Raw genomic sequence first — 214178 nt, forward strand, 5'->3', positions numbered from 1 at the left:
AAGCTGCTCGAGTGCACGGCCTGAAACATACGCACCGAACCAAATTCGAAAGGCCATTTACCACCAATATTCATGGGATGTACTTTCTCTACGCCTTTTGCCTTAAACCATTCCGTAATTTCAAAGCTCGAAATAATGGTAGCTCCTGTGCGCTTGGCAATAGCTTCTGCGTCTGCCATGTGGTCCCAATGCCCGTGAGAAATAAGAATATAGTCTGCCTCTATTGTGTTTATATCAATATTTTTAGCCAATTCGTTTGGCGTAATGAAGGGGTCAAACAAAATTTGGTAACCGCCAATATTTACACCAAAACAAGAATGTCCGTAATATGTAATATCCATAAAATATTAGGTATGTTTTTCTGGGGCATAAAGGTACATCTTTCGCACCACAATAGGCAAATATCGTGAAAAAAAGTTACCCAAACACTTTATACTCGAAGTATTTTAATGTTTGACCACCGTTTTTTTTACTAATCTCAATTACAGCGTTTAATGGTTATCTGATTTATTCCTATAAATTTGCGCATACCAAACAATCAATTTTTTAATCCCTTACAAAACCAATTTAATAAAAAAATGGCTGCACAATACGACGTTATTTTGATAGGAAGCGGGCCTGGTGGCTATGTTGCCGCTATTCGCGCCTCTCAACTGGGCATGAAAGTTGCCATCGTAGAACGTGAAAATCTTGGCGGTATCTGCCTTAACTGGGGCTGTATCCCGACCAAAGCTCTTCTAAAAAGCGCACAAGTTTTTGAATATATCAAACACGCCAAAGACTACGGCATCAATGTGGGCAGCGCAGAAGCGGACTTCGGCGCGGTTATCAAACGCAGCCGCGATGTGGCCAACGGCATGAGCAAAGGTGTTAGTTTTTTGATGAAAAAAAATAAAATTGACATCATCGACGGCTTCGGCAAAGTGAAAGCAGGCAAAAAAGTAGAGGTAGAAAAAGACGGTAAAAAAACCGAATATTCGGCCAAACACATCATTATTGCCACGGGCGGACGCGCACGCCAATTGCCTAATGTGCCTATCGACGGACAAAAAGTAATTGATTATCGCAAAGCCATGACACTCGAAAAACAACCAAAATCTTTGTTGGTGATTGGTTCGGGTGCTATCGGCGTGGAGTTTGCCTACGTGTACGCCGCAATGGGTACGAAAGTTACCATCGTGGAATTTATGCCAAATATCGTTCCCGTAGAAGACGAAGATATTTCTAAAGAATTGGCCAAACACTACAAAAAATTGGGCGTGGATATTCACACCAATTCGAGCGTAGAAAAAGTGGACACGTCGGGCAGCGTAGCCAAAGCCACCGTAAAAACACCAACAGGCGAAATCACCATCGAAGCGGAAGTAGTGCTTTCGGCGGCTGGCGTGGTAGCCAACATCGAAAATATCGGCTTGGAAGAGTTAGGTATTAAGGTAGAAAAAGGCAAAATCGTAACAGACGATTATTACCGCACCAACGTAGATGGCGTTTACGCTATCGGCGACGTAACAAAAGGTCAGGCATTGGCGCACGTGGCTTCTGCCGAAGGCATTTTGTGTGTGGAACATATCGCTGGCCTACACGTAGAGCCAATCAACTACAACAATATCCCAGGTTGTACGTACTGCTCGCCAGAAATCGCTTCGGTGGGCTATACCGAAAAAGCAGCCAAAGAAGCAGGCTATGAAGTGAAAGTGGGTAAATTCCCGTTCTCGGCTTCAGGCAAAGCCAAAGCGGCTGGTCATTCGGACGGTTTCGTAAAAGTGATTTTTGATGCTAAATATGGCGAATGGCTTGGCGCACACCTTATCGGTGCCAACGTTACGGAAATGATTGCCGAAGTGGTAGTGGCGCGCAAACTCGAAACTACTGGCCACGAAATTATTAAATCTGTACACCCGCACCCAACCATGTCGGAAGCGATTATGGAAGCTGCTGCCGCTGCTTACGGTGAAGTAATACATTTATAATTTTCTGTATTTCAATAAAATACCAAACGCACCGACAAGCCGCCGCAAGCTGTTTTGTCGGTGCGTTGCTTTTTCACTTATCTTTGCGCCGATAACCCCACAACCCGAAACCTTATGCGTTGGGTGCGTGTTGTTTCTTTGAGTAAAAAAACGCACTTCAAAACTAATTTGTAGCATTTATCCCGAAAAGGCAATTTTGCCGCCCTTACGATTATGGCTATTTCCACCACAACACATACTGCCGCATTTGATGTAGCAAAAGTTCGCGAAGACTTCCCGATTTTGCATCAAAGCCTCAACGGCAAACCGCTTGTTTATTTCGACAATGCGGCCACCACTCAAAAGCCGCGCACGGTCATCGACGCGATTTCGCATTATTATCAAAACTATAATGCCAATATCCACAGAGGTATCCACACGTTGGCCGAAAAAGCAACCGCCGAATACGAGCGTACACGCCAAACGGTTCGCGCTTTTATTGGTGCGGCGCACGCGGAAGAAATTATTTTTACGCGCGGCACGACCGAAGGCATTAATTTGGTAGCTGCCACTTATGGCCGCCAAAACCTCAAGGCAGGCGATGAGGTAATCGTTTCGCACATGGAGCATCACTCCAACATTGTGCCTTGGCAAATGCTTTGCGAGGAAAAAGGCGCGACGTTGCGCGTAATTCCAATTACGGATAGCGGCGAATTGGTGTTGGAAGAATATGCTAAATTACTTTCCGAAAAAACCAAAATTGTGTCGGTGGTTTTTGCTTCTAATTCATTAGGGACAATCAACCCGATAGCCGACATTATCCGTCAGGCGCACGCGGTCGGGGCTAAAGTTATGATAGATGGCGCACAAGCTACTTCGCACTTAGACGTTGATGTACAGGCCATTGACTGTGATTTTTATGCGTTTTCGTCTCATAAACTCTACGGCCCAACAGGGATTGGGGTTTTGTATGGCAAAAAAGAATTGTTGGAAGCCATGCCACCGTATCAGGGCGGCGGCGAAATGATTAGCGATGTGAGTTTTGCACGCACTACTTACAACGATTTGCCTTACAAATTTGAAGCAGGCACGCCTAACATTGCCGATACTATCGCTTTGCGTGCGGCCATCGAATACATTAACCAATGGGGAAAACCTGTTATTGCGCAATACGAAGACAGTTTGTTGCAACACGCAACAACACGCCTACAAAACATTGATGGCGTGCGACTTATCGGGACGGCCAAGCACAAAGTAAGTGTTAATTCGTTTGTGGTGGACGGTATTCACCCTTTCGATTTGGGTGTAATGCTCGACGCGAAAGGCATTGCGGTTCGCACTGGCCAACACTGCACACAGCCACTCATGGAACGCCTGTGCATCGAAGGAACTTCTCGCGCCTCGTTTGCGCTGTATAACACCATCGAAGAAATTGATTATTTTGCCGATTGTTTGGAAGCCATCGTGCGCAAATACCGTTAGTTTTTTACTTTTTTACGAAATAAACAACAATGCAACACCGTTCTACGCCCAAAGTTTCGATATTGGTAGCCGCCCGTAACGAAGCACATTGCATAGAACGGTGTTTGTTGTATCTCTCGCGCCTCGATTACCCAACCGACGCGCTGCAAATCCTTATCGGCAACGACGATTCCACAGACCAAACGGCGGAAATTATTGCCCGATTTATTCAAGACAAACCTCATTTTCAGTTAATTAATATTACCCAAAATATAGGCTTGGCCAAAGGTAAAGGCAACGTGTTGGCACAATTGGCACAGCAGGCTACAGGCGAATATTTTTTGTTTACGGATGCCGATATTGCCGTACAGCCGCATTGGGTGCAAGCCATGCTTGCGGGCTTTGACACAGAAAAAGTAGGTGTAATCAATGGGCTTTCGACCATCAGCGGCACGCCACTGTTGGCGCGTATGCAGGCCATTGACTGGCTGGCTAACTTGCTGATTATTTGGCTTTTGTCTTTAATAAAAATCCCGATTACGTCGATGGGCAACAACATGGCCACTACCGCCAAAGCCTATCGCGCTACGGGTGGTTACGAAAACCTGAAATTCTCCCTCACAGAAGATTATCGTTTGTTCAAAGCCATTTTGGAACAAGGTTTTGAATTTCGGCAACTCATGTCGCCTAAATGTGTGGCTGTTTCCTTGCCCATTACGACCGTAAAAGGCTGGCTCGTGCAGCGCAACCGCTGGATAACGGGAGCTTGCGAAGGCGGTTGGTATTATCAACTGTTGGTGTGTGGGTTGGCGGCACTTTACGTGGCGGTTTTTGCGTTATTTTGGTACGCACCTGTGCCGATGTTTCTTTTTTGGGTAACTAAATATTTTATCCAAAATCTTGTCATTATTGGGCTGCTGGGGCGTTTGCGGCAAAAACATTTGTGGCGTTGGGTTTGGTTTTACGAAATCTACGCTTTTGTTTTTACAGGAATGCTTTTTGCCTATCATTTTGGCAACCGCAAGGGCGTAGAATGGAAATCTCGCCAATATTAACCTGCATAAATAACTGATTTTAAGGCTTATATCATACGAATTGTCCCGATGCCAGAGGCCGAATTTGAGCCGCCTTCATGGAGAAAAATAACTAATTTTATGCGCTTTATTTCATAGAAAATATTGCTTAATTGATTTATATTCCGAACTTGCCCCAATAATTGGTATTATACTTTTTGTACTATTTTTTTAATAAACCAATGAAAATCAGACCTTTTATTTTGTATTTTGCGGTGGTTGTGGGCTTGCTGGCGGCTTGTTCGCGCAACACCATTGAGATTTCTAAGCGCAATTTTGAGCAAGAAATCGAACAGCAACAAAATTTGGTTTTTACGTTTAACCAAGACGTAGCCAAAGACTCATTGTTTAACCTCTGGGACACGACGCAATACGTGCATTTTGAGCCTGCCGTGCGTGGGCGTTTTCGCTGGACAGCCGCCAACGAACTAACTTTTTCTCCCGAAATTGGCTTTGCCGCTGGCACGGACTACAAGGCCACACTTACGCCGCTCATTAGCCAACTGACCACGTCCGAAGATGGCAAGTTGAGTGTAAGCAGTGAAACAATGGCATTTCATACGCCATATTTGAACCTGACGGGAACAGATATTTTTTGGAATAAAGCCGACGATGGCAAAATCGAACTGCGCTTTAACCTGCATTTCAACTACAAAGTAAATCCTGTGGAGGTGATGCGCCTTTTGAGCATCGAAATAGACGGTAAAAAGCTGGCCGCCACGCCCAAAAGTAGCGTAATTAGCGAAACGGTGGAGGTAGTCGTAAATCCCGCCAACGCGCAGGACATCGACGAAAAAGCCATCAAAATTAGCGTAGAAAAAGGCCTGAAATGTATAGAAAGTGGCCACGTGAGCAACGAACCCATCACGCTGGAAACGACAGTGCCGTCGCGTGCCGACTTGAGCATTATGCAAGTAGAAGCTCAATACGAAGGTGAGCAAGGTTATTTGCATATCGTTGCCAATCAGGGACTTGACGTGCGAAACGCTGCCCAATATATTCAATTTGAGCCAGCCGTAAAATTCACAGTTGAGGCGTTGGAATATGGTTTTAATATCAAAGGCAATTTTAATTCGGCTATCAATTACGAACTTACCATTTCGGAAGGTTTGCGCGGAATTTTTGGCGGCACTTTGCGCAAAGAATTGCAACAAATGGTTGTGTTTGGTCAGCCCGAACCCGCCATTAATTTCACGGAAGCCAAAGCCATTTATTTGAGTTCGAAGGGCGAGAAAAATGTAGCTGTGAGCATTGTTAATGTTCCAAAAGTCAATATTCTTTTATACAAAATTTACGAAAATAACATTTTGCAGCACCTGCGCAACACGGGGCTTTTGTATGGCGGAACAGAATATTTTGATGGCTACGGTAGCTTTGAAGATTACGGCGATTTGGTGATGAGTCGCGAAGTGGCTACCAAATCCCTGAAAAAAGATGCAAACGGTCGTTATTTGGTGAACTTGGATTTTGCCGACAACAACAATTTCAAAGGAATTTATGTGCTAAAAGTGCAAGACACCGAAAACCAATACAATGGCGCACAACGCACGATGGCCGTTTCGGACGTGGGTTTGATTGCCCGCGAAACGGATAATCGCATTGTGGTTTTTGCAAATTCCTTGCTGACGGCCAAACCATTGAAAGAAGCTGAAATTACGCTTGTCAGCACCAACAACCAACAAGTTTATAAGGTCAAAACCGACGAAAATGGTATGGCAGTGTTTGATAACATTCGCCGCAAGGCCGCAGGTTTCCGCACGCAAATGCTTACGGCGCGTTACGAAAACGAGTTCACGTACATGCACTTGCAACAAACGGCTACCGACAAATCGCGCTACGAAGTGGACGGAATGTACGAGAATGCTTCTGGTTATCAAGCTTATATCTACGGCGACCGCGACATTTATCGCCCATCGGAAACCATGCACTTCAACGTGATTTTGAGAAATGAAAAATGGCTTGCGCCCGAAAAATTGCCTGTGAAGTTTAAAGTAACCTTGCCCAATGGCCGCGAAATGCTCACGCAACGCGCCCAACTCAACGCGCAAGGCGCATTTACGGCAGACGTGAAATTGCCAGATGCCGCCGTAACGGGTACTTATAACGTGGAAGTGCTGACAGGCAACGACGTAATTCTTAACTCACAGGCTATCAGCGTGGAAGAGTTTATGCCCGACCGCATTCGCGTAAACGTGGTGGCCGACAAAGAAACGGTACGCCCCGCCGAAACTTTCAGTATTAAGGCCACAGCCGCCAATCTGTTCGGGACGAATGCCGCAGGCCGCAACTACCAAACGGAACTGACTTTTAGCCGCGAAAATTTTGCCCCAAAAGGCTACGAAGATTATAAATTTAACATCGAAGGGCTGGACAACATGACTTTTGCGTCGCAATACCACGAAGGTAAAACCGACGACAATGGCGAGTTTGAACAGTCGTTCAGTGTACCAGCCGAATTTGAGGCCAGTGGCTTGCTCAAAGGTCGCATTTACACGACGGTTTTTGATGAAAATGGCCGCCCTGTAAATCGCATTACGCAAGTGTCCGTGCCGACGCAAAACGTTTTTGCTGGTATCAAATATTTTGATAGCTACGTGGACGTAAACAAATCGTTGCTGGTGCCTATCGTTGCCCTGAACGAAAAAGGCAAAGGCGTAAGCACAACGCTCAACGTGGCCGTAATCAAATACGAATGGTATTCGGTGGCGCAAGAAAGTTATTCGGGTTCAGGCTTCCGCTACGTTTCGCAACGCAAAGAAAAAGTAATGTTATCGCGTAGCATGGCCGTAAATGGTGGCGGTAGCACGTCGTTTGCTTACGTTCCTGCCAGTTCGGGCGAATACGAAATTCGGGTGTACGCAGGCGACTGGAACAGATACGTGGCGCAGTCGTTTTATGCTTACGGCTTTGGCTACACCAGCAACACTTCTTTTGAGGTAAATAAAGAAGGTAACATTGATATTGCTTTTGATAAAGAAAGTTACAAAATCGGTGAAAAAGCAGACATTTTGTTCAAAACGCCATTTGCGGGCAAAATGTTAGTAACCGTAGAGCGCAACCAAATGTATGAGCATTTTTGGTTGGAAACCGACAAAAAATCGGCTAAACTCTCGCTTCCTATCGAAGAAAAACATTTGCCAAATATCTATGTTACAGCGACTTTGTTCCGACCTGTGGACGATGGCTCTATGCCTATCACGGTAGGGCATGGCTTTAAGTCGGTGCGCGTAACCGACCCCGAAACGGAGTTGCCTGTGAGCATTGAGGCGGTGGCGCAAGCCAAATCGAACAGCCGCCAGAAAATTACGGTCAAAACCGAAAGCGGCGGCGAACCTGTGGAAGTAACTATCGCTGTGGTGGACGAAGGTATTTTGCAATTGAAAAATTATAAATCGCCGAATCCGCACGATTTCTTTTTCCGTAAACGCGCCTTGCAAGTAAACAGTTACGATATGTACGCGGTGGTTTTCCCTGAGCTAAAAGCGCACAAAAACAGCAAAGTGGGCGGCGACGGTTACGACCTTTCGCGCCGCGTAAACCCACTGACCAACAAGCGTGTAAAACTCATGGCTTACTGGAGTGGCCAACTCAAAACCAATTCGGACGGCGAAGCCTCATACACGATAGACATACCGCATTTTTCGGGTGAGTTGCGTGTGATGGCCGTGGCGTACAGAGGTAGAGCTTTTGGCGCAGCCGAAAAACCGATGAAAGTGGCCGACGATTTGGTATTGTCTTCGTCGTTGCCGCGTTTCTTGAGTCCAGCCGACGAAGCGGTAGTTCCCGTAACATTGAGCAACACCACCAAACGCAGCCTCAATGTGGCCGTGTCTTTGGCGGCCAGTGGCGCGGTGCAAGCCGACGGCGAAACCGCTCAAACCGTTGGTATTGAACCAAATAGCGAAAAGCAAGTTTTCTTTAAAGTAAAAGCAGCCAACCAAGTAGGCCAAGCCAACGTACAAGTAACGGCACGCGCCGCAGGTCAGACTTTTACCGAAAAAACAGATATTACGGTAAGGCCTTCGGCTTCGCTGAACAAAAAGAATTTTTCGGGTGTGTTGGCCGCAGGCAGCAATGCTAATTTAGATTTTGGAACAGATTATTTGCCTAATTCGGGCGCGGGTTCGTTGCTGGTGAGTGCTTCGCCTTTGGTGCAATTCTCCGAAAACCTCAACAGTTTGTTGCAATATCCGTATGGCTGTGCCGAACAAACCGTTTCGGCGGCGTTTCCGCAGATTTATTTCCAAGAAATAGCCAAGACTTTGTATAAGAAAAATCCGAAACAATACGCGGCCATGCCGAGCAGCAACCCGAACTACAACGTACAAGAAGCCATCAATAAACTGCAAAATATGCAGCTTTACGACGGCGGCATTAGTTACTGGTCGGGTGGTGAGCAGTCGCAATGGTGGGCTTCGGCGTATGCGGCGCATTTCTTGATAGAAGCCCGAAACGCTGGTTTTGAGGTGAATACAAGCACTTTAGACAAACTTTTGAGCTATTTGGGACAAAAAGCCAAAGCCAAAGAATTGGAGAAATACAGCTATTATACGGAAAGCAACCAACGCATTATCAAAAATATTGCGCCAAAAGAAATTGCGTACTCGCTGTACGTGTTGGCGTTGGCAGGCCGCCCCGACGTGCCGACCATGAACTATTACAAAGCCAACAAAGCACTTTTGGCCATCGACAGCAAATATTTGTTGGGCGCGGCTTACTTGCTGGCTTCCGACCAAATCTCTTACAAAACGGCCTTGCCTTCGGCTTTCGTGGGTGAACGTTCGGTGGCTGCCAACGGCGGAAGTTTCTACTCGTTTGTACGCGATGAAGCGATTTCGTTGAGCTGTTTGGTAGATGTGGACGCAAATAATCCGCAAATCCCGATGATGGCCAGACATTTGGCCGTCGAACTCAAACGCGACCCGTATTTGTCCACACAAGAAAATGCTTTCGCGTTGTTGGCCTTGGGCAAATTGGCCAAAAAAGCCGCCAACAGCAAAGCAACCGCCAGCGTAAACGCCAACGGAAAAACCTTAGGTAATTTTGCGGGTTCGGATTTGTGGTTGGATAAAGGTGTTTTGGGTAAAATGCTTAATATCAGCACATCAGGCAAAGGGCAAGTGTATTATTTTGGAGAAATGTCGGGTATTCCTGCATCGGGACAAGTGAAAGAAGAAGACAGTTATTTGCGCGTGCGCCGCAGTTTTTACGACCGCAACGGCAATGTGCTTTCGGGCAATACTTTCCGCCAAAACGATTTGATTGTGGTAAAAATCACGGTGAGTACTACGGATAGAAGTCGTGTAGAAAACATTGTATTGACGGATATGTTACCAGCAGGTTTTGAGGTAGAAAACTCGCGTTTGAGCACTTCTACGGAATTGGCTTGGGTAACAAATGCTTCTATTCCTGACCATCTGGACATCAGAGACGACCGCGTAAATATTTTCACGGATGCCTACGGCTCAGAACGCACTTATTACTATGTGGTGCGTGCCGTTTCGCGTGGCAAATTTGCGCTGGGTGCGGTGAGTGCCGATGCCATGTATGACGGCGAATATCATTCGTACAATGGTGCGGGTACTATCGAGATTGTAGAACGCGAGGCGATGCCTTAACCAAAATATTTCGTTTGATAAATAACAAAAAGCGTAGGTCGTTCGGAGGCCTACGCTTTTTTGTTTGTATTAGAAAAATTGCCTAAAACTTATTGGGCTTTACTTTTGGAGGCCAACCATTTTCGGACAGGAATATCATACAATTTTAGACAAGCGTAAGCAATTGTAATGGATGCCAATAGCACTAATATTCCCACTGGCCAAGCATCTTGAATCGACAATTTGTTGTCCACCACCCACGCCGAGAAAATATAAATAAGTGGATAGTGGGTAATGTAAATAGGGTAAGAAATATCGCCTAAAAATTGAGAAATAGACCGTTGCCAACCACTTTCTATTGTGCCATTCGCTCCAATGTAAATGATGAGTGGAAAAATAAAAATAATGACAAAAGCCTCGTACAGACCATTTTGCCAAACATTTTCTACTTGCCCGATTCTTGGCAGCGCAAGCACCAATAAAAGTAACACACCACTCCATACAAACGCGTTACGGATTTGGTGAGGTTTGAAATATCTTGAAAGAAGCAAGCCCGCAAAAAAAGGAAACAACAAACGCGTAAGTCCTACATGTATTTGCGTTGGATCTAAAGCCCAGCCGCCGATTACATCGCCATTGGGACTGGTGACTGTCAGGTGAACAAGTGCGCAAGCGGCCAAAAAAGTTAAGACTATTAGCCATTTGGTAGCGGTTTTGCGAAGAACGAAAGCATACAAAATATTGGCTACGTATTCATAAAACAGCGACCACGCAGGGCCGTTGAGCGGGTGCATTTCTGTCCAGCCGCGTATGTCCAGCGACAAGGGCACGGGAATAAGCGTAAAGCCAATGAGCATGATAAGTAATAATTTCCAAACAGGAACGCTGCTTATCAACGGAAAAAGAACTGGCGAGGCACTAAAATAAAAGCCGATTGCGCCGATAATCATTCCGACTACAATCATGGGATGTAGGCGGATGAGGCGTCTTTTGAAAAATTCGCGGAGTGTCATTTTCTGCCAACGGTCGTCGTAAGCATGGCCAATCACGAAGCCCGACAACAGAAAGAAAAAGTCAACGGCAAGATACCCGTGATTGATGATTTGTAAGGCGTGGTTGCCACCCGAAAAAATCTCGAAAATGTGAAATATCACGACCGTGATGGCTGCGATACCTCTCAAACCGTCGAGGATTTCGTAATGATTCTTAGAATCAGAAAAAATGTTTGAAGAATTCATCTTAATACTTTAGGGGTTAATTAAATTAATAGGTAAAGTATTTGAGGTGAATTTTTATAGGATTGCAATACTGCAACAAAAGTAAAGCCATTGTCTGAATATACAAATTTGGGCTTATGCAAAATCTAAATGTTGGCGGCTTTATAGCCAAAGAAATACGGTGCTAATCCTTTCGAATAAAATTATTTTTGAGAAGAATCATTGTAAAATCTTAGGTAACCTGCTACATTGCGGCTGTTTAAATTAAGTCTAAATAAGCCATGAGTCAGCCATCATCACCCAAAAGTATCGCCGATTTGAAAGTAGGCCAAAAAGGTCGTATCAATGCGTTTACAGATGCCGAAATGTCGCTAAAACTACTCGAAATGGGCTGTTTGCCTGGTAGTGAAGTGTCGGTGGTCGGGCTTGCGCCTTTAGGCTCTCCTATGTGTATAAATGTATCGGGTTATAATCTTGCGCTACGTCGCGAGGAAGCCGCTACTATCTTGATTCAGTGAGTTTTACGAAATGGCCAATACTTCTAATAAATTAACCATTGCGTTGGTGGGAAACCCTAACGCAGGGAAATCGTCTTTATTCAATTTACTGACGGGCTTGCATCAAAAAATTGGGAATTTTCCAGGGGTAACTGTGGAGAAAAAAGTAGGCGTGGCGCGTCTGTCCGACACGCAAACGGCTACGATTATCGACTTGCCTGGCACGTACAGCCTTTACCCAAAATCGCCTGACGAACAGGTGGTTTATGATGCACTGAGCAACACCAAAGACGAACTTTATCCTGATGTGGTCGTGGTGGTGGCCGATGCCTCCAATCTTAAACGTAACCTATTGCTTTTCACCCAAATACACGACTTGGGTTTGCCTGTGGTGTTGGCTTTGAACATGATAGACGTTGCCGAGAAAAAAGGTATTCGCATTAATCTCATAGAGCTTGGCAAACAGTTGGGCGTGCCTGTTACGTCCCTGAATGCTCGTAGTGGCGCAGGCGTAACAGAGCTTAAAAATATTCTGCAAAAAGAAATTTCTTGTCCCCAAAAATCATTTTACGAAGTACACGACCAAGCACCAGAAGTAGTGGAGGCTTTGCGCCAAAAATTTAGCTTGGCCAATGATTATCAGGCGTTTCAGTTGGCGCATCAGTACAAAACTTCGATGGCCATTTCTGACCGCGAACGCCAATTTGTAGAAGAAATCACGGTGCAACATGGCTTTCAAAACCTCTCTTTTCAGGCTGCCGAAACCATTGCCCGCTACGAAGTAATTAACCGCTTGGTTACGCCTTGTGTAACGAAAGTAACGCCGCCGCGCCCTGAATGGAGCAATCGCTTAGACGCGATTCTGACGCATCGGGTAGGGGGCTATGCGATTTTCTTGGCGATTTTGTTTGTGATATTTCAGGCCATTTTTGCTTGGGCAAGTTACCCCATGGATTTGATAGATGGTGGTATTGCCTCGCTAAACGAATGGCTACAAGCCAATTTGCCCGAAGGCGTGCTTACGCGTTTGCTTACGGAAGGGCTTATTGCGGGGCTTGGCGGTGTGATTATTTTTATTCCACAAATTGCTATGCTTTTTGCTTTTATCGCGATTTTGGAAGAATCGGGCTATATGGCGCGTGTCATGTACATCATGGATAGGCTCATGCGTCCGTTTGGCTTGAATGGTCGTAGTGTTGTGCCGTTGATTTCGGGGGTGGCTTGCGCCGTACCTGCGATTATGGCCACGCGCAGCATCGACAACTACCGCGACCGCCTCATTACGATTATGGTTACGCCGCTGATGAGCTGTTCGGCACGTATCCCGATTTTTACGGTGCTGATTGCCTTAGTTGTTCCCGAAAAATATTATTTGGGCGTGCTTAATCTGCAAGGTATCGCGCTAATGGGCTTGTATTTGTTGGGTTTTGTATCGGCGATTGTGTCGGCATGGATTCTGAAAAATATTATCAAAAGCAAACAACGTAGTTTCTTTATCATGGAACTGCCTTCTTATAAAATTCCGCGTTGGCAAAACGTAGGTTTTACGATTTTGGAAAAAGTAAAAGCCTTTGTGTTTGAAGCTGGTAAAGTAATTGTAGCGATTTCGATTGTGCTTTGGGTGTTGGCTTCGTATGGGCCAAGCGACCAAATGCAAAAAGCTGAAGTACAAGCCATTGCGCAAGCTCAACAGCAACAACTTAGCCCTGAACAACAAGATAATTTTGTGGCTTCGGCCAAACTGGAAAGTTCGTATATTGGGCATTTTGGCCGCTTCATTGAGCCTGCTATTCGTCCGTTGGGCTACGACTGGAAAATCGGTATTGCCCTGATTACCTCGTTTGCAGCGCGTGAAGTTTTCATCGGGACGATGGCCACTATTTACAGTATCGGCAGCGACGCAGACAACGAAGACACCATCAAACACCGAATGCAAGCCGAATTAAATCCTGCCACAGGCCAACCCATGTACACGCCTGCGCTGGCTTTTTCGCTGCTGATATTTTATGTATTTGCCATGCAATGTATGAGTACGATTGCCATCGTGTATCGCGAAACAAGGGGCTGGAAATGGCCTGCGATTCAGTTTGTTTATATGACGAGCTTGGCGTATTTGGGTAGTTTCTTGGTCTATAACCTTTTAAAATAAATAACCTGTTAAATTATATTTTACTAAAATCCCTCACGCAACAGATTGTGTGGGGGATTTTTTTGAAGTTGCGCGGCCTTTTTGCGGTAAAGATTTCACGCCTACGGCGTTCGTATTTCTCTAAAATATTGATTGCTACAAAGGTGCCAAGCCTAAAGGCTTTTGGGGCTTAGAGCAAATTCGTTAGGATTAAAATCTTGGTAGCCAAATATTGTGGCGTATGATTCTAACGCCGTCGGCGTGGCATCTTTTGGGTTTATTGTAGAAAATAAAAGCCGCATAACATTACGCTAGGCGGCTTTTGATTTCTTAATCATGCAAATATTTGAGAAGTGCTTGATAGGCTGGACTCAGTTCTTTTTTGCGACGTGCCATGACGCGCTGTTCTGTTTCGAGGAATTTATCAAAACGATATTTTTCCCAACTCGTGTCCGAACCGCCCCACGAAAACGATGCGATATGTTTGGCAGGAAATCCACCACCAAAAATATTAGCTCCGACACCTACCACCGTGCCCGTGTTGAACATGGTATTGATGCCGCATTTGGAATGGTCGCCCATCATTAGGCCACAGAATTGTAAGCCCGTATCTTCCTCGTTGCCAGTGCCGTAGTCGTAGAGTTTTACGTTGGCGTAATTATTTTTAAGGTTGGAGTTATTGGTGTCTGCGCCCAAGTTGCACCATTCGCCCAACACGCTATTTCCCAAAAATCCGTCGTGCCCTTTGTTGCTAAAGCCAAACAAAACGGAATTGCTTATTTCGCCACCAACTTTACAAAATGGCCCGATGGTATTGTCGCCGCGCATTTTGCCGCCCATGTTGATTACCGCGCCTTCGCACAAAGCCAGTGGCCCTTTGATGAGCGAACCTTCTTGTACTTGTGCGTTGCGGCCAATATACACGGGGCCTTCTTCGGCGTTGATGATGGCCGCTTTGATGTTTGCGCCTTCTTCCACAAATATATTTTCAGCACCATATATAATAGTGTGTTTGTCGGCGATGGGTTGCGAGGTGCGGTCTTTGGTGAGGCGTGCAAAATCTTGGCGAATTTGTGCCCCGTTTTGGGCGAAAATATCCCATTTGTGCGCGATTAGCGTAACGGCTGCGGCGTATTCGGTTGTTTTTGGACTAAAACTGCCTGTTTGCCATTGGCTTACTTGCGTGGCCGAAAGGCGAGCCGCCAACAAAACGCCGTTTTGGGTGAAGCCTTCGCCTGTGGCTAAAGCTGCGCACGCGGTGGCCAGTTCGTCGGTGGGACAAAGTGCGCCATTGACGAGCAAATTATCTTCGGCCACGTGTAGCGGGAAGAGCGTTTGCAAAGAAGCGTCTGTGAGGAATGAGCCTTTGTTTTGGCTATAAAATTCCCATTTTTCGGCAATCGTAACAATCCCGACACGAATGGCGGCCACAGGGCGCGTAAAAGTGAAAGGTTTGAGTGAGTTGCGAAATGCGGGCGTATCAAAGAAAATATAATTCATGGATTGGTGAAATTTGACAATAGATAAGAACCTGTGCAAAGTAAAGCAAAAGCCCTCTTTAAAGTAAATGGTTACCGCAAAAAGCCCGATAACAATGCAGTTATTTTTGGTTAAAAGAAAAGAAATGCTAAAAGGTAAATTTTTTCAGAAAAATATAAAATAGTCTATTGTAATTTTGATTAAATTAAACTTAAAATCGAAAACAGTAAATTGTAGAAGATTTATGAGAGAAAAAAAACATTTTCGGTTCAATTAGGGTGTGAGGAAAAGTTGTATTGTTATTTATTTTGATTCTAAAAATGAGGCTAAAATTTTGGGCTTTTTGGTTTTTTAGTACCTTTAAGGCTCAATAGGCAACCGACCTGCATGGGTTGGTTGCTTTTGGTTTTGCAAAATCCTTATCCTAATTTATATATGATGGTTACCGTAAAAGATAAATCATTTAAACTTTTTATTGACGAACAGGAAATTGCAAGCCGTGTGGCTGAGTTAGGTGCAAGAATTAGCCAAGATTACGAAGGAAAACGTCCTTTGTTTATTCCTGTGCTCAATGGCTCTTTTATGTTTGCGGCAGATTTGCTGAAAAATATTTCGGTGGACTGCGAAGTTACTTTCGTGAAAGTAGCCTCCTATGAAGCCATGGAAACCAAAGGCCAAGTAGAGGAAATTTTGGGTTTAGAAAAGGATTTGAAAGATCGCCACATCGTAGTGGTGGAAGATATTGTCGATACGGGCATCACAATGACAGAGATACTGAGAAATATCAGGGTTTTTCATCCTGCCTCTGTTGAAATTGCCACAATGTTTCTGAAGCCCGATGCGTTGCGCCGTGAGTTGAGTCTCAAATATGTTGGGAAAGAAATCGCGAACAAATTTGTGGTAGGTTATGGCCTTGATTACGATGGTTATGGCCGCAATTTGCGCAGTGTTTATCAGCTTCACGAATCCGAAAATAGCTAAGATTTACCATTTATTTATCCCCTAAAAACTATGTTAAATATAGTATTGTTTGGTCCTCCTGGCGCAGGAAAAGGCACTCAAAGCCAGAAACTTATAGAAAAATACGAACTTACACACCTTTCTACTGGCGACTTGCTTCGTTCGGAAATTGCGGCAGGCTCAGAGTTGGGTTTGAAAGCAAAATCTTTGATGGATGCGGGTTTGCTCGTGCCTGATGAGGTTGTAATCGGCATGATTGACAAGAAAACGTCTGAAAATCCTGATGCCAAAGGTTTTATTTTTGATGGTTTTCCGCGTACCGTACCGCAAGCGCAAGCCCTCGACGTACTTTTGAACGGCAAAGGCACGCCCGTAAATTGTATGGTGGCTTTGGAAGTAGAAGAAAATGAGTTAGTTACTCGTCTTTTGCTTCGCGGTAAAACGTCTGGCCGCCCCGACGACCAAGACGAGGCTCTTATCGCCAAACGCGTACAAGAATACAATACTAAAACTGCTCCCGTAGCGGACTATTACAAATCTCAAAGCAAGTTCTCATCTGTGTATGGCATCGGCGAGATCGAAGAGATTTTTAGCAAAATTTGCCAAGCTATTGAAAAACATTCTGCTTAGATTCAGGAATATTTAAAAGATATTTTATAGAAAAGTAGCCATTGTTATTTTGTTTTCTGAAAGCAATAATAATGGCTGCTTTTGTATTTTATAGATATAAATGCAATTTGGATACAAGCGTATCGTTAAAGTCAAGATTTTATTTTCATTAACCCTAAACAATATTAAGTATTTTACCGCTAAGCCAATATTTGACTAGTGAGACTCATTTTGAGCTAATAAAATATTGAAAATTGTGTAATATACCGTATAATTGTGCTTGGATTATTTCTATTTTCCAAAAATCACTTTTATTACAATCAGAGATATTTTACACCTAACATACCATTCTACTTTTCTAACGTTTAACTAACCTTCTCATACTTTTATTCAAAACAAATTTCATGAAAAAACTTTCACTAACTAAATTTTTCATGCTCCTGTTCGTGTGCTTACTGGCTTATAGTCAGGCAATGGCATCGCACATCGTGGGCGGTGAAATAACCTATAAGTATTTGGGACAACTTGGCTCGTCGGCCACTCCATTTCGGTATAAAATAGACCTGACGGTTTATGTGGATCGAAATAGTCAGTTCCCTAATGGTAATCCAGAAACAGGCAATATTTTCGTTGGGGTTTATGCGGCGAACAGTTGTAACTTGTACAAAACCCTGACCATGACCCCCAACCCTGTGGACGTACTTCCCGAAATGCCTCCCAACTGTAATGCAGATGCTTGTTTGGGTAGCGTGGCAATTTCGGTGAATAAGATGACGGCGACTGTGGACTTGGCCTTCAATATGGCAGGGTACTATATATATTGGCAACGTTGCTGCCGCAATAGTTCAATAGACAACTTACAGAACGCTGGCAATGAGGGTTCTACATTTTTGGCTTATATTCCGTCTGCCATTTTCCCCAACAGCTCCCCCGAATTTGTAGAATCGGGTATTCCTTTTATTCTTACAGGCGATACCACTACTTTTTCTAATAATGCCATTGACCCAGATGGCGACCGCCTTATTTACTCGTTTGTCAACCCATACAATGGTGCTCTTTCTGGACAACCGTCGCCATTTGGGCAAGGCGCACCCCCTGCTTGTCCTTCATATAATAGTATTAACTTTAATGCTGGATATACACTTACGCGACCATTTGGCCCGAACAGCTATGCTTTTATAGACCCTGCCACTGGTTTTACAAAATATTATGTTCCCAATGCTGGACGGTATGTAGTAACGTTGGAAATCAAAGAATACCGAACGCTTTCGGACGGTACGGATACGCTACTCACCCGAACGCGAAGGGAGTTGCAGTTTATTGCCAAAACGGCGGGTGTGGCAGGTTGCCCCGTAAATGCCGCTCCCGTATTCAGATCCATAACCAATACTACGCCTACTTATACTTATAATATTTATGAGGGTCAGGCGGTTAACTTTGTAATCAGGGCTACGGATACAGCCACAGATAGTTTATACTTGTCGGCCAAATCCAGTATTTTAAATGGAACAAATGGTTATACTGGGCCGTTGGCTACCTTTACGAATGTAAAAGGAATAGGAGATGTTTCTTCTACTTTTTCTTGGCAACCCAATTGCGGCCAGACGGGAAGCTTTGCGATTAATGCTACCGTTTCGGACCGAAATTGCCCCCCCAAAACCAGTAGTGCGATTTATACCATTAACGTGCTTCCTTTTGATGCACCACCCCGAATTTTTGGTCCTGACACGGTTTGTTCAACTTCCTCGATAGGTACTTATTATGTTCAAACCACTTCGCCAGATAACCAGTTTACGTGGAAAATAACAGGCGGAACATTATTAAGCAATATTCACAATGATACCATCAAAGTACAATGGAATGGCTCTAATACTAATGGTTTTCTTACTTTAGTTCAAAAGTCATCAAGTGGGTGTCAAGACTCGGTCAGTACGAAAGTATATGCCAGAGCGTTTCAAACCCTAGTGGCCAAAATCCCGTCAGTAAACGCCAAAAGTATTTCGATTTGTGCAGGTCAATCCGTAGGTTTATCGGCAACGGGCAGCACAACGGGCTACAGATGGTCGCCAAGTACAGGTTTGAGTTCCACAACATCGGCCACTCCGACAGCCAGCCCAACCGTTACCACACGTTACATTGTTACAGTCGGAACGGGTAGTACGATTAATTGTTGGAAGACAGATACAGTAACGGTTAATATTGTTCCGAAAGTAGCCGATGCAGGTCCTGCCACAGCATCTATTTGTAGCGGAGATTCGTTGTCGGTGGGCGTAACAGCTGTAAGTGGCTACACCTACGCGTGGTTGCCGATTACAGGCGTAAATAATACGACTAAGTCCAATCCTAAAATTAAGATTGTAAACACAGGTACAAGCAGCCAAGTAATTAAATATTATGTTACGGCTACACATACGGCCACAGGTTGTACGAGCCGCGACTCTATTTCGGTTACCGTTGCGCCTGCGCCTGTTGCGGTGGCTGGTACGGATAAATCTTTTTGTGTAACGGGTTCTGTACAAATTGGAGCGGCTTCGCAAACTGGTTTTACTTATTTGTGGTCGCCAAGCACTGGTTTGAGCAGCACAACGGTTTCTAACCCAACTGCTACATTGACCAATACAGGTACTTCTCCGATTACTCAACAATATATCTTGAAAGTAACGACGGGCAGCACGGGTACTTGCGCTGGATTTGATACAGTATTGGTAACCGTCAATCCTCGCCCTGTCGCGTTGGTTGGTTCTAATCAATCGGTTTGTTTGGGTGCTACTGCCGTTTTGGGCGGAATAGCCAATCCAAGTTATACTTACGCGTGGTCTCCGAAAGCGGGCTTGGATGATAGTACTAAAGCCAATCCAGTATTTACAGGCACGGCAGTTGGTGTGAAAACTTATACTTTAACGGTAACAGACAATACAACGCAATGTGTAAGCAATACGGCCACTGTAACTATAACGGTAAATGCTGCCACTAATGCCGTGGCGGGAGTTGATAAAACGATTTGTTCGGGTATTACTACACAAATTGGAGCAGTTTCTCAAACAGGCTTTAGTTACGCATGGTCGCCAAGTATAGGTTTGAGCAGTGCAACGGTTTCTAACCCAGTCGTAACTTTAAGCAATACAGGCACTTCTTCGATTACGCAACAGTATATTTTACAAACCACCAATACCGCTACGGGTTGCGTGGGAAGAGATACGGTAGTTGTAACCGTAAATCCGTTGCCAGTGGCCGTGGCTGGAGCAGACAAGACAATTTGTTCTAATGGTTCTGTACAAATAGGAGCAGCGTCCCAGACGGGCTTTAGTTACGCATGGACACCAAGTACAGGTTTGAGCAGCGCGACGGTTTCTAACCCAACCGTAACATTAACCAATACAAGCACTTCTGCCATTACCCAACAATATATTTTGCAAGTAACCAACACGACTACTAATTGTATAAGCAAAGATACTGTTTTGGTAAAAGTAAATCCGTTGCCAGTGGCGGCGGCAGGCACAGACAAAGCCGTTTGCGTTGGTTCTACGGTGGTTTTGGGCGGCGCAGCCAATCCGAATTTCACTTACGCGTGGTCTCCAAAAGCAGGCTTGGACGATAGCACCAAAGCCAATCCTGTATTTACAGGCTCGGCGGTAGGCGTGAAAACTTATACATTGATTGTAAAAGATAACACTACACAATGTGTAAGCAATGCAGCGGATACGGTTTTAGTAACTGTAAATCTATTGCCTACGGCTATTGCGGGAGCAGATAAAACGATTTGTTCGGGAGGAACTACCCAAATAGGTGCAAACTCACAAGGTGCGGGCTTTGGGTACGCTTGGACGCCAAGCACAGGCTTGAGCGGTTCGGCACTTTCCAACCCGATGGTAACACTGACTAATACAGGTACTTCAGCTATTACACAGCAATATATTTTGCAAATTACCAACATGGCCACCAACTGCGTAAGCAGAGATACGGTAGTTGTAACGGTAAATCCTCGCCCTGTTGCCTTAGTGGGTAATCCTCAAAATGTGTGTATCAATAGCACTGCGGTTTTGGGCGGCACACCTGATGCCAGTCTTACTTACGCGTGGTCTCCGAAAGCAGGCTTAGACGATAGCACCAAAGCCAATCCAGTATTTACGCCAAGTGTGGTAGGTGCGGTAACTTACACGCTGGTAGTTACTAACAATACGACGAATTGCGTGAGTGTCCCTGTTTCGATTACGCATCAAGTAAAACCATTGCCTGTGGCGGTGGCTGGTGCGGACAAAGTGGTTTGTTCGGTACAAAACACGTCTTTGGGTGCTGCGCCTGTGGCTGGCCTTACTTACGCGTGGTCTCCAAAAGTTGGTTTGAATGATAGCACATTGGCCAACCCAATTTTTAACATGGCTTACGCGGGTACGGATAGCCTTATCAAAACGTATGTACTCACTGTAACAGATGGTTTTAGCTGCCAAAAAACAGATACGGTAAATGTGGTTGTAAAACCATTGCCAATAGTTGTGGTTGGAACAAATGACGCATTTTGTGGTAGTGATACATTCGAATTAGGTGCGCCGCCAGTACAGGGTTTTAGTTACGCATGGTCTCCAAGTACTGGTTTGAGCAATGCCAATATTGCCAATCCAACACTTACGTTGAGCAACAACACCCAAACTGACCAAGTACACGATTATGTGCTGACAGTAACGAATATTAAAACGGGTTGCTCGAATAAAGACACCATTTCGGTTCGAGTGAATCCGTTGCCAATCGTGAATTTGGGTACAAATGACTCACTTTGTTCTGGTCAAACCATTACGCTTGGTGCGGCTGCGGAGGCTGGTTTTATTTACGCATGGTCTCCAAAAGTTGGTTTGAATGATAGCACTCTGGCCAACCCGACGCTTACTTTAACCAACCCGACGCAAGCCGTACAAACACATGATTACGTGCTGACGGTAATTAATAACGTAACGGGTTGCGAAAGCAAAGACACTTTGACTGTTCGCGTGAATCCGTTGCCAATCGTAAATGTAGGCGTAAACGACTCGCTTTGTTCGGGTGGAAATATTGTATTGGGTGCGGCTGCCGTAACAGGTTATAGCTACGCGTGGTCTCCTGCTACTGGTTTGAGTAATGCAACGGCTGCCAATCCGACGCTTACTTTAACCAACGCAACACAAACCGTAGAAACGCACGATTACATTTTGACGGTAACCAATAACGTAACGGGTTGCGAAAGCAAAGATACTTTGACCGTTCGTGTGAATCCGTTACCAATCGTGAATTTGGGCGTAAACGACTCACTTTGTTCTGAACAAACTATTACGCTTGGCGCGGCTGCCGTGACAGGTTATAGCTACGCGTGGTCTCCTGCTACTGGTTTGAGCAATGCAACGGCTGCTAACCCGACACTTACTTTAACCAACCCAGCCCAAACGGCGCAAACACATGACTACGTTTTGACGGTTACCAATAATGTAACAGGTTGCGAAAGCAAAGATACTTTGACTGTCCGCGTGAATCCGTTGCCTTTGGTGAATTTGGGTGCGAATGATTCGCTTTGTTCTGGTCAAACCATTACGCTTGGTGCGGCGGCTGTGGCTGGTTTCAGTTACGCATGGTCTCCAAAAGTTGGTTTGAGTGATAGCACTTTGGCCAATCCGACACTTACTTTAACCAACCCAACGCAAGCCATACAAACACACGATTATGTGCTGACGGTAACTAACAATGTTACGGGTTGTGTGGATAACGATACTTTGACTATTCGCGTGAATCCGTTACCAATTGCCAATGCAGGAACAGACAAAGCCATTTGTTCAGACGACAATACAACCGTTGGCGTGGCGGCTCTTGCCAATGTTACTTACACTTGGACTACGAACGGACAAGGTACGCTTTCGGCTGCTAACGTGGCCATGCCAACTTATACCGCCGCCAACCTGACCCAACAAGTTCGTGTAGATACATTGTATTTGTTGGTGCAGGCACAGCCTACGGGTTGCGTTTCGACGGACACGGTATTGGTAACGGTAAATCCTCGCCCATTGCCACAAACTATTTTGTATGCAACTACTTGGGTTTGTCCGAACTCCGATGCGGTTTATAAAATCGTTCCAACTGACCCAACCGACACATATCTCTGGACTGTGGTAGGTGGTTCAATCAATGGCGCAAACACAGGCACAGCCATACAAGTAACTTGGGGCGGTGCAAATCCGGCCGCTAAAGTGTATGTACGCGCGACCAACCAATACGGTTGTGCGGGTGGTCTGGACTCTATTACGATTTCCATTAACCCACAACTTCACCCTGTAACGCCAGCAGGTGCGGACACACTTTGTTCGTTTGATGCTGCCAACCAAACTTACCAAACAGGTGCGTTTGCCAATGCCGCTTCGCTTTATACGTTTGGCGTGCAACACCCCGACGGTTCGCAAGTGTCTTTCCCATCGCAGTTGGGCAACAACCAAATTACTGTAAACTGGCAAGGTTTGGGTATCGGTAAAGTTTGGGTTCGTGAAAATATCACTACCTCAACGACGGTTTGCGAAGGCGTTTCGGATACATTGTATGTATTGTTACAACCAAGCCCAGACAGTACTTTGCTTGTAAATGGTAGCTCGTTCTTGTGCGAACAAACTTTGTCGAGTGCTTATAATTTGGCTGGTGCAAATAATGGATCTTCTTTTGTTTGGACAATCACGCCATCTGCTGGCGCAACTTTTGACGGCAGCACCAACAACGATTCTGTACGTGTAAATTGGCTTGCAGCAGGTACTTATGTGCTTTCGGTGCAAGAAATTTCGGCGGCTGGTTGCGTAGGCAAACTCATTGATACGACCATTACCGTAAATCCTTTGCCAAACACACAATTGCTCACTTACGACACACTTATTTGCCCAACTACATTGGGCGGCAGAGTGTACGCCGTATCAGGTTTGGCAGGTTCTAAATATCAATGGACAATCACAGGCGGAAGTTTTGCTGGTACGGACACGACGAGCAGCACGGCTGTAATCAACTGGTCTGAGTCCGCAAGTAATTACGCGCTGTCGGTAGTCGAAATTTCGGCGGCGGGCTGTACGCTTACCGCGCCTCTGAATGTGCCATTGTATGCCGACAAATCAAGCGTTATACTTACACAGGTGAGCGGCTCAGAAACCGACGCTACGGCAATTGAACTTTTGTTTGCGGTGAATAATCCACAGACTTATCCACAAGACGGCAAAATTACCGTACAACGCCGCAAAAAATCAGGCAACGGCAGTTGGACTAATTTGGCAGAACTTCCGTACACGGCTACTTCTTACACCGATTTCCCAGCCGAACCAGACACGACGATTTACGAATATCGTGTGGTAGGCGAAAATCGTTGCGGTGCCGAGCTTGCAAGTGCTGTGCAAAATAACATTGTGTTGAAGGCGTGGGCTTTGGAAACAGAACGCCTCAGCCAATTAGCTTGGAATCAGTATGTTGGTTGGCCAAATGGCGTGTTGCGTTATGAGATTTATCGTAAAGCAGGCGAAACGGCAACTACCTTCGATTTGTACGACCAAAAAGACGACGGAGGCCTCGCTTGGGAACGCAAAAACGCATCGGATGCCTTTACGCAATGTTATAGAATCAAAGCCATTTCGCCAGACGGCGCGTTTAGTTGGTCGAACAGCGTTTGTATTTCGTTTGAAAACAAACTCGTGATTGCCAACGTCATTACGCCAAACAACGACGGCAAAAATGATAAATGGGTGATTGGTAACATTGATTTGTACCCAGACAGCGACGTGAAAATCTTTAACCGTTGGGGCAAAGAAGTCTATAAAACGAAAGGCTATGATAACTCATGGGATGGCGAAGATTTGCCAGTAGGCGTTTATTTCTACGAGGTGAGCAGCGACCAAAAAGGAGTCAAAGCACGCGGTTGGTTAGAAATTTTGCGTTAGTCTGCCAAAGGCTATTGTTTTAAAGAAAGGCTGCCTCTTCGGAGGTGGCCTTTTTGCTTTCCGAAAAATGTTTTTGCAACTAACTATCCTCCAAACACTTACTATTCTTTTTTCTTTTGTGAGGATAAATAATTTTTTGTGGATTTTAATTTGATAATCAAGAATAAACCACTATTTTTGCGCTCCTTTAAAAAGAGCATAAAACTAATTTTAAACATAGCGTCATGAAAAAAGATATTCACCCTGTGTACAGAGACGTGGTTTTCCAAGACCAGTCAAGCGAATTCAAATTTCTTACTCGCTCTACGATGACTTCAAGCGAAACTATCGTATGGGAAGATGGAAATACATATCCTGTAATCAAAGTAGAGGTTTCTTCTGCTTCACACCCTTTCTACACAGGCAAAAAAGCATTTATTGCTACTGCTGGTCGTATCGACAAATTCAACAAACGTTACAAAAAATAATCTTTTTGAAGCGTTTTACAGCATAAAAAAAGCGAACCGTTCTACTGAAATGGCTCGCTTTTTTTATTGTCTTTATGTAGCAATTATCGTAAAGATTTCACACCTACGGTGTTTGTGCCGACTCCGAATATTTGGTTATTGCTACAAAGATTTTAATCCTAACGGATTTGTTTTAAAGTAAAATCAGGCCTTTAGGCATCTTTGTAGCAAATATAATTCAGATTACCACGCCGTCCAGCCGCCGTCCACGCTCAACACTGAGCCTGTCATGTAGCTGGAAGCATCAGAAGCCAAAAACACAAACGGTCCGTTGAGTTCTTCGCGGTTGCACATACGGCCAAGCGGCGACATACGCGCAAAGTTTTTCAAAAATTTCTCTTCGTGGTCGTTGAAAATTCCGTGCGGCACGATGGCGTTGCAACGGATATTATCTTTGGCATAAAACGTAGCCAAATAGCGCGTATAATTCGGAATAAACGATTTGGAAGCGATGTAATCAATCGGTTTGTATTTGATTTCCGCACCGTCGCCGAAGTCGTAAAGTTGCTGATTAGGAGCAACCATCGAATACGTCGAAGCCACGTTAATAATGTTGCCAGAGCCTTGTTTGAGCATTTGGCGGCAGGCGTGCTGCGTCATAAGTACTGTCCCCGTTAGGTTTACTTCTACGGACTTGCGCAAAAGTTCCATTGGGTAATTTTCAAAGCGGCTGGCGTTTACTGCACTTGTACCTTGCTTGTCGAATTTGGCATCAATGGCCGCGTTGTTTACCAACACGTCCAAACGTCCGAATTTGGCTACAATGGCTTCCATGCAAGCGGCTGCACTTTCTTCGCTGGTGATGTCCAATACCTGTACCAAGAAACTGTCAGCCGAGTATTTTGCACCAAATTCTTGGGCAATGGTTTCGGCGGCGTTGGCGTTGATGTCGGCCAATACTACTTTGGCTTCACCGTCCAAAAAAGCCGTGCTAATTTCTTTGCCAATCAGCCCGAAAGCACCTGTTACTAAAATTACTTTATCCTTTACAGAAATCAATTCTTTCATAAAAAATAACAAATTATAAATTTTGTGGGCAAATATCTATCAAAAAAACAGAGAAAACCAGTGCAGATTGGTATTTTTGAATTTAATACTTAGACAATATTAAGGCTTTGCTCTTTTATTTTTTCAAGCTCTTCTTTCATCTGCACCACGAGGCGTTGAATTTGCGCATCGTTCACTTTAGAGCCAATCGTATTGATTTCGCGGCCAATTTCTTGGGCAATAAAACCTAATTTTTTGCCGCTGCCTTCTATGTTTAGTGCCTCCAACGCATAGGCCAAGTGGCTGCGCAAACGCACTTTTTCTTCTGCAATATCCAATTTTTCGATATAATAAATTAGTTCTTGCTCAAAGCGGTTGTTGTCGATGGTCACGGTGGCGGCAAGCTCTTGTATGCGGTCGTGAAGGCGTTGGCGTGTGGCTGCAATACGTTGAGGGTCAAATGTTTCTACCTCCGAAAGCAAATCGCCGATCCGTTGCAAATACTCGGTCAGTTTGCCGCGAAGCGTTGCGCCTTCATCGGCGCGGAACTGGTCGCAGGCTTGTGAGGCTTGTTGCAAAGCAGCCTGAATGGTTGCCCAGTCGTTGGCGTTACGCGTTACCAAATCGCCTTCGTGTAGTTGGGTGGAGGCTTCAGGCATTTGCATAGCCATGCGGAAAAGCTCTATATCGTAGTTATTTTTTTCGGAAAAAAGATGTTGCGTCGCATTGTTCAAGTCTGCAAAATAGGCTTGCACGATGGGCAGATTGACAGCTACGCGCGGCGTTACAGCACCTTTTTGAGTTACGTCAATCGAAACATTTATTTTCCCGCGTTCCAGCACATTGCCTACCATGTTTCGGATTTCGATTTCTTTTTCCGAAAAGGCGCGAGGCATGCGCACGAAGATTTCTAAGTTCTTAGAATTGAGGGATTTAACTTCTGCCGTAACACTTACTGTATCCGTTTCGAGTGTTGCCACTCCATAGCCTGTCATTGATTTTATCATAATCCAAAAAAATTACCTTTGTTTTCTCGATGCTCCGACCGAAGCTCTAAAAACAAAGGTAATGTAAATCTTTTAGTAAAAAAGCTAAAAATGCTTATTGCGGCGTGGCCACCATAAACAAATTGGCGCGGCGCAAAGCTTCTTTATTTTTGAGTAAAGTGCTGAGTGTTACCGTACCAATCACATAATTTACGTCGCGTCCGTAATAGCGTTCTTTCACGTCCTCGAATTGCAATAATTCAAGGTCGGCCTCGTCCGTATAGCGCACATATACTTCGATAGAAGCATTAGTCGAATACGTGAGGTTGCTTTCTTGGCCGATTTTGCGGTATTCGTATTGGTAGCCGTAGCTGTTGGCCGAAATGTCCGAAAGCACCGCCGCACCCGTTGGATTGCCGCCTGCGCCTTTGCCCTGAAAGAATTGTTTGTCGGCAAAAGCCGCTTCCACTTGCACGGCGTTGTACTCGTTGTCCACCGTGAAAAATGGCGAACTACGGCGCACAAATTGTGGCATTACGTAAAGTGTAAGTTCTTGATTGTTAAGTTTGTACGTTCGGCAAATCAATTTGATACGCAAATCTTTTTCGCGTGCAAACTGCACATCAAAATCCGAAAGCGTTTGGATTCCGTAGTTAAAAGCCGTTTCGGGGTCGATGAAAACGCCGTAGGCGTGCGCCGTCAGGATACAAAGTTTGTACAATGGGTCGAAGCCGCCCACGTCCAAAGTCGGGTCAGTTTCTGCAAAACCTAATTCTTGGGCTTTGCTCAAAGCATCGCTGTACGATTGGTTTTCGTTAAATATTTTTGATAAAATATAGTTAGACGAACCGTTGAAAATCCCGCTCACCGAGTGCAACAATTCGTTATCATAGTATTCTTCTAAGTTGCGGATAATCGGGATACTACCACAAACCGAACCTTCGTAGAGTAGAGCAGTGCCGTATTCGCGTTGTAGCGCAACAAGTTCTTGTAGGTGCGTTGCGAGCATTTTTTTATTGGCCGTAACTACGTTTTTACCACTTTTGAGGGCTTTGGTCGTCAGTTCGTAGGCGGCTTGCGCGTCGTCTATGAGTTCTACAATTAGGTTCACGTCGGGGTGCGTGAGTATTTCCTCGTGGTCAAACGTGAAATAAGAGTCGGGCAAACTGCGCGTTTTGTTTTTGCTTTTGATGGCAATTTTAACAATGTCGGCTTTCATGCCGCGTGTTTCGTTGAGTACGTGGTGCAGACCTTGTCCGACACAACCATAACCGAAAAGGCCAATTTTGATTTGATTTCGCATTCTATATAAATAACCTAAAAATGAAAGTGTCTTGTCTTCACATAAATTGAAGCAGACAACAATTATTGTATTTTCAAATAAACTTCTGTTTTTGTTGCTATTTTATTAAAAAAAATAATGCAGAACTAATTATTTTGAATAAAACAATTTGCTAAGCTGATATTTTGCCAAATATAGCTTGCGTGTTCTGTGAGGTGTTAAAAAAATGCTTAAAACAGAGAAATGACCTTTTTTCGGTCAAAGAAAATATAATAGGTTATTATGAAATTAGGAGCTTAATGTGCTTCTTCGCTGTCGTTGCGGAGATAACGCAAAATTGTTCCGAAAATAAAGACAGCGACCCACGTTGGGTACAAAGCCCAAAACTTTTCTACATGTTTGTCTAGCACTTGCAATCCCAATTGCGCCACCGAACTCACCACAATACCCGTAACACTAAGAGCTTGCAGCAGATTTAATTCTATGTTTTTCATGGGCAAAATTGACGGACGTTTTTGTGCTTATAAATCTAAAATCTAAGACAAAGATAATGATTATAATTTTCAAACACTAATTTCTCTTACAGCACAATACTATATAATTTTGGAGCAATGTCTTGTATTTCAGATTGTTAAATATAAACTAAGCATGGTTTTATACTAAATTCATGTTTTTATTCTGTTTTTTTGAATAAAAATAACACTCAAAGTGCGGATTTCTTACACTAATATTTGTCAAGTGCTTGTTAAATCTTAATCGCTTTTTAATATCTTTGGTAGCCTTTACAACTAAAGGCCAAGTATCAGACACTAATTATCTATTTGTAAGCCATGATAAAACTATTTCTCTTTCTATTTCTGTCGGTTTTATCGCCCACACAAGACAATCATTGTAAAGGAGAAACCAAAGACGGCAAACGCGAAGGCGTTTGGAAATGCTATTATGATGATGGAAAATTGCAAGCCGAAGGGCCTTACGCCGCAGACCAGAAGCAAGGAGAATGGAAACTCTATCATAGCAATGGCAAATTAGCGGCGGTTGGGGCTTATGATAAAGGCCACGAAAAAGGTAAATGGGTTTTCTACGACGATAATGGTGCAGTCTTGATGGAAAACGTTTATTAACGAACCACAGAAAGTAAAGGCTCTATCTTTGACTTTTATAAAAATATAACACATTGGTAATTTGTGCATTAAGGTTTGTTGCTACAACAAACCTTTTTACTTTTTGGTGGGTGATGCAAAGCAAAACACAAAAATATTGTAGCTTTCGGGCGCAATTTGCCCTTTTACATTACTTGTCGCCATTTGCCCGACCAACATGAAATTGAACATAGACGAAATACAAGCTCCTATCGCCGACGAAATTAAAGCCTTTGAGAAAAAATTTAGGGCTTCCATGAAAAGCAATGTCAAACTTTTGGACACCATCATGGGCTATATCGTAAAGCGAAAAGGCAAGCAATTGCGACCTATGTTTGTGTTTTTGTCGGCGCACATTAGCGGCCAAATCACCGAAAGTACTTATCGCGGCGCGGCACTCATCGAGTTGCTGCACACGGCCACACTTGTACACGACGACGTGGTGGACGACTCCAATTACCGACGCGGATTTTTTTCGGTCAATGCCCTTTGGAAAAATAAAATTGCCGTATTGGTGGGTGATTATTTGCTTTCGCGCGGACTGCTTCTTTCGGTAGAAAACGGTGATTTTGAATTACTTAAACTCGTATCCAATGCCGTGCGCGAAATGAGCGAAGGCGAGTTGTTGCAAATAGAAAAGGCGCGTCGTCTGGATATTACCGAAGCCGTTTACTTTGATATTATCCGACAAAAAACCGCTTCCCTGATAGCCTCTTGTTGTGCTACGGGTGCAGCTTCGGCAGGAGTTGGGGCGGATATTGTGGAAAAAATGCGATTCTTTGGCGAAAAAGTGGGCATGGCTTTCCAAATCAAAGACGATTTGTTCGACTACGGAACAGACGAAATCGGCAAGCCGTTGGGCATCGACATTAAAGAAAAGAAAATGACCTTGCCACTGATTTACGCCCTTAGCCAGTCGTCGTGGCTGGAAAAACGCAATGTTATTAACATCATCAAAAACGATAGCGACAAACCGCGCAAAGTGGCCGAAGTCATTGAATTTGTAAAGAAAAAGGGCGGCTTAGAATATGCCACCCAAGTAATGAATCGTTTTGAGCAAGAAGCCAACGACATTTTGACTTCGTTCCCAGACTCCATTTACAAACAATCTATGCAGCAGTTAGTCCGCTTTACGATAGAACGCACTAAGTAGCACGTTTTTAGCGTGCTGGCAATTCTGAAAGTATCGCGTCTGCCATTTTTTGCATATTGTCGCCCACGATTTGCAGAATAGAATTGGAGTTGGAGTTATAATAAATCTTCACGCGATTGCCTGCAATCTGTTTGCCGTTGCTATTGAAAATCGAGAAATGCACGATAAAATTACGCTCGTAATCTTGTCGGGCGCGGTCAAGACAATGCTCGTAGTCGGTTTTTACTTCAAACTGATTGATAAACACGTAATAACGCGTCCCGTATTTGTTGTTGAAGAAGTTAAAAAACTCAGGGTCTTTGATTTTTACCCCAAAATATTTGCTCTCGTCTTTAGCAATGCTCGCATTGGTGTTGGTTTGGGCATTGCTCAAAAACTTTTCTTTTTGTTTCTGAACCCAAGTTTTTTCGGGCGCATTGATTTCCATGCCGTTGCGGGTACTGGTGCGTTTGGCCGCAGATTCTGGATTATAAAGTAAGTCTTGGTAACTGTACGAAAGCGAGTTGTAAATACGGTTCAAATCCAACAAAGTATCTTTGGTCGTGCCGCCGAGTAAGTGAATGGTTTCGTAGCCTTTGGGGTCGAGCAAAGCGTCCAAGCGGCGGCGGAAATACTGGCGTACTTTCGGGCGTGGTATTTTGGAACGCGCCGCGATTTCTTCGTCCGCATCCGAAAAGTACAAATATGGGTCGAAAGGAATAATAAGTACACGCTTCGTTCCGTCGTTCGGATAACTTGGGTCTGGCGTTTTGTCGTATTGCCCCGTGAAAGCAAAATCTAAATCTTCGGCAGCTTCTTTTTTTACCTGCGTTTCTTGTGGTGTTGGCTTTGGACTTGGTTCTACAAATGGCTCGTTATCAAGTGTTATTTCTGTTTTTACAGGTTCTTTTTTGGCGGGTTCGGGTGTTGGTGTGCTTACAGGTGCAGGCGTTGGCGTGGTAGCTTGTGTCGTTTCTTTTTTCTGTACAATAAGCTGTTGGCCTACTTTCAAATCCCAGTTGTTCCAACGCTTGATGTCGTCGGGAGCAATGCCGTATTTCTTGGATAAACTATAAATCGTCTCGCCTGCTTGCACCGTGTGTACCAGATTGCCGTTGGCATCGGTTTGGGGCGTGCTGCTGCTTGGCGCAACGGCTGGAGTTGTCGCGGCGGGTTGTGTTATGGGCTTTTCTGTGGCCGCTACTGCTTTTTCTGCTGGGGCAGGAGTTGGCGTAGGTGCTGGCGCGGGTTTGGGCTTTTCGGGTGCAGGTGCTGGCGTAGTGGCCGCAGGTTTAGAGGCTGCATATTTGTTGCGATACGCTGCCAATTTTTCGGGATAATACGGAATATTGATGATTTGCCCCGTTTTCAAACCGTTTTCCAACTCTGGATTTACTTCCAAAAGCTCTGTTACGGCTACCTGAAATTTGGTAGAAATGCGGTAAATCGTTTCACCAGGCGAAACCATATAACGCACGTGTAGTTTCTCGTTGATTTTCGTAACGCCAACCGAATCTTTGATACCAATTACACGGGCTTGCGTTGCGCTAACAATACACATCCACAGCAAAAAAATAGCTGCCAAACGAAATTTTACCATAGCTCTAAAAATTGTTGAAAATGATAGTAACACCTGTTTAGGAACGTAAAGTAGCAAATTTTTAGTATTGCTGCCAACAAAATGTACGTTATAGTTTCATTTTGTCATAATCCAGCCTATTTTATTTTATATTTTTCAAAATGAAATAGCTATACTTTTTGAAAGGGATTGTACAACAACCGAATATTAAAATACGGGAAAAAGCTGCGCGTAACAATGGCCAACGTTTCGGGACTGGAAGCACTGCCAATGTAGCTGCGCGTGGTGGCTTCGTAGCGGTTGCGGCTAACGGATTTTTGTAACCAAATATCGGCTTCTATTTCCCAACGGCGGCCACGCTGCCAAGCACAGAGTAGGCGCGGCCCATGCTGTACGATAATATTGCGCAAGCCAATCAATACACTGCCCGAACCCGCTTGGCTCAGGCCTGCCGTCGTGCTGCGCACTTGCCTGAAAAGTCGGTAACCGATTTGGATACGGCCTTCTTGCTTTCTTTTGATGTTCAGGAATTTACGCTGAAATCTGGCCGAAACGTCATAAGTAACCACCGTGTCCAGTGGGCTTTCTGCAAATTTTTTCCAATCCAAAACGCTCAGGCGGTTTTCGCGGCGTAATATGTCAGTCAGCACGCTGTATTTTGGATTAAAATCGTAAGTGAGTTGGTGGCTGGTCAGGAAAATACGGTTAGAGCGGTTTTTGCTTTGTTCTGACTCAAAATCGCGCACGTTATACGTTACCCAAATGCTGTATTGGCCATTCCACGAAAATTTATTTTTTCGCCACTGAAACGAAGGCTCAAGGCGCAAGGTTCGTTCCTTGTAGTTTTCGATGCTTTGGGTGGCATCAATAAAAATCATGTGCCTGTACGCACCCGAAAGTTTGAGTGTGCTCCTAAACGCACGCGTCCAACGCGTGTTGTAAGCCAATTCGGCGTTGTACATTTCTTCGTCGCGGTCTTGGTTGTTTTGGTCGCTGGGCGTGTCCACACGCAGGAGTTGCGCAATGCTGCTAAAACCAAAAGTATGCTTCGCCGAAGGTGTGTACCGAATGTTATGATACCAAGTCGTTGTCGTTTCGCTAATGTCTTTGGTGGCATCAGCTTGGCGCATATAGTCGCGTCGGCGTTGGCGTATGTCCAGACGCGAGGAAATATCCAGCTTGGCACTACTCCAATTCAGTTCTTGGGTAGTAATAAGCATGGTTTGTTCGTAGTTGTTGTTGTTGCGACTGCCCGAAGCGGTATCTCCGCCAAAACTTCTGTAATAAAAACCCCGATTAGGCATTTCGATGCTGTTGTCGGATTTGAAAACCAATTTGGGCGAAAAAATATAATGCAGGCGCATTTGTCCCATAATCGTATCGCTTTGGATGCTTTGGATAAATGGTTGCAAATAATCTTCCACCTTGCCTTTTTTGTAGCCAGCCAGCAGTTCCACCCCCGCAAATTCACTAAACTGTTTGCTCAAACCTCCCGTCGCGCTTAGGTGTTGATTTTGGCGCGGCCTGATGTCGGCTTGCCGCCAAAGTGCCGACACAAACATTTGAGCGGAAGAATCTTTGCTTATTTCTTCATAACTTATTTGTGCCCTGTATATTAGCCCGTTATCTGTAAGGCTAAAGCGTTTGTCCGAACTCATGCCCACGCCAATCAGTGGCTGTATTTTTTGATTTTCGGATAAATAAAAAATGCGGTGGAGCGTGGCTTCTACCTGCGCAATGCGCGTCTGGTTGGCCGCAAAATCCTCGAATTGGAGACGTTCGCGTATGTGCCACAGGTTGCCGAGTGGCTGCCATGCGTGCGAGGCGTGCAAGCTAAAATCGCGGGTTACGAATCGGTGCGACGGCAAAGCCTGATTGTAAAGCCAATCGTTTTGTAAAATATAATTGATGTGCTGCTGATGAGGTAGCAGTTTGAGCCGCCCCAAAATATTTGTATGCCAGTCAAAAGTATTGATACCCAGACGATTGGTGTTGCTATTGATGGTCAATGTAGAATCTGCGGGCATTTGCGCGTGCAATGCCGTAGGCAAACATATCAACAAGCCAATCAATACAATAAAGATACGCAATGCTTCTCTGTGGTTAATTTGTTGGGGCAATATACCATTTTTATAAAAAAAGATGCTACTACTCCGCTTCGCAGCCAAGAGTAATAGCATCTTTAGAACGTCTAAAAAATGAAATTATTTTTTAGTGAAAAGCATTAAGTTTGAGGCATTTACGCGCCAATCGTACCCAATTCCGAAAGGCAATTTGCGCACATGAGGCGTTTGTCCCGTAGAATCGGCAGCAGGGTGATAAGCCTTGTATAAGTCGGGTTGGTAATGGCGTGCAAACATATCAATCGGTTTGTCGTAAGTGCCATAAAACATTCCATCCCATTCGCTGGCAGGGAAATGGCGCAACGGCATACCCGAATCGTCTTGCAACACAAATTGGCTGTGGTTAAGGATAACATTGGCCACCGTACTGAAATAACCTTTATGCAACAAATAAGACGCTGATTTCAGGTAAGTGGTAACCGTTCCCAAACGGTCGAGGTAAGCCAAAAAGGTTTTGTTTTGCTTTAATTTAAAATCAACCAAGTTTACCGAATAATAGTAAAGCACTTGCTTCTTTTGTGTATTCGGATTTTGGTAAATAATTTCTGTTCCTCTCACGCCACCATTGGCCGAGTCGCTGGCCTCTTGTAGCTCGCCTTCTGGCGAAATATGCACATAACGCGTCTGTACAACGGTTTGGTTGCGGCGCGCCATAAACAAGGTAATGAGCGGCAAAGTCCCGTTCAACTCTTGCGTTTTGAGGTCTTTGGCCATGCTGATTGTTTGGAAAAAACTAAAACTTAGCACCGAATACAGCGACTTTTCTACACGCGGATAGAGCTTGTTGGCACTGTCAGGCGACATGGCAGCTAACGCAGGTAACGCGCCCAGTGGCTCAAGCCCAATCATGACGATTGTATCCACTTCAGGAAAAAATGTATTGACATTCAGGAAGTCTGGGCCACTGAACGGATAAAAAACCTTGTGCGTTTGGCTGCGCACATTCGCCAATTCGATATCTGCCCATTTGGTCATTTTCGTGGTTTGGCGACGGTTGTATTTTGCCCAATTCGAGTCGGCTTGCGTGCGGTATTTGTTCCAAGCTGCTGTCTGGAAACTGGCCAATGCGCTACTTTCCGAGATAGGTAATCCCGCCAAAATACTGGCTGTCCAATGCGCCGTAGAATCTATGTTTTCGGCGGCGGGTGTAGGTTCTGTTACAGTATCATTGATAACCGCGTGTGTGTTTGTATCGGCGGATTGCGTGGGTTTATTTGTATTTTCTTGACTTGGCTTTGAGTTACAGGCCGCCACCATGAGGCCAAGCAAGCAAGCAAACCACCAACGGTTTTTGTTTAGTATCAATTTTTTAAACATAAAAATGCTTATATAAGTAAAGGGTATTTCGGTGAAAATTAGTTATAAATCTGTGTAATTTTTTGGGTGTAAATGCTTTATCTTGAAATTTCAAATTCCACACGGCGATTGGTACGGCGGTCGGCTTCATTTTTTTCTTCTGGTACAATCGGCCTGGTACTTCCGTAACCCGTTGCCTTGACGCGTGCGGGGTCTATGTGCCCGTCGGCAATCAGGTAGTTTTTGATGGCTTCAGCTCTGGACTGTGAAAGCGAAAGGTTAAAATCTCTGTCGCCTGTCGCGTCGGTGTGGCCTGCAATCCGAACTTTGAAACGTGGGTTGTCTATCAAGAAGTTATACACGTTGTCCAAGTCGGCGTGCATGGTTGGCAAAATTTCCCAACTTCCTTCCTTAAACTCTAAGGTCGTAAATCGGATTTTACGGCTGCGAATGGATTCGGTGGTTGCGTTAAAGGTTGTATCGTTTCTCAGAAAGAAATGTTGCTGAATCCTGAAAAACTCATCGCCCTGAATAACAAGCAAATAATTATTATTTTTTATCAAATCAAAATCAAAAGTACCATCAGGTCGTAGTTTTTTGGGAGAAATCTCAATGCCGTGGTCAAGGTCAATAATGGAAACCACGCCTTTGAACGGCGTACCTGCCGAGTCGGTAAGCGAACCCCTAAAGTGCGTAATGGCATTTGGCTTCGCGTCCATTGGCAACGGAAACGAATATACATCTAAGTTTTCAACTTCTTGCTTTTTGGGGCGCGAAGAGGCCGAATCAGAATTGATTTGAATTACTTTGGTGCTGGAGGCAGGATTGCCCAACGAGTCCAGAAAATCCGCTAAACTTCCTGCGGCGGTTTTGCGGCGTACATCTTTTTCTGAACGGGCGTAGTACAAATCTTTGGATTGCGCATCAATCGTAAAATAATATTCATTGCCTACACCATTCACCAAAGGACCAATGTTTTTTGGTTCGAGCCACACACCACCTCTAAAGTAGGATTTGTAAATATCAAAACCGCCAAAATTGAGCAATTGGCCTTGTGAGCTAAAATACAATACTTTGTATTGGTTGTGGTAAAACGGACTCACTTCGTTGAGGCGCGTGTTAATCACAGGGCCTGCGTTTTGGGCTGGAGACCATTCGCCGTTACGTTGTTTGGTCGAAAAATAAATGTCGGATAGCCCGAAGCCGCCCAAGCGGTCAGAAGCAAAAAACAGCGTATCACCCGAAGCCGACAAGCACGGTTGCGAATCCCACGCCATGCCGTTGATGTTTGCGCCCAAATTGCGGACGTTGTTCCAAGTCTGTGCGCTGTCGCTCCAAGTTGCTTCATAAATATCGCAGTTGCCGAAGCCTTGCGGCGCGTAACAACGGCTGAAATAGAGCTTTTTCTTGTCGCGGCTCAAAAAGGCCGAACCTTCGTTGTAAATGGTATTCACTTCTTTGAGCGGCTCGGAATAATCCCAATAGCCATCAAGTTTGCGAGAAATAAACAAATCTTCGTTTACGGCGCGGTCGAACTGTGTTTTGGCCACATTGCGCTTAGACGTAAAAATAATCGTGTCGCCATAGTTGCTCAAAGTAGGACCATAATCCTCGCGGTCGGAGTTAATTTCTGCGCCCATATTTGTAAAAACGCCTGGCGGTGGTCGCAAGGTGTCAATACTTTTTCGGGCTTCTACCATGTCGTAATAAAAGGCCACAGGCACGTAATAATCGCGGTCGTTTTCAGTCAGGGCGTTATAGTATTGATAAATTTTATCGACGTTGCCGCGATGGTGGCGCAAAATCAAACGAATCAAACTTTTTGATTTATCTATCTGATTATCTTGCTCATAGAGTTGGGCAAGTCGCCAAAGCATTTGGGTGTCTCTATAAAAATTCTGAATCCCGAAATTGCTCACGTATTCTTCCATCACGCCGAGCAGTTTCTTAAAGTCGGTTTTCTTCTCGTATTTGGCAATACTATTGAGGCCGCTTTCGCTGCGATAGTATCCTATCTTATTGATATTCTTGAAATTAAATGAATAATTAACATACGAAGTGTAGTTGTAATAGCCTGCGCTAATGGTGTCTAATTTCTGATGAAACATCACATATTGCGCCTGTGCATTGGGTGCGAGTAGCACCATTAAGTACAGTAACCAGCTATATAAAAAGTGTTTTGATGTCATGTACAAGTACAGATAAGGTTATCTTATGAGTATAATTTTAATAAGGTAGTCAGGTAAGAAATTTGTCTCAAATGTATAAAAATAGTTTGGCAAAATGATAAGGAATTGCTTTAAGCGTAGATTAAAAATGTACTAACGGCTTGTATCAGCTTCTAACGCATTTGTAGTAGGTATTGATTTGAGTGTTTGCAGATAAAAATAACACACGGCAAATGCCTGCTAGCGGAAAAATGCAAATATATGCGTCTTACTGTATCTCTCCATGTCAGGGCTTGCACACCGAATAGATTGGGGCAAGTTTGGCGCGTTTGGAAAAAAACTAATACATTTGCCTCTATCAAAGAAGTTTAACGATTAAAAATTAATCAACAACAAAAAAACCTCATTTGTATGGCTCACAACTTATTGCAAGGCAAACGCGGCATCATTTTCGGTGCGCTCGACGAAAACTCTATCGCATGGAAAGTCGCTTTGCGTGCTAAAGAAGAAGGTGCTTCTATCGTCTTGACTAATGCTCCCATCGCGTTGCGCATGGGTAAAATAAAAGAATTGGCAGACCTTTGTAATGCAGAAATTATCCCTGCTGATGCCACTTCTATCGAAGATTTGACTAACCTTATCAACAAATCCGTAGAGGTTTTGGGTGGTAAATTGGACTTTATGCTTCATTCTATCGGCATGAGCCCAAACATTCGTAATGAAAAATCCTACGGCGATTTGAACTACGATTGGTTCTTGAAAACGTTGGATATTTCGGCTCTTTCATTCCACAAAATGATGCAAGTAGCTGAAAAACAAGATGCAATGAATGAGTACGGCTCTATCGTTGGGCTTAGCTACATTGCTGCGCAACGCGTGTTCCCTCACTATACGGACATGGCGCAAGCTAAAGCAACGCTCGAATCTATCGCACGCAGCTACGGCCACCGTTTCGGCAAATTGAAAAAAGTACGTGTAAACACAATTTCTCAATCGCCAACTATGACCACTGCAGGTCAAGGCATAGACGGTTTTGACGCTTTCTATAACTTCGCTGACCAATTGTCGCCATTGGGCAACGCATCGGCAGACGAATGCGCCGACTACACGATTACGCTTTTCTCTGACCTTACTCGTAAAGTAACGATGCAAAACCTTTTCCACGACGGCGGGTTCTCGTACATGGGTATTTCGGAAGAGTTGATGGAAATGATGGCTAACAAAAAATAATAGCCGCTAATATTTTTGTAAAAAGCCCTGTTTCCGCTTGCTGGAAATGGGGCTTTATTTTCTTTAATCCAAAACAGCTAATAGCATGAGCAACAGTAATATTTCGGCTAAAAAAATCAAATTCGTACAGTCGCTTCACCAAAAAAAATACAGACAAGAACATCAGGCTTTTTTGGTGGAAGGTACAAAAAACGTGTTGGAATTGCTCAACGCCGATTTTGAGATAATGGATTTGTTTTTGACGGAAAGTTTTGCCGAAAAAAATGAACAAGCCTTATGGAAATGCAAAGCTGAATGGCGTTTTTGTAACGAAGATATTATTACGCGTTTGGGTACGCTCCAAACCAACGACTCGGCACTGGCCGTCGTGCAGGCAAAGCCCAATACATTGCTTTTGCCCGATGCCCACGAATGGGTTTTGGCTTTAGACCAAGTGCGCGACCCTGGCAATTTGGGGACGATTTTGCGCATTGCCGACTGGTACGGAATCCGTAAAGTGATTTGCTCGGAGCAAACCGCTGAAATTTACAACCCCAAAGTAATCGCGGCTACGATGGGTTCTTTTACGCGCGTGCAAACCTATTATTGCGATTTGGCGGCTTATTTGAAAGAATATCGCTCTGAAAATCAGAAAGTTTTGGGTGCTTTTTTGGGTGGCGAAGATGTGCATACCGTGGCGTTTAGCGCGGCGGGTGGCTTTTTGGTGATGGGCAACGAATCGCACGGCATTAGCCCAGAAGTAGGCGCACAAGTGCAACAAGCCATTTCCATTCCGCAATATGGCGGAGCAGAGTCGCTTAATGTGGCCATCGCAACGGCGGTTATTTGCGATAACATTCGGCGTACGGTAGGGGCGTAAAAAAGCCCGCAGAATTTAATAAATTGTGCAGGCTTTTACCTTTTTAAGATTTTTATAATGTTAGCTTCTTACTTTGTCTGCTTTTATTACAGGTGTAGTGTTCTTTGAGTAAGTTGGGCAAGTACGCATTGTCCCACAAGAAGCCATAGCAAATAGTAATACGAAAGCTGCTAATATTGTTTTCATAAGCACATAGAATATAAAATAATTGATAATTTTTGCAAAGTTACTTAAAATAACTTCGCTTATCAAAATTTTTCTCCTTATAAATATCAGGTAGGTTATTATTTTTCTCTCGTAAATAATTCAAAACACTTTCTTTTATTACTTGTTTTTTATGGCAAATAAGGCTGTTTTCTTAGACCGTGATGGTATTCTAAATGTCGAGATTGGAGACTATGTATATCGTAATGAGGATTTTGTGGTAGTGCCGCGTGCACCAGAGGCTCTGCGTCGCCTCAAAGACGCGGGTTATATATTGGTGGTGGTTACCAATCAAGGGGGTATCGCCAAAGGCTTATATACGGCACAGGAAGTATGGCAATTTCATCAGGTTTTACAAGATGTTTCGGGCAATGCGCTTGATGCTTTGTATTATTCGCCATACCACGACACGACCTCTAAGTCGCTGATGCGCAAGCCTGATTCGTTGATGTTTGAGCGAGCCATCGCCCGTTTTGACATAGACCCCGCCCAATCGTGGATCGTGGGCGATGCCGAACGCGATTTGTTGGCAGGCCACAAAGTAGGCGTAAAAGGGATTTTAGTTCCTTCGCACAAAGAACAAAACTCGACGTATGCCCAGTGCATCGCCGCCGATTTGTACGAGGCTACCGACTTTATTTTGAGTCAAGAAAAAAAGTAATAATTTGTTGTTTATGAGTGAGTTGTTTCGCCAGCATATCGAAAAGATTGTGCCGCTCACCGACCAAGAATTTGCGTTGGTGAGTTCATTTTTTGTAAAGAAAAAACTAAAAAAGCATCAGTTTTTGGTGCAGGCTGGCGAGCTTGCTCCCTACGATTTTTGGGTGGAAAAAGGCTTGTTGCGGGCGTATCTGCTCGAAGAAAACGGCAAAGAACAAATCTTGCAATTTGCCATGGAAGATTGGTGGATTACGGATTATCAGGCTCATTTTTCGGCACAACCCGCCACGCTCAACGTGGACTGCTTGGAAGACTGCCAAGTGTTGTGCATTTCGCAGGAAGACAAAGACCGACTTTGTGCACAATTGCAAAAATTCGAACATTTTTTTCGGAAGAAATCAAACGCGGGTTATGTGGCTTTGCAGAAACGAATTTTGTCGCTTCTGACCGACCAAGCCCATGAGCGTTATCAGCAGTTTTTGTCTTTGTATCCATCTATTATTCAGCGAGTTCCCAAAAAATATATAGCCTCGTATTTGGGTGTTTCGCGCGAGACGCTGAGCCGCTTGTCGGGCTAAAAGTGTGCGCTACATCACTTCAAAAAAGTGCGTTATGTCCTGTGTGTTTGCCGAAGTTTGCCGCAATTTTGCATTGTTTTAAATCAATCTGTCAGACGATGAAAAATAATGTATCTATGCTAATGAACAGCCTTTTAGTCGTAGCCTTCTTGGTTTCGGCTTCGGTGTTGGGCATGGCGCAAACTTCAAAAGCTAAAAAAATGACAAAGTCATCAAAAAAAATCTTGTTTGTGGTCACCAGCCACGACAAAAAAGGCAGTACAGGCCAGCCAACAGGCTATTATTTGGGCGAAGTGTCACACCCTTGGGAAGTGCTGCATGAGGCGGGTTACGAAATTGATTTTGTAAGTCCGAAAGGCGGCAAAGCTCCCGTAGATGGTTTTGATTTGAAAGATGCCACCAACCAAAAATTCTGGGAAAATGCGAAATATCATGCCAAAGTAGAAAATACGCTTACACCTGCGCAAGTGAAACCGTCGGAATATGCGGCCATCTTTTTTGCTGGTGGGCATGGGGCTGTTTGGGATTTTCCACAAAATGAAGAACTTGCCAAGATTGCCGCACAAATTTATGAAAATCAAGGGGTTGTAAGTGCTGTGTGTCATGGCCCTGCCGCTTTGGTGGGCATTAAATTGAGCAATGGAAAATATTTGGTAGAAGGTAAAAAGATAAACGCTTTTACCAACGAAGAAGAAACGGCTGTTGGGCTTGCCGACGTTGTGCCGTTTTTGTTGGAGTCCAAACTCATCGAACGCGGTGCGAAATTCGAGAAGTCAGGACTTTGGCAACCGCACGTAGTGGCCGATCAACGCGTTATTACTGGCCAAAATCCCGCATCGGCTAAAGGTGTAGGCGAGGCACTGCTCAAAGAATTGAGTAAATAATATTTTGTTTGCGCATGATTGTGTGGCCTTCAATAAGTTCTTAGGGATTTGTTGAAGGCCTTTTCTATTGAATAAAAAAACATTTTTTAAAATTATGCACAAAATTTCTAATTGTGGATAAGTGGATAAATATTGGGGAATTGTTGGGTAGGTTTTATATCTTTGCCGCAGTGGCTGCACGTGTTTCTTTCTCCGAAAAAAGCAGCCTTTCTATACCAAAAAATAAGATAGAATAGTGCAATTTATCAAAGACTTTTTTTTGAATTTCCGCAACAAATCGCTGGCCAAACGCGCAAAAGCGATAGCCAGACGCACTGCTGATTTTCGGCAGGCCAAACGCATCGGAATTTTGTTTAACCTGCCACAAAATGCAGCACATCAGGCACTTAATAGTTTTGTGGCGGAGCTTGCCGCCGAAGGTAAGCAAATCCAAACGCTTTGTTATTTTGAGGCGCAGCACCAAAATCCTTATCAATTTAAGTTCGATTTTTTTACGCAAAAAGACATTGCTCTTACGGGCGAAGTAAAGGCCAAAGAAGTAGAACAATTTATTGCACAGCCTTTCGATTTTTTGTTTTGCATTCAGCAACAGCCGCGCCCCGAACTGGATTATGTTTTGTTGCAAAGCAAGGCCCTGTGTCGGGTGGGCGTTTTTGACGAAAATAGAACCAATTGTTTTGAGTTGATGGTAAAAGCATCGGCGCAAGACTCTTTACAAAATATTATTAATACAATGTTAAGTTACACCAAAGCACTTACGAACAATGGCAAATAACTTATTTCAGGGCACAGGCGTAGCCCTTATTACGCCTTTTAATCCTGATGGCTCGGTGAGCTACGAGCAACTGGCTCAAGTGCTTGATTTTACAGGCAAACACGTGGACTATTGGGTTGTGTTGGGGACAACTGGCGAGACGGCTACCCTGACAACCGCCGAGAAAAAGCAGGTTTTGAAATTTGCGAAAGAAAATAATACATACAAAAGACCCATTGTATTCGGTATTGGTGGTAACAATACGCACGAGGTTTTAGAAACCATTGCCGATACTGATTTTGAAGGTGTTAGCGCAATACTTTCGGTAAGTCCTTATTACAACAAACCTTCGCAAGAAGGCATTTACCAACATTATATTGCCATTGCGGAGGCAAGTCCCGTGCCCGTAATTTTGTACAATGTGCCTGGCCGCACCATGTCCAACATGACGGCAGCCACTACCTTGCGTTTGGCGCAACATCCCAATATTATAGGTATTAAGGAGGCTTCAGGCAATTTGGAACAGTGCATGAATATTGCCCGCAACAAACCCGCTGACTTCTTCCTTACTTCGGGCGACGATATGTTGGCCGTTCCGATGATGACGTTTGGGGGCTGTGGTGTAATTTCGGTGTTGGCCAATGCTTATCCGCGTCATTTCTGCCAAATGGTCAATGCTGGTTTGGCTGGCGACTATACGAAAGCAGGCCAAATGTTGTTGGATTATTTGGACGTGAATCCGCTTATGTACGAAGAAAGTAATCCAGTAGGCGTGAAAGCAGCCGCAGCTTTGCAAGGTGTTGGTTCTGAAATGGTTCGTATGCCGCTTTTGCCTGCCACAGAGTCGTTAAAGGCACGTATTAAAGCTGGTGCAACACCATTATTATAAAGTGTGATTTTACTTTTATAACAAAACGCTGAGGCTGTCGTTATGAAGTTTTTATCAATCTAAAATGGGCTTATGCGTTATTTTTACTTAATCATTGTACTGTTCGTAACTGCTGGGCAAGCACCAGCACAAACTACGATTCGTCTGGAAGAAAAAACCAAAGAGCGCAAATCTACTGGTGTCAATTATCAATCTGGACTTATTTCGATGGTTTCGCTGGGCGCGTATTTGCCTACTGGCGATCTGAAAATGCGATTTGGTCAGCACGGAGAAGCGGGGTTGGGTGTTTTTTACAAAACGGCTTCAGGCTGGCTTATGGGGCTGGACGGTTCGTATATGTTTGGGCGTAAGGTGAAAGAAGATGCCTTGTACAGATTACGTACCGTTGATGGTTTTGTGATTAGCGACAATGGTTCTCCTGTATCGATTATTACGCAAGAACGTGGTGTAAAAGCACCTTTTGTGAAAATTGGCAAGGTATTTCATAAGACCTATTCGAGTAAAGCCAATAAAAATTCGGGTTACGTGGCGCAAGTTGGTGGTGGATATTTTCAGCATAAAATTTTTTATAAAAAGTATGCAGGTGGAAATATTGGGCAGCTAACGGGCGAATACCTGAAAGGCTATGACCGACTGAGTAATGGTTATGCTTTTACGTTTTCGTTTGGCTACCTGAACTTGACGGCTCGCAAGGGTTTGAATGCTTACATCGGTTTGGAATACACGCAGGGTGTTACGCAATCGCGCCGCTTGGATTTTGACACGGGCCTACGCAACACGACTCGCCGTAAAGATGGTATGTTTGGTGTCAGAATAGCGTGGGTACTGCCGTTTTTGGAGCGTAATGAAACAGAAGAGTTTTATTATTAAGTGCAAGACATAAGTAAATATAATTTACAATATGGCAATCGTTGGCAAATAGTATGCAAAGCGGTTGCCATATTATTTTGTAGCGAAAAGGTGTATTGCCGTGTTCTTTTCTGCCAAAATTCGGGCAAAATCAAAGGATCATTAGTGCAAAGGTTTTCGATTTTAATTCTTTTTGAAAAAAATTAAAAAAAAGGCCTTAAATTTTAAATATGCCGTTTTTGTTATAAACAAATTATGTCATAGCTTTGCGCACCAAATTTATAACGAAAAAAAAGTATTCAATAACAATATAATTATGGCAAACATTGGCAAAATTACACAGGTGATTGGCCCGGTGGTGGACGTAAGTTTCGCTGGCGAGGGTTCAAAACTTCCTAAAATCCTTGACGCTCTCGTGATTACTAAAGAGAATGGTCAAAAAATCGTACTTGAATGTCAGCAACACTTAGGCGAAGACCGTGTTCGTACTATCGCAATGGACAGCTCTGAAGGCTTAATGCGCGGCATGGAAGTAGTGGATTTGGGAGCACCTATTCAGATGCCAATCGGCGAAGATATCAAAGGCCGTTTGTTCAACGTAGTTGGCGAAGCTATTGACGGTATCGCCCAACCAAAAGGAGATAAGAGTTTACCAATTCACCGTTCAGCACCTCGTTTTGAAGACCTTTCTTCTTCTGAAGAGGTACTTTTTACAGGTATCAAAGTAATCGACTTGCTTGAGCCTTATGTAAAAGGTGGTAAAATTGGTTTGTTCGGTGGTGCTGGTGTAGGCAAAACCGTTCTTATCCAAGAGCTTATCAACAATATTGCAAAGGCTTATGAAGGTTTGTCTGTGTTTGCGGGTGTAGGCGAGCGTACTCGCGAAGGTAATGACCTTTTGCGCGAGATGATTGAAGCTGGTATCGTTAGATACGGAGAGGAATTCAAACACTCAATGGAAGAAGGTGGTTGGGATTTGAGCAAAGTAGATATGAATGCTTTGCAACAGTCGCAAGCTACATTTATCTTCGGTCAGATGAACGAACCTCCAGGAGCACGTGCTCGTGTAGCTTTGTCTGGTCTTACAGTAGCCGAATACTTCCGCGATGGTGACGGACAAGGTCAAGGTCGCGACATTCTTTTCTTTATTGATAATATTTTCCGTTTCACACAAGCAGGTTCTGAAGTATCAGCCCTTTTGGGTCGTATGCCTTCAGCGGTAGGTTACCAACCAACACTTGCTACGGAAATGGGTGCGATGCAAGAGCGTATCGCTTCTACAAAACGTGGTTCTATCACTTCAGTACAGGCCGTTTACGTTCCTGCCGATGACTTGACTGACCCTGCTCCAGCGACAACATTCGCTCACTTGGACGCAACCACAGTACTTTCTCGTAAAATCGCTGAGTTGGGTATTTACCCTGCGGTAGATCCATTGGATTCTACTTCACGTATCCTTAACCCTGGCGTTTTGGGTGCGGAACACTACAACTGTGCGCAACGTGTGAAAGAACTTTTGCAACGTTACAAAGAATTACAAGACATTATCGCCATCTTGGGTATGGACGAATTGTCTGAAGATGATAAATTGACTGTACACCGCGCACGTCGTGTTCAACGTTTCTTGTCTCAACCATTCCACGTGGCCGAGCAATTTACAGGTTTGAAAGGCGCGTTGGTTGATATTAAAGATACTATCAAAGGCTTTAATATGATTATGGATGGCAAATATGACCACTTGCCAGAAGCTGCCTTCAACTTGGTTGGTGGCATCGAAGAAGCCATCGCAAAAGGTGAAAGATTGATGGCTGAAGCTAAATAATTAGCCTCTCCAGCATCACACATATATATTGTGTAAATAGCCGATAATAAATTTAGATGATTTATTATCGGCTATATTCTCACATTGAAAACTTATAATATTATGTTTTTAGAAATAGTTACCCCAGACCGTAAGGTATTTGAAGGCGAGGTTATTTCTGCTCAATTTCCGGGTGGAGACGGCCTTTTTGAGGTATTAGAAAACCATGCTCCTATGATTAGTGCTTTAGGAAAAGGTAAAATTACTATCAAAGGTGGCCAATCAGACAAGACATTTACCGTAGAAGGTGGTGTAGTGGAGGTTTTGAAGAATAAAGTAACGGTGTTAGCCGAAGCTGCGTTATAAATATTTATTACATAATAGTTGTACTAAATATTTATTTGTCGTACATTTATCGGAAATTTTTAGGAATTTAATTTAATACAACAGGTTTATGAAGAAAAGAATTCACATTTTGCAAGGCGCGTCGTACTTGTTAGCAGGTATGATGTTGTTCTCTGCTTGTTCTAAACAAAAGCCCACAAGTGTGAATCCGGGTTCTAAAAGTACCGCCACTGGCTTAGAATACGGCCAAAGCGAAGGCGATGAAGGCTTCGTGGTGAACGAGTACAAAGGCCAACCGCCAGCTCCCGGTATGATTTATATTGAGGGTGGTCGCACTGTGTTAGGTTCTTCTGAAGAGGACGTAATGTACGCACGCGACAACGTCGAAAGAACTGTTACTATTCAATCGTTCTTCATGGACGAAACAGAAATCGCCAATATCCACTGGTTGGAATATATGCACTATCTGAAAACGGACTCTGCACAAGACCCAGGTATTTGGGAACGTGCTCGCCCTGACACTACTGTTTGGGTAAAAGAGCTTTCGTTTAACGATCCTTACCGTGATCACTATTTGCGTTACCCAGGTTTCCGTTACTACCCAGTAGTAGGTGTTTCTTGGAATCAGGCGAATGATTATTGCCGTTGGCGTACAAGCGTTGTAAACCAAAAATTGGCTGAAGACGCAGGTTTCTCAACAGGTGGTGGTGGTGCTCCAGCAGCAGCAGGTGGCGCAGCCCCAGCAGGTGGCGAACGTATTCCTTTGGAATCTGGTGTAGTTGTTCCTGATTATCGTCTTCCTTCTGAAGCTGAGTGGGAATATGCAGCGCAAGCCCTTATCGGTACGCAGTATAACGACGAAAATCAAACTCACAAACGTCTTTATCCTTGGGACGGACACGCAGTTCGTAACCCTTATGGAAAAGCAATGGGTACAATGCTTGCTAACTTCAAACGCGGACGTGGTGACTATGCTGGTATCGCTGGCAAACTAAATGACGGCGCGATGATTACGGCACAAGTTTATGAATACCCTCCGAATGATTTCGGTTTGTATAACATGGCTGGTAACGTAAATGAATGGGTACTTGACGTTTATCGCCCATTGTCTTTCCAAGACTTTGAAGATTTGAACCCAATGCGTCGTAACGAATACCGCGATGAAGTAAAACCTTATGACCCTAAAAACTCGCTTATTGGCCAGTTCACAATGTCTAAAGGTGCTACTAACGCAGACCCAAGAAGTATGTCTCTTGGTGCTGAAAATGTTCACCCGCGTGTTTACAAAGGTGGTTCTTGGGCTGATACTCCTTACTGGTGTTCTCCTGGTAACCGTCGCTTCTGGGCACAAGATTCGTCAAGCTCAACAATCGGTTTCCGTTGCGCGATGATCCAAGCTGGACGTAACTACTAAGATTTTGATTTTACAAAATACTTATATACAAAAAGCCCAACCTTATGGTTGGGCTTTTTCGTTTTCTATAAACTTTCTAAACTCTAACATTAAAAACTGATACTGTTCTTCCAAGTGCTGTTGCAGTAAACTAGCAGAAGGGGTTTCTTTAGCTTTTAGGTGCTTGTCGATGAGTTTGCATAACTCATGCAAACGACTAGCTCCCATTGTCCCACACAGACCTTTGATCGTGTGAATTTCACGTTGCCATTGCTCAGAATCGTGTGTTTGCTCTGCCAGTAAAGAATTACTAATCAGTGTGGTAAGATCTGTTTCTAACGATTCATATAGCATTTCTAATGTCATGATTTTTTGAGGGCTTTTGAGCGCAAATGCTAAAGCATTTGGATTGAAAATAGGAGCAGTTTTCCAACTCTTGGCCTCATCTATTACGGGCTTGTTAGTCGTATTTTCAGGCTTGAAGTTTTCGTTTTTGAACCATTTGTCTATAAGTCCCAAGAAGTTATGAGACTGTACTGGTTTGGCCAAATAATCATCCAAGCCTTGTGCTATATAACGTTCCTTATCGCCATCTAAGGCATTGGCACTTACTGCAATAATTGGAGGCAGGTTTTGATACCGTTTTTTTAGAATTTGTGTTGCCGTAATCCCGTCCATGATGGGCATTTGTATGTCCATCAAAATGATGTCGAACAGATTTTCTTCAAAAATATCTAAGGCTTCTTGTCCATTGTTGGCAATGCGCACGATACAGCCTTCTGCTTCTAACCAAAGCGAGGCTACTTTTTGATTAACAGAGTTATCTTCCACTAATAATACTCTGATTCCTTCGGCTAATTGTGGCATTTTATTGTTTTGTGCTTCACTATTATGTGAAATGATGGCCGCTTGGGGAACCAATTCTACTTTAAAGAAAAATTTAAAACAGCTTCCTTTTCCAAGCTCGCTTTCTACTGTAATCTGGCCTTCCATCAACTCCACTAATTCGCGTACAATGGCTAGTCCAAGTCCTGTTCCTTCGTGTTTGCGCGAAAGGGAGTCATCCAATTGTGTGAAATTTTGAAAAAGAGATTCAATATTATCTGCTTTAATGCCAATACCCGTATCTCGGACTTCAGCTTTGAGCCAAAGGCGATCATCCTTGCTAAAATAGTTTTCTAACGAAATGGATACGCTGCCTTTTTCGGTGAATTTGATGGCATTAGAAAGTAAATTCGCAAAAATTTGCATGACACGTTTGGCATCAGCCATTACATGGGAGGGAAGATTTTCCCCCAATTTGAACTGAAGTTTCAGGCCTTTGCGGTCAGCCAAATGCCCAAACATTCCTTTTAGTTGTGCGAAAATGCGGTCTGTGGCTGCGATTTCTGGGTAAAGAATTGTTTTGCCTGCTTCCAGCTTGGACAAATCCAAAATGTCATTGAGCAATGTAAGCAAGTAATCCGCTGATTGTTTGATAATGGTAAGCTGCTCGCGTTGCTCACATTCTAAATTTCCTTTTAGCAAAAAATCAGTAAGACCAATAATGCCATTCATGGGCGTTCGGATTTCGTGGCTCATATTGGCTAAAAACTGTTGTTTGAGTGCGGCGGTGTGTTCGGCTATTTCTTTATCTCTGATAAATTGTTGGATTTTCATTTGTTCGCGCAAATCGTTATAGGTGCGCATAAAACCAACTTTTTCATTTTTTTGATTATAAATAATGCTGACTTTCAGTAAGATAGGGATAGAATCTCCTTGCCTGTTAAAAATCTGGGTTTGAGTTGCCCAGTTTTCGTTGCAATTAATATGTTCGCTAATATTATCTTCTACTGTATTATCAATAAACATAAAGCGGTGCTGCTCAAGTACTTGTGTGTCATTTTCTCGGAATCCAAACAACTTAGATAGTGCCGCATTTCCATAAGTAATTTTGCCTGTCATATTACCGATACAAACAGCATCTAAGGTAGTATCTAGTGCTTTGTTGTGAAGTAAAAGTTCATCCTGAATTTTCTTCTGTTCCGTAATATCGCGTGCAATACCATCTACGCCGACTAATTTACCCAAAGAGTTATGTCTAAATGAAATATGGTCTGATAACCAACGTGTCTCGCCATTGGGTCTAATAATTCGATAGTCTATTTGTGTATTTTCAGATTTATAAAAAATAATTCTAATCTTGTCGTGATCGTCTGGATGGACAATATTTTTCCAATAATTTAAATCTTTTTCTAAGGGCTCAGTGGATTGCCCATAAATTTTGGCGGCTACGGCATTTATGTAGGGCATCGTATTGTTTTCCAAATCCGCAGACCAAACGATGTCTTGCGTACTACTCAAAATCATATCTAACTGGGCATTTTTTTGTTTGAGTAGCTGCTCCATCGAGTGTTTGTAAATCGCCAGATCAATGGTAGAAAACAGCGAATGTCGGTCTATTGGCTTGGGCAAATAGCCATACGCCCCGCTTTGACTGGCTCTTTCGATGGTCTCTGCGTCCGAACTGGAAGTAAGGTAGATGATGGGTATATCTTTTATTTCCTGAATTTTTTTGGCTGTTTCCACGCCGTCCAAATCCCCGCTGATTTGAATATCCATGAGTATCAAATCTACCTCGTTGCTAGTAAGGTAAGAGAATACTTGCACCGCGTCGCTGGCTGTGGCCACAATGGAGTAGCCGTGTTGCTCAAGTACTTTGGTTAAAAATTTTAATACAAGGATGTCGTCTTCTACTAATAATATCTTTTTTTCCATCGTTTAAGGTCGCTAATGTCTGTGAGTGTTTGGAGTAAAGTAATAGAATTTGTTAGAAGAATTAAAAGAGATGTAAGGAATCTTTAAATATCTGACAATCAAAAAAATAAAGCGAACGATTGCGATTTACGCACTTGTAAACAGCAATATTTTTAGAGAACCAAAATAATTTGATAATTTCGCCCTCATTAACAATAACGTCAAAAAATTTCCTTCCCAAAACAGCTACCAAAATGACAATTCCACAAGAATTACAGTACACCGCCGACCATGAGTGGATTCGCGTAGAAGGTGATGTTGCTTACGTTGGTGTTACCGATTTCGCTCAAAAAGAATTGGGTGATATTGTGTACGTGGACATTACCACAGAAGGCCAAGAAGTGGCTCAAAATCACATTTTCGGAACAGTTGAAGCCGTAAAAACAGTTTCTGATTTGTTTTTGCCTGTGTCAGGAACAATTTTGGAAGTGAATCCAGAGCTTACAGCTACGCCCGAATTGGTGAACTCTGACCCTTACGGCAAAGGCTGGATGGTAAAAATCAATCTTTCGGACGCTTCGCAACTCGATACGTTGATGTCGGCGGAAGAATACGCTAAAACCATTGGCGCGTAAGTGCTGAGTTATATTTTCCAAGCTCTTTTTCGGGGGCTTGGAAAATATATTTTACGTTGATTATCAGTATCTAATTATCCCAAAACTCATACGTTTTTGAGTATATTTCTCAAAGAAAATCCTAAAATCATTCCTGATTATGAAGGCATATATTGAAGCTAACAAAGAACGTTTCTTGAGCGAATTGTTCGACTTGTTGCGTATTCCGTCGGTGAGTGCTGACAGCAAATTTAAAGGCGACGTGTTGCGTACTGCCGAATTTATTAAAGAAAAACTCGTAGCCGCAGGTGCAGACAAAGTGGAAGTTTGCGAAACGGCTGGTTACCCAATTGTTTATGGCGAAAAAATCATAGACCCAACTTTGCCAACGGTGTTGGTGTATGGCCACTATGACGTGCAGCCCGCCGACCCTTACGAACTTTGGGATTCTCCGCCATTCGAACCTGTGATTAAGAAAACAGAAATTCACCCCGACGGAGCAATTTTTGCACGTGGTTCTTGCGACGACAAAGGCCAAATGTACATGCACGTGAAAGCCTTCGAAACCATGATGGCCACAAATTCGCTGTCTTGCAACGTAAAATTTATGATTGAAGGTGAAGAGGAAGTCGGTTCGGCTAACTTGGGTACTTTCGTGAAAGAAAATAAAGAGCGTCTCAAATCGGATGTAATTTTGATTTCGGATACGTCTATTATAGCCAACGATGTGCCTTCGATTGACGTAGGTTTGCGTGGTTTGAGCTACTTGGAAGTGGAAGTAGTGGGGCCAAATCGCGACTTACACTCAGGCGTTTATGGCGGTGCTGTGGCAAATCCAATCAATGTATTGGCGCAAATGATTGCCAGCCTTCACGACGAAAACGGCCATATCACTATCCCGAATTTCTATGATGATGTGGTAGTTCTTTCCGAACAAGAACGTAATGACCTTAACGCTGCGCCTTTCGATTTGGAAGCGTACAAAAAAGATTTGAATATCAACGACGTAAGAGGCGAGGCTGGTTACAGCACTTTGGAGCGTACAGGTTCACGCCCAACGCTTGATTGCAACGGTATTTGGGGCGGTTATATCGGCGAAGGCAGCAAAACGGTATTGCCGTCTAAGGCCAACGCCAAAATCTCGATGCGCCTTGTACCGAATCAACAAACCGACAAAATTACGGCACTTTTCACCAAACATTTTGAAAGCATCGCGCCAAAATCGGTGAAAGTGAAAGTTACGCCACATCATGGCGGCGAGCCGTATTTGATGCCTCCGACTTCGTCGGCGTATTTGGCGGCCAGCGCAGCAATGGAAGAAAGTTTTGGTAAAAAACCAATTCCGACACGCGGCGGCGGAAGTATTCCGATTGTGGCTCTTTTTGAGCGCGAATTAGGCGTAAAAAGTATCTTGATGGGCTTTGGTTTGGATTCGGACGCGTTGCACTCGCCAAACGAACATTATGGCCTTTTCAACTATTACAAAGGCATCGAAACGATTCCGTTGTTCTTCAAGCATTTTGCAGCAAGCAAATAATTTTCTTTTGATATAAAAAACAAAAAGCAAGTTCCTCGTAATGAAGAACTTGCTTTTTGTTTGAGCGAAATATTATTGAAGAAATTACTCTCCTTTCAACTTTTTGATTTCGGCTTCTAATGCCTTGATTTTTTCTTCTTGCGCTTGCTTTTCTGCCCAAAGCTCATCTATTGGCGATATTACGCCATTCCATAACACTGTATCATCGCGTAAAATACTTGGTGCCCAGTCCAATTTAAGCGTATGAGGTTGCTGATTTTGCAAGTTATGGCCATAGGCAATAAGATGAAGTCCTTGTGGTTTGGCTGCTAAATAGTCATTGTCAAGCTCTTTGTGTGCTTCTGCATCTATACCCAATGCCGCCCAAATGTTGTCATAAGGCTTTTCTGTAAAAGTCTTTATGTCTATCCCTAATAAAGTTTTGGCAGGAGCTGAAATAAAGGATACTGTTGTTTGGCGTGTTTCGGGCGTATATTTAAGTGAAATAAGGACGACAGGAATACGAGAAGTAAGGCTGTTGAATTGCTGTTCTTTTTCGTTGTATAGCTTAGACAAACGGCTCATATCCAATTGCGCGGCGCGCATAGCCTCTATATTTTCCTGCATTTCTTCGTTTTTGCGCTTAGATTCTTCTTCTGCGCGTTGGCTATCTTCAAACAAACGACGTAATTCTGATTCTTTACGCGCCATTTCCTCTTGTGTGGCTTCCAATTCTTCCACATTTTGACGCATTTCTTCTTCTTGCGCTCGCATGTGTTCGGTCATTTCCTGCGACTCCTCCAATAGGCGTTTGGTGTGTTGGTTAATTTTCACAGAAGCTAACGTAGAGGCGATATTTTCAGCCAATTTCTCCAAAAAGGCAATTTCAAAAGGTTTTAGCACTTGGAAAGAGGCTAACTCAATTACTCCCAATACTTTATCTTCTAATTTGAGTGGCACAAACAGCAAGCAACGCGGATTGCCACCGCCCAAACCTGAGGTAATGCGCACAAATTCTTCAGGAATTTCTGTAATGAAAATACTTTGTTTTTCTAAATAACATTGTCCCGTTAGGCCTTCTCCAAACTCAATGCGTTGTTCGTTGTGCTTCTGGCGACCAAACGCGTAAGAAGCCATGAGTTGCAAGTGTTTGTCTTGTTCGTTGTCATCATTGACCAAGAAAATACCACCTTGATTAGCTTTCACGTAGTGAATAATGTTAGAAATAATATTGAAAGAAAACTCATTGAGATTTTCGGTATTGTGTCTGAAAATATCCACGAATTTGGCAAGCCCTTCAGTCGTCCAATTGCGTTGACGTTCGTTTTCGGCTACGGTTTTCATTTGCTCGCGCATGGCCACCAACGCACCTGATAAGCTATTTTCGCGCAGGTTATTTTCTTTTTCTTCGGACAGTCGAGTGTCCAAATTGCCGTCCCCGATTTTCTTTACAAACTCTGCTGCATTGCGCAAATTTGCTGCTAAATTGTTGATAGCCAACGATACTTTACCTATTTCATTTTGAGCAGAGTACTCAATTGTGCTATTCAAATTGCCTTTGGAAATTTGATCGGCAGCTTCTTCGATGAGTGTGAGCGGCTGCAAAAGTTGTTTTTGTAAGAACCGATAAGCAAAGATGACAGAGCCAGCACTTAAACTAACCACTAATATCAAAATATATTCAAACTCTGTTTCGGACTCTTCAAATTCTCGGAAAAAGAAATTGGCTACATTGTTGGTTCTTTTAAAAAGTTCTGGGCTTTGCGATACAATGGTTTTCATGGCATTGCGTACCGCTGGATTCGGAATTGAGGCCACTTCTGTTTTGGTAACAGTGGTATATTGTGGCATGGCCGCCGAATCCGTTTGGACAGAATCGGACACAGGAATTTCTACTTCAGTTTCTACCTCGTAGCTGCTATCAATTTGCAGCGGCTCGCGCAACAAAACTTCTAATTCGGCTTTGTAGGGTTTCCATTGAGATTCAAGCTCTTGCAATAATTTTTTGTCTTGATTTTCGGAAGGGTGGAGGCGTATGCCGTTGGTGATTCTTAGGTCGCGACCGCCGTGTGAAGTAATGTTCAAACGTTTTTGATATTCGTTAATGGCGGTTCGCAAATTCTCTTTGGCATCGGGTTTCTGTTGCGTGATTTGTTCGGCATCAAGCAACATTTTTTGAACTAAAGAACGATTAAAGCTAATTACGTCAAGTTGTAACTCTCTCTCCGCAAGTACATTAAAATAATGTCTGGTAATAAAAAAATATACCAAACAACCCAAAAGCAAACCACTGAACAGCAGTAAAATATTTTGCCGAATAGAAAAATTAGAGAAACGTTTTTTCATAAACTCTTTCCAATATTGGTATTATATCGGTTTTTTGAAAAAATTAGGGTAGCACTACGGCCAAATTACCTTGCAATATATACGTTTACACTGGTTTCTGAAATTTTTTTTACCTCTTTTCTCTGTTAGTATTGCGGGGCTTTGTTCAAAAAAATAATGAGAATTATTTGTATTTCTTCCCAAAAAAAGCTATATTATCTCAAATTGATTTTTACTTGATTCTACATTCGTCGCACAAAAATACTTTTAAATATTCAGTATCAGTATTTTACAAAATATATAAGTTTTAGGTCTTGCGTCCCAGCCGCAGCATTTTTCAACCCTATTTCAATTAAATGTCCGATGTCTTTCTGTGGCATTTACTTACAATTTTTAAGTTATAATGAAAAATAAAACAAACAATGCACTCCCCGATACCACAGTGGTATTGGGACTGCTCGAAGCAAACCAAGGAGTTACGTTTACTTTCAAGCAATTAGCTAACAAACTCGAAGCCCACTCAAAGCCCGCAAAAATTGCTTTAGGCAATGTTTTAGAAGAATTGGTGCGCAATGGCCGCATTATTCTTACTTCTCACGAACAGTTTATGGCCACGCCTCAATACGAATACGTGGAAGGTGTCGTGGATTTTGTTAATCCGCGTTTTGCTTTCATCATCTGCGAAGGCCGCGAAGAAGATATAAAAATTGATGCAGAACACCTGCACGCAGCCCTTGACGGCGACAAAGTGCGTGTGCGCCTCTACAAAGCGGGTCGCCGCTCGCGCCAAGAAGGGGAAGTGGACGAAATTCTGGAACGTCGCCGACATGAGTTTGTCGGAAGGCTCGAAATCAATCGCCGATTGGCTTTTGTCGTGCCCGATACGCGCAAAATGCACGTGGATATTTTCATTCCGTCTGAAGGCATTGGCCAAGCCCAGCACGGCGATAAGGTCATCGTCAAAGTCATGGATTTTGGCAACGACATCCGCAACCCCGAAGGCGTTGTAACCGAAATTTTGGGCAAAGCAGGCGAAAATAATGCTGAAATGCACTCGATTTTGGCCGAATTTGGGTTGCCTGCTCGTTTTGAAGAAAACGTTGATGCCGAAGCCAACGCCATTAGCACCGAACTTCCTGCCGAAGAAATTGCACGTCGCCGCGATTTCCGTAAAGTAACCACATTTACCATAGACCCCATTGATGCCAAAGATTTTGACGATGCCATTTCATTGCGCACGCTCGAAAACGGCAACTGGGAAGTAGGCGTACACATCGCCGACGTGAGCCATTATGTACGCCCCAACACGGTGTTGGAGGCTGAAGCCTACCGCCGCGCCACGTCCGTGTATTTGGTGGATAGGGTAGTGCCAATGTTGCCCGAAAAACTTTCGAACGAACTTTGTTCGCTGCGCCCACACGAAGACAAATTTACGTTTTCGGCGGTGTTTGAGCTGGACAAAAATGCTCGCGTGAAAGACCAATGGTTTGGCCGCACAGTTATTCACTCCGACCGCCGTTTTACTTACGAGGAAGCACAAGAAATTTTGGAAACTGGCGAAGGTGATTTTGCAAAAGAAGTATTGTTGCTCAATGAATTAGCCCACAAACTTCGCGAAGAGCGTTTCCGTAAAGGTTCGATTGGTTTTGAAACGCCAGAAGTTCGCTTCAAGCTCGACGAGACGGGCAAGCCTTTGGCCGTAATCCCGAAAGTACGCAAAGACGCGCATAAACTCGTAGAAGATTTTATGTTGTTGGCCAATAAAAAAGTAGCGGAATTTGTCTTTAATCAGAAAAAAGACCGCCCTAAAAATACGATGGTGTATCGTGTTCACGACGCGCCAGACCCGCAGAAAATGCAGACGTTCTCGAATTTTGTCAAAAAATTTGGGTACAAATTAAGTGTAGAAGAGGGTCATATTTCCGACTCACTCAACAGCCTTATCGCCGACGTGGAAGGCAAGCCCGAACAAGATGCTTTGCAGAGTTTGGCCGTGCGCACGATGGCCAAAGCGCGTTATACGATTGAAAATATTGGTCACTTTGGTTTGGCCTTTAAGCATTACACGCACTTCACTTCACCGATTCGCCGCTACCCAGACGTAATGGTACACAGGCTTTTACAGCATTATTTGGACGGTGGCCAGCCTGCCGATGCTGTTTTGTTGGAAATGCAATGCCGCCACAGTTCGGACATGGAACGCCGCGCCTCCGAAGCCGAACGCGCCTCCATCAAATACAAACAAGTCGAGTTTATGCGTATGCAGGAAGAAGGCCGAATTTTTGACGGTGTCATTTCTGGTATTTCGGAATGGGGGGTTTATGTGGAAATTACCGAAACCAAATGCGAAGGCATGGTACGTTTTGGCGACCTTTCCGACGACCATTACGAGTACGACAAAGAAAATTATCGCGCTATCGGGTTGCATAAAAAACGTATTTTGGCTTTTGGCGACAAAGTGCAAGTGCGCGTAAAAAATACGGACTTGGACAAGCGCACCATTGATTTGGAGTTTGCGGGAACAAGCCAAATGCCTGCCCGCGCGAAGACTTCGGGTGGTGGCAACGACCGAGGCGGTCGCAAACATCGCCGCTAATCCAAATAGTTTTTCGGGCGGGATTTTTTACTAAAAAAATCCCGCCCGAAGTGCCTTAAATATCTGTGTTGAGGTAAAAAAACATATTTCGTTCGCCTTGTCGGTTTAGGCTGTATTCAAACCGAAAAACCAAATCATAAAACGTAACAACCACCAAACCCGCGCCAACTCCCGCCAATAGCGTGTTGCTGAGGCGTGCGTTAATGGCTTCGTGTTGCGGTTGATAGACATAGCCCAAATCGCCATGCCCTTGCAAATAAAGTTGGAGTGGCACACTGCGGAACTGATTCGGGATGCGTTTCCAGCCGCCATAATGCCAGTTTTTATCCAAAAATTTGTACCGAAACGAGTTTTTGACCAGCACAGGTGCACGGCCTTCCACTACATATTTTTCGTAGCCACGCACTACGCGCATATCATAACCCAGTGTTTTGTAATTGTAGTAGGGTAGTGTGGGCGTAAAAAGCCATTCGGCTTCGGTGCGTATGCCCCAAAACCATTTGGGCGAAAGCGTTTTGAAATAACTAAACGTAAGGCGAGTAGCACCAGACTGTACATTGGCTTTGGGGGAAAGTCCCCATTTTTCTATTTCCCAAATAAAATAAAACCCTTTTCGGGCAAAAGGCTTGCGGTCGCGGCGGTCGTAACTGTAACGGTACGCCACATATCCGAAATGCTGCACCTTTGAGCCATTGCCGAAATACGACGGATTAAGCCAACGCGCCACCGTATCCACTACGGTATTTCTTGCCCAACCAATTTCTGCATGATGCGAACCAAAAATATGTTGGCGCACATCGTAGGCAAGTCGCGTAATAAAGCGCGTGCGGGCTACTTTCGTATCGTTTTTGAAGAATAAAAGTTTATTGTTTTCGGTGATGTATGCAATGTTGTTGTTGGTGATGTAGGAAATGCCCAACATCAGCCCCGAATTGAGCTTTCGGTTAATATATGGAATAGTATAGGCTGCTTCTAACTTGTGCGTAAAGCCCCATTGAAAGGTTGCTTTGAAGGTTTCTTTGCGGCCTCTGCAATTGTTTTGGGTGAAACGTATGCCATAGTTGATGCGGCGCAAGTCCGCACCGCGATTGTACCACCATTCGTTAAAACTACGGTCGGCAAGTTCTATAATCGGGAAAGGAAAGGTGTACCAACGTTCTGAAACCGTGATGATGATGTTGCGGCGGTGCGTTGTGCTGTCTGCTGTGGGAACGGAACGTACACGTGCGTCCAAAAAAAGTTGTGTATTGTAAATTTGGTTGGCGTTTTGGCGAAAAAGTAAGGCCGTATCTACGCGTACAGTATCGCCAGCAAACAAACCTGTGAGTTCACGAAGGATAATGTACGGCTTTGTGCGGCGATTGCCTTCGATGCGGATGCTGTCCACCGTCCAAGTGGTAGGCGTTTGGGCAAATACCTCCCCGCACGGCATCGCCAATGCCATACAGATAAGCCATTGCGCTATTTGCCTGATAATATTTATTGATTGCCGCCGCCTCATTCTACAAGAAAGTTACACAAAAACATTGGTTTTGCATGGAAAAGGACAAAATTATGTGCTTAGCTCTGTGCAAAGTATTAAAAACCCCACCCAACCCTCCCCATTGGGGAGGGCTTTTTGATGGTGCGCTTGAAAATTAGTTAAAGAATATACAAGCCCGTGTATATGTGCTGAGAAGAAAGGCAAAAGGTAAGTTTAGGAAGGCAAAAGGTAAGTTTAGGAAGGCAAAAAGTAAGTTTAGGAAGTCAAAAGGTAAGTTCAGGAAGTCAAAAGGTAAGTTCAGGAAGTCAAAAGGTAAGTTCAGGAAGTCAAAAGGTAAGTTCAGGAAGTCAAAAGGTAAGTTCAGGAAGGCAAAAGGTAAATTCAGGAAGGCAAAAGGTACGCACAATCGTGTGTATTTATAAAAAAAGAAGAATATACAATTCTTTTGGAAGGTTTAATATAAAAACTATCGGGTAGATGTATGAGTATTTTAATTAAAATAGAAAAAAATTAAGCCCGAATATATTTAATAACTTAAAGATTGTTTTGAAACCCAATAAAACCAGAGAATCAATTAGGTTAAGTAATTCATAAAGCCTAAAGAATGTCTTATTTAACCCTTATTTGTTTTATAAACCTATAAAGTTTGTTTTGTTTGGCAGGCTCTACCATAAAAGATAAAGAGAGTTGTACTTCATTTCTTATTTGAAGAAGCGTTCGGCGAAATTCATTAGAAATAATTCGGACTCAGCACGTGTAATGGCCGTGTAGAGCCAACGCAAAAACTCAACGTTTATCATGTCGTCGTTGAGGTAGCCTTGCTCCACAAACACGGCTTTCCATTGGCCGCCCTGTGATTTGTGGCAAGTAAGCGCGTAGGCAAATTTTACTTGCAAGGCATTGAGATAGGGGTCGATGCGGATTTGTTCGTTACGGCTTCGCTTGTTTTCAACGTCGGAGTAGTCGGCGCAAACAGACTCGTACAAGAGACGATTGTCGGCTTGCGAAAGATTAGGTTGCTCGGAATGTAGCGTATCAAGCAATACTTTCGCCTCAAAAGGCTCTTGGTCTGGATAATCGAGCAAACGCAGGCGCAAAGTAGCGAATCGGAAGCCGTGCATTTCCTCTATTTGGCGGACACGCAACACTTCCGCAAAATCGCCATTGGCCAAAAAGCCCGCGGGGGCGGTCTCGTCGAGCCAAGTGTAATTGTTGCGCACAATCATAATCAAATCTCCTGCGTCAAGTTCGGATTCTCGTCCTAAAATGCTGGTTCTGATAAACTTGTTGTATTGTACGGCTTGTTTGTTGCTGCGGCAAATAATCGCAACGTTTTCGTGGCCGTATTTACTATAAGCGTATTCGAGTCCGTCGGGCAATCGGTCGCCGCTCATCTTGAAAATGTCTCGGTAACCTTTGGTTTGAAATTCAATATTAAAGTCTCGGCGGTTGATATGTTGGCGCAACATGGTAGCATTGCGCAAAATACCCGATTCTTGTTGCTGTCGCACCACTTCGGTAAGCTCGTGTTCGAGGAGGTTGAGGCCGAAGGTGTCGCGCAGATAATTGGCATCAAGCGCAGGGCTGATGTTTTGGTTTACGGGGGGCAACTGCGCCGAATCACCGACAATCAAGAGTTTGTTACTGCTATCTTCAAAGACAAAAGCGACCAAATCCCGTAACAAACCATTGCCCATATTGTCGGGTTCGTTTTGTACCATAGATGCTTCGTCCACGATGAACAGCGTATTTTTGTAATAGTTTTTTTGGCGTTTGAAAGACAACAAACCCGTATAGCTGTCGGCGGTTTGTTGATAAATGGTTTTGTGAATGGTGAAGGCGTTGCGCTGCGAATAACTGCTCATGACCTTTGCGGCGCGGCCTGTGGGTGCCATCATGTGCGCGCGATAGTTGAAACGCGAGGCGATTTTGACCAAACGACTCAATACGGTGGTTTTGCCCGTGCCTGCGTAGCCTCGCAACAAAAAGGCCTGATACTCATTTTCTTTGTCCAACAAAAAAATATCCAGATACTGAAAAAGTCGGAATTGTCCTTCGGTGGGTTCGAACGGGAATTTTTGGAGTAGCAGTTGCGATGGACTTTGCATTTTGAATCTTTAAGAATTTGTTTTTGAGTTGGTTGGGAAATGGCGATTGTTTTATAAATCAGGGTTGTTTTTTATTTTCAGTACAAATTCGATGGGTGTATCGAAGTCTTCGGCAATTTCTTCAATTGTCAATTTGCCTCGCAAAAGTGCCTTTTGAATCCCTTTGATTTTAGCTACTTCTTCACCTAACTCTTTGCCAATCTCAATGCCTTCTTCGCGGCCAAGTTCCTTGCCAATTTCAATGCCCTCTTCACGTCCTTCTTCACGTCCTTCTTCTTTGGCGGTGTCCAGTGAGTTTTTGACATCACGATAATATTTCAAACTGTCCTCGTAGGCCGTGCGCTCTGTTGCGTCCAGTTTCGCCAATTCTGCCGTCTCGAACGCCTGTGTAAAGACACGTTCTTGCAATCGCACGGGACGATTTTGTAACTTATGCAAATTCTTTAACAAGTATAACCACTTGTCTTCCAGTGTTTCCAGTTCGCTTTCAGACTTTTGGAAATTGGGCATTTGCAAATACAAAAACGTGAGTTTTTCATAAAAAACACGGTTTTGCGCCTTGTCCTTTAGTTGAACTTCTACTTTCAAATCATTTTTGTAATGGTCATCAAAGCAAAAATCCAGAATTGCGACGGTATAAACCGCCTTTAGTTCGTAGTTCCAATCGCCTTTTTCGGCCTGTTCTTGTATCGGGAACGTAGCGTAAAAAATGGAACGGTCTTTAAAGAAACTTTGTCGGGCTTTTTGCAACTCCACGATGAATTTTTCGCCTTGCTCATTTTCACAGTATAAGTCAAAAATGACTTTTCTGTCCAAATCCGACGCGCCCAAATGTTCTGTTTTCTTGTAGGTAAGTTCTGTGATGCCAAGTTTTAACACTTCATTCAAAAAGCTCACTAACAGGTCTTTGTTTGGTTCTGAACCAAACAGTTTCTTGAAACCAAAGTCCGTGAAAGGGTTGATGTATTTTTCTTGCGTAGTCATGGGCGAGGCGAAAAATCTAACGGCAATTTATCTTTAGAATTTGTTCGGTGAAGGTACAATATTCTGATAAATAAAAAGATAACAGTCTTTTGGATTGATTGCCCAAAAGACTGAAAATCTGTGATTTTATTCAATAAAATAAATGTTGGCTTGGGCGTAACATTAGTCCTTACGTTCCAATGCCACCACATTTTCTACGTGGTAGGTGTGCGGGAACATATCCACAGGCTGCACGGCTGTAACGCGGTATTTTTCGTCGAGCAAGGCAAGGTCGCGGGCTTGCGTGGCAGGGTTGCAACTCACATACACGATGCGTTGCGGCGCAAGGCGCAACAACATGGCCACTACGTCGGCGTGCATTCCTGCGCGTGGCGGGTCTGTAATGATTACGTCGGGGCGTGCGTGCGCGTTTACAAAATCATCGTTGAGTACGTCTTTCATGTCGCCTGCATAAAACAGCGTGTTGTCGATGCCGTTAATCTGCGAATTGATTTTTGCATCTTCGATGGCCATTTCCACGTATTCCACCCCGATTACTTGTTTGGCTTGGCGTGCCACAAAATTAGCAATTGTGCCAGTTCCTGTATAAAGGTCATACACCACTTCATTGCCAGTGAGTTGTGCCATGTCGCGGGTTACTTTGTACAAGTTGTAGGCTTGTAGGCTGTTGGTTTGGTAGAAAGATTTGGGGCCTACGCGGAAACGCAAACCTTCCATTTCTTCTTCAATGTAAGGTTGTCCGTGCCAACAATTTACCTCTAAATCATGGAAAGTTTCGTTGCCTTTCGGATTGATAACGTATTGCAGGGATGTGATTTGCGGGAAATTTTCTTGCAGATGCGTCATCAGTCCCGCGATGGCTTGGCGGTCGTTGTAATAGAATTGCACAATCACCATGATTTGGCCAGTGCTTTGCGCCGTCCGAATCACGAGCAAACGCAACAAACCTCTTTTATCCAATAAATTGAAAAATGGCAAATCGTGCGCTTCGGCGTAGGCTTTGATGGCCAAACGAATCGCATTGGAAGGGTCGGGCTGCAACCAACAATGATTAATGTCCAGAATCTTATCGAATCGGCGCGGAATGTGAAAACCTAAGGCGTTGCGGTCGGTGTGGTTTTCGTCCGACTTCACCTCTTCCCACGAGAGCCAACGTTTATCCGAAAAAGTAAATTCTAATTTGTTGCGGTAATAGGTCGTTTCGGGTGCTGGCAAAATGGCTTGTATTTCGGGCAACTCCACTTTTCCGATGCGCTCCAGATTATCTTTTACTTGTTTTTGCTTGAAAAACAATTGTTTATCGTAAGACAAATGTTGCCATTTGCAGCCGCCGCACGTACCAAAATGTTCGCAAAATGGCTGTTGGCGTAGGGGAGAGGGTTTCACGACGCTTACGACTTGCGCTTCTGCAAAGCTGCTTTTCTGTTTGGTAATGCGCAGGTTCACCACGTCTTCGGGCACGGCATCGCCTTCAATGAAAATTACTTTTTCTTCGTGGCGGGCAAGGCATTTGCCTTCGGCCACCATTTCCAGCACCGTGATATTATCTAAAAGAACTTGTTTTTGTTTTTTTCTCATGAGGTAACTAACGCCTTATATTATAGTGTGTAAAAAAATCCTTCGTTTGGCGGAAGGATTTCGGGGCTTTACTTTCAATAAAAAATGTGGGGCGATAAGCCGGGTTCTGTCAGTTTGCACGAGGCAAACGTCTTATCATTTATCTAGGCAGAGGCTCACGCCAATGCTCCATCAACCTACCCACTGGCATCGAGCGGGCAGCCCTTTCCCTCCGCAAGCGGAGTTGCGCCAGCCTATTTGGTTTTTCAACCCGTAAGGTTTGCCATGCCTTTGCTGTCGCCAGCAAAGCGGTAGGCTCTTACTCTACCATTTCACCCTTACCTGCCCGAAAGCAGGCGGTATCTTCTCTGTTGCACTTTCTGTAACACAAGGCTTTAGACCTTATGCTCCTTCCCGTTAGGAAGTACGGTTGCCCTATGTTGCCCAGACTTTCCTCTTCAACTCTTAGGCGAGTTGCAGCGATAAGATGCCCCACATCGGCGGCAAAACTACACGAAAAAACCGACAAAGCCGCATTGCAAAGTGTATGTAAACTATAAAACGCATTTCGTAACACAACCTTAATTTTTTGAGACGGGCTTTTAACCGATAAATAACCTTGCCTTCAAAATGCCGTCAGATTGCTGTTCTACTTTTGTGCCGTTGTGTTATAGACACAGGTTCATGTTGTTAATGGGCTTATAATCAAAGAAAGAATTAAATTTCTAAACATCTTATACTCATGAAAAAATTTACGCTTACCGTTTTGGCTGCTGCATTGTCGTTGGGTGCGGCGCAAGCTCAATTCTTTACCCCAACTACTTACAAAGGTGCTTTTGGTACTACGGATTGGACTTCAGGCTGGGCAAATTTTGACCCAAAAACAACTGAGTATCCTGGTGATGCTGGCACAACATTCAACAATGTAACAATTGCTGCGGGTAACATCACAAGCAATACTACTTGGACAAAAAACAATGCAAGTGGTGTTCGTAACGTATATCGTATTTCTGGTTATACTTACGTGGATAGCTCATTTACTTTGACTATCGAGCCAGGTACAATTATTCGTGGTTCGGGTACTGGTACTTTGGTTATCAAACGCGGTGCGAAAATTAACGCGAACGGTACTGCTGCTGACCCAATTATTTTTACATCAGGTGCGCCAGTAGGCGTGAACCGTAAGCCAGGTAACTGGGGTGGTTTGGTGCTTTGCGGTGCAGCTACACACAACATTGCTACTGGCACTAATGCTGCTGTAGAAGGTGGTATTGCTGCTAAGCATGGCGGTAATGATGATAACGACAATTCGGGTGTGCTTCGTTACGTACGTATTGAGTTCCCTGGCCAACCTTTAACGGCTGCTGCTAATAGTGAAATCAACGGTTTGTCTATGTACTCGGTGGGTCGTGGCACGCAAATCGACCACATTCAAGTTTCTTTCTCTGGTGATGATTCTTACGAATGGTTTGGCGGTACAGTTGATGCAAAATATTTGATTGCTTCACGTGGCCAAGATGATGATTTTGATACAGATAACGGTTTCAGAGGTCGCGTACAATTTGCAGTAGCTCAACGCGATACGCTTGTACATGACCAAAGTGGTTCTAACGGTTTTGAATCAGACAACGACGTAAACGGCACAATGCGCACTCCGCAAACTCGCCCGTTCTTCTCAAACGTAACGTTGATTGGCCCAATGTCATCAACAAGCCAAGTGGTTTCTTCAGAATTTAAACGCGTAGCGCATATCCGTCGTAACTCTGCTTGTTCTATTTATAACAGTGCATTTGCTGGTTTCCCAGTTGGTTTGTTGGCCGATGGCAAACGTACTGGTGCTAATATCGTATCTGATACGCTTCAAATCCAAAATACTGTTTTTGCAGGTATTCCAGCATCTTCGGATATTACAGTTACGGCAATGGATACAACTGTAGATGGTACTACTTTGAATTTGGCTTATGTGGCTAGCTGGTTGCTTGCAGCTAACCATGCAAATGATACATTGGCTACGGCTGCTCAATTGCAACTTACTGCTCCATTCAACCTTACTGCTCCGAATTTCTTGCCTTTGACTGGCTCTCCATTGTTGAGCGGTGCAAGTTTCTCGAACGTACGTTTGGGTGGTTTCACTAGCGTAAAATCAGAACTTAACAAAAATATCAAATTAGGCTCATATCCAAACCCTACGGCTGCTGACGCATTTGTAAACGTGATTTTGGAAAAAGCCAGCGAAGTGAGTGTAAGCGTTCAGGACGTAACTGGTAAAACAGTTCTTACACTTCCTGCCAACCGTTATGAAGTAGGTTCTAATGACATCATGTTGCCTACAAGCCAATTGAACAACGGTATTTATAGCATTTTAATTACTACCAACGAAGGTCGTAACGCTACTCGATTGGTAGTGAACAGATAATTTGGTTATAGGTTTCTTCTTTGTAGTAAAAACCGTCTGAGCTTTGCTTGGGCGGTTTTTCTTCTTTTTAGACAATAATAAAGGTTTTGCGTCTTTGTTTTATACATTTTTGGCGTTACAGCTCCTTTTTGTTTTCTTTGCAGACTTTTTTCATACAACTATATCGTTTCTTTCGGGGCATCTAATGTATTTGATTAATAAAATATTGATATACTTGCGTTTTGGTTTTCGCTTTGATACCATCAAATACGTGCTTGGTTTGTGTTTGCTTACGTGGCAGGCGCAGGCGCAGTTGCCCAATGCCATGTTCAATGATTCTTTGCAAGTAAAACCTGCTGATGCACACAAGTTGTATTTTGGTTTTCGCAACCTGAATTATTTCAAAAACAATGAATATTTTGGTAAAATAGCGGACGGCTATACGCTTTTTGGCTATCAGCTCAACCCCAAACTGATTTATTTCCCGTCCGAAAATTTGCGGGTAGAAGCGGGGGCTTTTATTTGGAAAGATTTTGGCAATGCCAAATACACGAAGATTTTGCCAACGTTTTCGCTCAAATACCAACGCGATTCGCTCTCGTTTGTGTTCGGGAATTTGGAAGGTAGCTTGCAACATGGTCTGATTGAGCCGCTTTATGACTTTGAAAAAATAATGCTTGACCGTCTGGAAAACGGCGTGCAGTTTGCTTATAAACATCGCCGCGCGAAAGTAGAAACTTGGGTGGACTGGCAACGAATGTTGTACCCTGCGGGCAAGTATCAGGAAGAAATTTCGGGCGGTTTGGCTTCAGAAATTTATTTGTTGCGCAACAATGCGTGGCATATTGGCTTACCTTTACAGGCTACCGTTTTTCATAGAGGCGGCCAAATAGATTCGGTGGACAAGCCACTTACTTCCATTCTGAACGGTTCGGTTGGTTTGGCCGTTACGCGCCGTTTGCAACCTTCGGGTTTTTGGCGTGCCGTATCGGCGAATGTTTCGCATGTTTATTACGATAATTTTTCATTTGAAAAGCAATTGCCATATTCTAATGGCAAAGGTTTGTATGCTAATTTGTCGGTGGATACCAAACCTTTTACGCTGATGCTAAGTTACTGGAAAGGTGATAGTTATTTATCCACACGTGGCGGGGCTTTGTATCAGTCGGTGCAGCAGGCTTGGCGTGGCGATACCTTTTATCAATTGTCGGGGCAGAGCTTGCCGCTCATCGCCAATTTGGCCACCGAAAAAACAAGAGAGTTGTTAATAATAAGACTTTTGCATGAGTCCAAACTAATGAAGTGTGTTTATTTCTCGGCAAGATTTGAGCCTTTTTACGATTTGGCTAATAAAAAATTTGAATTTTCACACGGCCTTTATGTAACTTACAGGCAGAATTTTTTCTTAAAAACGATTACTGGTGAATAAAAAAATTTTACTCGCAATCTTATTGATTTTGGGGCTGTTGGCGGTATGGCAGCGCGAATTGATAGGCTATGGACTTTCGCAGGCCAAAGGGCAGTTTCTTATTGTGCAAGGCGCAAAGCCGATAGAGGACTATTTATCTAACCCTCAATTACCTGATACGCTGCGCGTTGGCTTGGAAATTGTGCAAGCTACACGCCGTTTTGCGTTCGATTCGTTGGGCGTTCCTGCTTCCGATAATTATACTACGTTTTATGATCAACACGGCAAAAACTTACTGTGGGTGGTTACTGCGTGCAAGCCTTACGAACTAAAGCCGAAGCAATGGGTCTTTCCATTTGTGGGCACTGTGCCGTACAAAGGTTTTTTTAACCACGATGCGGCATTGGCCGAAGAAGCCAAGCTCAAAGAAGAAGGTTATGAAGTGTTGGTGGAAGAAGTAAATGGCTGGTCGTCGTTGGGCTGGTTCAAAGACCCTGTTTTGTCGAATATGCTCAAACGCTCGGAAGGTGGCTTGGCGAGCCTGATTATACACGAACTCACGCACGAAGTTTTGTACGTGAAAGACAGCACTATATTTAATGAGAATTTGGCCACATTTATCGGCGAGCAAGGTGCGTTGCGTTTCTTGAGAAATAAATATGGCGCGAATACTTACGAATATCAACAGTATGCCAACAATCGTTCCGATTATTCAAAATACGCACAACATATATTGAAAGGTGCGGCCAAGCTGGACAGCCTTTACACGACGTTTTCGGAGCAAATGCCTGAGGCCGAAAAACAGCAGCTAAAACAATTGTGTATTGAGAATATTATTGCGCGTTTGGATACGGTTTCATTTCATTTCCCAGAGTTGTACCTGAACCATTTCGTACAGGGAAATTTGCCCAACAATACCTACTTTATGTCGTACCGTCGATATAGACTATATCAGACGCAATTTGAGGCAGAATTTAGGGGGCAATACCACGGAAATCTGAAATTGTATCTTGCGGATTTGGCAAAGAAATACCCACATTTATAAAATCTATAAAAAATAATCGAGTGAAAGCAATTTTTATCACATTCGCTATTGCGGTTGGTCTTACATTAGCAATAGGACAAATCGAAGGAGGTGCGTTGTTGCATCGCTATATATGGTATATGCACGGATATTTCTTTCTGATAGCTATTTTAGTACATTTTATAGTTGAATATGGCCTCAAACACTTCTCAGACCAAGCCTATTTGTTTTATTTGGGGGGGATGTTTACGCGGCTTTTTGTCTCGGTTGGTTTGCTTACCTTGTATTTGCTTTTCGGTACAGAGCCGCGCAGTGCAATCGTTGTCGGTACTGCAAACTTTCTTTTTCTCTATTTGTTGTATGCGCTTGTTGAAATTAAATCTTTTTTACATAACTTGCGCCAAAATTCGTGAAGCCAAAGTTTATCTATGAAAAACATTAATTTTACTCGTAAATATCTTACAAAAATCTGTCTATTGGCCATACTGAGTCTGTTCTCAATTTCAAACGTTTTTGCGAACGAAGAGCATGGAGAAGAAAAATTTAATCCAGGAAGTTTAATTTTACATCACGTAGCCGATTCTCACGAATGGCATTTTGCTACGATAGGTCATACACATATAACATTGCCGCTTCCTGTTATTTTGTATTCGTCAGATAAAGGTTTGGAAGTATTTTCATCAGGTAATTTTCATAATGATACGCATACTTTTGATGACTACAAACTTAACGAACACGACCATATCGAGTCTTTAAGCGGTAGAAGTTTCAAAGATTTTTCGATAACAAAAAACGTAGCGTCTTTGTTCATTAGTGCTATCTTATTATTGGTAGTATTTACAACTGTTTCGGCTGGCTACAAGAAAAACCCTAAAGGTGCACCAAAAGGTATTCAGTCTGCGTTTGAACCGATTATTGTATTTGTTCGCGACGAAATTGCTAAGCCAAATATTGGTGCAAAGCACGAAAAATTCCTTCCGTACCTTCTTACAGTATTTTTCTTTATTTGGTTTAATAACCTTTTGGGATTGATGCCAGGTGGAGCTAACCTTACAGGTAACATCTCTGTTACATTTGTATTGGCCGTTTTTACTTTTATTCTAACAACCATTAACGGTAACAAATCATATTGGGGACACATATTCAATACACCTGGTGTACCTTGGTGGTTAAAGATCCCTGTACCTTTGATGCCTGTTATTGAGTTCATTGGTATTTTTACTAAGCCATTCTCATTGATGATTCGTTTGTTTGCCAACATCACGGCGGGTCACATTATCATCTTGAGTTTGCTTGGCTTGATTTTCATATTCCAAAGCTATACAGTCGGCGCGGTGAGTAGTATTTTCGTAGTGCTTATGTCGTTCATGGAATTGCTGGTTGCTTTTGTTCAGGCTTACGTATTTACGCTTCTTAGCTCAATGTATTTGGGTAGTGCCGTAGAAGAGCATCATCACGAAGAAGGTCATGGCGGCCATCATTAATTCACTGAAAATCATTTGATTGTGCATTTATTGTAATTTTTGTTTAACTATATTTATAAATTTCAAGTATCATGTTGAATACATTATTAGAAGTAACAAGTACTTTAGGTCTTGCAGGTGCTGGTATCGGTGCTGGTCTTGTAGCGTTAGGCGCAGGTTTGGGTATCGGTCGTATTGGTAGCAGCGCAGCGGAATCAATCGCTCGCCAACCAGAAGCAGCTGGTAAAATTCAAGGTGCAGTAGTTCTTACAGCTGCTTTCATCGAGGGTGTATCTCTTTTCGGTGTGGTAGTTTGTTTGCTTATCGCCCTTAAATAATGGCAAAGTCCTGTGTCGCGCAACGCAAGTTCTAGACACAGGACTTAGTTTTTCAACACCCCCTGTTAAACAAAATTATTGACATCGTATAAAACAAAACCTCAAACTATTAGATAGATTATGGATTTAGTAACCCCCGGCTTAGGTCTGATATTTTGGCAAGCCCTTACTTTTATTATTGTTTTGGTTGTTTTGTCTAAAGTGGCATGGAAACCAATCCTTAACACACTTAAAGAGCGCGAAGAAACGATTGAAAGTGCTTTGAAAGCTGCAGATGCTGCACGTTCTGAAATGCAAGCATTACAAGCCAATAACGAAAAACTTTTGCAAGAAGCTCGTATTGAGCGCGACCGCGTTTTGCGCGAAGCAGAAACAACTGCAACTGCTATCGTAATCGAAGCAAAAGACAAAGCGAATGAAGAAGCAACTCGTTTGTTGGAAAATGCTCGTTTGGCTATCAACAACGAAAAAGCAGCAGCTTTGGCCGACATCAAAAATTATGTAGCTTCTCTTTCTATCGAAATGGCAGAAAAAGTATTGCGCAAAGAATTGGCTGACGCTTCTGCTCAAAAGAGCTTAGTAGAAGGCTATTTGCGTGATATGGACAAAAAGAACTAATAACAGTTCTTTCGTTAAATTTTTCTAAAAAGCATACAAAATGTCAGATATAAGAGTCGCTTCCAGATATGCAAAATCCTTACTGGAGTTAGCACAAGAACAAGGTGCGCTTGAGGAGGTAAACCGCGATATGCAGCTATTCACGAAAACTGTTCAACAAAATCGTGATTTGGCTATGGCTATCAGCAGCCCCATTATTCAGAATGCCAAAAAACAAGCAATATTAAAGGCTGTTTTTTTCGGTAAGGTACATAAACTCACCCTTGCTATTTTTGAGGTACTTTCTCGTAAAAATAGAGAGTCGTTCCTTCCTCTTATTGCCAAACAATTTGAAAGTCAATACGCAGAAAGTCAAGGCATTAAGATTGCGCAAATAGTTACTCCTTTTGCGCTTACGCCAGAGCTTCGTACCAATTTTGAGAAATTAGTTTCTCAAAAAACAGGCAGCAGCAAAGTTCAGCTTACCGAAAAAGTAGATACTTCCCTTATTGGTGGTTATGTGCTTAATATCGGCGATTTGCAAATAGATGAGTCAGTGAAGTCTAAACTTGCTGGCTTGAAAGTACAAATGCTTGACAAATCGTATGAGCATTTGATTTAGTAAAGAGTTTGGGCTCTTGCTATAATTTTAACTTTTGTATATTCAAAAAAATAATCTTTTTCTCCTCAATATATTATGGTAGATGTAAGACCTGACGAGGTTTCTGCGATTATCAGAGAGCAGTTAGCTGGTTTCAAGACTGAAGCAGAACTTGAAGAAGTGGGTACCGTCCTTCAAATTGGTGATGGTGTAGCCCGTATTTATGGACTTTCTAAAGCACAATCGGGCGAGTTGCTCGAGTTTTCTAATGGTTTGAAAGGCATGGTGCTTAACCTTGAAGAAGACAATGTAGGTACCGTACTTTTCGGTGATTATAGTGGTGTAAAAGAAGGTGATACTGTAAAACGTACTCGTAAAATCGCTTCTATCAAAGTGGGTAACGGTATGTGCGGACGTGTTGTTGATACATTGGGTAACCCAATCGACGGCAAAGGTCCTATCAGTGGCGAGCTATATGAAATGCCTTTGGAACGTAAAGCTCCAGGTGTAATTTATCGTCAGCCTGTAAACGAACCTTTACAGACTGGTATCAAAGCGATTGACGCGATGATTCCTATCGGTCGTGGCCAACGCGAACTTATCATCGGTGACCGTCAAACGGGTAAAACTGCCGTTGCGATTGACGCGATTATCAACCAAAAAGAATTTTTTGAAAAAGGCCAACCTGTATTCTGTATCTACGTGGCCGTAGGTCAGAAAGCAAGTACTATCGCTCAAGTAGTGAACGCACTTGAAAAAGGTGGTGCAATGGCTTATACGGTGGTTGTAGCAGCTTCTGCGGCTGACCCAGCTCCAATGCAATTCTTCGCGCCGTTTACGGGTGCAGCTATCGGCGAGTTCTTCCGCGACAGCGGTCGTCCTGCTTTGGTAGTATATGACGATTTGTCGAAACAAGCGGTAGCTTACCGCGAAGTGTCTTTGTTGTTGCGTCGTCCTCCAGGCCGCGAAGCGTATCCTGGTGACGTATTCTATTTGCACAGCAGATTGCTTGAGCGTGCTGCGAAAATCAACGCTTCGGACAGCATCGCACAACAAATGAACGATTTGCCAGAAAGCCTTCGCCCAATCGTAAAAGGTGGCGGTTCGCTTACGGCTCTTCCAATCATCGAAACACAAGCAGGTGACGTTTCGGCTTATATCCCAACTAACGTAATTTCGATTACTGACGGTCAGATATTCTTGGAAACAAACTTGTTCAACTCAGGTATCCGTCCTGCGATTAACGTAGGTATTTCGGTATCTCGCGTAGGTGGTTCGGCTCAAATCAAGTCAATGAAAAAAGTAGCTGGTACGTTGAAACTTGACCAAGCGCAATTCCGTGAATTGGAAGCGTTTGCTAAGTTTGGTTCTGACCTTGATGCTTCTACGAAATTGACTATCGAACGCGGTCGTCGTAACCTTGAAATCTTGAAGCAATCTCAATTCTCACCTGTTTCTGTAGAGCAACAAGTAGCGATTATTTATCTTTCTACAAACGGTTTGTTGGACAAAGTGCCAGTAAACAAAGTGAGAGAATTTGAGAAAAAATTTGCGGAAGTTCTTTCTGCTCAACACAGAGGTACGCTTGATGCGTTGCGTGCTGGTAAGCTCGACAAAGAGCAAACAGACGTGTTGCGCCAAGTAGCTCAAGATTTGTCTAAAGTGTACTAATTTTCTCATCATAGATAAAAGCAAAGTAGCTTGTAATGAGTTACTTTGCTTTTATTAACTAATTGAAGCCAATATGCCTAGCTTAAAGGAAGTCAGAAGCAGAATACAATCCGTAACCTCGACACAGCAAATTACCAAAGCCATGAAAATGGTGGCTGCGGCTAAGTTGCGCCGTGCGCAAGATGCTATTATGCAAATGCGCCCCTATTCGCAAAAACTCTCTGCGGTTTTGTCGAATGTGTCAGGTAGCGTAGAAGGCTCAGTAGAAAATCAGTTTGCGCAACAAAGACCCGTAAACAAACTCCTGTTGGTACTTGTTACTTCGGACAGAGGTTTGTGCGGTGCTTTTAATGCGAACGTCGTAAAATCGGCAATAGCGTTGTTGGCGGGCGAATACGCACACGTGGACAGAGCTAATGTAGAAATATTGTGTGTTGGTAAAAAAGGCTACGAACTTATGTCGCGTAGAGGCTTTAACTGTATCCCTGACTTTGTGGGTAGTTTTGCAAGCCTAAACTTTGATACTGTACGCAAAGCGGCTGAATTTGCCATGGGCGGATTTGCTTCTGGTAAATATGACAAAGTCGTGCTTATCTACAACGAATTTAAAAACGTGGCTACGCAAATTATCCGTGAAGAGCAGTTTTTGCCAATCGTAGAAACAGCCTCTAACGTTGATGCAACAGCTAAAGCTGGTAGCGCAAGCGTTGATTATATTTTTGAACCATCAGTAGAATATATCATAAACGAACTTATCCCTACGTCTTTGAAGATTCAATTCTACAAAGCTACGTTGGAGTCTAACGCCTCTGAAAATGGTGCGCGTATGACTGCTATGGATAAGGCTACTGAAAATGCTGGAGAGTTGCTCAAGCAATTGAAGCTCACGTATAACCGTACACGTCAGGCGGCTATTACTAAGGAAATCTTGGAAATCGTGGGTGGTGCAGAGGCTCTAAAAGCATCATAAGACTTGATAGTTTAAATAACACATTTCGATTATTCTGCCAAATTGCCTCGTCTGATTCTGATGAGGCAATTTTTGTTTTATACCCTTTCATTATCTTTTCCCCGAACAAATAATACTACTATGCAATTTTCCCAACAAGGCCCTTACCAAATTCAGGGCTTATCCTTAGAGGCTTTAGCCCAAGAGTACGGCACGCCGCTTTATGTTTATGATGCCGACATTATCGAAAGGCAGGTACAGAGCCTGCACACGGCTTTTGGTGGCCTAAAGCATCGCATCAAATACGCGGCAAAAGCCCTCACCAATCAGGCGATTTTGAAGCTAATGAATAAAAATGGCGTAGAATTAGATGTTGTTTCTATCGAAGAAGCCCAATTGGGTTTGCAGGCGGGTTTTGCTCCTTCGCAAATTCTTTATACGCCTAATAGCGTGTCTTTTAAAGAAATACAAGAGGCTGTGGCCTTGGGACTTACCATTAATATAGATAATATTTCGATTCTGGAACAGTTCGGGAACGCTTATGAAAGTTCCGTTCCGTGCTGTATTCGCATCAATCCGCACATTGTGGCGGGTGGCAATGCCAAAATCCAGACGGGACATATTGATTCCAAATTCGGCATTTCTATTTTGCAAATGAAACACGTGGCGCGTGTCGTGCGTAGCAGCAACATCAGGGTAGAAGGGTTGCACATTCATACGGGTTCGGAATTTTTGAATTCTGATGTGTTTTTGCAAGGTGCGGAGTTGGTGTTTGATGCGGCTACGGATTTCCCAGATTTGCGTTTTATTGACTTTGGAAGTGGTTTTAAAGTGGCTTACAAAGAAGGCGACCACGTAACAGATGTGATGGAATTAGGTCAGAAAATGACACAGGCTTTCAAACGCTTTTGTGCGGAATATGGCCGCGAACTGGAAATTTGGTTTGAACCAGGTAAATATTTGGTAAGCGAATGCGGCTATTTGTTGGCCAATGCCAATGTGGTGAAAACTACGCCTTCGTCCGTGTTTGTGGGTGTGGATACAGGTTTGAATCACCTTATTCGCCCGATGATGTACGATGCGTACCACGAAATTGTCAATATCTCTAACCCCGAAGGCGCAAAACGCATTTACACGGTGGTGGGTTACATCTGCGAAACGGATACGTTTGGCTACGACCGCAAACTTTCGGAAGTGCGCGAAGGCGATGTTATTGCGTTTTTGAATGCGGGTGCGTATGGCTTTAGTATGAGTTCTAATTATAACTCACGTTTGCGCCCTGCCGAAGTGCTGATTTATAAAGGCAAGGCACATTTGATTCGCCGTCGCGAGGTGCTGGACGATTTGTTGCGCACGCAAGTAGATTTTCAGGTATAGCCATATTCTAAACCAATATTAAGAGAACTTCATTTTGCTTTTAGATGAGGCTTCTATACATTTGGTGTGCCTAATATTGATTTTTTGACTAAGAAAAATATTATTATTTGTAATCAAAATGAGCAAAGCAAGCCTTTCTTTGGTAATACCGTGTTATAATGAATCGGGAAATATTCCTTTGATTTTCAATAAATTAGAAGAATTACTCACCCAACTTCCCGAAATAGAAATTTTGTTGGTCAATAATGGTAGCAAAGACAATAGCAAAGATGTGTTTGAGCAAGAACTCTCCAAAACGCCATTCAAGCAAATACGTGTAGTAGATGTGGCAGTGAATCAGGGTTATGGTTTCGGGATATTGTCGGGGCTGAAAGAGGCAACCGCTCCCGTGTTGTCTTGGACGCACGCCGATATGCAAACCGACCCAATGGACGTTTTGGCGGCTTTTCGCAAATACGAAAAAGCAAATAACAAAATGCTTTTGGTAAAAGGTACGCGCCTGAAACGCAATTTTGCCGATGCGTTTTTTACGTGGGGTATGCAGGTATTGGCCAGTGTTTTGTTGGCTGTTCCTTTGCACGACATCAACGCCCAACCCAAGCTGTTTAGCCGTGAGTTTTACGATAAATTTATGAAGCAAAATGCGCCGTTGGATTTTTCGCTGGATTTGTATGCGTTGTATTGTGCCAAAAAATATGGAGCTATCGAAACCGTTCCCGTTTATTTTAACAAACGAATACACGGCGAAGCCAAAGGCGGCGGCTCTTTCAAAACCAAAATTAAACTCATGAAGCGCACGTGGGCATATATGCTGCAATTGAGTAAAGAATTAAAACAAAAATAAAAGGGTTCAAGACTTTTTCTATCAATAAAATGCATAAAATAGCGCACCGCATCAATACCATTGAGCAACTTAAAGCACTCACAGACAAGTCTTTGGGCGTGGAACTGGATTTGAGATACGAAGGTAAAGACTTGGTACTTCACCACGATGCCTTACGAGCTGGTGACCTTCATTTTGAAGATTACCTCAAAGAATATCACCAAACTGGCACGATGATTTTGAATGTAAAAACGGAAGGAATTGAAGAAGAAGTATTGCGTTTGCTTCAAAAGTACAATGTTACAAACTACTTTTTCTTGGATTTGAGCTTGCCTTTTCTTATCAAATACATGAAAAAAGGTGAAAGCAAAATAGCCATTCGCTATTCAGAATACGAACCCATCGAATTGGCGTTGGCTTTTGCGGGGAAAATAGAATGGGTTTGGGTGGATTGTTTCAGCCATTTGCCGCTGGATAGCCACACGTACAAGCAACTCAAAGACGCTGGTTTTAAGATTTGTTTGGTAAGCCCTGAGTTGCAAGCACATCCTTTGGAATGGATAGAAACGTTCAAAAAGCAATTGGATGGCTTAGAAATAGATGCTGTTTGTACCAAAAAGCCAGAACTTTGGTAAAAAGTGAACCTAATCACTTACGCCCCTTACCGTTTCTGGAAAATGGCGTAAGTGATTAGCACTTGCATAATGCCCGAATAACCATCGCGAATCTGTGGCAGTCGCCAATTTACTTCCTCGAAGTCAGGTATATGCTCGTAGAGTATGGCCATTAGTGCATTGCGGTCTGCTTGGCCATAAAAACTGATATGTTGGCGGTTGTGTTCGTCGTAATGTACCCGAACTTCAAGGCTTTCCAACTCCCCAATTTCATTAATCACATTGTCCAGATTTATGTGATTATTGCAAATGAAATTCAACTCCAAATCTGGTTCTACACCTTCTATACCAGGTTCTGGCAACGGCACGCGACTGCTGAAACTCACAATAATATCGGCATAAATGGCTTGGGTTTGGATAAATTTCTTGCTGTCTTCTTCGCGTTGTTTGAGTTGAGTCAATACTTTTTCGCGCGAATAACCGCGTTTTTTCATGTCGCGGCGCACTTTCCAATGTACGCGCAAGGCCTCTTCGGGCTGCACGAATATTTTCAGGTCGTAGCGGTCTCTCGATTCTTTCAGATAAAAAGTATGCAATCCTTCAAAAATGACAAGTTTGGCCGGTTTGATAAATAGCGGCAAGGTAAACGTCCCTTTGTTGTGGTCGTAGTGTCGGCGTTGTACTTTGTTGCCTTGTACGAGCTGCCCCAAATCATATACGTCCGACTGCAAATGATTGGCCTGCGGGTTAAGATGCGTATATTCTTGCCATTTGTCGTGGCCACGTTCCCATTTGTGCATATCGTCGCCGCGTACAATGGTTACATTTTTCAGGTCAAGCACCTCGCCAATGGCTTGTGTCAGGCTGCTTTTGCCCGACCCAGAGTCGCCACCAATGCCCAACAAAAATGGCATTGTGCGCAATTTGTATTCCATGTTACGTTTTAGTCCTTTCTGATAAATCCATAACACATTGACAGCCAGTAATGTTTGTAGCACTGTGAAAGACATATACAGGATTTTGGGTGCAGGCAAACCTGTTTTGTCCATAAATCCATAAAAATTACTGCTGTTGCTGCTATGGTTATTGATTAACTGAAATACTTGTACATAATCCGACTGTGGTTGCACAAAGAAATACAGCAGATAGGAGGCGATAAATAGTCCAAAAACAATTTTGGGAGCTTCGTCTTCTTTCAGATAATAATAAATGAAGAAAGGAATAGACCAATAATGCCAGCCTTGCATCGGTGGCACAAAAAATAATATTACCCCGAAGGCAAAAGCCAAGAACATAATAAAAACGTCGCGGCTAAATGTCTTCATGGTAAGGCTACGCACCAATACTATCAACAATGCCGCAGGCACAGCATAAAGCACCAAGTTGGGCCCAAAAGGATAAGATACATCAAATATTTTGGCTTGTTCGGTGTTGGCATAAACCATTTTCCAGAAGCCTGCGCTGAAAGCAAAAGGCAGATTAAGCACAATAACCGTAGCGGCTATAATAGCGGCATAATAGCTTGTTTTGATGATGTTATCATTTTGCCGATAAAGATACAAGCAGTAAAAAGGCACAACCAGCACCATATTAAATTTGGTGGCAATGGAAAGCCCCAAAAAGATAGCCGAAATGATTACGCGTTCTCTAAAAAGCGTGTACAACGAGATGAAAAGTAGCGCAATCGGCAAAGAGTCCAATTGCCCGTGCACATAACTAATGTAAATGAGTACGGGATTGAGCCAATACCACCAAAGCAATTGTACGTGTGAACGTTTGAGCCATTGGCTTAAAATGTATAAAATGACGGTGTCGGCGGCCAATAGCGGCAAACGATACGCCAAAATAGCCAAATGCCCCACTTCGTTGTAGTTCCCCGACCAAAAAGGTGACAACAATACACGCGGTATGCTCAAAATATAAAGCATTAGCGGCGGATACGGAAACGCATTGGTGCTGCCTTGTGCTACAAAATAGTCGTAAGGATTTTGGAAACCACTTGATACATAATAGTTTACAAATGGGGCAAACAAATCTACCAAGTAATTGGAAGCCAGCGTAGAAGCCAATACCAATTTGATGAGAAACCCTATCAGAAAAATAGGAGACATCAGGACGGTATAGCGAAAAAAACCACGTTGGTCGTAAACCAAAAATTTAAGACGTTGGGATAAAGTGTTGTGTTGGGCATTATTAAATACCCAGAATCGCGTTCCGATAAAGTTTATAATCGTAGTGAGAATAATGGAAAGTAAATTGCCCAAGGGTTTATACACTCCGATTTTGTCCACGACGATGTACAAGAACACAAGCCCACAAATCAGCGAACACAAATAGACGGTGGCGTATTTCCACCAATCATTTTTGGACGCTGTTTCGGCATTGAATGTCCATTTTTTATTAAAAAAATATCCCACAACAACCCCAACCAAAAAGCCAGTAGCCGAAGCCGCCAAATAATTTATATCCAGCAATTGGAGCAGTGCATAAAACGTACTGTAATTGACGGCTGTACTAAAGCCACCGACTACTGCAAACCGCAATATTTGTTGGATAATAGGACTTTTGAGGTTCATATTAAATTTGTTGTGTTGAAATACCCAATACTTTCGCGCCAGCGATGTCTTTTTTCTCGGAGTCGCCAATCATTAAGGCCTGTTGCGGCAAAATCTTTAGTTTGGCCAATGCTAATTCAAATATATGTGGGTGTGGTTTTTCTACACCTGCCTCCTCTGAGCTCACAACAAAGGAAATATAAGGCGCAAGATTCCAATGTGTCAGTTTACGCAATTGGATTTGTGCCGTCAGGTCGGTTATTAAGCAAACGGGCACGCCACTTTGTTTGCATTTTTCAAGAAAAACAATCGCTTCTTCAAATACGATAGCCGTATCTAAAAACGTAGCCCAGTAAATTTCTTCGGCCTCCAGCACTAATGCGGGATTGCTTTTGCCTGTCAGTTTTTCGATTGCTCCTTGTGCATACAGCAGTCGTGAATGTGAGGCGGCTTGTCCGTGTAACCGATGGTGTACCAGTTGCCGCGAAGCCGATAACTGTTGCGAAACCTCAATTTCGGACGCGCCTGTTTGCTTGGCCAAAAACGCTAACATGGCGGCTTGTCCCGCTTCGTGCGCGGGTTGGTAGCTGTAAAGCGTATCGTCGAGGTCTAACAAAATTCCCGCAAATTCTTGGGGGTTAATACTTAAAAAGGCAGCCAAATGATGATGACGCATTATTGTTGGGTTAATTGATTTTGAGTTGATGGCAAACGTAAAACATAGAAAAATACCTCGTTTTTGCCGTTGCTGGTTAAGGGTAGATATTCCACTTGTGTAGATGAATAAACTTCTATTTTCTCCAGCACTTCCGCTTGTGCTACTACTTCTTTGTCATGAGGCGTTGCCTCTTCCCACTGCTTGAGCGGGGTGCGTGTGGACAGAAAACCAAATATAGTAGGCAACTTGTTACTGTTCGTTTTTTCCAAGTCTTCAGTGCTTTCGCAACGCTTCCAACCTAAAATTTCCAAGTTATATGTATAAAGTCGCGTTACTACATCTTTTACTTGATGTTTTTCTAAAAGTGCTAATATTTTGGGTGCATCAAAGGCTTCCGTTCTTTCTTGCTGATTTTGAACCATATACACCCCAAATAAAACCAAGTGCAAAGCTACAAAGCCAATGGGTAAATATTGTTTTACCAAATCATTTTTGATAATAGACAATAGTTTGATGAGGCCATCCACTGCGCCGACCACAAATAACGGTTGCAAGATAAGTGAATGGCGTGTAGGGCTATAAGTGATTTTTTGTAGAACAGAAAGCACTACCCATGTTCCCATTATACAAACAAACAAAGCCCAAAAGCCCAGCATTTTTTTGTCTTGTGTTTTTATGGCTGTGTATAAACCGAAGAAACACAAACCCAAAACAATAGCCGTAATAAAGTGCGTATAAAAACCCTCTGGCGTAGTGCTGGCCGTCAGCGACTCGACGATATACCAAGTATTTTTACCAAAAAAAGTAAATGCGTAGCCAATTTTTTCGCCCAAACCACCAGCAGGCAGGCCAAACAAAAATTCATGATTGGGGCCTGCATTCCATTTTACAGCCCAATTATTATCTATCTTATCTTTTAGCGTAAGAATCAGAACTTTATAAACCACTGGTACAATAAAAATAAACGCCGCCAGCGGATATAGCAGTGCTTTGATAATTTGCTGCCTAAATTGTGTTTTGTTGTTGATATACCAACTTACCAAAGAGCCAACAAAAAAGGAGGGTATTATTACCAAAAATTGATACTGCCCCAGCAAACAAACCGAAAGTATAAAACCCAGTATCAGATAGTATTTGATGTCCCATTTGCGCTCCGCAATAAAAAACCAGAGAGCCGCCGCAAAAAAACAAGGACCTATGGCATACGAACTCATTTGCCCTGCATAAATAATATTTTCCCAAGCAAAAGCAGTAAGTGCAGCTCCCAACGCGCCAGTTATCAATTTATCTGTTTGTGTTTGGCTCGGATTGATTTTATAACAAACAATAAACGAAAGTAAAACTCCTATTGCACTCAATACAAACGGAATAAAACGCCCATTTTCTAATACAGATTGGTAGCTGTGGCGGTCTGCGGCACGAATGAGATAAGAAGACCCAATGAACTGTAAAGGAGCATACGATGAGCCTTGCATGATAGTTTCTGCATCCGAATAAGCCTTTATGATAGAGCCAACGAATCGCCCTGCCACAGGAATTTTATGGGCATGACGAAGTTTGTTATAAACCCAGTTTTCTTCTTTGGGTTTTGTGCCGTTGAGCAGATGCGCTTCCATTTCTGCTGGTGCGGTATTGACGTACATATAAGTTGCTACAAGCAAATCGTCGCAGTGTGTAAAGTGGTGCTTCCAAGACCAAACACGAATGTATAGCCCCAAAGACAGAACCAATACTGATAAGAAAATTACTGTAGCTTTTAATGCGTTCATTGTTTTACTTTTTTAGTTTAGCAAAAAATCCTTCCCAGTATTGGAATGTGCGCAAGTCGTCGGGTGTGCCCCAACAAATGTATTTGTCCGCCTCAAAAGCCTTTACTTTTTGTCCGCTTTCGATGAGCTCGTTCATGAGTTCATCTACATAAAACTCCCCTTTGATGCGGCGATTTTTGGCTATCATGCTTTCGGCTGCTTTCACAAAATCGCTGCCTTTTTTGAATGAAAAAGCCCCAATTACAGCGTGGTCTTGGAGTGGATTATCGCTAATCGGAATTTTTACACTCACTTTGGTAGCGTTCTGTTCATTATCCACAGCTACCCAGCCGTATTGTTCGGGTTTGGGAACAACCGTTACGTTATGCCGAAATGTCCAAACTTGTGCGTCGGAGGCTTCAAAGGTTTTGGCAAAGGCCGTTTCTTCCCAAATCATGCCGTTATCGCTTGCGCCAATTACCAACGGTTCGTCGTTGTTGATGTATTCTTTGGCCAACAAACAAGTAGAGGCTTGTCCTTCGGTTAGGTAATCTATCGCAATAACGGTGGAGTTTGGAAACCACTTTTTTAATTCTTTATCTATCTGATATTCAGTTATATGAAAGTCTCTGCAAACAAAAATATAATGGTCTGCTTTGGGCAAACTCTGCGCGGCACGCACCACCATTGGCACGCCCATCACCTCAATAAGTGGCTTTGGTGTGGTATATCCTTCTTGTTTGTAGCGCGAACCTTCGCCCGCCATTGGGATTAATGCTATCATACTGGGTATTTTTGTCTTAAATAAAAGATGCTTTACGGCTTAGTGGCCTTGAGGTTTGAGGGCAAGGCTTTCAAATATTTCGCTCCAATAGTTGTATTCTTCCAAATCTTGCGGCGTTCCCCATTGGCAGAAATGCGGAATTTTATCGTAAACCAATACTTTAAGCCCATCTCTCACCAACAAATTATAGGTTAAGCTCGCATAATATTCACCGTTTAGGTTTACATCTTCGGCGATTTGCTGCTGATAATATTTTTTGAGTAAAGCTCCACTTTTAAAATAATACATTCCCGAAGAGTGCTTGTCCAATTTCTTATCGGCATTCCACGCAAACTTTTCACGGATTTCGGTCAGATAGCCGTTTTCGTCCGTTTTGCAACTCGCGTATAGGTTGATGGCAGGCAACAAATGCGGATGAAATCCTGTGTAACAAGGAATTGCACCTTCGCAGCCATCGGCCAGCACCGTTTTTTTGAAATCTTCATAATCCCAATCTTGGAAATAATCGCAGTAGCTCACGATGCACGGCTCGTTGTCGTCGATAGCATCTAATACTTTGACGATAGAACCCGCAGGCCCCGATTTCTCGCCTTTTACCGTCCTGATTTGGGCTGTTGGTTTGAGGCGTTGGAGTGTTTCCACCACGGGCGTTGTATTTACGTGCTCTTCGCGCACCACAAACAGAAAATTATCTTCGTTGGGAAACAGATTACAAACCCATTCGATAATAGGCTTCCCGTGTACGGGTATTAGTGGTTTAATGTCCTTATAACCAGCTCTTACAAATCGTGAGCCTTCGCCCGAAAGAGGAATTATTATTTGCATAACTTTTGATTATTTTTTGAGTAAAGCTCTGCGATAGGCTTCACTTTCCATGTTGTTGATGTAGTTGGCTTGGGTTTGGCCAATAAAATTAGGAGCACTGATATGGCTTCTCAAAAACAAATACGCCAATAGCGTTTCTTCTAAAGTAATGGCTTCTTTGAGCGTTTCCACCAGATAAGTAACACCGAAGTTTTCGCTATGAATATTTATTTTTTTGTCTGGATTTGGTGCAGACCTGATGGCGATATTCCCAGAAAAAAATACGACTTGGTCGGGGAAAAGCACTTGTTCAAAAAAGGCTGCGTCGCTGACGTGCAAAGCACTGAGCCACTGAGCCAACTCCGCGTTTTGGCTTTCAAAAAGTTTGTTTTCCTTGTGGGTTACGGCTGGGCGAGGGTAGGGCAGATTGATGTCAAAATATTTTTTCAATATATCGTTTACTTGCTCATCTAACGCCAAAGTACTTGCTACTTCGTCACCCGTAGTAACCAAACCATGATTTTGCAAGAAAAAAACAGATGGCACACAGCCATTTTTTTCAATAAAATCATTTTTTGCTTTCAGGATAGATTGACTCAAACCAAAACCTGGGTTTGCATACGGAATGTAAATAGGCCGAATGGCTGTATTTTCGAATATTTGGGACAAAAGCGACTCGCAATCTTGGGCGCAATTCACCAAATTACTATAAACACTGTGCGTGTGATACACTACTTTTTCCAAAACGGCATGAAATCCAGTTTCCATACTTGGCCTTAGCACGGGATAATTGCCTGATTTGTCCACACATTCGCCCACAAATTTGGAAGTAATATCTTCTTGCTCTTTGGTCGGATTCTCGTTAATAGAATCATTAAACAATTGAATTACAGGCTTATAATTGACCATTGTATAAGCCTGCGATTCTGTCATCTCGGACAGCAAAAAACCAGAGGCTTTGATGGCCATTAGTTCTTCATTGATTTTGAAACTTGTATTGCCGCCGCCGCCTTGCACCAAATCCGATTTGCTGCCCAACAAACGCGATGCCGCCAAAAATGATTGGAATGTGTTTGTACTCATCGAAACAAATAGAAAAATGACTTTAAATAATAAAGTTGTCTGCAATATTATGTTTTATAATCCCAATATACAATAAGGATTATGCTTTTGTCGGTGCGGATTGTGCTGTCTGTTAAATAGTGTTACGCTCTTTGTACTGGTCGTATTTGCTTTACCCTAATTTTTTTAGCTTTGCGCCTTTAAGTCATGTCTTTTTCCAACTCCAACCGAGATGAAAATACAACTCGTAACCAACGATAACACCGCACTTGTGCAAGAATTTTTGCAGTTGCCTGTGCGCCTATACAAAAACGAACCCAAATGGATTCGTCCGCTCGACAAAGACATTGAGGCGGTTTTTAACCCCAAAACCAATAAATATTTTGCGCATGGCTCATGTGTGCGTTGGATTTTGCAAGACGACAAAGGCCAAACCATTGGCCGTGTAGCCGCTTTTGTGGACAAACGCGCTGCCAACAAAAACAACGAGCAACCGACTGGCGGCATGGGTTTTTTTGAATGTATCAACGACAAAGCCGCCGCGTATTTGCTGTTTGATACTTGCAAACAATGGCTCGTAGAACAAGGCATGGAAGCAATGGACGGCCCGATTAACTTCGGCGACCGCGATAAATGGTGGGGACTTTTGGTAGATGGTTTTGAAGAACCAAACTACTGTATGCCTTATAACCACCTGTATTACAAAGGATTATTTGAGGCTTATGGCTTTCAAGATTATTTCCAACAATTTACGTTTAGGCGCGTAATTGCGGAGGCTGCCCCCGAAAAAATGAAGGAAAAGGCGCAACGCATCATGGATAATCCTGATTATACGTTCGATTATTTGCATCGTAACAATATGGAAAAATACGCCGAAGATTTCCGTATTATTTACAACAAGGCTTGGGCAAAACACGCGGGTGTGCGCGAAATGCCAAAGGCGCAAGCCATGAACATTATGAAGCAAATCAAGCCAATTTTGGACGAGAAATTGATTTTGTTCATCTACTTTCAAGGGCAACCTGTGGCTTTTTTTATTATGCTTCCCGAAATGAACCAAGTTTTTAAGCATTTCAACGGCCATTTTAACCAGAAAAACCCTTTGCATTTGCTCAAATTTTTGTGGTACAAACGCAAAGTAGATAAAGTGTTTGGCGTGGCGTTTGGCGTAGCTCCAGAGCAGCAAGGCAAAGGCGTGGAAAGTGCTTTGATGGAATATTATCGCCGCTTTGCGCACGTGCCGAATTATCGCTACAAAACACTAGAGATGAACTGGATAGGCGACTTTAATCCCAAAATGGTAAAAGTAGTCAAAGATATAGACTCGCACGTATATAAAACGCATATCACGTACCGCAAACTATTCGACGAAAACAAGCCTTTTAGCCGTTGTCCCGCTATTCGTTAATTGTATAACAATAATAATTATTTATGAAATATCGTATCCTAAGTAACGAGGAGTTACGGCATTTGGAGAAAGAATTTGTCCATTTTTTGGCTGTAAGTGGCATAGATCCGCCACTGTGGATAAATATTAAAGAAAATGATACGCCTCGAATGTTGGTGCTAATAGAGCAGTTCAGCGAGATGGTTTTGGAGGGGGCTTTGCAGCGCGTGCAGCATATCGAACTGCGTCGTCCAAAGTCTGTACAAGTGATTCAGTGCCTGCCCGACAAGATGGTTTTGGCAGGTTTGAGCATTGCGCCAGATTCTGTAATAAATCTCACAGAAACATCTGATTTACAGGATTTAATAGCAGAAAAGACGACTACTAAAGCTAATTATTTTATGTCCGAAAAGCCTTATACACAAAGTCGGGAAGAAGATATTTTCTTGATGCTAGAAACGGGCTTTTTGATTACCGATGCCAAACTTTTTGAGGCTTTCCAACGAATTAACCAAATAAAATAACAGATTTACGCACACGGTTGCATAAAATTTGGCAAAATGTTATGTGAGTAATGTTTTAGGCTTTAAAAAATAAAGTCAGAAAAATTAACTTGCCTTTTCATTGTTGTTCGCTAATTTTATCCCCTATTTACTCAATAAATCCAACAATAACCAATGAAACCAATAATGAACACAGAACAATACTTAGGCATTGATATAGGAGGAAATCATGTTAAAATGGGATTTGTGGACAGAGCTGGAGTAATCCACGATTTCCAAAGCTATCCGACCGCAGAATGGCGTGCCACAGGCGATTTTGTTGGCCGTCTGATAGATACCATACAATTCAGACTTATTTCCCACAAAGAAACTACCCGTGTGGGAATCGGGCTGCCAGGCATGCTTTCCAAAGACCGTTCTACGCCACTGATTATTCCCGCCATCCCCGAACTTGACAATGTACCATTACTCCAACGCCTCACAGAAGCACTACCACAATGTGAATTTATTTTGGAGAATGATGCCAATGCTGCCGCTTTAGGCGAATTGCTTTTTGCGCATAATGGCACTTTGCCAGATACGTTTGCTTTTGTTACGATGGGCACGGGTATCGGTAGCGCAGCGGTTATCGAACGCAAAATCTTTACGGGTGGTGACGGCAACGGCCTTGAACTGGGGCATATTCCTTCGCGTGGCTCTTGGCTGGAACACAACGTAGGCAAACAAGGCATTATTCGCCTTGCCACCGAAAAGCTGCCGAGCTATCCGAAAGAAACGCTTATCCCGCGCGACCAACCTGTTTCGGCGACAAAACTGGTGGTTTCTGCCGAAAATAAAGATGAGTTTTCGCAGCAAGTTTTCTTTGAAGTGGGAGAAATTTTGGGCGAAGGATTGGTTTCGCTTATTCGCATCATGGACATTACAGACATCGTAATTGGCGGTGGTTTGTCGGCAAGTTTTGAGTTTGTAAAGCCAGGTATTGAAAAAGTGATTCATGAATACTTACCTCCATATTACACCAACAAACTTTCTTTGACGCGTGCCACACTCGGAAACGATGCAGGTTTGCTGGGAGCGGCATCGCTTTGTTTTGAAAAATAGCACAAAAAATATATTTATAACTATCTCATATACAGGCACAAAGAATTCTTTGTGCCTGTATTGTTTTTATACGACTTTGTAATATCTTATTTGGCGAATAAACGCATAAAGACAATTTTTATTTTGATTTTTTTGAAATAACACAAATATCGTATTGCTTATTTCGTTTTTTCTTTTTTATCTTTGTACAACATCCTATTAAGATAGTTGGTAAAAGTATATTTTTCATGAAGGTAAACTTAATAATAGGTTTAAATAAGTGCTTATGAGTTAGGTTTAGTAAAACAGTAAGTAAAACGCCAGATATTTATCTGGCGTTTTCTTTTTTATGTAGTCTTCTCAAACGTGTGCGTTGTCGTTTTTTCTAACGTTTTATTTCTTTTATTGGGAAAAACATACAAAATGATTATTGTAGTTGTTTGTTTTTTAAAAAACAAAACAAAATTTTGAATAAAATGTAAATTTTTGGTTTAAATGACGTTTATTTTGTTTAAACCAAATAAGATATTGAATATTCCCTGTTTTTTATTTACTTCGCACCTGCAAATTCCCTCTATTCCAATACCTATAAAAAACACATATCTGTTAAATTTTTATACCCACTATGACAAACATATTTACTCAAATACAGCCTCGTCGTGGGGTTGCAGGCTATTGCTTGCCTCTGTTCTGCGGCTTTGGGGCTTTTTTTATTAGCCTTCTACTTTTATCAAATACTGCTTTTGCCCAATTCAATGGACTTTCGGGCATTGGTTATGGTGCTATTTATACCACTTACGGCCAACAAACCGCTGGACTGGGTAACCTTTATGCCTATCCGTTGGGTACGTCGAGCGTAACGTTTACCCAAGATTTTTGGGTGAGCGGTTTTAATACCAGCGTCAATTTGAGTAACCCAATTCTTTTTTGGGCAACCAATAGCAGTAGCGTTCCGACAATTGACGGCGCGGGCTGGACGCAAATCGCAGGAACGATTACTTCGGGCAGTCAAGGCGGTTCGGACAATGACCGCGTAACTTTTACAATTCCCGTTGGTAGCGGCGCAGGACAAGTTCCTGCTGGTACAGACATTATGTTTTACGTTCGCGCCGAATTTGGTGGGCAGACGCGTTACAGCCACGTAAATACATCAGGTTTCCCGACTGCCGCACCAAGCGTGCAGGCCGATATGTACAAAATGCGTTTTAGTGCCGATGCTATTTTTATTGATGGTAATACTTCGGACTGGAACATGAACTCCCAAATTTGCGATAGATCCTCGGCAGCCACAGGCCGTACACTCAATGTTACTTGGGACGATAACTATGTGTATGTACTCGTAAACGGCGGCTTTACGGCCAGTAACAACGACCGCGTTTTGTTGGGTTTTGATGTAAATCCAAGCAGTGGCGGCAATGCCAACGGCACAAAAGCAGCTTTTAATGGGGCTTATTTTCCTGAAAACTATCGCCCAGACATCATTTATCGCGCCAGAGGAACAGGCAGCAATACGTGGGCAAACGACAAAGGCATAAGCAATGGTTCAAACGGCTGGACGTACACGGGCAGCATTGCCAACGGCACAGAGATAAGCACGGCTTCGGGTAGCAACACTTCCAATCTGGAATTTAGAATTAGCCGCTCGGCTATTGGTTCGTTTACGAGTTTGGGCTTGTTCGTGTGGCTTGGTACTAGCAGCGATGATATGTACGATGCTTTTCCATTCGGCAATCCGAATGCATATAGTTCCAACGATTTATTTTTACCAATTCAAATTGGTTTTTCGAGCCTAACCACTAGCGTCGCACCGAATACGGTTTCTTATTTTGATGGACAATACGAGCAAAGCGGCGGATTTGGAATGTTTGGAATTGCGACCTACCGCAACCTTACGATAAATGCTTCTGGCAACACGATTTACAGCCCTTCGGCTGCTTTGACGCTTAACGGAAATTTGGCGGTAAGTGCTGGTACTTTTGAGTTTACGGGAAGCAGCAGCCACACCGTGAAAGGCAATGTAAATATTGCTTCGGGTACAACGCTCACACTTTCGAGCACTTCGGGCGGCGATTTGAACGTAGGCGGCAACTGGACACGGGGCGGCACTTTGAACACCAATACGCGCAGCGTAACATTTAATGGCACGGCAGCGCAAATTATTTACAATAACACTACTTTTCAAGCACTCAATATCAACAACCCAATATACGTCCAAATCAATGACGATATGCAGGCTACTACTTGCGATCTGTTGAGCGGTAGCACGTTTAAATTGAATAGCAAAACCCTTACCATTCTTAACAGTGGATTGAGGCAGTTAACCATCAATTCGGGTGCAACTTTTGAGGCTGGCACTGGCCGCATTAACTTCGACGGACAAGGTACTTTCACTAATTATGGCACTTTCGACAGAGGCACAAGCACGGTAGAATTTAAAGGAGGCGAAACGACATTGGCGGGAAATGTGGCTTTAAATTTCCATAACATTATCATTACAGGTCGTTGCGACTTTTCGGGAACGGGTGCACGTGGTCGTTTGAGCGGTACAATGGAAATCGGAGCAGCGGGTTTTGTACCAAATGCGCCTGTATATGAAACAGGCTCTACTTTAAGTTACAATTGTGGTTGCAGCTATGACCGCCGAACCGAATGGGACAACAATTCTGTTTATAACGTAACGGTAAGCAATGGTACAACATTGAATTTGGGGAGTCAAGACCCGACTTCGGCACGTACCATGCTCGGCAACCTAAACGTAACCAATGGAACACTGACCCTGAACGCTCAATCGGCGGTTTTCACCGTAGGCGGAGATGTAACAGTAGCCAGCGGTCAATCGTTAGTTTTGTCGAGTGCGAGCGGTGGCGATTTGGTGATTAAAGGCAATTTGATTGCCAATTCTACGGGTTTTAATACGAATCGCCGTGCGGTACGTTTTAGCGGTACGGGCAGCCAAAGCATTTCGGGTACGCAAGAGCCTATTTTTTCGTATGTAGAAATGCTCAAACCTTCGGGAACACTTACGTTGCAACGCAGCATAACATTAAACCACCCAGACAATAGTGTGTCCGTAATGACGCTGAACGGCGCGGGTACTTTTGATCTCAATGGTCAAACCGTGCAGCGCGATGCCAGCGACGCAGGAACTTTGCTTCGTTTGGTGAATGGCACTTTACGCACTAGCGGCTCGGTGATTAATACGGCTATGGGCGTAGGCTTTACGCGCTACAATGCGACAGCCACTGTCAGCGATGAGACCGACACCAGAACCGTAGGCGGCAAAGTAGATTACAGTGGCACAGCTACCGAAAATGTAGAAACATTGACTTACAATAAATTAAGCCTTGCGGGAAGCAATAGTAAATCTATTAGTGGCAGTATTACCGTGAATGATAGCCTTTGGTTAGAAAGCGGCGCAACCGCCGACTTTGGCGCGACTACCAGCGTACTAGACGGTAAAGGTTATATTAAAATTAATGGAGTGGCTACGGGTTCTTCTTCAAGTAAAATTCGCTTGCTGGGTAGTGTGGCTCAGACATTGGTAGCCACTGGTACGGTACGAAATTTGGAAGTGATCAATGCCAATGGAATTACACTTTCGGGCAAACTGACTGTAAACAATGCCCTGACCATTTCGTCGGGTGATCTAACCACAGGCTCAACCGACACGTTGGTATTGGCTTCGGCGGCAACTATTTCCGAAAACATAGACTTTACTACTACCACAGGGGCTGATAGTTATTTGATTGGTAATTTAAAAACTGTAAGAAGCGTAGGCACTGCTGCCGAAACTTTTGGCGGCATGGGTTTTAGCCTTACGGCTGGCGCGGATTTGGGTACGGTGACGGCTATTCGCGTTTCGGGTGCAAACGGCATGATAACCAGCAACGGAAATACGAGCATCAATCGCCACTGGGTGGTTACGCCAACTATTCAGCCAGCGACTGCCGACCGCAATGTTACGTTTACGTGGCCTTCCGACGACGATAATGCCAAATCGCTTACTGCTTTCCAGATGTGGAAAAGTCCAGACGGTGTACAGCCTTACGAGAAATTTGGTTCGGAGCATAATGTAACAACGCATCCTCGTTCAGTAACTGTAAATAACATTGCTTCTTTCTCCACATTTACGGGCACTGATTCCAACGACCCTTTGCCAGTAGAATTACTTTCGTTTGAAGGCCGTAACGTGAACGGCGATGCGTATTTGTATTGGACTACATTGTCGGAGCGCAATAATAAAGGCTTTTTTATCGAAAAATCGTCGGATAGCATGCATTTTTACGAAATTGGTTTTGTGGCAGGAAAAGGCACTTCTTCGGACGTGAATTTTTATTCATTTACGGACAAACAATTTACGGCGGATAGCTACTATCGCCTCAAACAAATGGACATGGATGGCAATTTTGAATACAGCAACAAAGTATTTGTACAAACCAATAAGTCAAGTATTGAAGTGGGTGTTTTCCCGAATCCATTTTCCCAAAATCTTCAATTTGCCCTAAATCAAAACGTGGCACGTGTGACGCTAAGCGTTTATAGCCTTGAAGGTAAACTGATCGGAACGTTTGATGGCTCTGTTGCCGAAGGTAATCAGTATCTTAATACAGAAACTGCTGCTTTAAGCAAAGGTTTGTATTTGGTTCGTTTTGAGGCCGAAGGACTAAACAAAACGGTGAAGATTGCCAAACAATAATTAATTGAACCATTTGGTACAAACATTTAACCTATAAGGCCTCAACAACCTTATAGGTTTTTTTATTGGTTAGCCGAATTGTATTACTTTTGCCACAAAATACCAAACTCATGAGTTTACAAAGAAAAATTGTAGTGATCGCCGCCGTCTTGGGCGGGCTTTCGGTGGCCATTGGCGCATTTGGGGCGCACGCACTCAAAGAAACGCTTTTGCTCAACCAACGCACAGACACTTTTGAGACGGCTGTACGTTATCAATTTTATCACGCACTGGCCTTGCTCATACTCGGCAATTCGGTGCTTTCGATACCCGCCAAGCGTTTGCAAATTATCGCCGCCTTGTTTGTGGTAGGCATTGTTATCTTTTCGGGTTCGTTGTATGTGCTATGCCTGACGGGAATCCGTTGGCTGGGTGCTATTACGCCGCTGGGCGGCACGGCTTTTATTATTGGCTGGATAATTTGGGCAGTTTCGGCAGCTCAAAAGTCTGAACAACAATAGTTTACTTCTTCATGAATTTAATTTTATTTAATAATTTAATCTAAATGTTCAAATCAAAAATGTTGCCTTTGGCGGGTTTGCTCGCCTTGGCTGCTTGTAATAGCAACTCCTTCAAAACTTCCCCAGACGGATTGGAGTATAAATTTTTTACCGAAAATAAAAGCGACCGTAAGCCTGCCGCTGGCGATATGCTTACACTGCATTTTATTGTAAAAAATGACAAAGATTCGGTACTCGACGACTCGCACAAACTCTCGAAGTTGGATTCGTTGATGAAACGTCCCGTGCAACCACGCACCGTAGAACTCCAAAAACCATCGTTCAAAGGCGGTTTGGAGTCTGGCCTCATGATGATGAGCGAAGGCGACAGCGCAGAATTTAAACTACCTGTAGATTCACTTTACAAAGGTGGCCCAGTTCCGCCGATGTTGAAGGCTGGTACTAAAATGGCTTTCGTAGTGAAATTGCTCAAAATCGTGAAATCAACGGAATTGAAGCAAAAAGAAGAAAAAACAATTGATTCGACACTGAACGCCAACAAAGTAGCTTCGCAACGTACTGCTTCAGGTTTGCGTTATGTGATTACTTCGCAAGGAACTGGCCAAAAGCCAAACAATGGTGATGTTGTATCGGTACATCATAAAGTTACATTGCTCAACGATACGGTCACTGTGGTTAATTCATTTGGCAAACGCTCAATGCAATTCCCGTTGGGCAATGCAGCTCAAATGGGTTTACCGCCGTTCTATGACGAAGCCATTGCCTTGTTGCCGTATGGCGGACGTGGTGTGTTTTACGTGCCTTCGTCGTTGGCATTTGGTGGTAAGGGTATTCAAGGACTTATTCCGCCAAACTCGATGCTAACTGCCGAAATTGGCGTACTTACTGCCGAAGAAGGCAAAGCCGAAGCCGAAAAAGTGGCCAAAGAAGAAGCTGAAATGCAGAAAAATCAGCAAGAGGCGATGGGCAAACAAAAGAAAATTGATGATCAAGTAATTAAAGATTACATCAAGAAAGAAAAACTTTCGGGTGTAGAAAAAACAGCCTCAGGCATTTACTATTTGGTTACTAAAAAAGGCAATGGCGCAAAACCAACCGCAGGCCAAAAAGTATCTGTACAATACAGAGGTACTTTGCTTGACGGTAAAGAATTTGACGCATCTAAAGGCAAAGCATTTGAATTTACCATTGGTCAAAGAGAAGTAATCGCAGGCTGGGACGAAGCCATCGCATTGCTCAACGAAGGTTCTAAAGCTACATTGCTAATTCCTTCAGGCTTGGCGTATGGACCAGGCGGCGCAGGCAATGACATTGCTCCTAACTCTGTACTACGTTTTGATGTAGAATTGGTGAAAGTGAGCAAATAAAAAATAGCAAACTGCAAAACAAAAAAAAGGTAAGTGCAACAAGTCGGCACTTACCTTTTTTATTTCACTAAAAAAATCAAATGTAATAACGTACTGTTAAAATTTATAGCGAACGCCGCCCCAGAACCAACGTCCTGTTTGTTGGTAGGCAAATGGCGTGCTACCGCCCTGTTCGTAATGCGTGTCTGCAAGGTTATAAACACGGGCTTCTAAACTAAAACGACCGATTTTGTCCCATATTACGCCAGTGTTCCACAACCCAACGGCATCAACTGTGTAATTAGGGTCTGAGAAGGCCACACCATTCTTGAATGTGTTGCCGATAGGTGAGTGTTGTTTGCCGATATAGCGGTACGAAATATTAAACCAAACATTTTTGGTAAGGTTATAAATAGGGTTAAAATCTGCGATAATATTGGCCGTGAGGCTCGGAACATTATTGATAGATTTGTCCGTTACGCCGTAGTCTTCTGCTGAAATAGCGTATTGCAAACCTGCCACCGCTTTCAGCTTGAAATATTGGCGCAAGTAAGTGATTTCATTTTCCCAACCCCACGATTTGAGGCTGCCCGCGTTGCGATAACGTGGCGCGTCACCTGTAGCAGTAGGGTCACGGAAAATAAAGTCTGTGAGCGAGTTATAAAATACATTGCTCGACCATTGTACCTTTTTGCTGATAGTCCAAGAAGGCGTTAGTTGCCACGAAGACAAATATTCTGGTTTCAAATCCTGAGAGCCTTTATAACTTGCCAACGTATTGTAACGATACCAATACGGGGCATCTACAAACGCGTTTGAGTACGAGGCCTTGATATTAAACGCTGAATTTGCATTGTAAATCAGGGCAATACGTGGGCTGATATTGCCGATGTTCGCACCTTTATGACGGTCTTTGTGGTCGTAGCGCAAACCTGCATTCAGAATTAATTTACTTGTAAAATAATGTTTTACTTGTGCAAATGCGGAATAAATAACTTCCGAACCAGTATCTAACAAACGTCTGTACGAACGGTCTTGTACCGTGAGCAACTCGCCACCTTTGCCCGATAGCTGATAGCTGTCGTAGAGGCTCATGCGGTCAAGTTGTGTACCTCCCAAAATGTCACCGTTCATATTGCCCAGCGTGTATTTTTTACCCAATTGGCCTACAAATCCTTGACTAAATTCACGCCAGCTAATCACGGAATAGGCTGTATCTTTGGGATTGGTAATAATTGCGCTATTTACATTATTCAAATCCATGTAGCCATTGAGACTGTACGACCAGCCATTTTTTAAGGCTTTTTCGTATTTCAAATCAAAGTTTGCAGACGTGGACTGAAGACCAGCACCTACCCCATAATATTTGCGGTATTGGTCATAGTCATATACTTCACCTGTAACACCACCTGCCGAATATGGTTCGGTGTATTTGCCGTTGCGCACAGCACCTAGCATCGAAAATCCTTTGTTACGAAGATTAAAGCCCAAATCAATAGAGGGCAAGTCGCTTACGCGGTCGAGGTAAATATGGCCGTCTTTGGGATTGGTCGAATAGTCGTCTGCTTTACTAACATTGCGTTTTTCGCCATCGGCTTTGTAATAATTTGCCCAAAACATATAGTTGTAGTTGGGTGCAATGCTATCGCCGTACAGTGCCGAAATTTTTTGTTGGCCATAATTGCCTACCATTACTTGCGCTGAGCCGCCTTTTAGGTCATTGCCCGATTTAGTAATAATATTTACAACCGCCGTCAGGGCTACGTTTCCGTAAAGCGAAGAGGCAGGGCCGCGCAGAATCTCAATTTGCTTGATTTTATCCAAAGAAATACTGTAATCTGGATTTGCTTCTGAGTAAACTCTTGAGTTGAGGCGGTGGCCGTTGAGCATTATCAAGATTTTCTGCTGAGAAGACGAATACACGCCACGCATGGCAATATTCATTTCGTTGTGGTCTTGTACTGAAGTCATGTTTGGTACAAAAAGAGCCAACAAGTCACGTAGGTTTTTAGATCCGCTATGCTCTATCATTTCACTGGTAATGACTGTTACGGGTACTGGTACTTCCGAAAGTGTTTCTTTTTGTTGGGAAGCTGTAACAATTTCAATTTGCATGAGTTGCTCTAACGATAGCTCATAAAGTCCCTGCAAGTCATTGTTAATGAGGGTAGTATCTGTTTGTCCGAAGGTTGTTAGAGGAAGTAAGCTGCTACAAACCAGTAACCCAGACAATAGGTAGTGTTTTTTCATATAAAAAAATAAAAAAGTCTTATAGCTAAAAATGCCTAAGATTAAAAAACCTTAGGCTCGCAAAAGTAGCTATATACCTATTGCTTTAAAAAGCCGTGTTTATAGGATTTATTACATTTATAGTTTTGTGTTCAAAAAGTATATTTTTATGTAAAGTAGAATTAGTTCTATTGAAATTTAATACCAATACCACCCCCAAAAAGCCATGTATCAACGGCATTGAAATAGCGATTATAGACACCTTGTGCGATAAAATGTGTAGAAAAATGCCCTCGTTCGGCTATTTTACGACTTATTTTGAGCGATAATTCTTTGCGTGGTGCTGCTCCGCTTGTTTGGCTGGCAATGCGGCCTTCTGCTCCAATCTGCCAATCATTCAAATAAACATCGGCCATTGCTGTATTTTCCCAATAACTTTTTTGGTCAAAATCTTGATACATAAAGCCCGAACCTACACGCAAATTGAACTCGTCTAAGGCAATAAGGTTTAATCCAAGTATTTGCCAGTCTTTTGTATGAAAGCCACCAAACGAACCGTCTGGAGCTTGGTCGTAGAGCATGGCAACCCGAAAATCAGTAGAAAAAAGTCCCCAATTGCCGCGCACACGTGGCCGAAAACCGTAATAAGGTTCTACTAAATTGCTGTATGCGGTGGCCTCTACCTCTATGCTATTGATGCGCTCCACGTTACCGCGATAGAGCGATTCGTGGTAGCTCCACATATTGACAAAAAGTTCTGTAAACAAAATCTGGCAACCAATGTCGGCGCAGCCATTGGCGCAACCCGAAGCCGCCGCATCTCCACCACCGCTTGAATAACTTTTGGCCACAGAACCACTGGCTTTGGCAGCTCCTTTAATAGCGTCTGTTACTTGGGCTTGCATCGTTTGCCATAAACCCAACAATATTGCAAGTATTAGTTTAGTCTTTTTCATAGAAATATTTTTAAAAATCAAACAAACAAAAATTAGGCCAAAAGCCCAATGGTTTTGTTTTTTTCGGACAAAATAGATGATTTCTGTAAAATAGTGCTGACGAATGTGCGGCAAGTTCGCCGCAGGACTGTATTTTTACAGCCAATTTACTAATAAATATTTATCTGATGCCGCATTTATTTCATCGTTTTGTAAGCTATTGGCAATATCGCACGAAGGCAGGCAACGCGCACCATATTCATTCACCTTTTGTGTTCGAACTTTATACAAAACTAATTGATTTACAGAAAGATTATTATGTTTTTGATGAAATAGAAGACCTCCGCGCCGAGCTAATCTTGTCTGATGAAAAAATAGAAGTTACAGACTTTGGCGCAGGCCACAACCGCACCCGAACGCGTGGCGTTAGCTTCATCACCAAAACGTCGGCTAAGTCGGCGGCTACTGGCCAACTGCTTTTCAAATTAGTAAATAAATTCCAACCTAATACAATGCTTGAACTCGGTACTTCACTGGGGATCAGTACATTGTATCAGGCTACGGCACGCCGAAACGCTACGTTTTATACGTTGGAAGGTTGCCCAAATACGGCACAATGGGCGGCCAAACATCTCAAACGTTTTGGCTTAAACAACGTACAACAAATAGTGGGGAATATAGACGAAACGTTGCCGTCTGTGCTGGCGAAAGTGGAGTGTCTAGATTATGTGCTGTTTGATGCCAACCACCGCCACGAGCCGACTATGCGATATTTTGAACTTTGCTTTGACAAAGCCCATGAAGATAGCCTTTTTGTGTTTGATGATATTCATTGGTCTGCCGATATGCAACGCGCATGGCAGCAGATTTGCGCTGACCCGCGTGTTACTGTTAGCATAGATTTGTATGATGTGGGTTTGGTATTCTTTAGAAAAAAACAACCCAAACAGCATTTTGTATTGCAGTTTGGGTCATAATTTATTGTGGTAACTCTTTTAATCGTTGGTCAATTATTTTGCTAAAAATAGTTGCACCATATTTATTTAGGTGGTCTCCATCTTGAAAACATTTATCTTCCATTTTTAAATTACTGTAATCTAAAAATACTTCTTGTGAATCTATTTTTGAAATGGTATGCTCAAAATATTCACGATTGAATTTAGGAATTTTATTGCTATATCTATAGTTAAGTGGAGTACTTACTAGTACAATTTTAATGCTATTAGCATTGCATAGCCGTATTATTTTTTCTAAATATTCAGCTTGGTTACCTGAAATTTGGTTAGGGTATTTTTCATAATGTCTTTCGATGGAAATATGAATGACTTTGTCGTACAATCTGCTTTCAGATACGGGCTCGTATTTTCCAATAAAAGGGTACTGATTATAATTATTATACTTCTTTACTGTGGCCAATAAAAGTTGCTTGGTTATACTGGGTAATGTATTTAGCGCAGTAACAGGATTTTTTTTGAGCAACCAATACGCAGATTCCCAATTTAGTATAGGAAAATATTTGATGTAAATTTCACCAGCTGTTTCCGAATCAATCAATTGCTTGTCCCAATTTTGTCCGAAATTATGAAAAGAACTACCAATAATTATTTCACGTATTTGTTTAGGATTGTTGGTAATAATATTAGATAAAATATTATAAGTGAAGATATAGTTTTGAGAATGTTGCGCTATATTTAAGCTATTGCTAATGAGGCTATCGTTGATACCTGTCATTATATGTGAGTCCCCACAAATAACAGTATCTATATTTTTGGGTAGCTGAATGCTATTTATTTTTTGATGATACAAATATATAGTTCCTATAACTGTAATTGCAATAGGGATTAGAAAAGCAATAAATGTTTTTAAATATAATTTCATAAGAATTAAAACTGAAAGTATATAAACTCTTGTTTGCTATCTCTTGCAAAAAAGATAATAATTAAAATGAGGTAGTAAAATGCCCAACGTAAAGACTTATGCCATTTAATTCCTAATTTTTGGATAGCATAATTATTTTCTCTTCCAAGCCATTCTATTGTAAAGAAAAATATTATGTATAGGATGAGTCTGTTTCCACTATGATTAGTAATAATTCCCTTTAATGTATTTGATTCTGTTATATTAACAAACATTTTTTCTATAAAATGTATTGCTTTTGGTAGTGATTCAGCCCTAAAAAATATCCAAGCAAAAGTAGATAAACCAAATGTAATGACGACGGAAATAAGCTCTCTGAAAGACGGAATAATGCGACCTTGTGCTACAATATCTAAATTATTTCGATTGGTTTTGAATAAAATAGAAGGCATAATAAATAAAGCATTAAGGAAGCCCCAAACAATAAATGTCCAGTTTGCACCATGCCAAAAACCACTTACCAAAAATATAATAAATGTATTACGAACCCTGTACCAAGTACCGCCTTTGCTACCTCCAAGCGGAATATATAAGTAATCTTTGAACCAAGAGGAAAGTGAAATGTGCCAGCGTCTCCAAAACTCGGCAATATCCCGCGAAAAATAAGGAAATGAAAAATTGCGCAATAGCTCAAATCCGAATAATCTTGCGGTGCCTAATGCCATATCAGAATAGCCAGAAAAATCTCCATAAATCTGAAAACTAAATAAAATAGCACCAAATATTAAAGTAATACCTGTGTATTTTTCGTCTGCATAAATTATATTGACTAATTCGGCACATTGGTCTGCAATTACTACTTTTTTGAATAAGCCCCAAAGTATTTGACGCATACCATCTTTTGCCTTTTCAAAATCAAAGACTCTTGGCTTTTTTATTTGTGGTAAAAGGTGTGTCGCTCGTTCAATAGGCCCTGCTACCAATAGCGGAAAAAAGCTTACAAATAGTGCATAATCAACGAAATCTTTTTCAGGTTTTATCCTATCATAATAAATATCAATTACATAAGAAAGACCATGAAATGTATAAAAAGAAATACCAACAGGAAGAATTATGTCTAATAATGTAGGGTGTATTTTAAATCCTAATAAAGACGTAAAACTTGCAAATGATAATGCAAAAAAGTTATAGTATTTAAAAATTCCTAAAAAGCCAAGATTTACAATGATGCTAAGCCAAAACCAAATTTTTTTTTGAGAAATTTTCCCTGATTCGACCATTTTTAGACCTGTAAAATAATCTAAAAAGGTAGAAAACATTAACAAAAATAAAAAACGCCAATCCCAGCAGCTATAAAAAAAGTAACTTGCTACCAATATTAATATATTTTGTGTTTTTAGGTTTTTATTTGCCATAAACCAGTACAAAATAAAAACTATTGGTAGAAATAATGCGTAGCTAACCGTATTAAAAAGCATTTAATATTGAATTAAAATAAAAAAAATGATTTTATTGGTTTATTGAAAAAATAGCACAATAAATCCGTAAAGACTTAATGTGCTATTTCTATAGAATAAAAGAATGTGTATTACGCGCCGTAACCTTTCATCATTCCGCGCTCTGAGTTGCGGAAAAAGTTAAGAATAAGGTCTCGTTCGTCGGACGCGGCAAATTCCATTTCGATTTTGTCCATGGCAGTCGTGTTGTTCACGCCGCTCAAGTACAAAATGCGGTAAATTTCTTGCACTTGCGAAATTTGTTCGCTGGTAAAACCTCTGCGACGCAAGCCAATGGAGTTAATTCCCGCATAGCTCAACGGTTCGCGAGCGGCTTTTACGAATGGCGGAACGTCTTTGCGAACCAATGAGCCACCCGAAATCATGGAGTGTGCGCCAATCTTAACGAACTGATGCACAGCACTTGAGCCGCCGATTACAACCCAGTCGTCCACTTCTACGTGGCCAGCCAACTGTACTGTATTGGCAATGATGCAATTATCTCCGATTATACAATCGTGTGCCACGTGCACGTAAGCCATAAGCAAACAGTTAGCACCGACTACGGTTTTGTATTTGTCTTTTGTACCGCGACTGATGGTTACACACTCGCGAACTACAGTGTTGTCGCCCACTACGGCAATGGTATCTTCGCCTTCAAACTTAAGGTCTTGAGGCACAGAAGAAATCACCGCACCAGGGAATACTTTTACGTTTTTACCGATACGCGCACCTTCCATAATGACGGCGTGCGAACCAATCCAACTTCCTTCGCCAATCTCTACGTTTTTATGAATAACGGCGAAGGGTTCTACTACCACGCTGGGAGCTAATTTGGCTTCAGGGTGAATATATGCTAAGGGTTGTATCATGATTTTCTAACAATGCTTGCCGACATAACCGCCTCACATACAAGGTTTCCAGCTACAAAAGCCTGACCGTGCATTTTAGCGATGCCGCGTTTGATAGGAGCTAAAAGTTCACACTTAAAAATAATGGTATCACCTGGCACAACCATTTTCTTGAAACGGCAATTTTCGATGGCCAAAAAGTATGTCCAGTAGTTTTCGGGGTCTGGCACAGTGCCCAACACCAAAATACCGCCTGTTTGCGCCATAGCTTCTATTTGCAAAACGCCTGGCATAACGGGGTTGTTCGGAAAGTGACCTTGAAAGAATGGTTCATTAAACGTAACATTCTTTACACTTGCTACCGTTGTCTCGTCTAAGTGAATGATTTTATCAATCAACTGGAACGGGTAGGCGTGCGGCAAACGTTGGTAAATTTGTTGCGCTGTAAGTACTGGCGTTTCGCGTGGGTCGTAAGTAGGGATGGCTTTACGACTTTGCTCTTTCATTATTTTTTTAATCTTTTTGGCTAAACCAATGTTGGCCGCATGGCCAGGGCGTGCTGCCAAGATTTGAGCTTTCAGCGGGCGACCCACCAAAGCCAAATCACCGACCAAATCAAGCAATTTGTGGCGTGCTGGCTCATTTTTATAACGCAATTCTACGTTATTGAGTGTTCCTTCCGACTTTACTTCGATTTTTGGTTGTTTGAACAAATCGGCCAAATACGCCAATTCGTCATCTTTTACGATTCTGTCCACAATCACAATGGCGTTGTTGAGTGCGCCACCCTGAATGAGGTTTTGTTTGTAAAGATATTCCAGCTCATGCAAAAAGCAGAATGTGCGGCACGAAGCAATTTCGGGAACAAATTGGCCAATATTAGTGATAGAAGCGTGTTGGCTACCCAATACTGGCGAGTTGTAATCTACCATTACCGTGAGGCGATAATCGTCCAGAGGCAAAGCCGCAATTTCTACGTTGCGTTCTTCATCTTTGAAGAAAATTCCTTCGGGTACTTCAAAATAGTCGCGTAGAGCGTTTTGCTCTTCTACGCCAACCGATTGTAAGGCATTTACAAACTCAATGGAACTTCCGTCCATGATGGGCGGCTCTGGGCCGTCGAGTTGAATCAGAACATTGTCAATTTCCAGCCCCACCAAAGCGGCTAAGGTATGTTCTACGGTGTTTACGCGTGCACCATTTTTTTCGATGGTTGTGCCACGCGATAAGTCCACCACATAATCCACATCTGCTTCTACAGTGGGCTGGTCGGGCAAATCAACGCGCTGAAACACAATGCCATGATTGGGTGGCGCAGGTAAAAATGTCATATTGGCAACCACACCCGTATGTAGGCCGACTCCCGAAACGGTTACAGGAGCTGTAATGGTATGCTGTTTAGTAGTCATTCTGAGAAGATGTGTAATGATGAATTGGCGTTCTTATTTGGTTATTATTTGTCGTGTGTGCAAAATATTAACTTTGCGACAAATTTATCACTTTTTCCTCAAGTTTAGCGACGCGCTCTTGGAGTTCAGGTAATTTTCTGAAAATAACCCCAGACTTTAAGTTCGCTTTGTAGTCGAAGGCTGGCGAGCCTTGAATGGCCATATTTTCTTTTTCGGGAGATTTGGAAACGCCCGATTGTGCGCCAATTTTCGTGCCCTTGATCAGGTTGATGTGTCCCACGATGCCGACTTGTCCCGCAATGACGCAGTTTTCGCCGATGACCGCCGAACCCGAAATGCCTGTCTGAGCAGCAATAACAGTGTTACTGCCAATCTCTACGTTATGGGCTATCTGAATGAGATTATCGAGCTTTACGCCTTTGCGGATAATAGTAGAACCCATTGTAGCACAATCAATTACGGTATTTGCGCCAATGTCCACGTTATCTTCGATAATAACATTGCCTACTTGCGGAATCGCTTTGTAAGAGCCGTCGGGCTGCGGTGCAAAACCAAAACCATCTGAGCCAATGACTACGCCCGAATGAAGGGTGCAATGTTGGCCGATAACGCAATCCGCGTAAATTTTTACGCCAGCGTATAAGATGGTATTGTCGCCTACCGTGCAGTTGTCGCCGATGCTTACGTGTGCGTGAATCTTTACATTGTTACCAATTTTAACATTGTTGCCGATGTAAGAAAAAGCCGCACGATACACGCCTTCTCCCACTTGTGAGCCTTTGCCTAAGTAAGCGGGTTCTTCCACGCCGACTTTGGCCATGAGGCGCATACGTTGGTATTGTTCGAGCAATACCGTGAAACTCGTGTAAGGGTCTTCTACTAAAATAAGACTTGCTGTAACGGGTTCTTTTGGTGTAAAATCTTTGGCCACAATCACGGCAGAGGCGTTTGTGGAGTATAGATATTGTTCGTATTTGAGGTTCGACAAAAACGCAATACTGCCTTTTTCGGCTTCTTGTATTTTAGCTAAAGTATTGACTTTCTGTGATGAATCACCTTGAACTGTTCCGCCCAACAGGGCAGCGACTTCGCCTATCGAAAATTCCATGTAGAAAATAGTGTTCTTATATCAATCTCGCAAAGATATGTTTTTGGGGCTGCATACATAATATTTTTTTACAATTTTACGCATGGCCTCAATGTTGGGCAGGTCGGTGGCTTGCGCCAAATCCGCAATTTTGCCGTTTTTCATCAATATCTTAATGTTTCGGTCGCCACCCATATACGCCGCATTCGTAATGTAACCTTGCGGCATGAGGTACTGCAAATCTTCTTCCCCGATTTGGTAGGCTTGGCAAATGTCTGCGCTGATGCGTTGCAAATATTTTTCCGAAAAAGGTTCGTTAGAAATATTGATTCTGAAAACTTTACGGTCTAAAATGCTACTGGCCAACAGCGACAAAATCGCGTCGGGGTGCGCCGTCCAATCTTTGATACAAGCCCAAACGTCCGTATCGTCCAGTGCCAAATAAACCTCCAAATATTTCTTTTCTTTCATGAAAATATCAAGGCTAATGTCTTGACTTAGAAAAAGTTGCATGTTGTCAGACGGCGCGACAAGTTCGCCACGTTGTGCCAGCCATCGCGCCCGACTAATCAAGCGAATCAGCATTTGTTCGGCCACAACGGTTGTTTTGTGGAAATACACTTGCCAGTACATGAGCCGCCGCGCCCCAATAAAATGTTCGATGCTGTAAATGCCTTTTTCTTCTATCACCAAATGCCCGTCATGGATTTCGAGCATTCGTAGGATTTGACTTGCGCCTACATTGCCTTCGGTTACACCCGTAAAAAAGCTGTCGCGGCACAGGTAGTCGAGCCTGTCCACATCAAACTGACCCGAAACCAACTCATGAAAAAAGCGGCGCGGATACGTGTCTTTGAAAATTTCGATGGCCAACCCCAAATTCCCGCCCAGTTCGGCGTAGAGTTTTTCCATAATCAGCAACGAAACTTTTTCGTGGGCGATATTGTGCAAAAGGCTGTGTTCGAGGGCGTGCGAAAACGGACTATGTCCCACGTCGTGCAGCAAAATGGCCAAGTGCGCGGCTTCCCATTCGTCGTCGGAAATGGTGTGGCCTTTTTCGCGCAGCGTTTGTAAGGCAATTCCCATCAGGTGCATTGCGCCAATGGCATGATGAAAACGCGTGTGCATAGCACCCAAATACACATATTCGGTCAGGCCGAGTTGCCGAATGCGGCGTAGTCGCTGGAAATAGCGATGCTCCATCACATCAAAAATAAAGTCTGTGGGAATGGTGATGAAGCCATGCACAGGGTCGTTGATAATCTTCTTTTTATTTTGAGCCACCGTAAAAATCGTTTAGAAATTGATAGAAAATCGCTGCGCAAAAGGCCGATTTGTTATTTCGCTCAAAATTTAGATTTTTTGTACATCTAATCAACTGCCAGCCGCCCGAAAAATATTTTTGTAAGAAAGTTTTCGTCTTGGTTGGAATGGTACACAAGGGAGATGTCACGCCTACGGCGTTTATTTTTCCAAACAATAACCTGCTACAAAGATGCCAAGCCAAAAGGCTTTGTATGGTGCTCAGAATAAATCCGTTAGGATTGGAATATTGGTAGCGAATGATAATTTAAGCAGTGGCGAACGCCGTAGGCGTGGTATCTTGGGCTGAAATAAGGAATAGTTTTATAATAAAATTGAAATAGATTGACTGTTCATTTTTAAGCGTATTCGCCACACCAAAGTAAAAATGAAAGCATTTCAGAAAGATTTTGCGCATGTACAAGTTTCGGAATTATTGGCAAAGCGAAATTAAATTGCTACTTTTAATTCTACCACCAACCAACCCTATTTTGCTATGTTACAGACACTTTGGACGGATTTTCTCACGCTCGTTTTTCCAGAATCTTGTATGGCTTGCGGCGAACCTTTGGGCAAACAAGAACATTTAGTTTGTTTGTCGTGCCAGTTGGCCATGCCCCAAACCCAATTTCATTTGCAGCCCAACGAAAACCCGCTGGCCAAACGTTTTTGGGGGAAAGTGCCTTTGCAACACGCTTTTGCGTATTATCGCTTTAGCAAACACAGCCGTATCCAACGCCTTTTGCATCAACTCAAATACCGCAATCAACCCGAAATAGGGGAATTGTTGGGCTTTTGGTATGGGCAGCAGTTGGCGCGAGACGGTTTTGCGGGGCAGTTTGATATGATTGTTCCTGTGCCTTTGCACCCCGCTAAGCAACGCAAACGCGGCTACAATCAAGCCGATTATATTGCGCAAGGAATGTCGCGGGGGTTAAATGTTCCTGCTTTGCCGACGGCTCTCACGCGCCTTGTCAATACCCAAACCCAAACGCGCAAGCATCGTTTTGAACGTTACGAAAACGTAAAAGGCGTGTTTGCCACACACAATGCCAATTTGCTGCGCGGCCAACGTATTTTGATTGTGGACGATGTAATTACGACTGGTTCAACGCTGGAAACCTGCGCGGCTTTAGTGCTGGATTGCGGTTGCCAAAGTGTTAGTGTAGCTTCCTTGGCGACGGGTTGATTTTGTCGTAATATTAGTCTATCTGTATTTTATGAAGTGGCATAGAACTTAATGACTGTATGTTGTGTTTGGCTTTTTTGTGAGTGAATCGTTTATTAAAATCAATCTTCTTTCAAGTAATACCAGCAAGCAATAAACATCTATGACGCTTTCAGACCTTAGTTTGCGCCGACCCGTACTGGCAATCGTGATGAGTATCATTATCGTATTGTTTGGTGCGCTCGGCTTTAATTTTTTGGGCGTGCGCGAATATCCAGCCATTGACCCGCCCACTATCACCGTGCGAACCGTTTACACAGGCGCAAACCCCGATATTGTGGAGTCGCAGATTACTGAGCCTTTGGAAAAGGCCATCAACGGGATTCAGGGGATTAAATCTATTTCGTCCACCAGTGCCTTGTCGCAAAGTACGATTACCGTCGAATTTGAGTTGGGTAGCGATTTGGAACAAGCCGCCAACGACGTGCGCGATAAAGTTTCGCAGGCTACGCGCAATTTGCCGCAAGACATTGATGCGCCGCCTGTTGTGTCCAAAGCCGATGCCAACAGCGACCCGATTGTATTTATGCCTTTGCAAAGCACTACGCGCAATGCCGTAGAGTTGAGCGATTATGCTGAAAATGTATTGGTAGAAAAGTTGCAAACGATAAAAGGCGTAAGTCAGGTGCAAGTCTTTGGTTTGCGCCGCCCTGCCATGCGTTTGTGGATTAATCCTTCCAAACTTGCGGCCTATCAACTTACCGTACAAGATGTGCGTACGGCCTTAGACCGCGAAAATGTGGAACTTCCGAGCGGTAAAGTACGCGGCGATGCCACCGAGCTGACCGTAAAAACATTTGGTCGCTTGAATACGGAAGATGATTTTAATAATATGATTATCAAGGAAGTGAGCAATCAAACAATACGTTTCCGTGATATTGGTGAGGCGGTTTTGGGACCAGAAATCGAAGAAACTTCAATTCGTCGTAACGATATGGCAGCCGTTTCACTGGCCGTGATTCCGCAACCTGGTGCAAACTACATAGAGATTGCCGACGAGTTTTATAAGCGTTACGACCAAATCAAAAAAGATTTGCCGCCCGATATGATTATCGACATTGGTATCGACAAATCTAAATTTGTGCGCCGCTCTATTACTGAAGTAGGTGAAACCATTTTGATAGCGTTTTTGCTGGTAGTAATCATTGTGTATCTGTTCTTTAGAGATTGGCTTATTGCGATTCGTCCGCTCATAGACATTCCTGTTTCGTTGGTAGGTGCGTTTTTTGTCATGTATATTTTTGGTTTTTCTATCAATATCTTGACGCTGTTGGCTATCGTGTTGGCTACGGGCTTGGTGGTGGATGATGGCATTGTGGTAACCGAAAATATTTTTAAGAAAATAGAACAAGGCGAAGATAAATGGACAGCAGCCAAAGAAGGCACGAACGAAATTTTCTTTGCGGTAATTTCGACCTCTATCACGTTGGCGGTGGTGTTTATTCCTGTTATCTTTTTGCAAGGTTTTACGGGGCGTTTGTTCCGCGAATTTGGGATTGTGGTGGCCGCTGCCGTATTAATTTCGGCTTTTGTGTCGCTTACGCTTACGCCAGTGCTCAACGTAAAACTTTCCCGCAACGACCATGAACGCAGCCGTTTTTATCATTTTTCTGAACCGTTTTTTGTGGGCTTGGACAATGGTTATAAAAGTTGGCTCACGGGGTTCATGCGTGTAAAATGGGTGGCTTTGGTAATGTTGGCTATTTGTATGGGTTTGATCGTGGGATTGAATAAATATTTGCCGTCCGAACTGGCACCGCTCGAAGACCGAAGCCTTATCCGCACGCCTGTTACAGCACCCGAAGGAACAGACTTTGATTATACGGAAGGTGTCGTGAGTAAGGCTTCGCGCATGGTCATGGATTCTGTACCCGAAATGCGCATGGTGTTTGGTGGAACTGCACCCGCGTTTGGTGGGGTAGGGGTAACGAACAGTGGCTTTGTGAACGTGATTCTTTCTGATCCAGACGAACGCAAACGTTCACAACAAGAAATTTACCAACAACTCAACCGAATGTTCAAACGCATTCCAGAGGCGCGTATGTTCCCGAACCAAGAACAGACTATTTCTACTTCTTTGGCGGCTGGTATGCAATTGCCCGTACAGTTTGTTATTCAAACGCTGGATTTTAATAAACTACAAACCACTGTTCCGAAATTTTTGGAAGAAGCCCGGAAAAGCCCTGTATTTCAGAATGTTGATGTGAATTTAAAATTCAATAAACCTGAATTGCGCATCAATATTGATCGCCTGAAAGCGGCAGAGTTGGGCGTTTCGGTGCGCGATATTGCCACGATATTGCAATCGGCATTGAGTGGTGGCCGTTTCGGTTATTTCTTGATGAAAGGAAAACAATATCAAGTAATTGGGCAAGTGGAGCGCGACCAACGTGATGAGCCGTTGGATTTGGCTTCATTTTATGTGCGCAGCAACAAAGGCGAACTTATTCAGTTGGATAATTTGGTGAGTATGGAAGAAATGAGTAGCCCACCGCAATTGTACCATTTTAATCGCTACAAATCGGCTACGATTTCCGCTTCGTTGGCGCAAGGCAAGACTATCGGTGAAGGTATTGAAGTAATGCGCGGCATTGCGGCCAAACAATTGGACGAGAGTTTTGTTACGGAACTTTCGGGGCCTTCGCGCGACTTTGCGGAAAGTGCCTCGAATACGTCTTTTGCTTTGGTATTGGCCTTGTTGCTGATTTACTTGATCTTAGCCGCGCAATTCGAGAGTTTCCGCGACCCATTTATCATTATGCTTACCGTGCCGTTGGCATTGGCGGGAGCTTTGTTATCGTTATGGAGCTTTGGCCTGACGCTCAACATTTTCTCTCAAATCGGGATGATTATGTTGGTGGGTTTGGTAACCAAAAACGGAATTTTGATTGTGGAGTTTGCCAACCAAAAACGCGAGGAAGGTTTGAGTAAAACAGAAGCGGCGATAGAGGCTGCGCAGGCGCGTTTGCGTCCTATTTTGATGACCTCATTGGCGACGGTTTTGGGAGCTTTACCGATTGCGTTGGCACTGGGTGCTGGGGCGCAAAGTCGCGTACCATTGGGCGTGGTGATTGTGGGTGGCCTGATGTTTTCGTTGGTGCTAACGCTGTTTGTTATTCCTGCGATGTATGTATTTTTGGCAGGAAATAAACAAAAAGTTTCTGTGTAAATTGATTCTGAATATATTGGATTTATAGCTCACTCTTTTTAGAAGAGTGAGCTATATTTTTTGTGAGAAGCAATAACATTAGCAATGTTACCTAAAAATCACATTATTTTTTGTAATAAATTATGCAAAAAATAACGGAAAATTACATTGCACTATTTTTATGTTTTTCTGCTAAAGTGATAATTATTCTTTTTTTTAAACCGCTGTAATTCAGTAGTTTATTATTGTTGTGATTGCATTTATACTATAAGGATGCAAAATAATTACGACAATAGGTATTTAATTTTGAATATTTTTTATTTGAATTTAAGAAATCGTATCTTAAATTTGTAACCCAAACATATTCCGATTATTTGGAATTTGTTTTAGATTTTTGATAATCTATCAAAATTGTTAGCAAAACTCAGTAAGAGTATAATTTTAAAGGTGTATTTCAAATGAAACAATTTTTCCTGTTTGGTAAGGCTTGTTTGTTATTGATTGGGCTGATGTGTTTTTCGTCAAAGGCGTTTGCACAGGCAATTAATTATGAGCTTTCATTACAACAACAAGTGCTTAGTGGTTCTCTTGTCGTTGATATTAAAGTGAAAAAAACTGGGGGAGCTGATGCCGCCTTGGGTAATGTAGATTTAGTATTGAATGTAAACCCTGATTTGCTGAATGCGCTTGCTGCTACAAAAGATGCGGCTGGAGATGGTTTGTGGGATAATGGTAATAGTGCCGCCAACTACAACGATATGACTATTGAAAAAGGAGATGGTTTTGTTAAACTAAAGATAAGAAGACGTGTGCCTGGTGCGGGTGGTGTTAATATTCCATCGAACTTAGCACAAGTTGGTCGTATTAAATTTCCTATTATAGATTGTAATAGCAATGGCCGAGCGGTGTGGTCTCAAGATGAGGTGGTGCTTGCTCGCTGGGATTCGACGGAGATAAAAGACAATAGTAATGCTGGTGTTGCCACTTTTATAAACCCAGAACTTATGCCGTTGCGTGCGGTGGGTTTACCTACAACATTTACTACTTCCGCTACTACTATTTGTAATACGGCAGCACTTTCGATGACAGCCCCTTCAGGTTTTTCTTCGTATAGCTTTTATAAAAAGACAGGAACAGCAGATCCCAAATTGCTAAAAACACAATCTTCAAATACGTTTACATATACGCCAACTATTGCATCTTCCTCCACTTATTGGTTAGATGGCGATACAGTATATAGTGTTTACAGTAATGGATATTGTTTGTACACCACGGATAAAGTTGTACTTACTGTCCATTCTAAATTATCAATGCCTCCAGTTCCTACGTCGTCTGTTTCTTTGGCTACTGGTTTTTGTGGGGCTTCGCCAATTCCTAATACAACTTTTACAATTCCTGCACAAGCTACTGCAACTTCGTATGTTTGGTCTGTTAATCCAGCTCAAGGAGGCTCTATTGTTTCTAACGGTTCAAACAGTGTAGAGATAGATTGGAATGAGTCTTATACAGGAAAAGTGTATATTACGGTATATGCTGTTAATATATGTGGAGATGGGGTTTCGTCTTCGCCAGCTGTAGCTCGTATTAGTGCAACAGCTCCCAACAAACCAAATGCACCATCTAATACAAACTTCACATCTACTGATGTTATTTGTATTAATAATACACTTAACAATGTGTATCGCACCGATACTGTGGCCAATGTTGCGTCTTACTCATGGCGTGTAATTCCCACAGATGCTGTCAATTCACAACCTGTGGGTACTATTTCTGGGGCATTTGCTCAAAGCGTCATTTCTTGGAATCGAAAATATCAAGGTACTACTGCTACTATTTTTGTAAAAGCTAATAATGGTTGTGGAAGTAGTGTTGAAGATTCTATAAAAATACAATTGCAACCACTTCCTCCAAAAGCAAATAAACCGCAAGGAGACTCTGTTATTTTTTGCCAAAAGAGAGTGGCTTATACTACAACTTATACAGTTGATCCAATACCAGGCATTGCAGCAACAAATGGTTATCGTTGGTATGTATTAAACGATGCTACGGGTGCTATTTTGACTGGTGCTACTGCTCCTGCCACTTCAACACCTTCTGTTACGATTACTTGGCCGTCTAATTTTTCTGGCAAAGCCAGAGTTGTGGTAGGTGGTTTTTCCGCCGCCTGTCAGCTGACTACGGCAACTAATCCTTATTCTTTTGCTGCTGCTGCTGCAGGACGTTCTATGGGAGATACAGGTGTTTTGGTTGTTACTGTGAAGCCTTTGCCCGCCAAGCCTGCCAATATTAAAGGCATTCGTGGTTTTTGTAATACAGTACCAATTGCAAGTACTACTTATAGCGTAGGTAAGGTATTGGGTGCAACTTCTTATCAGTGGTCAATTAGTTCAAGTTTGTCTGCTCAGGGAGCAGTTATAACGGGAACAGATACGTCAGCTATCCTAACTTTTGGTCCTACCACTAATGGTGGTTTGTACACTGTAAGAGTGAGAGGGTTTAATGATTGTGGCGTTGGTCCATGGTCTCCTGCATTTAACATACAAGTAAATGATGCTCCGCCTGGCCCAGCAACACCACTATTAGGTAATAAGATTGTTTGTGCTGCAACTCCTTCTACATTGTATGCTACGGGATCTGCTGATGCGGCAAGTTATGTATGGACTATCATTCCAACAGAAGCAGGTACATTTATTCCTAAAAATGATACTTCTGCTATTGATGAAGATTCTGTGATGGTACAATGGAGTCCTACTTATGTTGGAGGAGTAAGAGTTACAGCAACTCCTATCAATGGTTGTGGTTCTGCTACCGTTGCCACGGATACTATTACAGTAGCCCCTCTTCCTGTGGTGGTAGCGGGCTCTAACGTAGTTATTCCTCTTGGTTCTCAGTATTCTTTGGGTGGTAGCCCTACTGCAACTTCTGGTACACCTCCTTATACCTATGTATGGTCTGCTGTGGCTGGTTCTCTTGCCAATGTTACCCAGTTAAGTTCTATCAATGATGCCAATCCTGTTTTTACCCCAACAGTTGCTGGGACTTATCGATTTGCTATTGATGTTACGGATTTCAATAATTGTAAAGCTGTTCGTTCGATTATTACGCTTACTGTAAGAGCTAGTTATCTCTGTAATTTGAATGTGTTGTTGGAGGGTGCTTACTCTTCTTCAATTGGCAAAATGCATGATAGTCTTTTTGTAGCAAGTACGGCAGGCGGTATTCTTAAAGATTTTGAAAAATACGGAAATGCAGCTCCTGCTGGTTTCTCCGAAATGAGTTCAGGATATTCTTTGCCAATCCAAACTGGAAATAATGTTGTTGATGTGATTACAGTTCAGTTGTATCGAGATTCAATATCAGGCGCAGCTCTTGTAGAAAATGCATATGCTTGGTTGTTGCAAGATGGTACGATTAGAGATTTTGAAACAGGAACGAAACCTTATGTTTACTTCTATAGGGCTACTACCCTAAAAGCTGCTGGATACTTTGTGAAAGTTCTTCATAGAAATCACTTACCAATATTTAGTGCAGACTCTGTTAAGTTAGTGGCTAGTCCGAGTGAGTTGGGTGCTACTTTGCAGACTGGTTTCTTGAATATGACTCAGCCCAATTTAATATTTAAAGCAAACCCTAACGCTAGTTTGGGGGCTAAGTTACTGAACGGAAAAGCAGCAATGATTGCAGCAGATGTTTATAAAGGAACTATCAATGAGGTAAATACAGCTGATTACGATATGGTTAGTCGTGCTGTATTTTTAGCCCCAGCATCTCCAATATATACAAGTGAAGATGTGAATATGAATGGCAAAGTAGATGTAGCTGACGTATTTTTTGCTAACAGGCAAAATGCGAGAGTTTATTATTCTACGATTCCATAGATATCTATCACTTAATAAGTTATAATGTTTAACATAAGATTAAAAAAAGAGATGAAGTTTTTTCATAAAAATATTCTTGCCACTCTTCTTATATGTATGGTATCTATTGGTCATGCTTACGCACAAAGACTTGATCTGCGTATAGACCAAAGTATTGATGCTAACTCAGATACACTCTTTGTTAGTGTTTTGTTGAAGAAGTCGCAAAGTAATGCAGATGTCAGATTAGGAGCTTCAGATTTCCTCATTAATTTGAATACCAATGCGTTGGATACGGCCAATATGGTGATTAAAGAAAATGGCTTATGGTCTTCTGCTAATAATCCCTTTTATGCGAATCCTGTAGTTTCTGCAGGTGTTGGCAGCTTCATTAACTTAAGGGTTTTGAGAAATTATTCTTCAGTGGATACTTTAGGTTCTTTGGTTTCTGGTTCGTATAAGTTAGTAGCTAAGATTGCTATCCCGATTAAGCCTGGACATTGCCAAGATACAAGTAATGTTTCGTGGAGAGGTTATGCGAGTGCTACTAAGGCGCAGGGCGTGCTCAGAAGAGATAATGGCACAATATGGTTGTCATCAAACATATCTCAATTAGTTTCTTCTCTTGTATTTCCGCTTCATTATGAGTTGGGAGAGCCTGTTATATCAGCAGAAGCCAAGCCTAATGGTATTTTGTATCGTTGGAGTCCTGTAGAAAATGCAGTAGGCTATGGTTTTGCGCTAAATGGAACATCTAACTGGATTGATACGATTAGTGCTACTCGCAATTATTTATTTATTCCTCTCGCTTTTGGAGACTCTACTAGTTTTGCATTAAGAGCTCTTGGTGGTTGCGATACCGCTTATTCTGATACGCTTGGTAAAAAAACAATTCCTTGTACAACGATTACAAGTAATGTAGTTGCTTCTGCATCTTCTATTTGTGCAGGTATCCCCCTGACCGTTACTGCTAATCATACTTATGCAAACGGCTTGGTTTCTTTTGATGGTGGGTTAACCTTTGTAACGAAGAAAGACTCTGTATTTTCTCTAATAAAATCAGATACGACTATTAATGTGATGGTTAAAGATAGTTTTGGTTGTAGCTCAGCAATTATTCCTATCACTGTTACACTCAAAACGTCAGTAGTGCCAACGGCAGAAATCGCGGCTATCAATACTAATTCTTGTACCAACCAGTCTATTATTTTGAATGGTACTGCTACAGGAGGAACCGAACAGAATCCGTTAACAATTTTATGGACTACCACTGGTTTGGGTGTAATTTCTAATGCTAATACATTAAATGCAACTTATACGCCAAGTCCGTTAGATGCTGGAAATATTGAATTTAAACTTTCGGCAAGTAATGAATGTAAAAACACTGAAGTTACGACATCAACTACGATGACCTTCTCGCCTGATGCTGGAGTTGTTTATTATGTTCAAAGTAGTGATGGTAGCAAATATTTTTCTCCAGCCAAATCATTTGTAACAGAGCCAGTTTATTTTGAAATACAGAATGCAAGTAGTGCAGCCAAGTATAGATGGTCTTTTGGTACTGGAAATGTTGCTGATACGTCAGTCAATGCGAATACTTCCTTTGCGTTTACTGCTGCGGGGACATATCAAGTAAAAGTGAAAGTATCAAACATTGATGGTTCTGTGCCCGCTTGTCCTGATTCTACGATTATTACGATTGTAGTAGAAAAATCAAACTCGCTATATGTTCCTAACGTATTTTCGCCGTATGCAACTAATGCAGCAGACCGTACGCTTCGTGTGTTTGGTTATATCGCGGCAGACGGATTTGAAATGGTTGTTTACAATCGTTGGGGAGCTGAGGTTTTCAAAACATCTGATGTAACAGAAGCTAAAAAAGGCTGGAATGGCGGAAAAGATAACGGAAGTGAGTTACCACAAGGTACTTATACTTACTCCATCAAAGGGAAATTCTTAGATGGTACGTCATTTGATAAAGTTGGTACTGTGGCACTTATCCGATAAGCTCAATTTCTGTATTTTCCAAAATAAGTTGAAAATGAAAAACATTAACAAATATATCATAATGGTTTTGGGGTTGAGCTTTTTAGCTAGCTATGCTTATGCTCAAGATGCCCAGTTTTCTCAATATTACGCCTCTTCCTTGTACCTTAATCCTGCAATGGTTGGCATAGAACATGACCTTACTTTCAGTACAGCCTATCGTTCGCAATGGCGTGGTGCTGCAAAGCCATACACGACCAACCAAGTGTCTGCCATTATTCCATTGCTTGCAGGTGTATCCAAAAGACACCCTGTGGGTGGAATTGGTGTGTCTGTATTCAATGACCAAAGTGGTGATGCTGCACTAAGAACTACGGGTGCAAACCTTAGCTTTGCTTATACTAAAAGTCTGAGGAGCGATTTGAGTCGTTTCTCTATTGCGGGTCAAGTGGGCGTTATCCAAAAAAATATTGATTTTACAAATGCTGAATGGGGTTCGTATTATAATGATTTGGGCTACACTAACCCTACAAGTTTCACAGGTACAGGTATCAGCAACAGTAAACTAATGCCTGACGTATCGTTGGGTGCTATGTGGAGTTTCAACCCTACACATAACTATTTCCGTTCAGGCTTAAGTGGTTATTTGGGCGTGGCAGCTATGCACGTGAATCAACCAAATGAATCGTTGGTGGAAGGTTATCAGAGTGCCATGCCAATGGCTTTTAAAGCACATGGTGGCTTGGAGTTTCACATGTCTCCAAAACTTAACGTAGGCCCAAGTTTTTTGTTTGTCTCACAAGGGAAAGCCTCACAAGTAAATGCAGGAGCTTATTTGAACTATCGAATTGTTGAAAATCCCTTTAGTCCGTTGGCTAACAGCGACTTGATTTTTGGTACTTGGTACAGATTGCAGGACGCCTTTATTTTTGCCACAGGTATTACCAACAATAACTTTACCTTAGGCGTGAGCTACGACATGAATGCTTCATCGCTCAGAACCAATACCAACGCACGCGGAGCTTATGAAATAACACTTGCTATCCGCAATGCACGCGAGAAAAAACGTAAACGTTTCGATACACCTCGTATATAGGTTCTGAACACTTACAAAATACGGAAGCCGCTCATATCGTTTTGGATAGAGCGGCTTTTTTTATTATCTTTTCAAACCCAAATACACCAAGAAAATTAAACCTCACCTTTTATTGTTAGTTTTTACTTAAAATGAAAATGCCATGAACAATTCCAATGTCTCTTGGTTGGGAAAAAACACCCCGTACATTATTGCTGGCCCTTGCAGTGCCGAAACAGAAGAACAGGTACTACAAACTGCCCACGAATTAGCAAAAGACCCGCGTATTACCGCGTTTCGAGCTGGTATTTGGAAACCCCGAACGCGCCCGAATAATTTTGAAGGACATGGCACAATGGCTTTACCTTGGTTGCAACGCGTAAAAGCCGAGACAGGCTTGCCTGTTTGTACGGAAGTGGCCAATGCCGCGCACGTAGAAGACTGTCTCAAACATGGTGTTGATATACTTTGGATTGGTGCAAGAACGACCGTAAATCCGTTTTCGGTACAAGAAATTGCTGATGCACTGCGCGGTACGGATATTCCCGTGATGGTCAAAAACCCCGTAACGCCAGATTTACAACTTTGGTTGGGAGCAATTGAGCGTTTGCACAATGTGGGTCTGACGAAAATTGCGGCGATTCATCGCGGTTTTAGTTCTTTGGAAAAAACAGCGTATCGCAATGCGCCTTTGTGGTCGTTGGCCATTGATTTTAGAGTTCAGATGCCCGAAATTCCGATGATTTGCGACCCAAGCCACATTGCAGGCAAAGCCAATTTACTTTCGGAAGTTTCGCAAATGGCTTTAGACCTTGATATGGCTGGCTTGATGATAGAAACGCACCCCAACCCGCCTGCGGCGTGGAGCGATGCGGCGCAGCAAGTTACGCCACACGTGTTGCTTACGGAGCTATTGGCTGGCCTGACGGTGAAACAGTCAAATTCTGATGACATTGATTTTGTGATAAAAATGGAACAGTTGCGCCAACGCATTGACCATATAGACAAATCTTTGTTGCAGCTTTTGGCCGACCGCATGGAAGTTGCCCGCGAAATCGGGGTGAGCAAGCACGACCACCGCGTTACGCTTTTGCAATTGCGCCGTTGGGCTGATTTGCTTGACAAGCGTCTGGAGCAAGCCAAAGCCCTGCAATTGTCTGACAAATTGATTGAACAATTGTACAATCTTATTCACCAAGAAGCGATTCTTACGCAAAAAGATGCGGCTTTGTCGCAAAAAGATAAAGCGAAGTCTTTATAAGTCAAATAAATGGGGTTTGTCGAGAGGCAAATCCCTTTTTGTTTGGTTTTTGGTACAAAGATTTGTTTGGCGCGTTTAGAAACCTTAAATTTGCACCCCGAAATCAAGCTCATTGAAATATTGTTTCTTTATTTAATAAAATAATGCTCAACCGACGACTGCTACGAATAAAGGCGATGCAAGCCTTGTACGCTTTCAAACAGGCCGAAAAATCGGGTTACGATGTAGCCCGCGACCTCATTGGCGAATCTTTTGAACAATTGGCACTGGTAGAAGGCCGTGACATCATTCTTCCCGAAAAGCAAACCGCTATTGGCGTGGCTCTTTTCGACGAAGCTTTTAAAAGTGGTCGTATGCCTGCCGACATCGAACACCCAGAGGCGCGCCGCGAAGCTGCCGCAGCTTTTGAGTATTATCTGAAACAATTACAAAAAGATCGCGACTTTGTTGGCCGCAACATGGTCTTAGAAGCTGAAAAAATCTACAAACATTACGTTTCTGTGTTGGCACTTACCTTGGCGTTGGCCGAGCAAGTGCAAATGGAAGAAGATGAAAAAACGCAAATGCACATCAAACCTGCGCCGCTGCCAGGTTATATGCTCAAATTGCATACAAACACGATTTTGCAGACGTTGCGCGACTTCAAACCTTACGAAGATGAGCGTATCCGCCAAGACGTAACTTGGGAAGATACCGAAAACGCCGCTTTTGTACGCAAGCTTTACCGCGACAGCCTCAAAAACGACGAACGTTATCAAGAATATATAGCTGCCAAGCAAGTAAGTCCCGAAGAAGAGGAGAAAATTTTAAGACATATTGCCAAAAATATTATCCTCAAAAACGAATTGACCAAAGTATTTTTTGAGGAAGACGATATTACTTGGAACGAAGACCGCGACGTTATTTTTAGTATGGTTTCCAAAACGTTCAAATCTGCTGCTGCTGGCCAGCCCGAAATGGCTGCACTTTCGCCCGACTGGGTCGAAGACCGCCAGTTTTTCAGAGATTTGTATTCGCTCACACTCAGCCACGAGAAAGAGCACGAGCCACTTATCGCTACAAAACTTCAAAACTGGGACATGAGCCGCGTGGCCACTACCGACAGCATTATGTTGCACATGGCCTTGACCGAAATGCTTTATTTCCCAAGTATTCCCGTAAAAGCCACCATCAACGAATATTTGGAGTTGGCCAAAGTTTACAGCACGCCACAGAGCAAGCAGTTTATTAACGGGGTGCTCGATGCGCTTTCGGCGGAACTTACAACTGCTGGCCGAATTAAGAAAAGCGGTAGAGGTCTTATTGATAATCAATAGTTTATATAAAGCGATAAAGTTTGCGACAACCCGCAATTTTATCGCTTTTGCTTATAATTTTTTTGCCCTATTTTGCCCCAAGTTATGTTTATACTTACTGAAACAAATTCGATTGCTTCGCGTTTTGTAACGGAATTGCGCGACGTTACTGTTCAGACAGACTCTATGCGTTTCCGCCGCAATATGGAGCGTATCGGCGAGGTTTTGGCCTACGAAATTTCAAAAACATTGGATTTTTCGGCAGAAACCATCCAAACGCCACTTGCACCGATTGCCGTGCAACAACCCGAAAAACCCGTATTAGCAACGGTTTTGCGTGCAGGTTTGCCGCTTTATCAAGGTTTTCTGAATTATTTTGATGGGGCAGAAAGTGCCTTTATTGGCGCGTATCGTGCTGCACACAAAGACGACCATTCTTTTGAGGTGGCCATGGAATATTTGGCTGCGCCATCGTTAGAAGGAAAAACATTGATAATTATTGACCCAATGCTTGCCACTGGCAAATCTTTGGTACTTTCGTATAAATCATTGCTCAACGCGGGCACGCCGAAAGCCGTACACATTGCCGCAGCCATTGGCAGCAGGGCAGGAGTGGACTATTTGTTGGCCAATATTCCGAATGCAAAACTTTGGATTGGTGCGGTAGATGAGTCGCTCAACGACCATTTTTATATTGTACCAGGTTTGGGCGACGCTGGCGATTTGGCTTACGGTTCAAAACTTTAGTTTTTAACTTTTTTTGGAGAAAATGGGTATTTACGTTTGGCTATTTTTTGCGTTAATGGCTGTAATTGGAGCAATAACCATGCTTTTTACACGCAATTTGATGTATGCGGCACTTTCGCTTTTGGTGGTGTTGCTTAGTGTGGCGGCATTGTATGTGCTGGCCAATGCTGAATTTTTGGCTGTAACGCAAATACTCATTTACATTGGCGCGGTGCTGGTGTTGTTGGTGCTCGGCATTATGCTCACGCCTCGCGCAGCCTCGCAGCCGCCTACTGTAACTTCTTATCAGTGGGCAATGGGCTTGTTTTTGGCGGGTTCTGTGGGCTTTTTCTTAACAAAAATTATTGCGCAAGCCGATTTTATCCAAGACAAAGAAACCGCACGACCTGCGCCGCTACAAGAAATAGGCACAAGACTGATTACAGAACATTTGCTTACGTTTGAAGTGGCGGGTGTGCTGTTGCTCGTGGCACTGGTAGGCGCGGCGGCTTTGGCTACTTACAAATCAAAAGCTACGCAAACGGCTGATTTTGATTGATTTAATACGGAATATTTTCGCCGTGCGGGTCGGTAGTCGGGAAGCGAAGTTGTTCTTCTAAGGCGCGTTCTATTTCGGGCGTAATGATGTGCTCCATCGTTTCGGCATCGTCGTGCACGTGGTCGGGCGCAATGTTAAGATGCGTTGTCAAATACATTTCCCAAAGTCTGTGCAGTTTTGTTACACGTTTGCCGCGTTGCTGGCCTTCGGGTGTGAGCGTCCAAAGTCCATGTTCTTTGAGCACGTAGCCGTGTTGGCGCAATCGGCGCAAGCCTGTCCGCAATTGGCTTGGCTCTATGTCGCGTTTGATAATAATTTCCTCAAAACTTCTATGTTTGAAAAAGTCATTTTCTTGTTCGCCCAAATGGAACAAGGCTTTCAGGATATTTTCTTCGATGATTTGCAAACGGTTTTTGCGTTGGAGTAACAAACTACCCACGATGCCTTTGCGCGGCGCAAACGAAAATGAAACCACTGCCAACAGCGAAACCACCAACACAATCCAAGGGCCTGTGGGCATGGCTGGTGCGGCATACGAAATATAGGCTCCCGTAATTCCCGAAATTGCTCCGAAAGTAGCGGCCAATGCCACCATTTTGCGAATGTCGTGTGTCCAGTAACGCGCCGCAGCCGCTGGCGTAATGAGCATGGCGGCCATTAGTACCACCCCAACCGACTGAATACCAATGACTACGGCCAAAACCGTAAGCGTTGTAAGGAGCAGTTCCAAACCGCGAACAGGCAAACCCAACGCGGCGGCATATTGTTTGTCGAAACTCAGCAGCGTAAATTCTTTGAAAAAAAGAAACGTAATGAGCAGTAGCACACTGACCACGCCCAAGAATAACCATAAGTCACTACCAATCAGCGAAGCGGCTTTCCCAAATAAAAATTTATCCAAACCCGATTGCGATGCCTCGCCCGATTGTTGTATGTGTGTGAGCAGCAAAATGCCAATCCCGAAAAAAACAGATAGCACCAAGCCGATAGAAGTATCTTCTTTGAGTTTGGAATTTTTACTAATAAAATCAATAGAAAGTAATGAAAGCCAGCCTGTTACGAAAGCTCCGAGCAGCAACCAAAGCGGATTTTTTGTCCCCGAAAGCATGAAAGCCAAACATACACCAGGTAGTACAGAATGCGCCACGGCATCGCCGACCAAAGCCCTTTTTCGCAAAAAACTAAAACAGCCAACTACTGCCGAGCCTACCGAAAGTAGTACTGTTCCCAGCACAATATATTTGATGTTGGGGTCTGCGAAGGTGATAAAATTCCAAAATGTGCTCATAATCAATCTTTTTTGCTGCAAAAAATCAACTAATATACTCCCGACTTACTACCAAAGCAAGCACAATCCCGACTACCAACCCAACGGCAATGGCTACAAAAAGGCCTGTGCGGATGTTACTAACGGAGGTTTCTGTTTTTTGATAAAGTTGTTTGCCTAATAATACTTGGTCGTCTTCGAGGCGTTCCATGGGGCGCACGGCTGCCTGAAAAGCAGGATAAGTCTTTTTGGTGAAAAGCTCAGCGGCTATTTGTTTTTGATTTTGGCGACTAAGTTGTAAAATTTCTTTTTCTAATAAACGATAACTGCGAATGGCATTGCGGTACTTTTTGAGCTCTTGCGCTTCTACGGCATCAAGCACGTTGCCGCCGTCGGCATAATGATTAATCATAGAATCGACTTGCGCATTGTTTTGGGCAATATCGTTTTCTAATTCGGTATAATTTTCGATACTAATCCCCGAAATGTGTTCTTCTAAGTGAAAGCGGTTTTGATATTGTTTTTCGATAATGTGCGAAATGTCCATGGCGGGTACTAAGCGGCGTTCGTACATTTCCCGAAATGAGTCGTTGGTTTTATAAATCCCAAAACTTCCCATCGCGCCCGTGATGAGCATTAGTCCAAAAATGATACCAAAACTGTTAAGGATTCTTCGTGCAGCCGAATTACTGGGGAATTGCATATTTTATAATCGTTTGTATTAGAATAGGTTAGATGATTGAGTAAATAAAAAACTAAAAAAGCCGTCTTATGGGTTAGATAAAGACGGCTTTGATGTCATTGTTATAAAGCTATTACTGAGCCGCTACGTTGGCAAAGCGAATAATGCGCAACCACGAAAGCATTTTAATCACAGGATAAGTTGGGTCAAATTCAAACCACTTTACTCCGAAGTTTACGCGGTTCGGAAGTTTGTGGTGATTGTTTTGGAACAATTCGCCCATCATCAAAAAGTCCATGATAAGTGAGTTTTTGGATTTATCGTGATTGTCAAAATTTTGATAACCGTATTTGTGGCCGCTCCAGTTCACGATAGCACCGTGTACGGGTCCCATCAAGAAATGCACAGGCAACAAAAGGAACAAATACCACATATCCGTTGGCACGAAATAAATGTAGAAAACCACGTAAGCAGTTCCCCACACAAGGCGCGAAATCCACGAATCGCCTAATTTCTCAATAAAATGCCAAACAGGAATGTTGCCACCGAAGCGTTTTTCTTCGTCGGTGTGGTTGTTAAGCAGGTAGTTGTACACATCTTTGGTCTTCCACATCATCGTAAAAACGTTTTTGGTGTGGTGTGGTGTGTGTGGGTCTTTTTCGGTGTCGCTGTAAGCGTGGTGCATACGGTGCAAAATGGCGTATGCACGCGGACTCAAATAAGACGAACCCTGCGTAACGTAAGTAAAAGCATAAAAGAATTTCTCCCAAAACTTGTTCATTATGAACATTTTGTGAGCGGCATATCGGTGCAAAAAGAATGTTTGCGAGAACAACGATAAATACCAATGGGCTACAAAAAAGATGATAATTGCTAGCACTTTTGTAAACGGGATAATAGTTGAAAATAATGTTTTTGATGTTGACAGAGCCGTCTGGCGACACCATCTGCAAGATTGCGAAAGCAATTTAACATATTATTACTGTATTCCCAAAATAACCCGCCGCTATAAAAAAAGTGCCGAAAGCTATATTGTAGAAAAAATACAATTTTTTACTTTTGGCAAAATCTAATTAATGTTAATATTAAATTTTATTTAAAAATGTTTCTTTGTTGAAAATGTAAAGAAACAAGAAATATAATATTTTTAGGTGTAAGTTTTTTTATTTTTCGTTTGAAAGTTCAGCGATTTTCTTGCGAAAATCAGCGACGAATTTTTCATATTCTTGCCCAGTTCCTTGCCCGCTAAAGCCTGTGTGTATGTATCTAACTTTGCCTTTTTTGTCGATAATAATCGTAGTTGGAAACGCTAAAACTTGCTGTAAAGCAGGTAAAACAGCCGCCGCAGAATCTTTATTGGCAATGCCTGCTACTAATAATGGATAACGAATATTAAAGCGTTTTTTCATAATTTCAAGACGCTGTTTGGCGTAAGAAAATTCTTTTTTACGTTCAAATCCTAACCCAATAATGGCCACTTTATTCGCATCTTGTTTGGCGTACCAATCAGTTAAAAAAGCAGTTTCGTCCATACAATTCGGACACCAACTACCAAGCATCTGGACGATAACGACTTTATCTTTGAATTGCTTATCGCTTAGGCTTATTTTTTTGCCTTCTAAATTTGGAAAACTAAAGTCTAAACGTTCGTAGCCTTTTTTCAAAAATGTAAGCGATTCGGCATCAGGCAAAGCGGCGTTTGGGTTGGCGGTTGCTGTCCAAGTTTCGTGGCCAGTAGTGCCAGCCCAGAAATGCCCGTTCGTGATTTTGTTGCCGTCTATGTCTGCCGTAAATAAAAACGCATGAGAACCATCAAAAGCACTCATTTTTAGTGTGTTATTTTCTACATAGCCTTCCAAAAAGCGATAGTCGCCAGTGGTTGTAAGGAATGTTCCTGTCAGGTGGCCTTTGGCTTTTTGCTCGAAAATGCCGACGGCTTGTGTGGTGTCGGCGGCATTTTCTCCGCGAAAAGTAACCGCCCAACGCCCTGAAATATTGGCAGTTGGCTTGTTGTTGGTAAGTGGCTTGAAGCGATAATTTACGCCTGCTTCGGCCTGAAATGGCAAGGAATATTGCGGATCTTTGGCATCATATTTTCTATAAACACCGTGCATTTTATTGCCTTCTATTTTAGCTAAAATAGCCCCATCAAAAATGTGCATTTTTACAAAAATAGAATCATTTTTTTGTTTTAAATCTTGTAATAATAAACGCTCTGTTCCGTTCAGTATATACATTATTTGTTTTCCTTTTTCTTTTTCGGATACTTCTAATGAAAAGGGAAGTTCTTTTTGGCCTTTATCAACCAAAATAGTGGCACGCCAAATGCCATTTTTTAAAACAGATTGCGCATTAGCATAAAAGCTAAATAAAAAAATAATATGGAATGTAAAAAAACGTATGATTTTCATTATGAATATAAAAATAAGTATAGTTGGTGAAATTATATGTAAGTAAAAATTGTATTATTGGGCTAAGAATGTTTTGTTATAGCACAAACCTATGTAAATTTAACATTTTTTAACAAAAGATATTGCCCTTGCTTTCTTAGGGATTTACGAAGTTCGATAAAATTTCGGATATTTGTGTTTTAGGCTATTTTTATATTATAAAATAATACAAACACTACTCTTTGTCTAAAAGTATCAATTCCTTTTCTTTTGAAATTTATATCTAATTATTAAATTTTTACCAACCTACAAAATTATGATGAAAAAAAGCATACTATCAACGGCCTTGATAGTGAGTGCATTGTTCACTGCACACGGGCAAGCACATCGTCAATTTCAGGGCATAGGGTCTAAACCTTCTCGCTCTTTGCAAAAAGGAGTTGCCACGAATGGCACTTCAACTAACATGATAACACCAGCCTTTGCTGTTCCTGTTCGCCGTACTTGTGGTACTATGGAGCTTTTGCAAGAGCAACAAGCACAAGGACTAATGCCATCTGATGCAGAATTTGAAAACTGGATTAGTGAAAAACAAGCCTCTATGCGTGCGGCTCGCCAAGCACAAGGCGTACTCTCTCCGAATGCTCCTGCGGCAGTTATCCAAATCCCTGTAATTGTACACGTAATCCATAACGGCGAAGCTATTGGCGTAGGTGCGAATATCTCTGCTGCCCAAGTTAATTCTCAAATAGAGGTACTTAACGATGATTTTAGAAAAAAAATCAACACTCCTGGTTATAACACTCACCCTGCTGGGGCTGACATGGAAATTGAATTTGTGCCTGCACAAGTGGATTTGAGTGGCAACCCTTTGGCTGAGCCAGGTATTCATCGTTATGCGGGAACAGCATCTAGTTATTCACAGACTACCTTTAATAGTACAATTAAGCCTGCTACTTCTTGGGATCCTACTAAGTATGCTAATTTGTGGACAGCTAATTTATCTGGAGGTATTTTGGGTTACGCACAGTTCCCGAGCAACTCCACACTGACTGGCCTTAATACCAATGGTGGTGCTAGTAATACTGATGGTGTGGTTATTGGTTACCAATATTTTGGCTCAATTGCTAAAGTAACCACTTCGCAGCTTTCACAAGGAGCACCATATAACAGAGGTCGTACGCTTACACACGAACTAGGCCACTGGTTAGGTTTGCGCCATATTTGGGGCGATGCAAGTTGTGGTACTGACTACTGTAACGATACTCCAACGCATGCAGAGGCAAATTATTCGCCAACAAATAACCCCAATGGTTGCTTTACACACCCTAAATCGAATAGCTGTGGTACGGCCGACGAAATGTTTGAGAACTACATGGACTATACCAATGATGTGTGTATGAACATTTTTACCAACGACCAAAAAGGACGTATGGCGGCAGTAATAGCTAATTCTCCACGCCGCGCAGAATTGCTTACCTCTACAGTAGGAAATGCGCCTATTACTTGTGCTGCTACACCAAACTTGTTGCCATTGGCACAAGATTTTGAAGCTGGTTTTCTGCCAACTGGCTGGACTATCCGTAACGCTGGCGGTGATAGTACTTGGCACAAAGCAAACGTAAGTGCTAATGGTATAGGTACAGGAGCTGTGGTAATGAATAACTTTACTACGAATGCAGCAGGTGCTTTGGATTTCTTGATGACTCCGCAACATAACTTTACAGCCGTAACGGGTGCAGTACTAAAATTTGATGTGGCTTATAGTCCATTTAGTGCTACAAGTACAGACTCTTTGTTTTTGGCTTACTCGGTAGATTGCGGTAACACCTTCCAAACTTTCTGGAAAAAAGGCGGTAGTGCACTTTCTACGACAGGCTCTGCTTATTCTACCTCGGCATTTACGCCAACAGCCACGCAATGGCGCACCGAAACCGTGAATTTGGCCACTGTTGGTAGTCAAATTTTTGGAGCAGGTAAAGATCACGTAGTAATTGCTTTCCAAAACAAGTCTGGTTATGGTAACTATTTGTATTTGGATAATATTCAAATTACGACTGGCTCGCCAGTAGCTGCTGTTCCAGTAGCTGACTTTGTTTCGTCGGTTGATGGTGGTTGTGCTGGTACATCAGTAACTTTCACGAACCAATCAACCAATACACCAACTTCTTATGCTTGGACTTTTGAAGGTGGCACGCCTGCTACTTCTACGGCTGCTAACCCAACTGTAACTTATAGCACACCAGGTTCGTATAATGTATCTTTGGTGGCGACAAACTCGGCTGGTGCTGATACAACCGTAAAATCTGACTTTATTTTTATTGGCAATGCTACGGCTCAAATTTTGCCACTTACCACTACTTTCGAGACAACAGATGCTGATTCGGTGGCTTGGTCTGTAATCAATCCTAATTCTGATACTACTTGGGTGTTGGTTAACACAGGCTCGAATGGAAGTGCGACCTCTGCCATGATGGACAACTATTCATCAGCAAGCGTATATGGCACAGCAGACGTATTGCTTTCTCCAAAAATGAAATTTACTGCTACTACACAAAAACTTTCGTTTGATGTAGCTTATGGTTTCTATGGTACAGATAGCACCCAAACGCCTCCTATTGTTATGGCTGATACGATTATCGTGTTAGCTTCTACGGATTGCGGTAATACTTTCAAACGTATTTGGGCTAAAGGTGGTGCAGAATTGGCAACCGTTACAGGCTTAGTGAAAACGGCATTCACGCCAACTTCCTCTACGCAATGGAGACGCGAAGGTATTTCGTTAGCGGCTTTCAAAAATTTAGCTAATGTACAGTTTGCCATCATGAACAAATCGGGCTATGGTAACAGAGTCTTTTTGGATAGTATCACGATTGCTGCGCAAACGACTTGTCCTACTGCTCCGACGATTACTTCGACTACAACCAATATTTGTGAAGGTTCGGCTATCACCATGACTGTTCCAAATTTTGCGGGTACTACTTACAAATGGACTGGCCCTAACGGTTTTACTTCTACGGTGCGTAACCCATCTATTTTGGCAGCTACACCAGCCAATAGCGGTACATATTATGTAACGGCTACAGTTGCGGGCTGTACAAGTGTTCCTTCGGTTATTACTGTAAATGTAAATCCAAAACCTGCTGCTCCTGTGGCTACTGTTTCGGCTGCCACTTTGTGTAGCAATGATACAATCCGTTTGCATGCTAGTACTGTGGCAGATGCGGCTTACTACTGGACTGGCCCTAATAACTTTACTTCAAACGTACAAAATCCTGTACTTGCTAATCCTACATCTGCCATGGTTGGTACTTACTCGGTATATGCTATTGCAAGAGGTTGTACTAGTGCTGTGGCTACGGCTATGGTTACTTCGGTAGTAACAGGTCCTACAACTATTGCGGTTACTGGTTCTGCCTCTATTTGTGCTGGTCTGAATCTTAGCCTAGCTGCTACAAACGTAACTGGTGCTACTTATGCTTGGACTGGCCCGAACGGTTATACCGCTGCAACTCGTACTATTTCTATCACGGCGGCTACTGTCGCAGCTTCTGGTACATACACGGTGGTGGCTACCAAAAATGGTTGTGCGAGCAATACGGTAACGACAACGGTTACGGTTAAGCCTGCGCCTAATATGCCTACTGTTTCATTGGTAAATGACTCGTTAATATCTGATACCGTAGCGGCTACTTACCAATGGTACAAAAATACAACACCTATTACTGGTGCTACAAGCCGCAAATATAAGCCAACTGTAAGTGGCAATTATGCGGTTCGTATTGGTAATGCACAACCTTGCTATGCTACTTCTACGTTATTTGCCTATACTTTGGTAGGGGTGGGTTCACAAATCTTGAATCAAGCGGTGAGCTTGTTCCCTAGCCCTAGCACTGGTTTGTTCCACCTCAACATCGAAGACGACCGCAACGCAGACATCAAAATCAATGTGTTTGATATATTGGGCAAAGAAGTTGCCAACGTAGCGGCTCGCAAGTCTGACGCATTATTTGAGCAAACACTTGATTTGCAACATTTGCCAGACGGAACATATTTCGTTAAAATCCAAGAAGGCAACCTCATCACTACACGTCGTATCGTAAAAGCGGCTAAATAGTGTAAGTTAAAATCTTGCCATTCATTGCCTAGAGGCTGTTCCATTACGGGGCAGCCTCTTTTTACTTTTTGTGAAATTACTCGACCCAAAAATGTTGTATTTCTAGGTTTATAGAAATTATATTGGTTTAAATACTGCCCTTCACAAAAAAACGCCCCACCCACTTAAAACAAAAGTGAGTAGGGCGCATGATTTTTTTTACGCAATGTAACAGCAGCGATTATTTTTCGCGAACCAAAACCTCGTCAATGAGGCCGTAATCGCGTGCTTCTGGTGCTTTCATCCAATAGTCGCGGTCGGAGTCTTTCTCTACTTTGTCGAAAGGCTGGCCGCTGTGGTGCGAAATGATGTCGTACAATTCTTTGCGCAACAACACGATTTGCTTGGCCGTAATCTCGATGTCCGAAGACTGACCTTGCGCACCGCCCGAAGGTTGGTGAATCATTACGCGTGCGTGTGGCAATGCTGCACGTTTGCCTTTTGCACCACCACAAAGCAATACCGCGCCCATAGAGGCGGCAAGGCTCGTACACACCGTCGAAACGTCTGGACGGATATATTGCATCGTGTCATAAATGCCCAAACCTGCATATACCGAACCGCCTGGGCTGTTGATATACATCACAATGTCTTTTTTGGCGTCCACCGACTCCAAGAAAAGCATTTGTGCGATGAGAATGTTAGCAATGTTATCATCTACGCCCATTCCCATAAAGATTACTCTGTCCATAATCAGGCGCGAGAAAACGTCGATTTCTGCAAAACGCGTAGGGCGTTCTTCGATTACCGAACGAGTCATATTTTCTACCTGATGCACATAGCTATCTACCGTAAGGCCATTCAAGCCACGACCTTGTACGGCAAATTTTCTAAATTCATTTGTGTTTAACATCTTCTGTGGATTGGGTTTTTGTTAATCAAAATACTCTTAATTATACCAAAAAAGATTCCGAAAAGTTCAATAATCGGCCTTTTCAGGCGCACGCGCCTTTTCGTGTGGCATAACTCTCACCCGTAAAAATAGAAAAAGCCGTTAATCTATAACGGCTTTTTCAAAATTATTTTCAGAAAAATATTAAGCTTCTACTTTCGCGAACTCGTCAGCGTTGATGCTTTCAGATACAAATGTTACTTTACCGAAAATCGCTTCGTCAGAAAGCATATTGAAGGTATCTTGAGCAGCTTTGCGGTAGTTTTCGCCTTTTTCGCCCGACAAGTAGTTTTCTGTGAAGTTGTTAAGTTGTTCTTCACCTACGTTGTGCAAGCCCATTTGGCCGAGTTGCATGCTAATCATCATTCTTGTAAAGTCTTTGATTTTCGCTTCGTCCAACTGGATTTTGTCAGCTACAGCCACTTTCGCGCGAAGCAAATCCCATACGATGTCTTTTTTGAAGATTGGGAATTCTGCGTCGATTTGTTCTGGCGTTACTTTGTTTTTAGCATTTACTACCAACAACCAACGTTTCAAGAACTCTTCTGGAAGCACCAAACCCGAAAGGCTTTCAAGGATAGTGGCTTTTGCTTCGTTGTAAGATTTGCTTGTCGAATCGTTTGTGTAGTTGGCTTCCATGCGTCTTTTTAGCTCTGCGCGGAAAGCCTCTTCGTTGTCGAAAGAAGCATCGCCCAATACTTTACCGAAGAAGTCAGCATCAAAAGCCGCAGGCTCAACGCTCTTTACTTCTGTTACGGTGAAACGATATTGACCTTCTGCCGCTTCAGCTTCTTCTTTAGAAAGAGCCGCAACGTGGCGGATATGCTCAGGTTTGAAAGTCGCACGAATATCGAAGGTAATCAAATCGCCTGCTTTTTTGCCCAAGAAAAGTTCCAAAGCGGCCTCTTCTACTTGGTTGGTAGGGATAAGCGTTTCTTTTTCAGTTTCTGCGCCTTCTTTCTTGATAAGACCGAAAAGTTGGTGACCTTTTTCCGAAACCTCCACGGCTTGCGTATTGGCCAAACGTTGTCTTAGGTCTTCGATTGTTTTTTCTACTTCGTCAGCAGCTACTTCTACGCTATAGCGTTTGATGCTGAAAGTAGAGAAGTCAGGCAATTCAAATTCTGGAGAAAGACCCAAATCGAAAGTAACTTCAACTTCTGTGTCTTTGCCGTAGTCGAACAACTTAGAATCTTTGTTGAGCAAAGGTTGGCCAAGTGTTTCGATTTTATTTTCTTTTAGGTAAGAATCCAACGTTTCACCGATGATTTCATCAATTACTTCCGAAGTGATGCTTGCTCCGTAAAGGCGTTTGAGGTGTGCGGCAGGCACTTTGCCAGGACGGAAACCTTTTATTTGCGCAGTTTTCGCAAGTTCTTTTACTTTTTTCTCAACTTTCGGCTGGTAATCACCTTCTTGTAGGCTGATAGTAAGTAAAGCCGTATTATTTTCTTGCTTATTGAATGAAATATTCAAGGCTGTAAAAGTTTGAAGTGATGAAATATTTTTACAAAAAAACCCCCAACCTGTTCAGTTGAGGGTTAGGAGCTTGTGTGCGGATGGATGGACTCGAACCTCCATGCCTCGCGGCGCTAGATCCTAAGTCTAGTGCGTCTACCAATTTCGCCACATCCGCATATTTGCTTTTTGCTTTCGCCCTTTTTCGGTGGGTTTTGCGGGTGCAAAGGTAATAGCGTTTCCCGAACTTACAAACATTTCCCTCAAAAAAAATGAATTTTATTTTCCGAGAAACGCTAACCTACTGATTTACAAATTTTATTTCTTTTTATTTTTTGAAAAAGAAAAATAACTTCTGAATAGCTCAATGAAAAAATTCACGCATCTTATCGAAAAAGCCTTTGTCGTTTTTGTTCGGATTGGGCGTAAAGTTTTCCGACGTGCGCAACTTTTCCAAAATAGCGGTTTCTTCTTTGTTGAGCTGCTTTGGTGTCCAGACGTTCACGTGAATGAGTTGGTCGCCTGTTTCGTAGCCGTTCACATCTTTAATGCCTTTTCCTTTTAGGCGCAAAATCTTGCCGCTTTGCGTGCCAGCATCTATTTTGATGCGTGCTTTGCCCGTAATGGTTGGCACTTCTACACTCGTCCCCAAAGCCGCATCCGCGAAATTGATGTACAATTCAAAAATCACGTTGTTGCCTTCGCGTTTGAGTACTTCGTCTTCGGCTTCTTCAATGACGATGAGCAAATCGCCAGCCACGCCACCGCGCGGCGGTACGTTGCCTTTGCCAGCCATCGACAGTTGCATTCCGTCGCCAACGCCCGCAGGAACTGGGATAGAAATTACTTCTTCGGTGAGTGTACGGCCATCGCCATGACAAGATTCGCAACGCGTCGTAATGGTTTTGCCTTCGCCGTTACACACGGGGCAAGGCGATGACGAGACCATTTGTCCCAACATGGTATTGACCACGCGGCGCACTTGGCCAGTGCCGTTACAGTTGCCGCAATTTTGTACGGCAGTTCCGTTTTTAGAACCATTGCCACCGCACGACTGACAAGTTACGTGGCGTTTTACTTTTACTTTTTTCTCTACACCGCCCGCGATTTCTTGCAAATTGAGTTTGAGCTTAATGCGCAAGTTGGGGCCTTTGCGCACGCCACGACGACCGCCGCCGCCAAAACCATCTTCAAAGCCGCCGAATCCACCGCCGAAAATATCGCCAAAGCGCGAGAAAATGTCGTTCATGTCGTGGAAACCGCCGCCTCCACCGCCGCCCATTTGCTCGGCCTGATGTCCGAAACGGTCGTAACGTGCGCGTTTGTCGGCATCGCTCAACACTTCGTAGGCTTCGGCAGCTTCCTTAAATTTGTCTTCGGCTGCTGGGTTGTCGGGGTTTTTGTCGGGGTGATATTTGATGGCCAATTGTCTGTAAGCCTTCTTTATTTCTTCGGGTGTGGCCGTTTTGGCAACGCCTAACACCTCGTAGTAATCTCTTTTTGCCATTTTCGTTTGTATAAAGAAACTTTCCGCCGCTTTCACAAGGGGCGATTTTGCTATAAAATCAAAATATTGCTTTCAGAATGAGGAGATTATGCACCAATAATCACTTTAGCAAAGCGAATCGGTTTTTCGTGCAAATAATACCCTTTTTCTACCTCGTCGATTACTTTGCCTTTCAGCTCGTCGGTTGGGGCAGGGATTTGGGTAATGGCCTCATGCAAATCGGCATCGAATGGCGTGCCGTTGGCGTTCATGGGTTTTAGGCCGTTGCTTTCTAAGGTTTTGAATAATTTACCGAAAACCAATTGCAAACCTTCGCGCAATGCTTCGATGTCTTGGCTTGATTCTACGGCTTTTTGGGCGCGTTGGGCATCGTCCAAAACAGGCAATAAAGCCTTCATAAGGTCTTCGGTTGCGGTTTTGACAAGTTCGCTTTTTTCTTTGGCCGTGCGGCGACGGAAGTTGTCGAACTCAGAATACAAACGGATATACTTCTCTTTTTGCTCGCCTAATTCCTGTTGCAACTGAACCACAGGGTCGCTGTCGGTTTGTGCTGCGGTGTTGTCAGTGGCTGTTGCCTCTTGTTGGTTGTTTTCTGCCATTTCGTCGGGCGTAGGAGTATATTCTTTTTCGTTGTTATTGTCCATTGCTCAAATTTTTTGAATAATATTCTTATGGAGTGATTGCGCAATTTCTTTGCCACAGACACTGCGCGTGTCATTATGGCAGAAATCCTACAAAAGTAAGCGTTTGTTTTGGATTTATAAAAATAGAAATCGCAGGCCTACGGCTTAGCTTTTGGTCGCAAAAAACAATGCCCTACAAAGATGCCAAGCCCAAAGGTTTTTGTAGTAATGAGCAAATCCGTTAGGATTAAAATCTTTGTAGGAACACCAAAACAAGCCATCACAAACGCCGTAGGTGTGGCATATTGAACATCATATTCAAATCATTTTCAACAAGAAAGGCTTTTTCTTTACGCAAACTCAGGGCTTTTTCCGCCTTTGTTCTTTTTGTTTTTATCCTGAAAACTAAACGTAATGCGTGCGCAAGCCTCCCGCAAAAAATCAATGGTCGTTTGTTCGGGCATTTTCATGTACGCAATTTCCAGCACCCCGATACTTTTGTATTCGTTCTGAATCGGGACAATCAGGACGGCAGCGGGAGCAGTTTCACCCAAACCCGATGAAATACTATAAAATCCTTTGGGCAAATTGGTCAGGATAATCGGCTCGCGGTCTTGCAACACTTGCCCATACATTCCGTCCAGTGGCATGGTGGTTTGTTTGGGTTCGATGGCGTAAGTGCCTTGCACCGTAAGCATGGGTTCGGGCTTTTTCTCAATTACATAAATGGCCGCCAAATGTGCCTCTGTTTGTTTGCAAAGTACCGTAATTACTTGGTCTATTGGATTTTTGTCTTGGTGCAACATGGCTCTTGAAACCTGCTCCAAGCCTTGCAAATGCTGGTGACGGATAGTTTCTTCTTGGCGAGCCACCGCAATTTCGGCGGCTTGTGTTTCGGCTTGGTTCATGTAGTGCCGAATGTTGCCAACCATTTCGTTGAAGTTGCGCGTAAGCTGGCCTATTTCGTCGTTGGAAGTGTTGCGCACCGCTCGAATATCTTCGCTAAAAGAGGTCTCGATGGCTTGGCGCATCCGTTGCGAAAGTGTCAGAATTGGGCGCGTAAACAAATAAGCCGTGTAAAAACTACCCACTACTGTACAAACCAATAGTACGGAAAGTAGCACCCAAAAACTGGCTTGAAATTGTTCTTGTAGAATAGCAGTGCGTTTGTCGGCGTATTGGCGTATTTTGGTGAGTTCTGCTTGGATTTGGCGTGCATTGTTATTGGCTTGGCCTCGCAAGCCCGCTTTGTTGTGTACACCAATCACTTCGTCGGTATTGACCAATGTCATAAAACTATCGTGATAATATTCCAGCAAAGCCAAAATGGTTTTATTCTGCCGATTTTCGATGATAAGTTCCTGATATTCTTCATTTAACTTATCAATATATTTTTTGTCGCGGCGCAAAAGATAGTCTTTTTCGTGGCGGCGCATCATCAGCAAACGCACTTGGTTGATGTGAAATTGGCTGTTTTCGAGGGCATGGACGGAGGCACGCATACGGCCTTCTAAGCCAAAATCTTTAAAGCCTCTTTCCTTGATTTTATTGACCAACCACAAAAAATTATGATGCCGTGAGTCGCTCAAGTGCTTGAGTCGCACGAGCATAGACCTGAATTGTTCGTCTGCTTCGGCATCTTGTTTGTTTTCGGTAATCATATCTTGCAGCAGATGTTGCACCGAATCGGTGATAGTTTTATGCTGGCGTATGTAGCGGCTTTGGCCAGTTTTGAAAAATTCGGGGTTAATGCTCTCTTCCGAAATCCAATCTTGTTCTGTTACCTCGCTTTCGAGCGTGAGGATTTGCAGCACTTTGACGTTTTGGGAAAGATTGTTGAGTTGGGTTGTATTCCGCACGTATTGGCGGTAGAGCAGCCCAAAACCACCACCGATAAGAAAGGCCAAGAGCAGAAACGCAATCAGTAGTTTCTGTCTGATATTGATAGAAATCATATGTCTGAACATTTGTACTTACTTTGGATAGGTTGCTGCAAAGGTAGTACCTATCCAAAGTTTTTATGTTAAGCAAAAATGAATTTTTAAAGAACTCAATAAAAGCTATTATTCTGATTGTTAAATACTTATATTTTTTGCCTTTAGTGTGTTAAACTATTGCTTTTGGTTTATGAAAAACAATAGTTTAATTTAGTACCCTTTATTTACTTTTTTTCAAAACCTAAAATTTTAGCACTATGTATTTTCACAACAATTGGGCTGTAGTCATTCCCTTGGCTAACGAGGAGAGTGAATTTTTTGATTTAATATCGTTTGTGTCCACAACTTTAGACAGATTAGCATCAGGAACGGTATATTTAGTGGTAGATAAAGCAAGTAAAGACAAAACCCTTGAATTATCTCAAAGTTTATCTGAGCGGGACAGTCGCTTCATAACGGTATGGTCTCCCGAAAATAAAAATGTGGTTGATGCCTATCTAAAGGGCTACAGAGTGGCATACGATGCGGGGCATGAGTTCATTATAGAGATGGATGCGGGCTTGTCGCACGATCCGCGTGCAATTCCTATGTTTCTTCGGGTGCTAAATGAAGGGAATGAATGCGCATTTGGTAGCCGATTTATCAATGGAGGTTCTACGGCAGATTCGGCATGGAAACGGCGTTTTTTGTCAAAGTTTGGAACTACTTTAGCCAATGTGATGCTCGGAACTCATATGAAAGATATGACCAGCGGGTATCAGGGTTTTCATCGTTCTATTGTTAAGAAATTTTTAGAATATCCGCTAAAATCCAAAGCCCATTTTTATCAAACAGAGTTACGTTATTTGTTGCGATATAGTAGATATATGGAGGTTCCTATTCATTACAGAGCACCATCTCCGTCTGTTTCCAATAAAGCAATTAAAAACTCTATTGATTGTCTATTTTTTTACTTCTTTAAAAGATTAAATAATAAACCTGTTTTTCTTATAGATAAACACTAAAAATATGCTGAAAAATTTAAATTTTAACACATTTTTATCTAAGATAAAAGAAAGAAAATTATATTATTTATTCTTATTTTTTTCAGGCTTATTTTTTGCTTTTAGCGTACATCATTGGGGATATCAATTATTTACAGACCCAAAGATTTATTCCTATGTTGATGATGGAATGATTACATATTCGCATGCTAAAAACTTATACGAGTATGGTTTTATTGGTGTTTCACCATCTGGCGGGATTGTGGAAGGATATTCTACTCCATTTTTATTCATCAATCACGTAATTGCTTATGGATTAGGTATATCTTACCAGCAATATACAGATTTTCAAACATACATATCTTTGTTTTTTTTAGGTTGTTTGTTCTTTTACATTAGTGAGGGAATATCTTTTTGGGCAAGAGGTGTATTAGTAGGATTCTCTGTATTTATCTTTTGTAATTCTCAAATATTTTTAGAATGGCATGGGTCTGGTATGGAAAATGCACTTACTAATTTATTCATTCCGTGGGCTATTGTCGTTTTGTACAATTATATCAAAACTAATAAAGTAACTATAGTAGGGATTATTGTAGTAGGATTGGCTTCTATTACTCGTGTTGATTCACTATATTATATTGTTCCTTTACTTTTTATTTCCTTGTTATTTGTGTATAAACAAGGAAATAGTACATTTAAAAATATAGGAATAGACGGGGTTAAATTTATGAGTATTCCTATATTTTCTTTGGTTACTCGTTATATTTATTTTTCTCATATTTTTCCTGACTCATCAAGAGCACAAGAAATTAGTATTGGCAAACAACTTTATTTATTGTTTACTTTAGATACTTCTTATATAAAAAGCTCAATGAATTTGCTGCAATCAATATTTTATGTTAATGCAGCATACCTTATTATTCCAGCACTGGTTTTATTTGCTTTTGTGAAGTTATCAGATAATGAAAATGCTTTTATTTTCTTATTATTAATAGCTACTGTATTAATATTTTTTCATCCATTTATATTTCATGCCTCTAGGTTAGATCCCTCGAGGTATGGCTCGCAAGTACTGCCTATTGCTATTATGGTAGTTATTATTGCTGCCAAGCAAATTTTTGTTTGGAGTTATGACTTGAAAAAAATATTAATAATACCAGCCTTTGTGATGACTTCTTTGGTTACATTCAAACAATTGAGTCATGAACCTTATTATATTTGTTGTAATATGGACTGGATTGATGCATTTACTGCAAGGTTTAAGGGATGGGCTGATGAAAATAGAATCTATCGTGCTACAATTTCAAACCCTGATTTGGGAATAGTAAGTTATAAAAAATGGTATAATATTGTTGATTTAGGTTGTTTGGGAAGTCCTGACTTAGGGCTTATTAATACCAATAGAGCCTTACAAGGTTTTTATTTGGGGCAATTAAGACGACCTGATTTTATTCAAGCTCACTCAGAATGGGCGCAAATGTATCGTCATTTCTTGAATCATCCTGACTTTTTCAATTATTATAAACCCAATGAAGTTAATTATTCTCAAGTATCTAAAGATCGTTTACAAGGTGCACCTGAAATGATTTATGCTTCTGCTAGAGAAATAATTGATGTTAACAATCCTGTCAAAAAATTTGATTTGAGCTTACAAGACAATCTTAAAAACCCTGATGTCCTGCTCAAATTAATTAACGAACAAGTAGCATTAGTTTTAAATAAACAAAACTATAAACCATCTGATTGGGCGTATATTTCTAGACAAGTATTTCGTTATGTGCCTGAATTTAGAAAGTTAAACATTTTGGATAAGGTAGTAGAAACATTATCTAAAATAGATGATAATGGTTATCATAAAACATTATTCTATTCATATAAAAACTCCCGATGGGATGAGAATATGTTTGAAATAACTAAACAATTATGGCTCAAAGAATATTTTCAAACAACAGATTTTAATAATGCATTAAAAGACAATGCTATTAAGATATTTGATGCAAATGATTATCAATTATATATTAGCAAAAATAATGGAGCTGGTATAATATTTTCAAAGAAAAAACTTGATGAAGATGCAAATATATTCGTGCGCTTCATGCCTAAACAAGAACGACTTATTCCTGCCCCTTGGGTTATAACAGACAAGTATGAATATAATATGAACGCAATAAAAGAAGCGTATTTTGGCGAGCATGATGGCCTATATGTGTACTCATTCTATTATACTACACATGATATTATGGACATTAAAGTTGCTCTTTCTACAAAAGATGGGGAGGTTATCAATATTCAACATTCTAATTATTTGATAAATCCACAAGATAGCTTGTCTTATAATTTATTAAATAACCATACTGAAACTGGTAATCATAAAACAAATTATTATTCGGATGATAGTTTTAATGGCTATTTGGAAGTAAATGCTAGCACTGATAAATATGCACTGTATGGGCCTTATATTCGGATGAAAGCAGGTAATTATAAAATAAAACTTAATTACTTGGCTGATGATTATACAGATAAATTCTATGCAGATATATTTTCTTCCGAGAAAGGAATTATTGCTCAAAATGACGGATTTAAACCTGCTCAATTGGGCGATAAAAAATGGCAAATAGTATATAACGTCTCACTCAAAGAAGATGTTGAAAACTTTGAATTTAGGGTTAAATACAAAGGAGAAAAAATGGCTTCTTTAGAAAAAGTAACCATCATTCGCCAATAAAACAAAAAGAGCTACCTAATATTATAGGTAGCTCTTTTTGTTAGTTTACGAACCGACTGGATAAATTTTGGAAAGGTCGGGACGCGTAATGCTCAATAGCTGAAATTCAGGCAACGAAAACATTTTTCGCATTCCGATTTTGTGTAAAAGCTCAATCTCGCCTACATAAATAGGATACAGCCCAAACAGCGCAACGCGGTCGTTTTCACCTAATTCGATATTCAAAAAATCTTCGGGCTTGGTGGTTGCCGAATTGAAAACCACAAAACCTTCCATTTCGGATTCGGGGTGAATCGTGCCACCAATGTCGAAAAGGCTACCAATCGCAAAATTATTGCTGTGGCGATGTGCTTCTATCAGGTGCGCCATCGCCAACGGCCATTCGATTTGCGCCGAAGGTACGGTAAGCATCAGTTCGGGTTTTAAACCCGCCTCGTCCCATTCGGGGTGCGAGGCTTCCGAAAGGCCGTAAGTGATAGCTGTAACAAAGCCTTTGTTAGGATAATTTAGGCATTGCGCCACCAAAATAACGTCGCCGTCTTCCGTTTCGATGCCTAATACTTCTGCCCTGATCCCCAATTTTTCGTTTAGGTATTCTAAAAATTTCTCTGCTCGCGCATTATTCATAACTGTTTGTTGTTTTGAGTTTATGCCAAAACCTTATCGGTTCGATTCGTAATTTATTTGGTACTTTGTTTTACTCTTGCCCTGATTTCGCTCAAAGACATATCTACTAGCAACTTACCATCGCGGAAAACTTCTTTTAACTCGCCTGTTTTCTCGATTTCCCAAGTTACTTGGTCTTTGAGCACATACGAACCATTTTCGGCTACTACGCACATGAGGCCTTTGGCCGATTTTTTAGTACCGTCGTCGGTTATGGGGTCTTTAAAAATCTCGCGACCTACGCTGTTCACCTCGCCGTAAGTGGCTTTCATGGCAAAGCCAAACGTGTCTCTGGTGTTATATTGGTAAGTGTACGAACCAACGCCAAATACTACATTTGTGGAAGCAAAACCTTTGATTTTCAGCCGTTCACAAATTTGCGTAGCTCTTTCCAGCGTGATGCTGTCGCCATAAATCGCACCAATTTGCGGAATCAATTCTTTAAATCCTTTGTCGTTTACGCGGCCACCAAACACGTCCCAAAGCAATTCGACTACGCCTTTTTTCTCGTTTTCATTTTTGCCGTTCGGGTTGCCGCAAATAATGTCCACAGGGTCGCCGCTGTCAGGGCGAATCACGACTTTGCCGTCTCTTGTCGCAATTTCAGTTTTGAGTTTGGGCAAATATTCGGTCAGCACTTTCCACAAATCCCACGTATCCGACACAATGGAAACTATGCCTTTCGGATAAACTTCCGTAATGAGTCGTTTGAACGTTCCCAATTCATCGTCTAGTGTTCCCATACACATCACCGAATGTTCGGTAGCAGCCACTGAGCCGCCAACCAGTTCTTTGTCCGAATTGGCATTGTAGTATTTTTCCAAAAAGTCGATGGAGGGAACTGTATCCGTGCCTGTAAAACTCAACAAATGTGCGCTTGCCGAAGTAAAAGCAGCATCAATGCCGCCCATGCCGCGCATCGAAAAATCGTGGCACTGCCAGTCCACAAACTCAGGTACAGAGGAGGTTTGCGCGGCGTACTTATCCAAAATTTTGCGATATTGGCGGGCAACAGTAGCCGACGTACAAGGCTGCCAAACTACCGCCGAAACCAAGGTTTCAAAATAATTGGTAAGCCAAAAAAATTCTGGCAAAGTATTGTACATCGTAAACATTGGTACACGCACTGGCACGCTTGCACCTTCTGGCAATGCCTTGATTACCATCGGAATATAACCCAAATCGTGCAAGGCCTCAATGTGCGCCGTACCTACTTGGTTTTCGCCCAAATAGTTGTTGATGCGGCGACGATATTCAGCCACTACTTTTTCTTTGGGTTGTTTGAAAAAGTAGGTTTCGAAATCTTCCAGAATATATTTTTTGATAAAATATTGTAGCCCAAACAAAACGATTTCGTTTACACCTTCCAACCTGCTTTTGCGTGGTGTCCAGTTAGAATACACTAATGTAGTACCGTTGGGATATTGTCTGCGATGGTCCACTTTGTAGCCATCAGTTAATAACAAAGGATTCATTTTGTGGAATGTTTTATGGTTGAGAAATGAAATTGGTAAGTTTTAAACAAAGTATTTCCATTGTCCTGCGTTTGGCGCAAGAGGTGTGTTCTAAAGAATATGGCAAAAAGTTGTAGGTTGATTTTTTTCTACGACAACAAGTCTTTGTCTAAAGTAATTTGTGTCAATTGCTTGTGGCTCAACTCCCGAAACGAGTTGGTGGTAAAAATATGGGTAAAATATTGCGCCAAATTGTCAAACCCATTCGTGAAAATTCCGTGTGTAACGGCCAAATAAAGTTTGCCTGCGTTTTTCTTTTGTAGCGCGTCGGCCAAGCCCAAAAACGTACCGCCTCCGTCGCAAATATCATCGACAATCAAACAATTTCGGCCTGCCAAATCGTCCGCAAAAACCTTAAAACCTGTGAGTTGTCCAGTCTTTACGTTGCGGCTTTTGCTGCATTCTATCACTTCCGCGCCACCCAAAAACTCCGACACTTTATAGATTTTTTTGAGTGCGCCACCGTCGGGCGAAATCAATGTTACGTTTCCGCCGATTTGCTCCATTACGCGTTGCACAAATTTGTGATTGCTGGCCACTCGGCAGTTGTGCAACAAAGCGGGCGTAACTTCCGAATGCGCATCCAATACCACTACTTTTTTAAAACCCAACGCATTGATAATGTCGGCATACACTTTCACGGAAAGCGGCTCGCCCGCCACCATGACGCGGTCTTGACGCGCCGCTGGAAAATATGGGACAATCAATTTGCTAACAGAAGCGTCCATGCGGTGCAGAGCATCCACTGCCAAACACAACACACCCAAATCTTGGAAAGAGTTAAGGCGATGCGTAATCGTAACTTCTGCCGCCGTGTCAAATGCTGGATTTATTTTGATGTGTGGCTCACCACCCGAAAACGTGAACACTTCAAATTGTATTTCTTCACCTTCTAAAGGCTTAAAATTCTTGTCTAAATTGAGAATCATCATGCTTTTGCTGTGTGATTATAATTCAAAGTTAAATGCGTTAAATCAAAAAACAAACAATTTGCGTATTTTTTACGCAAATTTAATTTCAAATACAAAGCCTTCTTCGTACAACTGACTGTATTTCTGCTTGTTAAACCTATAAAATTTGGCTGGGCGACCCACTTTTTTAAGGGCAGGTTTTTCGGATTCTTCTATTATGCCAAAACTGTCTATCTTTTTGTGGAAGTTTCGGCGGTCTATTTCTTTCTCCAAAATGGTACAATAAAGATTTTCCAACTCCGAAAACAAAAACTCGTCGGGCAGCAAATCAAAACCAATCGGCTGATACGTGAGTTTGGCTTTGAGGCGTTGGTGTGCTTTTTGGAGTATAGCCAAATGGTCAAAAGCCAGCGGCGGCAATTCATTGATAGCAAACCATTTTGCTTCGTCTGCGTCGGTGTCGGCCACAGGTTTTAGGTTTTGGGAATTGACCAAGGCAAAATACGCCACCGAAATCACACGGAAACGTGGGTCGCGTTGCAGCTCGTCGCCGAAGGTGTAGAGCTGTTCCAGATAATTAACTTTTAGACCTGCTTCTTCTTCCAGCTCACGGTTTACTGCCTGCAAAAGTGTTTCGTTGTCTTTGACAAAGCCGCCCACCAAAGCCCATTGATTTTTCATTTCTCCAAATTTTTGCTTGATAAGCAGCACATTAAGCGTATCATGCGCGTAACCAAAAACGATAGCGTCCACCGCAACTTTAATATTTTGTTTGATTGGCATTGTGTTGGGCAATAGGGTATCTGATGGCTAAAAATATCAAAATTTATCACCAAAAACATTTTTTTATCCAAGATAAATGCACGAAGGCATAAAAAAAGCGACCTTGTTCAGGCCGCTGGGTAATATTTATACTTCAAATCCGAGTAGAAGAATGTCGTCTATTTGTCGATTTCTGCCCAGCCAATCCATAATAATTTTGGACAAAGCATCGCCTTGCTCATGAATTGGGGTTTCTTGTACAGAAGCTAATACCTGATGTAGTCGCTTGGCCGAAAAACGGCGATTATTTGGTCCGCCAAATTGGTCTTGGTAGCCATCGGAAGCCAAATAAAAACGGTCTCCTTCCTGAATTTGGATCATATGCTTGGTGAATTTTTTGCCTGCGTATCGCCAGCCACCAATCGGAATGGCATTGCCTTTTATTTCATTAAAAATACCATCGCGAATCCAATACAGCGGCCTATTCGCTCCCGCAAACTCCAATGTTTTGGTTTGGTGATGGATAATGCAAAGCCCCAAATCCATGCCATCGTGTGGCTGGCCATCAGGTTCGGTTTGGCGTAGTGTGCGAATTACTTTTTCCAACAACATATCCAGCACCAAGTCAGGCGACGTAATGTTGCGGTCAATGATAATTTCGCTAATTAAGCTATTGGCCATCACGGACATAAAAGCCCCAGGTACGCCGTGTCCCGTACAATCAATGGCGGCCACCGCCGTAAAGTCGGGTTGCGTATGAAACCAATAAAAGTCACCGCTTACAATATCTTTGGCTTTGTATAGAATAAACGATTTTGGGAAACGCTTGTGTATCAAATCACTTTGCGGAAGCAATGCTTCTTGTATGCGCTTGGCGTAATTGATACTATCCGTAATTTGCTTTTTGTGTCGTAGCTCCTCGCGGTTGCGGATAAGCTCGGCGTTTTGGGCTTCGGTCTCTCGCAAAAGTTCTTGTACGGCTTCTTGCTGCAACACTTGTTCGGTAATATCGAAGCGTACACCGATGTAACGCACAGGCTCGCCTGTTTCATCGAGTACTGGCGCGATGGTTACTTGTACCCAATAGGGTTCACCATCTTTACGCTGATTCTTGATAGTCCCCTGAAAAATGCCACCAGCTTTAATAGTAGCCCACATTTTCCGAAAAATAGCAGAAGGAGTCTCTGGATGTCGGACGATACTATGCGGCTGCCCCATGAGCTCTTCGCGCGAATAGCCCGATATTTTGCAAAAATGGTCGTTTACAAAAGTAATCGTGCCAAACGCATCTGTTTCAGACACCAAAGCCGCATGATTTAACACACCAACTCGTGCATCTAATTCGCTACGAATCTGCTCACTTTCACGGTATTTTTCCTTCAGACTTTCCTGAATGGCTCGTATTTCCTCGATATTTTGCACCAATTCTTCTTGGTGCATCAACAACTGTTGGTTATGCTCTTCAGCTTCAGCCAGCAAATCAGCAATAATTTGACGTTGCTGCATTTGCTCGGTAATGTCAAAATTTACGCCAATATATTTAACAGGCTCTCCGTTTTCGTCCAATACTGGTGCGATAGTAAGTTGTACCCAATATGTTTGCCCTTCTTTGGTACGGTTGCGCAACGTACCTTTCCATACCTGCCCACTCTTTATTGTTGTCCACATTTCCCTAAACACAATTTCTGGTGTTTCGGGGTGGCGCAATAGATTTTGTGGTTTACCCAAAAGCTCGTCTTGCGTATAGCCAGATACTCGGCACAGTTGTTCATTTACGTAGGTAATATTCCCGTACTTGTCGGTTTCGGATACTAAAGAAGTTTCGGCTAGCACTTTCATTCGTGCATCTAGTTCGCTATGAATTTTATGCGAAACCTCGTACAGTTGTTCAAATAATTGGTTAAGGCCTTTATAAGAATTTTCCATTTATAGTTAGCTTACACAGAATAAAATGAGAATTGATAGAATTTGGTGTTTTTATTACTTATGTCAAGACATGAGCAAGGTTTGTTTGTTTGTTGAATGTGTGTAGCTGTGGGGTATTTGGGCAAAGCTAATCAAAAAAAGTAACCTTTATGGATATTATTATTATCATAAAAGCTGGTGACTTTTGTTATAATTTGTCATTACTATAATACACTATGTGTTTTTTATTTTTTTTACCAAAAATTTAATTATCATAATCCTATTACAATAATATTTATTTACAATATAAATGTGTTTATTTTGTTATAATTTCATTTTTTTTGTATTTGCAGCAAGAAAATATATTTCCCAAATTCTATGAAACAATTACTAAAGTCTATAGCATTGGCAATAGCTTTTCCGACAGCAGCTATGGCACAACAAAGTACACCAATTTTTCAATCCGAACATTTTTCGCTTTACGCAAACAAAATAGTACAAGAAAAAAATGAGGCGAAGGCTATTTCGCCGTTGCAACTTAACTCCAACTATAAAAGCCCGCTTGAAGGCCGAATGAGCCGCCGCATTTCATTCAAATTTGCTATCAATGGCCTTGATAATGAGCAAGGTTTTGGCATAGACCATCATTTGGTACTTTTACCCAAAAACAACAAAGTAGAATCCATTGTTTATATTTTTGGAGAAAAAGACAGCCAAAAAGCTGTAATTCCTGCGGGGGTTTCGGACGTGCTCGAACCCAACACCGAACTAACCTTGCGTTTGGATATGCGTCACGTGTTGGCCTCATTCAAAGAAAAAGGATTTTACCAAACCCATGACGGCAGCCAAATAGCAGCTTCCGATTTTAAAGGCGTTTGGGTAGCAGGCAATGCGCAACCGCTCAACTGGGATTTTGGGCAACCCGAATTACAAAAACATTTGCAGTTGCAAGACCCTGACGGCGATGGCATTTATCAAATCAAATTGGTTTTTAATAAAGTAGAAAAGCCGCTTAAACCGCTACCCATTCCGTCGCGCACGGTAAAGGCAGATTTGAGCAAGTTCCCGCAATATCAGTCGCCACAACTGCTTTCGGATGCGCTGTACAATATGTCGTTGGAAGAAATGCAACAAAATATTCGGGCAGATGGCGCGCTGATGGCTGGTGCAAAATGGGAAGGAGTTTGGACGCGCGATGTGAGTTACAGCATCATTTTGGCACTGGCCATTGCCGACCCAGAAGCCGCCAAACGCAGCCTCATGCAAAAGCTTACTGCTGACTGGCGCATTATCCAAGACACAGGAACGGGCGGCTCGTGGCCAATATCTTCCGACCGCATGATTTGGGCTTTGGCCGCTTGGGAGATATACAAAGTAACGGGTGATAAGGCTTGGCTTTCGCAGGCATATAGTATTATTCAAAATTCTGTAAAGGCTGACTTGGCAACACTAGCGAATCCTCAAACAGGTTTGTTTTATGGCGAATCCTCGTTTATGGACTGGCGCGAACAAAGCTATCCTGCATGGGCAGATCCTCGCGACATTTACAAGTCACAATGCTTGAGTACCAATATTATTCACTATCAGACCTATAAAGTATTGGCTTCTATTGCTTTTGAAAAAGGTGATACACTTTTGAATCAATACAATAAAATAGCCGATAGCCTTCAGCGCAGTATTAACACACATCTCTGGAATCCGAAAACTGGTTATTACGGACAATATTTGTATGGCCGCAATTATCTGAGCCTTTCGCCACGTTCGGAGGCTTTGGGCGAAGCCCTAGCCATTTTGTCGGGCGTTGCGCCACAAGACAAGCAAGCAAGCATTATCCAAAACACGCCCGTAATGGAATATGGCGTGCCGTGTATGTATCCGCAAGTAGCCGAACAATCGCCCTACCACAATGATGCAGTTTGGCCATTTGTGCAAGCGTATTATATGTGGGCCGCCGCCGACCTCAAGCAAGGCAAAGCCGTAGAGCACAGCATCGCCAGTATTTACAGGCAAGCCGCTTTATTTTTGACCAACAAAGAAAATTTGGTGGCTTCGACGGGAGACTACTTAGGCACAGCCATCAACTCTGACCGCCAACTCTGGAGCGTAGCCGCCAACTTGTCTGTAGTCTATCGCGTATTTTTCGGTTTACGATTTAATAGCGACCAATTGTATTTTGCACCTATTGTACCTAAAGCATGGGCAGGAACACGTACACTAAAAGGCTTAAAATACTGTAAATCAACTTTGAATATCACCGTCAAAGGCTTTGGTTCAAAAATCAAAACCATTACGATGGACGGAAAATCTCTCCCTCGTCCAGAACTTGACAACACGCTACAAGGTACGCACAACATCGTCATTGAGTTGGATAATACGGACGTACCCAAAGGCAGTCAAAACATTGTAAAACCGCTAACCTCTCCCGCTACACCTCACGTACTACGCAATGGCAAACAAATCGTGTGGGCTGCCGTACCAGAAGCAACCGAATATCAGGTATTTATTAACGGGAAAAAAGTAGCGACCCAAACCCAAACCAGCTATAATCTTGACGGCGATGGCGAGTATCAAGTTTTGGCAGTGGCTAAAGGCGCAGACTCATTTTTGAGCGAACCCATCAGCAACTACGAAGCTCGAAATTTCTTTGTACAGAAATACGCGGGCGGAGCTTTGGACATTCAGTTTAAAGTAGAAAAGGACGGAATTTATTGGCTTGATTTCTTTTATGCCAACGGAAACGGCCCTATCAATACGGACAATAAATGTGCGATTCGGTCGGTGTTAGTAGATGGAGCACGACAAGGTGCAGCAGTATTTCCGCAACGCGGCTCAAATGATTGGACAAGCAAAGGCTTTAGCAACGCACTTCCCGTGAAACTTACAGAAGGCCAACATACACTTCGTTTGGAGTTGCAATTAACAGATGCCAATATGAACGAAAGCCAAATTAATGAAGCACACATCGAATATTTGCGCGTTTCGCAATAATTAATTCTATCTTTTACATCAAACAATGCAATTAAAATACAATACAATATTTTATTAGTATTGTTTGATGTAAATTTTCAAAGTGTTTCGGCAGCTTGCCCACCAAAGTATTTGAAATTGAGAATTTAATCTCTGATATTTGCCGTTAAACATCTTTTTTTCAAGAATGGTCTTAGACATCATTTTTACGCTTTTCCTTGTCTTTTTGAATGGCTTTTTCGTGGCAGCCGAATTTGCCATCGTGAAAGTAAGAGCATCGCAAGTAGAACTTATGGCCAAAACGGGCAGCAGTGCCGCCCTTATGAGCAAACAAATCCTCTCTCATCTCGACGCGTATCTATCTGCAACTCAACTTGGTATTACTTTGGCTAGTTTGGCCTTAGGCTGGATTGGTGAAAGTGTAGTAGCTGAAATGGTGCTCAATATCGTGCATTTGCTCGGCCTCAATATTACGGACGCATTGGCGCATCAAATTGCTGTGCCGATTGCTTTTGCCGTCATCACTATTTTACATATTGTTTTTGGGGAGCTTGCGCCTAAGTCTTTGGCGATTCAACGTCCCGAAAATATTACGATGCTTGTGGCCTATCCGCTACGCGGCTTTTACATTGTGTTCAAACCGTTTATCTGGATGCTCAATGGCTTAGCCAATACCGTTCTGAAAATTTTTGGGATTACGCCCATACACGGCGAAGAAAATCACAGCCCCGAAGAGCTGCGCTATTTGGTGGAGCAAGGCAAAGAAAGTGGCTCTATCGAAACGGCTAACTACGAAATTATCCGAAATGCCTTTGCTTTCTCTGACCGCATGGCCAAACAAATAATGGTGCCGCGTATGCGCGTGGTGGCCATCAATGCCGCGTTGCCAGACGAGACCATTATCGAAAAAATGTTGGAAGAAGGTTATTCACGTATTCCCGTGTATCGCGATTCGTTGGATAATATTATCGGTATTTTGTACGTGAAAGACGTGTTGGCCATGATGCGCCGCGAAGAAAAACGCCCTATCATTGAGCTAATACGCCCCGCAACTTTTATTCCTCCTTACCAAAAAATAACCAAGCTATTGCGCCAGTTTCAACGCGACCATTTGCACATTGCCATCGTAACGGACGAATACGGCGGCACGGAAGGCATTATCACGATGGAAGATATTGTAGAGGAATTGGTAGGCGAAATACAGGACGAATACGACAACGAAACGCCAATTATCGAGAATGTGGGCGAGGCTATTTACCGCATTTTGGCTGATGCTGCCGTAAGCGACATCAACAAGCACATAGACCGACCACTTTCGGAAAATCCTGAATATGATACGATTGGCGGGTTGCTGACTTATCATTTTGGGAGGCTGCCGAACGTAAACGAGAAGATAGAAGTAGAAGATTATGAGTTTGTAGTCTTGAAGAAATCGAAAAGCAATATTATTCTGGTGCAAATGCGCGACACGCTCCCGCCCGAAGACAAAGAAGAATAAACAAGTTCCTCGACACCCACAAGCAGCCATGTTTGTGGGTGTTTTTTTTTATGGCCATACAAAAGAATACGTACAGCCCGTGCGTATCTACAGACAATGCGGAAGGCATATTCCTTTTTACCCATAGAATAAATTAAATGCGTCATGGCATATTTCTTTTTACCTATAGAATAAATTAAATGTGTCATGACATAATTCTTTTTACCCATAGAATAAATTAAATGCGTCATGACATATTTCTTTTTACCCATAGAATAAATTAAATGCGTCATGACATATTTCTTTTTACCCATAGAATAAATTAAATGCGTCATGACATAATTCTTTTTTACCCATAGAATAAATTAAATGCGTCATGGCATATTTCTTTTTATCTATAGTATTAGATACGCACGGCCGTGTGTATCTACCAATGGATGAGGCTATTTATTGAAACAAACTGAAAATGGCTTTGGCTTTGAGCATACATTCGGCGTATTCTGCCGCGCCGATGGCATCGGAAGTAATGGCACTGCCTACCTGAAGGTTAAGCCGTTGGGTGTGCGTGTCGGCGAACAAGGAGCGAATCACCACATTAAAATCAAAATCGCCTTCGGGCGTGATATAGCCCACCGCCCCCGAAAACAAACCGCGTTGGGTGTCCTCGTACTGCTCGATGAGTTGCATGGCTCGGATTTTGGGCGCACCCGTCATGCTGCCCATCGGGAAGGCATCGGCCAAGGCTTTTGCCCACGAAACCTCAGGGCGCAAGGTGGCCGCCACGGTCGAAATCATTTGATGCACAAACCGAAAACTATAAATGCCGAAGAGTTCGGGGACGTGCGTAGAGCCAATCAGGGCGTTGCGCGCCAAATCGTTGCGCACCAAATCGACAATCATCAGGTTTTCGGCGCGTTCCTTTGGGCTATTGCGCAAAAAATGTTTGTTGGCCTCGTCTTGTTCGGGGGTTTTGCCGCGTGCCGCCGTGCCTTTGATGGGTTGGGAAATGAGATTTTGCCCTTGTTTTTTGATGAAGCGTTCGGGGGAAGCGCAAAGCAACCAACGGTTTTGTTGCTTATGCAGGGCGGCGAAAGGCATGGGCGAAAGGTGGTTGAGTTGCTGGAAAATGGCCAGCGGTTGGAGGGGCTGGGGGGATTGTGCCGTAAACTCAATGCAATAATTTATCTCGTAAATATCGCCCGCCAAAATGTGTTGTTGGAGTGCTTCGACGGTGTGTAAATATTTTAGCTCGGCGGTTTGGGCTTGCCATTGGAGGGCGGGCAAAGTTTGGGGTAAGTGGGTTTGTTGCAGAAGAATATGTTGAAAAATGCGTTCGGGTTGGGGGGCAAAAATCTGCACGTTTTGGCCGTCGTCGGCGAAAAGGAAGAGGTATTGGGGTTTGTAGAAAAAGAAATTCGGCCAGCCTTTTAGGTCAGAATTTTGGGAGTGTAAGTCTTCGGTTTCGTTTTTGAGGTCGTACCCGACATAGCCAATGCACCATTGGCCGCCGTGCCATTGTGCGAGTTTGTCCCAGCAAGTGCCGTGTGTGGCAGGGCTAAATGTTTCGGTAGCCCCGACAGCCAAGATTTTGTTAAAGCCGCGGTTCGGATAGGGAATATCGTTGTCGGTAAGCCAAGAAAAATGGTCAAAGTGTTGGGCCCATAGCAAGGCCTTTGTCTGAAAATCAGGGATTTTGTTCAGGGAAAAAGTAAAAGTGTTTTGCAAAATAAACCTCCGCTATAATGAAAGGCGCAAGATATACCTTTTTGGGGTTTGGGGGAAATAAGAAAAAAACACTCACTTTCGAGAGCGAGTGTTTTTCTACTATCAAAACAAATAAATCAGAAATTATTTATGGCATATAAAAACACACTGATTTTCTGTATTTTACTTTTGTGCAAGATTGTTGATGAAGATTTGTGCGATGTTTGCTAAAAACAAATCTAAGGTCGCTTGCTTACTTTCATTTTTCTGTAACAATTGTTACACAAGCTCATTTTTCGTTATTTTATTTACGTTTAAATCTCATAACATTGCTTTTCGCCGTGTGATATTGCGTTTTTGGGTAAAAATGAACCCAAGACTCAACGCGATTTTATTTCTTTGTAAAACGGCATGGCAATGTCATTATGGATATTTTACTAAATCATCACTTAAAATGAATCGTATTGTAATTCTGCTGCTTGTAGTGGCTTCTGTTATTTTTTTGGATTGGTACGCCTACCAAACCATCAAAGTTGCGGTGCAAAATTGGACTGGCGTGGGTCGGTTGGTGGTGCAACGTGGCTATTGGGTATTGTCGGCTTTGTTGATTGTGTTTCTGGCTCTCATTACGCTTACGCGTGTGGGTGTGCTGGGGCAGGCAAGCGAAATCACGCGTAACATTGTCGCAACGGCTTTTTTCGGTATTTTATTAACCAAAATTTTCTTGGTTTTATTCTCGGCTATCAGCGACGTTTGGCGCGTGACGCAATACGCTTTCGAGATGGTGCAAGGCTGGATAAGCACACCAACCAAAGCTGCCACGGACGTGGCAGAAGCGACACCCGCCGCCACCGACAACACGATTACGCGTTCCGAATTTTTGGCCAAAACGGGTGCGGTGGTTTCGGCTATGCCGTTGGTAACGATGGGTTACGGCATTTTGTCGGGGGCGCACGACTATCGCGTACATCGCCAAAAAATTTATTTACCCAACCTGCCCAAAGAGTTTCACGGCTTGCGCGTGGGGCAACTTTCGGACATTCATAGCGGTAGTTTTTTTAATAAAACAGCCGTAAAAGGTGGCGTGGAAATGCTCCTGAACGAAAAGCCTGATGTTATCTTTTTTACGGGTGATTTGGTGAACAATTACGCCAAAGAAGTAGAAGATTATATCCGAATTTTTGATAAAGTAAAAGCTCCGTTGGGCGTGTATTCGGTGTTGGGTAACCACGATTATTCGGATTATGTGGCATGGGACAGCGCAGAGGCCAAACGCCGCAACCTGCAAGACCTCATGCACGCGCATAAGCTCATGGGCTGGCATTTGCTCAACGACGAACATATTTTCTTGGAACAAAATAAAGAAAAACTCGCCGTGATTGGGATTCAGAACTGGGGTGCAAAAGGTAATTTTCCGAAATACGGCAACTTACACAAAGCGCACGCAGGCACGGAGGAAGCTCCCGTAAAACTTTTGTTATCGCACGACCCCAGCCACTGGGACGCGCAGGTTCGCAAGGAGTTCAAGGACATTGATTTGATGATGGCAGGCCACACGCACGGTATGCAGTTTGGCATCGAAACGGAGTTTTTCAAGTGGTCGCCTGTGCAATATATGTACAAACAATGGGCAGGGCTTTACACGGAAGGCAACCAACATTTGTACGTGAACAGAGGTTTTGGCTACTTGGGTTTTCCTGGTCGCATTGGCATTTTGCCCGAAATTACGGTATTTGAGCTTTGCAAAGCCTAAGTTTTGGAGTAGTGATATAAACAAAAAACGCAGCTCGTAAGAGTTGCGTTTTTTGTTTATAGGTGATAATCAATTATTGGCTGATACTCACTTTTTGGGTTTGCGTGCCGCCGTCGGAAATGAGCCTTACCAAATAAATTCCGCTGCCATAGCCCGACAAATCCAGTTTGGTGTTTGCTTCGTTGGTGGTGCTCGTTTCCAAAATCATTTTGCCCAATGCGTCCGTTACCAAAATGCGGCCATTGGTGGCGGTGCTGTTTACATGGAAAATTCCATTCGTCGAAGGGTTGGGGTACACCTCAAAAACGTCTGCACCCTTGCCGCCGCAATTGCTCATAGCCGTTGGCGAATAGCTGTATTTTCCATCAAAATCTGTTTGCTTTAAGCGATAATAGGCCGTTTCGGAAAGCGGATTTTTATCTACAAAAGCATATTGCTGCCTTTCGTTGGAATTGCCGTAGCCTTTTAGCGTACCGACTACTTCCCAATTTTTAGCATCTGTGCTGCGCTCAATGGCAAAAGATTCGTTGTTCGTTTCGGAAGCCGTAGCCCAACGAAGTGTTACGTTATCTTGCTGACAGTCAGCTTTAAATGAAATGAGCTTGATGGGCAAAATGGTAGTAGCTTGGCTGTAATAACCAAAGGTACTAAAACTGGTGACCGTAAATTCCACGTAACTAACGCCCGACTCCGTGCCTGTGGCGGTTGGGGTGATAAATTCCACGTTGCTAAGGCCAGTAGGTGCCATATCGTTGAGTACGTCTTGCGCCGAACTGCCCGAATGTTTGAACCACCCCGACGTAACCGACGGGCTGCTGATTGGCCAAGCTGTAGCGGTCATATTATTGTTTTCGGTGGGATTGTAATACACGCGCACGATTACGCCGCCGTTGGTGGTGTGGCTACCTGTTGCCACAACCGTATGTAGGCGTTTGCTTACGCGCAACGTATTGCTGGCATCTGTACTTTGATAATAGCCCGAACCAGCCGCCGAGAACGTACCAGAACCGCCCGTTAGGTTGCCTTGATTGTTGAGGACTACGGACGTAGGCGCGAAACTGGCATTGCCATTGGCATTAAGGCCAATGAGTTTTTGGGTAGAAACAGAAGGGTTGGTGTAAATGGCCGATTCGCAAGACTGCGTGGCGGTAATGGCTTGGCTGCTGGCCACTAATGCAGGCGTAGTAGTATAAGCGGCATCTCCTATAATAGTCCAACCTTTGCCACCCGAAGCCGTAGCCAATACCAAATTGGCACGAGCTGCCGCTGCATTGGTGCTATACCTGCGATTCATTGCCCCCAAAATTCGGGTTGTGGGCGGAAGTGGATTGCTATTCCAGCCTATGAGTGTAGCCGAATAATTACTACAATTCATACCACAGTTATCCAGCATATTATTCATGTTTACAGCAGTGTTGAATGTCCATGCCCCTATATTTTGATTAAAAGAGGTGGCATTCCAAAACATACCAGACATATTGGTAACCTTGCTTATATTCCAATTCCCAATATCTTGATTAAAGATATTGGCGTTTTGAAACATATATGACATATCGGTAACATTAGCAGTATTCCACGCCCCAATATTTTGATTGAAAGCTTTAGCATTTTGAAACATATATGACATATTGCTAACATTGCTTGTATTCCAATTTCCAATATTTTGGTTAAAAGCCATAGCATATAGAAACATACTACTCATATTGGTAACATTGGCTGTATTCCAAGCACCAATATTTTGATTAAACGCGTCAGCATTAGAAAACATACCACCCATATTTTTAACATTGGTGGTATTCCAATTTCCAATATTTTGGTTAAAAGCAGTAGCATTATAAAACATACCACCTATTTCGGTAACATTACTTGTATTCCAAGTGCCTATGTCTTGGTTAAAAGCAGTAGCATTATAAAACATACTATTCATATTGGTAACATTACTTGTATTCCAATTTCCAATATTTTGGTTGAAAGCTGTTGCGTTTTGAAACATACTATTCATAATGGTAACATTACTTGTATTCCAATTGCCAATATTTTGATTGAAAGAAGTGGCATTTCGAAACATATATGACATAATGGTAACATTATTTGTATTCCAATTTCCAATATTTTGGTTAAAAGCAGTAGCATTATAAAACATACCATACGTATTGATAGTATTACTTGTATTCCAATTTCCAATATCTTGATTGAAGGCTGTTGCATTTTGAAACATACTATTCATATTAGTAACATTAGTGGTATTCCAAGCACCAATATTTTGGTTGAAAGCAGTAGCATTTACAAACATACTACTCATATTAGTAACATTAGTGGTATTCCAAGCACCAATATTTTGGTTAAAAGCAGTAGCATTATAAAACATATATGACATATTGGTAACATTGCTTGTATTCCAGTTTCCAATATTTTGGTTGAAAGCAGTAGCATTATAAAACATATATGACATATTGGTAACATTACTTGTATTCCAATTGCTAATATTTTGGTTGAAAGCAGTAGCATTATAAAACATATATGACATATTGGTAACATTACTTGTATTCCAATTGCTAATATTTTGGTTAAAAACCGTGGCATTTTGAAACATATATGACATATTAGTTATATTACTTGTATTCCATGTGCCTATATTGCTGGGCGAATTTAGATTGGTACAGTTCGCAAACATATAACTCATGTTCATAACTCCCCCCAAATTAGGCACGTCGATAGCCGTTACTTGCATATTGGCACAGCCATAAAATGCAGTCTGCATACTTGTCCAAGCCACGCCGCCCCATTGTGCTACCTCCAGTAGCCTATTGCGGTCTGTGCCGTAGCTTATATTAATTCGTTGAAAGTTGGTGGGAGCTATCTCAAGCTGAATAGTTGCGCCTGTGGGCAGCCCTGTGATGGTAAGTGTAGCACCACTCCATGAGCCGCTACCCGAAGCCGTACCGGGGGAAAGTTCTTGCCAAGTATAGTTTACTGTGCCGCTGGTGACAGTGCCTATGCTCAGTTGCGTAGTGCCAGAACCCGCCGTGGCTAAGTTCCATTTCGTAATAAAGTTTTGGGCGGTTGCCGCCGTTTGCCAAAGGCAGAGCATTACTACAAAAACGATTAATTTGTAGGTGTTTTTCATATTGCGTAAGGTTTCTATGTTTTGTTGTCAAAAAAACGTACAAATATAGAATAGATTATTGTGTTTTTATTCTAAATACAGAATAATACCAAATTTTAATTGACTTTTTTCTGATAAAAATAAAGAGAGATTTTGTAATGTAATTACCAATAGAGGCAAATAATGCACCTTTTTTAGCAAAAAATCATGAAAACTAATGTGAAGTTATGCTACTTTTGGGGCTGCCTTACGAAGTGTTTTTGTTCGGAGTGCTGTGGCCTTTACCCACAAAAAAACACCAAACCCGCAGCAAGATGTTAGAATCCTACTGCGGGTTTGGCGTTTTCTAAAAAATATGTTCAGGGCATTAAAACACGTCCAGAACTTTTACGGGTTTGTCGCGAAACGAAAAAGATTCGCCTTTGCGCATTCCGTTTACGGCCTTGAAAAGTGGCGCAGACGGCGAAATCGCGAAATATACTTTGCCATCTATTTTGATTTGGCCTAAGCTAATCGAAATAAAAAGCGATTGCGCTTCCGTGATAATCACCGTACCGAAAGAGGCCGTATCGTATTCTTTTTGCGGGTCCACTTTGTTGAGCAAAGCCAATTCTTCCAATGACTTTTCGTATTGTTTGGCGAACATATCGCGTTTGTTTTGCATTTCCTCGCGGTACGAATCGAACAATTTTTCTTCGGTGTTATCGTCGTGTTCGTTGGCACTTTCTTGCGCGTCGAGCATGGCGTTACGGGCATTGTTCACAATGTCGCGTTGCATCTTGAAGCATTCGGCCAACAACTTCTTTTTCAGTTCGATATGTGGGTTTTCCATTGTCTATTGTATTATAGAGTAAATCAATTTGGAGAGGTATCCTTTTGGGCATTAAAGTCCAAAATAAGGCTGCAAAGCTACAAAAAACTCTGATTTTGGACTTTATTTTTCAGAAAGAATTTATTCAATAATCATGAGTTTGGCAAAACTCAACAGCAAGGTTTTGTCGCCGAGCAAATCAAAATGCACTAAGGCTTTTTTGTCGGGGCTGGCCATGTCCACGGTTTTGACCGTCCCAAACCCAAATTTTTGATGCTCTACGCGCATTCCGTCGCGCAAACGTCTCAAATCCGACGGCACAAAATTCTCCGACGGCACATAAGCCGCAGGGCGGCTCACGGGGTTAGTTGCGATTTTGGTAACGCCACCGCGCACGCTGCTCAGGTTGCGACTGGAGGCCGTGCGGTCTAAACTCGTCGGCAAGCTGCGTTGCTGAATTTTGAGATATTGACGGTCTATTTCTTCCAAAAAACGACTTGGCTCGCAGGACTGCAAATTCCCGTAGCGATAACGCGACGTGGCAAACGACAACGTAAGTTTGTGTTCGGCACGTGTTACGGCCACATAAAACAAACGGCGTTCTTCCTCCAAATCTTGGCGGCTGCCTATCATCATACTGGACGGAAACAAACCTTCTTCCATGCCCACCACATATACATTCTTGAACTCCAGTCCTTTAGCCGAGTGAATCGTCATGAGCGTTACGCGGTCTTTGTCTTCGTCGTTGTCCGTGTCTGCGTCCGTAATTAAGGCCACTTCCTGCAAAAATGAACCCAAACGTGTGTCTTCGCGCTCTGGATTGGCCGTAAATTCCTTGATGGCGTTGAGCAATTCTTGTACGTTTTCGTAACGCGAAAGCCCTTCTACGGTTTTGTCTTCGTATAATTCGCGTAACATTCCAGATTCTTTGGCTACTTGTGCGGCCACTTCGTAAGCGTCGCGGGCTTCTGCCGAAATGCGGAAAGCTTTTATCAAATCCACAAAACCTTGTATGGCTGAGGCCGTACGGCCTTGCAATACTTTATCCACTTCGCTCAGCACCGTCCAAAGTGTAACGTCGTTTTCGTTGGCAATGACGATGAGTTTGGCCAGCGTCGTGTCGCCGATGCCGCGTTTGGGCAAATTAATGACGCGTTTGAGAGCTTCTTCGTCGTTGTGGTTGATAATCAGGCGCAAATACGCAATCAGGTCTTTAATTTCTTTGCGTTGATAGAAAGACAAACCACCCACAATGCGGTATTTGATATTCAAGCGGCGCAAAGCCTCTTCCATCGAACGGGATTGGGCATTGGTGCGGTACAAAATCGCAAAATCGCGGTTGCGAAGGTTGTGTTGTGCTTTTTCTTCAAAAATAGCGTTGGCGATGAGCTTGCCTTCTTCCGTATCCGAACTGGCCTTGATTACGTCAATTTTCGTGCCTTCGGGATTGCTCGTCCACACGTTTTTGCGCAACTGCTTGGTATTGTGTTTGATAATGGAATTGGCTGCTTCTACGATGGTTTGCGTAGAACGATAATTTTGTTCCAACCTAAAAATTTTGAGGTCGGGATAATCGTTCTCGAAATTGAGAATGTTCTGAATATCAGCCCCCCGAAACGCATAAATACTTTGCGCGTCGTCGCCTACCACACAAATATTCTGATGGACTGCCGCCAGTTTTTTGGTAATCAAATATTGCGAAACGTTCGTGTCTTGGTACTCGTCCACCATCACGTACTGAAACTTTTGTTGATATTTATTCAGCACGTCTAAGTGATTGCGAAACAGTACGTTTGTATTGAAAAGTAAATCGTCAAAATCCATTGCACCCGCTTTAAAGCAACGTTCGGCATAGATTTTATAAATACGTCCCATTTCTGGCCGCCCAGAGGCGATGTCATCTTCTTTGTAAATGGGATTGCTCAAATATTCGTTTACAGAAACCAAACGGTTTTTGGCTGCCGAAATTCGCGCCAACACCATAGACGGCTTGTAAACTTTATCGTCCAAATGCAGCTCTTTGACAATGCTTTTGAGCAAAGATTTAGAGTCTTCCGAGTCGTAAATCGTAAAATCGGAAGGGTAATTGATTTTGTCGGCTTCGATGCGCAGAATTTTGGAAAAAACCGAGTGAAACGTTCCCATCCAAATATTACGCGCCTCCGTGCCAACTACTTTTTCGATGCGTTGGCGCATTTCGCTGGCGGCCTTGTTGGTAAAAGTAAGGGCTAAAATATGGAAAGGTTCTACACCTTTAGCTATCAGATGCGCAATGCGATAGGTCAGTACGCGGGTTTTGCCCGACCCAGCTCCCGCAATAATCATGGTAGGGCCTTCGGTATTGACTACGGCTTCGCTTTGTGCCTCGTTGAGTCCGTCCAAAAAATCGCTCATAGCGGATTTGTTGTTTATTTTGATGAATTGAAAATAGTTGCTTGAATCCAAGGCAACCCGCCCGAAAACGGTTTGGCAAAATTAGGAAATATAAACGCAATAATGGTTAGAAGTGTTCATTACATCTGGAAAGCAAGCTGTATAGTTAATAAATTAACCAATAATTTGATTTGCTAAAATCAACTTTATAGTTTTATTATAACTGTATTGTTGCTATATTTAAAATTGTATAGTTGTTTTTTATTTTAAAGCATTCTACCTTTGTGTACAGTTAATCAAAGAAAAGAGAATGGTGACAGAAGAAGATGTTAATTGTTTTTTGAGAGAATTTAAAGAAAAGATGAAGATTTATGAAGTGTTATTTATTAATAGGGAGAAGAACACTAATACGTTATTAGCCTTAGAAATTACACCTAATAAACGAATAGAAATACTAAAAGCATTACAAGCTAAAGATTATAGCGAGGGCCCAAAGCCAGAAATATTGTATAATGGGGCTGATATGTGGGTATTTGGCTACTTGCTAAAAAAGAAAGAAATTTATATTAAGATTACTATGGGACAGACCAATAACCCAGTAATCTGTATTTCATTTCATATAGCTGAGCATAAAATGTCTTATCCTTTTAAAACCAATAAGCACAATGAAAAGTCCAATCACAGGCAAAGAAATGACATTGATTAAGGAGAAAAAGTCAATGAATTTCAGGAAAGAAACCTTTGAGGTTATTTTCCATTATTATAAATGTGAAGACAGTGGAGAAACATTCACAACCACGGCATTAGATAATTTGAATATAAGTCAAGTATACAATCAGTATAGAGACAAACATAATATTCCATTTCCTGAAGAAATAAAAAAAATCAGAGAAAAATATGGTGTTTCGGCAACTAAAATGTCTGAAATCTTAGGGTTTGGAGTAAACACATACAGGCAATATGAAGCAGGTGAGATACCAAGTTCCGCCAATGCAAGATTGATACAAGTGGTGAATGAGCCAGAACAGTTTATTTCTATGCTAAAATTATGTGATACATTCGATGACAAACAAAAAGAAAAATATATCAATAAAGCGTTGTCTTTGCTTGAATATCAGAATAGAGAAAGTTTTGCCAGTCTTAAAAACTATCTGCTCGGAGAGCATTTAGCCGATATTTATTCTGGATATAAAAATCCTAATCTTAATAAGTTTGCAGAGATGGTGATTTATTTTGCGGATAAGACTCAGCCATTTAAAACAAAGATGAACAAGCTCTTATTTTATGCAGATTTTTTAATGTTCAAACAAACATGCTTTTCGATTAGTGGTATAAGATACAAAGCGAGAGAGATGGGGCCAGTTCCTTATAACTTTCAAAGTATATTTGAATACTTAACCACTAATGGATACCTTGATATTTCTTATGTTCAGTTTAATCAAGGATATGTTGGCGAGCAATTTAGTTGTAGAAAGGATAGAAAATTTAATGCAGATTTATTCTCAGAAGAAGAGTTAAATGTCTTGGAAAAAGTTGCGTCATTTTTTAAATCCACAAAAACTAACGAAATTATAGAGTTTAGTCATAAAGAAAAAGCATGGATTAATAATATAAAAAACAAAGATATTATTAGCTATGAGTACGCCTTTGAGCTTTCAGAAATTTAACTATCTTCGCAACATACAGCTATTTTGTTGTTTATATAAATATTTGATATTCAATACAAATGGAAGCATTTTACATCATGTTGGCGGGTTCTTTGGTGGCCGTATCGTGTGCGCTGTTGGGCTGCTTTTTGGTGTTGCGCCGTATGGCCATGATTGGCGATGCTATTTCTCACGCGATTTTGCCAGGCATTGTGGCGGCTTTTTTGCTTTCTGGCCACCGCGATTCTATCACGATGCTGTTGGGTGCGGGACTTATCGGAATTTTCAGTACGTTTCTGATAGAATTTTTTCATAACACAGCCAAACTACAAACCGATGCTGCCATTGGCGTTACGTTTACGTGGCTTTTTGCGGCGGGGGTTATCCTGATTTCGGTTTTTGCGGGACAAATTGATTTGGATCAAGACTGCGTCCTGTACGGCGAAATCGCGTATATCCCGCTGGATTTGTGGTGGCTCGATCCCCAGACGCACATGGGGCCGCGTGTGGTTTGGGTGATGGCTGGGCTGCTGGCTTTGATTATTGCTTTTGTTTATTTTTTCTACAAACAATTGTTTATCACCACTTTTGACCCTGCGTACGCTGTGGCGATGGGCATTTCGGCTACACTTTGGCATTATCTTTTGATGGGGGCGGTTTCGCTGACGACGGTGGTAGCGTTTGAAGCGGTCGGGGCGATTCTGGTGGTGGCTTTGCTGGTCGTGCCTGCGGCAAGTGCTTATTTGCTTACCGAAAGTTTGCCCAAAATGCTTTGGTTGGCTGCTTTTTTTGGGGTGGTTTCGGCGGTTGGCGGTTACTACTTGGCCGTTTGGATAGATGGCTCTATTGCGGGGGCGATGTCGGTGGTGGCTGGGCTGTGTTTTGTGGCGGCTTTTGGCCTGAGCAAACTACAACGCCAACAGGCAACCCAAGCGCAAGTGGCCTAATTCATTTTACAATTTTCTAATAACAAAATTTACACGCCTGTTTTTGGCTCGGCCTTCTTCTGTGCTGTTTGGCGCGATGGGTTGGCTGCTGCCCGCACCGCGTGCGGCTACTTTTTCGGCAGGAATTTGTTTTTGTTGGATTAAAAAATCTGCAACGGCTTTGGCTCTTTTATCCGCCAAAATTAAATTATCGGATACATTTCCTGTACTGTCTGTATGTCCAATTATTTCTATATGAATAGCTGAATTAGTGCGAAACAGCGCGGCCAAACGCTCCAGTGCTGGCAAAGAACTTGGCAAAATATCAGATTTATTTACCTCAAAAAATAAATTGTCAATAGTCAAATCGCTGCCTTTTTGCAATGGCGTGAGTTCCAGATTTTTTTCAATAAAAGAATGGCTGCGCATTTCTACTTTAGTCAAATCCAAATGCGCCGACGAAGCCCAAAAATTTGGCTTTTGTGCCCAAATCGCATATTCGTAGCCATAAGCCATCGCAATGTTATAAGAGCCGTCCGCCGCCGCAGGTACTTGTATGTGAGAGCCATCGGGCAAAATTTGGTAAAAAATTTGCGCTGCTACAGATTCTTTGGTTTGGGAGTTGAGCACCTTGCCCGAAACGGTCAGCACGGCGGTAGGTTTTGCCCAATCGGGTAGCCAAACTTGCACAATGTCGCTGGTGTGGCCTTCGTCTGGGCGGTACACGGACATATACGCGTAGTCGGTGGTGGTGGTTGGCATCGAAAAAAATAATTCGCTGGCCGCCGAGTTGATGCGCTTGCCTAAATTTTGGGGTTTGCTCCAGTGCTGCCACGTGTTGTCTTTGCGTTGGCTCATGTAAATATCCAGTTGCCCGAAACCGTTGGGGCGGTTGCTGGCAAAATACAACGTCTGTTCGTCGGCGGCCAAAAAGGGCGTATCTTCCACAAAATCAGGCGTATTAATGTCTTCTCCCAAGCTGATGGGTTTTGTCCAATGCCCCGTAGTGTCTTTGAAAGTTACATACAAATCAGCGTCGCCCGCGCCCGCGCCCGCTTTTTCACTAAAACCCATTACTAATATAGTGCCGTCTGCCGACAGTGAAGCCGAACTATGTTGGCCGCGTTGCAAATGGGTGTAATCAGGAATTTGGAGCATTTCGGTGACACCCCAGCCGTCGGGGGTGCGTTTGGCTACTGACCAACCTACACCAATATATTTCCCATTTTGATACGCGCCTCTGACCAAAATCTGTTTGCCTTGCGGAAATACAGCCTGCACGCTGTTTGCCCATTCGTCGTTGAGGGGTGCGGCGGCGTGCTTTGCTTTCGTCCAAGTGCCTTGTGCATTTTTGGTCGAAAACCAAATGTCCATGTCGGTTTCGCCTGTGGCAATATTGTCGGGGTGGTGGGTTCGGGAAAAAAATAGTGTATTATCGTCGGGACTGATGCAAGGAGTAAGTTCTGGATAGGAAGTGTTGATTTTATTCGATAATAACTCAACTCTTTGAGAATAGGAATGTATTGTTATTAAAATAAAAAAACAGAGCAATGTTTTTATTTTCATATGGATCTAGCTAATAGTATGTGTTTGAATGATTGCCTTTTTTTAGATAAAATCACTGTTTTTTCATGAAAAATAAATAATAACATGGATTAGCAAAAAGCACGCCAATAATTATCAAATATATACATTTTTTCGATAAAAAATATTTGAAAACCAAATAAAGTAGTTGTTAATTAAAAAAATACCAAATAAAAAAGGTGTAAAATTTGCGTTTTTGAAAGATACGCTTAATTTTGTTGACTAAGTTTAACCTTTAATTTTATTTGTTCATTATGAAAAAAACTCTACTCATTAGCTTTGTGCTGATGGTTGCGGTGCTAACCAGTGTGCTAGCACAAGTGACCAAAACGGTTACGGGTAAGGTTACGTCGGCTCTTGACGGGTCGCCGCTACCTGGCGTAAATGTAGTGGTAAAAGGTACAACACAAGGTGTTATATCTGATGTCGATGGTAAGTATTCTATTGAAGTACCAAGTGTGGGTGGGACACTGGTATTCTCCTTTGTGGGGATGAATACGTCTGAAGTTGCTGTTGGAGACAACGCAACCATTAATTTGGCAATGGAAACAGACATTGCTCAATTATCAGAAGTTGTAGTAACGGCTTTAGGCATAGAGCGCGAAAAACGCTCAGTAGGCTATGCTGTTACACAAGTAGGAGGCTCACAACTTACCAATTCCCGTGAAACCAATATGGTGCAAGCCCTTGCTGGTAAAGTGGCAGGCGTACAAGTAATGGGTGGCGGTGGTACGCCAGGTGCATCGAGTAAAATCATTTTGCGTGGTAATAAATCGTTCGGAGATAATCAACCATTATTTGTAATTGACGGTATACCAATGGATAATAGTACTGATGCATCTAATGCAGGAGATAATCCTTACGAGCCAACGTTAGAGCAAGTAAACTATTCAAACCGCGCTGTTGATATCAACCCTAATGACATCGAAAGCATGACCGTATTGAAAGGGCCTGCTGCCGCAGCTCTTTATGGTGTACGTGGCGGTAATGGTGTCATTATGATTACTACTAAAAAAGGTAAATTTGGCCAAAAAACACGCGTAGATATTAACTCAAGCATAGATTTTAGCCAAGTAAATAAGCTGCCTGATTTGCAAACTACTTATGGACAATCAGATGGTTCTCCACAATCGTGGGGGGCTAAGAATACCCAAGCTGGTGTAAATAATGCTGAAAAATTCTTTAAAACAGGTGTTACAACTTCTAATGATGTTGCCATTACATCTGGTACGGAGAAAAATTCATATCGTCTGTCGGTAGGGCATTTACATCAGGATGGTATCATTCCTACAACAAACTTTAGCCGTTTTACTGCACGTCTAACTGCACAATCAGAATTAAGAAAAGATTTGACAGCCTCTACTACAGTTTCCTTCACCAATTCTGGCGGTCGTCGTGCACAACAAGGCAGTAATGCATCAGGTGTGATGCTAAGTTTACTTCGTGCGCCAAGTAGCTTTGATTTACTAGATGCTTACAATCATCCTAATGCAGATGGGTCTCAAAATAATTACTGGGCTGGTTATGATAATACATATTGGAGTTTACATCATAATCCATTTAAAGATAATAACAAGCGCTTAATTGGTAATATCTCTTTAAATTATACTCCAATGGATTGGTTAAAAGTTACTTATCGTCTTGGGCTTGATAATTATACTGATTATCGCCGTGGTATTTATGACATTGGTGCGCATAACAGTGCTGAAGTTGCAAATGGCCAAATAACAGAAAACTATAAACGGCACTTAGAGATATATTCTGATTTGATTATTTCTGCTAATAAGGAGTTTACTGAAAAAATACATGGATCTCTTTCCTTGGGTAATAACATCAACCAAAGAGAAAATTCGGATTTGTATTCAAGGGGCAGAGGTTTTTCTATTGATAACTTCTTTAATATGAATAATGCTGCCAGTTTTTATTCTTCACAATATGATGAACGTATAAGAAGTGCTGCATTCTTTTATGATGGTAATATTTCTTATAATAATATGTTATTCATAGGTTCTACTGGTCGTCAGGAATATTCTTCAACATTTGGCCCTAACCGTCGCCATTTCTTCTTTGCTTCTGCAACAGGTTCATTTGTTTTTACAGAGTTAGAGGCAATTAAAAATTCTAATATTACTAATTTTGGTAAACTACGTCTATCGTATGCGCGTTCTGCTAATACGCCAAGTGCATATGATTGGATTAAGTATCCATACAAGCAACCAAGTTTTGCTGATGGTTATACAAATGGATTTTCATTGCCTTACTTGGGTACAAATGGCTATGGTCATTCAAATACTATTGGTAACCCTGATTTGAAGCCAGAGTTTACGGCAGGTCCAGAAGTAGGTTTAGAAGTCAATTTCTTAAAAGATCGCATCAAAGCGGATGTTACATACTACAACCAAAAAACAACAGATATTATTTTAGAGAGTCCAGCATCTCCAAGTTCTGGTTATACTGCTAAGTTAAGCAATGCTGCTACTATTGTAAACAAGGGTTGGGAAATTTCGCTTTCAGGTACTCCTGTGAAAACTAAGGATTTTGACTGGACAATTGATGTAAACTATACGCGTAATAGAAATGAAGTAACTGCTTTAGCTAAAGGTGTTTCTGAGCAAGAACTTGCTTCTGGTTTTGAAGATGCTCGTATTTTTGCTATTGTGGGTAAACCTTATGGTTCAATCTATGGTACTAAATGGCAACGTGATAGCAATGGCAAAATCATTGTAGGTGCAAATGGACGCCCTTTGAAGACTACTACTCTATATGACTTAGGGAATCCTTATCCTGATTTTATCATGGGTATCCGTAATACATTCACTTACAAAGATTTTAAACTTTCTGCACTTCTAGATATTCACCAAGGCGGTAAAATGTGGAATGGTACAAATGCTCGCTTGAACCGTTTTGGCGTTTCTGCTGCTTCTGCATCAGTTGACCGTAGCCAAATGATGGTAGTAGATGGAGTGAAAGAAGATGGTAGTAAAAACGATATCCAAATTACTCCACAAGAGTACTATACTTATTATAAAGGTGATTTGGGTGCGGTAGAGGAGAACGTACAAGATATTTCTTGGGTTCGTTTGCGTGAAGTGTCTTTAGGATATACTATCAGAAAAATCAAGTATGTACAAGCAGTTGATATTACTTTCACTGGTCGGAACTTGTGGTTGAAGTCTAATTATGTAGGTATGGATCCTGAAACAAGCCTTACTGGTGCTGGTTCTAACTACAACGGTATTGACTGGTTTGGTATGCCAAATACTAAATCATACAATATAGCACTTCATATTACCTTATAATTTATTGTTGAATTCATAATCTTAATATAATATGAAAAAAATATCATTATTCCTATTGGCTGCTGGGCTAATTGGTATGCAAAGTTGTAATGACTTTGTGAGCAAAGATGACATAAGCCCAAATACGCCAACTCACGCTACTTTAGCGACACTTACCCCTGTATGCGAACTGTCTATATTTGCTGTTTATACAGGTCAGTTGACGCGTAGTGCTTCTATGTTTGTACAACACACAGAAGGTACAGATGGTCAAATGGTGGATTTTGCTCGTTATCAAATATCTGAATCAGATATTACCAACGACTGGAATACAATTTATTCTTCTGGTATCGTGAACACCAAACAATTGATTCTGGACGCAACTGCTCAAAAAGCACCTTATTATGCTGGTATAGGCAAGGTGCTACAAGCGATGCTTTATGGTGTTGCTACGGATTATTGGGGTGATATACCAACTACAGAAGCAGGTTTAGGTTTAGAAAATTTACAACCTAAATACGAAAAACAAGAAGTTGTTATTCAACAAATTCAGGATTTGCTCTCTGATGCGATAAAGGATTTTAAAACAAGCGAAGATGAAAATGCTTTATTGCCAGGTGGTGAGGACTATATGCACAAAGGTGATCCTGAAGCTTGGAAAAAAGCCGCATGGTTATTGAAAGCTCGTTATGCCAATAGATTAAGTAAAAAGGATAAAGTAGGCTCTGCTACTAATGCTTTAGCTTATCTTGATAGTGCTGCTGCTATTAGTGCTACTTATGAAACAAAGGCTATATTTAGTGAGGATGGTAATTCTTTAAATCCTTGGTATGCTTTTGATGAAAATAGAACAGGTTATATTAGTGCAAGTGCAACATTGGTTGATACATTAAAAGGACTTAGCGATCCTCGTTTGCCTTTCTATTTTAGCAAAAATAAAGATGATGTTTATATTGGAGCTCCTGTAGGTATTGCAAAAGCAGGAAAATATTCTACAGTTGGTGATTTTTATAAAGGCAACTCACTTCCGCTCATTACTGAAGAAGAGGCTTTGTTTATTGAGGCAGAGGCCGCACTTCGTCAAAATGATGATGCCACTGCACAAAGTGCTTATTCAAGTGCTATTGTTACAGCTCTAAATCGTTTCGGAATTTCGGATGCTGCCTATGTAGCTGCTCACGGAACATTGTCTGGAACTACTGATGAGAAAAAAGCTCAAATCATGTTCCAAAAATGGATTGCAATGTACACCCAACCTGAAGTTTGGGCCGATTGGCGTAGAACAGGATTGCCTGCAATTACTCCAAATCCAAAGGCTGATAAAGCAATTCCTCGTAGATACCCGACCACTGTTGATGAACGTGTATATAATCCATATGCAACAGTGGTATCTAATAGTACTGATCCCGTTTGGTGGGACGCTCAATAATCTACTGATGTAGTTGAACTATAAAAAAAACCTGCTTCTCTACGGAGAGGCAGGTTTTTTTTATTTTCTAAAAATATATAAGATTCTTTATACAGAAATTTCGCGGCAATCTTTCGCGCGATTCATTCCCACAACATATTTGGTATGTACGCTAATTTAGGTAATTTTGTAGGGCATTACAGCAAGCTGATACACCAAAACCAAAGGCTGTTTTGTGTCGCAAAACCTATCAACATTTTTCCTACATTCATAAGTAGTTATGAAACTCAACATTCACAATCGAGAAAAATTTGTGCAGAGGCACATCGGGGCAGAACCCGAAAAAATCCAACAAATGTTAGCCACCATTGGCGCGGCTTCGGTAGATGAGCTTATTTCGCAAACCGTTCCTGCCAACATTAGGTTGCCCAAAGCTCTCAACTTACCCGCCCCACAGAGCGAGTTTGAGTTTCTGAAAAATTTTAAGGCCATTACCTCCCAAAATCAAATTTTCAAATCCTACATCGGAATGGGCTACTACGGTACGATTGTGCCGCCTGTTATTCTTCGGAATATTTTGGAAAATCCAGGTTGGTACACGGCTTACACGCCGTATCAGGCCGAAATCGCACAAGGTCGCCTCGAAGCCCTTCTCAACTACCAAACCGCTGTCATTGACCTTACGGGAATGGAAATCGCAAACGCTTCGCTTCTGGATGAAGCCACCGCCGCCGCCGAAGCCATGACCATGCTCCACAGCCTTCGTAAACCTTCCAAAAAAACTGCTGATACTTTCTTTGTTTCAGAACTTTGCCTTCCTCAAACCATAGACGTACTGCTCACTCGTGCCACGCCTCTGGGAATCAAACTAAAAGTTGGCAATCACCTTACCCAAGACCTTACAGATGCTACACTTTTCGGCGTAATGCTTCAGTATCCAGCCGCCGACGGTCAGGTATTTGATTATACAGATTTTATTGCTGCTGCCCACGAACAAGATTTGTTTGTGGCTGTTGCTGCCGATTTGCTTTCGCTTACTTTGCTCAAATCACCAGGCGAAATGAACGCCGACGTGGTGGTGGGCAGTTCGCAACGTTTTGGCGTGCCAATGGGCTTTGGTGGCCCACACGCGGCATTTTTTGCTACGCGCGACGAGTTCAAACGCAATATTCCAGGCCGTATCATTGGTATTTCGATAGATGCCGAAGGCAACAAGGCGTACCGTATGGCTTTGCAAACGCGTGAACAACATATTCGCCGCGAAAAAGCTACTTCTAACATTTGTACGGCGCAAGTATTGTTGTCGGTAATGGCAGGTAGTTATGCGGTTTATCATGGTGCTAAAGGCCTAAAAGCCATTGCCGAACGCATACACGGACTTACGCAAGTGTTGGCGCAAGGTCTTGCCAAATTGGGTTACAAACAAGAAAATGGCGTAGCTTTCGATACGCTAAAAGTAGCCGTAACGCGTCAAGATACCATTAAAACATTGGCAGAAGCTGCCGAAATTAATTTGCGTTATTTCCAAGAAAGCGCACACGTAGGCATTTCTTTGGACGAAACGACAAGCCTCGAAGAAGTAAAAGCTTTGTTGGCGGTTTTTGCTAAAGCTGCCGAACGTGCCGTTAATTTTTCGGTAGAAGAATTGGCCGAAAATGTGGAATTGGCTATTCCTGCAGCTTTGGTGCGTGAGTCGGCTTACCTGACACACCCCGTTTTCAATAGCTACCATACCGAACACGAGATGTTGCGCTATATCAAACATCTGGAAAACAAAGATTTATCAATGGTTCATTCCATGATTTCTTTGGGTTCGTGTACCATGAAGCTCAACGCTACTACAGAAATGATTCCTGTTACTTGGGCTGAAATCGGTAATATTCACCCGTTCGCGCCAACGTCTCAGACCAAAGGTTTCCAACAAATCGTTACGAATTTGGAAAAATGGTTGTCGGAAATTACAGGTTTTGCGGGCGTTTCGGTGCAACCTAATTCAGGCGCACAAGGCGAATACGCTGGCTTGATGGTAATCCGCGCGTATCACGAAAGTAGGGGAGATGCGCACCGCAATGTTTCGCTTATTCCTTCTTCTGCACACGGCACAAACCCAGCTTCGGCGGTAATGGCAGGCATGAAAGTAGTGGTAGTAAAATGCGACGAAAAAGGCAATATTGATGTGGCCGATTTGAAAGCGAAAGCCGAACAATACAGCCAAAATCTTTCTTGCTTAATGGTTACTTATCCATCTACGCACGGCGTTTTTGAGGAAAGTATCCGCGAAATTTGTGAGACAATTCACCAACACGGCGGCCAAGTGTATATGGACGGCGCAAACATGAACGCGCAAGTTGGCCTTACAAGTCCAGGCTTTATTGGTGCGGACGTTTGCCACTTGAATTTACACAAAACCTTCTGTATTCCGCACGGTGGCGGTGGTCCGGGTGTTGGCCCAATTGGTGTAGCAGCGCATTTAGTACCGTTTTTGCCAAGCCACGCCGTTGTAAAAACAGGCGGAGACAATGGCATTCATGCGGTTTCGGCTGCACCTTATGGCAGTGCCAGCATTTTGGTAATTTCGTATGCGTACATCGCCATGATGGGCACGGAAGGACTTACTAATTCTACGCGTCATGCCATTCTGAATGCGAACTATATCAAAGCACGTTTGGAACAACATTATCCGATTTTGTACACGGGCAGCAATGGCCGTTGTGCGCACGAAATGATTGTGGATTTCCGCCAGTTCAAACATACATTGGGCGTAGAGGTGGAAGATGTGGCCAAACGCCTAATGGATTATGGCTATCATGCGCCTACCGTATCGTTCCCTGTGGCGGGTACGCTTATGATTGAGCCAACCGAAAGCGAAAGCAAGGAAGAATTAGATCGTTTCTGCGATGCCCTTATTTCGATTCGTCAGGAAATACAAGAAATCGAAGACGGCGCAGCCGACAAGCAAAACAACGTGTTGAAAAACGCGCCGCATACGGCTTCTTCGGTGTTGTCGGAGCAATGGAACAGACCATACAGCCGCGAAAAGGCCGTTTATCCGTTGCCTTACGTGCGTGCCTCTAAGTTCTGGCCAAGCGTTAGCCGCATTGATAGTGCTTACGGCGACCGCAATTTGGTTTGTGCTTGTGTGCCTACGGAAGAATACGAACAAGCTGCAAACGTTTAAGTTTTCTTTGATTAAACAAAAGCGAAGGCTGCTCTACTAATGTGGGGCAGTCTTTTCTTTTAATGACGTATTGGGTATTTCACTCCCTAAAATTCAATGGCCATTCAATATTTGTTTGCAGTGTTTTCGCATGTGTGGTCTTCTTGTCATCTGTACATTTTTTGTAAAAAATGTACGGTAATTCTTATAATGACAACATCATCTCGTATTGCGCAATAAAGCGTTTCAGACCAATGCCAGACAAAAATTGGTCTGTTGTGCGGTCGGCTTTATCGGCATTAATCATGGCCGTTTGCTTGTTGATTTGCTTGGCCAAATGGCTAAACAAATACGTGGCCGCGCCTTTGTGCCGATGCGCTGGGTGCGTGGCAAACTGCTGTATTCGGTTGCTTTGTTGGTTATAAATCAGATACGAAATGAGACTTCCTTCTGGCGTGCACAAAGCCCATATTTGTATATTTTCTTGCTGATTTCCGATGGTTTGAATGCTGTTTTGCCACGTGGGCGGCCAATCCCAAAAAGTTTGGGCAAGCGGCCAGTCCAGTGCATCAAGTCGCTGAAGTTGCCACGCAATCGGCTGGTATTTCGGCTGAATCATGCCCTTGTAGCTTTGCAAAACGCGCACCGTTTCAAAACCAATTTTTTGGTATGCCCGAATCGCTTTTTCGTTGGCTTCTATCACTTCCAACTGCACCGACTCAAAATGATTGGCTTTTAGTTTAGGTAAAATAAAATCATACAATTGCCTCGTAATCTGCTGTTTGCGATGGCTCGGCACAACGCCTGTGCCTGCGTTGTAAACAGCCGTTTTATTCGTGCCGTGCAACACAAAACCGACAAGCTGGCCGCCGTCGAAAGCTCCTACCGACCAAGACAAGTCTATATTTTCCGCATGGATTTTGGCAGCAAGCACAGGCTCGGTCAAGTGCATGGGAATCAGATAATCCGAAAAAGCCAAATTAAAAGCCTGCGTCAGTTCGGGCAGACTGATATTTTCTAAGGTGTTGATTTCCATTTTATTAAATTAAACTCCTTACTTTTTGCGTTCCAAGCGGTACATTTGTCTGAGCAGCAAGATGTATTGTATGCCTACTTCGGGGCTGTCGGCATTGATTACTTTATCAAAACCGCTGCGGTCGATACCTTCATAATAAAAGGTTTTGCTTTTGCGTGCGATTTGCTTGGCGTAGTTGCTATTTTGGCTATAATCCTGAAAATCACCACTTTCAAAAGCGGTATATTCCTTGTATTGTTGGTTGGGATACACATAAGTAAACCGTTCGGAAAGACTCGGATTGCCCACAGGCTTAATGGCAAATAATTTCTGGTAATTTTCCACACGCTTTGCCGTGATTTTGAGGGCTTCGGCCAACAAATTTTGATGAATTTCTTCGGTGTTATCGTTGATGTAATCCACTTTGATAATGTCATAAATCCCGAACTCCGCCGCAAATTCAATGATTTTGTCTATGTCCGCAAACTTGCTGGTAGTTACGATTACGTTCTTTTTTAGCTCAAAACCTTTTTCGATTTGGGTCGCTTTTCTTTCAGAAACCACATAATCATAAATCTTATTTTGCGCGATAAAATCCACGAAAACAGCTTCTTTTTTTAGCCCAATGCCTTTTAATTTTTGCAAAAAGCCGTTGATGCGTTCTGAGATTTTCGCGTTACATTCTTTGGGCGTAACGGCCTCCTGATTCAGCCCCAACGTGAGTACATATTTATCGGCTGTTTTCTGTAACAATATTTTTACGTTCATGGCCAGCGTCGAATCTGTGACCACATAGCCATACAAATCGTCTCCCGCCAACACGTCGTCGGTGCGATGATTGCGCCCAAACGACTGATTCCCGCTAATTTGTGCCCAAGCCGAACCGCTGCCCAGTAGCAGACCAGCCGCCAGTATCCAATGTATTTTTTTCATTTTCGTAAAAGCAATGTGATTGTACAAAAACGGGCTTACATTGCTGCAAGCCCGTCGGTTTATCTGTCCAATTAGTCTCTTTCTTTGAGCCATTTGGTAATGGTTGGCGCGAGTTCTTTTTGCGAACGATTTCCCACAAAAACCCCAATATGTCCACCAGGGAACTCGTACATGGTTTTGTCCGTTGAGCTTACCAAATCGTTGAGCGGCTTAGAAGCCGTCGGCGGAACAAGATGGTCTTCGGCTGCAAAAATATTTAGCAAAGGCATATTGATATTTTTCAAATTCACTTTTTTGCCAACCACCAACTCGCCGCGCATGAGCTTATTTTGTTGGTATAAGTCCTTGAGGAACTGACGATAACATTCGCCTGCTTGGTCGGGGCTGTCGGCTACCCATTTTTCCATACGCAAAAAATTCAGGAGCTTGTCTTTGTCCTGAAGCATATCTACCAAGCCGTTCATTTTGCGAACTTTGCTCATTGGTTTGAGCATATCAAATCCGAAATTCAAGAAATCACCTGGCACAACACCGCCATAACCGTCCACGATAGCATCCACATCCAGCCCACGCGACCAACGGAACAACAAGCCTTCTTCAATGGAGAAGTCCACAGGCGTAACCATGGTAATCAAATTTTTGATTTTTTCGGGATAATGCGAAGCAAAAATCGTACTGAATGTTCCGCCCTGACACACACCCAACAAATTGATTTTGTCGTGGCCTGTGGTTTTGCGTACATAATCCGCACAATCGAGCATGAACCCGTTAATATAGTCGTCCATGGTGTTGTAGCGGTCGGCACGCGTAGCATAACCCCAGTCAATCAGGTACACGTCCACACCCGAAGCCACCAAATTGCGGATAAGACTGCGGTCAGGTTGCAAGTCCATCATGTCGGCGCGATTCACCAACGCATAAGCAATCAACAAAGGCGTTTTGAGCGTTACTTTTTCGCTTTTGTAGCGATAGAGCTTTATTTTGCCCGACTGCCAAACCACCTCGCGCGGCGCAGTAGCTACATCAACTTCATCAATTTGGGCTAAATTTTCATAGCCTCTTACCACTTTACTGGCACTGTCTGCAACTTCTTGCAACAGATTAGAAATAGGCTCGGTTGTCATCGGAGAAATGTTTTTGGGGTTGGATAATTCAATAGGACATACGGCAAAGTTTTTATGGTTTCCTTGCCTACATCACAAATATACCTTCCCTTATTATAATTCCAAGCCCCAACCAAGTTTTATTTATGCACGAATAAATTATCTTTAATCTATAACTTTTATCACAAAAAACACTTACAAAAGTCAATTAAAATACTGCTAAATCCTTTCCGAACTGGATTATTATCGGTAAGTTTGTCTCTATTGTCTATTTTTGCAGCGCACTTACCAAAATCATAAAAATATACATGAAACTCATCTTAGCTTCTGGCTCACCACGTCGCAAACAATTGTTACAAGAATTGGGCTACTCGTTTTCTGTCCAAACCAAAGACGTAGCCGAAGATTTTCCCGCTTCGCTGCCAGCCGCCGAAGTCCCCGTATTTTTGGCTTACAAAAAAGCAAAGGCTTTTGCCTCCGAAGAACTTGCAGATAAAGTAGTTCTGACCGCCGATACCGTCGTAATCTTGGACGGAAAAGTGCTTAACAAACCAGAATCTGAAGCGCAAGCCTTCGAGATGCTCTCGGCACTTTCGGGGCGTGTGCATGAGGTCGTTACGGGTGTGTGTGTGCGTACCGAACATTCCGTACATACTTTTTCAGACCAAACCAACGTATATTTCAAACCATTGAGCGAAGAAGAAATCATTTTTTATATTCGCCAGTACAAACCCTTCGACAAGGCAGGAGCTTACGGCGCACAAGAATGGCTTGGCATGATTGCTGTAGAGCGTATCGAAGGTTCTTATTTTAATGTTATGGGCTTGCCTGTGCATAAAGTGTATGAAGCATTGCGCAGTTTTCATTTGGAGTAAAGTGTTACTTTTTCTTTTTTAGTTATGGTAAAGAAAATATTTTTATTTGTATTGATAATCTGTGGGTTACAAGTGGTTTATGCCCAAAAAAAACCAATCAAACAGCCCAAAAAGGTTTTGGAAACTGTCTATATTCGGGATAATTTTTATGCCGACGAAATAGAAATAAGTGTAGAAGATTGGGTTTATTTTATTGGCTACAAATTGCACGTAGAAGGTGGCGATTCTGCTCGTAAAATGCTTCCAGATTTGCGGCTACTTGCCCCACAAGCCTACCAATTGCTCAACATTGTGCGCGACCTTTGCCAGCGCGAGCCAGGCGATGCTGTCATGTTGGCCACCAATAATTTAGGCGAAATATTACAGCCACTTACTTTTGTGGAACAAGTAAACAAAAGCAAAGAGTCTTTACTTCCTGCTACTGAATTTCCGATTACGGGCATTAGCTACGAGCAAGCGAAGGCATTTTGTGCGTGGCGTACCAACCAAATTACTGAATTGTTGAATAGTGGGAGCAAAAAAGCTAAGAAATTAGGTTTACAAAAAGCGATTTTCAGATTGCCGACTCCCGCCGAAGCAGATTCGCTGCTTGCCTTGTGCCAAGACCCCAACCAAGACGGTCAAGTCGATTCTGTTTTTATCAAAACAGGTTGCCGCCTCTGGAATTATAGCCGTAGCATTGGTTGCCCCGATGATGGCCTGAAAGTTCAGACCTACGGAAAGCAAGCCATGATGCGCTACCGAACCTACGACCCCATTCCGCAAGGTTTTTTTGACGTGTTGGGGAATGTGGCCGAACTGACTAATCAAAAATATATCTGTAAAGGTGGCAGCTTTCGGCAACCCGCTCAAGACGGACTCAGTGGCGCATATATTCGCTATTCTCAGCCCGAACAATGGATAGGGTTTCGGTGTTTTGCCGAATATGTTTTTACACCCAAAGAAAAATAAAGAATGTTGTTCGTCCGCGATATTTTAAAGGATTTTCTTTTTAATATTTTGATAGTCAGTGGATAGTCGATGCTTACAGGGTGCGCATGGCGTATCATCGAAAAAATATAGCGAGGGAAAATAATTTTTTGATACCGAAAAGCGGCTTGTAAAGGCCGCTTTTTTTATGCGTTAGCTTGAATGAAAAAATAAAGGTTGGTAACAAAATTATATTTACTGGCGTTAAACTTATACGTTACGAACGCATCTTACTACCAAAAATTTTCGGAGCTATGAAACAAGAAGTATTATGGTCTTTGCGCTTGGGATTTTCGCGCAAGCAGGCCGAGCAAATCAAGACATTAGGCATAGAAACATTCTTGGAAAAATCTTTTGCGGCTGACTGGCAGGTGCAAGAACCTGCGTGTTTTGAGGGCGTAGCCAAAACGCAAGAAGAATTAAAGAAAGAGGTTTTAGCCGCGAAAGAGGCCGCCAAAGAAGGAAAAAAATTGATTCGGAAAGAATATAAAAAAGTAGAATTGGAGTTTAAGGCATGGTGGCTACAGCGCATGAGTGAAGCGGAATTTCCGTTGCATGAGAAAATGAATTTATTTTGGCATAATCATTTTGTTTCTACATTTAAATCCGTCAAATTTCCTTATTGGATTTATCAACAATATCTTATCATTAATCAACATTCTTTAGGTAATTTTAAAGAAATGACTAAAGCAATGATGTATTCAAATGCTATGCTAAAATATTTGAGTAATAACAAAAATAAGAATGGGAAAATAAATGAAAATTTGGGTAGAGAATTGCTTGAATTATTCACATTAGGCGAGGGACATTATACAGAATCTGACATTAAAAATACAGCTTTATCATTAGCTGGACTTACAACAAGCAATCAAAAAGGAGAATACAAGTCAAAACAAAAAAATAATGACATTAAAAGTGTATTTTGGAAAAAAGGTAATTTTATTATTGATGATGTAATTGATATTATTTTTGAGCAAAAAAATGTTCAATATTTTGTTACAGAAAAAATATTAAAATGGTTTGTATATGACAACCAAAGCAAAGATTTAGTAAAAAAATATGGTGATAAATTCCGAGAATATAATTTTGAAATAAAACCATTTTTAGCATTTATTTTCAAAAATGAATATACTAAAAATACAGCAGGAAGCCAAATAAAAAGTCCATTGATTTATGCTTTTCAGGTTTGTAATGAGCTAAATATTAATAATATTTCTTATGTGAATTTAGCTTCTTTTATTAAGAATCAAGGCATGGATTTGTTTGACCAACCTAGTGTAAAAGGCTGGGAAGGAGGTAAAACATGGCTAAGTACACAAATTTATTTGTCCCGCAATCAACTGGCCAATATACTTACTTCTCAGAGTGCTGCCAGCCAACAACAACTAATCAATTCACTGCGCAAGGCAGACCCAGAAGCAACTCCTTATCAGCCGCATATTCAATTTGATACGCAGCATAAAGCAAAAGAAATCATTAAAGAAATGGCTGATAATCTGATATTTGAGTGTGACGATGCGCTTAAAAATGACATGAGTAACATACTCAAATACGATTTCAATCCGAAGGACGAAAACGCCGAAGCAAGTGTATTTCGTTTGTTTAATTTTTTGATAAAAACACCTGAATTTCAACTGATTTAGAGCGATGGAAAGACGTAAATTTTTGCAAATGGCCACCACTTATACGGGTGGATTGCTATTACTACCAGATTTTTTGTCGGCAGCAGGTAATTTGTCTTCCGAAAATATGGATTTGGCTAATGACAATATTGTTGTTTTCGTGCAACTTACAGGCGGAAATGATGGCCTTAATACATTTGTTCCTTACGAAAATAGTTTGTATTATGATTACAGACCAAATATCGGAATTTCAGCAGACCAACTAATCAATAAAAGTAATGGTTTAGGCTGGAATCCTGCGTTGGAAGGGCTGGCACAAATTACGCAAAATGGCCATTTTAGTTTAATACAAAATGTGGGTTATCCGAACCCTAATCGCTCGCATTTTAGAAGCATGGAAATTTGGCAAACGGCCTCCGATGCCAAACAAAATTTATCGCGTGGTTGGTTGGGTAGATTTCTGGAAATACACGACCATGACAACCCAATTTCTGCGATTAATGTTGCTTCTACCGACAATTTGGCTCTGGCTTCTGATGCCGTAAATTCAATTACCATAAAAGACCCAAGAGTTCTTGCAAAAAATAAAATTGCTGCATCTAATTTAGTGCTTTCAGAGAATCCACAGTTAGATTTTGCAAGAAAAATAGCGTATTCGTCCACACACGGAATGGCCGAAATTCAAGCGGCATTAAATAAAAGTAAAAATACATTATTTCATTACGAAAATAATTATATTTCTAAGAATTTGAAGTGGATTTCGCGCATGATAAAAGGCGGTTTGGCTGCGAAAGTTTATTATACTTCTTTGGGAGGTTTTGACACGCACGAAAATCAAAGAGAAGTACATCAAAGAGTATTAAAAGGAGTAAATGATGGCATTTTTTCTTTTTATTCTGACCTGAAAAATGCTAATCTTTTAGACCGTGTAACTATCGTCGTATTTTCGGAATTTGGGCGAAGGGTAAAAGACAACGGCTCTGGCACAGACCACGGCACAGCCGCGCCGCTGATGGTTATTGGCGGAAAGAATCAAGGAAAAATCATCGGCAAAAATCCTGATTTAGCTAATTTGGATAGCGGTGGCGACTTGATTTATGACATAGATTTCAGGTCGGTGTATGCCAGTATTTTGGAAGATAAATTTGGTTTTGATGCGCGAAAAATTGGTATCAAACAGCCCAAGTTATCAGGGCTTTTTGTCTGAAATTCATTGTTTTCTAATTCTTCTTACAAAAATAATGAGGCAAGAGTTAAACCTTTTGCCTTTTTTTATATCAATAGACAAACAAAAACTGGAAGATATGATGAAATTAAAACTGTTATTCACTGTACTATTTCTGTCTTTTTTAGCCAATACAAAAGCTCAAAACCTGTATTTTCCGCCAGTAGTGGGCAGCACTTGGGACACACTGTCGCCTACCTCGCTCAACTGGTGTCCCGCGCGTATTGATAGCCTTTATAACTTCTTGGATACCAACAATACAAAGGCTTTTATTATACTGAAAGACGGCAAAATTGTGCTTGAAAAATACTTCGGGACGCAAACCCAAACGTCGAGTTGGTATTGGGCTTCGGCGGGCAAAACGCTGACTTCTTTCATGGTCGGCATTGCGCAACAGGAAGGCCATTTGTCTATTTCGGATACAACGTCGCAGTATTTGGGGCAAGGTTGGACGAGCTGTACGCCTGCACAAGAGCAAAAAATTACGATTCGCCACGAACTCACCATGACCACTGGTCTCGACGACGGCGTTCCCAACGAAGGTTGTATGCAAGACACTTGTTTGATTTATAAATCTGATGCGGGAACGCGTTGGGCGTATCATAATGCCCCGTACACGTTGCTGGATAGTGTCATTTATTATTCGACTGGCCTGACATTAAACACGTACATGAACCAAAAACTAAAGCAGCCAATCGGCATGACGGGTACGTTTAGTTACGTGGACAACAACAATGTTTTTTTTAGTACGGCGCGTAGCATGGCACGCTTCGGGCTGCTTATTCTCAACAAAGGAAAATGGAATAACACGCCCGTAATGACCGACACAAGTTATTATAAATCAATGGTTAATACCTCGCAAAGCCTCAATAAAAGCTATGGTTATTTGTGGTGGCTCAACGGCAAAGAATCGTACATGATTCCTAACTCGCAACTGGTTTTCCCTGGCAAATTGTTGCCCAACGCGCCCGATGATATGATTGCCGCGATGGGAAAAAATGGGCAATTCCTTAATATCATTCCCAGCCAAAAAATTGTTATGATAAGAATGGGCGAAGCTCCAGACGCGGCAGATGTTCCATTTTTGTTAAACGACCAGATTTGGGCGCACCTCAACGCCTTGCCGTGTGCTGTAACGGCGGCCAAACCTGTGCAGAGCAAACCAAAAGTAATGGTTTATCCTAATCCTGCCGCCGATTTTCTGACCGTAAAATCAGATAAAAACCTTCAAAAAATCGAGATTTGGTCGATAGACGGAAAAATAATGCAAAGCCTACAAGTTGCTGACCAACAAGAAATTAATATCAATACAAATAAATTAAAAACGGGTTTGTATTTGCTCAAAATCACGGACGTAAACGGCGGTTTGGTGGTGCAAAAAATTGAGAAGCAGTAATTTGATTTTTCTGTAAAAAAGAATTGGCTCATTTTAGAAAAAGCGATTTGATAACAACTACACGAAACTTTCCTATAAAGCCGTAGTGTTATTATATCAGATTTATTTATTTCTAATTCAAATTGCTATGGAAAAAAGAGTCATTAAAAACACGACATTGGAGGTTGCGCCCATCAATTTTGGCGGCAACGTATTCGGCTGGACACTCGACGAGGCGCAATCTTTCGGCATACTCGACGCGTTTGCGGCACAAGGGTTCAACTTCATTGATACGGCGGATACTTACGCTTGGTGGGTAAACGGAAAAGGCGGCCAATCGGAAACTATTATTGGTAACTGGCTCAAAGCCAAAGGCCAACGCGATAAATTCGTAATTGCCACGAAGGTCGGGTCGCAAACCAAAGAACACCCGAACGACGTGAGTAAAAAACATATTCTCAAATCGGTGGATGAGTCGTTGGCGCGATTACAAACCGACTACATCGACTTGTATTACACGCACTTCGACGACGAGGTAACGCCCATCGAAGAGACCATGTCGGCCTACGAGCAAATCGTAAAAGCGGGCAAAGTGCGTTATATCGCCGCTTCCAATGTGTCGCCAAGTCGTCTGAAAGAGTCTTTCGCGGTAGCCGAGCAAAACGGTTGGGCAAAATATGTGGCCTTGCAACCGCATTACAATTTGCTCGAAAGAGAAAAATTTGAAACCGAGTACGCGTCTTTGGCACAGCAATACAACTTGTCGGTTTTCCCTTATTGGTCGTTGGCGGCTGGCTTCCTGACGGGCAAATACCGTTCGCAAGAGGATTTGGCCAAAAGTGTAAGAGGCGGCGGCGTGAGCAAATATCTTACGCCACAAGGTTTTGCGGTGTTGGCGGCACTCGACCAAGTGGCCGAAAAACACCAAACACAACCTGCTACGGTGGCTTTGGCTTGGCTGTTGGCGCAACCGCTGGTAACTGCTCCGATTGTGAGTGCGACGAGTCAGAATCAACTCAAAACGCTTTTTGATGCGCCGTTACTTCGCTTGGATGCGCAAGATTTGGCCTTGCTGGACGGCGCAAGTCAAACAAAATAATAAATTTTCGTTTTTGCAAAATAGCTTTTTAATTACTGATTATCTGTTGATTATAAAACTATTTTCTTTTTGTGAAGAAATCTTTTTTCAAAAATTTTCCGAAAAGATTTTGTTTTTACGAAAAGCGTCCGCGTACTTTGCAAAAGTATTAAGGTCATATCGCAATGGCTTTATCAAATATCAGACAAATGACAAAGAACGTTAACTTTTACAATCAAATCGCTGCTGCAACAATGTGTTGTTGTTGTTGCTGTATGGCTATGCCATACTTGGAAGATTGTATCGGTTAAAAGATGACCATAAACTTATACCCAACTTTAGGGATAGGCTCTCCGATACAACATCGAAGAGCCTTTTTTTATGCCTTTATTTCATTTCCCAAACACAATGACTCAAGATTTTAACATAGCGGTATCGGTACAAAACAACGCAAACAGCCTTTGCGCCATGATGGCGTGTTGTTGTTGTTTCGCTGCGTCCCGACGATGCCGTATGTAAACTCCTATCCAGTTGCTTATACACACAAGGAAGGTCTTACGGAACATCGTAAGACCTTTTTTTATTGCCCAAATATTTGTTTTCCAACGATTTATATTTTACTCCCAATGGCACACGAAGTAGAAACATACCCGACAATTGAGGCAAGAATCGGCCTGATAGCGCGCCAAATCGGCAATACGCCACTGCTGCCAATCAGGTATTTGCACGCCAATCCGAAAGTGAAAATTTATGCAAAAGCGGAGTGGTCGCAACTGTCGGGCAGCGTGAAAGCAAGAGCCGCCTTCAACATCATCAGGCAGGCCGTTGCGCAAGGTCATTTGCACGAAAACAAAACCTTGCTTGATGCTACAAGCGGTAACACTGGCATTGCGTATGCCACGATTGCCAGAGAATTAGGGATTTCGGTGGCTTTGTGTTTGCCCGAAAATGCCAGCATCGAACGCAAGCAAATACTCGAATCGTTGGGCGTGAATATTATCTATACTTCAAAGTTTGGGGGAACGGACGAGGCGCAAGAAGTGGCCAAAGAATTAGCCGAAAAATACCCAGAACGCTATTTCTACGCCGGCCAGTACACCAACGACAACAATTGGAAAGCGCATTATTACGGCACAGCCGAAGAAATACTCAAACGCCAACCCGACCTTAACTACTTCGTGGCGGGGCTGGGAACTACGGGGACTTTCGTGGGTACGTCGCGCCGCCTGAAAGAAGTAAATCCTGACATACAAGTAGTTGCCTTGCAGCCCGATTTTGCACTACACGGCCTTGAGGGTTGGAAGCATCTGGAAACGGCCATTGTCCCGCAAATCTACGATGCAAGCGTGGCAGACCGCCATTTGGAAATAAGCACGCCACGCGCCTACGAGCTTATCAAACTTTTGTACGAAAAAGAAGGCTTGCTGGTCAGTCCTTCGTCGGCGGCCAACATCGCGGGAGCTTTGCAACTGGCCAACGAAATCACGGAAGGCACTATCGTAACCGTTTTGCCCGACAACGCCGACAAATATTCTGAAGTCATTAAGAAAATATTATAACCCAAAAAGCAATGTTACATTTTAAGGACAATACCGAAGCTCAAGTAATTGCCGACGCGCTACATACATTTCCTGACGAATGTTGCGGCTTTTTGCTCGGCCACGAAACCGAAAACGACCGCTTTATTACGGAAATTATTGTGGTGGAAAATGCTAAAGATGGCGACAAACGCCGCCGTTTTGAAATTACGCCACTGGATTATCTGAAAGCCGAACGTTATGCCGAAGACAAAAAACTTACGCTGTTGGGCGTGTATCATTCGCACCCCAATCACCCATCTGTTCCCAGCGAACACGACCGCGTAGTAGCGCAGCCCTTTTTCTCGTATGTGATTGTGGCCGTGAGCGAAAAAACGTTTGTTTCGTTGCAATCTTGGCGACTCAACGAGGATTTTCAGTTTGAAGAAGAGGCCGTACATCTGGCCAATTTCGCTACTTCACTTTAATATAAAATATTAAAAATCAAGCATTTAACGTACTTCCTTTTCAAACAATATTAAATCTTACAAAAACATGGCTACGATAATCATTCCTACCCCGCTTAGAAAATTTACGAACCAACAATCACGCGTAGAAGTGGGCGGCAACACCATTCAGGAAACATTAGCAGAGCTTACGCTCAATTTTCCTGATTTGAAGAAAAATCTTTTTGACGAAAACGGCCAGATTAGAGGCTATGTAAATATTTTCGCAGGCGACGAAGACATTCGCAACCTTCAGCAAGAAAACACACCCGTAAACGGCCAAACAACCATTAGCATTATCCCCGCCATTGCGGGCGGAAGCGGTGCGCTGGACGATATTACTTTTTCTAAAGAAGAATATGCGCGTTATAACCGCCACATCATTATTCCTGACTTTGGCTTGGAAGCACAAAAAAAATTAAAAGCTGCTAAAGTGCTGGTGATTGGTTCGGGTGGTTTGGGAAGTCCGTTGCTGTTGTATTTGGCGGCGGCTGGTGTGGGCAATATTGGTATTGTGGATTTCGATACGGTGGACGACAGCAATTTGCAACGCCAAGTGCTTTTCGGAACAGAAGATATTGGCAAGCCAAAAGCCGAAGCCGCCCAAAAGCGTTTGCAAAGCCTGAATCCGTATATCAACATAGAAATTTACAAAACACAGCTTACGTCCCAAAACACATTGGAACTTATCAGCCAATACGATGTTGTAGCAGACGGGACGGACAATTTTCCGATACGCTATTTAGTGAATGATGCCGCCGTTTTGGCAGGCAAACCCAACGTTTACGCCTCCATTTTTCAGTTTGAAGGCCAAGTTTCGGTATTCAACTACACAGATGCCAACGGCGTAACGGGGCCAAATTACCGCGACTTGTACCCGACACCTCCCGAACCTGGCTTAATTCCGAATTGCGCGGAAGGTGGCGTGTTGGGCGTGCTGCCTGGTATTATTGGCAGCTTGCAAGCCAACGAAGTAATCAAGGTTATTACGGGCGTGGGCGAACCGCTTAGCGGGCGTTTCTTTGTATTTGATGCGCTTACGTTCCAGACCCGAACACTGAAAATTACCAAACGCGCCGACGCGCCCGCCATCACTGGCCTGATAGATTATGAGCAATTTTGCGGCGTAAAAGCCGTTGAAAGAAAGCTAAAGGAAATCAGTGTGGAAGAGTTTGCACAATGGCAGAACAACGGCGAAGACATCCAAGTAATTGATGTGCGCGAGCCTGCCGAATACGAGCAAATCAATATTGGGGCACTGCTTATCCCGTTGGGAACGGTAGCGCAACGCGCCGACGAAATTAGCCGAAACAAAAAAGTAGTAGTGCATTGCAAATTGGGCGGCAGAAGTGCCAAAGCCATTCGGACATTAGAAGACGAGTTTGGTTTTGATAACTTGTACAACCTCAAAGGCGGCATTACGGCAATCGAGCAATCGGAATTATTTGCAAAATCAATTCATATTTAATCTTAATTTATTTTTATTTTATAAAACAAAAAATCAGAATTATTATGGCAACATTGCGTTTAGGGGACATTGCTCCCAACTTCACGGCAGAAACAACAGAAGGTACAATTGATTTTTATAATTATTTGGGCGACGGTTGGGGCGTTTTGTTCTCGCATCCCGCTGACTTTACGCCAGTTTGCACGACCGAATTGGGCGCAACTGCCAAACTTGGTGAAGAATTTAAGAAAAGAAATGTAAAAGTGTTGGCATTGAGCGTGGACCCGTTGGGTAAGCACCAAGAATGGATTAACGACATTAACGAAACTCAAAACACGGTGGTTAATTTCCCGATTATCGCCGATGCTGACCGCAAAGTTTCGGAGCTTTATGATTTGATTCACCCAAATGCCAGCGAAACTTTTACGGTTCGTTCGGTATTTGTGATTGGGCCAGACCACAAAGTAAAGCTGATTATCACTTATCCAGCTTCTACGGGTCGTAACTTTAACGAACTTTTGCGCGTGATAGACAGCTTGCAACTTACGGCCAACTATCAGGTAGCCACGCCAGCCAACTGGCAAAGCGGCGAGAAAGTGGTAATCGCTACGTCGGTGAAAGACGAAGAAATCGAAGCGAAATTCCCGAAAGGTTACGAACGCGTAAAACCATATTTGCGTCTTACGCCTCAGCCGAATCTATAATCTATTGATTCCCTTAACCTTATAGGTATAAAAAGCCTATAAGGTTAAAACTAACATCCTTTCCTTAATCTTTATTATGGCAACTAAAAACCCGCAACCCCGTTGGTATTGGGATTGCGGGTTGGGTTTATTTTTTTGCTCAAACCTATAAGGTTTTCAAAACCTTATAGGTTTAAAAGCCAGATATTTCTTTAAATATAGTTTTCATCGTCGTTTACTACCCTTCTTCTCTAGCTCCAGTTACGTGAAGTAATTGAAAGTCATGACTTAAAACCTTATATTGTCCGTCGTTAGATAGTTCTATATAAGATGCTTTTACACTATAAATGAGTTTTTGCATACGCCCTCTATGGTTTATAGGGGTGCTGCATAAGGCTACCTCTCCATTCCAGTTTACAGGAAATTTTAAAAAAACAGAAGAGTCTGTTTGCTCTATACTTATATTAAGTTCTGGAAAAAGTGGCTCAATTTTATCTACTTCAAAATCCTTCTTAATAATGATATTGTCTATTTTTGGTCTTATTATAGGCTTTTCCTTGTATTGTAAGGCGCATTCCTCCTTCATTAATTGCGGTATTATTGTGTCTGAAAGAATTCGGTCTAATTTTTTATTTATCAGCGTTATATCTGATGATATAAATTTAAATCGAGTAAATGCTCGATATTGTTCATTTTCCATAATATTTATTTGTTAAAAGTTAAAAATTCTACCTAAAAAATACCGCCTCCAAGCTCTGTGCTTATGAGGCGGTACATATCTACTTTTTTCAGTTCTGAAAAATCGGCTATTACATCATGCCGCCCATGCCGCCACCCATTGGAGGCATAGCAGGTTCTTTTTCATCTGGATCGTCAGCGATTACACACTCAGTTGTGAGCAATAGGCCAGCGATTGACGCAGCATTTTCCAAAGCCAAACGAGTTACTTTCGTTGGGTCAAGTACGCCAGCGGCAAACATATTTTCGTAACGGTCTTCGCGAGCGTTATAACCGTAGTCGCCTTTGCCTTCTTTCACTTTGTTTACTACTACCGAGCCTTCGCCACCAGCGTTAGCGATGATAGTACGCAAAGGAGCTTCCAAAGCTGTACGAACGATGTTCACGCCGATAGCCTCATCTTCGTTGTGTGTCGCTACGCTGTCCAATGCTTCTACGGCACGGATAAGCGCAACACCACCACCAGGGACGATACCTTCTTCCACCGCAGCGCGTGTAGCGTGCAATGCGTCGTCCACGCGGTCTTTTTTCTCTTTCATTTCTACTTCCGTAGCTGCACCGATGTAAAGAATCGCAACGCCGCCCGACAATTTAGCCAAACGCTCTTGCAATTTTTCGCGGTCATAATCAGAAGTTGTATTTTCGATTTGTGCTTTTACTTGGTTTACGCGTGCTTGGATAGCTTCTGCCGAACCGCTTCCGTTTACAACTGTAGTGTTGTCTTTGTCCACGATGATTTTTTCGGCTGTGCCCAAATATTGAAGCGTAGCGTTTTCAAGTTTGTAACCTTGTTCTTCAGAGATTACAGTACCGCCAGTCAATACCGCGATGTCTTCCAACATAGCTTTACGACGGTCGCCGAAACCTGGAGCTTTTACCGCAACGATTTTCAGTGCGCCACGGATTTTGTTTACTACCAATGTAGCAAGAGCTTCACCATCAACGTCTTCTGCAATGATAAGCAACGGACGACCAGTTTGTACAGTTTGCTCAAGTACAGGCAAAAGCTCTTTCATCGAAGAGATTTTTTTGTCGTAAATCAACACGTAAGGGCGGTCAAGTTCGGCCTCCATTTTGTCGGTGTTGGTTACGAAGTAAGGCGACAAATAACCGCGGTCGAATTGCATACCTTCTACTGTTTTTACTTCAGTTTCAGTACCTTTTGCTTCTTCTACCGTGATAACGCCGTCTTTACCAACTTTTTCCATTGCGCTGGCAATCATTTTGCCGATTTCGTTGTCGTTGTTGGCAGAAATAGTCGCTACTTGTTCGATTTCGCTGTTGTTGCTGATGGCTTTTGATTGCGATTTAAGGTTAGCAACTACCGTCGAAACGGCTTTGTCGATACCGCGTTTCAAATCCATTGGGTTTGCGCCAGCTGTTACGCTTTTGATACCCGTCGAGAAAATCGCTTGTGTAAGTACAGTGGCTGTCGTAGTTCCGTCGCCTGCGCTGTCGGCAGTTTTAGAAGCTACTTCTTTCACCAATTGTGCGCCCATATTTTCGATTGGGTCTTTCAATTCGATGTCTTTAGCCACCGACACACCGTCTTTTGTTACAGAAGGTGAACCAAATTTTTTGCTCAAAATAACATTACGTCCTTTAGGGCCAAGTGTTACTTTCACGGCATCTGCTAAAGTGTCCACGCCTTTTTTAAGTTTTTCGCGTGCAGTTGTATCGAAATAAATTTTCTTAGACATTGCTAAAAAGAAATTTGTTGTTTTATACTTTTTTTTTGATGTGCAAATAGTTTTTTGTATTGATAAAGAGCCAGTTGCACGGCTTAGCTCTACCTATTTCTATCCAAAAAAATATTAAAGGATAGCAAAAATATCAGACTCGCGCATGATGAGGTATTCGCCACCTTCTACGCTGATTTCAGTACCAGCATATTTGCCATACAATACCGTATCGCCCACTTTTACTGTCAATGGCTCGTCTTTTTTGCCTGCGCCCACTGCCACTACTTCGCCACGTTGTGGTTTTTCTTTGGCTGTGTCAGGGATGAAAAGACCAGAGGCTGTTTTTTCTTCGGCTGGAGCTGGTTTTACCAAAACTCTGTCTGCCAACGGTTTGATACTCAAGTTTGACATTGTTGTTATAATTTTTTTAATTTTTGGGAAAGTTAAAAACAAATGAAGCGAGCAAGCCACACACAAAGTAGGCTTTGCACAGCCAAGCCTCTGCATTAGTTGTGCCAAAGTGTGCGCACTCTGCCAAGTTTGCAGGTTTTACCCTCATAACCATCATTCTTTAGGCATTGAAAATCAGCAATAAATCTTACGCATTGGCAATGGCAGACAGCCTCTGCCCAATACTTCTTTTAAAACAAGAAAAACAGACAATTTGTCCGAAAAAGTGACATTTGTGTCAGGGTTTCAGTTTTTTTGAATACAATCCATTACTTTTGTACTTGTCCGAGTAGCCGAACTTTTCGCAAAGCATTGGCGTTTGGATAGCAGAAACGTAATAGACTCAAAACATTACTCAGCACGACAATGATTAACATCACAGATAAAGCCAAAGATAAAATCATCGAATTGCGCAGCCAAGAAGGGCGTGGCGCAAGTTATAGTATTCGGGTGTCCGTAAAAGGTGGCGGCTGTTCGGGGCTAATGTACGATTTGGCCTTTGATAATGAAGTGGCCGCAACCGACCAAGTAATTGAAGATAAAGGAATTGAGATTCGTGTGGACAAGAAAAGCGTGTTGTACCTTATTGGCACGACGCTCGACTATTCCGACGGACTCAACGGCAAAGGTTTTCAGTTCATCAACCCCAACGCGACACGCACTTGCGGTTGTGGCGAGAGCTTCGCTGTATAATCTTTTTATACAATAACATTCTTTTGCAAACGCTACGGACTGCGCAAGTCTGTGGCGTTTTTTGTTTATCTTCACGTTTTCTTCTAACAAGCAAAAAACTGTAAACGATTGGCACGCCTCAGCCCCCAACAGACCCAACGTCTCAGCGATTTTCGGACGAATGCCGCGCCGCTTCTTGGCCCTGAAAGCGTGGGAATCGTGCCGACGAATGCTTGCAACCTGAATTGTATTACGTGTTGGAGCTACTCGCCCTTGCTCAACGTCCGACCCAATACGCAATGGAAACGCAAACAACTTGATTGGCCAGTGTTGCGGCAGTTGCTCGACGACTTGGCGGCACTGCAAACCCAACGCATCATCCTGACGGGTGGTGGTGACCCGCTGGTTTATCCGCAATTTGATGAGACCGTGCGCCACGCCAAAAACTTGGGGCTAAAAGTAACGCTGATTTCTAACCTGACGCTTATCAAAGATTTAGATACTTTTTTGAGTTTGGGAATAGACACGATTCAGGCCAATTTCTCGGCCGCCGACGCGCAGAGTTATGTGGCTTTTCACCCCAACCGTAAGGCTTCGGACTACGAGCATTTTCTTCATAAAATCCAAAAAATAGCGGCTTGCACTCCAGACCTAAAGCTCGTGTGCGTCATTTGCCAAACCAACGCGCATTTGCTGGCGCAGATGCTGGAACTTGCTGCGAGTTTTGGCACAAAAATTCAGTTTAAACTCATGAGCATCGGCGACGGCACGGAGCAAGTAGCCATTACGCCCACGCAACACACCCAACTTTTGGAACAAGAAACGGCGGTTTTGGCTTTGGCCGAGCGGCTTGGCGTACAGACGAATCTAACGTTTTTTTATCAGCAATTGCGCGGCGAGTCGGCCACGAGTTTCCCGATAGAAGCGATTGGTTGTTTTGTAGGATATTGGTATTCAAGAGTTTGGGCAGACGGAAGCGTACATTTTTGTTGTAACCCCGAAAGCAGTTTGGCGGTGGGGAGTTTGCACGAAAACTCATTTTTAGAACTTTGGCAAGGCGAAAAGTACGCAGAATTGCGCCAGAAACTACACGGCGGCCAGTTGGTAAATGGCTGCGACCGTTGCGGCAAATTTGATTTGAATTGTAAGCTCCAAAAGCAGATTTAGTGTTCGGCATTGTGGAACAATATCGAAATACTTGCTTTTTTATTACAAGAACTCTTTCTAAGGATTTTTATAGAACAAACGCTTTGTTATTGCCTATTCGCCGAGTAAAAGCAGTGTTTCAACGAAATATTGCTGCTTTTTTTTGTTTTTTGAACTGATTTTTTGCAGAAAAATAAGATACATTACGTGGCGCGTATTGAGAAGCAAACATTTGCATTGTCTTTATAACTAACTTGTTGATGTTATAGGATTCAGAGCATTATTATACAAAACATTTTCACCAGCGAACTCGATTCCTTTTTCATTAATTACTGATTTTACTACATTATTATTCTTGTATTTATGACGACTAAAAAGCAAAATGCCATCCTTTGGGCTTCACAAGTTACCGCTTCGGTGATACTGTTGCAGGTGGTCGTATTAAAATTGTTGGCAGTACCAGAAGCCGTATTCTTATTTGATAAATTAGGGTTAGAACCTGCGGGGCGTATCGGTTCGGGCGCATTAGAGTTAATCGCCGCGATTTGCTTGCTCAGTTCCAGACTTTCTGTTATTGGTGCATTAATTTCTTTGAGCGTAATGCTTGCGGCTATTTATGCGCATATAACCAAACTCGGCATCGTATTGATGGACTCACAACTTCAGCTCAACGATGGTGGAAGTTTGTTCGCTTTGTCGGTTACAGTAGCAGTTTGCAGTGTTATTACGATTATATTAAGAAAAAAAGTAATAGATTTTTCTTCTCCTATTGTAGGGAAGCAAAAGTTAGCTTAAAACACATATTCTAATTGTTGCAATCGAGTGTGTACCTTGTTGCAAGAGGTGCTCTTGGCCAACAGCAAATACTGCTGTTGGCTTTTTTATTTTCCTTACAAGCAAATTACATTCGTGGGGTTGCTTTGCTCTAAAGCATTATCTTTGGGCAAACTATATACCCTATGAAACTTTCATTTCTTCAAACAAAAAAACTGATAACCAGTGTGTTATTAGCCATTTCGGGCGTGTCTATGGCACAGAGTCCCGTCAGTATCCAACCTGCTACATTTAGTCCCGACGACAGCATTACCATCACTTACGATGCGTCTAAAGGCAATGCCGCACTTGCCAACTACAGCGGCGATGTGTATATGTACGGCGGAGTGATTACCAGTCAAAGTGCTTTCGCGACCCAATGGCAACACACCACGCCAGCGAGTTGGAGCAGCTACCCAGCCGCCACCAAGCTCACGAGTTTGGGCAACAATTTGTATCGTATCAAAATCGTGCCGCGCAACTATTACAGCATGGGAGCAACCGAAACGCTTCGTAGTTTGGTGTGTTTGTTCCGCAACAGTAGCGGCACTATTGTAGGCCGCGAAGTGGGCGGTGCAGATATTTATTATCAATTGCCCAACCCATTCGGCAACAATATGTATTGGTGGAATGATGTTACTTTCTATCAAATTTTTGTGCGCAGCTTCAAAGATAGCAACGGCGACGGTATTGGCGATTTTCAGGGAATTATCAGCAAATTGGGTTATTTGCAGGATTTGGGCGTAAAAGCCATTTGGTTGATGCCGATTCACCCTTCGCCGAGCTATCACGGCTACGACGTAAACAATTACAAGGCCGTAAATCCACAATACGGCACGATGCAGGATTTTAGAGCTCTCGTAGATTCGGCGCATAATCGTGGTATCAAAATCGTGATTGACTGGGTCGTCAATCATACGTCCACACAACACCCTTGGTTTGTGCAATCTGCGGCAAACAATCCGCAATACAGCAATTTTTATCGTTGGTCACCGACAGCACCTACTTATCTGGGGCCTTGGGGACAAAGTGTTTGGGCTTACAATAATGTTCGCGCTCAATATTATTACTCAATATTTTGGTCAGGAATGCCTGATTTGAATTATCAGACGCCAGCGGTAAAAGACAGTATTTTTAGTGCGGCTAAATTCTGGCTTCAGAGTACCAATATCGACGGTTTCCGCTGCGATGGAGCGATGTACATTGCCGAAGATGGTTCTAATCTCATGAACATTCCAGCCAATCACACGTATTGGAGCGATTTTAAAAATTATTACAAAAGCATCAATCCGAATGCGATGAGCGTGGGCGAAATCTGGACAAACTCCAGTACAGTAGCCAGTTACAACAACGAATTAGATTTTTGTTTTGAATTTGATTTGGCCGAAAATATTCTGAATGCGGTCAATTCGGGCAGCGTGGCCAACCTCAAAAACCAAATCGAAGCCGTGCAGTTTTTGTATGCCAATTCGCAATACGGAACGTTTCTGACCAACCACGACCAAAACCGCGTGATTGATGTGTTGGGCGGAAACCGCGAAAAAGCCAAAGCCGCCGCAGGTATTTTGTTTACCTTGTCAGGAGTGCCGTTTGTGTATTATGGCGAAGAAGTAAGCATGAAAGGTAGCAAGCCAGATGAAAACATCCGTCTGCCGATGCAATGGACGAATGGCACAAACGCAGGTTTCACGACGGGAACGCCTTGGCGCGCGCTCAACAACGACGCGAGCACGTACAACGTGCAGACCTTGGCCGCCGACCCTAATTCGATTTATAATCTGTACAAAAAATTGATTGCGTTGCGCAACCAAGAAGCGGCTTTGCGCAAAGGTTCGTACCAAACCGTAAGCAATAGTACCAGTTCGGTGATTTCGTATGTGCGCAAGTTGGGCAACGATTATTTGTTGGTGCTTACCAACGCTTCGGCCAATCCCGTAAATACCATGACCGTGAATTTGGCGACAACAGGCATTAGCAGCCAAGCCACTACCACTTGGACGGAGCTACTCTCGGACAGCACACAAAACTACACGCTGAACAGTACGCAAGTGCTTTCGGGTGTGCGTTTGGGCGCGTACCAAACCAAGGTGTTTAAGTTACAGAATTTTGTGTCGGTGAGCGAAGAAACCAGCTTGCCAACGCATTGGCAACTGTGGCCAAACCCGAACAACGGTGTTTTTTACCTGAAAAATACGGCGATGGCCAACGAAGCCAAAGCCACCGTACAACTTTACGACACGACGGGCAAAGTGTTGCATTCGCAGGCGCATGCGCTACAAAATGGACAAATGCAACTCAATATCAGTCATTTGCCGAGTGCGGTGTATATCCTCAAAATCACGACCAAAAAGCAAAGCTCGACTTTGCGTGTGATTAAGTAATTTTTGATTACCTACAAATCGAGTTGGGCCTCCAAAATTAGATTTTGGAGGCCCAACTCGATTTTATTTTAGCTTTCGGAGATAATCAAAATATGCTCTAATAGATGCAGGAACTTCTTTGTCATGCTCTGCTTCTGTAATGTGAAAAGCATGAAAAGTGTTTTGTGTTACGTTGTCTTTAGGAAAAATTATATATGTATTGCGTTCTTTATCAAAGTAATAATGAAATTTTTCCTTTTCCCTTTTATCAAAAATTGCTGAATTTAATAGAGATTGAGCCTCAATATCAGATGCTAATAATTGAGAAACTTTATACCCGTTATTAGATGAATGAGCAGGCGTATTATTATTTCCATGTTTCTTATGAAAGTGATATATTCTTTCGGGTAATTTAGAAATAATATATTTCCAAACCTCTTCGGCAGAGTTGGAAATTTTAATATCAATTGCCCAAAATTCTTTATCAGATTTTATAACTAACACTTTTTTTTCTTCATTTAATGTAGGTGATAGAATGATGATATTATTCTGTATGATATTTTCCTCTGAAATGCCTATATTAAAATGTGTTATAGATGATTGCTCTTTGTTATAAACAATATCAAATAGATGTAGCGAAGATTTGAGGGGTTTGAAATCTGTTTTAAAATTTATTAGATAATGTTCCTGACTTGTGGGAAAATATTTTTCTGACTTAATTAAGTCAAATAGTTGATTAAATGCAGTTTTGTTATAATAAGTATCAGCACTTAACTGTCTGGGTATTTCAGTTAAAATACGAAAATCTTTGATATATCTTAATTCTATATCATCAAAGAAAGCGTCATGAATATAAAAGCAGAAGTTATGTTCCATTTTAACTTATTAAATAACGGCTATCAATTCTTATTTGGTCAAAAAAACCTTTTGGAGCAAATCTAATTACGCCATCTTCTTCTACTTTTATTTCAGTAGAAATAGTACAATGTTCGCTTATATCTCTGTCAAACTGATATATTTTGATATTGTTTCTGTTTATTCCAGACCCATTTTCTTCGTTTTTCTTAGATTGAACTAAAACGCCATTAATAATATGGTCGGAATGTGTTTCGATAATAATTTGAATACCAGCCTGTGCTGCGATACAAATTAATTCACAAAGTCTTGAAATCCCGTTAGGATGTAAATGAGCTTCTGGGTTTTCAATTATAATTAAAGAGTCGGGCTTTGCTGAAAGAATAGCAACTAATATTGGGAGTGTATAAGATAAGCCAAACCCAACATTTTTTGCATCAAAATTTAGTGTTTTTCCTACATGAGAATATTCTTTATCAAATGAATATTTTAGGGAATAACCAAGTTTTCCATTGTTTTCAATTACAGTATTTGCTCCATTAAATATATATTTTTCCCATAAAACTACTTGAGATAATAAATCATTATTTTTACTATCTCTTTTGCATAACTCTTTGATTACTTCTTGGGTTTGATATTTATCAAGAAAGTGAACAAAATACTCTGCTTTGCCTTCTTTTTCAGATATTTGCTTGCGAATATCTACGATTATATCATCTTTTTCATAAATATCTAATGGGCCACTACGTGCCGCACTAATATACTGAAAATGAGTATTAAATAAACTAAATTTACTGAATTGTGATTCGACTTCATGCAACTGAGAAAAGTTAATAACTGGATTAGCATTAGACTTCTCTGGATTTAATTTTATAAAAGATTTAGTTTTTTCATCTTCTGTTTTGGCTTCATAAAAAAAGTTTGTATCAAACCCTGAACTAAAACTAAGAGAACACTCAAAACCGTCTATATTACTCTCCTCATAAACTGCATCATTCACAGTGCCAATTTTAACAGCATCAGATTTTAAATTGAGAATTTCAAATGATTTATCTTTTAAAAAAACATCTCTTAAAAGAAGTAATATTTGAATAATAGATGATTTTCCCACACCATTAGAGCCGCATAAAATGGTTAAATTACCGAACTCAATAGGTGTATTTTTGTGGGATTTAAAGTTTTTTAATATTATTTTTTTTAGCATATATAGATATAAATTTAGTAATAAAATCTCTAAACTCTTTATGTCTTATTTGTACACTTTCTTTCGTTGCTGTACCTGTGGTAATAGCAGCTCCAAATTTGCCATTACTCCGCATAAATTCAATAAAACTATTTCTGAAATCTTCTCTACTATTTAGTAATATATTTTTATTTTCTAATTTAGAAAATACAGTAGATAGCACTTCAAAAATAGGTTTATTGATAGGTTTACGAGATTCTTTCATATTAACTCGTTTTCTAAAAGAATCTTCTCCAAAAATTTCAAATGATAATTCTAAAGCATTTTTAAAGTTTTCTAAAATTTTATTTTGCTCAGTTTCATCTTCAGGAATAAGTTTGGTACCTGTGGTAATAAATCTATCCATATCAGGTTCGTAGGTTGTATAATCTTGAAGATAAAAAGCAATAAATCTTGAAGCAAAATCTAAATCTTCTTGTCTTTTTGATTTAATAGAATTGCCAGTAACCTTATGAAATAGCTGTCCAATTTCGTTGTCTCGGCTAACCATTTTTTCTAAAAAATCAACTTTATATCCTTGAAATAAGGCTGTCCTAATTTCCTGCGGTTTGAGGGGAATATCTCCCTGATTAATTCTACTAAATATAGTATATTTTACTTCATCAGGAGTTCCTTTTCCAATCAAGTTAATGGTAACCTGATTAGAGTTAATACGTCGCTTAATATCTCTTGGTAAATCGTCCCAAGTTTTTTCATTATATTGGGATAAAAATTCTAAATTACATAATTTTAATTTCCCTTTATTTTTGGCAATCTCCCCTGTTCCTAACATAAAATGTTCTAAGGTACTCATGCGCTGAAGGCCATCTACGACAAACCACTTTCTGTCATCTGTTTCATCAAAATAAAACAAAGGGATTGGCAAATCGAGCATCAAAGATTCAATAAACCTACTTTTTTTGGTTGGACTCCAAAGATTGGGTAGGCGTTGATATTTAGGAATGAGGATTTGGTTGTCTTCCAGCAACTCAACTAACTGACCTATATTTCTTGGAACAATTTTGATGTTGATGTCTTCTGGATTAAACGGAATATTCGTAACAATATCCTCATTACCTTCCTCTTTTTCTATATCCGAATCGTCGTCTTGGTACTTTTCTGCCATGTTGCGTTTGAATCATTGTATTTTGACAAAAATACATACAGTTATGCAGGTTTACAATATCATTTAAACATCGAAACATTTGGTTATTACCCACCCTGTCCCAAATAATCACCTTCTCTTAACATTATAATAACACGGTACGCCCCTTGTCCTATTTTTATTTACACCCCGATAAGCCTATCTTTGCGTAAACACAATTTTACTTTTCGATGAACATACGACATTACCTTATTGCTTCCGCAACCTTACTTATAACCAACGCTTCTTTCGGTCAAAAGTCCACGCTCAAAGGCTCGTTGCTGGGCGTTGCGCCTTCCGAAAAAATCTATTTGTTCAAATATTTTGGCTCGGAACTCTCCAAAGCAGATTCTACCAAAATAGCTGATAATCAGTTTGAATTTAAGTTCAAAAAAGCCTTGCCTTACGGTTTTTACCGTGTGGGGCTTTCGGCGCAAAAGTCGGTGGCTTTGGTGTTGGGCAAAGAGGCCGCGCCACAGATAAACGGCGATTTGGCACAGCCCGAAAAAATCAGTTTTAGCAATTCGCCCGATAACCAACTGTATTTGCAATACACCGAATACAACCGCACGTTTGGCAAAAACGTAGCTCAACTTCAGCAAAGTGCCAATTCGTTGGGTGGCTTGCAAGAGTCCGAACCTGCGCGTTTTCAGTCGGAAATGGTGAAGCTCAAAACCAAATTCGATTCGCTTGCCAATGCCCAAAACGATTTTTATAAAAAACTCAATGCCGAAAATCCGACGCTTTTCGTCGGCAAATTGGCGGGGCTGTTTATGACCGATGCCAAAACCGACAGCAGCAATTATTTTCGTAAAGAAGATTTTACCAATGATGAATTTTTACGCGGCGATATGCTGGGCAGCAAATGCAACATCTTTTTGCAAAAATTCGTAAAACAAGACATGACCGCTTGGCAAACTGCCGCCAAAGCCATCGTTGCGTTTGCGCCTGCCAAATCTGATGGCCGCGAAGTAGTTTATAACACGTTGGTTAATTTGTTTATGCAAATAGACCAGTCGTTTGCCGTAACGCTTGGCGCGGATTACGTGAAAGAATATCCAAAGTCCAATTACGCCAAAAACTTGGTGGCGCGTTTGCCAAAACCCGAACCGAGTGTAGGCGAAATCGCTCCGAATATCAAACTCAAAGACCGCGACGGCAAAGAAGTAGAATTGTCTTCGCTGCGCGGAAAAGTAGTGTTATTGGATTTTTGGGCTTCGTGGTGTGGGCCTTGCCGCATGGAAAACCCCAACGTGGTGAAAGCCTACGACCATTACAAAGACAAAGGTTTTACGATTTTCAGTGTTTCGCTCGACGACAACCGTGACCGTTGGTTGCAAGCCATCGAGAAAGATAAACTTTCGTGGCCAAATCACGTGTCCGACCTGAAAGGTTGGCGTTCGGCGGGAGCGGCTCTTTATCAAGTACATAGCATTCCAGCAACATTCCTGATAGACCGCGACGGACGCATTATCGCCAAGAACTTGCGTGGTGCGGCACTGGACAACAAACTCAAATCATTACTCGAAAAATAATTCTTATTTCTATAAAAAATGCGCTTTTGCGAGCGTGAGTAATTTTCTTTTAGTTCAAAAAAACTGTATGGCAGCACAATCCAATAACGCCAAAATACTGATTGTAGATGACGAACCCGATATTATCGAGATGCTACAATACAATTTGCGCAAAGAAGGCTACGAACTCAAAACCGCAGACAATGGCAAAAAAGCCGTAGAAGTGGCCAAAGAGTTTCAGCCCAATCTTATCCTCATGGATATAATGATGCCCGTCATGGACGGCGTGGAAGCGTGTCGGCAAATCCGTGAAGTGCCCGCCTTGCGCGATGTGTTTGTCGTGTTCCTGACGGCGCGTTCGGAGGAATATTCGGAAGTGGCCGCCTTCGATGTGGGCGCGGACGATTTCATCAACAAACCCATCAAACCACGCGCCTTGATGAGCCGTATTTCGGCCATCTTGCGCCGTAACACTACTTCCAAAGACAACGACGGACGCATCGAAGTTGGCGATTTGGTGATAGACAAAGGAAGTTACAGCGTGATTAAAAATGGCGAAACTATTGTTTTTCCTAAAAAAGAATTTGAACTTTTGCACTTCTTAGCCAAAAACCCTAACAAAGTGTTTGGCCGCGATGATTTGTTGCATTACATCTGGGGCGCAGACGTGTACGTTTTGTCGCGGACAGTAGATGTGCATATCAGGAAGTTACGCGAAAAAATCGGCGAAAATTATATTCACACAACAAAGGGCGTAGGCTACCGTTTTGAGTATGTACCCAATGCCGCCGAATAATAAAACGCGGTTTTGTTTGTAGAAAAAATTAAAGTGTTTACCTCGTAATAAAGTTTTTGTGCAATGAAATTAGACCTTGCAAAAGTCAGACAGTTTGGCAACATCGAATTTTTGGCTCGCCAAATGGTGGAAGGCTTTATTACGGGGTTACACAAATCGCCTTATCATGGATTTTCGGTAGAATTTGCCGAACACAAAATCTATAACCCAGGGGAAGGCACGCGTCATATAGATTGGAAAGTTTATGCCAAAACCGACCGACTTTATACCAAACGCTATGAGGAAGAAACTAATTTGCGTTGTCGAATCCTGATAGATGTGTCTTCGTCTATGTATTATCCTGTGGAAACACAGGGCAAAATTACGTTTAGTATTGCCGCCGCCGCCGCCCTAACGTATATGCTCCAAAAGCAACGCGACGCGGTGGGTATCAGCACTTTTGCACAAGAAATGGAATGGCAGACGAGTATCAAATCCACGCCTTCGCATGTGCACAAACTATTTTTGGGTTTGCAAAATCTGTTGGAACGCAAGCCCGAATATCAGAAAACATCAGTTGCGCCCGTGCTGCATCAAATAGCCGATAGCGTACACCGCCGTTCGCTGATTGTTATTTTCAGCGATATGTTTGACGAAGGAAATACAGAAGAAATATTTGCTGCATTACAACACCTCAAACATAATCGGCATGAAGTGCTGCTGTTTCACGTAACAGACCGCGCCACCGAACAGCTTTTTGAGTTTGAAGAACGCCCTTATGAGTTTCTAGACCTTGAGTCGGGCGAAAAACTCAAAATAAAACCCTCGCAAGTGCAAGACCATTACAAAGAAGCCATTGGCCAATTTAGTCAGGATTTGAAACTGCGTTGTGGGCAATACAAAATTGATTTCATTGAAGCCGACATCCGAAATGGAATAGACGGTATTTTATTACCTTACTTAGTAAAACGCAGCAAAATGAGCTAATTTGTTGTATTTTTCAGTGAAAAGCCTTAACTTGTAGGCATTTTCTTCCCTCGCAATCAAATCTTGTTTTAAGCTCAAATTTCTAATACTTTTTATACTAAATTTATATATACTTAACCCCCATCTGGATTATTATGCCCCCTCCAAAAATGCAAGGACAAGTAAAGTTTGTCCCCAAACAGCGTACCGATTTTTTCTCGGTGCTAAAAGAACGTGTTGATGCGTATTTCGCAGAAAATCACATTGCCAAGCAAGCGAATAACACGCTTTATGTTAAAACCGTCGTGTTGGTGCTGGCTTATATTATCCCATTTGTGATGTTACTGACGCTTCAGCCAAACTTAATTGTTAGCCTATTTCTTTGGGCTATTATGGGTTTTGCGGTAGCAGGTGTAGGCATGAGCGTAATGCACGATGCCAATCATGGTGCATATTCTACCAGCAAAACGGTAAACGATGCCTTTGGGTATCTTATTAATCTTTTAGGTGGCTCTACATTTAATTGGAAAAACCAACATAATGTAATGCACCACACGTACACCAATATTACACACTTAGATGAAGACATTGACGATAAACTTATCTTGAAGTTTTCGCCACATACCAAAGTAAAAGCAGTACATAAATATCAGTGGCTTTATGCTTTTCTTATGTATGGCCTCACTACTATTTATTGGGTAACCTTAAAAGATTTCATTCAATTTTTTGCCCATATTCGTAGAGGTGTAAACAAACAAAATACGCAGCAAAATACAATTGTATTTATTCGCTTGGTATTACTAAAAATTGCTTATTTTGGCACATTTTTAGCCTTGCCAATGTATGTGGGATTGCCTACAGGTCAGGTAGTTGCAGGGTTTTTGTTGATGCACTATATCGCGGGGATGGTACTTTCTGTTATATTTCAGTTGGCGCATACCATTGAGGAAACAACACACCCAATGCCCAACGAAAAAGGTGTAATCGAAAACAATTGGGCGATACATCAGCTCAATACAACAGCTGATTTTTCCCCTAAAAATAAAGTGCTTTCGTGGTATATTGGTGGCCTGAATTTTCAGGTAGAGCACCATTTGTTCCCGTTGATTTCGCACGTGCATTACCCAGCTATTGCGCCAATCGTAAAAGCAACTGCCGAAGAATATGGCGTGCCTTATTTGGTACATTATAATTTTTGGGATGCTTTAGATTCGCATATCTCGGCTTTGAAGCGTTTTGGTAGCGCGAGTCTTGATGAGGTGATTGACTAAAAACTAATTCGTTTTGAGTTAAAATAAGAAAGCCTACGAGAAAATCTCGTAGGCTTTTCCATTATAATAAATTAACTATTAATTCAAGAATTCGTAAATACCCGCAACGCCTTGTCCGCCACCTACGCAAGCTGAAACCATGCCGTATTTTTTACCTTGACGGCGCATTTCGTTGAATAGTTGTACGGAAAGTTTCGCACCAGAGCAGCCCAATGGGTGACCCAATGCGATAGCACCACCATTCGGGTTGATGCGGCTCATGTCAAGGTCAAGCTCTTTAATTACGGCCAACGATTGAGCGGCGAAAGCCTCGTTAAGCTCAATCATGTCAATATCGTTTTGAGTAAGGCCAGCACGTTGCAACGCCAATGGAATAGCAGCGATAGGTCCGATACCCATGTAGCGAGGCTCAACGCCCGAAGCCACATAGCTCATCATACGCGCGATTGGCTTCACGTTCAACTCTTTCAACATACGTTCAGATACTACCATTACGAAAGCAGCACCATCAGAAGTTTGTGAAGAGTTACCAGCCGTAACCGAACCACCTTGCGCAAATACTGGTTTTAGTTTGGCCAAAGCCTCTTTGTTCGTGTCGGCACGTGGGCCTTCGTCGGTATCCACTACAAATTCGCGAGTACGTTTTTTCATGTTCTCGTCCAAATAAGTTTCTTGCACTTTCACTGGCACGATTTCGTCTTTGAACTTACCGTCTTTCAGTGCTGCAATTGCTTTTTGGTGCGAATTAAACGCAAACTCGTCTTGTTCTTCGCGGCCGATTTTATATTTTTCGCTCACTTGCTCGGCTGTTAAGCCCATGCCGATATAATAATCAGCGTGATTTTGCGAAATGCCATAATTAAGAGCTGTTTTCCAGCCCATTACAGGCACCATAGACATAGATTCTGTACCGCCAGCGATGATACAATCGGCCATACCAGCGTGAATACGAGCCGAAGCAATTGCGATAGCTTCCAAGCCCGAACCGCAATAACGGTTTACAATCATACCTGGCACGTTCATTGGCAAAGAAAGCAAAGAAATCATACGACCCATTTGCATACCTTGTTCGGCTTCAGGCACGGCGTTGCCGACGATAAGGTCGTCCACGCGAGCGGGGTCAAAATTAGGTACAGAGGCAACCAAATGTTTGATAACTTCAGCCGCCAAATCGTCTGGGCGAGTGAAACGGAAACCACCTCTGTTAGATTTTCCTACGGCTGTGCGGTAGCCTGCAATAACGTAAGCATTCATGTTGTTTTGGTGTTAAGAATGAAACAAAATTTTATAAGCAACATCGGCAATTCTAATTGCCTGACACTTATTGCGTTTGAAGGTAATTTGTAATATTTTAATAATATAGATTTTGGCTAATGGCCTATTTTCCGCCTAAAGTTAAGATTATTTTTTCGTTAGCAACACTTTTTTACAGAATTTTATCTTTTTTTTTGCAATAATATTGGATGCCTTTTTCAAAACAAAATATTTGACACTGCTTTGTACTATTACAGGATTAAGGGTTTTGGAGAAAATCCAAAACAAAATTTTTAAACTTTTTTTCAACGAGGAGGCAACCTTTTGAGGGGCTATTTGCTCTTACCTATAGAAGCGGCTCAGTAATGGGCTTTGTTCTCCACCCGACACGCACACATGGACGCTACACTAACCGACAAAACACTGGTGGAAGGCTGTATCGCCGGCAATAATGCCGCGCGGGAGGCACTCTATAAGTTGTATTACGGCAAAATGTTGTCGCTGTGTTTGCGCTATACTCAAAACCGCGACCAAGCCCGCGATTTGATGCACGAAGGTTTCCTGAAGGTATTCGAAAGTATCGGGATGTTTAAAAGCGAAGGTTCGTTGGAGGGTTGGATTCGGCGCATTATGGTCAATATCGCCATTGCGCATTATCACAAACAAAACAAATTGCGTCTGACGCATTCGGCTATTACAGAAACCGATGAAGACGACCACCACACGGAAACTGCTCTAATTTCTGATGATGACATTGTCGCCAAAATCAGTTATGAAGAATTGCTTCAACTCATTCGCGGATTGCCTGCGGCTTACCAGACGGTTTTTAACCTCTATGCCATAGAAGGCTATACGCACAAGGAAATTGCCGAAATGCTGCAAATCAGCGAAGGTGCTTCCAAATCCAACTTGTTTAAGGCAAGAGCAAAATTGCAACAACAAGTAACACAGCTACTTAACACACAAGATTCTTACAATAATGTCCAATAATTTAGACAACATATTTCGGCAGGTCGCCCAGCAGCACGAGGAAGAATTTGTGCAACAAGACTGGGAACTGATGCAACAAAAACTGCAACATAGCGGCATTGGGGCATCGGAGGCAAACACGCCTGCACCAACCCATACACGTCCGCAAACTGGTTTTGGTTGGGGAAAATGGGCGGTAGGTTTTGCACAAGGATTTGTGTTTATGGGACTTATTAGTTATGTGGTTTCGTCCGTGCGTTTGCAAGACGAAAAATATGAGATTGCCAATGGTTATGCAGCATTAATTCAAGATTCTGTAAATCAAAAAGGAACGACGGTTGTACCACAAAAAAATATTGCGGCTGCTGCCCCAAAACGCAAACACAATCCAAAGGCGTTGGGTTGGGACTCGGCTACTTCTCAAGCAATTATTGCTCAAAATGAAAGTAACGCCACAGACAACAATAGTTCTTCTTCACTACAAACTAATAACATTCTTGATGAGAAAACTTTTACTAAAGAAAATATAACGAATACCGCATCAAATAAAACATCTCGCGAAATAAACGGCGAGGTAGCAGACCTTCAGGCCGTAGAAGGAAAAACAACGTTGGCCGTAGCCGAAACGCCATTTTTCGCGCTTGCGGAGAAAGCCCCAGTACGTGTAAAACGTCGTCAGTTTCTCCAAACAGACAAAAAAAGTACAGCTGTTACCATTAACATAAGCCCAACAGAGCAAGAACAAGATGCGTCAGCGATTGAAAAAGTTGGAGTTTTGTCCTCAAACGAGAGCGTTCAGGCAATCGGCAGTGCAGTTGCCGAGATAGATTATGTACGTCCTGTGGGTGCTGTGGATTCTACGCCCAAAACGTGTGCGCAAGAATGCAAAACCATGCTTGCCGAAACTTCTATGCCAGATAGCACACATAAAGAAGATAATCAATATACGAAACGATTGTTCCACATTGGTTTCGCGCCAGTGTTGAGTAGCAACGGTGCTAAGGCCAACAAGTATGTAAATCATATTTCGGTGCACGGAGCTATAAGCCAAAGTGCTGGTGTGGAAGGCTTTGAAATGGCAGGTGTCGGCAACATTACCAAAGATTACATTAAAGGCCTACAAATTGGCGGTGCGTTTAATGTAGTAAAGAAAAATATGACTGGCTTGCAGGTGGCGGGCGTAGCCAACTGTTCGGGCACCGTGAACGGTGTACAAGTGGCAGGCCTTATCAATACTTCTTGTAATGCCAAAGGCGTACAGGTGGCAGGTGTAATCAATGTTGCGGGTAATGTAAAAGGTGCGCAAGTGGCGGGTATGGTCAATGTGGCGCACGAAGTAACAGGTGTGCAGACGGCCAGTGTTATCAACATAGCGCACGACCTAAAGGGCGTGCAGGCTTCCAGTTTGATAAATGTAGCTAAAAAAGTAAATGGTTGGCAAGTTGGTTTACTCAATTTTGCGGATACAGTGGAAAGCGGTGGAGCTATCGGACTTTTAGGCTATTCGCGCAGGTCGTACAAATACATTCATGCTTGGACAAACCCAACCATCAACACTAATGTAGGCATGCGTTTTACACATGGACGTATTTATAACATTGCTTCGGTTGGCTATAATATCAGCGAGGCAGGCAATCACAAACGTCATGCTTTGGGCTATGGAATGGGCATTACGGCTACAGAATACGGACGAGTTAGTGTAATGGCAGATATGATGTATTTCAGAATTGGGGAAAATGGCTTTTTCTCTCGCAATGTGGGCGGAATGCTTCAGGGTAGAGCCAATGTAGCTTGGCATTTGTCGCGCCACGCGTCACTTTTTGCAGGGCCTGCGGTTTATTTGTTCCATTCCCGCTCAGAAAGCGGCGCAGAACTTGGTTCGCTTACCTTATTTACCAACAAAATTGGTAATAATTATCAGAGAGCTTGGGTGGCACTCAATATCGGACTTGAATTTTAATTTTAGAACACAATTATAGATTAACTTCTATCTCTTTCAACAACAAATATATTAAACAGGTGTATTTTTATGGAATATGTAGGTAAAAAAATCGCGGAAACACTCACTCGGAAGTTTTTGATTAGCTACGAGAACATTACCGAACGGTCGCATTTCGTCAAAGATTTGGGCTTTGACTCGTTGGATTTTGCACTGCTTATCCAAGAACTAGAAAATTTGTTCGACATTTCCATTACCGAAAAAGAAGCGGCGCGTATGCAAACCGTCGGCTCGGCGATTGACTGCATCGAATACAAAATTTCGATTTTTTCGCTTTTCAGATAAGGCGGTGCGAAGTGGTTTGGTTTACCATTTCCACCACCTAAACAGCATCAATAAAGCCACTAATTCTTGCGTGTAGTCGGCTTTGTGCGTGAGATGTGCCTCTACCAATGCTTTTACTTTCTCATAAACCAATATTTCGTACAAAGAGTTTTTCTTGTCTAAAATATTGTCAATCAAATGTTTGTGTTCGGGTTCGCGCAACCATTGTCCCACAGGCAACCCAAAACCTTCTTTGGCTCGCTGCGCATAGGCCATTCCTTTGCGTTCTTTGAGCAATTCTTTCAAAATCCATTTTCCCCCGCCCACAAACAGTTTTTCGGCTGGAATATGCTGCACATAACGCACGAGTTCTGCGTCCAGATACGGCGCACGAATTTCTACGCTGTGGCGCATGGCGGTTTGGTCGGTCATGGCCAAAATGTCGGCTGGCAAATAATGCGTTTGGTCGTAGGCCAGCCCAAATGCCAAATAATTGTCTGTACTAAAATTGGTATCGTCGGGCAACTGCGTTTCGCTGGATTGTATTTTGAAAAACGAAGCATCGAACGCCGAGAGTGCCGTAAAATTCCGAAACGTGTACAACGGATTTTGGTGCGTTTGCTCCACAAACCGATTGATTAACCTAAATTTTTTGCGCAAAGGATGCTCGTAACCTTCGGGCAGCGGTTTATTTATTTTTTTGATAAAATCCCAAGGGAAATTTTTTAGGTATTTAAGATATTGATAATAAGCCTGATGTCTGTTGTATCCGCCAAAAATTTCGTCTGCACCCGCGCCCGAAAGCAACACTTTGAGCGGTTTTACGGCTTTTGCCAAAAAATAAGTAGAAATGGCCGCGCCGTCGGCAATGGGTTGCCCCATGCTTTCTACCACTTCATCCAAAGAATCTAAACATTCCGCACCCAGCGTGATTGGATTCCATTCTGCCCCGAATTGTACGGCGGCTCGTGGCGCAAAAACGTAGTCATCTGTCCCGAAATTGGTGGCTGGATTGGCAGGCACAACGCCGTACACAGGAAAATTTTTATAGTCCATTTCGGCCAGCAACGCCAAAAGCAAGGTCGAATCCGTGCCGCCGCTCAGCATCAGGCCTACGGGCACATCGGCGAGCAAATGCCGCTGGAGCGAGTCGGCCAAAAGTCGCTGCGTTCGGGCGATGATTTCGTAAGATTGCAATTGTGGCAATGGCTGCGGTTTTTCTGGCATAAAAGAATTGATTTTCAGTGTTTTATTTTGAAATAACAAATAATTTCCGATAAGCAACTCCTCTATATTTTGGTAAAAAGTGGCTGGTGTTTGGGCAAATTTGTAGCGCAAATAATGCGGAATTTGAGAAATATTGGGTTCTGATTTTACTGCACCCGAAGCCAATACACCTTGCAGCGTGGAAGACACGATTAAAGCCTGCGGCGTTTGCGCCCAGAAAAGTGGTTTTTGTCCAAATGTGTCACGTGCACACAAAATTTTTTGCGCGTGCAAATCCACAAAAACAAAAGCAAACATTCCGTTGAGGCTGGGCAAAATATCCGCACCAAAAGCGATGAGCAGTTGCAGCAGTGTTTCGGTGTCCGAATGGCCGCGCCACTGAATTTTGAACAAGTGGAGCCGTTGGCGCAATGCCAAATGATTATAAATTTCGCCGTTGTAAATCAACACGTATCGGCCACAAACAGAGCGCATTGGTTGGCTGGCGGCTTCGGACAAATCAATGATTTTTAGGCGATTATGTCCAAAAAAAAGTTGTGCGTGTGGCCATGCCTCGTGCGTGTCGGTGGTTGCGTCGGGGCCTCTGTGTGCGTTGGCGCGATTCATGGCGCAAATGGCCTGCGGGCTGATTTGCTGCGAAAAATCTAAGATAAAGTTAATGGCGCACACGTCGTCGGGAGTTAAAATTTATTTGACCAGAAAAACCCAAAAATAAATACAAATTGGCGATAAATGGCATTTTCTGAAAATAAATCCAGTGCGCGTTGAATGGCGTTTTCTTTTCTATTAAAAAGATTTTTTTGGAATATAGCCATCTTTTTATTGAGTAATATTACGCAATGACCAAAAGTATTGTATTGGAATAAATATCTGAATTGCTTACATTTGTTATCAAATTACCTGACAATGAACGTGAAAAAGCGATACCTTCTTTCTGCATTGATGACTTGCATGGTTTTGCCGCAATTGGTTTTTGGGCAAAAAGAATCGAATAAAGCTCTGAATTTCAAGGTTATATCCGACGAACCATTCAAAATAAATAAAATGTGGTTGCACTTTCAGCCACTGACTACGGACATTTCGATGACCAATTTTACGTTGGGATATGGCCTGCAAGCCAACTACTTCGCGACGGATTATTTGGATATTCGTGTATCATTTCGTAGCACTTACGGTCAACGCACAGATTTTGCACGCAATGCGGCTCTTTCGCAAGGCACATCGCGCAATGCTGCCGTGACGGTGGATGATAGACGTTTGCCAATTGTGAATGATTTTAAACGTTGGAATATTTTTGAGGTGGGCGGCTGCTATCACATCAAAGACGACGACGACAAACGCGGAACGACGCGCATCGTTCTTACTTCCAAAAACAAAAAAATCCGTGAATATAATTTGATGGACTATATCAATGTGGACTCTAAAATCCGTACCATTATGGGTGCGCGTTTGGGGTTCATTGGTTATGGTAGTACTACGAATTTGGGCGTGGCCATGCGCAAGCAAAACCGCGAACTAAAGGGCGATGATGGTTCTGTTTTGCGCCCTGATGGCTCTACGGTGTATAAAGACGGACGGACTTCGCCTATTGCCAACAATCGTATTTATGGCAATGTTACTTCTTACGGTTTTTATTTGGGCGGCTCGTATAGCACGATTCGCAACGTGGTGATTAAGCCCGACCGTTTCCCGAATTTGGCCAACAACATTATGTTCAATTCGTACTTTGACCTTATCATTGCGCCTGCCACGAAAGTGGAAGACGTGAAAGTATTGGTAAACAATACGCCAACGTACATTATTTATGACGCAAGTGCGCTGAAAGTAAATAAGATAGGCTGGCGAGCAGGTTTTGACATTATGTACAACCAAGATTATTATTGGGCATTTGGTGGTGAGATTGGCGCACGCCCAACGCTTGGCAAACGCGGAATGTATTTGGCTGCTCGTATCAGTATGCCAGTGTTCTCGTTCCGTTTCAAAGGCGCACGCCCTGCCAGTACAGTGGGTGGTGGTTTGAAATAATAAAAACTCATTTTCAATTGATTATAACAAATAAAAATAGGCGTTCTCAAATCTTACGCAAAATTTGAGAACGCCTATTTTATGTGTATATATTTTATCAACGAAAAATAAATCATTTATTCAAAATCTTTTTTGATACGCTTTTTCAGTGCGGCATTTTCTACGGCGGGCACTTGGTCGGGCTGCGGCTGGCCAAAATGTACGGAAAGCATTTGGTCAATCAATTGACTTTGTTTTTGGTAGGCTTTGCAACCTTTGCAGGTGGCAAGGTGCATTTGAAGTTGCACACTTTCGCGCCACGAAAGCGGTTGGAGGGCTTTGCGGTCTATGAGTTGCGTGGCTTTTTCGCAGGAAAGCAAAAGGGTGTTTAATATTTTTCCCATGATGTGTTATTTGTTAAACCAATTGACTTCTAAACATTTACGCAGTTGTAGTTTGGCGCGATGCAGTATTTGCCAAAAATTAGTATCGCTAATACCCAACTCCTGACATAATTGCTGCGTATTTTTTTCTTCCCAAAATTTCAGGTGCAAGGCCGATGCCCATTTGGACGGCAATTTTTCCAGACATTGGCGCAGGGTTTGGGTAAAATCCGCGTCGTCGAGTATGGAATCTTCCGCGTGCCATTCTTGGGGCTGTTGGTTTTTGTTCCAATGCCTGTTGTTGTTGAAAAGTAACTGCTCCAGCGGCGTGGTGGGCAAGTCTTGGGCGGCCTGAAAATGTTGGCGAAAATGGTCGTTTATTTTGTTGTTGAGTATGCCCATGAGCCAAGTTTTGGGATTGCTTTTTCCCTCAAACTTGCCAAAGGCCTGAAAAGCAGCCACAAAGGTTTCTTGCACCAAATCTTCGGCCACTTCTTTGCGCGAGGTTTTGTATAAAGCCCACGAATACAGACTGTCCGAGTAGGCATCTACCCAAATCTTGATTTGTTCGGCGGCGGGGTTTGTCGGCATTGTTTGGGGTTAGTAGAATTGTATTGATTCAAAAGTAAACATCTCTCAAATCAAATACAAAGGTAACAAAACATTGTTTTGGTATAGATTTTTGATAAAAAGCAAACGTTTTCGCTATGAATGTAAGTGGTTTATTTTCAATAAAATAGCTGATTTTTGGCTTAATTTGAAGGATTGATACATAGAATAAAAGGCTTCGGTTTTTGGCGTTTCGGGGTTTATGCACGAAATTTGCCGATAGCGTTTTTTTAACATACACATAATAAACACGCCTACTAAAATACTAATACACAGCAATATTTTATTAATATTTTAGTATAACAGTAAGAGTAAGACGGCAAAAAGTGGCTTAAAATTAGATTTATCCCTGACAATAAAACGACAAAAAAAAGATTGCCTACTATTTTTTAAAATCCCACCTACTATTTTCCTTTGTCGTTTTAATCCAATCAAACAAAACTATGTTGATAAATTTAAAAGTCGATGAAAGTGCTATTTTGGTTCAGGGACAACCAGACAGACAAAGCAAAAAAAGGTGTAATCATGGCAACGGTTCAGGTAGCCAATAGCGACGGCCAGACAGTCAGTAGCGACTTTGCAAGCACTTACAAAGTGCACAGGAAAGACTACCACGAAGGCGGATGCGAAAAGGAAAAGCGAGCTTTGATTATGGAGTTAGAGGCGATACAAATTTTTTTGAATGGCCAAACGGGACGAGAAGTAACAGCCCCCGAAATCAAAGCCGAATATTTGCGGCGCAAACCCCGAAAGACCCCGATTAAACCCAAACCAATAGCCGAAAGCACACCGACACTCCAAAACAAACCCACCACAATAAAAGAGCAGATACAAGGCTTCATGCAAAAACAGGCCGCCCGAAGCATAAAAAACTCCACTAAAGCCAATTATGCTATTTATGCAAAAAAAATAATTAGCCTTATCGGGGATTTGCCAGTTCAGGAAATCACAGTAAAGACGCTTGAAAACCTATATTACAGCCTTTCCACTGAAAAAAGTAACTTGTATGCTATTGGGGTTATAACGATGCTCAAGGCGGCAATTAGGCCGCTTTTGATTGATTTTAAAATTCCTGAACCTAACAGGCAAAAGCCGCTTACGTTCTTAGAGCAATCCGAACTTGAAAAGATAGCGGCCAGCCGCGAGGCCTTGCCCGAACACTTACACCCCGCCTGTGATTATTTTCTTTTTCTTTGCGAAACAGGTTTGTCTTTGATTGACTTTGAAAATTTCAAAGAAAGACACAAAATCATAAACCACGACGGCATTTTGTTTTTGGAAGGGACACGACACAAGACGGGGAAAACATACTTTGTGCCACTTTCAGAGCGTGCCCAAGCCATCGGGGAGGCTTACCAATGGCAATTTGAGTTTTCCAACAGGGTAACATTAAGAAATCACATTCGGGCAATAGCTCAATTTTGCGGTATTGAAAAAAGAATCACACCGCACAAGGCAAGGCACACTGTTGTAATGAATATTTTAGACCAAACGGGAGATATAACATTGGCAGCCGCTACCATTGGCGACGATGTAGCGACTGTTTCCAAGCATTACGGCCAATTACGTGTAAGTGGTTATGCTAAAATGTGGGAAAAATACAAGAAAAATAAGTAAGCAAAAGACGAACAAAAAGGGCTCTTAACGGCTCTTAACGGCCTTTTTTTGGCTCTTAATGGCTCATTTTTCGGGTCTTTACTTGTTGCTTTTATCCAAATTAGGCACAAAAAAGCCGCCCAAATAGTAGTTTTGGGCGGCTTTTTCTGTAAATTTGGGTATGAAAAATACACAAACAGAGCCGAAAGACTAAGAAACAACCTAATAGCAGGATTATTTCTTGCGGTAATTGCACTGCTAATTTATGTAGTTGGTGGCTGGTTTGGCTTTTGGCCGTTGGTGTAGGCACTACAAATACAGTATGTAATAAAAACACGAAACAAAGCGGTTCTTTGCGCTTACACCAAAATACTAATACTGTTTTATATTTGCTGATTATCAGTGTTTTGTTTAAAGGATACAGCTCCTGCGGTTGATCTGCCAGGTATGATTTAAAATCACGTAATATTTAAGCTCAAAAACAAAAAAAACACCTGTATTTGAGTACAGGTGTCGGGGGGGGGTTAAAATGGAGCTTCGTTTTCGTCTTCTTTGGCAAACCATTCCATCGGGTCTTCTTCTTGCGGCTGCTCGGTGAACACTTCGTAAGTTCTCGATGTGGTAAAAGGTAAATCTGGAGCTAATACTTCGTAGTCCATGCGTTCGCGCTCAAAATACAATTCGTATTGCATCGCATTGCCTTTAGGCCTGTAACGCTGTATGTAATATTTTTCAACATCAGCGATTCGTGGATTATCGGACAAAGCTAAAACAACCTGATAGCCTTTTTTGGGAACCGTAAACCGATATTGCTTTTTATCTGGCCACGATTGAAAATGCCGCGAAATTGTCTTGTAAAGCGTGTTATCCGAAAAAGAATAACCCACATATACAAGCTCTTTTGTTTTGGCATTGATAATAAAATACAAACCTTTGGTTTTGACTGTAATGTCCGCGTAATTGATTTTTGCTTTGCCTTTGTCGTGCGTATAAAAATCAAATGCAGGGGTGAACTGTACTTTAAATGGTTTGCCTTTTACTTTGATGGTTTCGTAGAAGCTGTTATCTTCCACAAAATCCCGAACCAAAAAATTAGGCTTTCGGGCTGCACCTTCTAAGGTGTCGGTGTCGCCCTCGCCGCTCTCCCGTCTTTTCCAAAATAGGGCGGCTAAAAAAATAGCCACAACAAATATTATTGCTGCGGCTATTGTATTTTTTTTCTGCTTTTTAGTCATGTGTTAAAATTTGACTTTAAAACCTAATCCAAACTTATTGAACGTGTCAGACTTTCCAAGCCTGTAAGCTGTGTAAGCTGCTGCACCTGTTACGGCTGTGCGTTTTACCGTCCTCCACCTTCGCCTGCGGCGTTCTCGTCTGAATTGTTGCAATAGCTCTTTATCTGTTTTTTGCACGACTTCCAAAGAACCTGTATCACTTACTATAATCGTCTTGACCGTTTCAGGGTCGAAATTGTACGAACTTTCTATAATCGTGCCGCGTGGCGTAATTTTTTGAATGTCGTATTTGCTCCGTGTAAAATCTAACTTCGCACCCCTAACAATCGTTGCTTTTTCCCTTCGTCGTCTTTCCAGTGTGTCGGGTGTTCGTTGGATTCTTACTTTTTTGGCTGGAGTCGGTTTGGTTACTAAAATCGGGGCGATGTGTCGGACCTTCGCTGTGTCTGTTTTAATCGGTTTGGCTGCCACTGGTGGCGGTGCTTGTCCTTCAAACACGGATAAAAGAGAAGGCCAAAACACGTAACCGACTATTACCAATACAATAAATCCGATTGTATATAATAATCTTTTCATTGTGATAGAGTGGTTAAAAATTATGAAAAATCATAATTAGCCCAACGCGGATACGCGGCTATATACTGAAGTAGTACGTCTTTTTTGGTTACGTTTTTTATTACTGTTCCATTGGCAAAAAAAAGGCGTTCGCGACCTTCGTATAGCGCAGGTTTGTCATCTCCTTCCAACTTGTATTTACCGCTGGCCAAAATGATAGAAGGACCTTCGTCGTTATTCCAATATTTACCACTAATGTACAGCTTTGATTTGATAGTATTTAACTTATTGAGCACAAAACAAGCTGTCAAATCATTGATATAAGGAAGCCCGCCATTGTATGAAGTCAAAAAATTAACATCACTTAGGGGTGGAATTATCAATTCTTTAGGTTCAAAAAAAATTTGGTCAGAACTTAAC

157 protein-coding genes, 1 tRNA gene and 1 other RNA gene (1 of these 159 only partly in view) are annotated in these 214178 nt (G+C 42.5%); 91 read left to right on the plus strand and 68 right to left on the minus strand.

All coding sequences use genetic code 11. The features are described from left to right. A protein-coding gene (locus BM090_RS06920; RefSeq protein ID WP_091509814.1) for a metal-dependent hydrolase crosses the window boundary here: on the minus strand, positions 1–341 show its start. Its footprint begins 343 nt before the window's first position; 341 of the gene's 684 nt are visible here — the first part of the coding sequence; its start codon is at positions 339–341; its stop codon lies off the left edge, out of view. Between the two features lie 237 nt (positions 342–578). Here BM090_RS06920 and lpdA point away from each other — a divergent pair, with 237 nt between their 5' ends. The 4 genes from lpdA to BM090_RS06945 all read left to right on the plus strand — a co-directional run bounded on the left by lpdA (position 579) and on the right by BM090_RS06945 (position 10101). Next, positions 579–1970 (plus strand): dihydrolipoyl dehydrogenase, encoded by a 1392-nt coding sequence (lpdA, locus tag BM090_RS06925; RefSeq protein ID WP_091509817.1) that lies wholly within the window; start codon positions 579–581, stop codon positions 1968–1970. Between the two features lie 213 nt (positions 1971–2183). Beyond that, the gene (locus BM090_RS06935) at positions 2184–3431 is read left to right on the plus strand and encodes a cysteine desulfurase (RefSeq protein ID WP_091509824.1); all 1248 of its coding nucleotides are present in this window, start codon (positions 2184–2186) and stop codon (positions 3429–3431) included. Positions 3432–3460: 29 nt separating this feature from the next. After that, positions 3461–4465 carry a glycosyltransferase gene (locus tag BM090_RS06940; RefSeq protein WP_091509828.1) on the plus strand — a complete coding sequence of 335 codons (1005 nt, stop codon included), beginning with the start codon at positions 3461–3463 and terminating at the stop codon, positions 4463–4465. Between the two features lie 200 nt (positions 4466–4665). Then, positions 4666–10101, plus strand: coding sequence for an alpha-2-macroglobulin family protein (locus BM090_RS06945; RefSeq protein ID WP_091509831.1), 5436 nt, complete (start codon positions 4666–4668; stop codon positions 10099–10101). Between the two features lie 89 nt (positions 10102–10190). Here BM090_RS06945 and BM090_RS06950 read toward each other — a convergent pair whose 3' ends face one another. Further along, positions 10191–11318, minus strand: a complete 1128-nt coding sequence (locus BM090_RS06950; protein WP_091509836.1) for an acyltransferase family protein — start codon at positions 11316–11318, stop codon at positions 10191–10193. Positions 11319–11578: 260 nt separating this feature from the next. Here BM090_RS06950 and BM090_RS06955 point away from each other — a divergent pair, with 260 nt between their 5' ends. After that, complete coding sequence (locus tag BM090_RS06955) at positions 11579–11815, plus strand: FeoA family protein (protein WP_091509838.1); 237 nt, start codon at positions 11579–11581, stop codon at positions 11813–11815. 10 nt (positions 11816–11825) lie between these two features. After that, positions 11826–13943 carry a ferrous iron transport protein B gene (gene feoB / locus BM090_RS06960; protein WP_091509842.1) on the plus strand — a complete coding sequence of 706 codons (2118 nt, stop codon included), beginning with the start codon at positions 11826–11828 and terminating at the stop codon, positions 13941–13943. 309 nt (positions 13944–14252) lie between these two features. Here feoB and BM090_RS06965 read toward each other — a convergent pair whose 3' ends face one another. Next, complete coding sequence (locus BM090_RS06965) at positions 14253–15422, minus strand: GlmU family protein (RefSeq protein WP_091509845.1); 1170 nt, start codon at positions 15420–15422, stop codon at positions 14253–14255. 414 nt (positions 15423–15836) lie between these two features. On the opposite strand from BM090_RS06965, the gene hpt reads away from it, so the two are divergent. The 4 genes from hpt to BM090_RS06985 all read left to right on the plus strand — a co-directional run bounded on the left by hpt (position 15837) and on the right by BM090_RS06985 (position 25356). Further along, positions 15837–16382 carry a hypoxanthine phosphoribosyltransferase gene (hpt, locus tag BM090_RS06970; RefSeq protein WP_317040730.1) on the plus strand — a complete coding sequence of 182 codons (546 nt, stop codon included), beginning with the start codon at positions 15837–15839 and terminating at the stop codon, positions 16380–16382. A 30-nt stretch (positions 16383–16412) separates the two neighbouring features. Then, on the plus strand, positions 16413–16991 hold the full coding sequence (locus BM090_RS06975; protein WP_091509848.1) for an adenylate kinase: 579 nt from the start codon (positions 16413–16415) through the stop codon (positions 16989–16991). 383 nt (positions 16992–17374) lie between these two features. Further along, a complete protein-coding gene (locus BM090_RS06980; protein ID WP_091509851.1) occupies positions 17375–24889 on the plus strand; it encodes a T9SS type B sorting domain-containing protein in 7515 nt (2504 codons plus the stop codon). Positions 24890–25113: 224 nt separating this feature from the next. After that, positions 25114–25356, plus strand: a complete 243-nt coding sequence (locus BM090_RS06985) for a type B 50S ribosomal protein L31 (protein ID WP_091509854.1) — start codon at positions 25114–25116, stop codon at positions 25354–25356. A 222-nt stretch (positions 25357–25578) separates the two neighbouring features. On the opposite strand, the gene BM090_RS06990 is transcribed toward BM090_RS06985, so the two are convergent. The 4 genes from BM090_RS06990 to BM090_RS07005 all read right to left on the minus strand — a co-directional run bounded on the left by BM090_RS06990 (position 25579) and on the right by BM090_RS07005 (position 29144). Next, positions 25579–26403, minus strand: a complete 825-nt coding sequence (locus BM090_RS06990; RefSeq protein ID WP_091509857.1) for an SDR family oxidoreductase — start codon at positions 26401–26403, stop codon at positions 25579–25581. Positions 26404–26492: 89 nt separating this feature from the next. Further along, positions 26493–27377: a YicC/YloC family endoribonuclease gene (locus BM090_RS06995; RefSeq protein WP_317040731.1), complete on the minus strand. Its 885-nt coding sequence runs from the start codon at positions 27375–27377 to the stop codon at positions 26493–26495. 106 nt (positions 27378–27483) lie between these two features. After that, positions 27484–28671 (minus strand): homoserine dehydrogenase, encoded by a 1188-nt coding sequence (locus BM090_RS07000; RefSeq protein WP_091509864.1) that lies wholly within the window; start codon positions 28669–28671, stop codon positions 27484–27486. A 275-nt stretch (positions 28672–28946) separates the two neighbouring features. Beyond that, positions 28947–29144, minus strand: coding sequence for a hypothetical protein (locus tag BM090_RS07005; protein WP_091509867.1), 198 nt, complete (start codon positions 29142–29144; stop codon positions 28947–28949). A 336-nt stretch (positions 29145–29480) separates the two neighbouring features. On the opposite strand from BM090_RS07005, the gene BM090_RS07010 reads away from it, so the two are divergent. Then, positions 29481–29774 carry a toxin-antitoxin system YwqK family antitoxin gene (locus BM090_RS07010; protein WP_091509870.1) on the plus strand — a complete coding sequence of 98 codons (294 nt, stop codon included), beginning with the start codon at positions 29481–29483 and terminating at the stop codon, positions 29772–29774. 196 nt (positions 29775–29970) lie between these two features. Further along, positions 29971–30945, plus strand: a complete 975-nt coding sequence (locus BM090_RS07015; RefSeq protein WP_091509874.1) for a polyprenyl synthetase family protein — start codon at positions 29971–29973, stop codon at positions 30943–30945. Positions 30946–30952: 7 nt separating this feature from the next. Here the strand turns inward: BM090_RS07015 and BM090_RS07020 are convergent, their stop codons facing one another. From BM090_RS07020 to BM090_RS07035, 4 genes are all read right to left on the minus strand, one after another. Further along, on the minus strand, positions 30953–32524 hold the full coding sequence (locus BM090_RS07020; RefSeq protein WP_091509876.1) for a LysM peptidoglycan-binding domain-containing protein: 1572 nt from the start codon (positions 32522–32524) through the stop codon (positions 30953–30955). Between the two features lie 149 nt (positions 32525–32673). Beyond that, a complete protein-coding gene (locus BM090_RS07025; protein WP_091509879.1) occupies positions 32674–34683 on the minus strand; it encodes a TonB-dependent receptor in 2010 nt (669 codons plus the stop codon). A gap of 24 nt (positions 34684–34707) precedes the next feature. Continuing rightward, entirely contained in the window at positions 34708–35931 is a 1224-nt protein-coding gene (locus BM090_RS07030; protein WP_143083905.1) for a hypothetical protein, read from the minus strand. An 89-nt stretch (positions 35932–36020) separates the two neighbouring features. Further along, the gene (locus tag BM090_RS07035; RefSeq protein ID WP_245756692.1) at positions 36021–38111 is read right to left on the minus strand and encodes an OmpA family protein; all 2091 of its coding nucleotides are present in this window, start codon (positions 38109–38111) and stop codon (positions 36021–36023) included. Positions 38112–38501: 390 nt separating this feature from the next. Here BM090_RS07035 and BM090_RS07040 point away from each other — a divergent pair, with 390 nt between their 5' ends. From BM090_RS07040 to gldJ, 11 genes are all read left to right on the plus strand, one after another. Continuing rightward, the gene (locus tag BM090_RS07040) at positions 38502–39320 is read left to right on the plus strand and encodes an enoyl-ACP reductase FabI (protein ID WP_091509886.1); all 819 of its coding nucleotides are present in this window, start codon (positions 38502–38504) and stop codon (positions 39318–39320) included. A gap of 85 nt (positions 39321–39405) precedes the next feature. Then, positions 39406–40179 (plus strand): TrmH family RNA methyltransferase, encoded by a 774-nt coding sequence (locus BM090_RS07045; protein ID WP_091509889.1) that lies wholly within the window; start codon positions 39406–39408, stop codon positions 40177–40179. A 337-nt stretch (positions 40180–40516) separates the two neighbouring features. Continuing rightward, a complete protein-coding gene (locus tag BM090_RS07050) occupies positions 40517–41044 on the plus strand; it encodes a D-glycero-alpha-D-manno-heptose-1,7-bisphosphate 7-phosphatase (protein ID WP_091509893.1) in 528 nt (175 codons plus the stop codon). Positions 41045–41057: 13 nt separating this feature from the next. After that, positions 41058–41621, plus strand: coding sequence for a Crp/Fnr family transcriptional regulator (locus tag BM090_RS07055; protein WP_091509896.1), 564 nt, complete (start codon positions 41058–41060; stop codon positions 41619–41621). 98 nt (positions 41622–41719) lie between these two features. After that, positions 41720–42505: a type 1 glutamine amidotransferase domain-containing protein gene (locus BM090_RS07060; RefSeq protein WP_221405350.1), complete on the plus strand. Its 786-nt coding sequence runs from the start codon at positions 41720–41722 to the stop codon at positions 42503–42505. A 235-nt stretch (positions 42506–42740) separates the two neighbouring features. Then, the gene (locus tag BM090_RS07065) at positions 42741–43280 is read left to right on the plus strand and encodes a DUF6913 domain-containing protein (RefSeq protein ID WP_091509900.1); all 540 of its coding nucleotides are present in this window, start codon (positions 42741–42743) and stop codon (positions 43278–43280) included. Further along, positions 43270–44148 carry a 4-hydroxy-tetrahydrodipicolinate synthase gene (gene dapA, locus BM090_RS07070; protein ID WP_091509902.1) on the plus strand — a complete coding sequence of 293 codons (879 nt, stop codon included), beginning with the start codon at positions 43270–43272 and terminating at the stop codon, positions 44146–44148. Before BM090_RS07065 ends, dapA begins: the two co-directional genes overlap by 11 nt. A gap of 72 nt (positions 44149–44220) precedes the next feature. Beyond that, a complete protein-coding gene (locus tag BM090_RS07075; protein ID WP_091509905.1) occupies positions 44221–45018 on the plus strand; it encodes a hypothetical protein in 798 nt (265 codons plus the stop codon). A 295-nt stretch (positions 45019–45313) separates the two neighbouring features. Beyond that, positions 45314–46819, plus strand: coding sequence for a F0F1 ATP synthase subunit beta (gene atpD / locus BM090_RS07085; RefSeq protein ID WP_091510311.1), 1506 nt, complete (start codon positions 45314–45316; stop codon positions 46817–46819). Positions 46820–46921: 102 nt separating this feature from the next. Further along, a complete protein-coding gene (gene atpC, locus BM090_RS07090) occupies positions 46922–47164 on the plus strand; it encodes an ATP synthase F1 subunit epsilon (protein WP_091510313.1) in 243 nt (80 codons plus the stop codon). Between the two features lie 88 nt (positions 47165–47252). After that, complete coding sequence (gene gldJ / locus BM090_RS07095) at positions 47253–48557, plus strand: gliding motility lipoprotein GldJ (RefSeq protein ID WP_091509911.1); 1305 nt, start codon at positions 47253–47255, stop codon at positions 48555–48557. A gap of 42 nt (positions 48558–48599) precedes the next feature. Here gldJ and BM090_RS07100 read toward each other — a convergent pair whose 3' ends face one another. Continuing rightward, the gene (locus BM090_RS07100; protein ID WP_091509914.1) at positions 48600–51293 is read right to left on the minus strand and encodes a response regulator; all 2694 of its coding nucleotides are present in this window, start codon (positions 51291–51293) and stop codon (positions 48600–48602) included. 233 nt (positions 51294–51526) lie between these two features. Here BM090_RS07100 and gcvH point away from each other — a divergent pair, with 233 nt between their 5' ends. After that, a complete protein-coding gene (gene gcvH, locus BM090_RS07105) occupies positions 51527–51907 on the plus strand; it encodes a glycine cleavage system protein GcvH (RefSeq protein ID WP_091509917.1) in 381 nt (126 codons plus the stop codon). 139 nt (positions 51908–52046) lie between these two features. After that, complete coding sequence (locus BM090_RS07110; protein ID WP_091509921.1) at positions 52047–53423, plus strand: dipeptidase; 1377 nt, start codon at positions 52047–52049, stop codon at positions 53421–53423. An 84-nt stretch (positions 53424–53507) separates the two neighbouring features. Here the strand turns inward: BM090_RS07110 and BM090_RS07115 are convergent, their stop codons facing one another. After that, complete coding sequence (locus BM090_RS07115) at positions 53508–55748, minus strand: GAF domain-containing protein (RefSeq protein WP_091509926.1); 2241 nt, start codon at positions 55746–55748, stop codon at positions 53508–53510. 382 nt (positions 55749–56130) lie between these two features. Between BM090_RS07115 and rnr the strand changes: the two genes are divergently transcribed. Continuing rightward, positions 56131–58323: a ribonuclease R gene (gene rnr, locus BM090_RS07120; RefSeq protein ID WP_091509929.1), complete on the plus strand. Its 2193-nt coding sequence runs from the start codon at positions 56131–56133 to the stop codon at positions 58321–58323. A gap of 55 nt (positions 58324–58378) precedes the next feature. Here rnr and BM090_RS07125 read toward each other — a convergent pair whose 3' ends face one another. Then, positions 58379–59767 carry a POTRA domain-containing protein gene (locus BM090_RS07125; protein WP_091509932.1) on the minus strand — a complete coding sequence of 463 codons (1389 nt, stop codon included), beginning with the start codon at positions 59765–59767 and terminating at the stop codon, positions 58379–58381. Between the two features lie 224 nt (positions 59768–59991). Here BM090_RS07125 and BM090_RS07130 point away from each other — a divergent pair, with 224 nt between their 5' ends. Next, the gene (locus BM090_RS07130) at positions 59992–60228 is read left to right on the plus strand and encodes a hypothetical protein (RefSeq protein WP_091509934.1); all 237 of its coding nucleotides are present in this window, start codon (positions 59992–59994) and stop codon (positions 60226–60228) included. 279 nt (positions 60229–60507) lie between these two features. On the opposite strand, the gene BM090_RS07135 is transcribed toward BM090_RS07130, so the two are convergent. The 4 genes from BM090_RS07135 to rnpB all read right to left on the minus strand — a co-directional run bounded on the left by BM090_RS07135 (position 60508) and on the right by rnpB (position 64954). Then, on the minus strand, positions 60508–61914 hold the full coding sequence (locus tag BM090_RS07135; RefSeq protein WP_091509938.1) for an ATP-dependent DNA helicase: 1407 nt from the start codon (positions 61912–61914) through the stop codon (positions 60508–60510). A gap of 51 nt (positions 61915–61965) precedes the next feature. Beyond that, positions 61966–62898 carry an Rpn family recombination-promoting nuclease/putative transposase gene (locus tag BM090_RS07140; RefSeq protein ID WP_091509942.1) on the minus strand — a complete coding sequence of 311 codons (933 nt, stop codon included), beginning with the start codon at positions 62896–62898 and terminating at the stop codon, positions 61966–61968. A gap of 162 nt (positions 62899–63060) precedes the next feature. Beyond that, a complete protein-coding gene (rlmD, locus tag BM090_RS07145) occupies positions 63061–64476 on the minus strand; it encodes a 23S rRNA (uracil(1939)-C(5))-methyltransferase RlmD (RefSeq protein WP_091509945.1) in 1416 nt (471 codons plus the stop codon). 79 nt (positions 64477–64555) lie between these two features. Beyond that, an RNA gene (rnpB, locus tag BM090_RS07150) (RNase P RNA component class A) lies at positions 64556–64954 on the minus strand. A gap of 243 nt (positions 64955–65197) precedes the next feature. Between rnpB and BM090_RS07155 the strand changes: the two genes are divergently transcribed. The 13 genes from BM090_RS07155 to BM090_RS07215 all read left to right on the plus strand — a co-directional run bounded on the left by BM090_RS07155 (position 65198) and on the right by BM090_RS07215 (position 77736). Continuing rightward, on the plus strand, positions 65198–66871 hold the full coding sequence (locus BM090_RS07155; RefSeq protein ID WP_091509949.1) for a T9SS type A sorting domain-containing protein: 1674 nt from the start codon (positions 65198–65200) through the stop codon (positions 66869–66871). Positions 66872–67076: 205 nt separating this feature from the next. Beyond that, on the plus strand, positions 67077–68279 hold the full coding sequence (locus tag BM090_RS07160; RefSeq protein ID WP_143083908.1) for a hypothetical protein: 1203 nt from the start codon (positions 67077–67079) through the stop codon (positions 68277–68279). Beyond that, on the plus strand, positions 68272–69303 hold the full coding sequence (locus BM090_RS07165) for an aminopeptidase (protein ID WP_177199860.1): 1032 nt from the start codon (positions 68272–68274) through the stop codon (positions 69301–69303). Before BM090_RS07160 ends, BM090_RS07165 begins: the two co-directional genes overlap by 8 nt. 20 nt (positions 69304–69323) lie before the next feature. After that, on the plus strand, positions 69324–69695 hold the full coding sequence (locus BM090_RS07170; RefSeq protein WP_091509958.1) for a hypothetical protein: 372 nt from the start codon (positions 69324–69326) through the stop codon (positions 69693–69695). Positions 69696–69710: 15 nt separating this feature from the next. Continuing rightward, entirely contained in the window at positions 69711–70766 is a 1056-nt protein-coding gene (gene atpB / locus BM090_RS07175) for a F0F1 ATP synthase subunit A (protein ID WP_091509961.1), read from the plus strand. Between the two features lie 71 nt (positions 70767–70837). Next, entirely contained in the window at positions 70838–71083 is a 246-nt protein-coding gene (gene atpE / locus BM090_RS07180; protein WP_091509965.1) for an ATP synthase F0 subunit C, read from the plus strand. 120 nt (positions 71084–71203) lie between these two features. Continuing rightward, positions 71204–71701 (plus strand): F0F1 ATP synthase subunit B, encoded by a 498-nt coding sequence (locus BM090_RS07185; RefSeq protein WP_091509968.1) that lies wholly within the window; start codon positions 71204–71206, stop codon positions 71699–71701. A gap of 40 nt (positions 71702–71741) precedes the next feature. Further along, complete coding sequence (gene atpH / locus BM090_RS07190; RefSeq protein ID WP_091509971.1) at positions 71742–72302, plus strand: ATP synthase F1 subunit delta; 561 nt, start codon at positions 71742–71744, stop codon at positions 72300–72302. Positions 72303–72377: 75 nt separating this feature from the next. Continuing rightward, positions 72378–73952: a F0F1 ATP synthase subunit alpha gene (gene atpA / locus BM090_RS07195; RefSeq protein WP_091509974.1), complete on the plus strand. Its 1575-nt coding sequence runs from the start codon at positions 72378–72380 to the stop codon at positions 73950–73952. Between the two features lie 73 nt (positions 73953–74025). Further along, positions 74026–74922, plus strand: a complete 897-nt coding sequence (gene atpG, locus BM090_RS07200; RefSeq protein ID WP_091509977.1) for an ATP synthase F1 subunit gamma — start codon at positions 74026–74028, stop codon at positions 74920–74922. Between the two features lie 120 nt (positions 74923–75042). Next, positions 75043–76278 (plus strand): diaminopimelate decarboxylase, encoded by a 1236-nt coding sequence (lysA, locus tag BM090_RS07205; protein WP_091509981.1) that lies wholly within the window; start codon positions 75043–75045, stop codon positions 76276–76278. Between the two features lie 118 nt (positions 76279–76396). After that, entirely contained in the window at positions 76397–77122 is a 726-nt protein-coding gene (locus BM090_RS07210; protein WP_091509984.1) for a glycosyltransferase family 2 protein, read from the plus strand. 29 nt (positions 77123–77151) lie between these two features. Beyond that, positions 77152–77736 (plus strand): PI-PLC domain-containing protein, encoded by a 585-nt coding sequence (locus BM090_RS07215; protein WP_091509987.1) that lies wholly within the window; start codon positions 77152–77154, stop codon positions 77734–77736. A gap of 26 nt (positions 77737–77762) precedes the next feature. Here the strand turns inward: BM090_RS07215 and BM090_RS07220 are convergent, their stop codons facing one another. From BM090_RS07220 to BM090_RS07245, 6 genes are read right to left on the minus strand one after another with little or no spacing between them, the layout of a single operon-like run. After that, on the minus strand, positions 77763–80291 hold the full coding sequence (locus tag BM090_RS07220) for a GtrA family protein (protein ID WP_091509991.1): 2529 nt from the start codon (positions 80289–80291) through the stop codon (positions 77763–77765). Between the two features lies 1 nt (position 80292). After that, a complete protein-coding gene (locus tag BM090_RS07225; protein WP_091509995.1) occupies positions 80293–80946 on the minus strand; it encodes an HAD family hydrolase in 654 nt (217 codons plus the stop codon). After that, on the minus strand, positions 80946–82697 hold the full coding sequence (locus tag BM090_RS07230; protein WP_091509998.1) for a hypothetical protein: 1752 nt from the start codon (positions 82695–82697) through the stop codon (positions 80946–80948). The genes BM090_RS07225 and BM090_RS07230 overlap by 1 nt, the downstream gene beginning before the upstream one ends. Positions 82698–82701: 4 nt before the next feature. Continuing rightward, complete coding sequence (locus tag BM090_RS07235) at positions 82702–83460, minus strand: glycosyltransferase family 2 protein (protein WP_091510002.1); 759 nt, start codon at positions 83458–83460, stop codon at positions 82702–82704. Positions 83461–83499: 39 nt separating this feature from the next. After that, positions 83500–84285, minus strand: coding sequence for a glycosyltransferase family 2 protein (locus tag BM090_RS07240; RefSeq protein WP_091510005.1), 786 nt, complete (start codon positions 84283–84285; stop codon positions 83500–83502). A gap of 9 nt (positions 84286–84294) precedes the next feature. Beyond that, positions 84295–85347, minus strand: a complete 1053-nt coding sequence (locus BM090_RS07245) for a class II aldolase/adducin family protein (RefSeq protein ID WP_091510007.1) — start codon at positions 85345–85347, stop codon at positions 84295–84297. Between the two features lie 211 nt (positions 85348–85558). Between BM090_RS07245 and BM090_RS07250 the strand changes: the two genes are divergently transcribed. The 6 genes from BM090_RS07250 (at position 85559) to BM090_RS07275 (ending at position 94859) form a co-directional block, all read left to right on the plus strand. Continuing rightward, positions 85559–86734: a hypothetical protein gene (locus BM090_RS07250; protein ID WP_091510010.1), complete on the plus strand. Its 1176-nt coding sequence runs from the start codon at positions 85559–85561 to the stop codon at positions 86732–86734. Between the two features lie 23 nt (positions 86735–86757). Continuing rightward, entirely contained in the window at positions 86758–87237 is a 480-nt protein-coding gene (locus tag BM090_RS07255; RefSeq protein WP_091510013.1) for a DUF6495 family protein, read from the plus strand. Between the two features lie 153 nt (positions 87238–87390). After that, on the plus strand, positions 87391–88317 hold the full coding sequence (locus BM090_RS07260; RefSeq protein WP_317040732.1) for an ROK family protein: 927 nt from the start codon (positions 87391–87393) through the stop codon (positions 88315–88317). 604 nt (positions 88318–88921) lie between these two features. Next, positions 88922–92992 carry a T9SS type A sorting domain-containing protein gene (locus tag BM090_RS07265; RefSeq protein ID WP_091510019.1) on the plus strand — a complete coding sequence of 1357 codons (4071 nt, stop codon included), beginning with the start codon at positions 88922–88924 and terminating at the stop codon, positions 92990–92992. Between the two features lie 110 nt (positions 92993–93102). Continuing rightward, positions 93103–93492 carry a DUF423 domain-containing protein gene (locus BM090_RS07270; protein ID WP_091510316.1) on the plus strand — a complete coding sequence of 130 codons (390 nt, stop codon included), beginning with the start codon at positions 93103–93105 and terminating at the stop codon, positions 93490–93492. Between the two features lie 44 nt (positions 93493–93536). Then, a complete protein-coding gene (locus BM090_RS07275; protein ID WP_091510022.1) occupies positions 93537–94859 on the plus strand; it encodes an FKBP-type peptidyl-prolyl cis-trans isomerase in 1323 nt (440 codons plus the stop codon). Positions 94860–94955: 96 nt separating this feature from the next. Here the strand turns inward: BM090_RS07275 and BM090_RS07280 are convergent, their stop codons facing one another. After that, positions 94956–97088: a TonB-dependent receptor plug domain-containing protein gene (locus BM090_RS07280; protein WP_091510025.1), complete on the minus strand. Its 2133-nt coding sequence runs from the start codon at positions 97086–97088 to the stop codon at positions 94956–94958. Between the two features lie 167 nt (positions 97089–97255). After that, the gene (locus BM090_RS07285) at positions 97256–98023 is read right to left on the minus strand and encodes a hypothetical protein (RefSeq protein WP_143083909.1); all 768 of its coding nucleotides are present in this window, start codon (positions 98021–98023) and stop codon (positions 97256–97258) included. A 167-nt stretch (positions 98024–98190) separates the two neighbouring features. On the opposite strand from BM090_RS07285, the gene BM090_RS07290 reads away from it, so the two are divergent. Continuing rightward, complete coding sequence (locus BM090_RS07290) at positions 98191–98979, plus strand: O-methyltransferase (RefSeq protein ID WP_091510032.1); 789 nt, start codon at positions 98191–98193, stop codon at positions 98977–98979. A gap of 1 nt (position 98980) precedes the next feature. Here BM090_RS07290 and BM090_RS07295 read toward each other — a convergent pair whose 3' ends face one another. The 6 genes from BM090_RS07295 to BM090_RS07320 all read right to left on the minus strand — a co-directional run bounded on the left by BM090_RS07295 (position 98981) and on the right by BM090_RS07320 (position 105986). After that, entirely contained in the window at positions 98981–99880 is a 900-nt protein-coding gene (locus BM090_RS07295) for a hypothetical protein (RefSeq protein WP_143083910.1), read from the minus strand. 5 nt (positions 99881–99885) lie between these two features. Next, entirely contained in the window at positions 99886–101274 is a 1389-nt protein-coding gene (locus tag BM090_RS07300) for an MBOAT family O-acyltransferase (RefSeq protein ID WP_317040733.1), read from the minus strand. A gap of 173 nt (positions 101275–101447) precedes the next feature. Further along, positions 101448–102227: an acyl-ACP--UDP-N-acetylglucosamine O-acyltransferase gene (lpxA, locus tag BM090_RS07305; protein WP_091510041.1), complete on the minus strand. Its 780-nt coding sequence runs from the start codon at positions 102225–102227 to the stop codon at positions 101448–101450. After that, positions 102224–103615, minus strand: coding sequence for a bifunctional UDP-3-O-[3-hydroxymyristoyl] N-acetylglucosamine deacetylase/3-hydroxyacyl-ACP dehydratase (locus BM090_RS07310; protein WP_091510044.1), 1392 nt, complete (start codon positions 103613–103615; stop codon positions 102224–102226). The genes lpxA and BM090_RS07310 overlap by 4 nt, the downstream gene beginning before the upstream one ends. 67 nt (positions 103616–103682) lie before the next feature. After that, positions 103683–104723 (minus strand): UDP-3-O-(3-hydroxymyristoyl)glucosamine N-acyltransferase, encoded by a 1041-nt coding sequence (lpxD, locus tag BM090_RS07315; RefSeq protein WP_091510047.1) that lies wholly within the window; start codon positions 104721–104723, stop codon positions 103683–103685. Between the two features lie 21 nt (positions 104724–104744). Next, the gene (locus BM090_RS07320; RefSeq protein WP_091510051.1) at positions 104745–105986 is read right to left on the minus strand and encodes an HD domain-containing protein; all 1242 of its coding nucleotides are present in this window, start codon (positions 105984–105986) and stop codon (positions 104745–104747) included. A 514-nt stretch (positions 105987–106500) separates the two neighbouring features. On the opposite strand from BM090_RS07320, the gene BM090_RS07330 reads away from it, so the two are divergent. The 9 genes from BM090_RS07330 (at position 106501) to BM090_RS07370 (ending at position 121139) form a co-directional block, all read left to right on the plus strand. Next, positions 106501–107193: a ComF family protein gene (locus BM090_RS07330; RefSeq protein ID WP_091510057.1), complete on the plus strand. Its 693-nt coding sequence runs from the start codon at positions 106501–106503 to the stop codon at positions 107191–107193. A 142-nt stretch (positions 107194–107335) separates the two neighbouring features. After that, positions 107336–110401 (plus strand): efflux RND transporter permease subunit, encoded by a 3066-nt coding sequence (locus tag BM090_RS07335; RefSeq protein WP_091510061.1) that lies wholly within the window; start codon positions 107336–107338, stop codon positions 110399–110401. A 437-nt stretch (positions 110402–110838) separates the two neighbouring features. Continuing rightward, positions 110839–114258 carry a hypothetical protein gene (locus tag BM090_RS07340; RefSeq protein ID WP_091510063.1) on the plus strand — a complete coding sequence of 1140 codons (3420 nt, stop codon included), beginning with the start codon at positions 110839–110841 and terminating at the stop codon, positions 114256–114258. A 384-nt stretch (positions 114259–114642) separates the two neighbouring features. Beyond that, on the plus strand, positions 114643–116244 hold the full coding sequence (locus BM090_RS07345) for a T9SS type B sorting domain-containing protein (protein WP_177199861.1): 1602 nt from the start codon (positions 114643–114645) through the stop codon (positions 116242–116244). A 34-nt stretch (positions 116245–116278) separates the two neighbouring features. Continuing rightward, entirely contained in the window at positions 116279–117319 is a 1041-nt protein-coding gene (locus BM090_RS07350) for a PorP/SprF family type IX secretion system membrane protein (protein ID WP_177199862.1), read from the plus strand. Positions 117320–117461: 142 nt separating this feature from the next. Beyond that, positions 117462–118559, plus strand: a complete 1098-nt coding sequence (locus tag BM090_RS07355; RefSeq protein WP_091510073.1) for a chorismate mutase — start codon at positions 117462–117464, stop codon at positions 118557–118559. Between the two features lie 143 nt (positions 118560–118702). Continuing rightward, positions 118703–119875, plus strand: a complete 1173-nt coding sequence (nusB, locus tag BM090_RS07360) for a transcription antitermination factor NusB (protein ID WP_091510076.1) — start codon at positions 118703–118705, stop codon at positions 119873–119875. An 84-nt stretch (positions 119876–119959) separates the two neighbouring features. Further along, positions 119960–120601 (plus strand): uracil phosphoribosyltransferase, encoded by a 642-nt coding sequence (upp, locus tag BM090_RS07365; RefSeq protein WP_091510080.1) that lies wholly within the window; start codon positions 119960–119962, stop codon positions 120599–120601. Between the two features lie 79 nt (positions 120602–120680). Continuing rightward, positions 120681–121139, plus strand: coding sequence for an NADH-quinone oxidoreductase subunit J family protein (locus BM090_RS07370; protein ID WP_177199863.1), 459 nt, complete (start codon positions 120681–120683; stop codon positions 121137–121139). Position 121140: 1 nt separating this feature from the next. Here BM090_RS07370 and BM090_RS07375 read toward each other — a convergent pair whose 3' ends face one another. The 4 genes from BM090_RS07375 to BM090_RS07390 all read right to left on the minus strand — a co-directional run bounded on the left by BM090_RS07375 (position 121141) and on the right by BM090_RS07390 (position 125499). Next, positions 121141–122427: a metal ABC transporter permease gene (locus tag BM090_RS07375; RefSeq protein ID WP_091510087.1), complete on the minus strand. Its 1287-nt coding sequence runs from the start codon at positions 122425–122427 to the stop codon at positions 121141–121143. Positions 122428–122452: 25 nt separating this feature from the next. Beyond that, on the minus strand, positions 122453–123109 hold the full coding sequence (locus BM090_RS07380) for an MCP four helix bundle domain-containing protein (RefSeq protein WP_091510091.1): 657 nt from the start codon (positions 123107–123109) through the stop codon (positions 122453–122455). Positions 123110–123221: 112 nt separating this feature from the next. Beyond that, a complete protein-coding gene (locus BM090_RS07385) occupies positions 123222–123968 on the minus strand; it encodes an acyl-CoA desaturase (RefSeq protein WP_091510094.1) in 747 nt (248 codons plus the stop codon). 283 nt (positions 123969–124251) lie between these two features. Further along, positions 124252–125499, minus strand: a complete 1248-nt coding sequence (locus tag BM090_RS07390; RefSeq protein ID WP_091510098.1) for a TlpA disulfide reductase family protein — start codon at positions 125497–125499, stop codon at positions 124252–124254. 295 nt (positions 125500–125794) lie between these two features. On the opposite strand from BM090_RS07390, the gene BM090_RS07395 reads away from it, so the two are divergent. Continuing rightward, the gene (locus BM090_RS07395; protein WP_091510101.1) at positions 125795–129595 is read left to right on the plus strand and encodes a M43 family zinc metalloprotease; all 3801 of its coding nucleotides are present in this window, start codon (positions 125795–125797) and stop codon (positions 129593–129595) included. 220 nt (positions 129596–129815) lie between these two features. Here the strand turns inward: BM090_RS07395 and BM090_RS07400 are convergent, their stop codons facing one another. The 6 genes from BM090_RS07400 to BM090_RS07425 form a co-directional block, all read right to left on the minus strand. Next, complete coding sequence (locus BM090_RS07400) at positions 129816–130487, minus strand: ClpP family protease (RefSeq protein ID WP_091510104.1); 672 nt, start codon at positions 130485–130487, stop codon at positions 129816–129818. 183 nt (positions 130488–130670) lie between these two features. Then, positions 130671–132002 (minus strand): trigger factor, encoded by a 1332-nt coding sequence (tig, locus tag BM090_RS07405; RefSeq protein WP_177199864.1) that lies wholly within the window; start codon positions 132000–132002, stop codon positions 130671–130673. 78 nt (positions 132003–132080) lie between these two features. Further along, positions 132081–132162 (minus strand) — tRNA-Leu (locus BM090_RS07410). Between the two features lie 186 nt (positions 132163–132348). Next, a complete protein-coding gene (gene dnaJ, locus BM090_RS07415) occupies positions 132349–133491 on the minus strand; it encodes a molecular chaperone DnaJ (protein WP_091510318.1) in 1143 nt (380 codons plus the stop codon). Positions 133492–133577: 86 nt separating this feature from the next. Continuing rightward, positions 133578–134135 (minus strand): nucleotide exchange factor GrpE, encoded by a 558-nt coding sequence (locus BM090_RS07420; RefSeq protein WP_245756693.1) that lies wholly within the window; start codon positions 134133–134135, stop codon positions 133578–133580. Positions 134136–134464: 329 nt separating this feature from the next. Then, a complete protein-coding gene (locus BM090_RS07425; protein ID WP_221405351.1) occupies positions 134465–136069 on the minus strand; it encodes a GAF domain-containing protein in 1605 nt (534 codons plus the stop codon). Positions 136070–136308: 239 nt separating this feature from the next. Between BM090_RS07425 and BM090_RS07430 the strand changes: the two genes are divergently transcribed. Together BM090_RS07430 and BM090_RS07435 are read left to right on the plus strand one after the other, a co-directional pair. After that, positions 136309–137055: a glycosyltransferase family 2 protein gene (locus tag BM090_RS07430; RefSeq protein WP_091510112.1), complete on the plus strand. Its 747-nt coding sequence runs from the start codon at positions 136309–136311 to the stop codon at positions 137053–137055. Positions 137056–137059: 4 nt separating this feature from the next. Then, the gene (locus BM090_RS07435; RefSeq protein ID WP_091510114.1) at positions 137060–139759 is read left to right on the plus strand and encodes a hypothetical protein; all 2700 of its coding nucleotides are present in this window, start codon (positions 137060–137062) and stop codon (positions 139757–139759) included. 45 nt (positions 139760–139804) lie between these two features. On the opposite strand, the gene BM090_RS07440 is transcribed toward BM090_RS07435, so the two are convergent. From BM090_RS07440 to BM090_RS07460, 5 genes are all read right to left on the minus strand, one after another. After that, positions 139805–140386 (minus strand): suppressor of fused domain protein, encoded by a 582-nt coding sequence (locus tag BM090_RS07440; RefSeq protein ID WP_091510117.1) that lies wholly within the window; start codon positions 140384–140386, stop codon positions 139805–139807. A 53-nt stretch (positions 140387–140439) separates the two neighbouring features. Next, positions 140440–141900 carry a nicotinate phosphoribosyltransferase gene (locus BM090_RS07445; protein WP_091510120.1) on the minus strand — a complete coding sequence of 487 codons (1461 nt, stop codon included), beginning with the start codon at positions 141898–141900 and terminating at the stop codon, positions 140440–140442. Between the two features lie 128 nt (positions 141901–142028). Continuing rightward, complete coding sequence (prs, locus tag BM090_RS07450; protein ID WP_221405352.1) at positions 142029–142871, minus strand: ribose-phosphate diphosphokinase; 843 nt, start codon at positions 142869–142871, stop codon at positions 142029–142031. A 69-nt stretch (positions 142872–142940) separates the two neighbouring features. Beyond that, entirely contained in the window at positions 142941–143633 is a 693-nt protein-coding gene (locus BM090_RS07455) for an NUDIX hydrolase (protein ID WP_091510123.1), read from the minus strand. A 126-nt stretch (positions 143634–143759) separates the two neighbouring features. After that, positions 143760–145538 (minus strand): SpoIIE family protein phosphatase, encoded by a 1779-nt coding sequence (locus BM090_RS07460; RefSeq protein ID WP_091510127.1) that lies wholly within the window; start codon positions 145536–145538, stop codon positions 143760–143762. Between the two features lie 357 nt (positions 145539–145895). Between BM090_RS07460 and BM090_RS07465 the strand changes: the two genes are divergently transcribed. After that, positions 145896–148505 (plus strand): MGH1-like glycoside hydrolase domain-containing protein, encoded by a 2610-nt coding sequence (locus BM090_RS07465; protein WP_091510129.1) that lies wholly within the window; start codon positions 145896–145898, stop codon positions 148503–148505. A 166-nt stretch (positions 148506–148671) separates the two neighbouring features. Beyond that, on the plus strand, positions 148672–149982 hold the full coding sequence (locus BM090_RS07470) for a hemolysin family protein (protein WP_091510133.1): 1311 nt from the start codon (positions 148672–148674) through the stop codon (positions 149980–149982). A 426-nt stretch (positions 149983–150408) separates the two neighbouring features. On the opposite strand, the gene BM090_RS07475 is transcribed toward BM090_RS07470, so the two are convergent. Beyond that, positions 150409–151686: an anthranilate synthase component I family protein gene (locus BM090_RS07475; RefSeq protein WP_245756694.1), complete on the minus strand. Its 1278-nt coding sequence runs from the start codon at positions 151684–151686 to the stop codon at positions 150409–150411. 433 nt (positions 151687–152119) lie between these two features. Here BM090_RS07475 and BM090_RS07480 point away from each other — a divergent pair, with 433 nt between their 5' ends. Further along, the gene (locus BM090_RS07480) at positions 152120–153418 is read left to right on the plus strand and encodes a metallophosphoesterase (protein WP_091510137.1); all 1299 of its coding nucleotides are present in this window, start codon (positions 152120–152122) and stop codon (positions 153416–153418) included. A 73-nt stretch (positions 153419–153491) separates the two neighbouring features. Here the strand turns inward: BM090_RS07480 and BM090_RS07485 are convergent, their stop codons facing one another. The 3 genes from BM090_RS07485 to BM090_RS07495 all read right to left on the minus strand — a co-directional run bounded on the left by BM090_RS07485 (position 153492) and on the right by BM090_RS07495 (position 159729). Further along, entirely contained in the window at positions 153492–156545 is a 3054-nt protein-coding gene (locus BM090_RS07485) for a BspA family leucine-rich repeat surface protein (RefSeq protein WP_091510139.1), read from the minus strand. 346 nt (positions 156546–156891) lie between these two features. After that, on the minus strand, positions 156892–157356 hold the full coding sequence (locus BM090_RS07490) for a hypothetical protein (RefSeq protein WP_091510144.1): 465 nt from the start codon (positions 157354–157356) through the stop codon (positions 156892–156894). 120 nt (positions 157357–157476) lie between these two features. Beyond that, a complete protein-coding gene (locus tag BM090_RS07495) occupies positions 157477–159729 on the minus strand; it encodes an ATP-dependent helicase (protein ID WP_091510147.1) in 2253 nt (750 codons plus the stop codon). Positions 159730–160018: 289 nt separating this feature from the next. Here BM090_RS07495 and BM090_RS07500 point away from each other — a divergent pair, with 289 nt between their 5' ends. Genes BM090_RS07500 through BM090_RS07510 form a run of 3 tightly spaced genes read left to right on the plus strand, consistent with a single transcriptional unit; the run spans position 160019 to position 162301 of the window. Further along, the gene (locus tag BM090_RS07500; protein ID WP_091510151.1) at positions 160019–160414 is read left to right on the plus strand and encodes a type II toxin-antitoxin system MqsR family toxin; all 396 of its coding nucleotides are present in this window, start codon (positions 160019–160021) and stop codon (positions 160412–160414) included. Continuing rightward, a complete protein-coding gene (locus tag BM090_RS07505) occupies positions 160374–161375 on the plus strand; it encodes a type II TA system antitoxin MqsA family protein (RefSeq protein ID WP_091510154.1) in 1002 nt (333 codons plus the stop codon). The genes BM090_RS07500 and BM090_RS07505 overlap by 41 nt, the downstream gene beginning before the upstream one ends. Before the next feature lie 59 nt (positions 161376–161434). Next, entirely contained in the window at positions 161435–162301 is an 867-nt protein-coding gene (locus BM090_RS07510) for a metal ABC transporter permease (protein ID WP_091510158.1), read from the plus strand. 6 nt (positions 162302–162307) lie between these two features. Here the strand turns inward: BM090_RS07510 and BM090_RS07515 are convergent, their stop codons facing one another. After that, positions 162308–163831 carry an OmpA family protein gene (locus tag BM090_RS07515; protein WP_221405353.1) on the minus strand — a complete coding sequence of 508 codons (1524 nt, stop codon included), beginning with the start codon at positions 163829–163831 and terminating at the stop codon, positions 162308–162310. Positions 163832–164118: 287 nt separating this feature from the next. On the opposite strand from BM090_RS07515, the gene BM090_RS07520 reads away from it, so the two are divergent. The 3 genes from BM090_RS07520 (at position 164119) to gcvP (ending at position 171728) form a co-directional block, all read left to right on the plus strand. Further along, positions 164119–167163 carry a SusC/RagA family TonB-linked outer membrane protein gene (locus BM090_RS07520; RefSeq protein ID WP_091510164.1) on the plus strand — a complete coding sequence of 1015 codons (3045 nt, stop codon included), beginning with the start codon at positions 164119–164121 and terminating at the stop codon, positions 167161–167163. A gap of 31 nt (positions 167164–167194) precedes the next feature. Further along, on the plus strand, positions 167195–168571 hold the full coding sequence (locus tag BM090_RS07525; protein WP_091510168.1) for a SusD/RagB family nutrient-binding outer membrane lipoprotein: 1377 nt from the start codon (positions 167195–167197) through the stop codon (positions 168569–168571). Between the two features lie 259 nt (positions 168572–168830). Continuing rightward, on the plus strand, positions 168831–171728 hold the full coding sequence (gcvP, locus tag BM090_RS07530) for an aminomethyl-transferring glycine dehydrogenase (RefSeq protein ID WP_091510171.1): 2898 nt from the start codon (positions 168831–168833) through the stop codon (positions 171726–171728). Positions 171729–171912: 184 nt separating this feature from the next. Here gcvP and BM090_RS07535 read toward each other — a convergent pair whose 3' ends face one another. The 3 genes from BM090_RS07535 to phaC form a co-directional block, all read right to left on the minus strand. Next, the gene (locus BM090_RS07535; RefSeq protein WP_091510174.1) at positions 171913–172743 is read right to left on the minus strand and encodes a GNAT family N-acetyltransferase; all 831 of its coding nucleotides are present in this window, start codon (positions 172741–172743) and stop codon (positions 171913–171915) included. 18 nt (positions 172744–172761) lie between these two features. Further along, positions 172762–173655 carry an SIMPL domain-containing protein gene (locus BM090_RS07540; protein WP_177199865.1) on the minus strand — a complete coding sequence of 298 codons (894 nt, stop codon included), beginning with the start codon at positions 173653–173655 and terminating at the stop codon, positions 172762–172764. 71 nt (positions 173656–173726) lie between these two features. Further along, positions 173727–174779, minus strand: coding sequence for a class III poly(R)-hydroxyalkanoic acid synthase subunit PhaC (gene phaC, locus BM090_RS07545; protein ID WP_091510181.1), 1053 nt, complete (start codon positions 174777–174779; stop codon positions 173727–173729). Between the two features lie 287 nt (positions 174780–175066). On the opposite strand from phaC, the gene BM090_RS07550 reads away from it, so the two are divergent. The 10 genes from BM090_RS07550 to BM090_RS07600 all read left to right on the plus strand — a co-directional run bounded on the left by BM090_RS07550 (position 175067) and on the right by BM090_RS07600 (position 186076). Then, positions 175067–175633, plus strand: coding sequence for a Maf family nucleotide pyrophosphatase (locus tag BM090_RS07550; protein ID WP_091510185.1), 567 nt, complete (start codon positions 175067–175069; stop codon positions 175631–175633). A gap of 117 nt (positions 175634–175750) precedes the next feature. Then, positions 175751–176584, plus strand: coding sequence for an SUMF1/EgtB/PvdO family nonheme iron enzyme (locus BM090_RS07555; RefSeq protein ID WP_221405354.1), 834 nt, complete (start codon positions 175751–175753; stop codon positions 176582–176584). Between the two features lie 272 nt (positions 176585–176856). After that, on the plus strand, positions 176857–178245 hold the full coding sequence (locus BM090_RS07560) for a DUF1800 family protein (RefSeq protein WP_143083911.1): 1389 nt from the start codon (positions 176857–176859) through the stop codon (positions 178243–178245). A gap of 4 nt (positions 178246–178249) precedes the next feature. Then, positions 178250–179431, plus strand: a complete 1182-nt coding sequence (locus BM090_RS07565) for a DUF1501 domain-containing protein (RefSeq protein WP_091510196.1) — start codon at positions 178250–178252, stop codon at positions 179429–179431. Positions 179432–179528: 97 nt separating this feature from the next. Beyond that, the gene (locus BM090_RS07570) at positions 179529–180845 is read left to right on the plus strand and encodes a serine hydrolase domain-containing protein (protein ID WP_221405355.1); all 1317 of its coding nucleotides are present in this window, start codon (positions 179529–179531) and stop codon (positions 180843–180845) included. A 127-nt stretch (positions 180846–180972) separates the two neighbouring features. Next, complete coding sequence (locus BM090_RS07575; RefSeq protein ID WP_091510200.1) at positions 180973–181923, plus strand: aldo/keto reductase; 951 nt, start codon at positions 180973–180975, stop codon at positions 181921–181923. Positions 181924–182528: 605 nt separating this feature from the next. Continuing rightward, a complete protein-coding gene (locus tag BM090_RS07585; protein ID WP_091510206.1) occupies positions 182529–183461 on the plus strand; it encodes a PLP-dependent cysteine synthase family protein in 933 nt (310 codons plus the stop codon). An 11-nt stretch (positions 183462–183472) separates the two neighbouring features. Beyond that, on the plus strand, positions 183473–183907 hold the full coding sequence (locus tag BM090_RS07590) for a M67 family metallopeptidase (protein ID WP_091510210.1): 435 nt from the start codon (positions 183473–183475) through the stop codon (positions 183905–183907). A gap of 67 nt (positions 183908–183974) precedes the next feature. Beyond that, the gene (gene moeB / locus BM090_RS07595) at positions 183975–185393 is read left to right on the plus strand and encodes a molybdopterin-synthase adenylyltransferase MoeB (protein ID WP_091510213.1); all 1419 of its coding nucleotides are present in this window, start codon (positions 183975–183977) and stop codon (positions 185391–185393) included. A 44-nt stretch (positions 185394–185437) separates the two neighbouring features. Further along, on the plus strand, positions 185438–186076 hold the full coding sequence (locus BM090_RS07600) for a peroxiredoxin (protein WP_091510216.1): 639 nt from the start codon (positions 185438–185440) through the stop codon (positions 186074–186076). 217 nt (positions 186077–186293) lie between these two features. Here the strand turns inward: BM090_RS07600 and BM090_RS07605 are convergent, their stop codons facing one another. The 3 genes from BM090_RS07605 to BM090_RS07615 all read right to left on the minus strand — a co-directional run bounded on the left by BM090_RS07605 (position 186294) and on the right by BM090_RS07615 (position 188886). Then, positions 186294–186755, minus strand: coding sequence for a hypothetical protein (locus tag BM090_RS07605; protein ID WP_091510220.1), 462 nt, complete (start codon positions 186753–186755; stop codon positions 186294–186296). Between the two features lie 109 nt (positions 186756–186864). Continuing rightward, positions 186865–188493 (minus strand): chaperonin GroEL, encoded by a 1629-nt coding sequence (groL, locus tag BM090_RS07610; RefSeq protein WP_091510223.1) that lies wholly within the window; start codon positions 188491–188493, stop codon positions 186865–186867. A 114-nt stretch (positions 188494–188607) separates the two neighbouring features. After that, positions 188608–188886 carry a co-chaperone GroES gene (locus BM090_RS07615; RefSeq protein ID WP_091510226.1) on the minus strand — a complete coding sequence of 93 codons (279 nt, stop codon included), beginning with the start codon at positions 188884–188886 and terminating at the stop codon, positions 188608–188610. Between the two features lie 405 nt (positions 188887–189291). Between BM090_RS07615 and BM090_RS07620 the strand changes: the two genes are divergently transcribed. From BM090_RS07620 to BM090_RS07635, 4 genes are all read left to right on the plus strand, one after another. Then, a complete protein-coding gene (locus BM090_RS07620; RefSeq protein WP_091510230.1) occupies positions 189292–189618 on the plus strand; it encodes a HesB/IscA family protein in 327 nt (108 codons plus the stop codon). A 108-nt stretch (positions 189619–189726) separates the two neighbouring features. Next, entirely contained in the window at positions 189727–190764 is a 1038-nt protein-coding gene (locus tag BM090_RS07625; protein WP_091510233.1) for a radical SAM protein, read from the plus strand. A gap of 342 nt (positions 190765–191106) precedes the next feature. After that, positions 191107–191538, plus strand: coding sequence for a DoxX family protein (locus BM090_RS07630; protein WP_091510236.1), 432 nt, complete (start codon positions 191107–191109; stop codon positions 191536–191538). A gap of 164 nt (positions 191539–191702) precedes the next feature. Then, positions 191703–193937 (plus strand): DUF4961 domain-containing protein, encoded by a 2235-nt coding sequence (locus BM090_RS07635; protein WP_091510238.1) that lies wholly within the window; start codon positions 191703–191705, stop codon positions 193935–193937. Between the two features lie 63 nt (positions 193938–194000). Here BM090_RS07635 and BM090_RS07640 read toward each other — a convergent pair whose 3' ends face one another. From BM090_RS07640 to BM090_RS07650, 3 genes are read right to left on the minus strand one after another with little or no spacing between them, the layout of a single operon-like run. Beyond that, positions 194001–194792 (minus strand): hypothetical protein, encoded by a 792-nt coding sequence (locus tag BM090_RS07640; RefSeq protein WP_091510241.1) that lies wholly within the window; start codon positions 194790–194792, stop codon positions 194001–194003. A 1-nt stretch (position 194793) separates the two neighbouring features. After that, entirely contained in the window at positions 194794–195975 is a 1182-nt protein-coding gene (locus tag BM090_RS07645; protein ID WP_091510243.1) for an AAA family ATPase, read from the minus strand. Further along, a complete protein-coding gene (locus tag BM090_RS07650; protein WP_091510245.1) occupies positions 195944–197119 on the minus strand; it encodes a DUF262 domain-containing protein in 1176 nt (391 codons plus the stop codon). Before BM090_RS07650 ends, BM090_RS07645 begins: the two co-directional genes overlap by 32 nt. Before the next feature lie 209 nt (positions 197120–197328). Between BM090_RS07650 and BM090_RS07655 the strand changes: the two genes are divergently transcribed. The 4 genes from BM090_RS07655 (at position 197329) to BM090_RS07670 (ending at position 201663) form a co-directional block, all read left to right on the plus strand. After that, a complete protein-coding gene (locus BM090_RS07655; protein ID WP_091510249.1) occupies positions 197329–198672 on the plus strand; it encodes a TlpA disulfide reductase family protein in 1344 nt (447 codons plus the stop codon). Between the two features lie 67 nt (positions 198673–198739). After that, positions 198740–199447 (plus strand): response regulator transcription factor, encoded by a 708-nt coding sequence (locus BM090_RS07660; protein WP_091510251.1) that lies wholly within the window; start codon positions 198740–198742, stop codon positions 199445–199447. Positions 199448–199510: 63 nt separating this feature from the next. Beyond that, entirely contained in the window at positions 199511–200413 is a 903-nt protein-coding gene (locus tag BM090_RS07665; RefSeq protein ID WP_091510253.1) for a DUF58 domain-containing protein, read from the plus strand. A gap of 134 nt (positions 200414–200547) precedes the next feature. Beyond that, on the plus strand, positions 200548–201663 hold the full coding sequence (locus tag BM090_RS07670; protein WP_245756695.1) for a fatty acid desaturase family protein: 1116 nt from the start codon (positions 200548–200550) through the stop codon (positions 201661–201663). Between the two features lie 78 nt (positions 201664–201741). Here BM090_RS07670 and BM090_RS07675 read toward each other — a convergent pair whose 3' ends face one another. Beyond that, the gene (locus BM090_RS07675; RefSeq protein ID WP_091510254.1) at positions 201742–202917 is read right to left on the minus strand and encodes an acetyl-CoA C-acyltransferase; all 1176 of its coding nucleotides are present in this window, start codon (positions 202915–202917) and stop codon (positions 201742–201744) included. A 396-nt stretch (positions 202918–203313) separates the two neighbouring features. Between BM090_RS07675 and BM090_RS07680 the strand changes: the two genes are divergently transcribed. From BM090_RS07680 to BM090_RS07690, 3 genes are all read left to right on the plus strand, one after another. Next, positions 203314–203907, plus strand: coding sequence for an RNA polymerase sigma factor (locus tag BM090_RS07680; RefSeq protein ID WP_091510257.1), 594 nt, complete (start codon positions 203314–203316; stop codon positions 203905–203907). Then, on the plus strand, positions 203897–205846 hold the full coding sequence (locus tag BM090_RS07685; protein ID WP_091510259.1) for a hypothetical protein: 1950 nt from the start codon (positions 203897–203899) through the stop codon (positions 205844–205846). Before BM090_RS07680 ends, BM090_RS07685 begins: the two co-directional genes overlap by 11 nt. A gap of 69 nt (positions 205847–205915) precedes the next feature. Then, positions 205916–206170: an acyl carrier protein gene (locus tag BM090_RS07690; RefSeq protein ID WP_091510261.1), complete on the plus strand. Its 255-nt coding sequence runs from the start codon at positions 205916–205918 to the stop codon at positions 206168–206170. 21 nt (positions 206171–206191) lie between these two features. Here BM090_RS07690 and asnB read toward each other — a convergent pair whose 3' ends face one another. Further along, the gene (asnB, locus tag BM090_RS07695; RefSeq protein ID WP_177199866.1) at positions 206192–208045 is read right to left on the minus strand and encodes an asparagine synthase (glutamine-hydrolyzing); all 1854 of its coding nucleotides are present in this window, start codon (positions 208043–208045) and stop codon (positions 206192–206194) included. 237 nt (positions 208046–208282) lie between these two features. On the opposite strand from asnB, the gene BM090_RS07700 reads away from it, so the two are divergent. Then, a complete protein-coding gene (locus BM090_RS07700; RefSeq protein WP_091510268.1) occupies positions 208283–209401 on the plus strand; it encodes a hypothetical protein in 1119 nt (372 codons plus the stop codon). Between the two features lie 116 nt (positions 209402–209517). Here BM090_RS07700 and BM090_RS07705 read toward each other — a convergent pair whose 3' ends face one another. Both BM090_RS07705 and BM090_RS07710 read right to left on the minus strand, forming a co-directional pair. Further along, on the minus strand, positions 209518–209784 hold the full coding sequence (locus BM090_RS07705) for a zf-HC2 domain-containing protein (protein WP_221405356.1): 267 nt from the start codon (positions 209782–209784) through the stop codon (positions 209518–209520). Between the two features lie 6 nt (positions 209785–209790). Continuing rightward, positions 209791–210354, minus strand: a complete 564-nt coding sequence (locus BM090_RS07710) for a sigma-70 family RNA polymerase sigma factor (protein WP_091510270.1) — start codon at positions 210352–210354, stop codon at positions 209791–209793. Positions 210355–210837: 483 nt separating this feature from the next. On the opposite strand from BM090_RS07710, the gene BM090_RS07715 reads away from it, so the two are divergent. Then, positions 210838–211989, plus strand: a complete 1152-nt coding sequence (locus BM090_RS07715) for a site-specific integrase (protein WP_091510273.1) — start codon at positions 210838–210840, stop codon at positions 211987–211989. A 503-nt stretch (positions 211990–212492) separates the two neighbouring features. On the opposite strand, the gene BM090_RS07725 is transcribed toward BM090_RS07715, so the two are convergent. The 3 genes from BM090_RS07725 to BM090_RS07735 form a co-directional block, all read right to left on the minus strand. Beyond that, positions 212493–213152 (minus strand): GIY-YIG nuclease family protein, encoded by a 660-nt coding sequence (locus BM090_RS07725; protein WP_177199867.1) that lies wholly within the window; start codon positions 213150–213152, stop codon positions 212493–212495. A 54-nt stretch (positions 213153–213206) separates the two neighbouring features. Next, on the minus strand, positions 213207–213779 hold the full coding sequence (locus BM090_RS07730; protein ID WP_091510283.1) for a hypothetical protein: 573 nt from the start codon (positions 213777–213779) through the stop codon (positions 213207–213209). A 20-nt stretch (positions 213780–213799) separates the two neighbouring features. Further along, a partial coding sequence (locus tag BM090_RS07735) for a hypothetical protein (protein WP_221405357.1) occupies positions 213800–214178 on the minus strand: 379 nt, incomplete at its 5' end.

Origin of the sequence: Flexibacter flexilis DSM 6793, from assembly GCF_900112255.1 — a bacterium.
In the GTDB taxonomy this organism is placed as follows: Bacteria; Bacteroidota; Bacteroidia; order Cytophagales; family Flexibacteraceae; genus Flexibacter; species Flexibacter flexilis.

What these genes read in the sequence shown, in the direction of transcription:
- lpdA (WP_091509817.1), top strand. Translation starts at nt 579, where the DNA reads ATGGCTGCACAATACGACGTTATTTTGATAGGAAGCGGGCCTGGTGGC.
- BM090_RS06935 (WP_091509824.1), top strand. Translation starts at nt 2,184, where the DNA reads ATGGCTATTTCCACCACAACACATACTGCCGCATTTGATGTAGCAAAA.
- BM090_RS06940 (WP_091509828.1), top strand. Translation starts at nt 3,461, where the DNA reads ATGCAACACCGTTCTACGCCCAAAGTTTCGATATTGGTAGCCGCCCGT.
- BM090_RS06945 (WP_091509831.1), top strand. Translation starts at nt 4,666, where the DNA reads ATGAAAATCAGACCTTTTATTTTGTATTTTGCGGTGGTTGTGGGCTTG.
- BM090_RS06950 (WP_091509836.1), bottom strand. Translation starts at nt 11,318, where the DNA reads ATGAATTCTTCAAACATTTTTTCTGATTCTAAGAATCATTACGAAATC.
- BM090_RS06955 (WP_091509838.1), top strand. Translation starts at nt 11,579, where the DNA reads ATGAGTCAGCCATCATCACCCAAAAGTATCGCCGATTTGAAAGTAGGC.
- feoB (WP_091509842.1), top strand. Translation starts at nt 11,826, where the DNA reads ATGGCCAATACTTCTAATAAATTAACCATTGCGTTGGTGGGAAACCCT.
- BM090_RS06965 (WP_091509845.1), bottom strand. Translation starts at nt 15,422, where the DNA reads ATGAATTATATTTTCTTTGATACGCCCGCATTTCGCAACTCACTCAAA.
- hpt (WP_317040730.1), top strand. Translation starts at nt 15,837, where the DNA reads ATGATGGTTACCGTAAAAGATAAATCATTTAAACTTTTTATTGACGAA.
- BM090_RS06975 (WP_091509848.1), top strand. Translation starts at nt 16,413, where the DNA reads ATGTTAAATATAGTATTGTTTGGTCCTCCTGGCGCAGGAAAAGGCACT.
- BM090_RS06980 (WP_091509851.1), top strand. Translation starts at nt 17,375, where the DNA reads ATGAAAAAACTTTCACTAACTAAATTTTTCATGCTCCTGTTCGTGTGC.
- BM090_RS06985 (WP_091509854.1), top strand. Translation starts at nt 25,114, where the DNA reads ATGAAAAAAGATATTCACCCTGTGTACAGAGACGTGGTTTTCCAAGAC.
- BM090_RS06990 (WP_091509857.1), bottom strand. Translation starts at nt 26,403, where the DNA reads ATGAAAGAATTGATTTCTGTAAAGGATAAAGTAATTTTAGTAACAGGT.
- BM090_RS06995 (WP_317040731.1), bottom strand. Translation starts at nt 27,377, where the DNA reads ATGACAGGCTATGGAGTGGCAACACTCGAAACGGATACAGTAAGTGTT.
- BM090_RS07000 (WP_091509864.1), bottom strand. Translation starts at nt 28,671, where the DNA reads ATGCGAAATCAAATCAAAATTGGCCTTTTCGGTTATGGTTGTGTCGGA.
- BM090_RS07005 (WP_091509867.1), bottom strand. Translation starts at nt 29,144, where the DNA reads ATGAAAAACATAGAATTAAATCTGCTGCAAGCTCTTAGTGTTACGGGT.
- BM090_RS07010 (WP_091509870.1), top strand. Translation starts at nt 29,481, where the DNA reads ATGATAAAACTATTTCTCTTTCTATTTCTGTCGGTTTTATCGCCCACA.
- BM090_RS07015 (WP_091509874.1), top strand. Translation starts at nt 29,971, where the DNA reads ATGAAATTGAACATAGACGAAATACAAGCTCCTATCGCCGACGAAATT.
- BM090_RS07020 (WP_091509876.1), bottom strand. Translation starts at nt 32,524, where the DNA reads ATGGTAAAATTTCGTTTGGCAGCTATTTTTTTGCTGTGGATGTGTATT.
- BM090_RS07025 (WP_091509879.1), bottom strand. Translation starts at nt 34,683, where the DNA reads ATGCTATTACTCTTGGCTGCGAAGCGGAGTAGTAGCATCTTTTTTTAT.
- BM090_RS07035 (WP_245756692.1), bottom strand. Translation starts at nt 38,111, where the DNA reads ATGACATCAAAACACTTTTTATATAGCTGGTTACTGTACTTAATGGTG.
- BM090_RS07040 (WP_091509886.1), top strand. Translation starts at nt 38,502, where the DNA reads ATGGCTCACAACTTATTGCAAGGCAAACGCGGCATCATTTTCGGTGCG.
- BM090_RS07045 (WP_091509889.1), top strand. Translation starts at nt 39,406, where the DNA reads ATGAGCAACAGTAATATTTCGGCTAAAAAAATCAAATTCGTACAGTCG.
- BM090_RS07050 (WP_091509893.1), top strand. Translation starts at nt 40,517, where the DNA reads ATGGCAAATAAGGCTGTTTTCTTAGACCGTGATGGTATTCTAAATGTC.
- BM090_RS07055 (WP_091509896.1), top strand. Translation starts at nt 41,058, where the DNA reads ATGAGTGAGTTGTTTCGCCAGCATATCGAAAAGATTGTGCCGCTCACC.
- BM090_RS07060 (WP_221405350.1), top strand. Translation starts at nt 41,720, where the DNA reads ATGAAAAATAATGTATCTATGCTAATGAACAGCCTTTTAGTCGTAGCC.
- dapA (WP_091509902.1), top strand. Translation starts at nt 43,270, where the DNA reads ATGGCAAATAACTTATTTCAGGGCACAGGCGTAGCCCTTATTACGCCT.
- BM090_RS07075 (WP_091509905.1), top strand. Translation starts at nt 44,221, where the DNA reads ATGCGTTATTTTTACTTAATCATTGTACTGTTCGTAACTGCTGGGCAA.
- atpD (WP_091510311.1), top strand. Translation starts at nt 45,314, where the DNA reads ATGGCAAACATTGGCAAAATTACACAGGTGATTGGCCCGGTGGTGGAC.
- atpC (WP_091510313.1), top strand. Translation starts at nt 46,922, where the DNA reads ATGTTTTTAGAAATAGTTACCCCAGACCGTAAGGTATTTGAAGGCGAG.
- gldJ (WP_091509911.1), top strand. Translation starts at nt 47,253, where the DNA reads ATGAAGAAAAGAATTCACATTTTGCAAGGCGCGTCGTACTTGTTAGCA.
- BM090_RS07100 (WP_091509914.1), bottom strand. Translation starts at nt 51,293, where the DNA reads ATGGAAAAAAAGATATTATTAGTAGAAGACGACATCCTTGTATTAAAA.
- gcvH (WP_091509917.1), top strand. Translation starts at nt 51,527, where the DNA reads ATGACAATTCCACAAGAATTACAGTACACCGCCGACCATGAGTGGATT.
- BM090_RS07110 (WP_091509921.1), top strand. Translation starts at nt 52,047, where the DNA reads ATGAAGGCATATATTGAAGCTAACAAAGAACGTTTCTTGAGCGAATTG.
- BM090_RS07115 (WP_091509926.1), bottom strand. Translation starts at nt 55,748, where the DNA reads ATGAAAAAACGTTTCTCTAATTTTTCTATTCGGCAAAATATTTTACTG.
- rnr (WP_091509929.1), top strand. Translation starts at nt 56,131, where the DNA reads ATGAAAAATAAAACAAACAATGCACTCCCCGATACCACAGTGGTATTG.
- BM090_RS07125 (WP_091509932.1), bottom strand. Translation starts at nt 59,767, where the DNA reads ATGGCATTGGCGATGCCGTGCGGGGAGGTATTTGCCCAAACGCCTACC.
- BM090_RS07135 (WP_091509938.1), bottom strand. Translation starts at nt 61,914, where the DNA reads ATGCAAAGTCCATCGCAACTGCTACTCCAAAAATTCCCGTTCGAACCC.
- BM090_RS07140 (WP_091509942.1), bottom strand. Translation starts at nt 62,898, where the DNA reads ATGACTACGCAAGAAAAATACATCAACCCTTTCACGGACTTTGGTTTC.
- rlmD (WP_091509945.1), bottom strand. Translation starts at nt 64,476, where the DNA reads ATGAGAAAAAAACAAAAACAAGTTCTTTTAGATAATATCACGGTGCTG.
- BM090_RS07155 (WP_091509949.1), top strand. Translation starts at nt 65,198, where the DNA reads ATGAAAAAATTTACGCTTACCGTTTTGGCTGCTGCATTGTCGTTGGGT.
- atpB (WP_091509961.1), top strand. Translation starts at nt 69,711, where the DNA reads ATGAAAAACATTAATTTTACTCGTAAATATCTTACAAAAATCTGTCTA.
- atpE (WP_091509965.1), top strand. Translation starts at nt 70,838, where the DNA reads ATGTTGAATACATTATTAGAAGTAACAAGTACTTTAGGTCTTGCAGGT.
- BM090_RS07185 (WP_091509968.1), top strand. Translation starts at nt 71,204, where the DNA reads ATGGATTTAGTAACCCCCGGCTTAGGTCTGATATTTTGGCAAGCCCTT.
- atpH (WP_091509971.1), top strand. Translation starts at nt 71,742, where the DNA reads ATGTCAGATATAAGAGTCGCTTCCAGATATGCAAAATCCTTACTGGAG.
- atpA (WP_091509974.1), top strand. Translation starts at nt 72,378, where the DNA reads ATGGTAGATGTAAGACCTGACGAGGTTTCTGCGATTATCAGAGAGCAG.
- atpG (WP_091509977.1), top strand. Translation starts at nt 74,026, where the DNA reads ATGCCTAGCTTAAAGGAAGTCAGAAGCAGAATACAATCCGTAACCTCG.
- lysA (WP_091509981.1), top strand. Translation starts at nt 75,043, where the DNA reads ATGCAATTTTCCCAACAAGGCCCTTACCAAATTCAGGGCTTATCCTTA.
- BM090_RS07210 (WP_091509984.1), top strand. Translation starts at nt 76,397, where the DNA reads ATGAGCAAAGCAAGCCTTTCTTTGGTAATACCGTGTTATAATGAATCG.
- BM090_RS07215 (WP_091509987.1), top strand. Translation starts at nt 77,152, where the DNA reads ATGCATAAAATAGCGCACCGCATCAATACCATTGAGCAACTTAAAGCA.
- BM090_RS07220 (WP_091509991.1), bottom strand. Translation starts at nt 80,291, where the DNA reads ATGAACCTCAAAAGTCCTATTATCCAACAAATATTGCGGTTTGCAGTA.
- BM090_RS07225 (WP_091509995.1), bottom strand. Translation starts at nt 80,946, where the DNA reads ATGCGTCATCATCATTTGGCTGCCTTTTTAAGTATTAACCCCCAAGAA.
- BM090_RS07230 (WP_091509998.1), bottom strand. Translation starts at nt 82,697, where the DNA reads ATGAACGCATTAAAAGCTACAGTAATTTTCTTATCAGTATTGGTTCTG.
- BM090_RS07235 (WP_091510002.1), bottom strand. Translation starts at nt 83,460, where the DNA reads ATGATAGCATTAATCCCAATGGCGGGCGAAGGTTCGCGCTACAAACAA.
- BM090_RS07240 (WP_091510005.1), bottom strand. Translation starts at nt 84,285, where the DNA reads ATGCAAATAATAATTCCTCTTTCGGGCGAAGGCTCACGATTTGTAAGA.
- BM090_RS07245 (WP_091510007.1), bottom strand. Translation starts at nt 85,347, where the DNA reads ATGAGTACAAACACATTCCAATCATTTTTGGCGGCATCGCGTTTGTTG.
- BM090_RS07250 (WP_091510010.1), top strand. Translation starts at nt 85,559, where the DNA reads ATGAAAATACAACTCGTAACCAACGATAACACCGCACTTGTGCAAGAA.
- BM090_RS07255 (WP_091510013.1), top strand. Translation starts at nt 86,758, where the DNA reads ATGAAATATCGTATCCTAAGTAACGAGGAGTTACGGCATTTGGAGAAA.
- BM090_RS07260 (WP_317040732.1), top strand. Translation starts at nt 87,391, where the DNA reads ATGAAACCAATAATGAACACAGAACAATACTTAGGCATTGATATAGGA.
- BM090_RS07265 (WP_091510019.1), top strand. Translation starts at nt 88,922, where the DNA reads ATGACAAACATATTTACTCAAATACAGCCTCGTCGTGGGGTTGCAGGC.
- BM090_RS07270 (WP_091510316.1), top strand. Translation starts at nt 93,103, where the DNA reads ATGAGTTTACAAAGAAAAATTGTAGTGATCGCCGCCGTCTTGGGCGGG.
- BM090_RS07275 (WP_091510022.1), top strand. Translation starts at nt 93,537, where the DNA reads ATGTTCAAATCAAAAATGTTGCCTTTGGCGGGTTTGCTCGCCTTGGCT.
- BM090_RS07280 (WP_091510025.1), bottom strand. Translation starts at nt 97,088, where the DNA reads ATGAAAAAACACTACCTATTGTCTGGGTTACTGGTTTGTAGCAGCTTA.
- BM090_RS07285 (WP_143083909.1), bottom strand. Translation starts at nt 98,023, where the DNA reads ATGAAAAAGACTAAACTAATACTTGCAATATTGTTGGGTTTATGGCAA.
- BM090_RS07290 (WP_091510032.1), top strand. Translation starts at nt 98,191, where the DNA reads ATGCCGCATTTATTTCATCGTTTTGTAAGCTATTGGCAATATCGCACG.
- BM090_RS07295 (WP_143083910.1), bottom strand. Translation starts at nt 99,880, where the DNA reads ATGAAATTATATTTAAAAACATTTATTGCTTTTCTAATCCCTATTGCA.
- BM090_RS07300 (WP_317040733.1), bottom strand. Translation starts at nt 101,274, where the DNA reads ATGGCAAATAAAAACCTAAAAACACAAAATATATTAATATTGGTAGCA.
- lpxA (WP_091510041.1), bottom strand. Translation starts at nt 102,227, where the DNA reads ATGATACAACCCTTAGCATATATTCACCCTGAAGCCAAATTAGCTCCC.
- BM090_RS07310 (WP_091510044.1), bottom strand. Translation starts at nt 103,615, where the DNA reads ATGACTACTAAACAGCATACCATTACAGCTCCTGTAACCGTTTCGGGA.
- lpxD (WP_091510047.1), bottom strand. Translation starts at nt 104,723, where the DNA reads ATGGAATTTTCGATAGGCGAAGTCGCTGCCCTGTTGGGCGGAACAGTT.
- BM090_RS07330 (WP_091510057.1), top strand. Translation starts at nt 106,501, where the DNA reads ATGTTACAGACACTTTGGACGGATTTTCTCACGCTCGTTTTTCCAGAA.
- BM090_RS07335 (WP_091510061.1), top strand. Translation starts at nt 107,336, where the DNA reads ATGACGCTTTCAGACCTTAGTTTGCGCCGACCCGTACTGGCAATCGTG.
- BM090_RS07340 (WP_091510063.1), top strand. Translation starts at nt 110,839, where the DNA reads ATGAAACAATTTTTCCTGTTTGGTAAGGCTTGTTTGTTATTGATTGGG.
- BM090_RS07350 (WP_177199862.1), top strand. Translation starts at nt 116,279, where the DNA reads ATGAAAAACATTAACAAATATATCATAATGGTTTTGGGGTTGAGCTTT.
- BM090_RS07355 (WP_091510073.1), top strand. Translation starts at nt 117,462, where the DNA reads ATGAACAATTCCAATGTCTCTTGGTTGGGAAAAAACACCCCGTACATT.
- nusB (WP_091510076.1), top strand. Translation starts at nt 118,703, where the DNA reads ATGCTCAACCGACGACTGCTACGAATAAAGGCGATGCAAGCCTTGTAC.
- upp (WP_091510080.1), top strand. Translation starts at nt 119,960, where the DNA reads ATGTTTATACTTACTGAAACAAATTCGATTGCTTCGCGTTTTGTAACG.
- BM090_RS07370 (WP_177199863.1), top strand. Translation starts at nt 120,681, where the DNA reads ATGCTTTTTACACGCAATTTGATGTATGCGGCACTTTCGCTTTTGGTG.
- BM090_RS07375 (WP_091510087.1), bottom strand. Translation starts at nt 122,427, where the DNA reads ATGAGCACATTTTGGAATTTTATCACCTTCGCAGACCCCAACATCAAA.
- BM090_RS07380 (WP_091510091.1), bottom strand. Translation starts at nt 123,109, where the DNA reads ATGCAATTCCCCAGTAATTCGGCTGCACGAAGAATCCTTAACAGTTTT.
- BM090_RS07390 (WP_091510098.1), bottom strand. Translation starts at nt 125,499, where the DNA reads ATGAAAATCATACGTTTTTTTACATTCCATATTATTTTTTTATTTAGC.
- BM090_RS07395 (WP_091510101.1), top strand. Translation starts at nt 125,795, where the DNA reads ATGATGAAAAAAAGCATACTATCAACGGCCTTGATAGTGAGTGCATTG.
- BM090_RS07400 (WP_091510104.1), bottom strand. Translation starts at nt 130,487, where the DNA reads ATGTTAAACACAAATGAATTTAGAAAATTTGCCGTACAAGGTCGTGGC.
- dnaJ (WP_091510318.1), bottom strand. Translation starts at nt 133,491, where the DNA reads ATGGCAAAAAGAGATTACTACGAGGTGTTAGGCGTTGCCAAAACGGCC.
- BM090_RS07420 (WP_245756693.1), bottom strand. Translation starts at nt 134,135, where the DNA reads ATGGACAATAACAACGAAAAAGAATATACTCCTACGCCCGACGAAATG.
- BM090_RS07425 (WP_221405351.1), bottom strand. Translation starts at nt 136,069, where the DNA reads ATGATTTCTATCAATATCAGACAGAAACTACTGATTGCGTTTCTGCTC.
- BM090_RS07430 (WP_091510112.1), top strand. Translation starts at nt 136,309, where the DNA reads ATGTATTTTCACAACAATTGGGCTGTAGTCATTCCCTTGGCTAACGAG.
- BM090_RS07435 (WP_091510114.1), top strand. Translation starts at nt 137,060, where the DNA reads ATGCTGAAAAATTTAAATTTTAACACATTTTTATCTAAGATAAAAGAA.
- BM090_RS07440 (WP_091510117.1), bottom strand. Translation starts at nt 140,386, where the DNA reads ATGAATAATGCGCGAGCAGAGAAATTTTTAGAATACCTAAACGAAAAA.
- BM090_RS07445 (WP_091510120.1), bottom strand. Translation starts at nt 141,900, where the DNA reads ATGAATCCTTTGTTATTAACTGATGGCTACAAAGTGGACCATCGCAGA.
- prs (WP_221405352.1), bottom strand. Translation starts at nt 142,871, where the DNA reads ATGATGATTCTCAATTTAGACAAGAATTTTAAGCCTTTAGAAGGTGAA.
- BM090_RS07455 (WP_091510123.1), bottom strand. Translation starts at nt 143,633, where the DNA reads ATGCCAATCAAACAAAATATTAAAGTTGCGGTGGACGCTATCGTTTTT.
- BM090_RS07460 (WP_091510127.1), bottom strand. Translation starts at nt 145,538, where the DNA reads ATGGAAAATTCTTATAAAGGCCTTAACCAATTATTTGAACAACTGTAC.
- BM090_RS07465 (WP_091510129.1), top strand. Translation starts at nt 145,896, where the DNA reads ATGAAACAATTACTAAAGTCTATAGCATTGGCAATAGCTTTTCCGACA.
- BM090_RS07470 (WP_091510133.1), top strand. Translation starts at nt 148,672, where the DNA reads ATGGTCTTAGACATCATTTTTACGCTTTTCCTTGTCTTTTTGAATGGC.
- BM090_RS07480 (WP_091510137.1), top strand. Translation starts at nt 152,120, where the DNA reads ATGAATCGTATTGTAATTCTGCTGCTTGTAGTGGCTTCTGTTATTTTT.
- BM090_RS07485 (WP_091510139.1), bottom strand. Translation starts at nt 156,545, where the DNA reads ATGAAAAACACCTACAAATTAATCGTTTTTGTAGTAATGCTCTGCCTT.
- BM090_RS07490 (WP_091510144.1), bottom strand. Translation starts at nt 157,356, where the DNA reads ATGGAAAACCCACATATCGAACTGAAAAAGAAGTTGTTGGCCGAATGC.
- BM090_RS07495 (WP_091510147.1), bottom strand. Translation starts at nt 159,729, where the DNA reads ATGAGCGATTTTTTGGACGGACTCAACGAGGCACAAAGCGAAGCCGTA.
- BM090_RS07500 (WP_091510151.1), top strand. Translation starts at nt 160,019, where the DNA reads ATGGTGACAGAAGAAGATGTTAATTGTTTTTTGAGAGAATTTAAAGAA.
- BM090_RS07505 (WP_091510154.1), top strand. Translation starts at nt 160,374, where the DNA reads ATGAAAAGTCCAATCACAGGCAAAGAAATGACATTGATTAAGGAGAAA.
- BM090_RS07510 (WP_091510158.1), top strand. Translation starts at nt 161,435, where the DNA reads ATGGAAGCATTTTACATCATGTTGGCGGGTTCTTTGGTGGCCGTATCG.
- BM090_RS07520 (WP_091510164.1), top strand. Translation starts at nt 164,119, where the DNA reads ATGAAAAAAACTCTACTCATTAGCTTTGTGCTGATGGTTGCGGTGCTA.
- BM090_RS07525 (WP_091510168.1), top strand. Translation starts at nt 167,195, where the DNA reads ATGAAAAAAATATCATTATTCCTATTGGCTGCTGGGCTAATTGGTATG.
- gcvP (WP_091510171.1), top strand. Translation starts at nt 168,831, where the DNA reads ATGAAACTCAACATTCACAATCGAGAAAAATTTGTGCAGAGGCACATC.
- BM090_RS07535 (WP_091510174.1), bottom strand. Translation starts at nt 172,743, where the DNA reads ATGGAAATCAACACCTTAGAAAATATCAGTCTGCCCGAACTGACGCAG.
- BM090_RS07540 (WP_177199865.1), bottom strand. Translation starts at nt 173,655, where the DNA reads ATGAAAAAAATACATTGGATACTGGCGGCTGGTCTGCTACTGGGCAGC.
- phaC (WP_091510181.1), bottom strand. Translation starts at nt 174,779, where the DNA reads ATGACAACCGAGCCTATTTCTAATCTGTTGCAAGAAGTTGCAGACAGT.
- BM090_RS07550 (WP_091510185.1), top strand. Translation starts at nt 175,067, where the DNA reads ATGAAACTCATCTTAGCTTCTGGCTCACCACGTCGCAAACAATTGTTA.
- BM090_RS07560 (WP_143083911.1), top strand. Translation starts at nt 176,857, where the DNA reads ATGAAACAAGAAGTATTATGGTCTTTGCGCTTGGGATTTTCGCGCAAG.
- BM090_RS07565 (WP_091510196.1), top strand. Translation starts at nt 178,250, where the DNA reads ATGGAAAGACGTAAATTTTTGCAAATGGCCACCACTTATACGGGTGGA.
- BM090_RS07570 (WP_221405355.1), top strand. Translation starts at nt 179,529, where the DNA reads ATGATGAAATTAAAACTGTTATTCACTGTACTATTTCTGTCTTTTTTA.
- BM090_RS07575 (WP_091510200.1), top strand. Translation starts at nt 180,973, where the DNA reads ATGGAAAAAAGAGTCATTAAAAACACGACATTGGAGGTTGCGCCCATC.
- BM090_RS07585 (WP_091510206.1), top strand. Translation starts at nt 182,529, where the DNA reads ATGGCACACGAAGTAGAAACATACCCGACAATTGAGGCAAGAATCGGC.
- BM090_RS07590 (WP_091510210.1), top strand. Translation starts at nt 183,473, where the DNA reads ATGTTACATTTTAAGGACAATACCGAAGCTCAAGTAATTGCCGACGCG.
- moeB (WP_091510213.1), top strand. Translation starts at nt 183,975, where the DNA reads ATGGCTACGATAATCATTCCTACCCCGCTTAGAAAATTTACGAACCAA.
- BM090_RS07600 (WP_091510216.1), top strand. Translation starts at nt 185,438, where the DNA reads ATGGCAACATTGCGTTTAGGGGACATTGCTCCCAACTTCACGGCAGAA.
- BM090_RS07605 (WP_091510220.1), bottom strand. Translation starts at nt 186,755, where the DNA reads ATGGAAAATGAACAATATCGAGCATTTACTCGATTTAAATTTATATCA.
- groL (WP_091510223.1), bottom strand. Translation starts at nt 188,493, where the DNA reads ATGTCTAAGAAAATTTATTTCGATACAACTGCACGCGAAAAACTTAAA.
- BM090_RS07615 (WP_091510226.1), bottom strand. Translation starts at nt 188,886, where the DNA reads ATGTCAAACTTGAGTATCAAACCGTTGGCAGACAGAGTTTTGGTAAAA.
- BM090_RS07620 (WP_091510230.1), top strand. Translation starts at nt 189,292, where the DNA reads ATGATTAACATCACAGATAAAGCCAAAGATAAAATCATCGAATTGCGC.
- BM090_RS07630 (WP_091510236.1), top strand. Translation starts at nt 191,107, where the DNA reads ATGACGACTAAAAAGCAAAATGCCATCCTTTGGGCTTCACAAGTTACC.
- BM090_RS07635 (WP_091510238.1), top strand. Translation starts at nt 191,703, where the DNA reads ATGAAACTTTCATTTCTTCAAACAAAAAAACTGATAACCAGTGTGTTA.
- BM090_RS07640 (WP_091510241.1), bottom strand. Translation starts at nt 194,792, where the DNA reads ATGGAACATAACTTCTGCTTTTATATTCATGACGCTTTCTTTGATGAT.
- BM090_RS07645 (WP_091510243.1), bottom strand. Translation starts at nt 195,975, where the DNA reads ATGCTAAAAAAAATAATATTAAAAAACTTTAAATCCCACAAAAATACA.
- BM090_RS07650 (WP_091510245.1), bottom strand. Translation starts at nt 197,119, where the DNA reads ATGGCAGAAAAGTACCAAGACGACGATTCGGATATAGAAAAAGAGGAA.
- BM090_RS07655 (WP_091510249.1), top strand. Translation starts at nt 197,329, where the DNA reads ATGAACATACGACATTACCTTATTGCTTCCGCAACCTTACTTATAACC.
- BM090_RS07660 (WP_091510251.1), top strand. Translation starts at nt 198,740, where the DNA reads ATGGCAGCACAATCCAATAACGCCAAAATACTGATTGTAGATGACGAA.
- BM090_RS07665 (WP_091510253.1), top strand. Translation starts at nt 199,511, where the DNA reads ATGAAATTAGACCTTGCAAAAGTCAGACAGTTTGGCAACATCGAATTT.
- BM090_RS07670 (WP_245756695.1), top strand. Translation starts at nt 200,548, where the DNA reads ATGCCCCCTCCAAAAATGCAAGGACAAGTAAAGTTTGTCCCCAAACAG.
- BM090_RS07675 (WP_091510254.1), bottom strand. Translation starts at nt 202,917, where the DNA reads ATGAATGCTTACGTTATTGCAGGCTACCGCACAGCCGTAGGAAAATCT.
- BM090_RS07680 (WP_091510257.1), top strand. Translation starts at nt 203,314, where the DNA reads ATGGACGCTACACTAACCGACAAAACACTGGTGGAAGGCTGTATCGCC.
- BM090_RS07685 (WP_091510259.1), top strand. Translation starts at nt 203,897, where the DNA reads ATGTCCAATAATTTAGACAACATATTTCGGCAGGTCGCCCAGCAGCAC.
- BM090_RS07690 (WP_091510261.1), top strand. Translation starts at nt 205,916, where the DNA reads ATGGAATATGTAGGTAAAAAAATCGCGGAAACACTCACTCGGAAGTTT.
- BM090_RS07700 (WP_091510268.1), top strand. Translation starts at nt 208,283, where the DNA reads ATGAACGTGAAAAAGCGATACCTTCTTTCTGCATTGATGACTTGCATG.
- BM090_RS07705 (WP_221405356.1), bottom strand. Translation starts at nt 209,784, where the DNA reads ATGGGAAAAATATTAAACACCCTTTTGCTTTCCTGCGAAAAAGCCACG.
- BM090_RS07710 (WP_091510270.1), bottom strand. Translation starts at nt 210,354, where the DNA reads ATGCCGACAAACCCCGCCGCCGAACAAATCAAGATTTGGGTAGATGCC.
- BM090_RS07715 (WP_091510273.1), top strand. Translation starts at nt 210,838, where the DNA reads ATGAAAGTGCTATTTTGGTTCAGGGACAACCAGACAGACAAAGCAAAA.
- BM090_RS07730 (WP_091510283.1), bottom strand. Translation starts at nt 213,779, where the DNA reads ATGAAAAGATTATTATATACAATCGGATTTATTGTATTGGTAATAGTC.